At 68.8% G+C, this 182,070-nt stretch carries 177 protein-coding genes, 1 tRNA gene, 1 pseudogene and 1 riboswitch (1 of these 180 cut by a window edge); of the genes and pseudogenes, 100 read left to right on the top strand and 79 right to left on the bottom strand.

The genetic code is table 11. From position 1 onward, the window contains the following. Positions 1-66: 66 nt before the first annotated feature. The 6 genes and pseudogenes from BST17_RS13610 to BST17_RS29655 all read left to right on the top strand — a co-directional run. On the top strand, positions 67-1,227 hold the full coding sequence (locus BST17_RS13610) for a TadA family conjugal transfer-associated ATPase (protein WP_083058676.1): 1,161 nt from the start codon (positions 67-69) through the stop codon (positions 1,225-1,227). Further along, positions 1,224-2,003: a type II secretion system F family protein gene (locus tag BST17_RS13605; RefSeq protein ID WP_083058673.1), complete on the top strand. Its 780-nt coding sequence runs from the start codon at positions 1,224-1,226 to the stop codon at positions 2,001-2,003. The genes BST17_RS13610 and BST17_RS13605 overlap by 4 nt, the downstream gene beginning before the upstream one ends. Next, entirely contained in the window at positions 2,000-2,551 is a 552-nt protein-coding gene (locus tag BST17_RS13600) for a type II secretion system F family protein (protein WP_083058670.1), read from the top strand. Before BST17_RS13605 ends, BST17_RS13600 begins: the two co-directional genes overlap by 4 nt. A gap of 70 nt (positions 2,552-2,621) precedes the next feature. Then, on the top strand, positions 2,622-2,786 hold the full coding sequence (locus BST17_RS13595; RefSeq protein ID WP_109750129.1) for a DUF4244 domain-containing protein: 165 nt from the start codon (positions 2,622-2,624) through the stop codon (positions 2,784-2,786). 23 nt (positions 2,787-2,809) lie between these two features. After that, positions 2,810-3,106, top strand: coding sequence for a TadE family type IV pilus minor pilin (locus BST17_RS29660; RefSeq protein WP_109750128.1), 297 nt, complete (start codon positions 2,810-2,812; stop codon positions 3,104-3,106). 13 nt (positions 3,107-3,119) lie between these two features. Continuing rightward, positions 3,120-3,440 (top strand): annotated as a pseudogene (locus tag BST17_RS29655) (Rv3654c family TadE-like protein); the annotation flags it as partial. Between the two features lie 31 nt (positions 3,441-3,471). On the opposite strand, the gene BST17_RS13580 reads toward BST17_RS29655, so the two are convergent. Continuing rightward, positions 3,472-4,575, bottom strand: coding sequence for a PAS domain-containing protein (locus BST17_RS13580; protein ID WP_083058663.1), 1,104 nt, complete (start codon positions 4,573-4,575; stop codon positions 3,472-3,474). Between the two features lie 310 nt (positions 4,576-4,885). After that, the gene (locus BST17_RS13575; RefSeq protein WP_083058651.1) at positions 4,886-7,249 is read right to left on the bottom strand and encodes a DNA 3'-5' helicase SftH; all 2,364 of its coding nucleotides are present in this window, start codon (positions 7,247-7,249) and stop codon (positions 4,886-4,888) included. A 257-nt stretch (positions 7,250-7,506) separates the two neighbouring features. Between BST17_RS13575 and BST17_RS13570 the strand changes: the two genes are divergently transcribed. The 3 genes from BST17_RS13570 (at position 7,507) to topA (ending at position 11,329) form a co-directional block, all read left to right on the top strand. Then, positions 7,507-7,710, top strand: a complete 204-nt coding sequence (locus tag BST17_RS13570; RefSeq protein WP_006243848.1) for a cold-shock protein — start codon at positions 7,507-7,509, stop codon at positions 7,708-7,710. Positions 7,711-7,817: 107 nt separating this feature from the next. Further along, entirely contained in the window at positions 7,818-8,396 is a 579-nt protein-coding gene (locus BST17_RS13565) for a hypothetical protein (RefSeq protein ID WP_083058648.1), read from the top strand. Positions 8,397-8,506: 110 nt separating this feature from the next. Next, the gene (gene topA / locus BST17_RS13560) at positions 8,507-11,329 is read left to right on the top strand and encodes a type I DNA topoisomerase (RefSeq protein ID WP_083058645.1); all 2,823 of its coding nucleotides are present in this window, start codon (positions 8,507-8,509) and stop codon (positions 11,327-11,329) included. A 7-nt stretch (positions 11,330-11,336) separates the two neighbouring features. Here the strand turns inward: topA and BST17_RS13555 are convergent, their stop codons facing one another. Beyond that, positions 11,337-12,917, bottom strand: a complete 1,581-nt coding sequence (locus BST17_RS13555) for an adenylate/guanylate cyclase domain-containing protein (RefSeq protein ID WP_083058642.1) — start codon at positions 12,915-12,917, stop codon at positions 11,337-11,339. Between the two features lie 80 nt (positions 12,918-12,997). Between BST17_RS13555 and BST17_RS13550 the strand changes: the two genes are divergently transcribed. Both BST17_RS13550 and BST17_RS13545 read left to right on the top strand, forming a co-directional pair. After that, positions 12,998-14,209, top strand: a complete 1,212-nt coding sequence (locus tag BST17_RS13550) for a DNA polymerase III subunit delta' (RefSeq protein ID WP_083058639.1) — start codon at positions 12,998-13,000, stop codon at positions 14,207-14,209. Positions 14,210-14,264: 55 nt separating this feature from the next. Then, a tRNA-Thr gene (locus BST17_RS13545) sits at positions 14,265-14,340 on the top strand. An 8-nt stretch (positions 14,341-14,348) separates the two neighbouring features. Here BST17_RS13545 and BST17_RS13540 read toward each other — a convergent pair. After that, positions 14,349-15,203 carry a lysophospholipid acyltransferase family protein gene (locus BST17_RS13540; protein ID WP_083058635.1) on the bottom strand — a complete coding sequence of 285 codons (855 nt, stop codon included), beginning with the start codon at positions 15,201-15,203 and terminating at the stop codon, positions 14,349-14,351. Positions 15,204-15,251: 48 nt separating this feature from the next. Between BST17_RS13540 and BST17_RS13535 the strand changes: the two genes are divergently transcribed. After that, on the top strand, positions 15,252-15,821 hold the full coding sequence (locus BST17_RS13535; RefSeq protein ID WP_083058633.1) for a TetR/AcrR family transcriptional regulator: 570 nt from the start codon (positions 15,252-15,254) through the stop codon (positions 15,819-15,821). On the opposite strand, the gene BST17_RS13530 is transcribed toward BST17_RS13535, so the two are convergent. From BST17_RS13530 to galE, 3 genes are all read right to left on the bottom strand, one after another. Further along, positions 15,818-16,186: a hypothetical protein gene (locus tag BST17_RS13530; protein WP_083058630.1), complete on the bottom strand. Its 369-nt coding sequence runs from the start codon at positions 16,184-16,186 to the stop codon at positions 15,818-15,820. The two genes, BST17_RS13535 and BST17_RS13530, sit on opposite strands and share 4 nt — an antisense overlap. Before the next feature lie 62 nt (positions 16,187-16,248). Continuing rightward, complete coding sequence (locus tag BST17_RS13525; RefSeq protein ID WP_083058627.1) at positions 16,249-18,003, bottom strand: hypothetical protein; 1,755 nt, start codon at positions 18,001-18,003, stop codon at positions 16,249-16,251. 33 nt (positions 18,004-18,036) lie between these two features. After that, positions 18,037-19,020 (bottom strand): UDP-glucose 4-epimerase GalE, encoded by a 984-nt coding sequence (gene galE / locus BST17_RS13520; RefSeq protein ID WP_083058623.1) that lies wholly within the window; start codon positions 19,018-19,020, stop codon positions 18,037-18,039. 108 nt (positions 19,021-19,128) lie between these two features. Here galE and BST17_RS13515 point away from each other — a divergent pair, with 108 nt between their 5' ends. Continuing rightward, on the top strand, positions 19,129-20,922 hold the full coding sequence (locus tag BST17_RS13515; protein WP_083058619.1) for an N-acyl-D-amino-acid deacylase family protein: 1,794 nt from the start codon (positions 19,129-19,131) through the stop codon (positions 20,920-20,922). Between the two features lie 2 nt (positions 20,923-20,924). Further along, positions 20,925-21,509, top strand: a complete 585-nt coding sequence (locus tag BST17_RS13510) for a TetR family transcriptional regulator (protein ID WP_083058616.1) — start codon at positions 20,925-20,927, stop codon at positions 21,507-21,509. A 12-nt stretch (positions 21,510-21,521) separates the two neighbouring features. Here the strand turns inward: BST17_RS13510 and BST17_RS13505 are convergent, their stop codons facing one another. From BST17_RS13505 to BST17_RS13495, 3 genes are read right to left on the bottom strand one after another with little or no spacing between them, the layout of a single operon-like run. Further along, positions 21,522-22,769 carry a polysaccharide biosynthesis protein gene (locus BST17_RS13505; protein ID WP_083058613.1) on the bottom strand — a complete coding sequence of 416 codons (1,248 nt, stop codon included), beginning with the start codon at positions 22,767-22,769 and terminating at the stop codon, positions 21,522-21,524. After that, the gene (locus tag BST17_RS13500) at positions 22,766-24,106 is read right to left on the bottom strand and encodes a M1 family metallopeptidase (protein WP_083058610.1); all 1,341 of its coding nucleotides are present in this window, start codon (positions 24,104-24,106) and stop codon (positions 22,766-22,768) included. Before BST17_RS13500 ends, BST17_RS13505 begins: the two co-directional genes overlap by 4 nt. Next, on the bottom strand, positions 24,103-27,990 hold the full coding sequence (locus tag BST17_RS13495) for a Pls/PosA family non-ribosomal peptide synthetase (protein ID WP_083058607.1): 3,888 nt from the start codon (positions 27,988-27,990) through the stop codon (positions 24,103-24,105). The genes BST17_RS13500 and BST17_RS13495 overlap by 4 nt, the downstream gene beginning before the upstream one ends. Positions 27,991-28,127: 137 nt before the next feature. Here BST17_RS13495 and BST17_RS13490 point away from each other — a divergent pair, with 137 nt between their 5' ends. The 5 genes from BST17_RS13490 to BST17_RS13470 all read left to right on the top strand — a co-directional run bounded on the left by BST17_RS13490 (position 28,128) and on the right by BST17_RS13470 (position 32,942). Further along, the gene (locus BST17_RS13490) at positions 28,128-28,514 is read left to right on the top strand and encodes a hypothetical protein (protein ID WP_083058733.1); all 387 of its coding nucleotides are present in this window, start codon (positions 28,128-28,130) and stop codon (positions 28,512-28,514) included. A gap of 124 nt (positions 28,515-28,638) precedes the next feature. After that, entirely contained in the window at positions 28,639-30,195 is a 1,557-nt protein-coding gene (locus BST17_RS13485) for an aldehyde dehydrogenase (NADP(+)) (protein WP_276071813.1), read from the top strand. A 37-nt stretch (positions 30,196-30,232) separates the two neighbouring features. Further along, complete coding sequence (locus BST17_RS13480) at positions 30,233-31,162, top strand: 5-dehydro-4-deoxyglucarate dehydratase (protein WP_083058603.1); 930 nt, start codon at positions 30,233-30,235, stop codon at positions 31,160-31,162. Next, the gene (locus tag BST17_RS13475; RefSeq protein WP_109750126.1) at positions 31,159-32,424 is read left to right on the top strand and encodes a glucarate dehydratase family protein; all 1,266 of its coding nucleotides are present in this window, start codon (positions 31,159-31,161) and stop codon (positions 32,422-32,424) included. The genes BST17_RS13480 and BST17_RS13475 overlap by 4 nt, the downstream gene beginning before the upstream one ends. A 47-nt stretch (positions 32,425-32,471) precedes the next feature. Further along, the gene (locus BST17_RS13470) at positions 32,472-32,942 is read left to right on the top strand and encodes a PNPOx family protein (RefSeq protein WP_083058599.1); all 471 of its coding nucleotides are present in this window, start codon (positions 32,472-32,474) and stop codon (positions 32,940-32,942) included. Here BST17_RS13470 and BST17_RS13465 read toward each other — a convergent pair. Further along, on the bottom strand, positions 32,939-33,568 hold the full coding sequence (locus BST17_RS13465) for a TetR/AcrR family transcriptional regulator (RefSeq protein WP_083058597.1): 630 nt from the start codon (positions 33,566-33,568) through the stop codon (positions 32,939-32,941). The genes BST17_RS13470 and BST17_RS13465 overlap by 4 nt on opposite strands. An 85-nt stretch (positions 33,569-33,653) precedes the next feature. On the opposite strand from BST17_RS13465, the gene BST17_RS13460 reads away from it, so the two are divergent. After that, positions 33,654-34,610 (top strand): oxygenase MpaB family protein, encoded by a 957-nt coding sequence (locus tag BST17_RS13460; protein ID WP_234807670.1) that lies wholly within the window; start codon positions 33,654-33,656, stop codon positions 34,608-34,610. Positions 34,611-34,663: 53 nt separating this feature from the next. Then, a complete protein-coding gene (locus BST17_RS13455) occupies positions 34,664-35,590 on the top strand; it encodes a LysR family transcriptional regulator (RefSeq protein ID WP_083058593.1) in 927 nt (308 codons plus the stop codon). Positions 35,591-35,608: 18 nt separating this feature from the next. Here the strand turns inward: BST17_RS13455 and BST17_RS13450 are convergent, their stop codons facing one another. Then, entirely contained in the window at positions 35,609-36,589 is a 981-nt protein-coding gene (locus tag BST17_RS13450; protein ID WP_083058591.1) for a 2-hydroxyacid dehydrogenase, read from the bottom strand. Between the two features lie 349 nt (positions 36,590-36,938). Here BST17_RS13450 and BST17_RS13445 point away from each other — a divergent pair, with 349 nt between their 5' ends. From BST17_RS13445 to BST17_RS13405, 9 genes are all read left to right on the top strand, one after another. Further along, complete coding sequence (locus BST17_RS13445; RefSeq protein WP_109750125.1) at positions 36,939-38,498, top strand: ABC transporter substrate-binding protein; 1,560 nt, start codon at positions 36,939-36,941, stop codon at positions 38,496-38,498. A gap of 28 nt (positions 38,499-38,526) precedes the next feature. Further along, a complete protein-coding gene (locus BST17_RS13440; protein WP_083058587.1) occupies positions 38,527-39,456 on the top strand; it encodes an ABC transporter permease in 930 nt (309 codons plus the stop codon). A 15-nt stretch (positions 39,457-39,471) separates the two neighbouring features. Next, a complete protein-coding gene (locus BST17_RS13435; RefSeq protein WP_083058584.1) occupies positions 39,472-40,455 on the top strand; it encodes an ABC transporter permease in 984 nt (327 codons plus the stop codon). Further along, a complete protein-coding gene (locus BST17_RS13430) occupies positions 40,455-41,474 on the top strand; it encodes an ABC transporter ATP-binding protein (protein ID WP_083058582.1) in 1,020 nt (339 codons plus the stop codon). Before BST17_RS13435 ends, BST17_RS13430 begins: the two co-directional genes overlap by 1 nt. Then, positions 41,467-42,516 (top strand): ABC transporter ATP-binding protein, encoded by a 1,050-nt coding sequence (locus BST17_RS13425; protein ID WP_083058580.1) that lies wholly within the window; start codon positions 41,467-41,469, stop codon positions 42,514-42,516. Before BST17_RS13430 ends, BST17_RS13425 begins: the two co-directional genes overlap by 8 nt. A 40-nt stretch (positions 42,517-42,556) precedes the next feature. After that, entirely contained in the window at positions 42,557-43,285 is a 729-nt protein-coding gene (locus BST17_RS13420; protein WP_083058578.1) for a sulfite exporter TauE/SafE family protein, read from the top strand. Beyond that, the gene (locus BST17_RS13415; RefSeq protein ID WP_083058576.1) at positions 43,282-44,076 is read left to right on the top strand and encodes an IclR family transcriptional regulator; all 795 of its coding nucleotides are present in this window, start codon (positions 43,282-43,284) and stop codon (positions 44,074-44,076) included. The genes BST17_RS13420 and BST17_RS13415 overlap by 4 nt, the downstream gene beginning before the upstream one ends. A gap of 97 nt (positions 44,077-44,173) precedes the next feature. Further along, positions 44,174-45,532: an enolase C-terminal domain-like protein gene (locus tag BST17_RS13410; RefSeq protein WP_083058574.1), complete on the top strand. Its 1,359-nt coding sequence runs from the start codon at positions 44,174-44,176 to the stop codon at positions 45,530-45,532. Continuing rightward, positions 45,529-46,503 carry a 2-hydroxyacid dehydrogenase gene (locus BST17_RS13405; RefSeq protein WP_083058572.1) on the top strand — a complete coding sequence of 325 codons (975 nt, stop codon included), beginning with the start codon at positions 45,529-45,531 and terminating at the stop codon, positions 46,501-46,503. The genes BST17_RS13410 and BST17_RS13405 overlap by 4 nt, the downstream gene beginning before the upstream one ends. A 2-nt stretch (positions 46,504-46,505) precedes the next feature. On the opposite strand, the gene BST17_RS13400 is transcribed toward BST17_RS13405, so the two are convergent. The 3 genes from BST17_RS13400 to BST17_RS13390 all read right to left on the bottom strand — a co-directional run bounded on the left by BST17_RS13400 (position 46,506) and on the right by BST17_RS13390 (position 48,813). Next, positions 46,506-47,654 carry a serine hydrolase domain-containing protein gene (locus tag BST17_RS13400; protein ID WP_234807669.1) on the bottom strand — a complete coding sequence of 383 codons (1,149 nt, stop codon included), beginning with the start codon at positions 47,652-47,654 and terminating at the stop codon, positions 46,506-46,508. Between the two features lie 34 nt (positions 47,655-47,688). Continuing rightward, positions 47,689-48,210 carry a 2-oxo-4-hydroxy-4-carboxy-5-ureidoimidazoline decarboxylase gene (locus tag BST17_RS13395; RefSeq protein WP_207573635.1) on the bottom strand — a complete coding sequence of 174 codons (522 nt, stop codon included), beginning with the start codon at positions 48,208-48,210 and terminating at the stop codon, positions 47,689-47,691. 114 nt (positions 48,211-48,324) lie between these two features. Next, positions 48,325-48,813, bottom strand: a complete 489-nt coding sequence (locus BST17_RS13390; protein WP_083058568.1) for an inorganic diphosphatase — start codon at positions 48,811-48,813, stop codon at positions 48,325-48,327. Between the two features lie 66 nt (positions 48,814-48,879). Between BST17_RS13390 and dacB the strand changes: the two genes are divergently transcribed. The 5 genes from dacB to BST17_RS13365 all read left to right on the top strand — a co-directional run bounded on the left by dacB (position 48,880) and on the right by BST17_RS13365 (position 54,397). Further along, on the top strand, positions 48,880-50,259 hold the full coding sequence (dacB, locus tag BST17_RS13385; protein ID WP_083058566.1) for a D-alanyl-D-alanine carboxypeptidase/D-alanyl-D-alanine endopeptidase: 1,380 nt from the start codon (positions 48,880-48,882) through the stop codon (positions 50,257-50,259). Then, complete coding sequence (locus BST17_RS13380) at positions 50,256-51,302, top strand: Rv3626c family coenzyme F420 biosynthesis-associated protein (RefSeq protein ID WP_083058727.1); 1,047 nt, start codon at positions 50,256-50,258, stop codon at positions 51,300-51,302. Before dacB ends, BST17_RS13380 begins: the two co-directional genes overlap by 4 nt. Further along, on the top strand, positions 51,281-52,237 hold the full coding sequence (tilS, locus tag BST17_RS13375) for a tRNA lysidine(34) synthetase TilS (protein ID WP_083058564.1): 957 nt from the start codon (positions 51,281-51,283) through the stop codon (positions 52,235-52,237). Before BST17_RS13380 ends, tilS begins: the two co-directional genes overlap by 22 nt. A 13-nt stretch (positions 52,238-52,250) precedes the next feature. Next, complete coding sequence (gene hpt, locus BST17_RS13370) at positions 52,251-52,826, top strand: hypoxanthine phosphoribosyltransferase (RefSeq protein ID WP_234807668.1); 576 nt, start codon at positions 52,251-52,253, stop codon at positions 52,824-52,826. 257 nt (positions 52,827-53,083) lie between these two features. Then, positions 53,084-54,397, top strand: a complete 1,314-nt coding sequence (locus BST17_RS13365) for an HNH endonuclease signature motif containing protein (protein WP_083058560.1) — start codon at positions 53,084-53,086, stop codon at positions 54,395-54,397. Between the two features lie 115 nt (positions 54,398-54,512). On the opposite strand, the gene BST17_RS13360 is transcribed toward BST17_RS13365, so the two are convergent. The 4 genes from BST17_RS13360 to BST17_RS13345 form a co-directional block, all read right to left on the bottom strand. Further along, entirely contained in the window at positions 54,513-55,253 is a 741-nt protein-coding gene (locus BST17_RS13360; RefSeq protein ID WP_083058558.1) for an SIMPL domain-containing protein, read from the bottom strand. 17 nt (positions 55,254-55,270) lie between these two features. Further along, positions 55,271-56,287, bottom strand: a complete 1,017-nt coding sequence (locus tag BST17_RS13355; RefSeq protein WP_083058556.1) for a zinc-binding dehydrogenase — start codon at positions 56,285-56,287, stop codon at positions 55,271-55,273. After that, positions 56,287-57,480 (bottom strand): LLM class flavin-dependent oxidoreductase, encoded by a 1,194-nt coding sequence (locus BST17_RS13350; protein ID WP_083058554.1) that lies wholly within the window; start codon positions 57,478-57,480, stop codon positions 56,287-56,289. The genes BST17_RS13355 and BST17_RS13350 overlap by 1 nt, the downstream gene beginning before the upstream one ends. 70 nt (positions 57,481-57,550) lie before the next feature. Next, the gene (locus BST17_RS13345; RefSeq protein WP_276071811.1) at positions 57,551-58,525 is read right to left on the bottom strand and encodes an alpha/beta fold hydrolase; all 975 of its coding nucleotides are present in this window, start codon (positions 58,523-58,525) and stop codon (positions 57,551-57,553) included. A gap of 107 nt (positions 58,526-58,632) precedes the next feature. Between BST17_RS13345 and ftsH the strand changes: the two genes are divergently transcribed. The 14 genes from ftsH to clpC1 all read left to right on the top strand — a co-directional run bounded on the left by ftsH (position 58,633) and on the right by clpC1 (position 73,021). After that, on the top strand, positions 58,633-60,942 hold the full coding sequence (gene ftsH / locus BST17_RS13340; RefSeq protein ID WP_083058552.1) for an ATP-dependent zinc metalloprotease FtsH: 2,310 nt from the start codon (positions 58,633-58,635) through the stop codon (positions 60,940-60,942). A 16-nt stretch (positions 60,943-60,958) separates the two neighbouring features. After that, positions 60,959-61,576 carry a GTP cyclohydrolase I FolE gene (gene folE / locus BST17_RS13335; protein WP_083058550.1) on the top strand — a complete coding sequence of 206 codons (618 nt, stop codon included), beginning with the start codon at positions 60,959-60,961 and terminating at the stop codon, positions 61,574-61,576. Positions 61,577-61,587: 11 nt separating this feature from the next. Further along, positions 61,588-62,412 carry a dihydropteroate synthase gene (gene folP / locus BST17_RS13330; protein ID WP_083058548.1) on the top strand — a complete coding sequence of 275 codons (825 nt, stop codon included), beginning with the start codon at positions 61,588-61,590 and terminating at the stop codon, positions 62,410-62,412. Next, complete coding sequence (folB, locus tag BST17_RS13325) at positions 62,405-62,776, top strand: dihydroneopterin aldolase (protein WP_083058546.1); 372 nt, start codon at positions 62,405-62,407, stop codon at positions 62,774-62,776. The genes folP and folB overlap by 8 nt, the downstream gene beginning before the upstream one ends. Beyond that, complete coding sequence (gene folK, locus BST17_RS13320; protein ID WP_083058544.1) at positions 62,773-63,276, top strand: 2-amino-4-hydroxy-6-hydroxymethyldihydropteridine diphosphokinase; 504 nt, start codon at positions 62,773-62,775, stop codon at positions 63,274-63,276. Before folB ends, folK begins: the two co-directional genes overlap by 4 nt. Further along, complete coding sequence (locus BST17_RS13315; RefSeq protein WP_083058542.1) at positions 63,276-63,761, top strand: DUF3180 domain-containing protein; 486 nt, start codon at positions 63,276-63,278, stop codon at positions 63,759-63,761. Before folK ends, BST17_RS13315 begins: the two co-directional genes overlap by 1 nt. A gap of 58 nt (positions 63,762-63,819) precedes the next feature. After that, positions 63,820-65,139, top strand: a complete 1,320-nt coding sequence (locus BST17_RS13310; RefSeq protein WP_083058540.1) for a DUF6779 domain-containing protein — start codon at positions 63,820-63,822, stop codon at positions 65,137-65,139. An 82-nt stretch (positions 65,140-65,221) separates the two neighbouring features. Continuing rightward, a complete protein-coding gene (locus tag BST17_RS13305; protein ID WP_083058538.1) occupies positions 65,222-66,139 on the top strand; it encodes a Rossmann-like and DUF2520 domain-containing protein in 918 nt (305 codons plus the stop codon). Beyond that, positions 66,136-67,071, top strand: a complete 936-nt coding sequence (panC, locus tag BST17_RS13300; RefSeq protein WP_083058536.1) for a pantoate--beta-alanine ligase — start codon at positions 66,136-66,138, stop codon at positions 67,069-67,071. The genes BST17_RS13305 and panC overlap by 4 nt, the downstream gene beginning before the upstream one ends. Then, positions 67,071-67,478 (top strand): aspartate 1-decarboxylase, encoded by a 408-nt coding sequence (gene panD, locus BST17_RS13295; RefSeq protein WP_083058534.1) that lies wholly within the window; start codon positions 67,071-67,073, stop codon positions 67,476-67,478. The genes panC and panD overlap by 1 nt, the downstream gene beginning before the upstream one ends. Positions 67,479-67,480: 2 nt before the next feature. Next, on the top strand, positions 67,481-68,284 hold the full coding sequence (locus BST17_RS13290) for a type III pantothenate kinase (protein WP_083058533.1): 804 nt from the start codon (positions 67,481-67,483) through the stop codon (positions 68,282-68,284). Between the two features lie 15 nt (positions 68,285-68,299). Beyond that, positions 68,300-69,799 (top strand): lysine--tRNA ligase, encoded by a 1,500-nt coding sequence (gene lysS, locus BST17_RS13285; protein WP_083058531.1) that lies wholly within the window; start codon positions 68,300-68,302, stop codon positions 69,797-69,799. Positions 69,800-69,908: 109 nt separating this feature from the next. Further along, the gene (gene lsr2 / locus BST17_RS13280) at positions 69,909-70,250 is read left to right on the top strand and encodes a histone-like nucleoid-structuring protein Lsr2 (RefSeq protein ID WP_083058530.1); all 342 of its coding nucleotides are present in this window, start codon (positions 69,909-69,911) and stop codon (positions 70,248-70,250) included. Positions 70,251-70,495: 245 nt separating this feature from the next. Then, a complete protein-coding gene (clpC1, locus tag BST17_RS13275; protein WP_083058529.1) occupies positions 70,496-73,021 on the top strand; it encodes an ATP-dependent protease ATP-binding subunit ClpC in 2,526 nt (841 codons plus the stop codon). Between the two features lie 63 nt (positions 73,022-73,084). Here the strand turns inward: clpC1 and BST17_RS13270 are convergent, their stop codons facing one another. The 6 genes from BST17_RS13270 to mhuD form a co-directional block, all read right to left on the bottom strand. After that, positions 73,085-73,885: an energy-coupling factor ABC transporter ATP-binding protein gene (locus tag BST17_RS13270; protein ID WP_083058527.1), complete on the bottom strand. Its 801-nt coding sequence runs from the start codon at positions 73,883-73,885 to the stop codon at positions 73,085-73,087. Further along, the gene (locus tag BST17_RS13265) at positions 73,878-74,621 is read right to left on the bottom strand and encodes a CbiQ family ECF transporter T component (RefSeq protein ID WP_083058526.1); all 744 of its coding nucleotides are present in this window, start codon (positions 74,619-74,621) and stop codon (positions 73,878-73,880) included. Before BST17_RS13265 ends, BST17_RS13270 begins: the two co-directional genes overlap by 8 nt. A 9-nt stretch (positions 74,622-74,630) precedes the next feature. After that, entirely contained in the window at positions 74,631-75,005 is a 375-nt protein-coding gene (locus BST17_RS13260) for an energy-coupling factor ABC transporter substrate-binding protein (protein ID WP_083058525.1), read from the bottom strand. A gap of 2 nt (positions 75,006-75,007) precedes the next feature. Next, positions 75,008-75,727, bottom strand: coding sequence for an energy-coupling factor ABC transporter permease (locus BST17_RS13255; protein ID WP_083058722.1), 720 nt, complete (start codon positions 75,725-75,727; stop codon positions 75,008-75,010). A 39-nt stretch (positions 75,728-75,766) separates the two neighbouring features. After that, a riboswitch (cobalamin riboswitch) is annotated at positions 75,767-75,961 on the bottom strand. A gap of 32 nt (positions 75,962-75,993) precedes the next feature. Then, positions 75,994-77,346, bottom strand: a complete 1,353-nt coding sequence (locus BST17_RS13250) for a serine hydrolase (protein ID WP_407937749.1) — start codon at positions 77,344-77,346, stop codon at positions 75,994-75,996. Beyond that, positions 77,327-77,638: a mycobilin-forming heme oxygenase MhuD gene (mhuD, locus tag BST17_RS13245; RefSeq protein WP_083058524.1), complete on the bottom strand. Its 312-nt coding sequence runs from the start codon at positions 77,636-77,638 to the stop codon at positions 77,327-77,329. The genes BST17_RS13250 and mhuD overlap by 20 nt, the downstream gene beginning before the upstream one ends. 41 nt (positions 77,639-77,679) lie before the next feature. Here mhuD and BST17_RS13240 point away from each other — a divergent pair, with 41 nt between their 5' ends. Further along, positions 77,680-78,441, top strand: coding sequence for an alpha/beta fold hydrolase (locus BST17_RS13240; protein WP_083058522.1), 762 nt, complete (start codon positions 77,680-77,682; stop codon positions 78,439-78,441). Here the strand turns inward: BST17_RS13240 and BST17_RS13235 are convergent. Continuing rightward, positions 78,424-78,702 (bottom strand): hypothetical protein, encoded by a 279-nt coding sequence (locus BST17_RS13235; protein ID WP_083058521.1) that lies wholly within the window; start codon positions 78,700-78,702, stop codon positions 78,424-78,426. The genes BST17_RS13240 and BST17_RS13235 overlap by 18 nt on opposite strands. A gap of 71 nt (positions 78,703-78,773) precedes the next feature. Between BST17_RS13235 and BST17_RS13230 the strand changes: the two genes are divergently transcribed. Then, positions 78,774-79,745 (top strand): GlxA family transcriptional regulator, encoded by a 972-nt coding sequence (locus tag BST17_RS13230; RefSeq protein ID WP_083058520.1) that lies wholly within the window; start codon positions 78,774-78,776, stop codon positions 79,743-79,745. Positions 79,746-79,773: 28 nt separating this feature from the next. On the opposite strand, the gene BST17_RS13225 is transcribed toward BST17_RS13230, so the two are convergent. After that, positions 79,774-80,682, bottom strand: a complete 909-nt coding sequence (locus BST17_RS13225) for an iron-sulfur binding domain-containing protein (RefSeq protein WP_207573640.1) — start codon at positions 80,680-80,682, stop codon at positions 79,774-79,776. Between the two features lie 10 nt (positions 80,683-80,692). Here BST17_RS13225 and BST17_RS13220 point away from each other — a divergent pair, with 10 nt between their 5' ends. Next, the gene (locus BST17_RS13220; RefSeq protein WP_083058517.1) at positions 80,693-81,313 is read left to right on the top strand and encodes a carbonic anhydrase; all 621 of its coding nucleotides are present in this window, start codon (positions 80,693-80,695) and stop codon (positions 81,311-81,313) included. A 98-nt stretch (positions 81,314-81,411) separates the two neighbouring features. Next, positions 81,412-82,197 (top strand): hypothetical protein, encoded by a 786-nt coding sequence (locus BST17_RS13215; protein WP_083058515.1) that lies wholly within the window; start codon positions 81,412-81,414, stop codon positions 82,195-82,197. 1 nt (position 82,198) lies between these two features. Here the strand turns inward: BST17_RS13215 and disA are convergent, their stop codons facing one another. From disA to BST17_RS13200, 3 genes are read right to left on the bottom strand one after another with little or no spacing between them, the layout of a single operon-like run. After that, on the bottom strand, positions 82,199-83,311 hold the full coding sequence (gene disA, locus BST17_RS13210; protein ID WP_083058513.1) for a DNA integrity scanning diadenylate cyclase DisA: 1,113 nt from the start codon (positions 83,309-83,311) through the stop codon (positions 82,199-82,201). Further along, entirely contained in the window at positions 83,302-84,714 is a 1,413-nt protein-coding gene (gene radA, locus BST17_RS13205; RefSeq protein ID WP_083058511.1) for a DNA repair protein RadA, read from the bottom strand. Before radA ends, disA begins: the two co-directional genes overlap by 10 nt. 39 nt (positions 84,715-84,753) lie before the next feature. Next, complete coding sequence (locus BST17_RS13200; protein WP_407937748.1) at positions 84,754-85,344, bottom strand: copper chaperone PCu(A)C domain-containing protein; 591 nt, start codon at positions 85,342-85,344, stop codon at positions 84,754-84,756. 236 nt (positions 85,345-85,580) lie between these two features. Between BST17_RS13200 and carD the strand changes: the two genes are divergently transcribed. Genes carD through rlmB form a run of 4 tightly spaced genes read left to right on the top strand, consistent with a single transcriptional unit; the run spans position 85,581 to position 88,961 of the window. Beyond that, positions 85,581-86,069 (top strand): RNA polymerase-binding transcription factor CarD, encoded by a 489-nt coding sequence (carD, locus tag BST17_RS13195; RefSeq protein ID WP_019512593.1) that lies wholly within the window; start codon positions 85,581-85,583, stop codon positions 86,067-86,069. Then, a complete protein-coding gene (gene ispF / locus BST17_RS13190) occupies positions 86,069-86,539 on the top strand; it encodes a 2-C-methyl-D-erythritol 2,4-cyclodiphosphate synthase (RefSeq protein WP_083058508.1) in 471 nt (156 codons plus the stop codon). The genes carD and ispF overlap by 1 nt, the downstream gene beginning before the upstream one ends. A gap of 56 nt (positions 86,540-86,595) precedes the next feature. Continuing rightward, positions 86,596-88,020, top strand: coding sequence for a cysteine--tRNA ligase (gene cysS / locus BST17_RS13185; protein WP_083058715.1), 1,425 nt, complete (start codon positions 86,596-86,598; stop codon positions 88,018-88,020). Continuing rightward, positions 88,020-88,961, top strand: a complete 942-nt coding sequence (gene rlmB, locus BST17_RS13180) for a 23S rRNA (guanosine(2251)-2'-O)-methyltransferase RlmB (RefSeq protein WP_083058506.1) — start codon at positions 88,020-88,022, stop codon at positions 88,959-88,961. Before cysS ends, rlmB begins: the two co-directional genes overlap by 1 nt. On the opposite strand, the gene BST17_RS13175 is transcribed toward rlmB, so the two are convergent. Genes BST17_RS13175 through mrf form a run of 4 tightly spaced genes read right to left on the bottom strand, consistent with a single transcriptional unit; the run spans position 88,958 to position 92,558 of the window. Continuing rightward, positions 88,958-90,193 (bottom strand): SLC13 family permease, encoded by a 1,236-nt coding sequence (locus BST17_RS13175; RefSeq protein ID WP_083058505.1) that lies wholly within the window; start codon positions 90,191-90,193, stop codon positions 88,958-88,960. The genes rlmB and BST17_RS13175 overlap by 4 nt on opposite strands. After that, positions 90,184-91,098 carry an MBL fold metallo-hydrolase gene (locus BST17_RS13170; RefSeq protein ID WP_083058503.1) on the bottom strand — a complete coding sequence of 305 codons (915 nt, stop codon included), beginning with the start codon at positions 91,096-91,098 and terminating at the stop codon, positions 90,184-90,186. The genes BST17_RS13175 and BST17_RS13170 overlap by 10 nt, the downstream gene beginning before the upstream one ends. A 24-nt stretch (positions 91,099-91,122) precedes the next feature. After that, the gene (locus BST17_RS13165) at positions 91,123-91,365 is read right to left on the bottom strand and encodes a type B 50S ribosomal protein L31 (protein WP_083058502.1); all 243 of its coding nucleotides are present in this window, start codon (positions 91,363-91,365) and stop codon (positions 91,123-91,125) included. Further along, positions 91,362-92,558 carry a ribosome hibernation factor-recruiting GTPase MRF gene (gene mrf, locus BST17_RS13160; protein WP_083058500.1) on the bottom strand — a complete coding sequence of 399 codons (1,197 nt, stop codon included), beginning with the start codon at positions 92,556-92,558 and terminating at the stop codon, positions 91,362-91,364. Before mrf ends, BST17_RS13165 begins: the two co-directional genes overlap by 4 nt. Before the next feature lie 114 nt (positions 92,559-92,672). Here mrf and rpmB point away from each other — a divergent pair, with 114 nt between their 5' ends. The 4 genes from rpmB to rpsR are packed head-to-tail and all read left to right on the top strand — an operon-like array spanning position 92,673 to position 93,632. Continuing rightward, positions 92,673-92,909 carry a 50S ribosomal protein L28 gene (gene rpmB, locus BST17_RS13155; protein ID WP_083058499.1) on the top strand — a complete coding sequence of 79 codons (237 nt, stop codon included), beginning with the start codon at positions 92,673-92,675 and terminating at the stop codon, positions 92,907-92,909. Then, positions 92,906-93,076, top strand: a complete 171-nt coding sequence (rpmG, locus tag BST17_RS13150) for a 50S ribosomal protein L33 (protein WP_207573638.1) — start codon at positions 92,906-92,908, stop codon at positions 93,074-93,076. The genes rpmB and rpmG overlap by 4 nt, the downstream gene beginning before the upstream one ends. Further along, positions 93,076-93,381, top strand: coding sequence for a 30S ribosomal protein S14 (gene rpsN / locus BST17_RS13145; protein ID WP_083058497.1), 306 nt, complete (start codon positions 93,076-93,078; stop codon positions 93,379-93,381). The genes rpmG and rpsN overlap by 1 nt, the downstream gene beginning before the upstream one ends. Further along, entirely contained in the window at positions 93,381-93,632 is a 252-nt protein-coding gene (rpsR, locus tag BST17_RS13140; RefSeq protein ID WP_083058495.1) for a 30S ribosomal protein S18, read from the top strand. Before rpsN ends, rpsR begins: the two co-directional genes overlap by 1 nt. Here the strand turns inward: rpsR and bluB are convergent. Together bluB and BST17_RS13130 are read right to left on the bottom strand one after the other, a co-directional pair. Beyond that, positions 93,629-94,294, bottom strand: coding sequence for a 5,6-dimethylbenzimidazole synthase (gene bluB / locus BST17_RS13135; RefSeq protein WP_083058494.1), 666 nt, complete (start codon positions 94,292-94,294; stop codon positions 93,629-93,631). The two genes, rpsR and bluB, sit on opposite strands and share 4 nt — an antisense overlap. Before the next feature lie 9 nt (positions 94,295-94,303). Then, a complete protein-coding gene (locus BST17_RS13130) occupies positions 94,304-95,509 on the bottom strand; it encodes an MFS transporter (protein WP_083058712.1) in 1,206 nt (401 codons plus the stop codon). A 98-nt stretch (positions 95,510-95,607) separates the two neighbouring features. Here BST17_RS13130 and BST17_RS13125 point away from each other — a divergent pair, with 98 nt between their 5' ends. Next, positions 95,608-95,940 carry an ArsR/SmtB family transcription factor gene (locus BST17_RS13125; RefSeq protein ID WP_083058492.1) on the top strand — a complete coding sequence of 111 codons (333 nt, stop codon included), beginning with the start codon at positions 95,608-95,610 and terminating at the stop codon, positions 95,938-95,940. On the opposite strand, the gene BST17_RS13120 is transcribed toward BST17_RS13125, so the two are convergent. Further along, a complete protein-coding gene (locus BST17_RS13120) occupies positions 95,928-96,638 on the bottom strand; it encodes a TIGR03943 family putative permease subunit (protein WP_083058491.1) in 711 nt (236 codons plus the stop codon). The genes BST17_RS13125 and BST17_RS13120 overlap by 13 nt on opposite strands. Continuing rightward, positions 96,635-97,627, bottom strand: a complete 993-nt coding sequence (locus tag BST17_RS13115; protein ID WP_083058489.1) for a permease — start codon at positions 97,625-97,627, stop codon at positions 96,635-96,637. The genes BST17_RS13120 and BST17_RS13115 overlap by 4 nt, the downstream gene beginning before the upstream one ends. Positions 97,628-97,683: 56 nt before the next feature. Here BST17_RS13115 and BST17_RS13110 point away from each other — a divergent pair, with 56 nt between their 5' ends. Next, positions 97,684-97,968, top strand: coding sequence for a DUF1490 family protein (locus BST17_RS13110; RefSeq protein ID WP_083058488.1), 285 nt, complete (start codon positions 97,684-97,686; stop codon positions 97,966-97,968). Positions 97,969-97,973: 5 nt separating this feature from the next. Next, on the top strand, positions 97,974-100,127 hold the full coding sequence (locus BST17_RS13105) for a heavy metal translocating P-type ATPase (RefSeq protein WP_083058486.1): 2,154 nt from the start codon (positions 97,974-97,976) through the stop codon (positions 100,125-100,127). Here the strand turns inward: BST17_RS13105 and BST17_RS13100 are convergent. Next, the gene (locus BST17_RS13100; RefSeq protein WP_083058484.1) at positions 100,120-100,884 is read right to left on the bottom strand and encodes a LamB/YcsF family protein; all 765 of its coding nucleotides are present in this window, start codon (positions 100,882-100,884) and stop codon (positions 100,120-100,122) included. The two genes, BST17_RS13105 and BST17_RS13100, sit on opposite strands and share 8 nt — an antisense overlap. Positions 100,885-100,889: 5 nt before the next feature. Continuing rightward, a complete protein-coding gene (gene aztA / locus BST17_RS13095; protein ID WP_083058482.1) occupies positions 100,890-101,552 on the bottom strand; it encodes a zinc ABC transporter ATP-binding protein AztA in 663 nt (220 codons plus the stop codon). Positions 101,553-101,572: 20 nt separating this feature from the next. On the opposite strand from aztA, the gene aztB reads away from it, so the two are divergent. Genes aztB through aztD form a run of 3 tightly spaced genes read left to right on the top strand, consistent with a single transcriptional unit; the run spans position 101,573 to position 105,721 of the window. Further along, positions 101,573-103,564 (top strand): zinc ABC transporter permease AztB, encoded by a 1,992-nt coding sequence (aztB, locus tag BST17_RS13090; RefSeq protein ID WP_083058707.1) that lies wholly within the window; start codon positions 101,573-101,575, stop codon positions 103,562-103,564. Further along, positions 103,561-104,466 (top strand): zinc ABC transporter substrate-binding protein AztC, encoded by a 906-nt coding sequence (aztC, locus tag BST17_RS13085; protein WP_083058481.1) that lies wholly within the window; start codon positions 103,561-103,563, stop codon positions 104,464-104,466. Before aztB ends, aztC begins: the two co-directional genes overlap by 4 nt. A gap of 40 nt (positions 104,467-104,506) precedes the next feature. Next, positions 104,507-105,721, top strand: coding sequence for a zinc metallochaperone AztD (gene aztD, locus BST17_RS13080; protein WP_083058479.1), 1,215 nt, complete (start codon positions 104,507-104,509; stop codon positions 105,719-105,721). Positions 105,722-105,781: 60 nt separating this feature from the next. Here aztD and BST17_RS13075 read toward each other — a convergent pair whose 3' ends face one another. Next, on the bottom strand, positions 105,782-106,918 hold the full coding sequence (locus tag BST17_RS13075) for a GTP-binding protein (RefSeq protein ID WP_083058477.1): 1,137 nt from the start codon (positions 106,916-106,918) through the stop codon (positions 105,782-105,784). 57 nt (positions 106,919-106,975) lie between these two features. On the opposite strand from BST17_RS13075, the gene BST17_RS13070 reads away from it, so the two are divergent. The 4 genes from BST17_RS13070 (at position 106,976) to BST17_RS13055 (ending at position 110,822) form a co-directional block, all read left to right on the top strand. Beyond that, positions 106,976-108,025 carry a metal ABC transporter solute-binding protein, Zn/Mn family gene (locus BST17_RS13070; RefSeq protein ID WP_083058476.1) on the top strand — a complete coding sequence of 350 codons (1,050 nt, stop codon included), beginning with the start codon at positions 106,976-106,978 and terminating at the stop codon, positions 108,023-108,025. Further along, positions 108,025-108,804, top strand: a complete 780-nt coding sequence (locus BST17_RS13065; RefSeq protein ID WP_083058475.1) for a metal ABC transporter ATP-binding protein — start codon at positions 108,025-108,027, stop codon at positions 108,802-108,804. Before BST17_RS13070 ends, BST17_RS13065 begins: the two co-directional genes overlap by 1 nt. Further along, positions 108,801-109,658 (top strand): metal ABC transporter permease, encoded by an 858-nt coding sequence (locus tag BST17_RS13060; RefSeq protein ID WP_083058474.1) that lies wholly within the window; start codon positions 108,801-108,803, stop codon positions 109,656-109,658. The genes BST17_RS13065 and BST17_RS13060 overlap by 4 nt, the downstream gene beginning before the upstream one ends. A gap of 63 nt (positions 109,659-109,721) precedes the next feature. Next, positions 109,722-110,822 carry an Rv3575c family transcriptional regulator gene (locus BST17_RS13055; RefSeq protein ID WP_083058472.1) on the top strand — a complete coding sequence of 367 codons (1,101 nt, stop codon included), beginning with the start codon at positions 109,722-109,724 and terminating at the stop codon, positions 110,820-110,822. On the opposite strand, the gene BST17_RS13050 is transcribed toward BST17_RS13055, so the two are convergent. The 3 genes from BST17_RS13050 to kstR are packed head-to-tail and all read right to left on the bottom strand — an operon-like array spanning position 110,819 to position 112,912. After that, the gene (locus BST17_RS13050) at positions 110,819-111,445 is read right to left on the bottom strand and encodes a class I SAM-dependent methyltransferase (protein WP_083058471.1); all 627 of its coding nucleotides are present in this window, start codon (positions 111,443-111,445) and stop codon (positions 110,819-110,821) included. The genes BST17_RS13055 and BST17_RS13050 overlap by 4 nt on opposite strands. Before the next feature lie 48 nt (positions 111,446-111,493). Beyond that, the gene (otsB, locus tag BST17_RS13045) at positions 111,494-112,246 is read right to left on the bottom strand and encodes a trehalose-phosphatase (protein ID WP_083058469.1); all 753 of its coding nucleotides are present in this window, start codon (positions 112,244-112,246) and stop codon (positions 111,494-111,496) included. Positions 112,247-112,249: 3 nt separating this feature from the next. After that, positions 112,250-112,912 carry a cholesterol catabolism transcriptional regulator KstR gene (gene kstR / locus BST17_RS13040; protein WP_083058468.1) on the bottom strand — a complete coding sequence of 221 codons (663 nt, stop codon included), beginning with the start codon at positions 112,910-112,912 and terminating at the stop codon, positions 112,250-112,252. A gap of 192 nt (positions 112,913-113,104) precedes the next feature. Between kstR and BST17_RS13035 the strand changes: the two genes are divergently transcribed. Further along, the gene (locus BST17_RS13035) at positions 113,105-115,222 is read left to right on the top strand and encodes an acyl-CoA dehydrogenase family protein (RefSeq protein ID WP_083058466.1); all 2,118 of its coding nucleotides are present in this window, start codon (positions 113,105-113,107) and stop codon (positions 115,220-115,222) included. A gap of 12 nt (positions 115,223-115,234) precedes the next feature. Here the strand turns inward: BST17_RS13035 and BST17_RS13030 are convergent, their stop codons facing one another. Together BST17_RS13030 and BST17_RS13025 are read right to left on the bottom strand one after the other, a co-directional pair. Then, complete coding sequence (locus BST17_RS13030; RefSeq protein ID WP_083058464.1) at positions 115,235-115,807, bottom strand: hypothetical protein; 573 nt, start codon at positions 115,805-115,807, stop codon at positions 115,235-115,237. A 39-nt stretch (positions 115,808-115,846) separates the two neighbouring features. Beyond that, entirely contained in the window at positions 115,847-116,902 is a 1,056-nt protein-coding gene (locus BST17_RS13025) for a ferredoxin--NADP reductase (protein WP_083058463.1), read from the bottom strand. 149 nt (positions 116,903-117,051) lie between these two features. Between BST17_RS13025 and hsaA the strand changes: the two genes are divergently transcribed. The 4 genes from hsaA to hsaB are packed head-to-tail and all read left to right on the top strand — an operon-like array spanning position 117,052 to position 120,592. Further along, positions 117,052-118,236, top strand: coding sequence for a 3-hydroxy-9,10-secoandrosta-1,3,5(10)-triene-9,17-dione monooxygenase oxygenase subunit (hsaA, locus tag BST17_RS13020; protein WP_083058461.1), 1,185 nt, complete (start codon positions 117,052-117,054; stop codon positions 118,234-118,236). Continuing rightward, positions 118,236-119,108, top strand: a complete 873-nt coding sequence (gene hsaD / locus BST17_RS13015; protein ID WP_083058460.1) for a 4,5:9,10-diseco-3-hydroxy-5,9,17-trioxoandrosta-1(10),2-diene-4-oate hydrolase — start codon at positions 118,236-118,238, stop codon at positions 119,106-119,108. The genes hsaA and hsaD overlap by 1 nt, the downstream gene beginning before the upstream one ends. A 12-nt stretch (positions 119,109-119,120) precedes the next feature. Then, positions 119,121-120,020: an iron-dependent extradiol dioxygenase HsaC gene (gene hsaC, locus BST17_RS13010; RefSeq protein ID WP_083058459.1), complete on the top strand. Its 900-nt coding sequence runs from the start codon at positions 119,121-119,123 to the stop codon at positions 120,018-120,020. Positions 120,021-120,025: 5 nt separating this feature from the next. Next, on the top strand, positions 120,026-120,592 hold the full coding sequence (gene hsaB, locus BST17_RS13005) for a 3-hydroxy-9,10-secoandrosta-1,3,5(10)-triene-9,17-dione monooxygenase reductase subunit (protein ID WP_083058457.1): 567 nt from the start codon (positions 120,026-120,028) through the stop codon (positions 120,590-120,592). Between the two features lie 74 nt (positions 120,593-120,666). Here the strand turns inward: hsaB and BST17_RS13000 are convergent, their stop codons facing one another. The 3 genes from BST17_RS13000 to BST17_RS12990 are packed head-to-tail and all read right to left on the bottom strand — an operon-like array spanning position 120,667 to position 123,392. Then, positions 120,667-121,656 carry an Rv2253/PknI dimerization domain-containing protein gene (locus tag BST17_RS13000; RefSeq protein WP_083058455.1) on the bottom strand — a complete coding sequence of 330 codons (990 nt, stop codon included), beginning with the start codon at positions 121,654-121,656 and terminating at the stop codon, positions 120,667-120,669. After that, positions 121,637-122,440 (bottom strand): alpha/beta fold hydrolase, encoded by an 804-nt coding sequence (locus BST17_RS12995; protein WP_083058453.1) that lies wholly within the window; start codon positions 122,438-122,440, stop codon positions 121,637-121,639. Before BST17_RS12995 ends, BST17_RS13000 begins: the two co-directional genes overlap by 20 nt. Before the next feature lie 13 nt (positions 122,441-122,453). Further along, positions 122,454-123,392 (bottom strand): LysR family transcriptional regulator, encoded by a 939-nt coding sequence (locus tag BST17_RS12990; RefSeq protein WP_083058451.1) that lies wholly within the window; start codon positions 123,390-123,392, stop codon positions 122,454-122,456. A gap of 35 nt (positions 123,393-123,427) precedes the next feature. On the opposite strand from BST17_RS12990, the gene BST17_RS12985 reads away from it, so the two are divergent. Genes BST17_RS12985 through BST17_RS12975 form a run of 3 tightly spaced genes read left to right on the top strand, consistent with a single transcriptional unit; the run spans position 123,428 to position 127,469 of the window. After that, entirely contained in the window at positions 123,428-124,783 is a 1,356-nt protein-coding gene (locus BST17_RS12985; RefSeq protein WP_207573631.1) for an MFS transporter, read from the top strand. Then, a complete protein-coding gene (locus BST17_RS12980) occupies positions 124,780-125,556 on the top strand; it encodes a 3-hydroxybutyrate dehydrogenase (protein WP_083058448.1) in 777 nt (258 codons plus the stop codon). Before BST17_RS12985 ends, BST17_RS12980 begins: the two co-directional genes overlap by 4 nt. Next, positions 125,553-127,469 (top strand): acetoacetate--CoA ligase, encoded by a 1,917-nt coding sequence (locus BST17_RS12975; protein ID WP_109750131.1) that lies wholly within the window; start codon positions 125,553-125,555, stop codon positions 127,467-127,469. The genes BST17_RS12980 and BST17_RS12975 overlap by 4 nt, the downstream gene beginning before the upstream one ends. A gap of 5 nt (positions 127,470-127,474) precedes the next feature. Here BST17_RS12975 and BST17_RS12970 read toward each other — a convergent pair whose 3' ends face one another. After that, positions 127,475-128,869 carry a xylulokinase gene (locus BST17_RS12970; protein ID WP_083058444.1) on the bottom strand — a complete coding sequence of 465 codons (1,395 nt, stop codon included), beginning with the start codon at positions 128,867-128,869 and terminating at the stop codon, positions 127,475-127,477. A 1-nt stretch (position 128,870) separates the two neighbouring features. After that, positions 128,871-130,058, bottom strand: coding sequence for an ROK family protein (locus tag BST17_RS12965; protein ID WP_234807667.1), 1,188 nt, complete (start codon positions 130,056-130,058; stop codon positions 128,871-128,873). Positions 130,059-130,158: 100 nt separating this feature from the next. Between BST17_RS12965 and xylA the strand changes: the two genes are divergently transcribed. The 4 genes from xylA (at position 130,159) to BST17_RS12945 (ending at position 134,612) form a co-directional block, all read left to right on the top strand. Further along, positions 130,159-131,376 carry a xylose isomerase gene (gene xylA / locus BST17_RS12960; protein WP_083058442.1) on the top strand — a complete coding sequence of 406 codons (1,218 nt, stop codon included), beginning with the start codon at positions 130,159-130,161 and terminating at the stop codon, positions 131,374-131,376. A 76-nt stretch (positions 131,377-131,452) separates the two neighbouring features. Further along, the gene (locus BST17_RS12955) at positions 131,453-132,526 is read left to right on the top strand and encodes a sugar ABC transporter substrate-binding protein (protein WP_083058441.1); all 1,074 of its coding nucleotides are present in this window, start codon (positions 131,453-131,455) and stop codon (positions 132,524-132,526) included. Between the two features lie 5 nt (positions 132,527-132,531). Then, entirely contained in the window at positions 132,532-133,317 is a 786-nt protein-coding gene (locus BST17_RS12950) for an ATP-binding cassette domain-containing protein (protein WP_083058700.1), read from the top strand. Positions 133,318-133,343: 26 nt separating this feature from the next. Continuing rightward, positions 133,344-134,612 (top strand): sugar ABC transporter permease, encoded by a 1,269-nt coding sequence (locus BST17_RS12945; RefSeq protein WP_407937747.1) that lies wholly within the window; start codon positions 133,344-133,346, stop codon positions 134,610-134,612. 24 nt (positions 134,613-134,636) lie between these two features. On the opposite strand, the gene BST17_RS12940 is transcribed toward BST17_RS12945, so the two are convergent. Continuing rightward, entirely contained in the window at positions 134,637-135,914 is a 1,278-nt protein-coding gene (locus BST17_RS12940; RefSeq protein ID WP_083058696.1) for a 13E12 repeat family protein, read from the bottom strand. Between the two features lie 86 nt (positions 135,915-136,000). On the opposite strand from BST17_RS12940, the gene BST17_RS12935 reads away from it, so the two are divergent. Then, the gene (locus BST17_RS12935; RefSeq protein WP_083058438.1) at positions 136,001-136,825 is read left to right on the top strand and encodes an alpha/beta fold hydrolase; all 825 of its coding nucleotides are present in this window, start codon (positions 136,001-136,003) and stop codon (positions 136,823-136,825) included. On the opposite strand, the gene BST17_RS12930 is transcribed toward BST17_RS12935, so the two are convergent. Beyond that, positions 136,791-137,975, bottom strand: a complete 1,185-nt coding sequence (locus BST17_RS12930; protein ID WP_083058436.1) for an aminotransferase class I/II-fold pyridoxal phosphate-dependent enzyme — start codon at positions 137,973-137,975, stop codon at positions 136,791-136,793. The two genes, BST17_RS12935 and BST17_RS12930, sit on opposite strands and share 35 nt — an antisense overlap. 26 nt (positions 137,976-138,001) lie before the next feature. Here BST17_RS12930 and BST17_RS12925 point away from each other — a divergent pair, with 26 nt between their 5' ends. Next, the gene (locus BST17_RS12925; protein WP_083058434.1) at positions 138,002-138,553 is read left to right on the top strand and encodes an isochorismatase family protein; all 552 of its coding nucleotides are present in this window, start codon (positions 138,002-138,004) and stop codon (positions 138,551-138,553) included. A 57-nt stretch (positions 138,554-138,610) separates the two neighbouring features. On the opposite strand, the gene ipdE2 is transcribed toward BST17_RS12925, so the two are convergent. The 4 genes from ipdE2 to fadD3 form a co-directional block, all read right to left on the bottom strand. Further along, entirely contained in the window at positions 138,611-139,546 is a 936-nt protein-coding gene (gene ipdE2 / locus BST17_RS12920) for an acyl-CoA dehydrogenase IpdE2 (protein ID WP_083058433.1), read from the bottom strand. Next, complete coding sequence (locus BST17_RS12915; RefSeq protein ID WP_083058431.1) at positions 139,543-140,499, bottom strand: acyl-CoA dehydrogenase family protein; 957 nt, start codon at positions 140,497-140,499, stop codon at positions 139,543-139,545. The genes ipdE2 and BST17_RS12915 overlap by 4 nt, the downstream gene beginning before the upstream one ends. Positions 140,500-140,723: 224 nt before the next feature. Then, a complete protein-coding gene (locus BST17_RS12910) occupies positions 140,724-141,866 on the bottom strand; it encodes an acyl-CoA dehydrogenase family protein (protein WP_083058430.1) in 1,143 nt (380 codons plus the stop codon). A 1-nt stretch (position 141,867) separates the two neighbouring features. After that, positions 141,868-143,415 carry a 3-((3aS,4S,7aS)-7a-methyl-1,5-dioxo-octahydro-1H-inden-4-yl)propanoate--CoA ligase FadD3 gene (gene fadD3, locus BST17_RS12905; RefSeq protein WP_083058428.1) on the bottom strand — a complete coding sequence of 516 codons (1,548 nt, stop codon included), beginning with the start codon at positions 143,413-143,415 and terminating at the stop codon, positions 141,868-141,870. Positions 143,416-143,462: 47 nt separating this feature from the next. Here fadD3 and ipdE1 point away from each other — a divergent pair, with 47 nt between their 5' ends. From ipdE1 to fadA6, 4 genes are all read left to right on the top strand, one after another. Next, on the top strand, positions 143,463-144,644 hold the full coding sequence (gene ipdE1 / locus BST17_RS12900; protein ID WP_083058426.1) for an acyl-CoA dehydrogenase IpdE1: 1,182 nt from the start codon (positions 143,463-143,465) through the stop codon (positions 144,642-144,644). Continuing rightward, on the top strand, positions 144,644-145,432 hold the full coding sequence (gene ipdF, locus BST17_RS12895) for a (5R,7aS)-5-hydroxy-7a-methyl-1-oxo-2,3,5,6,7,7a-hexahydro-1H-indene-carboxyl-CoA reductase (protein ID WP_083058425.1): 789 nt from the start codon (positions 144,644-144,646) through the stop codon (positions 145,430-145,432). The genes ipdE1 and ipdF overlap by 1 nt, the downstream gene beginning before the upstream one ends. A gap of 68 nt (positions 145,433-145,500) precedes the next feature. After that, positions 145,501-146,091 carry a TetR/AcrR family transcriptional regulator gene (locus BST17_RS12890; protein ID WP_083058423.1) on the top strand — a complete coding sequence of 197 codons (591 nt, stop codon included), beginning with the start codon at positions 145,501-145,503 and terminating at the stop codon, positions 146,089-146,091. Positions 146,092-146,112: 21 nt separating this feature from the next. Then, positions 146,113-147,261 (top strand): steroid 3-ketoacyl-CoA thiolase FadA6, encoded by a 1,149-nt coding sequence (fadA6, locus tag BST17_RS12885; protein ID WP_083058422.1) that lies wholly within the window; start codon positions 146,113-146,115, stop codon positions 147,259-147,261. Here fadA6 and BST17_RS12880 read toward each other — a convergent pair. Both BST17_RS12880 and BST17_RS12875 read right to left on the bottom strand, forming a co-directional pair. Then, on the bottom strand, positions 147,258-149,960 hold the full coding sequence (locus tag BST17_RS12880; RefSeq protein WP_083058420.1) for a molybdopterin-dependent oxidoreductase: 2,703 nt from the start codon (positions 149,958-149,960) through the stop codon (positions 147,258-147,260). The two genes, fadA6 and BST17_RS12880, sit on opposite strands and share 4 nt — an antisense overlap. After that, positions 149,957-150,781 (bottom strand): FAD binding domain-containing protein, encoded by an 825-nt coding sequence (locus BST17_RS12875; protein ID WP_083058418.1) that lies wholly within the window; start codon positions 150,779-150,781, stop codon positions 149,957-149,959. Before BST17_RS12875 ends, BST17_RS12880 begins: the two co-directional genes overlap by 4 nt. Before the next feature lie 85 nt (positions 150,782-150,866). Here BST17_RS12875 and BST17_RS12870 point away from each other — a divergent pair, with 85 nt between their 5' ends. Then, positions 150,867-152,219: a guanine deaminase gene (locus BST17_RS12870; RefSeq protein WP_083058417.1), complete on the top strand. Its 1,353-nt coding sequence runs from the start codon at positions 150,867-150,869 to the stop codon at positions 152,217-152,219. On the opposite strand, the gene hpxO is transcribed toward BST17_RS12870, so the two are convergent. Genes hpxO through BST17_RS12850 form a run of 4 tightly spaced genes read right to left on the bottom strand, consistent with a single transcriptional unit; the run spans position 152,200 to position 156,093 of the window. Beyond that, positions 152,200-153,369, bottom strand: a complete 1,170-nt coding sequence (hpxO, locus tag BST17_RS12865; RefSeq protein WP_083058415.1) for an FAD-dependent urate hydroxylase HpxO — start codon at positions 153,367-153,369, stop codon at positions 152,200-152,202. The genes BST17_RS12870 and hpxO overlap by 20 nt on opposite strands. Before the next feature lie 2 nt (positions 153,370-153,371). After that, positions 153,372-153,689 carry a hydroxyisourate hydrolase gene (uraH, locus tag BST17_RS12860; protein WP_083058693.1) on the bottom strand — a complete coding sequence of 106 codons (318 nt, stop codon included), beginning with the start codon at positions 153,687-153,689 and terminating at the stop codon, positions 153,372-153,374. A gap of 8 nt (positions 153,690-153,697) precedes the next feature. Next, a complete protein-coding gene (gene uraD / locus BST17_RS12855; protein WP_083058414.1) occupies positions 153,698-154,195 on the bottom strand; it encodes a 2-oxo-4-hydroxy-4-carboxy-5-ureidoimidazoline decarboxylase in 498 nt (165 codons plus the stop codon). Then, the gene (locus BST17_RS12850; protein ID WP_083058412.1) at positions 154,192-156,093 is read right to left on the bottom strand and encodes a PbuX/PucJ/PucK family nucleobase permease; all 1,902 of its coding nucleotides are present in this window, start codon (positions 156,091-156,093) and stop codon (positions 154,192-154,194) included. The genes uraD and BST17_RS12850 overlap by 4 nt, the downstream gene beginning before the upstream one ends. 62 nt (positions 156,094-156,155) lie before the next feature. Here BST17_RS12850 and BST17_RS29865 point away from each other — a divergent pair, with 62 nt between their 5' ends. Next, entirely contained in the window at positions 156,156-156,284 is a 129-nt protein-coding gene (locus BST17_RS29865; RefSeq protein ID WP_269149843.1) for a hypothetical protein, read from the top strand. Next, a complete protein-coding gene (locus BST17_RS12845; RefSeq protein WP_083058411.1) occupies positions 156,281-156,706 on the top strand; it encodes a cupin domain-containing protein in 426 nt (141 codons plus the stop codon). Before BST17_RS29865 ends, BST17_RS12845 begins: the two co-directional genes overlap by 4 nt. 2 nt (positions 156,707-156,708) lie before the next feature. Here the strand turns inward: BST17_RS12845 and BST17_RS12840 are convergent, their stop codons facing one another. From BST17_RS12840 to echA20, 6 genes are read right to left on the bottom strand one after another with little or no spacing between them, the layout of a single operon-like run. Then, the gene (locus tag BST17_RS12840) at positions 156,709-157,821 is read right to left on the bottom strand and encodes an NDMA-dependent alcohol dehydrogenase (RefSeq protein WP_083058409.1); all 1,113 of its coding nucleotides are present in this window, start codon (positions 157,819-157,821) and stop codon (positions 156,709-156,711) included. Positions 157,822-157,868: 47 nt separating this feature from the next. Then, positions 157,869-159,413: a phospholipase D family protein gene (locus tag BST17_RS12835; RefSeq protein WP_083058408.1), complete on the bottom strand. Its 1,545-nt coding sequence runs from the start codon at positions 159,411-159,413 to the stop codon at positions 157,869-157,871. Between the two features lie 30 nt (positions 159,414-159,443). Then, positions 159,444-160,517 carry a (3aS,4S,5R,7aS)-5-hydroxy-7a-methyl-1-oxo-octahydro-1H-indene-4-carboxyl-CoA dehydrogenase gene (gene ipdC, locus BST17_RS12830; protein ID WP_083058406.1) on the bottom strand — a complete coding sequence of 358 codons (1,074 nt, stop codon included), beginning with the start codon at positions 160,515-160,517 and terminating at the stop codon, positions 159,444-159,446. A 2-nt stretch (positions 160,518-160,519) separates the two neighbouring features. Then, positions 160,520-161,269, bottom strand: coding sequence for a cholesterol ring-cleaving hydrolase subunit IpdB (gene ipdB, locus BST17_RS12825; protein WP_083058405.1), 750 nt, complete (start codon positions 161,267-161,269; stop codon positions 160,520-160,522). Continuing rightward, the gene (locus tag BST17_RS12820; RefSeq protein ID WP_083058403.1) at positions 161,266-162,138 is read right to left on the bottom strand and encodes a CoA transferase subunit A; all 873 of its coding nucleotides are present in this window, start codon (positions 162,136-162,138) and stop codon (positions 161,266-161,268) included. The genes ipdB and BST17_RS12820 overlap by 4 nt, the downstream gene beginning before the upstream one ends. 2 nt (positions 162,139-162,140) lie before the next feature. After that, positions 162,141-162,896 (bottom strand): (7aS)-7a-methyl-1,5-dioxo-2,3,5,6,7,7a-hexahydro-1H-indene-carboxyl-CoA hydrolase, encoded by a 756-nt coding sequence (gene echA20 / locus BST17_RS12815; RefSeq protein WP_083058402.1) that lies wholly within the window; start codon positions 162,894-162,896, stop codon positions 162,141-162,143. Between the two features lie 56 nt (positions 162,897-162,952). Here echA20 and BST17_RS12810 point away from each other — a divergent pair, with 56 nt between their 5' ends. Both BST17_RS12810 and BST17_RS12805 read left to right on the top strand, forming a co-directional pair. Next, complete coding sequence (locus BST17_RS12810) at positions 162,953-163,726, top strand: SDR family oxidoreductase (RefSeq protein ID WP_083058400.1); 774 nt, start codon at positions 162,953-162,955, stop codon at positions 163,724-163,726. Between the two features lie 12 nt (positions 163,727-163,738). Then, positions 163,739-164,644 carry an SDR family oxidoreductase gene (locus BST17_RS12805; RefSeq protein WP_083058399.1) on the top strand — a complete coding sequence of 302 codons (906 nt, stop codon included), beginning with the start codon at positions 163,739-163,741 and terminating at the stop codon, positions 164,642-164,644. Here the strand turns inward: BST17_RS12805 and BST17_RS12800 are convergent. Genes BST17_RS12800 through BST17_RS12775 form a run of 5 tightly spaced genes read right to left on the bottom strand, consistent with a single transcriptional unit; the run spans position 164,641 to position 168,664 of the window. Continuing rightward, positions 164,641-165,099: a nitroreductase family deazaflavin-dependent oxidoreductase gene (locus BST17_RS12800; RefSeq protein WP_083058397.1), complete on the bottom strand. Its 459-nt coding sequence runs from the start codon at positions 165,097-165,099 to the stop codon at positions 164,641-164,643. The two genes, BST17_RS12805 and BST17_RS12800, sit on opposite strands and share 4 nt — an antisense overlap. A 41-nt stretch (positions 165,100-165,140) precedes the next feature. Then, positions 165,141-165,437, bottom strand: a complete 297-nt coding sequence (locus BST17_RS12795) for a hypothetical protein (protein ID WP_083058396.1) — start codon at positions 165,435-165,437, stop codon at positions 165,141-165,143. Beyond that, positions 165,434-165,946: a hypothetical protein gene (locus BST17_RS12790; RefSeq protein ID WP_133053545.1), complete on the bottom strand. Its 513-nt coding sequence runs from the start codon at positions 165,944-165,946 to the stop codon at positions 165,434-165,436. Before BST17_RS12790 ends, BST17_RS12795 begins: the two co-directional genes overlap by 4 nt. A gap of 11 nt (positions 165,947-165,957) precedes the next feature. Continuing rightward, the gene (locus BST17_RS29650) at positions 165,958-167,283 is read right to left on the bottom strand and encodes an EspA/EspE family type VII secretion system effector (protein ID WP_234807666.1); all 1,326 of its coding nucleotides are present in this window, start codon (positions 167,281-167,283) and stop codon (positions 165,958-165,960) included. A 28-nt stretch (positions 167,284-167,311) separates the two neighbouring features. Next, on the bottom strand, positions 167,312-168,664 hold the full coding sequence (locus tag BST17_RS12775; protein WP_083058391.1) for a histidine phosphatase family protein: 1,353 nt from the start codon (positions 168,662-168,664) through the stop codon (positions 167,312-167,314). Between the two features lie 131 nt (positions 168,665-168,795). On the opposite strand from BST17_RS12775, the gene BST17_RS12770 reads away from it, so the two are divergent. After that, a complete protein-coding gene (locus BST17_RS12770; protein ID WP_165762273.1) occupies positions 168,796-171,588 on the top strand; it encodes an AAA family ATPase in 2,793 nt (930 codons plus the stop codon). Here the strand turns inward: BST17_RS12770 and BST17_RS12765 are convergent. From BST17_RS12765 to BST17_RS12745, 5 genes are all read right to left on the bottom strand, one after another. Further along, entirely contained in the window at positions 171,585-173,528 is a 1,944-nt protein-coding gene (locus BST17_RS12765) for a thiamine pyrophosphate-dependent enzyme (protein ID WP_083058388.1), read from the bottom strand. The genes BST17_RS12770 and BST17_RS12765 overlap by 4 nt on opposite strands. Continuing rightward, positions 173,525-175,141 (bottom strand): glutamate synthase-related protein, encoded by a 1,617-nt coding sequence (locus tag BST17_RS12760; RefSeq protein ID WP_083058386.1) that lies wholly within the window; start codon positions 175,139-175,141, stop codon positions 173,525-173,527. The genes BST17_RS12765 and BST17_RS12760 overlap by 4 nt, the downstream gene beginning before the upstream one ends. A gap of 63 nt (positions 175,142-175,204) precedes the next feature. After that, the gene (locus BST17_RS12755) at positions 175,205-175,684 is read right to left on the bottom strand and encodes a nitroreductase family deazaflavin-dependent oxidoreductase (protein ID WP_083058384.1); all 480 of its coding nucleotides are present in this window, start codon (positions 175,682-175,684) and stop codon (positions 175,205-175,207) included. A gap of 9 nt (positions 175,685-175,693) precedes the next feature. Then, positions 175,694-176,065, bottom strand: a complete 372-nt coding sequence (locus BST17_RS12750) for a nuclear transport factor 2 family protein (RefSeq protein WP_083058383.1) — start codon at positions 176,063-176,065, stop codon at positions 175,694-175,696. Continuing rightward, positions 176,065-177,228, bottom strand: a complete 1,164-nt coding sequence (locus tag BST17_RS12745) for a steroid 3-ketoacyl-CoA thiolase (RefSeq protein ID WP_083058381.1) — start codon at positions 177,226-177,228, stop codon at positions 176,065-176,067. Before BST17_RS12745 ends, BST17_RS12750 begins: the two co-directional genes overlap by 1 nt. Before the next feature lie 169 nt (positions 177,229-177,397). Here BST17_RS12745 and BST17_RS12740 point away from each other — a divergent pair, with 169 nt between their 5' ends. The 5 genes from BST17_RS12740 to BST17_RS12720 all read left to right on the top strand — a co-directional run. Then, complete coding sequence (locus BST17_RS12740; RefSeq protein ID WP_083058380.1) at positions 177,398-178,642, top strand: cytochrome P450; 1,245 nt, start codon at positions 177,398-177,400, stop codon at positions 178,640-178,642. Positions 178,643-178,659: 17 nt separating this feature from the next. After that, entirely contained in the window at positions 178,660-179,658 is a 999-nt protein-coding gene (locus BST17_RS12735; RefSeq protein WP_083058378.1) for an acyl-CoA dehydrogenase family protein, read from the top strand. A 5-nt stretch (positions 179,659-179,663) separates the two neighbouring features. Then, positions 179,664-180,827 (top strand): acyl-CoA dehydrogenase FadE29, encoded by a 1,164-nt coding sequence (gene fadE29 / locus BST17_RS12730; protein ID WP_083058377.1) that lies wholly within the window; start codon positions 179,664-179,666, stop codon positions 180,825-180,827. A 175-nt stretch (positions 180,828-181,002) separates the two neighbouring features. Next, complete coding sequence (locus BST17_RS12725) at positions 181,003-181,962, top strand: bifunctional MaoC family dehydratase N-terminal/OB-fold nucleic acid binding domain-containing protein (RefSeq protein ID WP_083058689.1); 960 nt, start codon at positions 181,003-181,005, stop codon at positions 181,960-181,962. Further along, positions 181,944-182,070: the 5' portion of a MaoC family dehydratase gene (locus tag BST17_RS12720; RefSeq protein WP_083058375.1), read on the top strand. The gene runs 296 nt beyond the window's last position; the window shows 127 of its 423 coding nt (coding positions 1-127); the start codon lies at positions 181,944-181,946; its stop codon lies beyond the right edge, outside the window. The genes BST17_RS12725 and BST17_RS12720 overlap by 19 nt, the downstream gene beginning before the upstream one ends.

Here is a 182,070-nt window from a genome sequence, read left to right as displayed (position 1 = left end):
CATGAGCGACGCTTGCGGAGCGAATCGAGGGGTGGCATGCGGGGCCCGAGCTTGCGAGGGGACCGCATGAGCGACGCGCTGATCGACCGGGTCCGGGAACGCCTTGCCGGCGAGGGGAGTCCGTTGCGTCCCGCCGTGGTAGCCGAGGCCATCCGCGCCGAGTCCGGCGGGCTGCTCGGCGATACCGAGGTGCTCAGCAGTATGCGCAGCCTGGCCACCGAGCTCACCGGTGCCGGTCTGCTCGACCCGCTGCTATGGGCCGCGGGCACCACCGACGTCCTGGTCACCGCGCCCGATGCGGTCTGGGTGGACGACGGTGACGGCCTGCGGCGCAGCGCTGTCCGATTTCCCGACGAGGACGCGGTGCGCCGGCTGGCGCAGCGGCTCGCGCTGTCGGCCGGCCGTCGACTCGATGACAGCCAACCCTGGGTGGATGCCCATCTGACCTGTCTGGGTACCGACCCGGTCCGCCTGCACGCCGTGCTGCCGCCGGTCGCCTCCGCGGGCACCTGCATCTCGCTGCGGGTACTGCGGCCGGCCCGCCAGGATCTGAGCGCCCTCATCGGTGCCGGAGCCATCGCAGCGCCGGCGGCCGATCTGCTGGCCCAGGTGGTCGGTGCCCGGTTGGCCTTTCTGATCTGCGGGGGTACGGGCGCGGGAAAGACCACGCTGCTGTCGGCGGTCCTGGGGACGGTCGCCGACCGGGAGCGGATCATCTGTGTCGAGGATGCCGCCGAGCTCGCGCCGCAGCATCCCCACGTGGTGAAACTGGTGGCCCGCGGGGCGAACATCGAGGGCGTCGGCGAAGTCACGGTGCGCGATCTGGTGCGCCAGGCGCTGCGCATGCGACCCGACCGCATCGTGGTCGGCGAGGTCCGCGGCGCCGAGGTGGTGGACCTGTTGACCGCGCTGAACACCGGCCATGACGGCGGCGCCGGCACCGTCCACGCCAACAGCGCGGGCGAGGTCCCGGCCCGGCTGGAGGCATTGGCAGGCCTCGGTGGCCTGGACCGGGCCGCGCTGCACAGCCAACTCGCCGCCGCCGTCCAGGTGGTGCTGCACGTCGGACGCGACCGGCACGGGGCGCGGCGACTGAGTGAGATCGCCGTCCTCGGACGCGATGCCGACGGATGGGTGCGGGCGCGCACCGCCTGGCACGTCGGTCGTGGATTCGACTGCGGGATGGCGCAATTGCGGGCGCTGCTCGACGGCCGGGAGGCCGGATGATCACCGCGGCGGTCCTGCTGGCACTGGGCCTGCTGATCACGCCCGCCCCTGCGCGGCACCGGCTCGTCACCGCAACCCGGATCCGCGCACCGCGGCTCGGCACCGTGTGGTCGGTGGTGCCCGCCATCGTGGTCGGCCTGGTGGTGCTGGAGCCGACCACCGTGCTGGCCGGTGTGATCGTCGCGGGCACGGTGGTGTGTCGGCGACGGCGTGCGGCGCGCAGATCGGCTCGCGATGCCGAATCCGCCGATCTACGTGACGCATTGGACATCCTGGTGGGCGAACTACGGGTGGGCGCGCACCCGGTCGCGGCACTGGCGGCCGCGGCCGCGGAGGTCGGCGGCCGGGTCGGTCCGTGCCTGGACGAGGTGTCCGCGCGCGGACGGCTCGGTGCCGACATCGCGGTCGGGTTGCAATCGATGGCAGCGCATTCGGCGATACCGGCGCAGTGGCAACGGATCGCGGTCTGCTGGCAGTTGGCTGCGGTGCACGGCGTGGCGATCGCCACGCTCATGCGCGCGGCCCAGCACGACATCATCGAACGCAGCCGGTTCCGGCAGCGGTTGGACGCCGGACTCGCCGGTCCGCGCACCACGGCCGCGGTGCTCGCCGGTATGCCCGTTCTCGGCATCGCGCTGGGCCAACTGATAGGTGCCCGACCAGTTCAGTTCCTGCTGTCCGGCGGAACGGGCGGCGTGGTGCTTCTCATCGGGGTGGGTCTGTCGTGCCTGGGCCTGTTCTGGTCGGACCGGATCATCGCCGGGGTGGCGGCATGAGCTGGGCGGCCGTGCTGCTCGCCGCCGCGATGCTGGTGGGGGCGGGCCCGGCGAGGATGCGCGGGACCGGGGCCGCGGCCGCCGAACCCAGCGTGCCGCCGGATCCGCTGGCTGCCGCCTCGTGTCTCGATGTGCTCTCGGCCTGCCTGTCAGCGGGGATGGCCACGGCCAGGGCCACGGCGGCCGCCGCGCCGCTGGCTCCGCCCCTGTTGCGAGCGCAGCTGACCCGCGCCGCGCACCTGCTCACGTTGGGCGCCGGAAGCGACCGGGCCTGGGCCGATCCCGGCGCCGAGGCCGACCCGCACGGGGCGGCGCTGGCCCGGCTGGCCCGGCGCTCGGCGGTCTCGGGGGCGGCCCTGGCCGACAGCGTCGCCGAACTGGCCGATCAGATGCGCACCGACGCCGGGTCGGTGGCCGATGCCGCCGCCGAGCGGGCCGCGGTGCTGATCGCCGGTCCGCTGGGGCTGTGCTACCTGCCCGCCTTCGTCTGCCTGGGAATCGTCCCGGTGGTGGCCGGCCTGGCCGGTGACCTGATGTCAGGTCTCTGAGTGAGAGGAACCCTTGATGAAATCGAAGATTCGGTGGCACAACGCTGTTCGGACGGCGCAGGCGCGCATCATGGAGGCCGCCACCGACGAATCCGGGATGAGCACCGTGGAATACGCCATCGGCACGATCGCGGCCGCGGCGTTCGGCGCGATCCTGTACACCGTGGTGACCGGCGACTCGATCGTCACCGCGCTATCCAACATCATCGCCAGGGCGCTGAACACCGATGTCTGAGCGGTGATTCCGGTGCCGTCACGGTGGAGGCCGCTTTCGCAATCGCGGCGCTGGTTGCGGTACTGGTGGTGTGTCTGGCCGGTATCAACGCCACCGTGCTGCAGATCAGGTGCGTCGACGCCGCCCGTGAGGCGGCCAGGCTGGCCGCCCGCGGAGACGACGGCATCGCCGCGGCCCGCAAGGTCGGCCCCTCTGGCGCCACGGTTTCGCTGGACCGCGACGGATCCTTCGTGGTGGCCCGGGTCGCCACGACGGCGGCGCTGTTGCCGGGGATCACCATCACCGCCGCGGCGGTGGCGGCCGTCGAGCCGGGCGGCTGAGGAGACCGGCTCGGCCACCCTGGCGGCGGTCGCGCTCATCGCGCTGCTGCTGGCGGTGACCGTCGGCGTGACGATGCTCGGCTCGGTGGTGATCTCGCGGCACCGGGCGCATTCGGCGGCTGACCTGGCCGCGCTGGCCGGCGCCGCCACTCTGGTCACGGGTCGCCACGATGCCTGTGCCACAGCCGGTTCGGTGGCCGCGTCGAACAGCGTGACACTCACCGACTGCGCGATCGACGGGCTCGACGTGCTGGTGGCCGTCGAGGTCGGCACCGCCCTGCCCGGCGGTAGCGCCCAAGCGCGCGCCCGCGCCGGACCCGGTCGGCCGGCATGATCGCCAGGCCCACAGGCGCGATCGGACCCGGTCAGCCGGCGTGATCGGCCGAGCGACCCAACCGCAGAATGGATTTGAACGCCGCCCTGGTGCCCGACTCGGCACCGTCGACCACGGTCGCACCGTGCTCGGCGGCGGCGATCTCCTCGTCGGTGGGCAACCGCATCGACAACAGCGCGGCATAGGTCTCGTCGTCGAGCTCGATGCGATTCACGGTGACGTGGACCGGCGTGAAGCCGCCGCCGTGCGCAGGCAGGCGCAGCACCCGCGCGGTCGGTCCGTTCACGAACTCCTTCGCCATCGAGAGCACGTGGTGTTCGTCGCCGGGATGCAGCACACTCTGGCCCTTTTCGCCGGCCCGCCAGTCGTAGAAGGGGCACGGCTTGTCCAGCCACTTCAGCAGCCGCCAGTGGTTCAGGTCGACGATCGCGCGATGCACCCCCGGGGTGGCCAGACCGTTGAGGATCCGCTGCGCCAGGTCGTCGGGCTGCACCACCGGGCCCTCGACGACGCTACGCCAGTTCATCGCCCGGCAGATCAACCGCTCGCTGCCGTCGTCCTGCTGTTCGCTGACCGCCCGGGCGACGAACCCGACGGTGATCGGCTGCCCGCGGTAGTCCACGACATTCCAGGTGCTGCACAGGAAGTTCCCTGGCTTGGCCCGGATGACCATGGACAGCACCTTGGACTCGTTGGGGTTCAACGCGCGGGCCGGCAAATCCTCGGCGAAGGCTCGGCCCTGGGTCGCCTCGACGCTGACGTCACGACCGGAGTTGGCCAACGATTCCGGTGTGTCGGTGGCGATCCCGGTGCTCAGGTCCCACTTGAGCGGACCGGGGACCGGGCGCTCGGGTGGCTCGGCGCCCGGCGGCCCGACCCACAGATGTACGCCGTGGATCACGCCGTCGGACATCTGCACCACCTCGGTGCGGATCACGCGGTCGTGTTTGGGGGTGATGCTGCTCAGCGCGTGACCGGCGCGCACCGTCTCGCCGATGGCCGACTGGATGGCCATCAGATGCGGATTGCGGCGCAGAAAAGTGCTGATCGGGACGAGGTTCTTGGTCCTGGACCCCTGCGCCACGACGGCAGGTTCGTCCCCCAGTGTCTCCACGAGCAGCCAGTCGTGGTCCATGGGTGCGAGTTTAACCGTCCGTGGCCGCGCTGCCCGGCGTTTGCTCGACCTTCGGAATCAGTGGAATTCGGCAGTTCGACCCGCATTTGGAGACGCCGAATGCCGGTCGCTGGGTGTCACGTGAGTTGCAGGGGACACGGTGAAAAGGTAATTTCCGTCTGCGCCGGTTCGCCGGAGCCTGAAACGGATCGCGTTGTCCGACCGTTTCCCCGCAGTAGAAAGTGTGCTCGGCGGTGCTGGTGCGGTGCGCCACGGACGAGGACGAGACGGTCGACGAGGGGTGGACCTTCCTGTCGGGGGCAGCGCGGCGTCAGTGCCGGGCCAGCTCGCCGAGCACCATGCGCAGCACGCGCACGGCTCCCGCCTTGTCCAACGGGTCGTTGCCGTTCCCGCATTTCGGTGACTGCACGCACGACGGGCAGCCCGCCGGGCATTCGCACGCCTCGATCGCGGCCGCGGTCGCCTCCCACCACAGCGTCATCTGCCGATATCCGCGGTCGGCGAAACCCGCACCGCCGGGATATCCGTCGTAGACGAAGATCGTCGGCAGCCCGTCCTCCGGCCCGATCGCCGTCGACACCCCACCGATGTCCCCCCGATCGCAGCTGGCCACCAGCGGCAGCAGGCCGATGGCGGCGTGCTCGGCCGCATGCAGCGACCCGGGCACCTGCAGTGGATCTATCCCGTTGGCGTACAACAACTCCGGGCTGATGGTGCACATCACGGCGACGGTGTCCAGCGTCCTGGTGGGCATCTCCAGCTCGATGAAATCGATGACCTCGCCATCGAGGCGCCGACGCAGATACCCGGTGACGGTGTTGGACACCGAGACCGGCACGACGCCGACCGTGACCGGCCCCAGCGCGCGACGCTCGCCTTCGCCGGTCACCGCGATGTCGGTGACCTCCCGCGCCGCGGTGGTGTAGCCGGGGTCTTCGGCATGCACCAGGGCGATACCGTCCTCGAAGTCCAGGCTGTCGACGACATAGCTCTCACCCTGGTGCAGGTACACCGCCCCGGGATGTACCGAGGCCGGCGCCTGCCCGGTGCCCGCCGTCCCGAGGATGCGCCCGGTCCCCGATTCCAGGATGGCGATCTGGCCGCCCGAGGACCCCCGGATGTCGACCGCCGGATGCGGATCGATCTCCGGGGCCGGAAACCAGCCGTTGGCGCGTCGACGCAGCAATCCGTCGTCGACAAGGGCTTCGGCGACGGATTCGGCATCCCAGGTCCGCACCTCGGCATCGGTCAACGGCAGTTCGGTGGCCGCGCACAGCAGCTGCGGACCCAGCACATACGGATTGGCCGGATCGATCACCACCTTTTCGATGGGCCTGGCCAGCAGCGCGCGGGGGTGGTGCACCAGGTAGGTGTCCAGCGGGTCGTCGCGGGCGACCAGCACGATCAGTGCGCTCTGACCGCGCCGCCCGGACCGCCCGGCCTGCTGCCAGAACGAGGTGACGGTGCCGGGAAACCCGGCCAGCACCACGGCGTCCAGGCCCGCGATGTCGACCCCCAGCTCAAGGGCGTTGGTGGTGGCCACGCCACGCAGCTCGCCCTCGGACAGCGCCTGTTCCAGGGCGCGACGGTCCTCGGCGAGATAGCCCGCCCGGTAGGAGGCGACCCGGTCGGCGAGATCGGGGGCCACCTCTTCCAGACGCGCCGCGGCGGCCAGCGCGGTGAGTTCCGCGCCGCGCCGGGACCGCACGAACGTCAGGGTGCGCGCGCCCTCGGCGATCAGATCGGCCATCACCCGCGCGGATTCGGCGCCGGCCGACCGGCGCACCGGTGCGCCGTTCTCGCCGACCAGATCGTCGAGCAGCGCCGGCTCCCACAGCGCGACCGTCCGGCCGCCGTGCGGCGAGCCGTCCTCGGTCACCGCGGTGACGGTCTGGCCGATCAGCTGGGCGGCCGTCTCGGCCGGTGCGGCGGTGGTGGCGCTGGCGAAGATCACCGTCGGCGAACCGGAGTACCGCTCGCACAAGCGCAACAGCCTGCGCAGCACCAGGGCCACATTCGAGCCGAAGATACCGCGGTAGTAGTGACATTCGTCGACGACGATGTACCGGAGGTTGCGCAGGAACACCGCCCAGCGGGCATGGTTGCGCAGCAGCGACAGGTGGATCATGTCCGGGTTGGAGAAGATCCACCGGGAGCGTTCCCGGGCGAAGCGGCGCAGGTCGGTCCCGGCGTCACCGTCATAGGCGCACGGCGCGACATCGCGCAGTGCCGGCACCTCCTCGCACAGGCCGTGTGCGGCGCGCAGCTGGTCGTGGCCGAGGGCCTTGGTGGGCGACAGGTACAGGGCGCGGGCCCGCGGGTCGGCGGCCAGCGCGGTGAGGATCGGCAGTTGGTAGCCCAGCGACTTGCCCGAGGCGGTGCCGGTGGAGAGCACCACGTGCCGCCCGGTGTGCGCCAGCTCGGCGGCCTGCACCTGATGCGACCACGGTGTGCCGACCCCGCGATCGGCGAAGGCGGCCACGACATCGGGGTCGGCCCAGTCCGGCCAGGGCCGGGTGGCGCTGCGCCGGGGCGGGATGTCCTCGACATGGCGGATCGGATGCTCGTCGGCCGGGGTGCCCCGGACGGCGCAGGACAGCAGGTCACGACCGAAATCGGACCCGGTATTCGTCCCCGGCGCGGACACGACGCTCCCTTCGGTGTTCACCAGCATGTATCCCCAGGTGAATTGTTCACTACTTGATCGTGCCGAGACTGTCGCTGGGGCGTTGAACGTGGTTGACTGAACGTGGTCGCAGCTTCTGTGTTCGTGTTTTGGCACCCGCAGGATCGTCGTTGCGATCGCGGTTCCTGCGAGGGTTGTAGGTCGGGTCGAGTTCCGACGACACACGCGTTGGTAAGCGGTCGGAACGGGCCCGGTACACCGGACGTCGGTGAACCGCACCCGGTAAGAGAAGGAAAGTACGAAAGATGCCACAGGGAACTGTGAAGTGGTTCAACGCGGAGAAGGGCTTCGGCTTCATCGCCCCCGAGGACGGCTCCGCTGACGTTTTTGTCCACTACACGGAGATCCAGGGGTCGGGCTTCCGCACCCTGGAGGAGAACCAGAAGGTCGAGTTCGAGGTCGGCCAGAGCCCCAAGGGCCCCCAGGCCACCGGCGTCCGCGCCGTCTGATCCAGCGCAATACGAGGACACCCCCGGCCGAGCCGGGGGTGTTTTCGTATCCGACGCCGTTGCCCCGTTGCCCCGTCGCTCCGCTCGCCCCCGATAGTGTCGTCCGGGTGAGCCAGCTGTCCTTCTTCTCGGCGGAGTCGGTGCCCCCGGCCATCGCCGATCTGACCGGGCTGCTGGCTGCCCAGGGGCAGGTGGTGATCGCCGGTGACCAGGCCCGGGTCTCGGTGGTGGTCGACGGGCTCTGGCGTGCGGTCGGGCTGGCCGAGATGATCACCGAGGCCGGGTTGACGCCCGAGATCGCCCGTACCGACGAGAACACCCCGCTGGTGCGCACCGCGCTGGACACCCGGCTCGTCGAGGTCGCAGGCGCCTGGACGCGCGGTGCGGTCAAAACTGTTCCGGGAAGTTGGCTGCCCGGTCCCCGTGCCCTGCGGGCCTGGACGCTGGCCGCCGGGACGCCCGAGGCCGACCGATACTTGCTGGGACTGGATCCGCACGCACCCGACACCCACGCGCCGCTGGCATCGGCGCTGATGCGGGTGGGAATCGCCCCGACACTGATCGGTACCCGGGGGTCGCGTCCGGCGTTGCGGGTGAGCGGTCGCCGACGGCTGTCGCGGCTGGTGGAGAACGTCGGGGAACCCCCGGGGGACGCCGAAGCGTTCGCACACTGGCCGCGAATATAAGGTGTCGCGGCGGGCGAGCCAGTTTGCACATGCCCGCCCCGGATGCCAAATTGTCAGTTGCCGGGCACGACAGAACTGCCTGGCAGCACAGAAGTGGAGAGTAGAAGAAGGTGGCTGACGACGACCGGAGCCGGGCCGGCACCGGTACCGTTCGGCGGCTCGTGATTGTCGAGTCGCCGACCAAAGCACGCAAGATCGCAGGCTACCTGGGCTCCAATTACATCGTCGAATCCTCGCGTGGCCACATTCGCGACCTGCCGCGGGCGGCCGCCGACGTCCCCGCGAAGTACAAGTCGGAGCCGTGGGCCCGGCTCGGGGTGAACGTCGACGCCGACTTCGAACCGCTCTACATCGTCAGCCCCGACAAGAAGGGCACGGTCACCGAGCTCAAGGACCTGCTCAAGGGTGTCGACGAGCTCTACCTCGCCACCGACGGTGACCGCGAGGGTGAGGCCATCGCCTGGCACCTGCTGGAGACGCTCAAGCCGAAGGTCCCGGTCAAGCGGATGGTGTTCCACGAGATCACCGAGCCGGCCATCCGGGCGGCCGCCGAGAGCCCGCGCGATCTGGACATCGACCTCGTCGACGCCCAGGAGACCCGCCGCATCCTGGACCGCCTGTACGGCTACGAGGTGTCCCCGGTGCTGTGGAAGAAGGTCGCCCCGAAGCTGTCGGCCGGCCGGGTGCAGTCGGTGGCGACCCGCATCATCGTGCAGCGGGAGCGCGAGCGGATGGCGTTCCGCAGCGCCGGCTACTGGGATGTGAGCGCCGAACTGGACGCCTCGGTCTCCGATCCGTCCGCCTCCCCACCGCGCTTCACCGCGCGGCTGAACACCGTCGACGGCCGCCGGGTCGCCGCCGGCCGTGACTTCGACTCCCTCGGCGCGGTGCGCAAACCCGACGAGGTGCTGGTCCTCGACGAGGCCGCCGCCACCGCGCTGGCCAACGGGCTGCGCGGCGCGCAGCTGGCGGTGTCGTCGGTGGAGCAGAAGCCCTACACCCGTAAGCCGTACGCGCCGTTCATGACCTCGACGCTGCAGCAGGAGGCCGGCCGCAAGCTGCGGTTCTCCTCCGAGCGCACCATGAGCATCGCGCAGCGGCTCTACGAGAACGGCTACATCACCTACATGCGTACCGACTCCACGACGCTGTCGGAGTCGGCCATCAACGCCGCGCGCAACCAGGCCCGCGATCTCTACGGCGCGGAGTACGTGCACCCCACCCCGCGGCAGTACACCCGCAAGGTGAAGAACGCGCAGGAGGCCCACGAGGCGATCCGCCCCTCCGGTGACGTGTTCCAGACCCCCGGCCAGCTGCACAGCTCTCTGGAGGCCGACGAGTTCCGGCTCTACGAGCTGATCTGGCAGCGCACCGTCGCCTCGCAGATGGCCGATGCCCGCGGCACCACGCTGAGCCTGCGCATCGCCGGCGCCGCCAGCTCGGGCGAGCAGGTCGTCTTCAACGCCAGCGGACGCACGCTGACCTTCCCGGGCTTCCTGAAGGCCTACGTCGAGAGCATCGACGATCAGGCCGGCGGCGAATCCGATGATGCCGAGAGCCGACTGCCCAACCTCACCCAGGGGCAGCGGGTCGACGCCGCAGAGCTGACCGCCGATGGGCACACCACCTCACCGCCCGCCCGTTACACCGAGGCCTCGCTGATCAAGGCGCTCGAGGAGCTCGGCATCGGCCGGCCGTCGACGTACTCGTCGATCATCAAGACCATCCAGGATCGCGGTTATGTCCACAAGAAGGGCAGCGCGCTGGTGCCGTCCTGGGTGGCCTTCGCGGTGATCGGGCTGCTGGAGCAGCATTTCGGCCGTCTGGTCGACTATGACTTCACCGCCGCCATGGAGGACGAACTCGACGCGATCGCCTCCGGTAACGAGCGACGGACCAACTGGCTCAACAACTTCTACTTCGGCGGCGAGCACGGGGTGGAGGGCTCGATCGCCCGCGCGGGTGGTCTCAAGCAGCTGGTCGGTGGCAACCTCGAAGAGATCGATGCCCGACTGGTCAACTCCATCAAGCTCTTCGACGATGACCAGGGTCGCGCGATCAACGTGCGGGTCGGCCGCAACGGCCCGTACCTGGAGCGGATGATCGAGGATCCGGACAATCCGGGTGAGCTCAAACCGCAGCGCGCGAACCTCAAGGATGAACTGACGCCCGACGAGCTCACCCTCGAGCTTGCCGAAAAGGCTTTCGCCACACCGCAAGAGGGTCGCTCCCTCGGTGTCGACCCGGAGACCGGACACGAGATCGTGGCCAAGGACGGGCGTTTCGGCCCGTATGTCACCGAGGTGTTGCCCGAGCCGCCCGAGGATCCCGACGCGGGTGTGGGCGCCAAGAAGGGCAAGAAGCCGACGGGCCCGAAGCCGCGGACCGGGTCGCTGCTGCGCACCATGGATCTGGAGACCGTCACCCTGGAGGACGCGCTCAAGCTGCTGTCGCTGCCGCGCGTCGTCGGCGTCGACCCCGCCAACAACGAGGAGATCACCGCGCAGAACGGCCGGTACGGCCCATACCTCAAGCGCGGCACCGACTCCCGGTCGCTGGCCACCGAGGAGCAGATGTTCACCATCACCCTCGACGAGGCACTCAAGATCTACGCCGAGCCCAAGCGGCGCGGCCGCCAGGGCGCGGCCACCCCGCCGCTACGCGAGCTGGGCAACGATGCGGCCTCGGGCAAGCCGATGGTGATCAAGGACGGCCGCTTCGGTCCCTACGTCACCGACGGGGAGACCAACGCCAGCCTGCGCAAGGGTGATGACGTGCTGTCCATCACCGATGAGCGGGCCTCGGAGCTGCTTGCCGACCGCCGCGCCCGCGGACCGGTCAAGAAGGCCGCCAAGAAGGCGCCTGCCAAGAAGGCGGCCAAGAAGACCGCGGCCAAGAAGGCTCCTGCCAAGAAGGCCGCCAAGAAAGCCTAGGGGAGGCTCAGGAGCTCGGTTCGGGCGTCGGCGCGATGGCGCGCACCGCGGGGCGGGCGAGCTGCGTCGGCGCCGAACGTCCACGCAGCTCGACGATTTCACCGACATCCCAGGCCAGCGCCTCGGCGTCGACCGCACCGCTGACCGCGATGGCCGAGGCCAGCACGTGGCCCTCCTCCAGCTTGGCCAGCTCGGTGAGCCGGGCGGCCTCGTTCACCGGGTCGCCGATCACGGTGTACTCGAAGCGGGCCTGCGCGCCGATGTGCCCGGCGATGGCCCGCCCCGCGGACACGCCGATGCCGAATTCGGTCTGGCCCAGCACGTTGACCAACTCGTCATGCAGCTCACGGGAGGCGGCCAGCGCCGCCCCCGAGGCGTCGGGGTGCTCGATCGGGGCGCCGAAGATGGCCAGGGCGGCGTCGCCCTGGAACTTGTTGACGAAGCCGCCGTGCTTGTTCACCGTGTCCACGATGACCCGGAAGAATTCGTTGAGCAGGTTGACGACCTCAGCGGCCGGGATGGTGGAGGCGAGCTGGGTGGAGCCGACCAGATCGACGAACAGCACCGCGACATCGCGTTCCTGACCGCCCAGTTCGGTGCCGCGCTCCAAAGCGCGGCGGGCAACGTCCTCGCCCACGTATCGGCCGAACAGGTCGCGCAGGCGCTGCCGTTCGGCGAGATCGCGCACCATGTCGTTGAAACCGGCCTGCAAGAGGCCGAGCTCGCTGGCATCGTAGATCTGCATGTGCGCGTTGTAGTTTCCGCGCTGCACCTCACCGAGCGCCCAGCGCAGCTGACGCAGCGGGTCGGCGATCGACATGGACACCAGCACGGTGCCGATGAGCCCGATCAGCAGGGCCGCGATGGCCAGCAGCAGGATCGGGGTGGCCAGCTTCTCCGCGGGTGCCTTGAGGATCTCGAACTTGCTGGCCACCACGGCCAGCACGATGGCAAGGATCGGCACGCCGGTGGACAGCACCCACGTCAGCACCTGGCGCAGGATGACGCCGGGGGCGCGGAAGTTCTCCGGTATGCCGGTGCGTAGCGCGGCCACCGCGACCGGGCGCAGCACCCGCTCGGATTGCAGATAGCCGATGATGGCCACCGCGGTGGCGCCCAGTGCGGTCGCCACCGCGACGACCGGAGCCGATTTGCTGGCCACCGGCCAGCTGGCCACGATGAACACCACCGAGCCCATGAACCAGTTGGTGACGTTGATGACCGAGCGGTAGTACGGCATCTTCAGCGCGCGGGCGCGGGCCACCTCGCTGATGGTGGCGGCATCGCCGAGCAGGGTGTCGCGGCGTTGCCAGCGGATCACCGGCAGCAATAGCCGCAGCGTGACGTAGGCGGCGATGCTGAACGACACGAACAGGAAGCCCAGGAACACCGCGAGGTTGAAGGTGGGCAGCTCCTGGAGCTGGATCCGGTCCTCCGGCGGCAGCGCGTAGCGGAGGAAGCCCAGGACCAGCAGCGCGCCGATGATGTCGGCCTGCACCATGCCCAGCAGGAACACCGGCCAGGGCGTGCGGGCAACCCATCGGACGAACGCACTGATGCGCCCGATCGGTACGGCCTCTGCACTCACCCGTTTACCGTATCGGTCGGCTGGGACGAGTCGCGCCGCTGTGGCCGTGTCGTGTCCGAGCGTGCCACTAGGGTGCAGGGGTGGGCAGTGGTGTTTTTTCGTCTCTGGTGGGCCAGCGCCACGTCGAGGAGGAGCTGGTCGCGGCGGCGTTGTCCGCACGCGCGGAGCAGGGCCACAGCGGGCTCACCGCCGGTGGGATGACGCACGCCTGGCTGATCACCGGCCCGCCGGGATCGGGACGCTCGGTCGCGGCGCTGTGTTTCGCGGCGGCGCTGCAGTGCACGTCGGAGGGCACCCCCGGCTGCGGTGAGTGCCGGGCGTGCACCACCACCATGGCCGGTACGCACGCCGATGTGCGCCGCATCATCCCGGAGGGGCTGTCGATCGCGGTCAAGGAGATGCGCGAGATCGTGCAGATCGCCTCCCGCCGCCCCGGCACGGGACGGTGGCAGATCGTGGTGGTCGAGGATGCCGACCGGCTCACCGAGGGCGCGGCGAACGCGCTGCTCAAGGTGGTCGAGGAGCCCCCGCAGTCCACGGTCTTCCTGTTGTGCGCGCCGTCGGTCGACCCGGAGGACATCGCCGTGACCCTCCGGTCGCGCTGCCGGCACGTCGCGCTGGTGACCCCGCCCACCGATGCGATCGCCGAGGTGCTCGTCGAGCGCGATGGGATCCCCGCCGACACGGCGGCCTGGGCGGCCTCGGTCAGCGGCGGTCACGTGGGCCGGGCCCGCCGGCTGGCCACCGACCCGGAGTCTCAGCAGCGGCGTCAGCGTGCGCTCGGGCTGGCCCGCGACGCCGCCACCCCGGCCCGGGCGTACGCCGCCGCCGAGGAATTGGTGCTCACTGCGGAGGCGGAGGCCAAGGCGTCGACGGTGGACCGCAACGAGACCGAGGCCGAGGAGTTGCGGACCGCGTTGGGTGCGGGCGGCACGGGCAAGGGCACCGCGGGCGCCATACGCGGCGCCGCCGGGGCGATGAAGCTGTTGGAGCAGCGGCAGAAGTCGCGCCAGACCCGGGCGTCCCGGGATGCGCTGGACCGGGCCCTGATGGACCTGGCGACCTACTTCCGCGACGCCCTGGTGGTTTCGGCCGGCGCGGGCACGGTGACGCCCAACCACCCGGACATGGCCGAGAAGGTGGGCGCCATGGCCGAGCACGTGCCGCCGGATCGGCTGCTGCGGTGTATCGAGGCGGTGCTGGAGTGCCGGGAGGCGCTGGCGGTGAACGTCAAGCCGAAGTTCGCGGTCGACGCGATGGTGGCCACCGTCGGGCAGGCACTGCGGAACTGATTAGTGCCGCGGGCGGGCGCTGTCGTAGACTCGTCGGGCCTGCCCAGGCAGGCGCGCCACCCTAGCTCAGTCGGTAGAGCAATTCACTCGTAATGAATAGGTCAGGGGTTCGATTCCCCTGGGTGGCTCCATGTCCGTGTCACGGCCGGACGGCATGCCGCCATCCCAGTGGGTTCAGCTCGCGGTACGGATCGTCGGTGCGGACGTCCTGAAGATCGGACAGCGCCGTTTCCAGCGCGGTCCGTGTGCGGTCCTTGACCTGCTGCGCCCATTCGTCGGCCTCGACGTCAGCGGGCTTTCCGGTGTCGATCGGGGCGCCGAAACGCAGGTACATCCGCTGGGGATGCGGAATCAATGTCGGGCCGATTCCGTGCACCAGGGGCATGGCCATCTCGGGTCTGCCGCCGAATCGCTGCGCCAGCGCCTGACTGAAGCGGCCCCACCGGCCATCGCGGGTGGTGAAACTTCGGTAGACCTCGTCGCCGCCGACGAGTCCGGCGGGCACGATCGGGTAGCCGAACTCGGCTGCTATCCGGGCGAATCCGGCGCGGCCTGTCCAGTTGACGGTGTTCTCCTCACCTTTGAACTTGGCGATCTCGCGCCCACCGCCCGGGAAGACCAGAATCGGCTGGTCGTGGCGCATCAGTTCGCGGGCCGATTCCGGTGCGCCGACGGTAGCGCCGCAGGCGGCCATCAGGTCCGCGGCCGGGCCCGGCATCTTGCCGAATCCGCGGTCGGTCAGTGGTCGCACCAGCACGCCGATCTCGCGGCGGACCAAGTACGGAATGAGAAAAGCCTCGGCCCCTGACTGAGTGTGGTTGCCGACCAATAGGAATCGTCCGTCCCGGGGCAGGTTCTGCAATCCGCTCACATAGGGCCGGCACAGATCGATCAGCGGCCCAGCTCGATCGGCGATCGTCTCGACCACCTGCCGGATTGCGCGGATGCGTCCCGGTGGGTTGATCAGAATCGCTGTGTCGGTCATGGCGGACATGCTCAATACCGTACCGAACGAACTAGTTCGTCTGGATATGATCTGGCTGTGAGAAGTGCACCGCAGCTGCGTTCGGAGATTCTCGGAGCGGCACGCGTGGAGTTCGCTCGGTACGGGCTCGCCGGCGCCCGGGTGGACCGGATAGCCCGGCTCGCCCACGCCAGCAAGGAACGCCTCTACGCCCACTTCGGCGATAAGGAAGCGCTGTTCCGTGAGGTGTTCGCCACCGACGGGATGGAGTTCTACCGGTCGGTGACCTTGCGCGCCGACGCCGTGGCGGAGTTCGTCGGTGACGTCTTCGACCTGGCCACCACCCGGCCCGAGCACCTCCGGATGATCACCTGGGCGAAGCTGGAGGGATTCGACCTCGGGGCGCCCGATTTCGACGGCGAGCCCGTCCCGGGACAGGCGATTGCGGCCATCGAGGCCGCGAAGGCGAACGGACACGTCGACCCGGCGTGGGCTGCTGCGGATCTCATCGTCATGCTGTTCGCGATCGGACTGGCGTGGGCGCAGAGTCCGCACCCGGACGCGGTCACCGACGATCTCGGTGTGATCGCCCACCGTCGTGCGGTGGCGGTCGACGCCGGTCGCCGACTCATCGCGGCGCGGCGTTAACCCACCCGGCGCTGCGCCTCCCGGCGTTCGGCCAGCCGGGAGAACAGATCGTCCAGGTCGATCTCGTTGGCCTGCCGCGGCCGGCGCTGGTGAAAACGGGACTCGTCGAAGCTCGCCGGACAGTCGAACCGGTGCAGATGCAGGCAGGTGGCCGGCCAGCGACCCTCATACACGTCATCGAGATCCACCACCTGCCGGGACAACCGTCGGATGGCGAAGCGGTTACCGGCCGCACTGTCCTCGGTAGGGAACTCGTTGGCGTCGAACAACTGCCAGCCGCCGTACACGGTCTGCAGCCACACGGTCTCGATACCGCAGTGCCGGCAGGGCGCCACCGTCGAAGGCCGGGAATCCGTCGAGATCATCAGCCAACCGTAGGCGCCACCACCGACAAGTCGCGGCGCACACGCCGGGCCCGGGGCCGGGACTACCTCGGTGCCACGAATCCGACAGGGCCCGCGGCGATGCACACCGACAGCGCGGCGGTGTTGGCGCTCACCTTGATCGCACTGCCGGCGCCCGACAGTCGTACGAAGACGCGGTTCAGGCCGGGATGGGTGGGCACCTTCACCGGGGCGCCCTCGGCCAGCGACATGGTCAGCGAACCCTCGCTGTTGGCCAGGTAGTTGATCTCGGCTGTCCAGTCCGCGGGCAGCAGGGGACCGTCGAGCGGCAGGGTCACATCGGCGCCGGTCTGCACCAGATATCCACAGTTGGGGACCGGCCCGGGCACGATGGAACGCACCCAGGTGACCAGCGCGTCACGCAGCTGCCCGGTGCTGTCGAAGACCCGCAGTTCGGTTGTGGTGGACGCAAATTCGGGTCGCTCGGACAGCACCGCGAACATGTGACTGACCAGGTTCTCCGGGGCCGCCACCCGCTGCATGATCAGCGGGTCGACCTCCTGGTCCAGCAGCGGGGTGCCCCGTGGCGCGGACGCGAGTCCCGCGCGCACGTTGTGCAGATACTGCGGCACCGGACTGTCCCGCCACACCGGCAGGAAGGTCGCTGTCGAATACAGGCTGCTGCCGACGAAGGCCGCGGCCAGCACACAGATAACCCCGGTGCGCGCCGGTGAGGCGTCCAGCCAGGCCGATCGCGGCCGGTTCGGGGCCACCAGCGCGACGGCGGCCAACATCGCCAGCACCACCACCAGGTCGGGTAGATAGCGCAGCGCCTGCGCCAGCTCCAGCGCGGTGAACTCCGAGGATCGCATCAGATAGATCGGCACCTGACAGGCCAGCGCGTACCCCAGCGCCGCCAGCCACACGGCGCCGATGCGTTCCTTGCGGGCCAGCGAGACCGCCAACACGGCGGCCAGCACAAGCCAACCCAGCACCATCACCGTCACCGGCGGAGTGGCCCACGGCGAGGCGGGCGCCCAACGCTGCCACTCCCACGGCCCGCCGGCCAGGCCCGGCACGATCCCGTGGGTGACCGAGCGCCACCACAGTTCGGCGGTCATCGCCAGGTCCAGCGTCCAGCGCTGCTGATCGACGACCAGCAGGTACACCCCGATCCACCCGGCGGTCACCGCGAGCATGCCCAGCCACAGCCGGATGCCGCGATGCCACACCGCGACAACCGATTCGCGTCCCACCCAGGCCAACAGCGCTGTCACGGCGAAGGCGACGAACGGGATGACCGCCGATTTCTCGAAGAACAACAGGGCGCCGAAGAAGACCAACGCCCCGGTCATCGCGTGACGCCGGTTCCCGGTGCGCACCAACAGGATCGCATCACCGCACACCCAGGCCAGCGCCGCGAGCATGGGCAGCGAGTTCAATCCGGCGGCCCACCACGCGAAAGCCGGCACCGTCAGCGGGGTGAACAGGGCGAAGGTCAACGGCACCAACAACACCGGACGCCAGCCCAGGATCAGGTACAGCACCCGCACCAGCGCCAGGGAGGCCAGCAGCTGCAGCACCACCAGGCTCAGCGCCGGCAGGTACCACTCCAGTGGGGCCAGCCGGGTGATGGCACCGGCGAGCAGGAAGGCACCGGGCATCACGTGACCGTCATGGTCGTCGAACAGATACTCGCCGGACAGCAGTCCCTGGGTGCCGGCCCGACCGATCAGGATCAGGTCATCCCAGTAGAAGTAGCCGCCGAAGGCGAGCACCGCGCGGATCGCCAGCTGGGCCGCGACCAGCGCAGCGGCAACCTTGGGGACCCATTTCATCGCAGCCGACTGTACGGAGCGACGCTGGGACGGTCAGCCCGCGGTGGGATAGTCCGCCCCGACGGCTTGGCGCGCCGCCCACGCCGAGGCGACCATATCGGTAAGCGAATGTCGCGTCTGCCAACCCAGATCGCGCGCGGCCAGATCGCCGGCGGCCACGATGCGGGCCGGATCGCCGGGCCGGCGCGGCGTGACCGCCGGGTCGAAGTCGATTCCCGTCACATCGCGGATGCTGGTCATGATCTCGCGCACCGACGTTCCCGACCCGCTGCCCAGATTGTAGACCGGCTCGACGGGCTCGCCCGCCGCCAGACGGCGGGCCGCCGCGACATGAGCCAGCGCCAGGTCGGACACGTGCACGTAATCGCGTACGCAGGTGCCGTCCGGGGTGGCATAGTCGCCGCCGTTGATCTGCGGGATCCGGCCGTGGAACAGCATGTCGAGCACCTTGGGGAACAGGTTGTGCGGGCTACGGTCGTACAGGTCGACCGAACCGGAACCGACGACGTTGAAGTAGCGCAGGCTGGTGTGCCGCAGATCGCGTGAGCGTGCGACATCGCGCAGCAGCCACTCGCCGATGAGCTTGCTCTCGCCGTACGGCGACTCCGGGGACGTGGGCGTCCGTTCGTCGACGATCTCCACATCGGGGGTGCCGTAGGTGGCGGCGCTGCTGGAGAACACGATCTGGTCCACACCGGTGGCGGCCATCGCCTCCAGCAGCGTCGCCATCGCGGTGACGTTCTGCTGGTAGGTGTGCAGCGGGTACTTCACGGATTCGCCGGCGTACTTGTAGCCGGCGACGTGGATCACCCCGGTGACCCCGTGATCGGCCAGGGTGGCCGTGACGGTGTCGAGGTCCAGCAGGTTCGCGGTGACGAGTTCGACACCGTCGGGCACGAACGCCGCAATGCCGGTCGACAGATCGTCGATGACGACCACCTCGGTACCCGACTCGGTGAGTGCGCGCACCACATGCGCGCCGATGTACCCCGCGCCGCCGGTGACTAGCCAGGACATGTCTCTCCTTCGGTGTGAATCCGAACGTCATGCTGTCACGGATCGGCCGCGGACCACGATTTGGCGAAACAGATCGCGAGTGCTCGCTATCTAACCTAGGCTCCGGCCATGCCCTTCGACGTGATCATCCGCGACGGCCTGTGGTTCGACGGCACCGGTCGCCCCCCGCTGACCCGCACTCTCGGCATCCGCGGCGGCGTCGTCGCCGAGGTCTCGACCCAACCACTGGACGAGACCGGCTGCCCGGAGGTGATCGACGCGGCGGGCAAGTGGGTGATCCCGGGATTCATCGACGTGCACACCCACTACGACGCCGAGGTGCTGCTCGATCCCGGCCTGCGGGAATCGGTGCGCCACGGTGTCACGACCGTGCTGCTCGGCATGTGCTCGCTGTCCACGGTGTACGCCGACGCCGAGGATGCCGCCGACCTGTTCAGCCGGGTCGAGGCGGTTCCGCGGCAGTACGTGCTCGGCGCACTGCAGGCGCACCGGTCCTGGACCGACCCGGCCGGTTACGTCCAGGCCATCGACGCGCTGCCACTCGGGCCGAACATCGCCTCGCTGCTCGGCCATTCCGATCTGCGGGCCTCGGTGCTGGGGTTGGATCGTGCCACCACCCGCGGCGTCACCCCGACCGATGCCGAGTTGGAGACGATGGCGCAGCGTCTCGACGCGGCGCTGGCAGCGGGCATGCTCGGCATGTCCGGGATGGACGCCGCCATCGACAAGCTCGACGGCGACCGCTTCCGCTCCCGGGCGCTACCGTCCACCTTCGCCACCTGGCGCGAACGCCGCAGGCTGATCGCGGTGCTGCGTCGGCGCGGCCGTATCCTGCAGAGCGCACCCAACGTTGCCAAGGTGGCCGAGGCGCTGAACTTCTTCCTGGAGAGCAGCGGCTGGTTCGGCCGTCGCCGCGGGGTGAGGATGAGCCTGCTGGTCTCCGCCGATGCGAAATCCTCACCCGGGGCGGTGCACGTGCTGGGTCCGGGCGTGCGGCTGCTGAACCGCATCCTCGATGCCAAGGTCCGCTTCCAGCACCTGCCGGTGCCGTTCGAACTCTATTCCGACGGAATCGATCTCCCGGTGTTCGAGGAGTTCGGCGCGGGCACCGCCGCGCTGCACCTGCGCGACCAACTGGAGCGCAACACGCTGCTGGCCGACCCCGAGTACCGCCGCCGGTTCCGCCGATCCTTCGACCGCCGCAAGCTCGGTCCCGCGTTGTGGCACCGCGACTTCCACGACGCCAAGATCGTGGAATGTCCCGACGCGACGCTGATCGGCAGGAGCTTCGGGCAGATCGCCGACGAGCGCGGCATCCATCCGCTGGATGCCTTCCTCGACGTCCTGGTCGACAACGGCGAGCGCAACGTCCGGTGGACGACCATCGTGGCCAATCACCGTCCCGCGCAGCTCGACAAGCTGGCCAACGAGCCGTCGGTGCACATGGGTTTCTCGGATGCCGGTGCGCACCTGCGCAACATGGCGTTCTACAACTACGGGTTGCGACTGCTCAAACGCGTCCGCGACGCCGAGCAGGCCGGACGGCCGTTCATGACCACCCAGCGTGCGGTGCACCGGCTGACCGCCGAGGTGGCCGACTGGTTCGGGCTGGACGCCGGCACGCTGCGTCGTGGTGACCGCGCCGACTTCGTGGTGATCGACCCCGGTGCCCTGGATGCCTCGGTGAACGCCTATCACGAGGCCACGGTCCCGTTCTACGGCGGACTGAGCCGCATGGTGAACCGCAACGACGACACCGTCATCGCGACCGGTGTCGGCGGTCGGGTGGTGTTCGCCAGGGGCGAGTTCAGCCAGGGCTATGGCAGCACCGTCCGGTCCGGCCGTTACCTGCGGGCCGGTGCCGACTCCGCGGCGCTGGGTTCGCCACGGGCCACCGTCTGACGATGGGTCGCACCCAGCAGGAACGTCGCGCCGAGACCACCGCGCGGCTGCTCGATGCCAGCATCGAGACCATCATCGAGATCGGTTATGCCCGAACGTCGGCGGCGATCATCGCCCGGCGCGCCGGGCTCTCGGTCGGCGCACTGTTCCGGCACTACCCGACGATGGGCGACTTCATGGCGGCCACGGCCGGTGAGGTGCTGCGCCGCCAGCTCGAGGCGTTCGGAAAGCGGGTCGCGGAGATCCCGGCGGCCGAACCCGCGTTGCCCGCCGTCCTGGTCGTGCTGCGCGATATCACGGCCGGCGCCACCAACGCGGTGCTCTACGAGTTGATGATCGCCGCCCGCACCGACGAGAAGCTCTGCGGCACACTGCGTGACGCGCTGACCGAGTACCGCGCGAAGATCTTCGAGGCCGCCGGTGCGGCGCCGCCCACGGCGGGGCTGCCCGCCGAGACACGTGCGGCATTGACGGCATTGCTGACCAACACCTTCGACGGCGCGGCGATCCTGCGGCCGGTACTGCCCGACCCGCAATTCGAGGACCGCAAGCTCGCTGTACTGGCCGAGATGCTCGAACGGTATTGACCCGGGCTGGAACTACCTCGCGCCGGCCAGAGCGCGCAGATGCACGATGATGCCGATCACCGGCCCGCACAGCAGGGCGACGACGGTCCTGGTCTCCAGTTCCAGCGGGAGCAACAGCAACAGGCCCGCTGCCACGGTTGCACCGATCCACCCGGCGGCATAGGCGCGGTGCAGTGCGGCCGCGACCGCCGCGGCGCCGGTGAGTGTCAGCAGCGCGATGGCGACCGCCGCCGCGGTCAGCCAGCCCAGCAGGGCCCCGCCGGCCTCATACTCGGGACCGAAGGCGGTGCGCAGCAGCCACGGGCCGGCCAGCGCGGCGGCCGCGACGCCGAGACCGCCGATCACGGTGACCATCACCGCCGGCGCGACCAACGCGCGCAGCCGGCGCTCGTGCTGATCGACGAAGTGGGCGATCAGGTTGCCCTGCATGGCCGTCAGCGGTACCAGCAGCGGCGCCCTGGTCAGCGTGACCGCCAGGATGATCACCCCGCCGGCCGCGCCGAGCTCGGAGCTGGTGGCCTGCAGCAGCACCGGGAAACCCATCACCAGGATCGCGCTGGCACCCGCCGCGGCGACCGAGTGCGAAGCGCCGGTCAGGAAGGTGCGGGCGCTGCCCGGGGTGGACAGCGCCGCCGCCGCCCGGGCGGCCGGCGAGCACAGCAGCATCAACAGCCAGGCCATGCAGCCGGCGACGGTGGCCCACAGGAAACCGGCCAGCCCCCAACCCAAGACGAAGGCTGCCAGCGCGACGGCCACCCGTGTCACGGCATCGGTCACCATCAGCGAGCCGTACTGGGTCCACCGGTCGGTGCCGGCCAGCATGCCCAGAAGTGTTGCGTGTAGGCAGAATCCGCCGAGCCCGACGCTGAGCAGCGCCACGCTGAGCCACTGCGACTCGGTGAACACCCGACCCGACCACAGCGGCGCCGAAACCGCTATCAATCCCGCCGCGCCGACACCGACGCCGACGGCGACCCGCATCGGATGGGTCCGCTGTGCACCCGGCGTGTGTGCGCCCCGACCGGTCCTAACCTCGCGGGTGGCCTCCTGCAGCAGGCCGTTGGCCGCGCCGCTGACCAGCCCGAAGGCGCCCCAGAACACCCCGAACAGCGAGAAACCAGCCGGCTCCAGGCTGCGCGCGGCCAGGTAGAGCACCGCGTAACCGCACAGCGCGGTGCAGGCGGTGGCGATCCCCACCCTGGTGACACTGCTCCGCGTGGCCGGCCCGCGGGCCGGGAGCGCAGAGCCGGCGTCGGTCACAGCTCCGGGACGTCCGTGGAGTACAGCCAGCGATCCCACAGTCCGCGCAGCGACACATCGGCATGATTGGCGGCCAACCCGGTGAAATCATCGGTCACCGCCGTGCTGTGCCGATACCGGGTGGTCCAATCACGCAGCAGCGCAAAGAAGTTGTCGTCCCCGATCACACCCCGCAGCGCATGCAGGGTCAGCGCGCCGCGCTTGTAGACGCGATCGTCGAACATGTCGGCCGGTCCGGGATCGGTCAGCAGCAGGTTCTGCGGGGAGTCCAGGAGGCGGCGGTGGTAGGTCCGCGCGCGTTCCTCGGCGCTGGGCCCGCCGGACTCCTCGGACCACAACCACTCCGCGTAGCAGGCGAAGCCCTCGTGCAGCCAGATGTCACGCCAGCGCCGGGCGGTCACCGAATTGCCGAACCACTGGTGGGCCAGCTCGTGGGCGATCAGCCGCTCGGCGCTGCGCCTGCCGTCACAGTGGTTGGCGCCGAAGATGGAAAGCCCCTGCGCCTCAAGGGGGATCTCCAGGTCGTCATCGGTGACGACGACGGTGTAACCGGTGTCCAGCGGATACGGACCGAACTTCCGGATGAACAACTTCATCATCTGGGTCTGCCGGCCGAAATCGTGGTCGAAGTTGCGCCGCAACCGGTCCGGCAGCACCGCATGCATGGGCACCGGGCTCTTGTGCAGCCGGTGCCGCTCGTACTCACCGATCTGCAGGGTGATCAGGTAGGTGGAGGTGGGCTCGGCCTGCTCGTAGGTCCAGGTGGTGTGGCTGGCGCGGGTCTGCTTGGACAGCAGTTCCCCGTTGGCCAGCGCGTAATACGGGCTGTCGGTGCTGACCCGGATGCGGAAGCTGGCCTTGGCGGCGGGATGGTCGTCACAGGGGAACCAGGACGCCGCACCGTTGGGTTGCCCGGCGACCAGGGCGCCGTTGGACAGCTCCTCGAAACCGACGTCCCCCCATACGGTTCGCAGCGGCCGGGGTGTGCCGCCGTAGCGCACCACGACCGTCAACGCCGCACCGGCCGGCAGCGTCTCACCGAGCGTGATGTGCAGCTTTCCCCCGCTACATCGGAAGTTGGTGGGCCGGCGGCCGTTGACGGCGACCTTGGACACCGACAACGCATCCGAGAGGTCCAGGGTGAAGCCACGCAGTGCGGCCAAGGTCACCGCGGTGACGGTGACGGTGCCGCCCAGCCGGTTGATGGCCACCTTGTACTCGATGTCGAGTTCGTAGCGCGACACCCGGTAGCCGAAATTGCCGTTGCGCGGCAGATAGGGATCGATCACCGGGGGAGTGTGAGCCGCCTTCTTGGCGGCCTTCTTCACGCTCCTCATTCGGCCCGCTTCGACTTCTTCGGCTTCGTCCACGGCGCAATGGGATTGCCCTGCCAACGGGTGTACGGGGGCACCTCGTCCCCGCGCATCACCAGCGAGGCCGGCCCGACCGTGGCACCGGTGCCGATCCGGGACGCGGGTAGCGCGACGCAGTGCGGGCCCAGCGTGGCGCCCTCGTCGAGCACGACGGTGTCCATCCGCATGATCCGGTCGTGGAACAGGTGGGTCTGCACCACGCAGCCGCGGTTCACGGTGCTGCCCGGGCCCAGCGAGATCAGATCCGCCTCGGGCAGCCAGTAGGTTTCGCACCACACGCCCTTGCCGATCCGGGCACCCAGGCCGCGCAGCCAGAGATTCATCACCGGGGTGCCGGTGGCCGCGCGGGCGAACCAGGGGGCGGCCACCGTCTCGACGAAGGTGTCCGACACCTCGTTGCGCCACACGAACGACGACCACAGCGGATGCTCGATCGCCGTGATCCGGCCGATCACGATCCACTTGGCGGCCACCGCGATGGCGCCCGCCACCGCGCCGGCGGCCAGCAGCACCAGGCCGCCGGCCAGCGCGGTGAGTGCGTAGCCGATCGTGTCGGCCAGGGTGTGCAACGTGGCCAGCACCGAGACGCCGATCAGGAACGTCACCACGACCGGGATCAGCCGGCAGGTCTCGACCACCGAGCGCATGACCTTCAGTTTCATCGACGGCTCGAAGGTACGCAGGGCGTCGGCCGCGGTGGGTTGGCGGCGCAGCCGGATCGGCGGGCTGCCCAGCCAGGAGGACCCGGCCTTGGCCTTGTGCGGAGCCGCCGAGAGGACGGCCACCAGGCCGTCGTCGGGAACCCGGCGGCCGGGCTGGGTGATGCCGGAGTTGCCGAGGAACGCGCGCTTGCCGATCGTCGCCTTGGCGACGTGGATCCAACCGCCGCCCAATTCATAGGAGGCCACCATGGTGTCATCGGCCAGGAATGCCCCGTCCTGCACCTCGGTGAACTTCGGGGTGAGCAGCGCCGTGGAGATCTCGGTGCCCTTGCCGACCTTCGCCCCGAGCAGACGCAGCCACCACGGGGTGAGCAGGCTGGCATAGACCGGGAACAGGTAGTTGCGGGCCGCGTCCATCAGCCGTTCGGTGGCCCACAGTTGCCAGCCCACCCGGCTGCGCACCGGGTGGTACCCCTCGGTCAGGCCGATCGACAGCAGTCGCACCCCCAACACCGTCAGCGCCGCGTACGCCCCGAAGGCGATCAGTGCGGCGACCGGCGTCCAGGCCAGGGCGGGCACCAGCGCGTCGGCCGGGCTCGCGGTGTCGCGCACCGCCCATCCCAGTACCGCCAGGCCGGCGGCCAGTGCCGTCAACGGCAGCGCGCCCAACAACATCGATGTGGCGCTGTAGATGCCCACCCACAACGGAGCGCGGCCGGGGCGTTCATCGGGCCAGGGGTGGCGTGCCTTACCGGACTTGGCGGCCGGTGAACCCTTCCAGTACTGGCCGTTCTTGACCTTGCCGACGACGCCGGAACCCGGTGCCACATCGGCGTTCTTGCCGACGGCGGCACCGGGGAACAACGTGGTGCGCGCGCCGATGGTCGCGTCGTTTCCGATACTGATCGGGCCGACGTGGAAGAGATCCCCGTCGATCCAGTGCCCGGTCAGGTCGACCTCGGGTTCCACCGAGGCGCGGTGCCCGATGGTCAGCATGCCGGTGACCGGGGGAGCGGAGTGTAGATCGACACCCTTGCCGATCGAGTTGCCCAGCGCGCGACCGTAATACACCAGCCAGGGTGCGCCCGCCTGGTTCTCCGCGCCGCTGGCCTCGGCGAGGCGCTCGGCGAACCACACCCGCAGGTGTTCCGACCCGCCGCGGCGGTAGCTACCCGGCTGCAGGTTCGACAGCAGGGTGCGCGCCCCCAGCACCGCGATGCCCATCCGGCCCGGCGGGGTGATGAAGACGGCGAATCCGGCCAGGATCCACCACCAATTCAGGGTGGTGGCCCACGGCACCAGATCCGTTGCGGCCGCGACATTGTTGAGGATGGCCAGCCAGATGACCCACTGCAGGCCGGTCAGGGTGGCCAGCGGGATCGAGCACGCGACCTGGGCCACCTGGGTGGACATCGGGGTGGGCCGCACATCGCGGCGCACCACCTCCGGCGGCGGGGCCAGCTCGTCGAGGTAGCCTGCCAGCGAACCCAGCCGCGGATGGTCGTAGAGGTCGGCCACGGTGACCTGCGGGTAGCGCCCGCGCACCGCGGTCACCAGCTGCGCGGCCGACAGCGATCCACCACCGAGGGCGAAGAAGTCGGCCTCTGGTCCGTCGACGGCGGCGGCCAGCACATCGCGCCACAGCCCGGCCAGCCAGCCCATGGTGCCGCCTAGGTCCGGCTCGTCCTCCGGCCCCGCACCCGGCGGCGGCCACGGCAGCGCATTGCGGTCGACCTTGCCCGAGGTGCGGGTGGGCAGATCCTCGAGCAGGACCAGGCGCGGTATCAGGGCGGCGGGCAACGCCTCGGCCAGCGCCGCGCGGGCCGCACCCAGATCGAAGGAGGGATCGGCGGATGCGATGTATCCCACCAGCAACGGGGTACCGCTGGCGGTCTTGCGCACGGCCGCGGCCCCGCCGCTGACACCCGGCAGGTTGACCAGTGCGGCGTCGACCTCGCCGAGTTCGATCCGGCGCCCGCCGACCTTCACCTGATCGTCGGCGCGGCCCTGGAAATACAGCCCGTCGGCCTCCAGCCGCACCAGATCGCCGCTGCGGTAGGCACGAGCCCAGCCCAGGGTGTCCATCGGCGCGTACTTCTCGGCGTCCTTGGCCGGATCCAGGTAGCGGGCCAGGCCGACGCCGCCGATCACCAGCTCGCCGACCTGTCCGAGCGCGACCGGCCGGCCTTCCTTGTCGACGACCGCGAGGTCCCAGCCGGCCAGCGGCAGCCCGATGCTCACCGCGGAGCGGCCGTCCAGCGGCGCGGCGCAGGCCACCACGGTCGCCTCGGTGGGGCCGTAGGTGTTCCACACCTCGCGGCCGTCCACCGCCAGCCGCTCGGCGAGTTCGGGCGGGCAGGCCTCGCCACCGAAGATCAGCAGCCGTACCGCCTCCAGCGCCTCGGCCGGCCACAGCGCGGCCAGCGTGGGCACTGTCGAGACGACGGTGACATCGCGGCTGACCAGCCAGGGGCCCAGGTCCATCCCGCTGCGCACCAGCGAGCGCGGCGCGGGCACCAGGCAGGCGCCGTGCCGCCAGGCCAGCCACATCTCCTCACAGGAGGCGTCGAAGGCGACCGACAGCCCGGCCAGCACCCGGTCACCGGGGCCGATCGGCGCCGACTGCAGGAACATCCGGGCCTCGGCGTCGACGAAGGCCGCCGCGTTGCGGTGGGTGACGGCCACGCCCTTGGGGGTGCCGGTGGACCCGGAGGTGAAGATGATCCAGGCGTCGTCACGGGTCAGTGGCGCGGCCGCGCGCCAGCCCCGCGAGGATCCGGGACCACGCACCAGGCCGGCCTCGGTGATGATCGCCACCACCTGGGCCTCACCGAACACCAGTGCGGCGCGCTCGTCGGGATCGTCGGCGTCCACCGGGACGTAGGCGGCGCCGGTGGCCAGGGTCGCCAGGATCGCGGTGTAGAGCGCATAGCTTCCCGAGGGCATCCGGATGCCGATGCGGTCGCCGCGCCCGATCCCGCGGGCCGCCAGCCACTGCACACTCTCCTCGATGTCGCCGATCAGCTCGGCATAGGTGAGCTGGACCTCGCCGTCGTCGATGGCCGGCGCATCCGGGAAGCGCCGGGCGGTGTCGTAGAGGATGTCGACCAGGGTCCGCGGGGTGGCAGCGGCGTCGGAGAGTAGGTACTGGGGTGGGATCGCCTGCCCGGGTTCCGCTGCTGTCACGGCTACAAACTACTGAAGTCCGGCGGCGGCCCCGCGCGCGGCGCGCGCCGCCCGGGTTTGTTCCGTTCCGGTCTTGCTGATCGCAACCATTGGCCGCTGCCCGGCACCGGCCATACCGTCGGCGGGTGCGGCTATTCGTGGCAGATGAAGCGTGGAGTGAACTGACCTCGGGTCCCGAACCCGTGGTACGGCTGGCAGCCGACGACCTGCAACAGGCCCGGCGGGCGCGGACCCGACTACGCGACGATGACGGCGAGATCGCCGTCATCCTCGATATCAAGGTGGCCGTCGCGGCCGACGTCCGCTCCGCCTACGCCCGGCTGGACGGTGCCGACGGGGTGCGCTACGCCGGCACGGTGAACGGCCTGGCCGGGCTCATCGCCGATATCGAGTCCGCCGGGGTCGCCGACGGCGTCACCTTGGTCAACGCCACGGGCGCCGACGCCGCGACGCCGCAGGACCTGGCCGAACTCGGTCGTACGGTGCTGGGGCTGCTGGAGCAACGCAACCGCGCCTGCGCCTGATTCGCGCCGCGAATCCATCCAAGTTCTGCATTAGTCGGCACTGAAATGGTCTTGGACATGTATGGATTCTCTCCATACCGTTGTCGGTGTGACTGCGACTCTTCCCGCCCAGCTGACCGGACAGATGATCATCGCCGGATCGCCCGTCACGGGCGCCGGCAAGGAGATCCGAGGATTCGATCCGGCGGCGGGGCTGCCGCTGGAACCCGGCTACCGCCACGGTGACGCCGCCGACGTGCAGGCCGCCGCGGCGGCTGCCGCCGAGGCGTTTCCGCTGTACCGCGCCACCACCTCCGAACAGCGGGCCCGGTTCCTGGAGTCCATCGCCACCCACCTCGAGGCCGTCGCCGAGTCGCTGATCGCCCGCGCCGCCGCCGAGAGTGGCCTACCGACCGCGCGCATCACCGGTGAGGTGGGCCGCACCACCGGCCAGCTGCGGTTGTTCGCCGGTGTGCTGCGTGAGGGCAGCTGGAACGGCGCCCGGATCGACACCGCGCAGCCCGACCGCAGCCCGCTGCCCCGCCCCGACATCCGCCAGCGTTTCGTGCCGCTGGGTCCGGTCGCGGTGTTCAGCGCCTCCAACTTCCCACTGGCCTTCTCGGTCGCCGGCGGCGACACCGCCTCCGCGCTGGCCGCCGGCTGCCCCGTGGTGGTCAAGGGCCACGACGCCCATCCCGGCACGTCCGAGATCGTTGCCCGTGCCATCACCGCCGCGGTTGCCGACGCCGGCCTGCCCGCCGGGACGTTCTCGCTGCTGTTCGGCTCGGGGCAGGAACTCGGTATCGCCCTGGTCACCGACCCGCGGATCAAGGCGGTCGGCTTCACCGGATCCCGTTCCGGCGGAACCGCACTGGTGGCCGCCGCGGCGGCCCGTCCGGAACCGATCCCGGTGTACGCCGAGATGAGCTCGATCAACCCGGTGTTCCTGCTCGAGGGTGCGCTGGCCACCCGCGGTGCCGAACTGGGCAAGGCCTTCATCGGCTCACTGACCATGGGATCGGGGCAGTTCTGCACCAACCCGGGTCTGGTCATCGCCGTCGACGGGCCGGGGCTCGACGCTTTCGTCGCCGCGGCCGGCGAGGCCATCTCCGCGGCGCCGGCCACCCCGATGCTGACCCCGAACATCGCCCGCAGCTACGCAGCCGGTGTCGAAACCCTCGGCGGCGCAGCCGACCTCATCGCCCGCGGTGCGGCCGGCGGGATCGAGACGTGCGGGCAGGCGGCGTTGTTCAGCACGGATGCGCAGAGCTTTTTGGGCAACGAGGACCTGCAGGCCGAGGTGTTCGGCGCGTCCAGCCTGATCGTGCGGTGCGCCGACGACGCCGAGGTGCGGGCCGTCGCGACCGGCATCGAGGGTCAGCTCACCGTGACCGTGCACGCCGACGCCTCCGACGAGCAGGCCGCCGGTGAACTGCTCCCGCTGCTGGAACTCAAGGCCGGCCGGATCCTGTTCAACGGCTGGCCGACCGGTGTCGAGGTGTGCCATGCGATGGTGCACGGCGGGCCGTTCCCGGCGACCTCGGACTCGCGCACCACCTCGGTCGGTGCCCGCGCGATCGAACGCTTCCTGCGTCCCGTGGCCTATCAGGATGTCCCGAAAGCTTTGCTGCCCAGCGCTGTTGCTGACGGCAATCCCGACCACCTGTGGCGGCGCATCGATGGCCGGCTCACGCAGGACTGACACCCACCCCCACCACCATTTCAAGGAGCCACCGAAGATGCGTCCAAACTTTAACGGCGTGCTGTTCTTTCCCGTCACCCCCTTCACCGCCTCCGGTGCGGTCGACATCGACGCACTGTCGGCACACCTGACGAAGGGGGTCGAGGCCGGCCCGGGCGGTGTCTTCATCGCCTGTGGCACAGGTGAATTCCACGCGCTGGAACTCACCGAGTTCCGCGTCGTGGTGCGCACCGCCGTCGAGGTGATCGCCGGACGCGTCCCGGTGTACGCCGGCGCCGGCGGTTCGGTGGCCCAGGCCAAGGCGTTCGCGCTGGCCGCACAGGAGGAAGGGGCCGACGGCATCCTGCTGCTGCCGCCCTATCTGGTCGAGGTGCCCCAGCCCGGCCTGGTGGATTATGTCGCCGCGGTCGCCGGCGCGACCACGCTGCCGGTCATCGTCTACAACCGAAACAACGCCAAGTTCACCGAGGCTTCCGCGGTCGCCGTCGCCAAGATCGACAACGTCATCGGATTCAAGGACGGCACCGGCAATTTCGACCAGGTGGCACGCATCGTCGCCGCCGTCACCACCCAGGTCGACCCGGACTTCCTGTTCTTCAACGGCCTGCCGACGGCCGAGACGACCCAGCTGGCGTTCCGCGCGATCGGTGTGCCGCTGTACTCCTCGGCGACGTTCGCGTTCGCCCCGGACCTGGCGCTGGCGTTCTACAACTCGCTGGAGTCAGGCAATACGGAGCTGACCAACGCGCTGCTCAACGCGTTCTTCATCCCGCTGGTCCAGCTGCGCGACACCGTCCCGGGCTACGCCGTCTCGCTGGTCAAGGCCGGTGTCACGATGGAGGGTGTGCCGGCCGGGTCGGTGCGCCCGCCGCTGGTGATGCCCAGCGCCTCCGATGTCGAGGCGCTGGCCGCGATCGTCGCCGCCGGTCGCGCCGTGCTGGCCGACGCGCTGAGCGGGGCCGTCTGAACATGAGCGCCATCCGCATCACCGGCGCACGGATCACCCCGGTCGCCTTCGCCGACCCCCCGCTGCTCAACACCGTCGGGGTGCACCAGCCCTATGCGCTGCGGGCGATCATCCAGCTGGACACCGATGCGGGTCTGGTCGGCCTCGGTGAGACCTATGCCGATACCCGGCACCTGGCCCGGCTGAACGCCGCTGCTGCGGCCATCACGGGTCTGGACGTGTTCGCGCTCAACGAGATCCGCGCCGCGATCGAGGTCCGGCTGGCGGGTGATGACGCGGCGGTCGGCACCGCGGGCATGATCACCACCGCCAGCGCGGTCGATCAGGTGCTCTCCCCGTTCGAGGTGGCCTGCCTGGATGTGCAGGGGCGGGCCCTGGGCCGGCCGGTCTCGGATCTGTTGGGCGGCAAGGTACGTGATGCCGTGCCGTTCAGTGCCTACCTGTTCTACAAGTGGGCCGGCCATCCGGGTGCACAACCCGACCGGTTCGGCGAAGCGCTCGACCCGGACGGCCTGGTCGCCCAGGCCCGCCGCATCGTCGACGAATACGGGTTCACGGCCATCAAGGTCAAGGGTGGCGTATTCGCCCCCGAGGAGGAGATGGCCGGTATCGAGGCGCTGGCCAAGGCCTTCCCCGGTGTCCCGCTGCGGCTGGACCCCAACGCCGCGTGGACACCGCAGACCTCGATCAAGGTGGCCACCGGGCTGGCCGGCATCCTGGAATACCTGGAGGATCCGACCCCGGGCCTGGACGGGATGGCCGAGGTGGCCGCGCAGTCCCCGATGCCGCTGGCCACCAACATGTGCGTGGTGGCGTTCGATCAGCTCAAACCGGCGGTGCTCAAGAACTCGGTGAAAGTTGTTCTCTCCGATCACCATTACTGGGGTGGGCTGCAGCGCTCCCGGCTGCTGGCCGGCATCTGCGAGACCTTCGGGCTGGGCCTGTCCATGCATTCCAACTCGCATCTGGGTATCAGCCTGGCGGCGATGGTGCACCTGGCCGGCGCCACCCCGAACCTCACCTACGCCTGCGATACGCACTGGCCGTGGAAGACCGAGGATGTCGTCAAGGACGGCGTACTCACCTTCGTCGAGGGCTCCGTGCCGGTACCCACCGGACCGGGCCTGGGAGTCGAGATCGACGAGGACTCGCTGGCCGCGCTGCATGAGCAGTACGTGACCTGCGGGATCCGCGACCGGGACGACACCGGTTACATGCAGACCGTCGATCCGAACTTCACACTCGCCAGTCCGCGCTGGTAGGCCCGGCTTCCAGCCCGTCGCTTCGCTCGCCCCGCTACCGTGGGTTGATGGCAGACCAGCCGGCCGTCGATGCCGCCCACCCGCCCGAACTACTGCTGCGCATCGTCAATCCGACACTGAAATTCGTCCTCCGGACCCCCCTGGGCGGGCTGATCGGTGACTTCATGCTGGTGTCCTTCACCGGCCGCAAGACGGGCAGGCGGTACGCCACCCCGGTCAGCGCGCACCGCCTCGACGGTGCGCTCTACGTCCTGCTGGAGGCGCAGTGGAAGCACAACTTCCGCGGCGGTGCCGACGCACAGGTGTCCTATCGCGGCAAGACCACCACGATGCGCGGCGAACTGATCGACGATCCCGCCGCGGTGGCCGCGCTGGCCGAACGGATCGCCACCTCCTACGGACCGAAGAAGGCGCAGCGTCAGATGGGGCTGACGTTCGCCAATGACCGACTCCCGACTGTCGCGCAATGGGAGTCGGCGGCACGGGACGTGAAGCTCGCCGCGATCAGGCTGAGCTAGCCCGGGGCGGCCGCCCGGATCGCCTCGAACAGGGACACCAGCACATCGACCAGGTGTTCCCGGTCGACCTCGACATCACCGAGCAGAACCGCCCCGATGGTCGCGGTGACCCCGCCGACCAGGAACTGCGACACCAGGCGGAGATCGGTCGGCAGCCCGTCGGCCGCCCGACCCGGGTCACCACCGGCCGCGGTGGAGGCCAGCATGCCCGCGAAGCGGCTCGACTCGGCCAGGCTCCGCCGTCCCAGCGCCGGTGAGGCGGTGGCCTCCAGCACCAGGATCCGGCCCTTGCGCGGGTCACCGAGGATCAGGTCGACCAGCTCGCCCAGCACCGCCCTGGTACGTGCCAGATCATCGTCGGGTGCCTGCTCCAGCGCGGCGACCGAGCGGCGCGCCGCCTCCTCGATGACCTCGGTGTAGACGGCCAAATGCAGCGCCTCGACATCGGCGAAGCTCTCGTAGAAGTACCGCGCCGCCACGCCGGAGGCCTCGGTGACCCCGCGCACCGTGGTGCCGGAGATGCCGCGCGTTCCCATCAGCTCCAGGCCGGCGGCAAGCAACTTGGCCCGCCGTTCGGCGACCCGGTCCACGGCGGTCTGTCCGCCATAGCGCCGCGAGACTGCCATCGCACCATCTTGACACAGTGGCGCGGCACTGATTTCCTCAAACTGCACACGGATGTTTCCTGTTTTCAGTGATGGGGGTCGGGCGATGACGAGCACGGTGGAACGGGTCGACGCGGACAGCTCGCCCAGGCCATGGGATCCCGGTCAACCACACCACGAACTGGCTGCCGACGTGCGCTGGTGGATGGGCACGCCGCTGTCCTTCGGGCTGTTCGGCAGGCTCGCCCTGGATCAGGTGGCCTACCGCAAGGTTGCCGCCGCCGTCGACGCCAGTGGCCGGTTCGCGGCCAACTTCACCGACCGCGGAATCAACAGCTACCTGTGGAACGGGCCGCTGGCGTTCAGCGACGAAAGCGACCGGCGGGCCACCGCCGAACGGCTGAAGGCCAAACACGGCGCGGTGCACGGTGTCGGCAAGGGGGACTTCGCCGGTGAACGGTTCAGCGCGCTGGACCCCAAATTGTGGAAGTGGGTGGGCACCACCTCGCTGAACATCTTCTACGCCGGCTACATCGCGGTCTACGGCGAGCACTTCACCGACGAGCAGCGAGAGGTGGTGTGGCGCACGGTCTGTGCCATGGCCGATGTCGGCCTGCCCAGCGACGCTGCCGAGGTGCCGGCCACCGTGGCCGAGATGCAGGCGTACTACGACGAGATCGCGGACGCCGAACTGGCGGCCAACCCGTTCCTGCTGTGGGCCGCCGACCAGTTCGCCGATCCGCCGGTGCCCACACTGTTCGGTCCGGCCTGGCTGCACCGGCTCATCGAGCCCGCCTGGCGGGTGACGGTGCCGCTGCTGGCCCGGCCCGCGCGCATCTGCGCCGAGTCGGCGACCCATCCGAAGATGATGGAACTGCTGGGCAGCGAATGGAATTCGGCCAAGCAACTGGAGTTCACCGTGTACCGGGTGGGGATCCGGGCGGCCCGGCGCTGGCTGCCCAGATGGGCGGTGCTGGAGCCGATGGCCTACAACCGGTACCGCTACGAGCAGTTGCGCGCCTTCCACAACCGGTACGAACTGAAGAGCTTCGCCGCGCGCTAGACTCATGCACCACTGACATCCCGCAGCGACGCGGTGATACGAGGAGTGCATCGATGTTCTCGCTGGCCCGGCTGTCCTGCTTCATCGCCGTCGCCGAGGAGCTGCACTTCGGGCGGGCTGCCGAGCGGTTGCACATGACCCAACCCCCGCTCAGTCGCCAGATCCAGCAGTTGGAAGCCGAACTCGGGGTCCAGCTCATCGACCGCACCACCCGCACCGTCACGCTGACCCCGGCCGGGGTGGCCTTCCTGCCGGATGCCCGCCGCATCCTCCAGCTGGCCGAGAGCGCGGCGCTCACCGTGAAGCGGGTACCCGCCGGTGATCTCGGCACGGTGGTGGTCGGGTTCACCGCCGCATCCGCGCACGCCGTGCTGCCGCGTCTGCTGGAGCACACCCGCGAAAAGCTGCCCGACGTCAAACTCGAACTGCGCGAGATGGTTTCCTCGGTGCAGCTGGAGGCACTGATGAGCGGTGACATCGACCTCGGGATGGCCCGTCCGCCGCTCAAGCGCCCCGGAATCGTCTCCCGCCCGCTGTTGCACGAGCAGTTGGTGGCCGCACTGCCCGCGGAGCATCCGCTGGTCGGCCAGACCCGCCAACTCACCCTCAACGATCTCGACGGCCAGGACGTCGTGATGTATTCACCGGTGCAGGCGCGCTACTTCAACGAACTGCTGATCAGTACGTTCACCATCGCCGGGGCCACACCGCGCTACGTCCAGTTCGTCACGCAGGTGCACACGATGCTGGTGCTGGTGCGCTCGGGTATCGGCATCGCACTGGTGCCGGCCTCGGCCGCCACCCTGCATCCGGAGGGCGTGGTGTTCCGCACGATCGGGGCCTTCCGGGAACGGCCCGTCGAATTGGACGCCTGCTGGCGCCAGGACAGCACCAACCCAGCCCTGCTGCGACTGCTGCGCGATGTGCTGCCGGCCCGGGAGTGGACCACCGACGATCTGCTGGACAGCTTCGGCAGTTGATGCGATCGAGCGGTGCGACTACACCCGGACGGCAGGCTGCAGGACCGGCGTCACCAGCTGACCGGTCGCCAGGAACTCATCCAGGTTGCGCAGGGTGAGCGCCTCCATGGCGGCGCGAGTCTGCACCGTCGCGCTGCCGACGTGGGGGAGCAGCACGACGTTGTCCATCCCGAACAGCTCGGCGGGAACCTGCGGTTCGGCCTCGAAGACGTCCAGACCGGCACCGGCCAACCGGCCCTCGCGCAGTGCTGCCACCAGCGCCCGTTCGTCGACCACGCTGCCGCGGGCGATGTTGATCAGGTACCCCTCGGCGCCCAGCGCATCGAGCACCGCGGCGTCGACCAGCTTGCTGGTCGCGCTGCCGCCGGCGGCGGCGATGACCAACACATCGACATCGCGGGCCAGGTCCACCGCGGTTTCGACGTAACGGTACGGGGAATCGGGCACTCGGCGTCGGTTGTGGTAGCTGATGGTGCAGCCGAAGGCGCTGAGCCGCTTGGCTATTGCGCCACCGATGCGACCCAGGCCGATGATGCCGACACGGGTGTTGCTGACCTGGCGGGTCAGCGGGTAGTTGCCCTCGGCGGGCCAACGTCCGGCCCGCACATAGCGGTCGGACGCCGAGAACTGGCGCATGGTGTCGATCAGCAGGCCGACGGCGGTATCGGCGACACAGTCTGTCAGGACGTCGGGGGTATTACTCACCCCGACGCCCCGAAGTTCGGCGGCATCCACATCGGTGGTGTCGTAGCCGACGCCGAAGTTGATCACGGCGCCCAGTCGCGGGAGCGCGCCCATCAGGCCGGCGTCCACGCCGGTGCGACCGGAGGTCACCACGGCGGTCACCGCGTCGGAGTGTTCGGCCAGGAACGCCTCGCGCGCGGACTTCTCATCGGGCAGGACCAACGCGTCGTACCGGGTACGCAGGGTGTCGGCGAGCGACGGTTTGAGCGGGCCGACCTGCAGGACACGGGTCGTGGGCCGCGTTGATGTTCCCATGGTGCTCCTTTGTTCCTCGTTGTCACGGTAGGGAGACCTGCGGATACCTGTCCAACACGGAAATAGCATGGGTTGATGCAGAACCTGCATGACTAGCGAATTGCCTGCCGCTCCCGAGTATCAAAAGCCGGACAAGATCAGCATAGCAGCAGCTCATGCACCCTTTTCCGACCGTCGAGCGGACGGCGCAGCCATCTGGATTGCAGCAGATCAGCTCATTTCGGGCGGTTGACGCTGTCTGACGAGCGCTCCTACGGTGTGTCTACCGTCACAGATGGTGTCCACATACATGGACGTCACGTCACTGACCACAGGTAGATACCGCCCACAACCTGATCTGGAGGTCCCGATGGCCGCGAGAGTGCCCGTGCGCCGGTTGCTCGTCATCACCGGCACGGCCGTGCTGGCCGCCGGCTGCACCGTCGCCAACTCCGGGGGCGGCGGTTATGACCCCGACACCCTGCGCATCGTGTTGCAGCAGGAGCCGCCCACCCTGGAACCCTGCGAGAGCTCGCTGACGTCGACCGGGATCGTCGTGCGCTCCAACATCACCGAACCGCTACTGGAGCGCGACGCCACCACCGGCGATCTGCAGCCGCTGCTGGCCACCGAATGGGAGCAGACCGCCCCGACCGAGTGGACCTTCCGGTTGCGCGACGGGGTCACCTTCTCCGACGGCGCGCCCTTCACCTCCGAGGACGCCGCTTTCTCCATCGACCGCGCGGTGAACTCCGACCTGCAGTGCAACGTCGACGGTTACGTCTTCGGCGACGAGAAGCTGGCGCTGCAGACCCCGGATGCCAACACCGTTGTCATCGGCACCACCGAGCCGGATCCGATCTTGCCGCTGCGTATCTCATTCGTGGAGATGGTGCCGCGGACCACCAGTGTCGAGGCGAAGGTGCGTGAGCCGATCGGCACCGGACCGTATGCGATCGAACGCTGGGAGTACGGCCAGAAGCTGACCCTGGCCCGCAACGCCACCTACTGGGGCGCGGCGCCGGCCTTCGGCAGGGCCGAATACCAGTGGCGCAGTGAGGGCAGCGTGCGTGCCGCGATGATCACCAACGACGAGGCCGATATCGCCGTCGGGCTCGGGCCCGAGGACGGCGCCGGCGACCTGGGCGTGCCGTTCCAGAACAATGAGACCACCGCCCTGCGGATGCAGGCCACCGAACCGCCGCTGGACGACATCCGGGTGCGCCAGGCGGTCAACTACGCCGTCAACCGGACCGGCATCGTCAAGGCGCTGTTCCGTGACCTGGGTGAGCCTGCGGCGCAACTGATCCCATCGGGTGTCGTCGGATACAACGCCGAACTGCCGCTGTGGCCGCACGATCTGGACAAGGCCAAGGAGCTGATCGCGCAGGCCAAGGCCGACGGTGTCCCGGTGGACCGGGAGATCCGGCTGATCGGGCGGACCGCCCAGTTCCCGAAGATCACCGAGACCATCGAGGTGCTGCAGAGCGAGTTCACCGAGATCGGCCTCAACGTCAAGATCGAGATGATGGACACCGCAAGCCAATTGCAGTACCAGTTGCGGCCGTTCCCGGCGAACACCGGGCCGTATCTGCTGATGATCATGCACGGCAACCAGGCCGGTGACGCCGCCTTCACACTCGACCAGTACATGCTCTCCGACGGACCGCAAGCTGCGTACGGCACAACGGAATTCGATGCCAAGATCCGCGCCGCGGAAGCACTGACCGACGAGGCCCGCCAGGAAGCCTTCGCCGAACTGTTCGCCGAGGAACCGCAGGAGATCATGCAGATGGCCTATCTGGCCCACATGCAGGGCATCCTGGGCAAATCGCCGCGTATCGACTACACCCCCGACCCGGCGACCGGCGATGAGATGCGCCTGGCCGCGATGACGCCCGCGGCCAGCGACCGCACCGACCAGTCCTGACCCGACCGCTCCCGAAAGAGGACACGCCATGTTCGGATTCCTCCGGCGCCGGATGTACACCAGCACGATTCCTTTGGTCATCGTGCTGCTCGGTGTCTTCCTGCTCGCCCGGCTCACCGGTGATCCCACCAACCTGTACCTGCCCGAATCGGCCACCGCTGAGCAGCGCGCCGCGTTCGCCGAGTCCAACGGCTTCAACGATCCGCTGATCGTGCAGTTGCTGGACTACTTCAAGGGCGTCATCCACCTCGACTTCGGTACCTCGCTGCGCACCGGCGAATCGGCCGCCGAGATGGCGTTGCGGGCCTTCCCGGCCACCCTGCAACTGGCGTTCGTCACCATGCTGCTGGCCATCATCGGCGCTGTGGTGATCGGCTGCTGGGCGGCCTACCGGCCCAACTCGCTGGCCGACCGGTTCTCCAGCCTGCTGTCCATGACCGCGGCCTCCATCCCGGACTTCTGGTTCGCCATCACCGGCGTCTGGCTGTTCGCGGTGCTGATGGGCTGGCTGCCCACCTCGGGTACCGACGCGGGGGTGCTGTCCTGGATCCTGCCTATCGCCACCCTGATGATCCGGCCGCTCGGGGTTCTCACCCAGGTGGTCCGCGGCGCAATGGTTTCCGCGCTCTCGGCGCCATATGTCCGGCTGGCGCGCAGCAAGGGTGCCGGCGACATGCGGGTCGTCACCCACCACGCCCTGCGCAACGCCGCCGCCCCCGCCCTGACCGTGGCCGGCGACCTGGCCGTCGGCCTGATCAACGGCGCGGTCGTGGTCGAGGCCATCTTCGGCTGGCCCGGTATCGGCAAGCTCATGATCGACGCGATCCTGCAACGCGACTTCGCGGTGCTGCAGGCGGCGGTACTGCTCACCGCGGTCAGCATCTTCATCCTCAACATCGCCATCGACGCCTGCTACGCGCTGCTCGACGCTCGCGTCCGCGAACCCGCCAAGGTCTAAGGGAGCCAATCACAGATGAGCACTCAGATCGATCTCGTCCCGGTCAAACCGACCACCGCCATCGTCGGCGAACCGGTCACCAAGAAGCGCTCCGCCGGCTCCGTCTGGTTCCGCCTGCTGGTCAACGACCGCGTCGCCGCCGCCGCCGCGGTGGTGCTGAGCCTGGTCTTCCTCACCGCGATCTTCGGCCCCATGCTTGTCGGTGATCTGGCCACCCGCATCGACCTGGACAACTCCAATCAGGCGCCGTTCACCCTGGCGCACGGCTGGGCCAATGTGCTGGGCACCGACCCGCTGGGCCGTAGCATGCTGGCCCGGTTGATCGTGGCCTGTCAGACCACCCTGTCGGTGGCCATCCCCGCCGTGGTCATCTCGGCGGTCGTCGGGTCCATCATCGGGATGTGGGCCGGCTACTACCGCGGCTGGCGCGAGACCGTCGCGATGCGCGTGGCCGATGTCATCATGAGCTTCCCGTCGCTGCTGCTGGCGGTGGTGGTGCTCTACGTGTTCTCCCCGAGCGCGGCCAACATCGTTGCGGTACTGGCCATCACCCGCATCCCGGTGTACCTGCGCACCGCCCGCGCCGAATCCGCCGAACTGTCCAGCCGGGTGTTCGTCGACGCCGCCCGGACGTTCGGGGCCAGCGGACGGTCCATCATCACCCGGCATGTGGTGCCGATCGTGCTGCCCACCCTGCTCACCGTCGCGACCCTGGACTTCTGCTACGTGATGCTGGCGGAGAGTTCGCTGAGCTTCCTCGGCATCGGCATCCAGCCGCCCGACGTCAGCTGGGGCCTGATGGTCTCCCAGGGCCGCACCTATCTGCACACCGCGTGGTGGCTGTCCTTCCTGCCGGGTCTGGCCATCGTCGTCACCACCGTCTCGGCGACCATCCTGGCCGCCTGGGCCCGCATCGCCACCGATCCCGCCCAGCGCTGGCGGCTCACCGTCCCGCAGAAGCGACTGTCCCGCTTCACCAAGTCCGGAAAGGCCATCTAATGACTGCTGTCGCAGAACATCTCCCCATGGACCAGGTGGACGCCGATCCCGCGCTGCGGGTCGAGGGGCTGACCGTCGACATCCGCACCATCACCGGCACCGTCCGGGCCGTCGACCACGTCAGCTTCGCCGCCCGCAGCGGCGAGACGCTGGCACTGCTCGGTGAATCCGGCTGCGGCAAGTCGATGACCGCCACGGCGCTGGTCGGCCTGCTGGAACCGGTGGCCCAGATCGCCGACGGCACCGCGCGCATCGGCGACGTGGACATCCTCGCGGTCGACCGGAAGAAGCGCCGCGAGATGGCCGGCCCGGAGCTGGCCATCGTCTTCCAGGACGCGCTCACCGCGCTCAATCCGCTCTACACGGTCGGCACCCAGCTGGCCGAGCCGTTCCGCATCCACCACGGCATGAAGGCCAAGCAGGCCAAGGCCAAGGCGGTGGAACTGATGGCGCGCGTGGGCATCCCGCAGCCCGAAGACCGGATGAAGGCCTATCCGCACCAGTTTTCCGGGGGTATGCGGCAGCGTCTGCTCATCGCGATGGCCGTGGCGTTGAACCCCAAGGTGCTGATCGCCGACGAGCCGACGACGGCCCTCGATGTCACGGTGCAGGCCCAGATCATGGCCCTGCTCAAGAGTCTGCGTGCCGAGTACGACATGGCGGTCGTGCTGATCACCCACGATCTGGCCCTGGTCGCCGAGGAGGCCGACCGCGTCGCCATCATGTACGCGGGCAGCATCGTCGAAACCGGCCCGGTATCCGAGGTTTTCGCCGAGCCGAAGCACCCGTACACCAAAGGGCTGCTGGATTCGGTACCCGTCGACGCCGAGCGCGGTGCCGAGCTCAAGTCGATCGGGGGTTCACCGCCGGACCTGCACTCCATCCCGAGCGGATGTGTGTACCAGGATCGCTGCCCGCTGGTCGCCGACATCTGCCGCAGCACCCGTCCGACCCTGCAGGCCGTCGGTACCCGACGGGCAGCCGCCTGCCACTTCCCCACGGAGGTCTCCAATGTCTGATTCAACAACGGCGGCTGATTCAACTACGGCGGCTAATTCGCCAACGGCGGCTGATCAGGTACTCGCGGTCCGCGATCTGACCAAGACGTTCCGGGTATCCGGCGGCAAGACACTGACCGCGCTCGACGGCATCAACCTCGATCTTGCCCGGGGTGAAACGCTGGGCCTGGTCGGTGAATCCGGTTGCGGCAAGTCCACCCTCGCCCGCACGCTGATGATGCTGGAGCGCCCTGACGCGGGAGCCGTGAGCTTCGACGGGATAGACCCGTTCGCACTGAAGGGCAAGGAGCTGCTGAAGTTCCGGCGCCGGGTACAGATGGTGTTCCAGGATCCCTACGCCTCGCTGAACTCCCGGATGACGGCGGCCGAGATCATCGCCGAACCGTGGCGCACGCACAAGGGCCTGTACAAGACCCGAGCCGACCGCGACATGCGGGTACGTGGCCTGCTCGATCTGGTCGGCCTGGGCACGAAGGCCTTCGGCAAGTACCCGCAGGAATTCTCCGGTGGCCAGCGCCAGCGCATCGGCATTGCCCGGGCGCTCGCGCTCAATCCCGAGGTCATCATCTGCGATGAGCCGGTGTCGGCCCTGGACCTGTCGGTGCAGGCGCAGGTACTCAACCTGCTCAACGAACTGCAGCAGGAACTGAAGATCTCCTACGTCTTCATCTCCCACGATCTGTCGGTGGTGCGCCACGTCGCCGACCGGGTGGCCGTGATGTACCTGGGCCGGATCATCGAGACCGGGCCCACCGAAGCGGTTTTCGACCGGCCCGAGCACCACTACACATCGGCTCTCATGTCGGCCGCCCCCAAGCTGCACGACGCGGCGCGCGGCGAGCGGATCCTGCTCAAGGGCGAGGTTCCCTCACCGCTGAACCCGCCCTCGGGCTGTCGCTTCCGGACCCGCTGCGCGCACGCGACCGACATCTGCGCCCAGCAGCGTCCGCCGCTGGCCGTCGACCCCGTGGTGGCCGGACACACCGCCGAATGCCACCACCCGGTCCAACACGAGACATCGGCGTTGTCGCACAGCGCATGAGCACATCAGCGGCGCCGTCGAGCCCCGGGAGAGGCGGGACATGAATCCCAGCGTGCCCGGGTTCGCGGTCATCATGATCGCGGTGATGCTGGCGTCCTGTCTGCAGGGCTCCATCGGTTTCGGCATGGGCATGCTGGCCGCACCGGTGGTCGCCGTCATCGATCCTGGACTGGTGCCCGGCACGTTGATCATGCTGGCCACCCTGCTCACGCTGCTGGTCGTGCTGCGCGAGGGCACGGCCATCGACATGCGTGGGACCGGCTGGGCGCTGCTCGGCCGGGTCCCCGGGACCGTCGCGGGAGCACTGCTGCTGACGGCCATCCCGGAACGGGCCCTGGCGATCCTGATCGCCGCGGTGGTGCTGCTCGGGGTAGCCGTGACCAGCCTGGGCTGGATTCCCGAACCCCGGCGGCGCAACCTGATGCTGGCCGGCGCCACCTCCGGGGTGCTGGGCACGGCGACGTCCATCGGTGGTCCGCCGATGGCGCTGGTGTGGCAGCGCAGCAACGGCGCCCAGCTGCGGGCCACCATGGCCGGTTTCTTCCTGGTGGGCTCGCTCATGTCGATCGCCATGCTGGCGGCGACCGGCGCCGTGGACCACCACACGGTGCAGATGTTCGCGCTGCTGGTACCGGCCGCGGTCCTGGGATATGTGTTGTCGCGCTACGCCAATCGCGTCCTGACTCCGCTGCGGCAGCGGTGGACCGCCATCGCCGCATCCACCGCCGGTGCGGTGGTTCTCATCGTCCAACAGACAGGCCTGCTATGACCGAATCGACTGCGCGTGCGGGGGTCAAGTCGGCCGTCCGCACCGTCGAACTGCTGGAGTACCTGGCCGCGCGACAGGACAAGCCCGCCCGCATCCGGGAGATCAGCGAGGACCTCGGCATGCCGCGCAGCAGCGCGCACGCGTTGTTGCGGACCCTGATGACGCAGGGCTGGGTGCGCGCGGACGAAACCGGCACGCTGTACGGCATCGGGATCCGGGCACTGCTGGTCGGCACCAGCTACCTCGACGGCGACCCGTACCTGCCGATGATCCTGCCGTTCCTGGACGATCTGCGCAGCGACTGGGATGAGACGTTCCACCTGGGCCGCCTCGACGGCACCGACATCGTCTACCTGGCCACCCGCGAATCCCAGCAGTACCGCCGCACCACAAATCGGGTCGGCCGCCGGTTGCCCGCACACGCCACCGCGCTGGGCAAGGCGTTGCTGGCCGAACGCACCGGCGTCGAGCGCCGCGCGCACCTGCCCGCCGAGTTGGCGGCGCTCACGCCGGCGACCATCACCTCACACGATGAGCTGACCGAGGCGCTGGACACCGTCCGCATCCGCGGATACGCCACCGATGATGAGGAGAACACCCCCGGCGTGCGGTGTTTTGCGGTGGCACTGCGCTACTGCTGGCCGGCTCAGGACGCGATCAGCGCCTCGGTGCCGTTGGCGCGGCTGACCGCCGAACGTGAACGCGGCATCGTCGAGGCGCTGTGCGCGGTCGGTGACAAGGTCGGCCGGGTGCTGCGTCCGGTCGCCAACGGCGACAAGTGGTTCGCGTGATGGCGACGGATGGCCTGGTCACGCATCCAATTCCTGAATCAATTGATGCCGCATCAGTGTTGGACGTGCATCAACGAACGTTTATAGGCTGGTCGACATGAGCTCGTCGAAGCGCACCCCGATCGTCACCGAGATGCGGGTGGTCCCCATCGCCGGACACGACAGCATGCTGCTGAACCTCAGCGGGGCACACGCCCCGTACTTCACCCGGAACCTGGTGATCCTCAAGGATTCCGACGGCAACACCGGCGTCGGCGAGGTGCCCGGCGGTGCCGCGATCGAGCGCACCCTCACCGAAGCCAGGTCGTTGGTCGAGGGCCGCGGCATCGGCGCGTACAACACCGTGCTCGGCGACATCCGCCGCACCTTCGCCGACCGCGACGCCGGCGGCCGCGGAGCTCAGACCTTCGATCTGCGTGTCACCGTGCACGCCGTCACCGCAGTCGAATCGGCCATGCTCGACCTGCTCGGCCAGCACCTCGGCGTGTCGGTCGCCGCGCTACTGGGGGATGGGCAGCAGCGAGATCGGGTGCAGGCCCTGGGATATCTGTTCTTCGTCGGGGACAGCGCCAAGACCGACCTGCCCTACCGCACGGCCGCCGACGAGGCCGCCTCCGGTGATCCGGCCGACGAATGGCTGCGGGTTCGACACCGTGAGGCCATGACGCCCGAGGGTGTGGTCCGGCTGGCCGAAGCCGCTCACGCCCGTTACGGATTCGCCGACTTCAAACTCAAGGGCGGTGTGCTGCCGGCCGCCGAAGAGGCTGCCGCTGTCACCGCGTTGGCGCACCGCTTCCCCGAGGCGCGAATCACGTTGGACCCCAACGGCGGATGGTTGCTCAAGGATGCCATCGCGACATGTCGGGGGTTGACCGACGTGCTGGCCTACGCCGAGGACCCGGTGGGACCCGAGGACGGGTTCTCCGGGCGCGAGGTGATGGCCGAGTTCAAGCGCGCCACCGGTCTGCCGACCGCCACCAACATGATCGCCACCGACTGGCGCGAGATGGGCCACGCCATCCGGGCCGGTGCCGTCGACATCCCGCTGGCCGATCCGCACTTCTGGACGATGAACGGCTCGGTACGCGTCGCGCAGCTGTGCGAGGCGTGGGGATTGACCTGGGGCTCGCACTCCAACAACCACTTCGACGTGTCGCTGGCAATGTTCACCCAGGTCGCCGCCGCGGCACCGGGACACATCACCGCCATCGACACGCACTGGATCTGGCAGGACGGCCAACGCATCACCAAGGCGCCGTACGAGATCGTCGACGGTTACCTCGACGTTCCCGCCGCGCCCGGACTCGGGATCGAACTCGACGAGGACCGGGTGGCAGCCGCTCACGAGCTGTACCTCGCCGAAGGCCTGGGAGCCCGTGACGACGCCACCGCCATGCAATATCTGATCCCGGGCTGGACGTTCGACAGCAAGCGTCCCTGCCTGCAGCGCGCATGAAGGTCTATGTGGCAGATCGGAATCTGGTCCCGCATCGGGATCGCTTCGAGGCGGCGGTACCGGCCGGTGTCGAGCTGCTCTGGGCGGGTGCGGACCGTTCGATCGAGCGTCTGCGCGACGCCTCGGTGCATGTCGGTGGTCGGTTCACCGCCGAGATGGCCGCCGTCGCCGAGAAGCTGCAGTTGGTGCATGTGGCCGGCGCGGGCACCGACCGCGTGGCGTTCGATGCGCTGGGACCGGATGTGCTGGTGGCCAACACGTTCCACCATGAACGATCGATCGCCGAGTACGTCCTGGCGGCCGCCATCATGCTGCGCCGACGGTTCCTGGCCCAGGACGCGGCGCTGCGCCGGGACGTGTGGGCCAGCGCGGTCTACGACGACACCATCGCCCAGCCGCCGACCCTCGGCGACGCGCGGATCGGATTCGTCGGGTTCGGGCACATCGGCCAGCAGTCATGGAAGTTGCTGCGCCAGTTGGGTTGTCGAGGAGCGGCGGTCACCGGCTCCGGTCGGGTGACCGGAGATCACGGACTAGACCGGGTGGACGACGTGAGCCGGCTCGACGAGCTGGCCGACGCCTCCGACGTGCTGGTGGTCTCGGCGCCGCTGACACCCGGGACGACCGGGATGATCGGCCGCACCCAGCTCACAGCACTGGGTTCCGACGGTGTTCTCATCAACGTGGGTCGCGGCCCGCTGGTCGACCAGCAGGCCCTCTATGACGCGCTGCTCACCGGTCGCGTCGGCGCCGCCGCGATCGACGTCTGGTACCGCTACCCGGAGGCAACCGGCCGCGGTGCCGCCGGCGCTCCGGCGGACCTGCCGTTTCACGAGCTGCCGAACCTGCTGATGACCCCGCACTCGTCGGGAATCACCACCGACACCTTCCGGGGCCGGGTCGACGATATCGCCGCCAACATCGGTCGCCTGGTGCGCGGCGAGCCGCTGCACAATGTGGTGGCGCGCTGACGTCAGCCGATGTCGTCGAGCGCCTGATAGATCAGCCGGAAGTAGCGGTCGGTACGCGCGGACCCCTCGATGCCGGGACCCATCTTGTTCATCACGTAGGCGATCGTGGTGCGCGAGTCGGGGTTCATCGATTCCCAGGATCCACCCCATCCACCCCAGAAGCAGATCTTGCCGTCCGGAATGTAACCGATTGCCGGACTGGGTAGCCCGAATCCCAGGCCCATCCTTATCTGGTGCTGCGCCAACACCAGGTCGGGTCCCTCCAACTGGGTCTCGAAGATGGATTCCACGGTCTGCGGCGTGAGCAGTTCGACCCCGTCGACGCTGCCGCCCAGCGAGATCGCCGACAGGATCTTGGCCAGTGCCCGGGCGTTCGTGTGCCCGTTGGCCGCTCCGATATCGGCGGCCCGCCACTGCGGTGTGTTCGCAATGAGCGGGTCCGGAGCCGGCCCGGTGAACGTCTTGAGCATCTGCTCGGTCCACTGGTCCATCTGCGGGATGCCCTCGAAAGGGTCTGCCGGTGCGATGATCTCGGCGATTCGCGGTTCGTCCTCGGGCAGTGCGCCGATCTGGAAGTCGGCGCCCAACGGCCCGGCGATCTCCTCGGCGACGAACTGCTTCAGCGGTTTCCCGGTGACCCGGCGAACAACCTCGCCGATCAGGTGGCCGTGCGTGAGGGCGTGATAGCCGGTGGCCGTCCCCGGTTCCCACCAGGGTGCCTGCGCCGCGAGCATGGCGGTCGAGCGGTCCCGGTCCAGGATGTCCTCGGGCGTCACCGGCTGATCCCAGCCGGAGACTCCCGAGGAATGCGTCAGCAGATGCCGGAACTCGACGCGGTCCTTGCCCTTTGCACCGAACTCGGGCCATACCTGGGCGACCGGGGTGTGTGCGCTCACCAGCCCGCGGTCGATCAGCATCAGCCCGGCCAGCGCGGTGACGTTCTTGGTGGAGGACCACACGTTGACGATGGTGTCCGCGGTCCACGGCCTGGTGCACGCAGCGTCGGCGTGGCCACCCCAGATGTCGACCACCAGTTCGCCGCCGATGTCGATCGCGATCGCGGCGCCGCATTCCTCACCGCCGTCGATGGCGCGGCCGAGCGCGTCGGCCACCTTCTCGAACCGGGGGTCGCAGACACCGTCGACGGTCATGGCAGCCATCATGGCCGATCACCGTCCGGCGCACCTACCAGTTGTGGAAGCCGCCCTCCGGGCCGAGCATCCGTTCCAGTCTGCTGCGGCCGATCTTGGCGAGCTCATTGCGCAGGATCTTGCGCTCCATCTCGGCGTCGTGCTGCATACGGTTGTTGATGGCGGCCAGCACATCGCGCGCGCAATGCCCGTCTACGTACATGACGAAGGCGAATCCGTAGCGCTGTGAATACCGTCGGGAGGCGGCACCGAGCTCGGCCATCAGGTCGGCGTCGTCGTCCCATACCGCGCAGGGCTCGTACTGCGACCTCGCGCTGCGGGGCCGCCGGCCGATATCGGGGCAGGCGTCCAGGATCTGGTCGACGGCGGACTCGGGCAGCTCGAACAGTGCGGCGTCGGCGCGGCGGAACAGGGCGTCATGGTCGACGTAGGCGCGGCCCCGGACGAGTTCGCGGGCCAGCGCGTAGCTGTTGCAGCACTCGTAGAGCGCATGCATGGCCTTGCGTTCGGGCAGCGCGTTGAACACGTCCAAGCCGATTCCCTGATGCAGCAACACACGTCAATGATCAAAGGCCCGGCTCACGCCCAGGTTACCGCTTGTTACAGCGGTGCAAATTCAGCGGTTTCTCGTCGGCGGAGCCGATCAGTGGCCTTCCGTCGGCGGTGCCGATCAGTGGCCTTCGGCCTTGAAACGCTCGAACGAACGCTGCAGCTCGGCCTCGGCCTCGTCGCGGCCGGCCCAGTCGGCGGCCTTCACGAACTTGCCGGGCTCCAGGTCCTTGTAGTGCACGAAGAAGTGCTTGATGGCCTCGAGCTCGAAAGGCGGCACATCGGCCAGATCCTGGACGTGCTCCCAGCGCGGGTCGCCGGCGGGCACGCACAGCAGCTTGTCATCGCCGCCGGCCTCGTCGGTCATCTTGAACATGGCGACCGGTCGGGCTTCCACGATGCAACCCGGGAACACCGACTCGGGCAGCAGGACCAGCGCGTCCAGCGGATCGCCGTCCTCGCCCAGGGTGTTCTCGAAGTAGCCGTAGTCGGCGGGGTAGCCGAAGGAGGTGTAGAGGTACCGGTCCAGCTTGACCCGGCCGGTCTCATGGTCCACTTCGTACTTGTTGCGGGACCCCTTGGGGATCTCGATGACGACGTCGAACGACACCGGGACAGCTCCTTCGCCTCGCTTGGTCTGGCGGGTCCACCTTAGAGGAGCGATACGCTGCACGTTATGCGGCCCGGTCGATGGCGCCGATCAACCCACCTGGTGATCGGTCTGGTGGTTCTGGTGCTCGTCGCGGCCGTGGTGGGGGTGGCCGCGGTGGTCACCTCGTCGCGGACGGCGGCGAACAATGCGCTGCCCGCCCAGCCCGCGGCGGTGACGGCGGCCCCCGGCGTGGCGCCGCTGGGCGACGCCACCACCGAGCCGACGGCCAAGGGCCTGTCCGCGATGCTGGCCACGGCGCTGGCCGACCCGAATCTGGGCATGTTGACCGGACGTGTCACCGACGCGGTCACCGGCGAGGAATTGTGGTCGCAGGGCGAGACCATTCCCATGCAACCGGCCTCGACGAACAAGACCCTCACCACCGCCGCGGCGCTGCTGACACTGGACCGTGACGCCCGGCTGACGACGACGGTGCGCGCCGGTGACCGGCCCGGTGTGGTGGTGCTGCGCGGCGGCGGTGACCCAACCCTGTCGGCCTTCGCCGGTGACAAACGCACCTGGTACAAGGGCGCGGCCCGGATCAGCGACCTGGCCGAGCAGGTGCGCGAGTCGGGTACCCGGGTCACCGGGGTGCAGGTGGACCTGAGCGCCTACAGCGGGCCGACGATGGCAGTGGGCTGGGACCCGCTCGACATCGACGGCGGCGACATCGCACCGATGGAATCGGTGATGCTCGACGGCGGCCGCACGCAGCCGGTGTCCTATGACTCGCGCCGTTCGCGCACCCCCGGCCTGGACGCCGGCCGTGCGCTGGCCGTGGCACTGGGCGTCGACCCGGCCGCCGTGACGGTCACGACGCGCTCGAGCGCCGATGCCACCGAGTTGGCCGCGGTGCAGTCGCCGCCGCTGATCGAACGCCTGCGACAGATGATGTACGAGTCGGACAACGTGATGGCCGAGGCCATCGGCCGTGAGGTGGCCGCCGCGCTGAACCGCCCGCAGAGCTTCGACGGCGCCGTCCAGGCGGTCCTGAGCCAGCTGCGCGGTGCGAACATCGATACCACCGGTGCCAAACTGCTTGATTCCAGTGGGCTTTCGGTCGACAACCGGCTCACCGCGCTTACCCTGGACGAGGTGATCGCAGTAGCCGTCGGAGACGACCAACCCAAACTGCGGCCGTTGGTCGACCTGCTGCCGATCGCCGGTGGCAGCGGCACGCTGTCCAACCGCTACCTCGACACCGAGGAGGGCCGGTCCTCCGCGGGCTGGCTGCGGGCCAAGACCGGATCGCTGACCGGCACCAATTCGCTGGCCGGCATCGTCACCGATTCCAGCGGCCGGGTCCTGACCTTCGCGCTGCTGTCCAACAATGCCGGACCGACCGGCCGGACCTCACTGGATGCGCTGGCCGCCAAGCTCCGGTTGTGCGGGTGCGGCGGATGAGCCAGACGACTGTCGGCGCCGCCGTGGACTGGGCGGTGGCCGCCACCGTCGGGGTCAAGCTGTCTCGGCCCGGGCCGGCGACCACCGACTACACCCGCAGTCAGGCCATCGCGCAACTGTCCGAGTCGGCTCGCACCGCCGAGTTGCCGGTCCGCGAGGTCACCCACCTCAACGAGGGCGCCGAGGTGCCGGAGGCCCGCGTGGTCGACCGGCCGCAGTGGGTGCGCGCGGCCACCGAGTCGATGCGGTTGATGACCGGCGGGTCGACCGACGCGCCGCGCGGACTGGCGGCCGCGGTGACCTCGAAGGTGACCGGCGCGCAGACCGGCGCGGTGCTGTCGTTCATCTCCGGCGGGATCCTCGGACAGTACGATCCGTTCTCCGGCGGTGGCGAACTGCTGCTTGTCTACCCCAACGTCATCGCCGTGGAACGTCAGCTGCGGGTCAACCCGGCCGACTTCCGGCTGTGGGTGTGCCTGCACGAGGTCACTCACCGCGTGCAGTTCCGGGCCAATCCATGGCTGGCCGAACACATGTCGTCCTCGTTGGAAACCCTCACCGGCGACGGTGCCGATCAGGTCGGCGACCTGGTGGGCCGGCTCGGCGAGTACGTCCGCAATCAGCGCAACGGGGGATCCGAGGAACCCAATTCGACCGGCGTGCTGGGGCTGCTGCGGGCGGCCCAGGCCGAGCCGCAGCGTGAGGCGCTCGACCGGTTGCTGGTGCTGGGCACTCTGCTGGAGGGGCACGCCGAGCATGTGATGGATGCCGTCGGGCCCGCTGTGGTGCCGTCGGTGGCCACCATCCGGCGTCGTTTCGATGAGCGCAGGCAGCGCAAACAGCCACCGTTGCAACGGATCATCCGCACCCTGCTCGGGTTCGACGCCAAGCTCAGCCAGTACACCCGGGGCAAGGTGTTCGTCGACGATGTCGTGTCCCGCGTCGGGATGGACCGCTTCAACGTGATCTGGACCGACGCTGAGACTCTGCCCAAGCCGGCGGAGATCGAGGAACCGCAGCGATGGATCGATCGGGTCCTGTAGTCCAATTGCGTTCGGCTGTCCGTGCTTTCGCGGACACCCGGCTGCCCGACGGTCGATCCTGGGCGGTGGCGCTGTCCGGCGGGGCGGATTCGCTGGCGCTGACGGCGGTGGCCGCCGGGTTGCGGCCCACTACGGCGCTCATCGTCGACCATGGATTGCAGGCCGGTTCGGCCGCGGTGGCCGCGACGACACGCGAGCAGGCAATGCAGCTGGGATGTATTGGTGCCGAGATCATTCGAGTGAGCGTCGGGACAGCCGGTGGGCCCGAAGCTGCGGCCCGCGTTGCCCGCTACCGGGCGTTGGACGAGGCACGCGCCGGTGCGCCGGTGCTGCTGGCGCACACTCTCGACGATCAGGCCGAGACAGTGCTGCTCGGCTTGGGGCGGGGGTCGGGCGCGCGTTCGATGGCCGGGATGCAGGCACTCGACCACCCGTGGTGTCGGCCGTTGCTCGGGCAGCGGCGCGCAACCACCGAGGCCGCCTGCGCCGCGCTCGGCCTGACGCCGTGGCGGGATCCGCACAACGCCGACCCCCGGTTCACCCGGGTCCGGTTGCGTACCGAGGTCCTACCGTTGCTGGAGGACGTGCTGGGCGGCGGGGTGGCCGGCGCCCTCGCCCGCACCGCCGCGGCGCTGCGCGAGGACACCGAGGCCCTCGATGCGTGGGCCGCCGCGTACGACACGGCCGCGGACACGCTGGAGACCGCGACGCTGGCCACGCTGCCGACCGCTGTGCGGCGACGGGTCATCCGCGGCTGGCTGCTGCGCCATGGGGCCTGCGACCTGAACGACGGACAGTTGCGCTCGGTGGACGCCCTGATCACCGAATGGCGCGGTCAGGGCGGTGTGGCGGTGCCCAGTCCGGCCGCCGCGGAACGGTTGTTCGCGGCCCGCCGCAACGGTTTTCTGACGCTCTACCGTGAACCCGTCGGCTGAGCCCGGCTACGCTGTGGGCGTGACTGCGGAGTTGTATCCGGGCGACATCAAGTCGGTCTTGCTGTCCGAGGACGAGATCAAGGCCAAGACTGCTGAGCTGGCCGCTCAGATCGCCGCCGACCATCGCGCCGGTGCCGGGGACCAGGATCTGCTGCTGATCACGGTGCTCAAGGGTGCGGTCATGTTCGTGACCGACCTGGCCCGGGCCATCCCGGCGCCCACCCAGCTGGAGTTCATGGCGGTCAGCTCCTACGGCTCGTCGACGTCCTCGTCGGGCGTGGTGCGCATTCTGAAGGACCTCGATCGCGACATCAACGACCGCGATGTGCTGATCGTCGAGGACATCATCGACTCCGGTCTCACGCTGTCCTGGCTGTTGCGCAATCTGGCGACCCGCAACCCACGCTCGCTCAAGGTGTGCACGCTGCTGCGCAAGCCGGATGCCGTCCGCGCGGACATCGACGTCACCTACATCGGGTTCGACATCCCCAACGAGTTCGTCGTCGGCTACGGGCTGGACTACGCGGAGCGTTACCGCGATCTGCCCTACATCGGCACCCTGGAACCGAAGGTGTACGAGGCGCCGTAGTGGGCTGATGGGCGCAGGGCTGCGGGGGTGAACCGACGCCGATCTGGCTTCGAACAAGTGCTTGCACGCGTTGGCTATCCGAGGTATATTCGAACATAAGTTCGAAGCGAAGCGGCTCCCACTCTCCGGGTGAGCCCGTGTCGGCGGCACCGCGCCGTCGAGAAGGTTCGACCGACCCTGACGAGGGTCTGATCGAGCCGTAGTGCCCCTGTGGGGGCGAGTGTGTGTTGGCCTTGTCCGAAAGGTTGGGTCCCGTTATGGACGCCACCGATCTGAATTGTTTCGTTGATGCGTTGATCGATGACCTCACCCCGTCGCCGCTGGGTGATGAGGGTGATCGACGGCTGTTTCATCTGTTGGAGTGCCCGCGGCGGATCGTCGACGAGGAACCGCTGCTGGCGGTATTGGCAGCGGCGGTGACCGTACGCAACCTGGCCGACTATGTCATCGCCTCGGCGGTCGCGGCTGCCGAGCGGGCCGGGATCCCGGCGCGAAGACATCTGAAGACGGGCACCGACCTACTGACCCTGCTCGGGATGGCGCCGGGTGCGGCGGTGCGCGCGGTGCGGGTGGGCCGCACAGCGCATCTGCTGCCTGCCTTGACCACCGCGCAACGCCTGGGTGGGATCGGGATCGAGTTCGCCGACGCCGTCGGCAAGGGCGTCACCCACATCAATGCCAGAACCGAACTGTCCGAGGATGATCGGGCGAGCGTGGTGACCAAACTGATGATTCAGACCACGCCGGCCGAAGTCGGGAAGAAGGCCCGGGCGATCGCCATCGACCGCGCTGCAGCCCTCCCGCCGGAAGAGCGTGCGATACCCATCGCCGAGGACGCCGACCTCAACACGATGACCCTCGTCCTGGGCGAGGAGGGCCGGTACGAGGCCACCCTCAACCTCGACGTCGGCACCGGTGAAGAACTGTGTGCGGCGTTGGACCCGTTGTGCCGGCCTGTCCCGCTCCCGGACGGGTCACCGGATCCGCGTCCCATCGAGAAACGCCGGGGTGATGCGGTCGGGCAGATCCTGCGGACCTATCTGTCCCAGTCGACGCGACCCATGTCCGGTGGGGTGCTACCGCACGTCACGCTCATTCGCCCGGGGCAGCGCGGTGAGGACCACGTGGATTCCCTCGGCTTCGGCGGACCGGTCAGTGCGGCGACCGCCGACCTGATCGCATGCGATTCCACGCTGACCAAGGTGATCGTCGACCACACCGGCGTGCCGCTCGACGTCGGCCGCGGCGAGCGGCTGTTCACGCCCGCGATCCGCAAAGCACTGGGCGTCCGCGACGGCGGCTGCGCGCATCCAGGGTGTGGCCGGCCGGTGTCCTGGTGCGACGCCCACCACATCCAACCCTGGAGTTTCGGTGGGACAACGAGTCTGGACAACGGGGTGCTGCTGTGCCGGCTGCACCACAGTCTCATCCACCACGGCGGCTGGACGGTGTACCTCGGCCGCGACCGTCATCCCTGGTTCATCCCACCGCAGACGCCGGGACAGCCCGAGCCCGAGCATCTGCGCTCACACAATCGACGCACCATGACCGACCTACCGGCGGCCGCATAGTCAGTCGTATAACCAGAACCGACAACGAATCTCACGAAGCACCTTGACAACTTCACAGTGAAACAGGCGGCCCGCGGAGTGGGTTGGTCCCAGCTTCGATGCTGCGGGGCTGGGGTCAGCCCAACTCCCACACCGCGGTCACCGTGAAGCCGACGGTCTGTTCGCCGGGCGACAGCGGAACCGACTCGGCCATCGCCCCCCGGGGCATCGGCATCGGCGGTGGGGGTGTCGAACCGGAGGCCTCCGAGATCGACACCACGTCGCCCAGGCTGAGCCCGGACAGTTCGGCGTACTGCTGGGCGCGGTCGCGGGCGTCCTCGAACGCGCGGGCGCGAGCGTCGCGCACCAGGTCCGAATCATCGGCGATCGAGTAGCTCACCGAGTTGATCCGGGTGGCATCGCCGCCGGTGTTGACTATCAGCGCCAGGATGTCCGAGGCGCGACCGGCATCGCGGATCTTCACGTCGACGCCGTTGCTGGCCCGGTAGAAGTCGATGCGCGTGCCGTCGGAGTTGTATTGCGGCTGCAAGGAAACCTGGCTGGTGCTGATATCGCGCTCCTCGATACCGGCGGCGGTCAGCGCGTCGATCACTGCGCGCTGACGTTCGCTGGTCTGGTTGAGCGCACCGGTGACGTCGGCGGCGATGGCCTCCATGGCCGCCGACACGGTCAGTGTGTCCGGGGTGCCCTGCACCTCACCGGAGCCGATCACGGTCACCTGACGTCCGGTCGACGCGGCCGGCTGACCGGTGGCGACCGGTCCGGAGTTCGAGTCGCAGGCGGTCACACCGATAGCGAGGGCGCCGGCGAGGACGGCAAGGCTGACACGGACCGGCAATCGTTGCGCGAGGGTCATGTTCGCACCCTAACCGCTCACGGCGTGACGAGGATCTTGCAATGCCGCTCAGGATCGGCCAGATCGCCGAAAGCGCCGGCCACGCCGTCCAGGCCGACCTCGGCGGTGATCATCGGTGCCACATCGATATCGCCCTCCGCAATCGCGCGCAGTGACTCCGCGAACTCGGCCGGGTCGTAGCCGAACACGAAGTGCAGGCTGAGCTGTTTGGCGCTGGCGAAGAACGGGTGCACGGTGTCGGGTTGCATGCACACCCCCGCGATCACCACCCGGGCCCCGGCCGGGGCCCGGCGCAGGACGTCGTCGAGGATTCCGGGCGCGCCGACGGCCTCGAACACCACGGCCGGCGTGCTCTGGTGAAACGGTGATCCCTGGGCCGGGTCGACGGTGACATGCGCGCCCACCTGCGCGGCCAACGCGCGCCGGGTCGATGAGAAATCGGCAGCCACAATGGTTTCCACGCCCCGGTAACGCAGCGCCGCGATTATCGCGATGCCGATCGGTCCGCACCCGATCACCAGCGCGGTCTCGCCGCGCCGGATCGCCGACACGTTCACCGCATGCAGCCCGACGGCCATCGGTTCGGTGAGCGCGGCATGGCGCGGGTCCAGACCGTTGGGCACCGGCAGCAGCAACGGCGCCGACAGCAGCATCCGCTCGGAGTAGCCGCCCACCGTGGTGTTGCTGTAGACGATCATCTCCAGACCGGAGGAAGACACCAGCACCGGCACGGAGGTGACGATGGTGCCCGGCGCGGGCGCATCCGTATCGGGACCGGCGGCCAGCACCTCGGCGCTGAACTCGTGGCCCATGTAGATGTCGGCAGCCAGGTCGATACCCGCCAGCGTGTCCGGCATGCCTTCCATCTCGGCGCCCGCCGCCAACATCTCGTCACCGTGCGACGCGAAATGCAGGTCGGATCCGCAGATTCCGCACGCCTTGACCGCCACCAGCACCTGTCCCGGCCCGGGGACTGGTTCGGGCACGTCGTCGCGGACGATCATGGCCCCGTCGCGCAACACGGCGGCGCGCATCAGCTCTCGGCCCGTGCCGGGGTGTCGGAAGCGGCCTCGGTGATGGCGTTGACGATCGCCTGTCCGGCGCGGCCGAGCAATTGATCGCGCTTGCCCTTGGCCCACTCGTGCGAGGCCCGCGGGGCGGCCAGCTGTCCCTTGAAATGCGGGATCACCTCGCGGGCGAACAGCTCGTAGGAGTGATACGTCGCCGCCGGCGAGGCCCAGTCGTGCCCGAGCATCAGGAAGGTGCCGAACCCGCCGGACCGGTCCAGCAGATCCTGGATGTAGGCGATTGCCTCATCGGTGGTACCGATGCAGCAATTACCCTTGGCCGCATAGTCTTCGACGAACTTGCGGGCGTCGTCGGCGCCGCCGTCTGTCGAATTGGACAGTGGGACGAACCCGGCCGCGCCGAAGTAGTTGGCGAAGTCCTGGAGGCCGTAGGTGCAGTCCTCGATGGCCTGCTCCTTGGTGTCGGCGACGTGCACGATGCCCAACACCCGCCAATCCTTGCGATCGGGGGTGTCGCGGCCCGAGCGCTGCGCCTGGTCGGTGACGATGTCCCAGGTGGTCTCGACGGCGGCCGCACCCCCGGGCACCGACATCGACAGGGACAGCAGGGAAGTGCCCAGTTGGCCCGCGAGCCGCGGACCTGACGGTGAAACCATCGCCGCGGTGGAGATTTCGGGATACGGCCAGGTATATGGCCGGATATGCAGGGCGGCGTCGCGCAGGGTGAACCAGTCGGTCTGCCGGTCGATGCGTTCCTCGGGGGCGGCCCGGAACAGCGCGAGGATGGCCTCCAGTGACTCCTGCATCATCCGGCGCTGATCGACCGGGTCGATGCCCAGCATGTAGGCGTCCGAGGGCAGCGCGCCCGGGCCGGTGCCGAACATCACCCGGCCGCGGGTCAGATGGTCGAGCAGCACCCAGCGGTCGGCCACCATCAGGGGATGGTGGTAGGGCAGCGACACCACGCCGGTGCCCAGCCGGATGTGCCGGGTGCGCTCGGCCGCGGCAGCGATGAACACCTCCGGACAGGCGATGAGTTCATAACCGCCGGAATGGTGTTCGCCGAACCAGGCCTCGTCGTAACCCAGCCGGTCCAGCTCCTCGACCCGGTCCATGTCGTACTGCAGGGCCAGGGTGGGGGACTGGCCGGTCGGATGGAACGGGGTGATGAAGACACCGAAGTTCAGCGGCCGGGTCATGCGGTTTCCTCGCAGGCTCGGGTCCCGCAAGCGTCGCTCTGCACCCGGTGATTCGCTCCGCAAGCGTCGCTCATTGCAGCCCCCCGAGGAATTCCAGCAGCACCGCGTTGACCTCCTCCGGGCGTTCCTGTTGCAGCCAGTGCCCCGCCCCGTCGAGCAGGACCTCGTAGTACTGGCCGGTGGCCACCTCGCGGACATGGTCGCGCGGGGTGAAGCTGAGCACCGGGTCGGCTCTGCCGGCCAGGAACAGCACCGGGGCGGTGATGGTCGTGGTGGCCACCCGGCCGGCGGCCGGATCCGTCAGCTCCCAGTTCCGATCGAAGTTGCGGTACCAGTTCAGCGGTCCGGTGAATCCGGTCGCCTCGAACGCGCGGACGTACTCCTCGAACTCGTCGGCGCTGATCCACTCCGGCAGCGCGGGCAGCGGGTTTCCCGCCATCTCATCGACCGGGCCGGTGAATCCCTCCAGCGCGACCATCCGCTGCAGCGAGGCCCGCCGATCGGCGTCGAGTGCGGTGTCGGCGACCCCGGGCTCCTGGAAGTACAGGATGTAGAAGAAGTTGTCGCCGAAGATGTGCCGCCAGATCTGGGTGGGCGGCGCGGACGCCCGCGGGATCGGCGGCACGCTCAGCGCGGCCACCGCCTGCACGCGGTCCGGATAGAACAGCGGGAAGTTCGTCACCACCGGTGAGCCCCAGTCGTGGCCGATGAGCACCGCCCGCTCGGCGCCGACATCGTCGAGCAGGCCGGCGATATCGGCGGTCAGTTCCACGATGTTGTAGTCCTCGATGGCCGCCGGACGCGACGAACCACCGTATCCGCGCTGGTCAGGGGCCAGAACGTGGTATCCGGCCGCGGCCAGTGCGGGAATCTGGTGCCGCCACGAGTAGGCCAGCTCGGGAAAGCCGTGAGCCAGCACCACCACCGGGTTGCCGCGCTCACCCGCCTCCATCACGCGCAATGTCACGCCGTTGGTGTCGACTAACCGTTCGGTTGGTGTGAGCACGGTCTCACCCAAGCACACCCGGCGGCCCGTGACGAGCATCCCGGGCGGGAACTTCCGAACGTTGATCAAGCGGTAGCCTTTAGTTTTCCACTGCGCATATCGGAAGGACCGGGTCGGCCGCCGTACCAGTGCGGCCGCGAACAGCTATGAACCGTAAGAACGTCGTCCGCACCCTCACGGTGGTCGCCGTGTTGCTGCTGCTGGGTTGGTCCTTCTTCTATTTCAGTGACGACACCCGCGACTACGAGCCGGTGGACACCTCGGTGGCCATGGCCCAGATCAACGCCGACAACGTCGAGAGCGCCCAGATCGACGACCGCGAGCAGCAGCTGCGCCTGGATCTGAAATCGGGCAACGACGACACCAAGAACGAGGACAAGATCCTCACCAAATACCCGACCGGCGTCGGGGTGCAGCTGTTCGACGCTCTCAGCGCGAAGAACGCCAAGATCAACACGGTCGTCAACCAGGGCAGTGTGCTAGGCACGCTGCTGATCTACATGCTGCCGCTGCTGCTGCTCGTCGCGCTGTTCGTGATGTTCTCGCGCATGCAGTCCGGTGGCCGGATGGGCTTCGGCTTCGGCAAGTCGAAGGCCAAACAGCTCTCCAAGGACATGCCCAAGACGACGTTCGCCGATGTGGCCGGCGCCGACGAGGCCGTCGAAGAGCTCTACGAGATCAAGGACTTCCTGCAGAACCCGAGCCGCTACCAGGCCCTGGGCGCCAAGATCCCGCGCGGCGTGCTGCTGTTCGGCCCGCCCGGTACCGGCAAGACGCTGCTCGCCCGCGCGGTGGCCGGCGAGGCCGGGGTCCCGTTCTTCACCATCTCGGGTTCGGACTTCGTCGAGATGTTCGTCGGTGTCGGCGCCTCACGCGTGCGCGACCTGTTCGAGCAGGCCAAGCAGAACAGCCCGTGCATCATCTTCGTCGACGAGATCGACGCCGTCGGCCGTCAGCGTGGAGCCGGCCTGGGCGGGGGGCACGACGAGCGCGAGCAGACGCTCAACCAGCTGCTCGTCGAGATGGACGGCTTCGGCGACCGGCAGGGCGTCATCCTGATCGCCGCCACCAACCGGCCCGACATCCTCGATCCCGCGCTGCTGCGCCCGGGCCGCTTCGACCGCCAGATCCCGGTGTCCAATCCGGACCTGGCCGGCCGTCGTGCCGTGCTCAAGGTGCACTCCGCCGGCAAGCCCATCGCCCCCGACGCCGACCTCGACGGGCTGGCCAAGCGCACCGTCGGGATGTCCGGCGCCGACCTGGCCAACGTCATCAACGAGGCTGCCCTGCTGACCGCCCGCGAGAACGGCACCATCATCAGCGGCGCCGCGCTGGAGGAGGCCGTCGACCGCGTCGTCGGCGGCCCCCGGCGCAAGAGCCGCATCATCAGCGAGCAGGAAAAGAAGATCACCGCCTACCACGAGGGCGGGCACACGCTGGCGGCCTGGGCCATGCCCGATATCGAGCCGATCTACAAGGTCACCATCCTGGCCCGCGGCCGCACCGGCGGACACGCCGTCGCCGTGCCCGAGGACGACAAGGGATTGATGACCCGCTCGGAGATGGTCGCGCGGCTGGTGTTCGCCATGGGTGGGCGCGCCGCCGAGGAACTGGTGTTCCGCGAGCCCACCACCGGTGCGGTCTCCGATATCGAACAGGCCACCAAGATCGCGCGCGCGATGGTCACCGAATACGGCATGAGCGCCAAGCTGGGCGCCGTGCGCTACGGCACCGAGCACGGCGACCCGTTCCTGGGCCGCTCCATGGGAACCCAGGCCGACTACAGCCATGAGGTCGCGCAGATCATCGACGACGAAGTGCGCAAGCTGATCGAGGCCGCGCACACCGAGGCGTGGGAGATCCTCACTGAGTACCGCGATGTGCTCGACATCCTGGCCGGTGAACTGCTGGAGAAGGAGACCCTGCACCGCACCGAGCTGGAGGCCATCTTCGGCGACGTGAAGAAGCGCCCGCGGCTGACCATGTTCGACGACTTCGGTGGGCGCGTGCCGTCGGACAAGCCGCCGATCAAGACGCCGGGCGAGATCGCGATCGAGCGCGGCGAACCGTGGCCGCCGCCGGTCAAGGAGCCCGCCTACAAGGCGGCCATCCTGGAGGCCAGCCGGGCCGCCGAGGCCGCCCGCCCGCGCGACGCCGGGAGCAACGGGTCCAACGGGTCCAATGGCTCGGGCTCGCACGGCGCACCCAACGGTCACGCCCAGCCCGACTACGGCGCCCCCGCCGGCTGGCACGCACCGGGCTGGCCGCCCCGTGACGGCTCCCCGCAGGGCCAGTACGGTCGGCCGCCACAGTACGGCCCGCCGCCCCAGCAATACGGTCCGCCGCATCAGGGCCAGCACAATCCGCAGCAGGGGCAGTACGGTGGCCCCCAATACGGTTCGCCGCCGGGCCAGTACGGTCCGCCGCCGGAGAATCCGCCACCTTCACGAGGCTGACCAGAACGGAGCGTCGATGACGACGTCGGGCAAGAACGGCGAGAGCACCAGCGGATTCATCCAGGCGGACTTCGATCAGGCACGCGCCGAGGCCGCGGTCCGCGAACTGCTGCTCGCGGTCGGTGAGGACCCGGATCGGCACGGTCTGGTCGACACCCCGGCCCGGGTCGCGCGGGCCTTCAAGGAGATCTTCGCCGGCCTGTACACCGATCCCGACACGGTGCTCAACACCACGTTCGACGAACAGCACGACGAATTGGTGCTGGTCAAACAGATCCCGATGTACTCGACGTGCGAGCACCACCTGGTCTCCTTCCACGGCGTGGCGCACGTCGGCTACATCCCCGGTCAGGACGGCCGCGTGACCGGGCTGTCCAAGATCGCGCGGCTGGTCGACCTGTACGCCAAGCGCCCGCAGGTACAGGAACGCCTCACCGCACAGGTCGCCGACGCGTTGATGCGCAAGCTCGATCCGCGCGGGGTCATCGTCGTGATGGAGGCCGAGCACCTCTGCATGGCCATGCGCGGCATCCGCAAGCCCGGCGCCGTGACCACCACGTCGGCGGTGCGCGGTCAGTTCAAGACCGACAAGGCGTCGCGGGCCGAGGCACTGGAACTGATCCTGCGCCGGTGAGCTCCACGCGCATGCAGGTGATGGGCGTCCTCAACGTCACCGACGACTCGTTCTCTGACGGCGGACGCTTCCTGGACCGCGACCGCGCGCTCGAGCACGCCGACAGCCTGATCGCCGCGGGCGCCGCCATCATCGACGTGGGCGGTGAGTCGACACGCCCCGGCGCGGTCCGGGTCCAGGCACCCGTGGAGACGGGCCGGATCGTCCCCGTCGTCCGTGAACTCGCGGCCGCCGGTGTCACCGTCAGCATCGACACCATGCACGAGGCGGTGGCTCGCGCCGCCCTCGAGCACGGCGCCGCGATCGTCAACGACGTCTCCGGTGGCCGCGCCGATCCGAACATGGCCGCGTTGCTGGCCGAGGCGAAGGTGCCCTGGGTGCTGATGCACTGGCGGTCGGTGCGCGCGGACGACCCGCATGACGTGCCCGCCTACACCGATGTCGTCGCCGAGGTGCGCGAGGAACTGCTGCGCAGCGTGGACGCCGCCGTGACGGCGGGGGTGGACCCGGCCAACATCATCATCGACCCGGGTCTCGGATTCGCCAAGACCGCACAGCACAACTGGCAGCTGCTGCGGGCCCTGGCGGAGTTCGTCGACACCGGGATACCGGTCCTGGTGGGCGCCTCGCGCAAACGTTTCCTCGGCACCCTGCTGGCCGGGCCCGACGGGACGCCGCGCCCGCCCGGCGGACGGGAGACCGCGACGGCGGTCGTCTCGGTGCTGGCCGCCCAGCACGGCGCGTGGGGTGTGCGGGTACACGATGTGCAGGCCTCGGTCGACGCGCTCAAGGTACTCGCGGCCTGGTCGGGGACACAGGAGGAGGAGCATGGCTGACCGCATCGAACTGCGGGGGTTGAAGGTGCGTGGTCATCACGGTGTGTTCGACCACGAGCGCCGCGACGGCCAGGACTTCATCATCGACATCACGGTGTGGGTCGACCTGGCCGCCGCCGCGGCGACCGACGACCTGGCCGACACCGTCGACTATGGCGTGCTGGCCACCCGGGCCGCCGAGATCGTCGGTGGGCCGCCGCGCAACCTCATCGAGACGGTGTCGGCCGAGATCGCCGAGGACGTGATGTCCGACGAACGGATCCACGCCGTCGAGGTCGTGGTGCACAAACCGTCGGCCCCCATCCCGCTCGCCTTCGACGATGTCGCCGTCGTCGCCCGGCGGTCGCGGCGCGGTGCCCGATGAGGGCGGTGCTGTCGATCGGTTCCAATCTCGGTGACCGGCTGGCGCATCTGCAGTCGGTCGTCGACGGTCTCGGCGCCCGGGTGCGCGCCGTCTCGCCGGTCTACGAAACCGACGCGTGGGGCGGGGTCGATCAGGGCGCCTTCCTCAACGCAGTGCTCATCGCTGCGGATCCCGGGTACGACGGCCACGGCTGGCTGCGGCACGGGCAGGCACTGGAGGCCGCCGCCGAGCGGGTCCGCGAGGTGCATTGGGGCCCGCGCACCCTCGACGTCGATGTGATCAGCTGCTATGGCGACGACGATGCCGAATTGCATTGTCGGGAAGCCGATCTCACGCTGCCACATCCGTATGCCCACCAGCGGGCGTTCGTCCTGGTCCCCTGGCTGGCCGCTGACCCGGATGCCACGCTGTCCGGCCGCTCGGTGGCCGACCTGCTCGCCGGGATCGACAGCGCCGAGCGCGACGGCGTGCGGCGAACCGATCTGGTGCTGGCCACCTGATGGGCCTGACCCGCACCCGCGACCTCGCGGTGGCCACCGTGGTGACCGCGGTGCTGGCCTATCTGCTGGTCACCGGTCTGTACCGGTGGTTCCCGCCGATCACACTGTGGACCGGGGTGTCACTGCTCGCGGTCGCGGTGGCCGAGGCCGGCTGGGGTCAGATCGTCCGGACCCGCATCGCCGAGGGCAAGATCGGCGTCGGTGGGGGGCGGTTGCATCCGCTCGCGGTCGCCCGGTCGGTCGTCATCGCCAAGGCGTCGGCATGGGTGGGGGCGCTGGTACTCGGTTGGTGGATCGGGGTGCTCGGCTACCTGCTGCCGCGCCGGGACAGCCTGCGCGTGGCGGGTGAGGACACCGGCGGTGCGGTGGTCGCCGCGCTGTGCGCGCTGGCGTTGGTCACCGCGGGGGTGTGGTTGCAGCACTGCTGCAAGTCCCCCGACGACCGGGACGACAACGCCGACCACCTCGGCAGCGCGGCGGAGTAGCCGAATCGCCGCGCCGGTCGACACGCGATGCGACCTGCGACCGGTACAGTCGGAGCCCATGACAGACCCCTCCCGCGGCATGCGCGTGCGACGCGTCAACCGCCGGCCGGGATGGGTGCTGCTGACCGCGCTGCTGGTGCTGGCCATCGTCGCCAGCACGGTCCTGGTGTTCACCAATCGCGTCGAATTGCTCAAGCTGGCCGTCGTATTGGCGTTGTGGGCCGCCGTTGCCGCGGCCTTCGCGTCCTTCATCTACCGCAGGCAGAGCGATCTGGATCAGGCCAAGGTGCGCGACCTGAAGTACGTGTACGACCTGCAACTGGACCGGGAGATCTCGGCGCGTCGCGAATACGAACTGGCCGTCGAGACGCAGCTGCGCCGCGAGCTGGCCGCCGAACTGCGCGCCCAATCCGCCGACGAGGTGGCCGCGCTGCGGGCTGAACTCGCGGCGCTGCGCGCGAACCTGGAGATCCTGTTCGACGCCGACCTCGACCAGCGGCCCGCGCTGGAGACCGACCGTCCGGCCGGCCGGGTCATCGCCAGCCGGATCGACGCCCCCGTGCGCAGCGAGGCCGAACCGCGCACCGAAGAGAGCCCGATCATCGACGTCCCGGCCGAACCGCAGCCACCCGAGTTCGGGTGGGCCCCGCCGGCCGAGCCCATCGGTGGCGCGCATCGTCGGCCGTCGGAAGCCGAGCCCTCCCCGCCGCCGTGGCAGCGGCGCGCGTCTGTGCCCAACCCGATGACCAACCCGGTACCGACCCCGATGCCCAACCCGGTACCGACCCCGGCGCCGCCGGTGGTGCCCCCGCGGGTGGAGCCGGTCGAGCCGTCCGAACCGTTGGTGGCGCAGTGGAACCCGGTCCCGGCCGAGGGGCAATGGGTCCCCGCCGGCGCACCGGGCAGCAACTGGACGCAGCCCGAGCCGCGACCCGAGCCGCCCGTTCCGCCCGTGTCGCCTGTGTCGCCTGTGTCGCCTGTGTCGTCGCCCCCGCCCGCGCCGCCGGTGTCGGTGTCGTCGTCCGCCCCGCCCGCTCCGGAGATGACCCCGCCGAACGCCGGCGGCGGCCGCCGCCGACGTCGTGCCGAGGACGACGAAGCCACCCCGCCTGCTGCGATACCCGACCCCAACGCCGCGCCCGCACCGCGCCGGGCCCGCCATGCGGTCCCCGGCGAGGCCCCCACGTCACCGCCGCCCGCGCCGGCCGCCCAGGAACCGGAGAACGCGCCCGCGCCGCGACACCGCAGCCCCGAGGAGGCAGCACCCGAGCCGGAAGCAGGCGGCCAGCACTCCGGCGGGCAACCCGTCTCCGAACTGCTCTCCCGACTGCAGGCGACCCCCGGCGGAGGCGGCCGGCGCCGACGCCGCGAAGAGTGAGCTAGGCTCACCGCAGTCCGTGCGGTACCCGCGATGCGGGACCGCAACGTTGTGAACCAGCGAATATGCGAGGTCGTCTGTCATGGTCGACGGACTCCGTCCGGCCCGGCTCAGCGTCGGCGTCATCTCGGCAGGCCGGGTGGGTACCGCACTCGGCGTGGCCCTGGAACGGGCCGAACACGTCGTGGTGGCCTGCAGCGCCATCTCGGTGGCCTCGCGTGACCGCGCGGCCCGACGCCTACCGGACACCGCGGTGCTGCCCGTTCCGGAGGTCGCCGCCCGCGCCGAACTGCTGCTGCTCGCGGTGCCCGACGCCGAACTGGGCACCCTGATCGGCGGGCTGGCCACCACCGGCGCGGTAAGGGCCGGCACCATCGTGGTGCACACCTCGGGAGCCAACGGCATCGGCATCCTGGCGCCGCTGACCGAGCAGGGCTGCCTGCCGCTGGCCATCCACCCGGCGATGACGTTCACCGGATCCGACGAGGACATCGTCCGGCTCTCGGATGCCTGCTTCGGTGTCACCGCCGCCGACGAGATCGGCTATGCCATCGGCCAGTCGCTGGTGCTGGAGATCGGCGGCGAGCCGTTCCGGGTCCGCGAGGACGCCCGCACGCTCTATCACGCCGCGCTGGCGCATGGCGGCAACCATCTGATCACCGTGGTGCTCGACGCGGTCGAGGCCTTGCGCGACGCATTGCGCGGTCAGGAACTCCTGGGGCAGGAACTCGTCGGGGACGCGCCCGGCGGACTGGCCGAGCGCATCGTGGCGCCGCTGGCGCGCGCCTCCCTGGAGAACGCGTTGCAACGCGGGCAGGCCGCGCTGACCGGTCCGGTGGCCCGCGGTGACGCGGACGCTCTGGCCCGCCACCTGAACGCGTTGACCGAGGCGGATCCCGTTTTGGCACAGGCATATCGGGCCAACTCGCTGCGTACCGCCCAGCGGGCGCACGCACCCGCGGATGTGTTCGAGGTACTCACCGACAAGGAGGCACCGTGATCGATCGCCGTCCACCGGCGTTCAAGGCCGGGGAGCTCAACATCTATCGCCGGCCCGCCGATATCGCGGAGGTGACCCGCGCGCTGCGCAGCACCGGGCGGCGGGTCATGCTGGTGCCCACCATGGGCGCCCTGCACGAGGGCCATCTCACCCTGGTCCGGCGCGCCCAGCAGGTGCCCGGCTCGGTGGTGGTGGTGTCGATCTTCGTCAACCCCACCCAGTTCGGGCCCGGCGAGGATCTCGACGCCTACCCACGCACCCTCGACGAGGACCTCGCGGCCCTGCGTGCCGAGGGCGTGCAGATCGCATTCACGCCGACCGCCGCCGACATGTACCCGGCCGGACCGCGCACCTCGGTACACGCCGGCGAGCTCGGATCCCAGCTCGAAGGAGCCGCGCGGCCAACGCATTTCGCCGGCATGCTGACCATCGTGATGAAGCTGCTGCAGATCGTGGCGCCGGACCGGGCGTTCTTCGGCGAGAAGGACTATCAGCAGCTGGTGCTGATCCGGCAGATGGCCGACGACCTGAACCTGGACACCCGGATCGTGGCGGTGCCGATCGTGCGCGAGGCCGACGGGCTGGCGATGTCCTCGCGCAACCGCTACCTCGACGAACTGGAACGCGAACAGGCGCTGGCGATCCCGTCGGCGCTGCTGGCGGGCGTGTACGCCGCCGGGGAGGGTGCCGACGCCGCCCTGGACGCCGCGCGGGCCGTGCTCGAGGAGGTGCCCGCGATCACCGTGGACTATCTGGAGATCCGGGACGCCTGGCTGGGTCCCGCGCCGCAGACCGGCCGGGCCAGGATGCTGCTGGCCGCCCGGCTGGGCCGCACCCGGCTGCTGGACAACATCGCCATCGAGCTGGGCGCGCCCTCGGGTAACGGGCCGGATGTCGCGTTCGACGAGCACGAATTGCCTTGGAGGAACTGATGATACGCACGATGCTCAAATCGAAGATCCACCGCGCCACGGTGACCCAGGCTGATCTGCACTACGTGGGCTCGGTCACCATCGACGCCGACCTGATGGAGGCCGCCGACCTGCTGGAGGGCGAACAGGTCACCATCGTCGACATCGACAACGGCAACCGGCTGATCACCTACGCCATCACCGGTGAGCGCGGCAGCGGTGTCATCGGGATCAACGGGGCCGCAGCGCATCTGATCCATCCCGGGGACCTGGTGATCCTGATCGCCTACGGCACCATGGACGATGCGCTGGCACGCACCCATCAACCGCGCATCGTCTTCGTCGACGCCGGCAACAAGCAGGTCGATCTCGGCTCGGACCCGGCCTTCGTGCCCGCCGACGCCGCCGGCCTGATGTCACCGCGGTAACCATGCTGCTGGCAATAGACGTCCGCAACACGCACACCGTCGTCGGCCTGATATCCGGTGCCGGCAGCTACGGAAAAGTGGCGCAGCACTGGCGGATCCGCACCGAGTCCGAAGTCACCGCCGACGAGCTGGCGCTCACCATCGACGGTCTGATCGGCGACGACTCCGAACGGCTCACCGGCGCCACCGCGCTGTCCACGGTGCCCTCGGTGCTGCACGAGATCCGGCTGATGCTCGACCAGTACTGGCCCGCGGTACCGCAGGTGCTCATCGAGCCCGGTGTCCGCACCGGGATCCCGCTGCTGGTCGACAACCCCAAGGAGGTCGGCGCGGACCGCATCGTCAACTGCCTGGCCGCCTACAGCAAGTACCGCTCGCCGGCCATCGTCGTCGACTTCGGTTCCTCGATCTGTGTGGACGTCGTCTCGGCCAAGGGTGAGTTCCTCGGCGGGGCGATCGCGCCCGGTGTGCAGGTGTCCTCGGACGCGGCGGCGGCCCGCTCCGCTGCGCTGCGCCGGGTCGAGCTCACCCGGCCGCGTTCGGTGATCGGCAAGAACACCGTCGAGTGCATGCAGTCCGGTGCGGTGTTCGGCTTCGCCGCGCTGGTGGACGGACTGGTGGAGAAGATCCGGGCCGACGTCCCGGGTTTCGGCGGCTCCGACGTGGCCGTCGTCGCCACCGGCAACTCCGCGCCGCTGGTGCTGCCCGATCTGCGCACCGTCGGCCACTACGACCAGCACCTGACCCTGGACGGGCTGCGGCTGGTGTTCGAGCGCAACCGCGACAACCAGCGCGGTCGTCGCTGATTAAGCTGGCATGTCGTGAGTTCTGTTGAAGACGACATCCCCGAGCAGTACCGGATCCGTCAGGCCAAGCGCGAGCGCCTGCTCGCCGAGGGCCGTGACCCCTATCCGGTCCAGGTGGGGCGCACCCACAGCCTCAGCGAGCTGCGGGCCGCCTACCCGGAGCTGGCGGCCGACACCCAGACCGGCGATCTCGTCGGCGTTGCCGCCCGCGTCGTCTTCGCGCGCAACTCCGGCAAGCTGTGCTTCGCGACGCTGCAGGACGGGGACGGCACCCAGCTGCAGCTGATGATCAGCCTCGCCGAGGTGGGCCAGGAATCGCTGGACGCCTGGAAGGCCGATGTCGACCTCGGTGACATCGTGTTCGCGCACGGCCAGGTCATCAGCTCGCGGCGCGGTGAGCTCTCTGTGCTGGCCGATTCCTGGCAAATCGTGTCCAAGGCGCTGCGGCCGTTGCCGGTCGCGCACAAGGAGATGAGCGAGGAGTCGCGGGTCCGGCAGCGCTATGTCGACCTGATCGTGCGCCCGGAGGCGCGCAGCATCGCCCGCCAGCGCATCGCCGTGGTCCGTGCGGTCCGTTCCGCTCTGGAACGCCGCGGATTCCTCGAGGTCGAGACCCCGATGCTGCAGACGCTGGCCGGTGGGGCGGCGGCGCGGCCGTTCGTCACACATTCCAATGCCCTCGACGCCGACCTCTACCTGCGTATCGCCCCGGAGTTGTTCCTCAAGCGGTGCCTGGTCGGTGGTTTCGAGAAGGTTTTCGAGTTGAATCGCAACTTTCGAAACGAAGGCGCCGATTCCACGCATTCACCGGAATTCGCGATGCTCGAGACATATCAGGCTTACGGTACGTACGACGATTCCGCCATCGTGACCCGTGAACTTATTCAGGAAGTCGCCGACGAAGCACTCGGAACGCGGCAGGTGCCACTGGCCGATGGCACCATCTATGACCTCGACGGTGAATGGCAGACGCTGGAAATGTATCCGTCGCTCTCTGCCGCGCTCGGCGAGGAGATCACCCCGGAAACCACCCTCGAACATCTGTTGTCGATCGCCGACCGGCTCGGCGTGGAGATTCCGTCCGACCGCGGATACGGACACGGAAAATTGGTCGAGGAACTCTGGGAACACACCGTCGGCGAGACGTTGTGGGAACCCACCTTCGTGCGTGATTTCCCGGTGGAGACGAGCCCGCTGACCCGCGCGCACCGCAGCATTCCCGGCGTCACCGAGAAGTGGGATCTCTATGTCCGCAAGTTCGAATTGGCCACCGGTTACTCCGAACTGATCGATCCGGTGATCCAACGGGAGCGCTTTGCCGCCCAGGCCCGCGCGGCCGCCGCGGGCGATGACGAGGCAATGCAACTGGACGAGGATTTCCTCGCCGCATTGGAGTTCGCGATGCCGCCGACCACCGGAACCGGAATGGGTATTGATCGTCTCTTGATGGCTTTGACGGGCCTGACGATTAGGGAGACGGTTTTGTTCCCGATTGTGCGCAGACACTCAAACTGACTGCATTCACCGACGTGGTTGTTGAATGAATAACCGCGGTATGTAAGCATTGGCGGCAGGGGTTCGGGGGCGAATCTACGAGTGGCCACAGAAGGGTCAGTGTGAGCTAATGGCGAAGAAAGTGACCGTCACGTTGGTCGACGATTTCGACGGGGAAGCCGCTGCGGATGAAACCGTCGAATTCGCCCTCGACGGTGTGAGTTACGAGATCGACCTTTCTTCCAAGAACGCCGCAAAACTGCGCGGTGACCTCAAGCAGTGGGTCGAGGCGGGCCGCCGGGTCGGCGGTCGCCGGCGCGGCCGCTCGGCAGGTACCGGCCGGGGTCGCGCGGCCATCGACCGCGAGCAGAGTGCGGCCATCCGGGACTGGGCCCGCCGCAACGGGCACAACGTGTCGACCCGCGGTCGCATCCCCGCCGACGTCATCGACGCCTTCCACGCGGCAACCTGAACCGCAATTGCTCGCATCCGGCGCGCCGGCGCCGGTTTCAGGCCGGCCGCCCGGGTATCCGATTCGCTGACGGCGAACTGTCCGGACCCCATTTCGGGAAACGTTCGGGCTCCGCTGCGCGTTATGTCATCAACCGCGGCACCAAGAAAAGCACCCGTGCCGCGTGCCCACTACAGTGGACGGAAGGTGCGGCGAGTTTTCAGCGCACGTTGCCGACCTACGTGAGGAAGAGCAGGTAACCACGGATGTTCGAACGATTTACCGACCGTGCCCGTCGGGTCGTCGTCCTGGCTCAGGAAGAAGCCCGGATGCTGAACCACAACTACATCGGCACCGAGCACATCCTGCTGGGTCTCATTCACGAAGGTGAGGGCGTAGCGGCCAAGTCGCTGGAGTCGCTGGGAATCTCCCTGGAAGGCGTGCGCAGCCAGGTCGAGGAGATCATCGGCCAGGGACAGCAGGCCCCCTCGGGCCACATCCCGTTCACCCCGCGCGCCAAGAAGGTGCTGGAACTCTCGCTGCGCGAGGCCCTGCAGCTCGGCCACAACTACATCGGCACCGAGCACATCCTGCTCGGCCTGATCCGCGAGGGTGAGGGCGTGGCCGCCCAGGTGCTGGTCAAGCTCGGCGCCGAGTTGACCCGGGTGCGCCAGCAGGTGATCCAGCTGCTGAGCGGATACCAGGGCAAGGAAGCCGCCGAGGCGGGCACCGGAGGCCGTGGTGGCGAGTCCGGCAACCCGTCGACCTCGCTGGTCCTCGACCAGTTCGGCCGCAACCTGACCGCCGCCGCCATGGAGGGCAAGCTCGATCCGGTCATCGGCCGTGAGAAGGAAATCGAGCGGGTCATGCAGGTGCTGAGCCGGCGCACCAAGAACAACCCGGTGCTGATCGGTGAGCCCGGCGTCGGCAAGACCGCTGTGGTGGAGGGCCTGGCCCAGGCCATCGTGCACGGCGAGGTCCCCGAGACGCTCAAGGACAAGCAGCTCTACACCCTGGACCTGGGTTCGCTGGTCGCCGGCAGCCGCTACCGCGGTGACTTCGAGGAGCGCCTGAAGAAGGTGCTCAAGGAGATCAACACCCGCGGCGACATCATCCTGTTCATCGACGAGCTGCACACGCTCGTGGGTGCCGGTGCCGCCGAGGGCGCCATCGACGCCGCGAGCATCCTGAAGCCCAAGCTGGCCCGCGGCGAGCTGCAGACCATCGGTGCGACCACCCTCGACGAGTACCGCAAGTACATCGAGAAGGACGCCGCCCTGGAGCGCCGCTTCCAGCCGGTGCAGGTGGGCGAGCCGACCGTCGAGCACACCATCGAGATCCTCAAGGGTCTGCGCGACCGCTACGAGGCGCACCACCGGGTGTCCATCACCGACGGTGCGCTGGTGGCCGCGGCCACCCTGGCCGACCGCTACATCAACGACCGGTTCCTGCCGGACAAGGCGATCGACCTGATCGACGAGGCCGGCGCCCGGATGCGCATCCGCCGGATGACCGCACCGCCGGACCTGCGCGAATTCGACGAGAAGATCGCCGACGCGCGCCGGGAGAAGGAGTCCGCGATCGACGCGCAGGACTTCGAGAAGGCCGCCAACCTGCGCGACCGGGAGAAGACCCTGGTCGGGCAGCGGGCCGAGCGGGAGAAGCAGTGGCGTTCCGGTGATCTGGATGTCGTCGCCGAGGTCGACGACGAGCAGATCGCCGAGGTGCTGGGCAATTGGACCGGCATCCCCGTGTTCAAGCTGACCGAGGCCGAGACCACGCGTCTGCTGCGCATGGAGGACGAGCTGCACAAGCGGATCATCGGCCAGGAGGATGCCGTCAAGGCCGTCTCCAAGGCGATCCGCCGCACCCGTGCCGGCCTGAAGGATCCCAAGCGTCCGTCGGGCTCGTTCATCTTCGCCGGCCCGTCCGGTGTCGGTAAGACCGAGCTGTCCAAGGCGCTGGCGAACTTCCTGTTCGGCGACGACGACGCACTCATCCAGATCGACATGGGCGAGTTCCACGACCGCTTCACCGCCTCGCGGCTGTTCGGTGCCCCTCCGGGCTACGTCGGCTACGAGGAGGGTGGCCAGCTCACCGAGAAGGTGCGCCGCAAGCCGTTCTCGGTGGTGCTGTTCGACGAGATCGAGAAGGCCCACCAGGAGATCTACAACACCCTGTTGCAGGTGCTGGAGGACGGTCGCCTCACCGACGGCCAGGGCCGCACGGTCGACTTCAAGAACACCGTGCTGATCTTCACCTCCAACCTGGGCACCTCCGACATCTCCAAGGCGGTCGGACTGGGCTTCACCCAGGGTGGCGGCGAGAACAACTACGAGCGGATGAAGCTCAAGGTGCACGACGAGCTGAAGAAGCACTTCCGCCCGGAGTTCCTGAACCGTATCGACGACATCATCGTGTTCCACCAGCTGACGCAGAACGAGATCATCGAGATGGTCGATCTGATGATCGGCCGGGTCGGCAATCAGCTGCGGGCCAAGGACATGGAGATGGAGCTCACCGACCAGGCGAAGGCGCTGCTGGCCAAGCGTGGCTTCGATCCGGTGCTGGGTGCGCGGCCGCTGCGTCGCACCATCCAGCGCGAGATCGAGGATCAGCTGTCCGAGAAGATCCTCTTCGAAGAGGTCGGACCGGGCCAGATCGTCACCGTCGACGTCGAGGGCTGGGACGGGGAGGGCGCCGGCGAGAACGCCAAGTTCACCTTCGCCGGCCGGCCCAAGTCGGCCGGGTCCACCGAGGACGCGGACCTGGCGGCCACGGTCGCCGAATAGTCTCGACCACGTGAATCGGGCGGTCACCCCATCGGGGTGGCCGCCCGATCCGCGTCTGCGGGCTCAGATCTGGTCGGGACGCAGCACGAGACGTCCCAGCGTGCGTGAGACGGCCGCACCCCACGGAACCGTCAGCCGGGCAGAGGCCAGCAGGGCGGCATCGGTGAGCAGGTCATGGGTGTTGCCGCGGTGCAGGGTGGCCACACCCGTCGCCGAACCGAGCACCAGGCTCTCCTTCGACCAACTCCACGCCACGTCGACATCGTGGGTGGCCAGCACGATGGCGGTACCGGCCCCGGCGAGTTCGGTGAGGGTGCCCAGCAGGTCCTCGACGGCCCGCGGATCGAGTCCGGCGGTCGCCTCGTCGAGCAGCAGGACCCGCGGCCGCATGGCGACGGCGCCGGCGATCGCCACCCGCTTGCGCTGCCCGAAGGACAGCTGATTCGGTGTCCGGTCGGCCAGCGCGGTGATGCCCAGGGCGGCCATCGCCTCGTCGACGCGGGCCACCACCTCGGTCCGGTCGAGCCCGAGATTGGCCGGGCCGAAGGACACGTCCGCGCGGACGGTCGCGGCGACGATCTGGTCGTCGGGTTCCTGCAGGACCATCTGCACCCGGCTGCGCAGCCGGGTCCGGTCGGCCCGGGAGCCGGTCAGGGCCGAGCCGTCCAGCCGGACCGTGCCGGTGGAGGGTTTGGTCAGGCCCACCAGGATGCGCAGCAGCGTGGTCTTGCCGGTGCCGTTGGCACCCAGCAGGGCGATGCGCTGCCCGGGTCGCAGCGACAGATCCACCGAGTCGAAGACATGCGGACCGCGCGGGTAGCCGAAACCGACGCCGCCGAGGCCGAGCACCTCGTCGTCATCCATGCCACACCCTCCACGTCAGAATCGATACGGCGGCAATCCCGCCGAGCAGTGCGATGATCGCGGCCATACGGGCCCCGCGGGCCGGGCGGTCCGTGGTGAGCACCGCCGTCATTCCCGGTTCGGCGCGCAGCGACATCGCCTCGGACATCGAGCGGGCCCGCTCGGTGGCGCGGACGAAGATCAACGCGGTCTGCGAGCCGATCGCCTGGATCGCCTCGCGCGGGGTGCGCAGCCCCAGACGCAGTCCCACCGCCTCCCGGGCGGAGCGGGCGGACTGCACCAGGATGCCCACCAGCCGATAGGTCAGATCGGCGACGTGGCACAGCGGTGCGGGCACCCCGGCGCGGCGGGCCAGGTCCAGCAGGTCGGCCATCAACGTCGTCAACGCCAATCCGATGGTGGCCGCCGACGCGGCGAACGAGCGCAGTGCCGTGTCGACCGCGAGGTCCAGCCCGCCCGGTTCCAGGTGCGGTCCGCCGCGCAGACTCACCGCGATCGGTACGGAGCCCAGCGCGATGAAGACCGCCGGTCCCAGCAGCACGAGCACGAACAGCCTGGCCCGCACCCGGGCCAGTGCCAGTGTCGCGATCGCGGTGGCCAGCAGCACCAGCGGCGCTGCGGTGCGCGGTGGCAACACCATCGCGCACAGCAACAGTCCACCGAAGAGCAACAGTTTCTCGGCGGCCGGATCGGTCGACCACCGATTCTGTGCCGCACTGATCTCAAGCGGATTCACGCCGGCGGGTCAGCCGTCGGCGGGGCCGCCCGGAGATGTCACGGCCGCGGCCTCCCTGCGGCCGCGGTGCCGCCCGGCGTACCAGCCGATCGCACCGCCCAGGATCATGCCGCCGAGCCCGGCCTGGATGGCGAACAGACCCGACTCGACCTCGCCGGGCAGTTCGCCGACCAGCGGGGCGAACCACGGCTCGTAGGTCGGGTGGATCTCGGTGATCACCGCTTCGGCCTGGCCGTCGGCGCCGCCGAACTCGGCCTCGGCGTCGCGCGAGTACCCGTAGAGCAGCGATCCGACCGCGATCACCACGGCCAGGGCGAGCAACCCGACTGACATCACGATGACGGAGCGTCCGTTGGAACCCGACGTATTCGTCGCAGTGCTCATCCTCAGACCTCCCTGCGCTCGGCGACGGGCACTTCGTCGCCGGCCCCGGCCGGCACATCCCTGCCCGTCAGGAAGCCCAGGCTCAGCAGCTCGGAGGCGGCGACCTGCATCAGCACCCGCACAATCACCACCGTGATCAGCCCCTCGACGATGGCCAGCGGCACCTGGGTGACCGCGAAGACACCCATGAACTCCGCGAAGCTCTCCCCGAAACCGCCCTCGGCGGCCGGGAAGGCCAGCGCGAGCTGGAAGCTGGTGACGATGTAGGTGAACAGGTCGGCCACGAAAGCCAGCGCGAACACCGCGGGCAGCACCCCGACACCGGCCTTGCGCAGCAGGTAGAAGACACTGAAACCGGCCCACGGGCCCGCGATCGCCATCGAGAACGCGTTCGCCCCGAGCGTGGTGATGCCGCCGTGGGCGAGCAGCAGGGCCTGGAACAACAGGACGATGGTGCCCAGGAACGCCATCACCGGCGGTTTGAAGATGGCCGTGCCCAGGCCGGTCCCGGTGGGATGGGAGCTCGATCCGGTCACCGACGGCAGCTTGATGGCCGACATGACGAACGAGAACGCGCCCACCGCAGCGAGCAGCGGCCCGGCGGACGGGTGCTCCTTGACGGTGACGACGACTTGTCGGGCGCCGTAGATGACGAATGGCGCTGCCGCGACGGTCCAACCGACCGCGTGCGCCGCGGGAAGAAATCCCTCTGCGATGTGCATGATTGTCCGGTGTGCCTTTCTGCCCAGCACCTCGTGGGCATCGATGTCGGTGCTGCGGCCGGTCTCCTGGCTCACGGGCACACCAGACCATCGGCCTGACTCGCCGGAATCCGCCTTCCCGCCCACGCGATGCGCGAGCAGTGGCACTGATGGACGCCGACTTCCCGTTCACAGTGGCGAGGGCCGCCCCGGTTTCACACCGGGTTCCCGAACGCCGCAGCAGAGGGAGCATACATCCGCGGCCTGCGCCCCGGCCTGCGATGCGGCTAGCTGCTCTCCGGAATCAGACCGAAAGACTGGGTGGCGATCGACAGCAGCCAGGTGGCCGCGGTCAGGCTGCGATACTCCGGCCAGTTGAGCTGATAGCTCACCACCCAGCCCTGTCCACTGCGGTCCTCGGCGTACCAGCTGAAGGTCAGGTCGCCGGGCAGGTTGCCGCCCTTGGCGCCGACGTAACCCCATTTCGTCGTGTCCAGTTCGATGCCCGGGGTGGCCGAGAGGATGTCGCGCACCGGGCTGGCCGGGCCGGTGGCCGCGGCCTGCAGTGCGGCGTGCACCCGGCAGATGTCCATCGGGGTGCCGTACCACTCGATGCCGTACGGCGAGGCCGGTACGCGGGTGAGCATCGGATCCGGTTCGTACGGCTGGGTTCCGGTGCGCGCCAGCATGGCGGCCCGGCGCTGTGGCGAGGCCGTCTTCCATTCCTCGCGGACGTCCGGCTTGCCCCACCCGATCGAGAACAGTTGGTGCGCAGTGGGAAACGGCGTCATCGCCGACGGGTCATGATGGCCGGCCGCGATGAGCGCCCGTTCCAGCGCGCCGGGTCCCAGCCGCGCCATCAACATATCGGTTGCCATGTTGTCGCTTGCCGAGATCATCTGCTGCGCAGCAGATTTGACCGATACCTTCGACCCCGGCTCCAGCTCGTTGAAACCCGCCGAGCCGACGGCCTTGTCCTCTTTGGTGATGGTCAGCTGCTCGTCCCAGGCCACGGTGCCCGCATTGACGGCGTCGGCCAGCGCGAGCAGCACGTAGAGCTTGAAGATCGAGGCCAGCGGCATGGACCGGTCGACATCGGTGCCGGCTGCCGGCAGGCACCGGCCGTCGGACACCTTGGACACCTGGTAGGCGAAGCTGGCGCCGGACTTCGCGATCTCGGCGTCGACATCGGACCACTGCCGGATGCGCGGCGGCTCGACGGACACCTCGAATCGGTCCACCAAACCGCCGTCACCGGTGCGCATCTCGATCGTCTGCTCGACGTTGTAGGTGTTGCGCACGTGCAGGGTGGCCTGCCCGGCGCCCAGCGAGATCGCGGTGACGGTGATGGGGCGATCCGACCACAGCCGGTCCATCGCACCGGCGACGAACTCGACCTGCTGCGGTGCGGCCAGGGTGGCCACCGGCACGACGCCGATCGGCCAGTCGGAATTGACCATGTCCAGCAGTTGTTTGGCGCGCAGGCCCTGCGGGGTGTTGGTCTCGATGTGCATGCCGTAGGCGGCCTCGGCAACCGGCGGCCCGGTGTGGGCGCAGCCGGACCCCAGCACGGCGACCGCGGTCAGGAGTGCGGTGAACCCGAGTGCGCGCCGCGGCGTGCTACTTGCCAGTCCCCGCAACGTCCAACACAACCTCGAACTCCAGCAGCGAGGCACCGGTGGCGACCGGCTTGTTCTGCTGGCCGGCGTGCGCCTCGACGGCCGGGCCGCTGGCCCAGGCCTGGAAGGCCTCCTCGGACTCCCACTGGGTCACCACGAAGTAGCGGTCTTCGCCCTTGACCGGGCGCAGCAGCTGGAACCCGAGGAAGCCGGGCTGGTTGTCGACGGCGTGGGCGCGATGGGCGAACCGCTTCTCCAGCTCCGGGCCTGCGTCGGCCGGGACCTCGATGGCGTTGATCTTCACGACGGGCATGGCATGAGGTTACCTGTGCCCGGCCCGGGCAGGATGACGGCATGCGGACCGAACTTCTGACTGCGCGCGGCGGTACCGGGGCCCCGCTGGTCCTGGTGCACGGCCTGATGGGACGGGGTAGCACCTGGTCGCGGCAGCTGCCGTGGCTGACCGCGCTGGGCACCGTCCACACCTATGACGCGCCGTGGCACCGGGGCCGCGGTGTCGACGATCCGCATCCGATCAGCACCGAGCGGTTCGTCGAGGATCTGGGTCAGGCGGTGTCGGAGCTCGGGCAGCCGGTGACGTTGATCGGGCATTCGATGGGCGCCCTGCACTCGTGGTGTCTGGCCGCACAGCGCCCGGACCTGGTGACTGCCGTGGTGGTGGAGGACATGGCCCCGGACTTCCGCGGCCGCACGACCGGGCCGTGGGAGCCATGGCTGCAGGCACTGCCGGTGGAGTTCGAGACCGCCGAGCAGGTGTACCGGGAATTCGGGCCGGTGGCCGGGCAGTACTTCCTGGAGGCATTCGACCGCACCGCGACCGGGTGGCGGCTGCACGGTCACACCGCGCGCTGGATCGAGATCGCCGCCCAGTGGGGCACCCGCGATTACTGGCAGCAGTGGCAGGCGGTGCGGGCGCCGGTGCTGCTGCTGGAGGCCGGCGGCACCGTCGCACCGCCCGGGCAGATGCGGCGGATGCACGAAACCGGTTATCGAACAACCTATCTGGAGGTTCCGGGTGCCGGTCATCTGATTCATGATGATGCGCCGCAGGTGTATCGCGAGGCCGTCGAGGGATTCTTAACGGCGCTCGCCTGAGGCGCTGGACGTGGGCCAGCTCGGGTGCTCGGAGAACCGGCTACGGATGGCGTCGATGTCGTGCTGGGTGCGCAACCCGTCCCGGTCCTCGGCCTGGTCGCTGCCGAAGAGTCGGCCGACGAACGGGCCGGCCTGCTGGAACTGGTCGAGGTGTAGGCGCAGGATGCCCGAGCGTCGGGCGGCGCGGCCGAGGGTGAAGGTGAGGGCGAACGGCGCGAGCAGAATGGCCGTGAGGGCGAGGTAGGTCAGTGCAGTAGTCATGGCAGTAATGCTCCGTAAATAAAGATCCAGCCAACAGTGGCAGGAATGACACGTTGGGATAAAATGCTGCCATGGCGATATCGAGCGTATCGGTGCTGGTACTGGACGGTCTAGCGATTTTCGAGTTCGGCGTGATCTGCGAGGTCTTCGGCATCGACCGCTCCGCCGACGGCGTGCCGAACTTCGACTTCAAGGTGTGCGGTCCGGAGGCCGGTAAGCCCATCCGCACCTCGGTGGGCGCCACCCTGACCCCGGATCACGGCCTCGACGATCTGCTGGGCGCCGACCTGGTGGCCATCCCCGCCATCAGTGGTTCGGACTATCTGCCCGAGGCGCTGGCGGCGGTGCGCAAGGCCATCGAGACGGGCTCGACGGTGCTGACCGTCTGCTCGGGCGCGTTCCTGGTCGGCGCGGCCGGCCTGCTCGACGGCCGCCCGTGCACCACCCACTGGATGCACGCCGACGACCTGGCCGCCGCCAACCCCACCGCCCGGGTGGACCGCAACGTGCTGTTCGTCGACGACGGGAACCTGATCACCAGCGCCGGCACCGCCGCGGGCATCGACGCCTGCCTGCACCTGGTGCGCCGCGAACTCGGGGCCGAGGTCACCAACAAGATCGCGCGCCGGATGGTCGTCCCACCGCAACGCGACGGCGGCCAACGCCAGTACATCGACCAGCCGATTCCGGCGCGGTACTCCGAAGGCTTTGCCCCGCAACTGGACTGGATGCTGGCCAACCTGGACAAGCCGCACACCGTGGCCTCGCTCGCGGCGCGTGCCAACATGTCGGCACGCACCTTCGCCCGCCGCTTCGTCGACGAGACCGGGCGCACCCCGATGCAGTGGATCACCGATCAGCGGGTGCTCTATGCACGCCGGCTCCTGGAGGAGACCGATCTGGACATCGACCGGGTCGCCGACCGCTGCGGGTTCGGCACCGCGACGCTGCTGCGTCACCACTTCCGCCGGATCATCGGGGTGACCCCATCGGATTACCGGCGCAGGTTCTCCTGCGATGACGCGTGCGAGGAGAGCGCCTAGCCACCCTCGTGGTGGGGTGCTCGGCTTGTCAGGGCGGTCGTCCCTCGCCCCCATCGTCGCCCTCGCCGGCGAGCGCGAACAGCCCGCCCGCGGTCTGCTCCACCAGGCCGTCGGTGAGCAACGAGTCCAGTGCCCGGTCGCGCTGGGCGGTATCGGTGAGCCATACGACGTCGAGCTGGGCGCGGGTCACCGGTGTGGTGCTGGCGCGCAACACGTCGAGCAGCCTGCCGCGCACCTGCCGATCGGTCCCGGCGTAGGCCTGCGTCTTCCGGGCCGGTGTCGTCGCCGCCGGGTGACCGGCCGAGCGCCAGCGGCAGGCGCGCAGTGGGCACACCCCGCACTTCGGCGCGCGGGCCGTGCAGACGATCGCGCCGAGTTCCATCAGGGCGGCCGAAAAGCGCGGCGCGGCAGCACCTTCCGGAAGCAGCGCAGCGACCTCGGCGAGGTCACCGGCGCGGGCCGGGGTCTCGGCCACACCGTGGATCACCCGGGCCACCACCCGCCGTACGTTGGTGTCGACCACCGGGACGCGCTGACGGTAGGCGAAGCAGGCGATGGCCCGTGCGGTGTAGGCGCCCACCCCCGGCAGGCCGAGCAGCGTCTCGACGTCGGCCGGCACCACATCACCGTGCTCGGCGGCGACGACGGCCGCGCACTCGTGCAACCGCTTGGCCCGGCGCGGGTAGCCGAGCTTGCCCCAGGCCCGCAGCACATCGGCCGCCGAGGCGGCCGCGGTCGCCGACGGCGTCGGCCACCGTGCGATCCAGTCCAGCCAGATCGGTGCGACGCGGCTGACCGGCGTCTGCTGCAGCATGAACTCGCTGACCAGGATCTGCCAGGCCGTCACACCCGGCCGGCGCCATGGCAGATCGCGCTCGGCGACGTCGAACCAGGCCAACAGCTCGGCCGGGTCGATGCCGTATTCGGACTGGGGCATACTTCTGGTCATGCCGAACTCGAATCCGATCTCCGCATGGAAGGCACTCCGCGAGGGTAACGAGCGCTTCGTCGCGGGCCGGCCCGAGCATCCCAGCCAGGGCATCGAGGACCGGGCCCGGCTGACCGAGGCGCAGAAGCCGACCGCGGTGCTGTTCGGTTGCGGCGACAGTCGCGTCGCGGCCGAGCTGATCTTCGACCAGGGCCTCGGCGACATGTTCGTCGTCCGCACCGCCGGCCACGTCATCGACTCCGCCGTGCTCGGGTCCATCGAATACGCCGTCGGCGTGCTCAACGTCCCGCTGATCGCCATCCTCGGCCATGACAGCTGCGGCGCGGTGAAGGCCACCCTGAACGCGCTGGACGCCGGCGAGATCCCGGGCGGCTACATCCGCGACATCGTCGAGCGGGTGATGCCGTCCATCCTGGCCGGCCGTCGCGACGGCCTGAGCCGGGTCGACGAATTCGAGGCGCGCCACGTCGAGGAGACCGCCTCGCAGTTGCTGGCCCGGTCCACCGTCATCGCCGACCGGGTCCGCTCGGGTGACCTGGCGATCGTCGGACTGACCTACCACCTGGCCGACGGCCGGGTACAGCTGCGCAACCACCTCGGTGACATCGGCGAGGTCTGAACCCGCTCGCGGGTCACGAAATGATCTGAGCAAGGTCACAGAAGACACGCCGGTCCGCCTCGGACGACCTGACCTGACCGCGGCTTACCGTTGAGGTCGTGCTAGACACCGAACCGCACCGCCCGCTGCCACCGGAGATCTACCGGCGACGCAGAGCGCTGGCAATCGGGGTCGCGGTCGTGGTCATCGCACTCGTCGCCGGCATCGTCGCCATCGTCGTGTCCATGACCGGCGGATCCGAACCCACCGCCAACGAGCAGTCCGCCGATCCGGCCCCCTCGGCCGCCGCGCCCACCCCGTTGCCGGGGGAGGAGCCGGGCGTCAAGACGCCGGTGGTCCCGCCCGCCCAGGCCGCCCCGCCGCCGACGCCGACGCCGACGACCGCGGTGGTCCCGCCCCCGGTGCTGCAGGCCGGTGAGGACTGCCCCGACTCCACGCTGGCGGTCAAGGGCATCACCAGCGCCCCCGACTACGTGATGGGCGACCAGCCGAAGTTCACGATGGTGGTCACCAACATCGGCCTGGTGTCCTGCAAGCGCGACGTCGGTGCCGCCGTGTTGGCCGCTTACGTGTACTCGCTCGACAACAACCGGCTGTGGTCGAACCTGGACTGCGCGCCGTCCAACGAGACGCTGGTCAAGGAGTTCGCCCCGGGTGAGCAGGTCACCACCGAGGTCACCTGGACCGGTATGGGTTCTGCCCCGAACTGCCCGCTGCCGCGTGAACCCATCGGCCCCGGCACCTACAACCTGGTGGTGCAGCTGGGCAATCTGCGCTCGGCGACGGTGCCCTTCATCCTGGCCGAGGCGGCCCCGCCGGGTGCACCTGCGCCGCCGGCGGACGCACTGCCGCACGACGGCACCGGGCAGCCCCCGGGCAACTGAGTCAGGCCAGCTGGTCGGCGATCGTCGACTCGGCCAGCTGGGACAGGCCCTCGCGGATGTGGCGCGCCCACATCGAACCGATGCCGTCCACCGACTGCAGGTCGGTCGCGCTGGCGGCCAATACACCCTGCAGTGAGCCGAACGAGCGCACCAGCAGGTCCACGTGGGCGAACTGCAACCGCGGAATACCGGCCATCGCCCGGTAACCGCGCGAGCTCATCGCCGAATCCTGCGCCTCCAACGTGGTCGGATAGCCGAAAACCCGTGCCAGCGCGGTGAAGTCGAGCAGCTCATTGTCCGAGAGCGCATCCAGCTCCTCCAGCGTCGCGCTCACCTGCGCAGCACTCGGCGGGTCCGGGTTGGCGTGGTAGTCGCGCACGATCAGCTCACGGGCGGTGTCGTTGTCACCGACGAGCTCCTCCAACTGCAGCTTGAGCTGCCGGCCATCGGTGCCCAGTTCGACGACGTCGGCGTCGATCTCCAGGCTGATCCGGCGCACCATCTCCAGGCGCTGCGCCACCGTCATGACATCGCGCAGCGTCACGAAATCCTCGATCTCGGCAGTCGACAGCTGCCGGTTGACCTCGTCGAGGCGGGATTTGTACCGCTCCAGGGTGGCCACCGTCTGATTGGCCCGCGACAGGATGGTCGGGGTGTCCGGCACGACGTGGCGTTCCCCGGCGGCATACACCGTGACGATGCTCATCGAGTGGCTCACCGAGATCACCGGGAAGCCGGTCTGCACCGCGGTGCGCTCGGCCGAGCGGTGCCGGGTGCCCGACTCATCGGTGGGGATCGAGGCGTCCGGCACGAGCTGCACATTGGCCCGCAAGATCCGGGTGCCGTCGGTGGAGAGCACCACCGCGCCGTCCATCTTGGACAGCTCACGCAACCGCGTCGGCGCGTACAGCACGTCGAGGGAGAAGCCGCCGTCGCAGATGGCCTCGACGCTGTCGTCGTAGCCCAACACGATCAGGGCGCCGGTGCGACCGCGCAGGATGCGTTCCAGTCCGTCCCGCAGGTCGGTGCCCGGTGCCAGCCGGCCCAGCGTCTCACGCATGGTCGGACGGGCCAGATGCACCACACTCCGGTTGCCTCTGGACTTCACCGCCATGGCGCCTCCTTGGATCGGGGGCCATTGTCGTCGATCGAGCGCAGCCGCCGCAACGCAGTCCTGATGTCATCGGCGACCGTCATCGTCAGCCCGGCAGGCACATCCTTCACACCGGGAGGCACCACGGCGTGGGTGAAGCCCAGCCGGGCGGCCTCGGCGAGCCGGCGGTCCATCCCGTTGACCCGGCGCAGATCGCCGGCCAACCCCACCTCGCCGATGGCGATCGCGGTGGCCGGCATCGCGATATCGGTATATGCCGACGCGATGGCCACCGCCACCGCCAGATCCGACGACGGATCGGTCAGCCGCATGCCCCCGACCGTGGAGACGTAGATGTCGTGCTGGCCCAGGGGCAGTTGGACGCGTTTCTCCAGCACGGCGGTGATCATGGCGGCCCGGGCGGAGTCGATACCGCTGACCGCGCGCCGCGGGCTCCCGGTCTTCTCGGCGCCGATGAGCGCCTGCACCTCTCCGAGCAGTGGCCGCTTACCGTCCAGGGTCACCGTCACCGCGGTGCCCGACACCGGCGCGGGCCGCTGATCCCGGAACAACCCGGACGGGTCGGCTATGCACTCGATCCCGTCGTCGTGCATCAGGAAACAGCCGACCTCATCGGCCGCGCCGAACCGGTTCTTCACACCGCGCACCATCCGCAGCGCCGAATTGCGATCACCCTCGAAGTGCAGCACCACGTCGACGAGATGCTCCAGGGAACGGGGGCCGGCGATGGCGCCGTCCTTGGTGACGTGCCCGACCAGCAGCAGCGCGACACCATCGGATCCGGCCGCCTTGGCGTACGAGGTGAGCGCGGTGGTCACCGCGCGGACCTGGGTGACACCACCGGTGACCCCGTCGGCCTCCGCGCTCGACATCGTCTGTACCGAGTCGACGACGACCAGGGTGGGCCGGACGGCCTCGATGTGCCCCAGCGCGGTCTGCAGATCCGACTCGGCGGCCAGGTACATCTCGTCGTGGGTGCATCCGGTGCGCTCGGCGCGCAACCGGATCTGTCCGGCCGATTCCTCGCCGGACAGGTAGAGCGCACGGCGGCCGGTGGCGGCCCAGCGGTGGGCCACCTCGAGCAGCAGGGTGGATTTCCCGACGCCGGGATCGCCGGCCAGCAGGCATACCGAACCGGGCACCAGGCCGCCGCCGAGCACCCGGTCCAACTCGGAGACCCCGGTGGGCAGATGCCGGGTGATGCCGGGGTCGATCGTGGTGATCGGGACGGCGGGGGAGGAGGGCGCGACGGCGCGACGGCCGGAGTTCCCGTTCAGCGAGGAAAGCGCGGCGACTTCGTTGACGGTGCCCCAGGTGCCGCAGTCAGAGCAGCGGCCCACCCATTTCGGCGTGACGTGATTGCATTCCGAACACCGGTACTGCGAACGTACTTTCGAAGCCACGTGACGACGGTAGCCGTCACACCCGACAGAACGTCAGATTCAGTGACCCTCGCCGTGTCCGCCGACGGGGCCCATGCCCTCGTTGGGCTCACCGTCGCGGCGAGCGACCTCGCCCGCCGAGATCGGCACCGCGAACGTGGTGGCGCCGGCGTTCTCGAAGGTGAAGGTGAAGTCGTAGGTGAGCCCGTTGGTGATCGGCTGGGTCAGGGCGACCTGGGCCTGCACCTCGTCGGCCCGCTCCACCACGGCCAGCTCCATCGGGTCATCGGGGGTGCCGACCTTCAGGACGCCGTTGGCCGGGACGGTGGTGTCACCGTCGAGGGTCACGGTGCCGACATCGGAGGTCACCGACAGCAGCCGGTCGGGGGCGTCGGCGGAGTTGTTGGCGGCCACGAAGATCAGTTCCACGTCGGTGCCGGGGCGGACGTAGTCGGTGGTCTGCGGGGCTCGCAGGAACACGTTGCGCAACGCGATGTCGCCGACATTGTCGACGGTGCCGTTGACGGCGGGCTGCTGGTTGGCGCTCTGCGAGATCTGGCCGGCGCCGCAGCCGGTCAGCGCGATGCCGGCGATCAGGGCGCCGGCGGCCAGGCGGGACGCGCGCACGTTGGAGCGGTTCACTGCGACCACTGGAGCCTCCTGCTAACCGGACGGATTCGACTATGCACTGTAGTAGGTCGTCTTTGCGGGCGGTAGCCGAGGGCGGCCCACGGTGGTGGCGGAGTCCCTGGACAGCAGTCCAGTTGCATGTATCTCGCGCCGTGTCAACCCCTAGTCTTCAGCTGCGGTGCCCCTGACCTGCATTGTTGATCCCCGCCCGGTGGAGGCCCGTGATAAGATCGACTGGTGAAAGGGGCTCGAAACTGATGATTTTCAAGGTCGGAGACACCGTCGTCTATCCACACCACGGTGCTGCGTTGATCGAGGCTATCGAAACCCGCACCATCAAGGGTGAGCAGAAGGAATACCTCGTCCTGAAGGTTTCGCAGGGGGATCTGACGGTTCGCGTTCCCGCTGACAACGCGGAGTACGTCGGCGTGCGTGACGTCGTCGGTCAGGAGGGCCTCGACAAGGTTTTCCAGGTGCTGCGCGCGCCGCACACCGAGGAGCCGACCAACTGGTCGCGGCGGTACAAGGCGAATCTGGAGAAGCTGGCTTCCGGTGACGTGAACAAGGTCGCCGAGGTGGTTCGCGACCTGTGGCGTCGTGATCAGGAGCGTGGGCTCTCCGCGGGGGAGAAGCGGATGCTGGCGAAGGCTCGTCAGATCCTGGTCGGCGAGCTCGCACTCGCCGAGAACACCGATGACGAGAAGGCGACGATCATCCTCGACGAGGCGTTGGCCGCCGCGTCCTAGTGACGGATCTGCGCGTCGGTCTGGGTACCGACGTTCATCCCATCGAAGCAGGGCGACCGTGTTGGTTGCTGTGCCTGTTGTTTGCCGATGCCGACGGCTGCGCCGGTCATTCCGACGGTGATGTCGCTGCGCACGCTCTGTGCGACGCGCTGTTGAGCGCCGCCGGCCTCGGTGACCTCGGTGCCGTTTTCGGCACCGATCAGCCCCGGTGGCGCGGGGTCAGCGGTGCCGACATGGTGCGCCATGTCCGCACCCTGCTCGACGCCGAGGGTTTCCGGGTGGCCAATGCCGCCGTCCAGGTGATCGGCAACCGGCCCAAGGTGGGCCCGCGCCGCGTGGAGGCACAGACGCTGCTCTCCGAACTGGTCGGCGCGCCGGTGTCGGTCTCGGCGACCACCACCGACGGCCTCGGACTCACCGGCCGTGGCGAGGGCCTGGCGGCGATCGCCACAGCCCTTGTGGTCAGATAACGCTCGACAGGCCGGGTAAGCTGGCCCGTCGTGAGCGAAGCGAACGGTTGGCCGCGGTGACTGGTCTGCGGCTGTACGACACCCTCACCGGTGGCGTCCGTGATTTCGTGCCACGGCGCCCCGGCCATGTGTCGATCTACCTGTGCGGAGCCACAGTTCAGGGTCTGCCCCATATCGGCCACGTGCGCAGCGGGGTGGCCTTCGATGTGCTGCGTCGGTGGCTGACCGCCAAGGGGCTGGACGTCGCGTTCATCCGCAATGTCACCGATATCGACGACAAGATCCTCAACAAGGCCGCCGATGCCGGCCGGCCGTGGTGGGAGTGGGCGGCCACCTACGAGCGCGCTTTCACCGCCGCCTACGAGGCGCTCGGGGTGCTGCCCCCGTCGGCCGAACCGCGTGCGACCGGGCACATCACCCAGATGGTCGAACTCATCGAACGGCTCATCGAGCGCGGGCACGCCTACACCGGCGACGGCGACGTGTATTTCGACGTGCTGAGCCTGCCCGACTACGGCAAGCTCTCCGGACACCGCATCGACGATGTGCACCAGGGCGAGGGTGCGGCCACCGGCAAGCGTGATCCGCGCGATTTCACGCTGTGGAAGAGCGCGAAGCCAGGCGAGCCCTCCTGGCCGACGCCGTGGGGACCGGGCCGGCCGGGTTGGCACACCGAGTGCGTGGCCATGTGCCAGGAGTACCTGGGGGCCGAGTTCGACATCCACGCCGGCGGGATGGATCTGGTGTTCCCGCACCACGAGAACGAGATCGCCCAGGCCGAGGCCGCCGGTGACGGGTTCGCCAGGTACTGGCTGCACAACGGCTGGGTGACCATGGGCGGCGAGAAGATGAGCAAGTCGCTGGGCAATGTGCTCGCGATTCCTGCTGTGCTGCAACGTGTCCGGGCCGCCGAGCTGCGCTACTACCTGGGTAGTGCGCACTACCGGTCGATGCTGGAGTTCTCCGAGAACGCGCTCGGCGACGCCGCCAAGGCCTACACCGGCATCGAGGACTTCCTGCACCGGGTGCGTAACCGGGTCGGCGCCATCGAGCCGGGCACCTGGACCGAGAAGTTCGGGGCAGCCCTCGACGACGATCTGTCCGTGCCGATCGCGCTGGCCGAGGTGCACACCGCGCGCGCCGAGGGCAACCGGGCGCTGGACTCCGGTGACCACGAGGGCGCGATGGCTGCCGCACAATCGATCCGGGCCATGATGGCGATCCTCGGCTGCGACCCGCTCGACGAACGGTGGGAGACCCGCGATGAGACCTCGGCCGCTCTGGCCGCGGTCGACGTGCTGGTGCACTGGGCGCTGGCCGGCCGCGCCGAGGCACGGGAAAAGCGGGACTGGGCCGCCGCCGACGCCATCCGGGATCGGCTGAAAGAGGCCGGTATCGAGGTCACCGACACCGCCGACGGGCCGCAGTGGTCGCTGACCGATGGCGATGGCGCAGGCGAAGCGACGGGAAAGAGTAACTGATGGCGGGCAATTCACAGCGTCGCGGTGCGGTTCGCAAGGAGGGCACCAAGAAGGGCCCGACCGTCGGCTCCGGCGGCGTGCGCAGGCGCGGTCTGGAAGGCAAGAAGGCGACCCCGGCGGCCAAGGACCGGCCGCACCATCCGGCCGCCAAGAAGGCCGCCAAGGCCGCTCGCGCGGCCCAGGGCCGGCACCGCAAGACCGACGAGACCGAGGTCGTCCTGGGCCGCAACCCGGTGGTCGAATGCCTGCGGGCCGGGGTGCCCGCCACCGCGCTGTACGTGATGCTCGGCGTCGACGCCGATGATCGGATCACCGAATCCGTCCAGCGCGCAGCCGATTCCGGGATCGCAATCCTCGAGGTGCAGAAGCACGACCTGGACCGGATGTCGAGCAACGGACTGCACCAGGGCCTCGCCCTGCAGGTGCCGCCCTACGTCTACACCCATCCCGACGACCTGCTGAAGTCCGCGCAACGGGACAGCCAGCCCGCACTGCTGGTGGCCCTGGACAACATCTCCGATCCCCGCAACCTGGGCGCCATCGTCCGGTCGGTGGCAGCCTTCGGCGGTCACGGCGTGGTGATCCCGCAGCGCCGGTCGGCCTCGGTGTCGGCGGTCGCATGGCGCACCAGTGCCGGTGCGGCGGCCCGGCTTCCGGTGTCGCGGGCAACCAACCTCAACCGCACCCTCAAGAGCTGGGCCGACGCCGGCCTGCAGGTCGTCGGGCTGGATGCCGAGGGCGACACCACCCTGGACGAACTGGACGCCGCCGGCCCGACCGTGGTGGTGGTCGGCTCGGAGGGCAAGGGTCTGTCGCGGTTGGTGCGCGAGAACTGCGATGCCATCGTCTCGATCCCGATGGCCGGGCCCACCGAATCGCTGAACGCATCGGTGGCCGCCGGTGTCGTGCTCGCCGAGATCGCCCGGCAGCGCCGGGGTTAGAGTCCGAAGAGCTGGATCCAGCTCCACAGCCCGAGCACGGCGGCGACCAGCACCGCGGGCGTGGTGATCAGCCCGATCCGGCTGAACTCGCCGAATCCGGCACTCATGTCGCGGCGTACCACGCTGCGCCACAACAGGTTCGCCAGCGAACCGACATAGCTGAGGTTGGGGCCGACGTTCACCCCGATCAGCACCGCCAGCACCGCGGCCGGCCCGATCGGCGCCGCCAGCGGCAGCATGACCAGCACCGCGGGCAGGTTGTTGACGAGGTTGGACAGCACGGCGGCCACCGCCGCGATGGCCAGCAGCGCCACCAGCCCCTCGTTGTCGGGTATGACGCGGTGCATCGCCGATTCGAGCCCGTTGTGCATCACCGCGGCGACCACCACCCCCAGGCACAGCACGAACGCCAGGAACGGGATGTCCAGAGCCACCGCGATCTTGCGCACGGTGGTGCGGTGGGTCAGCAGGGCACGCACACCGAGCACCACCGCACCGGCCAGCGCCGCCCAGGCCGGGGACCACCCCACCAGCGAGGTCACCGCGAAGCCGATGAGCGTCAACGCGACCACGATCAACGCGAACAGCGGTATCTCGATGGGCTCTTCGGGTGCGTCGTGCTGCGGCGCGATTGCGAGATCCTTGGCGAAAACCCAGCGCAGGAGCAGGAATTCGACGAGTACCGCCGCGATCCACGGCAACGTCATCGCCGCGGCGAAATGCAGAAACGTCAGCCCGGCCGCACTGAACGCCAGCAGATTGGTCAGGTTGGAGACCGGCAGCAGCAGCGATGCGCTGTTGGCCAGGTGCGCGGTGGCGTAGGCGTGCGGGCGTGCCGGGACCGTCAGGGCCCGCGCCGTGGCGAGCACCACCGGTGTCAGCAACACCACCGTCGCGTCCAGACTCAGGATGGCCGTCACCGCGGCCGCGATGCCGAATACCGAGAGCAGCAGCCGATTCTGGCCGCCGGCCGTCGCCCGTGCCATCATCACCCCGGCGGCGTGGAAGAGCCCGACGTCATCGCACAGCCGGGCCAGTACCAGGACGGCAGCCAGGAATCCGACCACCGGGGCCAGTTCGGACACCTCATCCAGCGACTGCTGCCAGGAGACCGCGCCCGCTGCGATGACCAGACCGGCGGCGGCCAGCGCCACCACCGCCTGCCACCGTGGCGCCGACAGCGCGCACCCGAGCACCGCCGCGAGGGCGGTGACGGAAAGGATCAGCTCCATGGGTCTGCGGGTTGCCACAGCGTCGGCAGATGCAGTGCCACACCGTCGTCGGCGGCCAGCCGGCTGAGCACACGCATCGAGACGTCCAGATCGTCACCGGCATAGGGCAGGGCGCGCAGTGGGCGGTCCAACGGCCGGAAGAAGTCGTCCCAGTGGATCAACACCACGCGCCGGGCGCCGACCGTGCGTACCGTCTCGTCCCAGTAGTCGGTCAGATAGCGCTCGGGCTGCAGGCCCAGTTGGCCGACGCCCAGATACACCACATCGGCACGGTGGCCGGTCAGTGCGCCCGGGACGAAACCGGCGCTGCCCACCACGAGCAGCGTGCGCCCGGTCGGGCGGTGGTTGATCAGGGTCGACCAGGCCTCACCGCAGCGGTACGCCGAGGCCCGCACCGGCGGGGTGACCGGGGCCTCGATCCGGCCGGGGAAGCGGTCGGGCGGACAGTGGTCCCCGATCACCAGGGTGATGTCGAATGCCCCGGCCCGCACCGGCTCGCCGGGGGTTACCACGACGACCCGGTCCGCGGGGAGCCGGTGGCCGATATGGGCGGCCGAGATGCCGCCGATCAGCCGGGCACCGGTGCGCTCGGCCACCACGGCCGAATCCATCGCGTGGTCGAAGTGGGTGTGCACCGGCAGCACCGCGTCCAGCTGCCGCACCCCGAGCCGGCCGAGGCAACCGTCGATGCGCGGTTCCGATGGGGCGATCCTGCCCAGCCCGACCTGCAGCAGCGACGGACGGCTGAAGAAGCCGTCGGTCAGTACCGCCGAGGCGCCGTCGTCCACCAGCAACGTGGTGACACCGGCCCACGTGACCTTCGGTGCGGCGCCGGGGCCGGCCACCGGCAGGTCGAAGAACTGCCGGTAGTCGTCGATATCGGGCCGGCCGGCTTTGAGGCGCATGGCCAAAGCCTAGAGCGCGGCGGCCTACCGGGTTCCGTAGCGGCGGCGGAACTTCTCCACCTGGCCCGCGGTGTCCAGGTGCCGGTTGGTGCCGGTCCAGAACGGGTGCGAGTCGGCGGTCACGTCGACGACCACCAGCGGATAGGTGTGGCCCTGGTAGTCGACGGTGCGGTCGCTGGTGATGGTCGAGCGGATCAGGAACTGCTTGCCGGTACCGGCGTCCTGGAAGACGACCGGGTGGTAGTCGGGATGGATATCGGGTTTCATTCTTCTCCCTTCACGGTGCGGTGCTCATCGGTGACCGAGACGCCCTCGGGCAGGTCCGCGCAGGGGTCCTCGTGCCAGTCGCCGAACGGGTCGGGCAGGGCGGACCAGCTGTCGGGGTCGGCCATCTCCGCGTCGGTCAGCAGTGCCCGGTTCAGGGCTGCGGTGACGGTCTCCGGTGCAGCGCCACAGAGCAGCGCGGTCAAGGCGATGTGCCGGTCACCGAACCGGTCGTCCCAGCCGGTACCGGCCAGCGCGATGCGCTCGGGGTCGACGTAGGCGCGTTCGTTGTCGGTCATCGCCGCCAGCCAACGTCCGGCGTCGCCGACACCCAGCCCGCCGCCGGCGGATTCGATCCAGACCACCGTGTCGGGCTGGCTGGCCAGCCAGGCGCGGCCCCGCACCCGGACCACCCCGTCGAGCAAGTCGTCGATCGCCAGGTGCAACCGGTCGGGGTGAAAAGGCCTGCGCGCGTTGAACTCCAGCAGCGTGACCTGGCCCGCGGGCTGTAGCGGCGGTTGTCCGGCCAGCAGCGAGTCGTGCGGGTCGTCGCTGAAACCCCGGCGGGCCTGCGGATCCAGCTTGGCCAGCGCGGTCTCCACGTGATCGCACCCCACGGTGATCCGGCTGCGCGGGGCGAGCCGGCGCAGCACCGCCAGCGTGTCGGTCTCGGGTTCGCTGAGCACCAGCACGTCGGCGAAGGCGGCCTGTCCGACGGTCACCTGGGCCACGGTGCGCGAACCGTCCAGATCGTCGTCGCCGAGCGCCTGGGACAACCACGAGGCGGTGTCGACGGCGGTGATCACCGCCGAGATGACGACGTCGCGACTGGCCGGGCCGTCGATGTAGCCTGGGCCGACCGCGACGGAGACCTCGTTGATCGCGGTGCAGATCGGTTCGGGGTCAACCCATTCCATCAGTTCGACGACGATGCGCGCGACGTCCTCGCGGCGATGCAACCGGCGCAACAGGATCAGCAGGTCATTGCGGATGGTGCAGGTGAGGCAACCACCCGCAAGTTCGATCGGCCATTGCGTGATGATCCGTTTGGCCCCGCGCATCTCGGTGACGTTGCGGATCACGACGTGGCCGTCGGTGGCATATCCGACGGCCAGCGTTCCCGATGTCTTGAGCAGCAGATCGACCACGTCGGTCCGTGCGCCCTGTCCGGCAACCAGCAGTACCGGCGTCCGCATGTCATCACACCCTTATTGGTAACGATTGTCATCAACTTCGTCCGTACGCTACCGTGTCGGGGTCCACTTGTCGAAAATCGTTTTCATTAACGACCGTGCATGAGAAGGTAACCGATGTCCAAGACCTGTCAGGTCACCGGTCGCGCACCGGGTTTCGGTAACCGGGTGTCGCACTCGAACCGTCGAACCCGCCGCCGTTGGAATCCCAACATCCAGAACAAGACCTATTATCTCCCGTCGGAAGATCGCCGGATCACGTTGCGGGTCAGCGCAAAAGGCATCAAGGTCATCGACCGCGACGGGATCGAGGCCGTGGTCGGCAGGCTGCGGGCAGCCGGGGAGAAGATCTGATGGCCAAGAGCACCGATATCCGTCCGGTCATCCGGCTCAAATCCACCGCGGGCACCGGCTACACCTATGTCACCCGCAAGAACCGGCGCAACGACCCGGACCGCATCGTGCTGCGCAAGTACGACCCCGTGGTCCGCAAGCATGTCGACTTCCGCGAGGAGCGCTGATGGCCAAGGCATCCAAGATCGTCGCGAACGAACGGCGCAAGCAGACGGTGGCCCGCTACGCCGAGCGCCGGGCGGAATTGAAGGAGATCATCCGGCGCCCGTCCAGCAGCGCCGAACAGCGTGCCGCGGCCCAGGCCGCCCTGCAGCGCCTGCCCCGCGACTTCAGCCCGGTGCGGCTGCGCAACCGGGACTCGGTGGACGGCAGACCGCGAGGGCATCTGCGCAAGTTCGGGCTGTCCCGGGTGAAGGTCCGCGAACTGGCGCACCGCGGCGAACTGCCCGGCGTGCGGAAGGCGAGTTGGTGATGGCGGGCAGTCCGGCCAGAAAGCGCCGACCGGCACCGGTGGAGGTCAAGCGGCCCCGGGTGAACAAGTTCAAGGCCCTCGGTATCACCGATGTCGACTATAAGGACGTCTCGGTGCTGCGGACCTTCATCTCCGACCGCGGCAAGATCCGGTCCCGTCGGGTCACCGGGTTGACCCCGCAGCAGCAGCGCCGGGTCGCGACCGCGATCAAGAACGCCCGAGAGATGGCCCTGCTGCCCTACGGGCCCTAGATCTGCGGGGAAGGCGTTGCCGCCCAGCCGTTCTCCGATACGAAATCCGACAGCGGCCGGCCGTAGGTCCACTGGTCGATCTCCAGTGCGGGCCGGTCGGGGAACTCCGGTACCGGTCCCAGGCACAGGATGGCCACCGGCTCGGCCTCGTCGGGCATGCCGAGCAGGGTGGCCAGCTTGGTCGGTTCGAAGATCGACACCCAGCCCATGCCCAGGCCCTCGGCGCGGGCGGCCAGCCACAGATTCTGGATGGCGCAGGAGACCGACGCCAGATCCATCTGCGGCATGGTGCGCCGGCCGAAGATGTGCCGGCGGCGGCCCTCACCGAGGGCGACGACGAGCAGTTCCGCACAATCCCGGATGCCCTCGACCTTGAGGGTGAGGAACTCGTCACCACGCGCCCCGAGGGCGTCGGCGGTGCGCAGCCGTTCCTGGTCGACCAGCGCGTGCATTGCTTGGCGCAGTGCGTCATCGGTGATCCGGATGAACCGCCACGGCTGCATCAGTCCGACACTGGGCGCGGCGTGCGCGGCCTGCAGCAGCCGGGCCAGCACCTGCGGGTCGATGGTCGCGCCGCGGATGAAGCGACGCATATCGCGACGTTCGGCGATCGCGCGGTAGACGGCCTGGCGCTCGGCGGTGCTGAACGCGTGATCGGTCACACCGGAAGCCTAGGCGATGGCGGTGCGTCGCCTCCGGTCGGAGAGCAGACCGGCCACTGCGGCACCCAGACAGGCCAGCGCGACCGCGCCGGCGAACCAGGGGAACACCGAGGCCAGGTCCCAGCGGGTGGCGGCCCACCCGGCGACCAGCGTCGGGACCGCCATCGCGGTGTAGGCCAACAGGTAGAACGCCGACATGGTCTCGCCCCGGCGGTCGGCGGGCACCACATCGGACAGGTGGCGCAACGAGCCGCCGAAGCCCAGGCCGAAGGTCGCACCCAACAGGACCGCGGCGACGAATACCAGCTCCCAGCGGTGCGTCAACAGCACCGGGATGGTCAGCAGCAGCGACGCGGCCATACCGATATCGCCGATGATGGCCGAGTACTTGGCGGGCAGCCGGGTGGCGGCCAGCTGGGCGAGCGCGGCGGCGAAGGCGGTGGTCCCCACCACGGCACCGCCGAACACCAGATTGTCGATATGGGTCTGCCGGGCCGCCAGCGACGGGTACAGCGACAGCAGCACACCCAGCACCGACCAGGAGGCCATCGCGCCCAACGCGGAGAACCAGAAGTCCGATCGGATCTGTTCGGGCACCGCCGGTTTGGCGATCCGGATGGGACCACTGGCGCGGGCGGTGTGCGGTTCGCGCAGCGCCAGCACGCCGACCCCGACGATCAGGCAGACCACCGCGACGACGGCGTAGGGCGTGCGCAGCGGATGGGGCGCGTACTGGGCCAGCAGCGCAGAGCCCAGGATGGCGATCGTCATACCGATGTTGAAGCTGACACCGCTGAGTTGCCCGGAGCGCACACCGTGATCGGGTTTGAGGTCGAGCAGTGCGGCGGCACCGGCGACCACGATCGACCCGACGGCCGCGCCGTGGATGGTGCGGGCCAGCAGCAACATCGCCATGCTGTCGGCGATGAGGAAGACGCCGAGTCCGACCAGCAGTGCGATCAGCGCGCCGATCAGCACCGGCTTGCGGCCGACGACGTCGGAGATCCGGCCCGACACCAGCACGGCACCGAGTGCCGCGACGGCGTACACCGCGAACACGATGGTGGTGGCCAGCGGCGACAGGTGCCAGTTGGCCTCGTAGATGCCGTACAGCGGGGCCGGGATCCCGGAGACGCCGAGCGCGACACCGCTCAGAATCAGCAGGAGCGGATATGCCCATCGCTGGGTGCTGGCTGCGTGCTCTATCGCGACCATCGTGCTGTCACCTCCGGTCAGCAAGTTTGATGGATATCGAACCCGATCGAGAGTACGCTCGGTTCGACAAATACCAAACCCGGGCCCAGGATGGTTTTATGCCCGATCGTCTCGCCGAAGGTCCCCGGGTGGGGACCGTGCAGCAGGTACTCGGCGCCGTCCACGATCCGGTGCGCCTCGAGGTCGTGCGGCGTCTGTACAACGCCGGCGCGCCGATGCAGTGCGGTGCGCTCTACGACGGCATCAACAAATCCACCGCCACTCACCACTTCAAGATCCTGCGCGAGGCCGGCGTCACCGAACGTCTGGTGATCGACGGTCTGACCTATCAGCGACTGCGCCTCGACGATGTGGAGGCGGCGTTGCCCGGGTTGTTGCACAGCATCGTCAACGGCGCCAATCGCGACGCGCCGGCCGCTCAGAACGCGTAGGTGTTCGCGGGTTCGGGCACCTGCTCGACGCTGTCGATACCGAACTCGGGTACCGCGGTGTGCTGCAGCAGATCGGTCACCGTGCCCCGCACGCGCACCCAGGAACCGTCGGGTAGCGCCGCGGCGGCACCCGCGGCGGGGCCGGTCAGCCGGGCACGGGCCAGTTGGGCGTCGGCGGCACAACACAGGATCACGATGCGCCCCAGATAGATTCGGTCGCCGTCGCGCATGGTGAAACCGGTGACGGTGACCGGCCGGTCCCGCAGGGTCCCCGCCGAATCCTGCGCGATACGGGTCAACAGCGCGGGCAGTGACAGCTCCGGCGCCGCGCCGGCGGGCAATGGCGGGAACGGCCGTCGCGGTGCCTGCGCATCCGACTCGGCGACCGCGGGCCGGGCCGATTGCGGACCCAGTGGCGGTGGAACGACGAAGGCCAGCAGCGCGATCGGGACGACCAGCAACCAGATCACCCCGGAGCCGTGGCGATGGTCGCCGTGATTGTCGCCGTGCTCGCGGGTGCCGCGGCGGATGTCGCCGACGATGGCCACCAGCGCCAGGCCGATGAGCACCACCGCCGAGGCCCACAACCACGGCAGCAGAGCCGGTTTCACATAGCGCATGAAGGCACCGGTGGCAGCGATGATCGCGGTGGACAGCCCGATCAGCAGCAGCAGCGCGTTCTCCGTCTCGCGGCTCATCGAAGCCCCAGTACCAACAGGCCGACTCCGGTGCCGGCCAGCACGGCGACAGCGAAGGTGACCGGCGCGAACCGGATCGCGAAGGCGCGGCCGAACATCCCGGCCTGCATCGCGAACAGCTTGATGTCGATGGCCGGCCCCACAACCAGGAAGACCAGTCGCGGCAGCAATGGCAGCATCGACAGGCTCGCCGCGACGAACGCGTCGGCCTCCGAGCACAGCGCCAGCACCACCGCCAACACCGCCATCATCGCGATACCCAGCACGATCTGTCCCGCGAGGTGCTCATACACCCAGGCCGGCACCAGTACGTGCAGGGCCGCCGCCGCGGCCGCTCCGAATACCAGGAAGGAGGCGGCCTGCAGGAAATCGTGCCGGGCGGCCTCGGTGAAGACGGTGAAGCGCGAACCCGTGCCGTGCACCGGTTGCGGTAGCCGCCGGGTGATCCAGTCCGCCTTGCCGAACCGGGCCCAGAGGAACCCCATGGTCAGCGCCGTGAGTAGCGAGGCCGCGCAGCGCGCGAGCACCATCAGCGGCTCACCGGGGAAGGCCACCGCGGTGGCGATCAGCACCACCGGGTTGATGGCCGGTGCCGCCAGCATGAAGGTCAGTGCCGCGGCTCCGACCGCGCCGTCGCCGAAGAGGCGGCGGGCCACCGGGACCGATCCGCATTCACAGCCGGGCAGCGCTGCGCCGCCGACCCCGGCGGCCAGGATCGCCGCGGCCGGGCGCCGAGGGAGCCAGCGCGCCAGCCGGTCCGGCGTGACGAAGGCCGCGACCGCGCCGCTGATCAGCACCCCCAACGCGAGAAAGGGTATGGCCTGGACGAATATGCCGCAGAAAACCGTTGCCGCGGTGGCGATCTCGTCATGATCAGCGACGAAGTCACGTGCTGTGGTGCCCACCAGGGCGAGTCCGAGGATGACCACGACCAGGATCGGCATCGAACCGATCCGGCGACTCACATCGGTCTCGGCCGTCACGGTCATCGATTGTGCCAGCAGTAAGCCGTGTAACGAACGGATGACGAGGCTAGGGTGGGGTGATGGTGTTGCATGCGTTCCTTGCCAAGGCGGCCTCCACGGTCGTCACCGGCGCCGTCGGCGCCGCGGCCTACCAGGGCGTCAAAAAGGTTGTGGCCAAAGCGCCGATCCGGGAAGCCTCGGTCACCGCGACCAGCTGGGCGCTGCGCGGGGTGCGCAAGGCCGAGGAGGGCGCCGAGTCGGCGCGACTGACCGTGGCCGATGTCGTCGCCGAGGCCCGCGAACGCATCGGTGAGGAAGTACCGCCGCCGGCCGTCACGGACCACACCCACGACCACGATCACTGATCGCCGTGGTGGCGCTCACCGTCCTGTCGGACGCCGGTGGCCGGATCAGATTGCAGGCGCCCTGGTTCCGCAACGACTCGTCGCGCGCGGTGGCCATCGAGGACGCCGTGGAACAGGTGTCCGGGGTCCGGGCCGTGCACGCCTACCCGCGCACCGCGTCCATCGTCGTCTGGTACTCGCCGACACGCTGTGACAAGGACGCGGTGTTCGGCGCCATCGAGGACGCCGCGCAGGTGTCCAGGGATCTGGTGCCGGCGCGGTCGCCACGCTCGGCCGATGTCACCAACGCCGATGTGCTGCGGATGGCCGTCGGAGGCGCGGCACTGGTGCTGCTCGGGATCCGCCGCTATGTGTTCGCCCGCCCGCCGTTGCTGGGTCCGACCAGTCGGGTCGCGGCCACGGGCGTCACCATCTTCACCGGCTACCCGTTCCTGCGCGGTGCGCTGCGTACCCTGCGGGGCGGACGCTCGGCGGGCACCGACGTACTGGTCAGCGCGGCGACGATCGCCAGTCTGGTGCTGCGCGAGAACGTGGTGGCGCTGACGGTGTTGTGGCTGTTGAACATCGGTGAGTACCTGCAGGACCTGACGCTGCGCCGAACCCGGCGCGCCATCGCCAGATTGCTGCAGGGCAATCAGGACACCGCCTGGGTCCGGTTGTCCGACGGTACCGAGGTCGAGTTGGCCACCGCCGAACTGCGCGTCGGTGACGAGGTGGTGGTACATGATCAGGTGGCCCTACCGGTCGACGGCGTGGTCGTCGACGGTGAGGCCATCATCGACCAGTCGGCGATCACCGGGGAGAACCTGCCGGTGGCGGTGACGGCCGACGCACGCGTCTTCGCCGGATCGGTGGTCGTGCGCGGGCGGCTGGTGGTGCGGGCCGAGGCGGTGGGCAGCGAGACGACGATCGGTCGGATCATCTCCCGGGTCGAGGAGGCCCAGCAGCACCGAGCGCCCATCCAGACTGTGGGGGAGAGCTTCTCGCGACGCTTCGTACCGGCATCGTTCCTGCTGTCCGCGCTCACCCTGGTCGTCACCAGGGACGTGCGCCGGGCCATGACGATGCTGCTGGTGGCCTGCCCGTGTGCGGTGGGGCTGTCCACCCCGACGGCCATCAGCGCGGCGATCGGCAATGGTGCGCGCCGGGGCATCCTGATCAAGGGTGGCTCGCACCTGGAGGAGGCCGGCCGCGTCGACGCGGTGGTGTTCGACAAGACCGGAACCCTGACCGTCGGACGGCCGGTGGTCACCAACCTGGTTGCCTTTCACAAGGATTGGGAGCCCGAGCAGGTGCTCGCGTATGCGGCGAGTTCGGAGATCCACTCCCGCCACCCGTTGGCCGAGGCGGTGATCCGGTCCACCCAGGAGCGCCATATCGAGATCCCGCCGCACGAGGAGTGCGAGGTGCTCGTCGGGCTCGGCATGCGGACCTGGGCCGACGGGCGCACCCTGCTGCTGGGCAGCCCGTCGCTGCTCGAGCGGGAGAAGGTGCGGGTCACCAAGAAGGCCACCGATTGGGTGCAGAAGCTGCGCAGGCAGTCCGAGACGCCGCTGCTGCTCGCGGTGGACGGCAAGCTGGTCGGCCTGATCAGCCTGCGTGACGAGATCCGCCCGGAGTCCGCGGCGGTGCTGCAGCGGTTGCGCGCCAACGGTGTACGCCGCATCGTCATGTTGACCGGTGACCACCCGGAGACCGCGGCCGTGGTGGCCGAGCAGCTCGGTATCGCGGAATGGCAGGCCGAGGTGCTGCCCGAGGACAAGCTGGCCGTGGTACGCCGGCTGCGCGAGGAAGGGCACACCGTGGCCATGGTCGGCGACGGTGTCAACGACGCACCGGCGCTGGCCGAGGCCGATATCGGCATCGCCATGGGACTCGGCGGTACCGATGTCGCGGTCGAGACCGCCGACGTGGCGCTGGCCAGTGACGATCTGCACCGGCTGCTCGACGTCCGGGATCTCGGTGGCCGCGCGGTCGAGGTGATCCGGCAGAACTACGCGATGTCGATCGCGGTGAATGCGCTGGGGCTGTTGATCGGCGCCGGCGGAGCACTGTCGCCGGTGCTGGCCGCGGTGCTGCACAACGCATCCTCGGTGGCGGTGGTGGCCAACAGTTCCCGGTTGATCCGCTACGAGCTGGAGCGTGAGGCGGCTAGCTGAACGGTGCCGGCCGCACACCCGCGCCGACGAGCCGGTCCCGTACCGCGCTGGCGATCCGCACCGCGCCCGGCGAATCGCCATGCACACACACCGATTCGGCGCTGATCGCGATGTCGGTGCCGTCGGCCGCCGTGACCCGGCCCGCGGTGATCATCGTCAGCACCCGCGCGGCGATCTCGGCGGGATCGTGCAGTACCGCGCCCGGCTCGCGGCGCGAGACCAACTGCCCGTCCGGTCGGTAGGCGCGGTCGGCGAAAGCCTCGGCGACCGTGCGCAATCCGTGGCCGCGAGCTTGCTCGAAGAACACCGATCCGGCCAGACCGAGCACCGGCAACGCCGGGTTCACCGCGTGTACCGCCGCGGCCACCGCGCGGGCCTGGGGCTCATGTGTGACGATCGTGTTGTACAGCGCACCATGGGGTTTGACATAGCTGACCGCGGTACCGGCGGCGGCGGCCAGTGCGGACAGCGCCCCGATCTGATAGATGACCTCGGCGGTCAACTCGGCCGGATCCACGTCGATGAAGCGCCGTCCGAATCCGGCCAGGTCCCGGTAACTCACCTGTGCGCCGATCCGGACCCCGCGCCCGGCCGCCGCCCGGCACACCCGGAGCAGTCCGGCCGGGTCGCCGGCGTGGAAGCCGCACGCCACATTCGCCGAGGTGACGATGTCGAGCATCGCCTCGTCATCGCCGAGTGTCCACACCCCGAAACCCTCGCCGAGGTCGGCGTTGAGATCGACCGACACCGGGGGCATGCCGGTCAGCCTAGTGCGCGCCCCTGCCCGGCGAGGTCCAGACGGCCATCGGCGGCGGCGATGACGGCGGCATCGTGGGTGGCCGCAACCACCGTGGTGCCGTCGGCGACCAGGCGCCGCAGGTGCTCGATCACCAGCGCGGCCGACGCGCTGTCCAGACCGGTGGTGGGTTCGTCGAGCAGGATCAGCGGCGCCTCCTGGGCGAATGTCTGGGCCAGCAGCACGCGCTGGCGCTGACCGCCGGACAGTTCGCCGAGTGTGCGCCGGCGCAGATCGGCGAGACCGAGTTCGGCCAGCCAGTGCTCGACGATCGCCCGGTCGGCGGCCCTCGGTCGGCGCAGCAGGCCCAGATGTCGCCACCGGCCCATCATCACGGCCTCGGCGACCGTGATCGGGAACGAGTCGGTGACCGCGCTGCGCTGCACGGCGAAGGCGATGTTGTCACTGTCCACCCGGACGGTGCCGGCATCGGGCTGCTCGATGCCGGCCAGCAGGCCCAGCAGGGTTGATTTGCCGCAACCGTTGGGGCCGACCACGGCGGTCACCGCCGTGCTCGGGATGGACAGATCGAGCCCACGGAACACCGCCGTGCCGGCGTAGCTGAAGTCCAGTCCGGTCACGTCGATGGTGGTGGTGACGGGGGTCGCCTTATTGAAAATGACATTCATTACTGCTAAGAGTGTACGGCATGACGCACTGGCTCACCGACCCGTTCCAGGCCGACATGGTGCTGCGAGCGCTGACGGCCGGTGTGATCGCCGCGTGCCTGTGCTCACTGGTCGGCTGCTGGGTGTTGTTGCGCCGCAGCGTGTTCCTGGGTGAGGCGATGACTCACGGCATGCTGCCCGGAGTCGCCATCGCCGCATTGCTGGGCGTCAGCCTGATGATCGGTGGTCTGGTCGCCGCCCTGGTCATGGCCTTCGGTGTCGCCGCGATCGGCCGTTCCGCCAAACTGTCCTCCGATACCAGCATCGGGCTGCTGCTGGTCGGCATGCTCGCACTCGGCGTCATCGTGGTCTCGCGGTCGCAGAGCTTCGCCGTCGACCTGACCGGATTCCTCTTCGGTGACGTCTTCGCCGTCCGCACAGCCGATCTCGTGGTCCTGGCCGGCGCACTGGTGGTGACGTTGTGTGCCGTCATCGCCGGGCACCGCGCGTTCGTCGCGGTCACCTTCGACCCGCGCAAGGCAGCCACCCTGGGCCTGCGCCCGCACCTGGCGATCTCGGCGCTGACCGTGCTGATGGCGGTGGCCATGGTGGCCTCCTTCCACGTCGTGGGCACACTGCTGGTGCTCGGACTGCTCGTCGCCCCACCGGCCGCGGCGCTGATGTGGGCGCGTTCCATCCCCCGGGTGATGCTGCTGTCCGCCCTCATCGGCAGTGCCGCTGTCTATCTGGGTCTGCTGATCTCGTGGCACGCCGGCACCGCCGGGGGAGCCACCATCGCCGGTGTTGCGGTGCTGCTGTTCTTCGGATCCGCGCTGCTGGCGGCCCTGCGTAGCCGGTGGGCCAAGGTGGGCGTCGCCGCGGCGGCGGCATCCTGTGTGGTGGCCGGGTGCGCGTCCGACACTCCCGTCCCCGCCCCGGCGCCCTCGGCGAGCACGGGCGACGGGGTTGCCGTCGAGAACGGTGCCCGCGAGGCCGACGGGCCGCTGACCAAACTGGTGCTCGTCGACCCGGCCAGCGGAGCGACATCGGTGTACGACGCCGTCGACGAGACCGAAACCCCGATGGGCGAGTACGGTCCGGTGTCCGGCCTCGCCGGCGACGGCCGGTTCGCCTACCTGCGCACCGGTGACCGCACGACGGTCATCGACGCCGGGGCATGGACATTCGACCACGGCGATCACTACCACTACTTCGTCAGTACCCCGTCGGAGGCGGCCACCCTGGATCTGCCCGTCGCATCGGTGAGCGCCGGCAACTCGACCGTCGCGGTGCGCTCACCCGACGGCGCGGTGGAAGTGTTCGACCGGGAGAAGCTCCGCCAGAAGACCGCCGAAAGGGCCGGTCTCGCAGTGCCTTCCGACGTCTCGGTCGCTGCACCGTACGGGAGCCGCCTGGTGACGGTCACCGCCGACGGCCGCATGCGGGTCACCGGTGAGTCCGGCACCACCGACCTCGCCGGGCGGTGTCCACAACCCTCCTGGACCATGACGAGTCGGCGCGCAGTGGCTTTCGGCTGCGAGACGGGCGCGGTGCGGGTGACCGGCGGCGAGAACGACCTGACGGTGACGGCCGCCCCGTATCCGGACGATGCACCCGCGCAGCGGCCCGTCAGCATGGAACACCGCGATCGCGCTGATGTCGCCGCGGGCATGGCCGGTGGTCACGTCTGGGTGCTCGACACCCGGCAGCGCTCCTGGGTGCTGATCCCGGTCCCCGATGCGGTGGCCGTCAACACCGCGGGCGACGGGACGGTCCTCGCGCTGCGCCGGGACGGGACGTTGAGCGCGTTCGATGTGAACAGTCGGGCCGAAACCGCGCGTATTCCGTTGTTCGCGAACGCCATTGCGACAGAAGGTGCGCAACCGGTGGTGGACCTGGACTCCGACCGGGCGTATGTCAACGATGCCGCCGCCCGCACGGTGTACGAGATCGACTATGCCGACGGTCTTCGCATCGCCCGCACCCTGACCACCGAGGTGACGCCGGGACTGATGGTCGAGGCAGGCCGGTGAGCCGCCGGCTGCTGATCATCCTGGCACTGATCAGCGCACTGACCACCGCATGTTCGGGCACGTCGGGCTCGTCAGGTCCGATCGTGGTGACCACCAACATCCTCGGTGATGTGGTGCGCAACATCGTCGGCGACACCGCCGATGTGCGGGTTCTCATGCAGCCGAACGCCGATCCCCATTCGTTCGGCGTCTCGGCCCAGGACGCCGCCGCCATGGGCGGGGCGGGACTGATCGTCCACAACGGACTGGGGCTGGAGGAGAACATCACCCGCAATGTGCAAACGGCTGCTGCCCAGGGCGTTCCTACGCTCGCGGTCGGTGATCACATCGGTCCCATCCAATACACCGAGGGCGAGAGCTCGGGCACTCTCGACCCGCACTTCTGGACCGATCCGCAGCGCATGATCACCGCCGTCGACGTCATCGAGGAGACGATCCTGCGCGATGTCGATGGCATCGACACCGACGCGGTGTCGCGCAACGCCGAGGATTACCGGATTCGACTGCGCGAGCTCGACGAGACGATGAGCACGGGGTTCGCCACCATCGCGCCCGAGCGGCGCAAGCTGGTGACCAATCACCACGTGCTCGGATATCTTGCCGAGCGCTTCGGCTTCGAGGTGATCGGGGCCGTGGTGCCCAGCGGCACCACGCTGGCCGCACCGAGCGCATCGGATCTGCAATCACTGGTCGGTGCCATCGAGTCCGCCCGGGTGCCGGCCATCTTCGTCGACTCCTCGCAGCCGGAGAAGCTGGCGCGGGTGCTGGCGCAGGACGCCGGTGTGCAGGTGCAGATCGTGCCGCTCTACAGCGAATCCCTCAGTCCGCCAGGCACTCCGGGAGGCACCTATCTCGACATGATGCGGGCCAACACCGACGCCATCGTCACCGGACTGCGATAGCCGCAGATCTTCACCACCCCCAAGAGAAGGAGCAGTAAACATGTCCAATCCGCGGTGGTTGTACCGCGCCGGAGCCGTGACGTTCGCGGCGGCGGCCCTGACGGCGTGTTCATCGGGAAGCGACGGCGCCGACAGCACGGCAGGCTCACAGACCTCGGCCGGCACATCGGCGACGGCGGCACCGACCATGTCGATCGCCGAGCCGCTGGTGACGACCTACGACGGCGGGTTGTACGTCCTCGACGGTGCGACCCTGGAGGTCAAGCAGGACATCCCGCTGGACGGCTTCCTGCGCATCAACCCGGCCGGCGATCAGGGACACCTGCTGGTCACCACACCCGAGGGCTTCCGGATCCTGAACGCCGCGGGCGGCGAGCTGACCGACGACACGTTCCCCGCCGTGGACGCCGGACATGTCACCCCACACGGGGAGAACACCGTGTTGTTCGCCGACGGAACCGGCGAGATCACCGCCTTCGACCCGCACGCGCTCGAGGCCGGCGGCATGCCCGAGACCCGAACCTGGAAGACCCCCGAGCCCCATCACGGCGTTGCGGTGATCCTGGCCGACGGCACCCTGGTGCACTCACTCGGAAACCCGGACACCCGCGTCGGTGCGGTGGCCTTCGACGGCGACCGCGAGATCGCGCGCAACGAGCAGTGCCCCGGCGTGCACGGTGAGGCGGTGGCGGCCGACGAGGTCGTCGTGATCGGCTGCGAGACCGGCGTGCTGACCTACAAGGGCGGCGAGTTCACCAAGATCGCCAGCCCGACCGCCTACGGCCGGATCGGCAACACCCGCGGTCACGAGGACTCGCCCGTCGTGCTCGGCGACATGAAGGTCGACGCCGATGCCGAGATGGAGCGGCCCAACCAGTTCTCGCTCATCGACACCACCACCAACCAGCTCAAGGTCGTCCCGCTACCCGAGGGTGTCAGCTACTGGTTCCGATCGCTGGGCCGCGGTCCGCAGGCCGAGGCGCTGATCATGGGCACCGACGGCAAGCTGCACGTCTTCGACCCGGTGACCGGTGATCTGGTCAAGTCCATCGACGTGACGCAGCCGTGGATGGAGCCCGATGACTGGCAGCAGCCCGGTCCGGCCGTGTTCACCCGCGAGGACGCGGTCTACGTGAGCGATCCGGCGGCCAAGCAGATCCACCTGGTGGACCTGGTCGGGGGAACCGTGACCGAGTCGGTGACGCTGGAGCAGACGCCGAACGAGTTGAGCGGCGCGGTCGGCCACGACCACTGATCGGCGTGCATGCGCAGACGGCCCGGCCGATGTTCATCGGCCGGGCCGTCGGCATCGTCGTCAGTGCGAATGCTGTTGCGCCACCGCCCAGGCCGGTAGCGGATCGGGGTAGGTGCGCCAGGCGTCCGGGCCGGCGGCCAGTTCGGCATCGGTGAGCAGCGCCCCATTCAGCAGCCGCGCCACCTTGTCGCGGTCGAGCTTGATGCCGATGAAGACGATCTCCTGGCCCGCCGCGATCTCGGTGCCCGACCAGTACTGCGCCGGTTCGATCACCAGGTTGGGCCCGGCCTGCGACCAGATGGCGGCGATGGTCGGGCGGCTGGCGATCCAGCAGAACCCCTTGCTGCGCAACACCCGCGTCACCTGGCCCAGCGCGTCACCGAGGCGCTGGGGGTGGAACGGCCGGTCGGCCCGGAATGTCATGGAGCTGATGCCGTACTCCTCGGTCTCGGGAGTGTGTCCGTCGGCGATCTCCTCGTCCCAACCGGGGGTCGCGGCGGCGGCGTCCGGATCGAACAGTCCGGTGCCCAGCACCTCGGCGATGTCGACGATGCCGTGGTCGGTCCGGAGCAATTTGGCGGTGGGATTGAGCCTGCGCAGCAGGGTCTCGACGGTGTTCAGCGTCGCCGGATTCACCAGATCGGTCTTGTTGATCAGGATGACGTCGGCGAATTCCACCTGATCGGTGAGCAGGTCGGCGATGCTGCGGGCATCCCCCTCCCCGGCGGCCAGATCGCGGTCGGCCAGACCTTCGCCGCGGATCACCTCGGTCAGGAAGGTCGACGCGTCGACCACCGTCACCAGGGTGTCGAGCTTGGCCAGCCGGCCGAGTTGGAACCCGTCCTCGAACTCCCACTCGAAGGTCGCCGCGACCGGCATCGGTTCGGAGATGCCGGTGGATTCGATGACCAGGTGGTCGAACCGGTTCTGCCGGGCCAGGGTGCCGACGGCCTCGACCAGATCCTCGCGCAGGGTGCAGCAGATGCAGCCGTTGGTCAGTTCGACGAGCTTCTCCTCGGATCGCTCGAGGTGACCCTGTCCGGCGATCAGCGCGGCGTCGATGTTGACCTCGCTCATGTCGTTGACGATCACCGCGACCCGACGCCCGTCGCGGTTGGCCAGGATGTGATTGAGCAGGGTGGTCTTCCCGGCGCCGAGGAAGCCGGAGAGCACGGTGACAGGCAAGGGGGTAGTCATGGAACTCCTTATTGAAAATCATTACCAATAAGACATCCTCCGATTCGACGGCATTAAATGCAAACGGTTATCGTTATCGGCGTGAAGCACCCGCTGCCCCGCTCCCTCGCAGCCCTCGCGCTGGCCCTTCCGTTGGTCCTGGCCGGCTGCGGCTCCGGCGACCAGGCTGCTCCGGCGTCCAGCGCGGCGGCCGGTGACTGCCCCACCACCCCGGTGGACGTCGTCGTCAGCGTCGATCAGTGGGGTCAGATCGTGTCTGCGCTGGGCGGCGCCTGCGCCGAGGTGACCACGGTGTTGGCGGGCTCCTCGGTCGACCCGCACGACTTCGAGCCCGCGCCCTCGGACGCCGCAGCCTTCGAGGGCGCCCAACTGGTCGTCATCAATGGCGGGCACTACGACGAGTGGGCCGCCAAACTGGCCGAGAGCACCGCGCCGGATGCCCCCGTCGTCGACGCCATGGCACTGCTGGGCGGTGACCACGAGGGCCACGATCACGGAGAGCGCGAAGGACAAGGCGAGCACGAGGAACACGGCGAGCACGCGGGTCACGGCGATGAGCACGGGAACGGCGACGGGGCCAACCCGCACGCCTGGTACAACCCCGTCGCGGTGACCGACCTGGCCGCTGCGGTGACCGCCAAGCTGACCGAACTGGCCCCGGCCGCCGGCGAGTACTTCGCGGGCAGGCAGGCGGATTTCACCCAATCGCTGCAGCCCTACCGCGCGCTGATCGACACGATCTCCGCCGGTGCTGCCGGTAAGAGCTACGCCGCCACCGAGAGCCTGTTCGACGAGATAGCCACCGCGCTCGGCCTGCAGAACCGCACCCCGCAGGGTTACCAGGTGGCGTCGTCGAACGAGAGCGATCCGTCGCCGGCCGACCTCGATGCCTTCCTGCGGCTGCTCGGCGACCGCGGTGTCGACGTACTCATCTACAACACCCAGACCGAGGGATCGGTACCCCAGCAGCTGCGCTCTGCCGCCGAGGCCGCGGGTGTGCCCGTGGTCGATGTGACCGAAACGCTGGCGCCGGGCGCCGAAACGTTCGAGGCTTGGCAGGTGGACCAACTCACCGCCCTCGCCGAGGCTCTCGGCATCCCGACCTAGTGGCCGCCGGGATTCCGGCACCGGCGTGTGAGTTCGACGATGTCAGCGTCGTCCGCGGCGGGCGCCTGATCTGGTCGGAGGGCACCTTCGCCATCCCCACCGGCGGCATCGTCGCACTGATCGGGTCGAACGGCTCCGGGAAGTCCACGCTGCTGCAGGTGGTGCTCGGACTGTTGCCGGTCGCGTCCGGCACGGTGCGGGTTCTCGGTGGCAAGCCCGGCGAACACAACGACGTGATCGGTTACGTACCGCAGGATTACGTCGCCGGCGCCGGTGAGGCCATCCGCGCCCGCGACGCCGTCATGCTGGGGCTGACCGGCAGGCGGTGGGGCATGCACCGCACCACCCGCGCCGACCGGGAGAGGGTCGAGGAGGCGCTGGCCGCCGTCGAGGCCGCCGACTTCGCCGACCGGCGGGTCTCGCAATTGTCCGGTGGTCAACGCCAGCGCATCGCGCTGGCCAACGCCCTGGTGTCCCGGCCGCAGCTGCTGATCCTCGACGAACCGCTGGCCGCGCTCGATCTGCGCAACCAGAACGAGATCGTCGCACTGCTGGCCCGGCTCAACGCCGACTACGCGGTCACCATCCTCGTCGTCGCGCACGATCTCAACCCGCTGCTCCCGGTGCTCAGCAGCGCGGTGTACCTGCTCGACGGTCACGCCCACCACGCCGCCATCGACGAGGTGATCGACGCCGACCTGCTGACCCACCTCTACGGCACCAAGGTCCAGGTCGCCAACACCCTGCAGGGCCGGATGTACATGCGGAGTGAACAGTGACCACCACCGTCCTGGCGCTGGGATACCAGGACAACTGGTGGCAGATCCTGTCCTCTGCGTTCATGCGCAACGCGTTGATCGGCGGCACCCTGGTCGCCCTGGCGGCCGGGCTGATCGGCTACTTCATCATCGTGCGCAACACCGCCTTCGCCGCGCACGCGCTGGCCCACATCGGTCTGCCCGGGGCCACCGGCGCTGCGCTGCTGGGTCTTCCGGTCGGCCTGGGTCTCGGGGTGTTCTGCGTCGGCGGCGCGCTCGTCATCGGCGTGATGGGCAAGCGCGCCGACGATCGTGAGGTCATTACCGGTACCGTGCTGGCGCTGGCGACCGGTTTCGGCCTGTTCTTCAACTCGCTGGCGACCAAGAACTCGTCGACGCTGACCAACGTCCTGTTCGGCAATCTGCTGGCCATCACACACCAGCAACTGCTCACCTTCGCCGGGTTCCTGGCGGTGATCGCCGTGACCATGGTGATCGTCTACCGCCCCTTGCTGTTCGCCTCGGTCAATCCGCAGGTGGCCGAGGCCAAGGGCGTGCCGGTGCGGATGCTCTCGGTGCTGTTCATGGCGCTGCTCGGGGTGGCGGTGACGATGGCGGTGCAGGCCGTCGGCACCCTGCTGCTGTTCGCACTCGTGGTCACACCGGCCGCCACGGCGATCATGCTCACCGCACAACCGTTGGCGGCCATGGCGATCTCGACGGTGATCGGTCTGGCATCGGTATGGCTCGGCCTGGTCGCCTCGGCGGTGTTCAACCTGCCGCCCAGTTTCGTGATCGTCACCATCGCCTGTCTCACCTGGCTGGTGGTGTGGACGGTCAGCCGCATTGCGCAACCCGGATTGTCGCGCCGGTGACGCGCGCCCGAAAGCCGGTCGCTCGGCGGTGACGGACACCACCATGCGCTAGCGTCATGAGGCATGTCCCGAAGTCCGGGTCCGCGGAGGCGGGCGACGCTGGCTTCGCTGGCCGCCGAACTGAACGTCTCGCGCACCACGATCTCCAACGCTTACAACCGTCCCGACCAGTTGTCGGCCGAACTGCGTGAGCGGGTGCTCGCCGCCGCCAAGGAACTCGGCTATCCCGGTCCCGACCCGGTGGCGCGTTCGCTGCGCACCCGGCGCGCCGGTGCGGTCGGTCTGATGATCACCGAGCCGCTGAACTACTCGTTCAGTGACCCGGCCGCCCTGGAATTCGTTGCCGGACTTGCCGAGTCGTGCGAAGAGGCGGGGCAGGGCCTGCTCCTGGTGGCGGTGGGGCCCAACCGCAGCGTCGAGGACGGGACGGCCGCCGTGCTGGCGGCCGGTGTCGACGGTTTCGTCATCTACTCGGCCTCCGACGACGACCCCTATCTCCCGGTGCTGCTGCAGCGACAGTTGCCGATCGTCGTCGTGGACCAACCGGTGGATGTCCCCGGCGCCTCGCGGGTCGGCATCGACGACCGGGCCGCGATGCGCCGGCTCGCCGAGCACGTCCTCGGCCTCGGGCACCGTGAGATCGGACTGCTGACAATGCGACTGGGCCGGGAATGGCCGCTGGAAACCACCACGCCGATGGTCGCCGACCCGGAGCGGCTCAACTCGCCGCATTTTCACGTGCAGTGTGAACGCGTGCACGGCGTGTACGACGCGATGACCGCCGCGGGACTGGACCCGGCCACCGTCACGGTCGTGGAGAGTTACGAGCACCTGCCCGGCTCCGGCGGCGCCGCGGCCGAGGTGGCGCTGGCGGCCAACCCACGCATCACCGCGCTGATGTGCACTGCCGACGTGCTGGCCCTCTCGGCAATGGATTACCTTCGTGCGCACGGTATCTTCGTGCCGGGCCAGGTCACCGTGACCGGTTTCGACGGGGTGCCCGAGGCGCTGGCCCGCGGGCTGACGACGGTGTCGCAGCCCGGGATGGAAAAGGGCCGCCGGGCCGGCGAATTGCTGCATCACCCGCCGCGTTCCGGCCTGCCGGTCATCGAACTGCTCGACACCGAGGTCGTCCGCGGCCGGACATCGGGGCCGCCCGGTTAGCGGCGTCGCGCCACGATGATGTCGTCGTGGGTGTGCTGACCGTCCACCCCGGCGGGCACCTCGCGGCGGCGGCGCCGTTGCACACGCACCTCCCATGCATCATCGAACAGTGCGACGACGTCATCGTGCAGCAGGTAGACCGCCGGATCGAACCCGTGCGACCTGGCCTTCTCGACATCGATGTCGGCGTGGTGCACCACCAGTAGCGTCCCGCCCGGCGCGACGGCCGCCAGGAGGGCTCGACCGGCGGCGCCATCGGGGCTGTGCAACAGCGCCGGATAGTGCGCGCTGACCAGATCGAAACCGCCCGGCGGAATCTGCAGATCCTCCAGACGGGTTCGTACCCAACGCACCTCGACACCGGCCGCCGCGGCAGCGGTGGCGGCCCGCTGCAGCGCCACCGCAGAGACGTCCAGCGCGGTCACCCGCCAGCCCTGGGCGGCCAACCACACCGCATCCGCGCCCAGCCCGCACCCGATGTCCAGCGCCGATCCCGCCGGGCGCCCGCCGATCTCGGCGACGATGACGGGATTGGGGCGTTGGGCCGGCAGGCGGTCCACCAATGCCGTGTAGCGTTCGTCCCACTCGGCGAAAAGCTCTGCTGCATGCGGTGTTCCGGTCATGGCTCCAGCGTGCGGACGTTATGGCCGCAGCGCAAACAATGTTGCCGATCAGGCAAGCTTGCGGCGCCGTTCGTCGACCAGGTACGCCAACACCGACGCCACGTCCTCCGGCGAGTCCACCCGGAACGCGGCCAGGCTGTCACCGGGTCCGACCTTGACCCCGATATCGCCGTCGCGCATGCGGCGGAACGCCTTCTCGTCGGTGACGTCATCGCCGAGGAACACCACCGCCGTCGCGGCACTGCGGTCCCGCAACACGTCGACCGCCTCGCCCTTGTCGGTGACGATCACCGCGAACTCCAGCACGGCCTTGCCCGCCGTCAGGTGCACATCCCAGGACCGCGCCGCCTCGCGGGCCAGTGTCAGCGCCGCCTCGCCGTCGGCAACCGACGCGTTGCGCACATGCAGCGCGACGCTGGCCGGCTTGGTCTCCACGGCCACACCCGGACGGCCCGCGGCGATCGAGTGCAACGTCGTGACGATCTCGGCCAGCAGCGTGGTGTCGATCTCGTGGGCGAACCCCGTGTCGAATTCCGCGCCGTGGCTGCCGATCGCCTGCACGGCCGCCGACGCACCGGACAGCTCGCGCAGCACGGCCAGCGCCCGGCCGGAGATCAGTGCGGCGGTCGTGTCGGGCAGAGCCGCCAGGGCCTCGAGTGCAGCCGCGGCGGCCGGCAGCGGTCGCGCGTCACCGGGGTTGTCGACGATCGGCGAGAGCGTGCCGTCGAAATCGGAGGTGACCAGCAGCCGCGGTGACGCGGCCGCCCGGGTGAGCGCATCTTGCAGGGCGGCGTCGAGCACCCCTCAGACCTTAGGCTGTTCCCCGTCACCGATCAGCAGTCGCACCGCGAGATCGAGTCGCTTGGCGACATCGGTCGCCGAGGCCCGCCGCGTCAGCCAGGCCAGCAGGTTGGACAGCCACACATCGGAGATGACACGGGCGATGTGGTACTGATCCTCGGTCGGCTCGCCGTCGCTCATCGCCCGGGCGAACATCGAGTCCATCAGCTTGCCGACGTGGTCGACCTCGCCGGCGGCCGAGGCGTCGGCGAAGACGAAGGCCCGCGTCATGGCCTCGGTGAGCAGCGGGTTGCGCTGCATGGACCGATTGAGCCTGCCCACCATCACGTTCAGCCGCTCGTACGGCGTGCCGCCGGTGAGGGTGGCCCGGTCGGACTTGGCGTCGATGCGCTCGAACTCGCGGCCGAGCGCGGACACCAGCAGGTGCACCTTGGACGGGAAGTAGCGGTACAGCGTGCCGACGGCGACATCGGCGCGTTCGGCGACGGCGCGCATCTGCACGGCTTCGTAGCCGCCCTTGGAGGCGATTGCCAGGGTGGCGTCCAGGATGCGCTTGCGCCGTTCGCGCTGGGCCTCGGAGCCCAGTTCGGATTCGGAGAGCACCGCGACGGCCATCACCTGACGGGGTGAGTCAGATCCCGATCCGGGCTGTGCTGGCGAGGTCATCTGCCGTGCTCCTTCGTGTGCGTGTGCGGGAAAACGATACGCAAGCCGGACACCCGCAGACCACTTCCCCGACGCAGATCACAACGGCGTGTCCTGCCGCAATGGCAGTCGACTTGACGTTGCGACACTGGCACTATTAGAACACGTTCTAGTGGGAAGCGCGGCCTTCTCACCCAAAGCGAGGAGTAGCCGGTGTCTGTGCTGTCCGTTCCGACCGACACATCCGATGAGGCTGCGGCCCGTGAGCTGGTGCGAGACTGGGCCGCGAGTTCCGGTTCGATCACCGCGGTGCGCAACGTCGAACTGGGCGATCCGGACGCCTGGCGCGCACCGTACGGCGGCTTCGCCGAACTAGGGGCATTCGGCGTCGCGATCCCCGAGGAGTTCGGTGGCGCCGGCAGCACCGTGGCAGATCTGCTCGCGATGATCGATGAGGCCGCCGCCGGACTGGTCCCCGGACCGGTCGCCGGGACCGCCCTGGCCACCCTGGTCGTCGACGACCCCGCCGTGCTGGAGGCGCTGGCGGCCGGTCAGCGCACCGCCGGGATCGCACTGACCGCCGACATCACCGTCGACTCCGGTACCGCGTCGGGCACCGCCGACTACGTGCTGGGAGCCGATCCGGCCGGGCTGCTCGTCCTGCCCGCCGGTGCACAGTGGGTGCTGGTCGACGCCACCGCCGACGGGGTGCAGGTCGACGCGCTGCCGGCCACCGATTTCTCCCGGCCGCTGGCCCGGGTGATCCTCACCGGGGCGCCCGCCCAGCCGCTCGGCGCGGCACCCCAGCGGATCACCGACCTCATCGCCACCGTGCTCGCGGCCGAGGCCGCCGGGCTGGCGCGCTGGTTGCTCAACACCGCCAACGAGTACGCCAAGGTGCGCGAACAGTTCGGCAAACCGATCGGCAGCTTCCAGGCCGTCAAGCACATGTGCGCCGAGATGCTGCTGCGCAGCCAGCAGGTGACCGTGGCGGCCGCCGACGCCATCGCGGCCGCCGCCGGCGACGACCCCGACCAGCTCTCCGTCGCCGCCGCCGTGGCCGCCGCGGTCGGGATCGACGCCGCCAAGGAGAACGCCCGCGACTGCATCCAGGTGCTCGGTGGCATCGGCATCACCTGGGAGCACGATGCGCACCTGTACATGCGCCGGGCCTATGCGATCGCGCAGTTCCTCGGCGGCCGGTCGCGCTGGCTGCGGCGCACCGTCGAGCTGACCCGCGCCGGTGTGCGCCGCCAGCTGCATGTGGACGTGGCGGAGGCTGATGCGCTGCGCCCCGAGATCGCCGCTGCCGCAGCGCAGATCGCGGCACTGCCGGAGGATCAGCGGCAGCGCGCGCTGGCCGAATCCGGCCTGTTGGCCCCGCACTGGCCCGCGCCGTACGGCCGCGATGCCACGCCGGCCGAGCAGCTCGTCATCGACGAGGAGCTCGCCGCGGCGGAAGTGGCCCGCCCCGACATCTCGATCGGATGGTGGGCCGCGCCGACCATCCTCTCGGCGGGTACGCCCGAACAGATCGAGCGGTTCATCCCGGGCACCCTCACCGGCGACATCTACTGGTGCCAACTGTTCTCCGAGCCCGGTGCCGGGTCCGATCTGGCGGCGCTGCGCACCAAGGCCGTCCGGGTCGACGGTGGGTTCAGGTTGACCGGCCAGAAGGTGTGGACCTCCAACGCGCACCGCGCCAACTGGGGTATCTGCCTGGCCCGGACCAACCCGGATGCGCCGAAACACAAGGGCATCACCTACTTCCTGGTCGAGATGAACTCCCCGGGTATCGACATCCGGCCGCTGCGGGAGATCACCGGGGAGGCGCTGTTCAACGAGGTCTTCTTCGACGATCTGTTCGTCCCCGACGATTGCGTGGTCGGCGAGGTCGACGGTGGCTGGCCGCTGGCGCGCACCACGCTGGCCAACGAGCGCGTCGCCATCGCCACCGGCGGGGCCCTCGACAAGGGCATGGAGCACCTGCTCGACGTGATCGGTGACCGTGAACTCGACGGCGCCGAGGCCGACCGGCTGGGCACCCTGATCACCTTGGCCCAGGTCGGTTCGCTGCTGGATCAGTTGATCGCGCGGTTGGCCGTCGGCGGGCACGATCCCGGCGCGCCGTCGAGCGTGCGGAAGCTGATCGGCGTGCGCTACCGGCAGGGGCTGGCCGAGACGGCGATGGATTTCCAGGATGGTGCGGGCATCGTCGATTCACCGGATGTGCGGTACTTCCTGAACACCCGCTGCCTGAGCATCGCCGGCGGCACCGAGCAGATCCTGCTCACCCTGGCCGGCGAGCGGCTGCTCGGCCTACCTCGTTAGGCAACGGCCGCCTCAGCCGAAGGTCGTCTGCGCGCAGGCCTTCGGCGTGGTGACGTTCACCCCGCCGAACACAGTGTGGATGTCCGAGCACACGATGAAGCCGGATTCGGTGTCCGGCCGTCCGGTACTCCAGGCGGTCTGCACCGAATCACCGTCGGTGGCAAAGCGTTCCAGCGGTCCGCCGCCGAAATAGGTGACCGACACCGTGTAGTCGCTGATCGACTTGTAGGCCTTGGACAGCACGTTGTTGTGGTTGGCGCCCTTGAGCTCCCGCGGCATCCCCGCCGGGGCGCTGTACCAGGCCTCCTGCCAGGTGCTGCGGTTGGTGCTGCGCAGGGTGATGGTCTGGCGCGCCCAGGTGTCCTGGGGCAGGCCGACCGGACCGGTCGGGGTGAGCAGACTGGCCTGGGTCCGGAAGAAGCACTTGCCGTCGGATGCCGGGCAGTCGGCGGTCACCTTCATCTCGACGATGCCCTGCGGTGTCGGAATCGACGACGTCCCGGTGTTCACCGCTGCCGCCGCGGTCGGGCTGCTGAGCGCAGTCGCGGCAACAGCAACCGCCAGCAAACTGAAAATCCTCTTCACGGCCTCATCCCTCCGGTCGACGTCACGTTAGCCCGAGCGTTATTCGTCGTAGGTGACTTCCACCGAATCCGATGCGGGCAGCGCCTGGCAGGCCAGGATCAGCCCCTCGTCGAGATCAGCGGGTTCCAGCACATCGTTGATCTCCATCTCCACATCGCCCTTGCGCATCAGCACCGCGCAGGCCCCACAATGGCCCTCGCGGCAGGAGAACGGCGCGTCCAGACCCTTGTTGAGCAGCACGTCGAGCAGCTTGGCCCGGCGTGGCCACTCGATCTCGTGGGTGGTGCCGTCGAGTTCGACGACGGCCTGCGCGGGGCCGCGGTCGTCCTCCTCGTCGACCTCGATCACGACCTGTGCGAACGGATCGGAATCCAGCGACTTGAACACCTCGATGTGGATGTGCCGGGCGTCGACGGTCTTGAGCGCGGCCTCGGCGGCGGACATGAACGGGCCGGGCCCGCAGATGAATGCCTCATGTGCGGCGAACGGGCGCAGCAGAGTGGCCAGCGCGTCGGTGCTGGGCAGGCCCTGCACGCTCTCCAGCCAGTGGATCACCGTCAGCCGGTCCGGGTGGGCGGCCGCCAGTTCGCGCAGCGCGCCGGCGAAGATCACCGACGTCTCGTCCCGGTTGGCATACACCAGCACGATCTTCCCGGTGCCCTCGGCGAGGGCGGATTTGCAGATCGCCATCATCGGCGTGATGCCACTGCCGGCGGCCAGCAGCAGGAAATCGGTGTCCAGGTTCGCGGGCACGAACGTGCCGGACGGGGCGAGCACGTGCATGCGCATCCCGGCATGAGCGTTGTCGCACAACCAATTCGAGGCATACCCGTCCGCGGTGCGTTTGACGGTCACGGTCAGTTGCTCATCGTGTGCGGGCGAACTGGACAGCGAGTAGCAGCGGGCCACCGATCCGGTGCGCTCGCTGGGCACCCGCAGGGTCAGGAACTGTCCGGGGGAGTAGCGCAACCTCTCGGCCGGGACATCGCTGCCCTCGGGGATGCCGAACACCAGCGACCGGGCGTCGGCGGTCTCCTCGACGACTTCGGTCACCTGTAGTTCCAGCACGTGGCTGCCGAGCGGCTCATCGGTCACGCGAGGACCCTCACTTCCGTCATAACTAGAACATGTTACAAAACCGCACTTGCGCAGGTCCAGCCGTTGATTCCGCGCGCTACTCGACACAAATCGTAACGTGTTCTAATCTTTGATCAGTGGCGGATCTCGATCCAGGAGGCATTTCAGTGACGTCCATTGAACAGCGTGACGTGCAGGCGGTTCTCGCCGGTATCGACGATCTGTTGCCGAACCTGCGGGAACGCGCACAGACCGCGGAGGATCAGCGTCAGGTTCCCTACGAGACCATCAACGAACTCGACGAGGTCGGCTTCTTCAAACTGCTCCAGCCCGAGCAGTGGGGTGGCCTGCAGGCCGAGCCGACGGCGTTCTACGAAGCGGTCCGGCGGCTGGCCAGCGCGTGCGGTTCCACCGGATGGATCAGCTCCATCATCGGTGTGCACAACTGGCACCTCGCGCTGTTCGATCAGCGCGCCCAGGACGAGGTGTGGGGCGACGACCCGACCGTGCGCGTCTCGTCCTCGTACGCCCCGATGGGCGCGGGCACCGTGGTCGACGGCGGCTACCTGGTCAGCGGCGCCTGGCAGTGGTCCTCCGGCAGTGAGCACGCCACCTGGGCGTTCCTCGGCGGCCCGGTGATCAAGGACGGCCGCCCGGTCGACTTCGGCAGCTTCCTGATCCCGCGTACCGAGTACACGATCGACGATGTGTGGCACGTCGTCGGGCTCAAGGGCACCGGCAGCAACACCGTCGTCGTCAAGGACGTGTTCGTGCCCTCGCACCGGTTCCTGTCCTACAAGTCGATGAACGACGGCACCGCCGGCGGCTACCAGAACAACACCGCACCGGTCTACAAGATGCCGTGGGGCACCATGCATCCCACCACCATCTCGGCACCGATCGTCGGCATGGCCTACGGTGCCTACGCCGCGCACGTGGAACACCAGGGCAAGCGTGTCCGCGCCGCCTTCGCCGGTGAGAAGTCCAAGGACGACCCGTTCGCCAAGGTGCGTATCGCCGAGGCCGCCAGCGATATCGACGCGGCCTGGCGTCAGCTGATCGGCAACGTCGGCGACGAGTACGCCCTGCTGCAGGCCGGCAAGGAGATCCCGTTCGAGCTGCGGGCCCGGGCCCGCCGCGACCAGGTGCGGGCCACCGCCCGCGCCATCGCCTCGATCGATCTGCTGTTCGAATCGGCCGGCGCCACGGCCCTGGTCACCGGTGCCCCGCTGCAGCGGTTCTGGCGTGACGCGCACGCCGGCCGGGTGCACGCCGCCAACGAGCCCGAGCGTGCCTACCTGATCTTCGGTAACAACGAGTTCGGTCTGCCGCCCGCGGACACGATGGTCTGATGACTGCCATTTCGGAGATCACATTCGAGTCGACGTCGCGGTATGCCGACGTGCAGGCCGGGGAACTGGCCATGCGGTTGCACTACCACGAGGCCGGCGACCCGACGGCGCAGACCATCGTGCTGCTGCACGGCGGCGGGCCCGGCGCATCGAGCTGGTCGAACTTCGGCCGCAACATCGCCGTACTCGCCGAGCACTACCACGTGCTGGCCATCGACCAGCCCGGCTACGGGCTGTCGGACAAGCACACCGAGCACGAGCAGTACAACCGCTACAGCGCCAAGGCCGTACTCGGCCTGCTCGATGCGTTGGAGATCACCGGGCGCGTTCCGCTGCTGGGCAATTCGCTCGGCGGCGGCACCGCGGTGCGCTTCGCGCTGGACTACCCGGACCGCGCGGGCAAGCTCATCCTGATGGGCCCCGGCGGGTTGTCGGTGAACCTTTTCGCCCCCGATCCCACCGAGGGCGTGAAGGCGCTGGCGAAGTTCAACGTCGAGCCGACCCGGGAGAACCTCGAGGCGTTCATCCGGATCATGGTGTTCGACCAGAAGCTGGTCACCCCGGAACTGGTCGAGGAACGCTTCCGGATCGCCAGCACCCCGGAGTCGCTGGCGGCCACCCGGGCAATGGGAAAGTCGTTCGCGGGGCCCGATTTCGAGCTCGGCATGATGTGGCGCGAGGTGTACAAGCTGCGCCAGCCGGTGCTGCTGATCTGGGGCCGTGAGGACCGGGTGAACCCACTCGACGGTGCGCTGGTCGCGGTCAAGCAGATCCCGCGCGTGCAACTACACGTCTTCGGGCAGTGCGGGCACTGGGCCCAGGTCGAGAAGTTCGACGAATTCAACAAGCTCACCATTGATTTCCTGGGCTAGGAGGGCCCTTCCATGAGCATCAAGTCGCTGGGGTACATGCGCATCGAGGCAACCGATGTGGCGGCGTGGCGCGAGTTCGCCCTGAAGGTGCTCGGCATGGTCGAGGGCGAGGGGGCCACCCCGGGTGCCCTCTACCTGCGGATGGACGAGGTCGCCGCGCGCCTGGTCATCGTGCCCGGCGATCATGACCGGTTGCTCATCTCCGGTTGGGAGGTGGCCGATGCCCCGGCGTTGCAGGCGCTGCGCGAGACGCTGTCCAAGGCCGGCGTCGAGTTCGCCGAAGGCACCCGTGAGGAGCGTGCCGAGCGCCGGGTCGAGGGCCTGATCCGGTTCAACGATCCGGCGGGCAACGTACTGGAGGCTTTCCACGGTGCGCAGTACCTGGGCCGGCGTTTCGTCAGCCCGTACGGCCACAAGTTCGTCACCGGCGAGCAGGGGCTCGGCCATGTGGTGCTCACCTGTGACGACGACGCCGCGGCGCAGGCGTTCTACCAAGACGTGCTCGGCTTCCGGTTGCGCGACTCGATGAGCCTGCCCCCGCAACTGGCCGGCCGGCCCGCCGACGGCGACCCGGTCTGGCTGCGCTTCTACGGCTGCAACCCGCGTCACCACGCGCTGGCGTTCATGCCGATGCCCAACCCGACCGGCATCGTGCACCTGATGGTCGAGGTCGAGGAGTCCGACGACGTCGGCCTGTGCCTGGACCGTGCGCTGCGCCGCAAGGTCAAGATGTCGGCCACCCTGGGCCGGCACATCAACGACAAGATGCTGTCCTTCTACATCAAGACCCCGGGCGGTTTCGACATCGAATTCGGCTGTGAGGGACTCGAAGTCGAGGATCAGAACTGGGTGGCGCGGGAGAGCACCGCGGTCAGCCTGTGGGGCCACGACTTCAGCGTGGGCTTCCAGTAGCCGATATGCCCGCTCACGCGATCGACCCGCGCGCATTCCGGAATGTGCTGGGACAGTTCTGCACCGGGGTCACCGTCATCACGACCCACCACGAGGACACCCCGATCGGGTTCGCCTGCCAATCGTTCGCGGCGCTGTCGCTGGACCCGCCGCTGGTGCTGTTCTGTCCGACCAAACAGTCCCGGGCCTGGCAGGCCATCGAGGCCAGCGGCCGGTTCTGCGTCAACATGCTGCACGAGAACCAGCAGCATGTCTCGGCCCAGTTCGGATCCAAGGCGCCCGACAAGTTCGCCGGGATCGACTGGACCGCATCGGAACTGGGTTCACCGATCATCGACGGCAGCCTGGCCCACATCGACTGCACGGTCGCTTCGGTGCATGATGGCGGCGATCATTTCGTGGTGTTCGGTGCGGTGCACGCGCTGTCGGAGCCGCCGGCCCTGAAACCGCGGCCGCTGCTGTTCTACCGCGGCCAGTACACCGGTATCGAACCGGACAAGAACACCCCGGCGCAGTGGCGCGACGACCTGGAGGCGTTTCTCACCACGACGACATCGGACACGTGGTTGTGATCCCGTCGCTTCGCTCGCCCGGGGCGTTGTAATCCCGTCGCTTCGCTCGCCCGGGGCGCTCTGATCCCGAAGCCCTAGTCTCCGACCCGCTGCAGCTTCACGTCGAGTTCGACCTTCGCCGGGCAGTCGCCGGTGTACTCCTGGAACGACGTCCCCGACAGTGTGACGATCGGGTCCTGCGGTCCCTGCGGGAGCGGCAGGTCGTCGCGGGATGTCTGGCGCACCTTGCCGATGCCGTCGGTGCACTCGGCGTCACCGTCGGGGAAGTTGGCGGTGAAGCGGCCGTCGCCGTAGAGCATCACGAACAGGTTGTTGGTGTCGATCGTCGACATCAGGCTCACGCAGCGGTCGCCGGTGCGCAGGCAGTAGGTCGTCGCCTTGTAGTCGTGCGGCGGGAACGTCTGGCCGGTCTCCCGATAGGTCTGGGAGTACGTGTACACCCCGCGCAGCGCCGCGCCCACCGACTTGCGCAGCGGCGGTTCCAGCGCGGGATCCGGCGGGGTGATGCTGACACCGGAGCCCGTGGTGGGGGTCAGGTGGATGGCTCGCTTGTTGGCGCACAACGCCGGTGCGGTGGCCCAGGTGTACTCGCCGTTCATCGAACCGTCGAGCTGCGACTTCAGCGTGATGACCGTCCAGCCCTGGGCGTCGGTTTCGACATCGCCCACCTTGCACTTGTCCGGAGCCTCGCGCACCAGCAGCCAGTCGCCGCCCAGATAGTCGAACACCATGGTCTGCAGTGGCGGTCCGGCCGGGTCCTGCGGGTTCACCACCGCCACCGTCGCAACACATTCGGAGCCCTTGCACACCGAACGGGCCACCCATGTCTCGGTGCGCGCGGTGCCGGCCACCGGCTTACCGTCGGGTGTCGCGGTCGGTCCGACATCGACCTTGTAGGTGCCGTCCAGGGAGGGGCCGGTCTTGGCGGCTTCCTGCTCGGCACCGGTGGTTCGGACGGTGTACAGGCACGCCGCGAAACCGCCGAGCACGACAGCGACCAGCGCGGTCGCCGCCAGCAGTTTGACCAGGGTGCGCTTGGTGTCTTTACTCAGCCCAATTGCCATCGCCGTAAGAATGCCATCCCAGAGTGGTTGCGATGAACGCAATCACGGCGGCGGCCACCTCGCGATGTATCGATTCGTTGAGAATGTCGTGCCGGGCACCCGGGAACTCGGCGATCCGCAGGGCGTCGAGTTGCTCGGCATAGGCCCGCACCGGGCCGACCGGTGCGATCGGATCGGCCTGGCCGTGTACCGCCAGGGTGGGCACCGCCAACGTCGGCAGTTCGCGGCCGAACCGGTCCCAGGCTGCATCCAGTGCCCGCGCCAGCGCAGCGCTGTCGGCCTCGACGAAGGCCAGCGGATCGTTCTCCATGGCGTCCAGATAGAACGGGTCGGCCGACAACCAGGCCGGGTCGAGCTGCAGGGAGGTGTCGACGTCGAGCAGGTCGGCCACCGGGGCCAGCGGTGCCCCGGAGATGACACCGGCCCGGTAGCGGTCGGGCTGTTCGACCAGTCGCAGCAGCGTCACCACCGACCCGTAGGAGTGGCCGGCGGCGACCAGGGGCAGACCCGGGTACCGGGTCTCGACCAGCCGGGTCAGCGCCTCGGCCAATGCCGAACTGTCGGCCGGCGTGCCGACATCACCACGCGGGCCGGGGCTCAACCCGTGGCCTAGTTGATCGACGGCCCAGACGTCGATGCCTGCGGCATTCAGCGCGAATCCATAGCGGTGGTAGACACCGGTGTGCTCGCCGAAGCCGTGCAGGAAGATGACGGCGGCGCGGGGTTCGGCCGCCGCCCAGTGCCGGTAGTACGCGCGGGCGGTCGGGGTCTCCAGGAACGGCATGCACCAACGATATTCAGCCGGTGCCCAGCAGCACATCCTTCTGCTCACGCATGCGGTCGCCGATCGCGTCGACGATGGCACCGACCTCGGGCCTGCGCAGCGTCTCGGCACGGGTCACCAGCCAGTAGCTCAGCCGCACCGACACCTGGGCGGGCAGCACCCGGACCAGATCCGGGTGCCGGTCGGCCATGAAGCAGGGCAGCAGGCCGAGCCCGGCGTGCGCGCGGGTCGCCTCGACATGGACGAAGACATTGGTCGAGGAGACCGACTGGCGCATGGTGGGCGCGAAGCTGGTGGCCAGGTCCAGCTCGTCGACCTGCAGCATGGAATCGATGAAATAGACCAGCGGGTGTGCGGCCAGCTCCTCGACCGCCCGCGGGGTGCCGTGGTCGGACAGGTAACGCTGGGAACCGTAGAGGCCGAGGCAGTAGTCACCGAGCCGGATGGCCTGGGCTCGCTGCACGGCCGGTTCGCCGACCACGATCTCGATGTCGACGCTGGCGCGCTGCTGGCTGGCCCGGCGGGTGGCCGCGACGATCTCGACCGCCACCGCGGGATGACTGCGCTGCACCTCGGCGGCGGCCGGCGCGGCGATATAGGCGCTGAACCCGTCGGTGGCCGAGATGCGCACGACGCCTTCCAGCGCCTGCGGCCGACCGTCGGCGTCGGCCAGCGAGCGCACCGCGGCCTCGATCGCCTCGGCCGCCGACAGGACCTCGCGGCCGCGGTCGGTCAGCTCCCACCCGGCCCCGACGCGGGTCAGCACCCGCGCCCCGATGGCCTGTTCGAGTGCGGCGATGCGCCGCGAGATGGTGGTGTGGTTGACGCCGAGCTGCTCGGCGGCGCTGACGTAACGCCCGGTGCGCCCGACAGCCAGCAGGATCAGCAGATCATCGGCGCTCGGTACGGCCACCTCTGCATTTTTGCAGATAAGTGGTGCGTTTCTGGTCATTGTGCGCGGTGTTACCTGCATGAATACTCATGGCCATGTGTGCTGCCGATCACAATTCACTTCAGCCGACCACCGGGCTCAAACGTGTCGTCACCGCATCGATGGCCGGCACGGTCGTCGAGTGGTACGAGTTCTTCCTCTACGGCACCGCCGCGACGCTGGTGTTCAGCAAGGTGTTCTTCGCTCAGACCGGCAGTGAACTCGACGCCATCCTCGCCGCATTCGTCACCTATGCCGTCGGATTCATCGCGCGCCCGTTGGGTGGCATCGTCTTCGGCCACTTCGGCGACAAGTACGGCCGCAAGAAACTGCTGCAGTTCAGCCTGCTGCTGGTCGGTGTGGCGACCTTCGCGATGGGCTGCCTACCGACCTTCGACCAGATCGGCTACTGGGCGCCGGCGCTGTTGGTGACGCTGCGCTTCATCCAGGGCTTCGCGGTCGGCGGGGAATGGGGCGGTGCGGTCCTGCTGGTCGCCGAGCACAGTCCCAGCCGACAGCGTGGGTTCTGGGCCAGCTGGCCACAGGCCGGTGTGCCGGCGGGCAACCTGCTGGCCACCGTCGTGCTGCTGGTGCTGACCACCACGCTCTCGGATGCGGCCTTCCTGTCCTGGGGTTGGCGGGTGGCGTTCTGGCTGTCGGCGGTGGTGGTGCTGGTCGGCTACTACATCCGCACCAAGGTCACCGATGCGCCGATCTTCGTCGAGGCGCAGCAGGAGGCGGAGCGCATCAAGGCGGGCTCGCTGTCGGTCGTCGAGGTGCTCAAGCGTTACCCCCGAGGCGTTTTCACGGCCATGGGCCTGCGGTTCGGCGAGAACATCATGTATTACCTGGTGGTCACGTTCTCCATCACATACCTCAAGACCCAGGTGGGTGCCGATACCAGCACCATCCTCTGGTACCTGCTGATCGCTCACGCCGTGCACTTCGCGGTCATCCCGCTGGTGGGCCGGCTGTCGGATCAGTACGGCCGCCGGCCGGTGTACATCGTCGGCGCGCTGCTGGGCGCGTCGTGGGGCTTCTTCGCCTTTCCGATGATGAACAGCGGCAACTACGCGGTGGTGACGGCCTCGGTGACCATCGGGTTGGTGATCCATGCGCTGATGTATGCGCCGCAGCCGGCCATCATGTCCGAGATGTTCCCCACTCGGATGCGCTATTCCGGTGTCTCCCTTGGCTATCAGGTCACCTCGATCGTCGCGGGGTCGCTGGCACCGATCATCGCGGTCAAGCTGCTCGACATCTACGACTCGTCAGTGCCGATCGCGGTATATCTCGGCCTGGCGTGCGGCGTCTCGCTGCTGGCCGCGCTGGCCACCCGCGAGACCAAGGGCATCGACCTCAAGACGCTCGATGACGCCGACGCGCGCGATATCGCCGGGGCGCGGGCATGAGCGAGCCTGCGAGCGCATCAACGGCACCGAGCGATCTCTCCGGCAAGACCGCACTGGTCACCGGGGCGGCCGCCGGGATCGGCGCCGCCTGCGCCCGCGAACTGGCCGCGCGCGGCGCCAAGGTGACCATCGCCGACCGTGACGCCGAGGGGGCGCAGGCGTTGGCCGACGAGATCGGCGGTACCGCATGGCCGGTCGACCTGCTCGACGTATCGGCCCTCGAAGATCTGCGCCTCGACGTCGACATCCTGGTCAACAACGCCGGCGTGCAGCGGGTGGCGCCGATCGCCGAGTTCCCGCCCGACGCCTTCCGCACCCTGCTGACGCTGATGACCGAGGTGCCCTTCCTGTTGATCCGGGCGGCGCTACCGCACATGTACGACGCGGGTTTCGGTCGCGTCATCAATCTGTCATCGGTGCACGGACTGCGGGCCTCCGAATATAAGGTCGCCTATGTGACGGCCAAGCACGCGCTGGAGGGGCTCTCCAAGGTGACCGCGCTCGAGGGCGGCCCGCACGGAGTGACCAGCAATTGCGTCAACCCTGGATATGTGCGGACCGCGCTGGTGGACAAGCAGATCGCCGACCAGGCACGCACGCACGGCATCGACGAGCAGCAGGTCGTCGAGCAGATCCTGCTCAAGGAGAGCGCGATCAAACGACTCGTGGAGCCGCAGGAGGTGGCCTCGCTGGTGGGCTGGCTGGCCTCCGATCAGGCGGGCATGGTCACCGGCGCGTCCTACACCATGGACGGTGGGTGGAGCGCCCGGTGAGCCCCGAGCCGCAGTGGGAACCGACCGCAGCCGATATCGCCGACGCGCAAGTCACCGCGTTCGCGCGGACGGTCGGAAAAGAGGCCGACTACCACGCGCTGTGGCAGTGGTCGGTCGACGAACCCGAGGCATTCTGGGGTGCGCTGTGGCGCTACTTCGACCTCGGCGACATCCCGGGCGAGGTACTGGCCGACGCCTCGATGCCCGGCGCCACGTGGTTCCCGGGGGTGCGCCTGAACTACGTCGACCAGATCGCCCGGCACGCCCGCTCGGACCGGCCCGCCATCCTGAGCGTCGGCGAAGGGGCCGACGTCGTGGAGGTGTCCTGGGCCGAACTACTCCGCCGGACAGCCGGTTTCGCGGCCGTGCTGAGCGAGCTCGGGGTGGGGCCGGGTGACCGCGTGGTGGGATACCTGCCCAATATCGCCGAGGCGGTCATCGCCTTCCTGGGAACCGCCTCGATCGGCGCGGTGTGGAGCGCCTGTGGCCAGGACTACTCGGCCAAGGCCGCGCTGGACCGACTCGATCAACTCGAGCCGGTGGTGTTGGTGACCGCCGACGGGTATCGGTTCGGCGGCAAGTCCCATGACAAGACCGCCGATGTGGCGGAGTTGCGCGCCGGGCTGCCGACGTTGAAGGCGACCGTCTCGGTATCGCGACTGTCGCCGACCCCCGATGGGTGTCTGGATTTCGCGACCGTCACCGACCGCGACGCCGAGTTGCGCAGTACCGACGTCCCATTCGACCATCCGCTGTGGATCCTGTTCTCGTCGGGCACCACGGGGCTGCCCAAGGGTATCGTGCACGGTCATGGCGGCGTGCTCGTCGAGCATCTCAAAGCCGTTGCCCTGCAGAGCGATATCGGACCGTCGGACACCTTCTTCTGGTACACCAGCCCGAGTTGGATGATGTGGAACTTCCAGGTCGCCGGCCTGTTGGTGGGCGCTACCATCGTCTGCTACGACGGCAGCCCGTCCGCCCCGACACCGGATACCCTGTGGGAGTTGGCCGCTCGGCTGCGCGTCACGGTACTGGGTACCAGCCCCGGATACGTGCTGGGCTGCGCCAAGGCCGGTGCCGTTCCCCGTACCGATCATGACCTGGCCGCGTTGCGCACCGTCGGGATCACCGGATCGTCGCTGCCGCCCTCGACATCGCTGTGGATGCGCGACAACCTCGGCGCGCACGTGCAGGTCGCCTCGATCAGCGGTGGCACCGACGTGGTGTCGGCGTTCATCGGTGGGGTGCGCACCGTGCCGGTGTGGCCGGGCGAGTTGTCGGTACCCTTCCTGGGCGCGGCGCTGGATGCCTGGGACGAGTCGGGCACGCCGGTGCGCGGCGAGGTGGGCGAATTGGTGATCACCAAACCGCTGCCCTCGATGCCGGTCTCGTTCTGGAACGACCCGGACGGATCCCGGTACCGGGACGCGTATTTCGAGATGTTCCCCGGCGTCTGGCGACACGGTGACTGGATCACCATCACCGACCACGGCAGCGTCGTCGTGCATGGCCGCTCGGATTCCACCCTGAACCGGCACGGTATCCGGATGGGCAGCGCGGACATCTATCAGTCCGTGGAGCGGCTGCCCGAGATCGCCGAGGCGCTGGTGATCGGCGCCGAGCAGCCCGACGGGGGCTACTGGATGCCGCTGTTCGTGGTGCTCGCCGACGGGGTGTCGTTGACCGACGAGCTGACCGACAAGATCAAGCAGACCATCCGCACGGAGGTCTCGCCGCGCCACGTCCCCGACGAGGTCATCGTCGCCCCCGGCATCCCGCACACCCGGACCGGCAAGAAGCTCGAGGTGCCGATCAAGAAGCTGTTCCAGGGCGCCGATGCGGCGAAGGTGGTGGAACGCACCGCCGTCGACGATCCCGACCTGCTCGACTGGTACGTCACCCAGCGACGCTGATCCGGTCAGCGCAGCGTGAGTTCCTGCGCGGTCAGGTACCGGTCGAGCACGTCGGGTGTCGGGTCCGCCTGATAGCCGGTCGCGACGCGGGCCTGCCAGTCGGGTTGCGCCTCGTGCCCGGACAGCACCCAGGCGGCTTGACGGGCGGCGCCCAGCGCGACGTACTCACCGGCTTCGGGTACGTCGACCGTCGTCCCGAAGACCGCAGGGGCGATGCGCCGCACGGCCTCCGAGCGTGCCCCGCCGCCGATCAGGATGATGCGATCCGCCGAGACACCCTGCTCGGCGATCTTGCCGGTGCAGTAGGCCATCGAACTGAGCAGTCCCTCGACCGCGGCGCGGGCGATGTTGGCCGGGTTGAGGTTTCGTGACGTCATACCCTGCAGGGCACCGGCGGCGTGCGGCAGGTTGGGCGACCGCTCCCCGTCCAGGTAGGGGACCAGCACCAGGCCCTCGGCGCCGGCCGGGGCCGACAGCGCGAGCCGGTCGAACTCGGTGAAGTCCACCTGCAGCATGGCAGCCACGGCCGCCAGCACCGGCGCGCCGTTGAGCGTGCACACCAGCGGCAGCTGCAGGCCGGTCGCGTCGGCAAACCCCGCGACGATGCCCGCGCCGTCATGCGGTGCCGTCGGGCCCACCGCGCTGACCACCCCGGAGGTCCCCAGCGACACCACACAGTCACCGGAGCCGGCCGCCAATCCCAGTGCCGCTGCGGCGTTGTCACCGGCGCCCGGTCCCAGCACCGCACCGCCGGTGGTCCGGCCGGCGGCGTCGCGGGGCCCCAGCACGTCCGGGACGGCGGGCCGGCGCCCCCGCATCGCCAGTTCCAACAGGTCCATCCGGTAGGAGTCGCTCTCGGCGGCGAAGTATCCGGTGCCGCTGGCATCGCTGCGGTCGGTGCGCAGATCGGCGATATCGCGTGAACCGGTCAGGCGCCAGGTCAGCCAGTCGTGCGGCAGGCAGACCGCCGCCGTGGTGTCGGCGTGGTGCGGCTCGTGGTCGGCCAGCCAGCGCAGTTTGGTCGCGGTCACCGATGCGACCGGGACGACGCCGACGCCCTCGGCCCATGCCGCGGCGCCCCCGAGCTCGGCGACCAGCTGGTCGGCCGCCTCGGCGGAGCGGGTGTCGTTCCACAGCAGCGCATCTCGCACGATCCGGCCGGCCTCGTCCAGACAGACCATGCCGTGTTGTTGGGCGCCGACCGACACCGCGGCGACGTCGTCGATACCGCCTACCGCCGCGATGGTGCGCTCCAGCGCCTCCCACCAGTGCCGCGGGTCGACCTCGGTGCCCGCGGGATGCGGCGAGGATGCCGAGCGTACGACCTCACCGGTGGCGGCCTCGCAGATCACCACCTTGCACGACTGGGTGGACGAATCGATTCCGGCGACCAGTGCCATGTCAGAACCTTCCGGGGTCGGCGAGCAGTGGGGTGAAGGCCAGTTCGGCGGCACCGATCATCAGCGTGTCACCGCCGAGGGTGGCGGGGACGACCCGCACCAGACGGCGCGGGGCGCCCATGGTGTGCCGGGCCAGTTCGTCGTGTAACACCGCCGCGGCGAACGCCGGGAACGCCCGCAGGAAGCCGCCCAGCACGATCAGCCGCGGATTGAGCATGTTGACGGCGTTGCCGAGCGCGATCGCCAGGCACCGTGCCTGCCGCGCGAGCACGTCCATCTCGGCATCGTCGGGTGGTGAATGGCCTTCTGCGTCAACACCATCCAGACGGGAGAGCAGTCGGGCCAACGGAGGCTGGCGGACCTCGGTCTCCAGACAACCCGTGCTGCCGCAGTGGCACCGCTCGGCGCCGCCGACGTAGGTGTGTCCGAGTTCGCCCGCGTACCCGGCCACGCCGGCCAGGATGTCACCGGCGACCACGAAACCGGCCCCGATGCCGCTGGGCCCGCCGTTCACATAGATCAGGTGGTCGGGATCGTGATGGCTGCCGAACAGGTGCTCGGCCAGTGCGCCGGCGTTGGCGTCGTTGGCGGCAAAGACGGGCAGATCGGTTGCCGCGCTCAGCATCTGGCCGATCTGGACGTCATGCCAGTCGAGATTCGGGGCCAGCTGGACGGTGGATTCGCCGGTGTGCACCAGGCCCGGGACGGCGACGCCGACGGCGGTCACCAGTTGCCCGTCGCGCAGGGTGCGCCTGATCCGGTCGATCTCGGCGGCGGCGATGGCGACGGTGTCGGATGCGGTCGGCACCTGTGCGGTCTCGTGGCGTACGGCCTCGAGCACCGCGCCACCCATCGACACCACGCCGACGGTGACGGCGTCGACCTCGGGGGTGACCGCCACCGCGAGCGCACGGTCGCCGGGGCGCACGATGGGGCTGGGTCTGCCGACCTGGGTGGCCGACCCGGCCGGCGCCTCGGCCACCAGGCCGCGCCCGACCAGTTCCTCGACCAGATCCTTGGTGGTCGATCGGGACAGTCCGGTGACCCGGGTCAGGTCGGCCCGGCTGAGCGCGCGGCGGCGGTGCACCAGTGTCAGCACGCTGGACAGGTTGCGGCGCCGGACGTCGTCGCTGCTGGTGCCCACCCGGGTGGTTCGCCGCGCGTCGTCGCCGTGCGCAACCGCCTTCACGAGCTCACCATCCCTTCACATCCACGCTTGACAGTGGCCTGCGCCACATCTTATGTTCGGCGCGAGAACAAAAGCGTAGAGCATCGATACGAGGAGCACCATGACCGTCCTGGAATCCAGTGTCACCGACGACCTGACGCCGCGGGCATCGGACAGATTCTCGTTCGGCCTCTGGACCGTCGGATGGCAGGGCATCGACCCGTTCGGCGTCGCCACCCGGCCCGCGCTCGATCCGGTGGAGGCGGTGGAGAAGCTGGCCGAACTGGGCGCCTACGGGTTGACCTTCCACGACGACGACCTGTTCGCCTTCGGCAGTTCCGATGCCGACCGCCGGCACGCCATCGACCGGCTGACCGCCGCGCTCGGGGCGACCGGTCTGGTCGTGCCCATGGTGACCACCAATCTGTTCAGCCAGCCGGTCTTCAAGGACGGCGGATTCACCAGCAACGACCGGGCCGTGCGCCGGTTCGCGCTGCGCAAGGTGCTGCGCAACCTGGATCTGGCCGCCGAACTCGGAGCCCAGACATTCGTGCTGTGGGGCGGCCGGGAAGGCAGCGAGTACGACTCGGCCAAGGATGTCCAGGCCGCGCTGCAGCGCTACCGGGAAGCACTGGACCTGTTGTGCCAGTACGTAACCGATCAGGGCATCCAGATCCGGTTCGCCATCGAACCCAAACCCAACGAGCCGCGCGGGGACATCCTGCTGCCGACGGTCGGGCATGCGCTGGCGTTCATCGACACCCTCGCGCAGCCAGACCTGGTCGGGGTGAACCCGGAGACCGGCCACGAACAGATGGCGGGTCTGAATTTCACCCATGGCATCGCCCAGGCGCTCTACAGCGGCAAGCTCTTCCACATCGATCTGAACGGCCAGCGCGGCATCAAGTTCGACCAGGACCTGGTGTTCGGACACGGCGATCTGGCCAACGCCTTTGCCCTTGTCGACCTGCTGGAGCACGGCGGTCCGGGCGGTGGTCCGGCCTATGCGGGGCCGCGGCACTTCGACTACAAGCCCAGCCGCACCGAGGACGCCGAGGGTGTGTGGGCCTCGGCCGCGGCGAACATGCGGATGTACCTGTTGCTGCGCCAGCGGGCGACCGCCTTCCGTGCCGACCCCGAGGTGCAGGAGGCCATGGCCGCGGCCCGGGTGGCCGAACTGCGGGAACCGACCCTCGGTGCCGGCGAAACCTACGCCGACCTGCTCGCCGACCGGACGGCGTTCGAGGATTTCGACGCCGCCGGCTACTTCGGCGGCCGGGGCTGCCACTTCGTCCGGCTCAATCAATTGGCGATCGAGCATCTGCTCGGCGCCCGGTAGTCGTGGCCTACGACACATTATTTGTAAAGATCGACAACAAATCATCCGGACTCGACCGAACCCCTCGGAGGACACCGTGAAACGCACCAGCACCCTGCTCGTCACCGCCGTCGTCGGCATCGGTCTGACCCTCACCGGATGCGGATCGAACGCATCGGACTCCGGGTCGGGGGAGGCCTCCGGCGGCAAGGTCGGTGTCATCCTGCCCGACACCAAGTCCTCGGTGCGGTGGGAGACCAAGGACCGTCCGGCGCTGGAAGAGGCCTTCAAGGCTGCCGGGGTGGAGTACACGATCCAGAATGCCGAGGGCTCGGCGGACACCATGGCCACCATCGCCGACGCCATGATCGCCGACGGCGTCACCGTCCTGGCGATCGTCAACCTCGACTCCGACAGCGGGGCGTCCATCCAGCAGAAGGCTGCGGCCCAGGGCGTCAAGACCATCGACTACGACCGGCTGACGCTGGGCGGGTCTGCCGATGTCTACGTCTCCTTCGACAACACCGAGGTCGGCAAACTGCAGGGGCAGGGTCTTGTCGACTGCCTGGGCGGGAAGCCGGCGAATGTGGTGTTCCTCAACGGTTCCCCGACCGACAACAACGCCACGCTCTTCAGCAGCGGAGCGCATTCGGTGATCGATGCCACCCCCTCGATCACCAATGTCGGTGAACAGGCCGTACCGGACTGGGACAACGACAAGGCCGTGACGATCTTCGAGCAGCTCTACACCGCGGCCGACGGCCGGGTCGACGGCGTGTACGCGGCCAACGACGGTCTCGCCGGGTCGGTCATCTCGATCCTGGAGAAGAACCGGCGCGCCGGACAGGTTCCGGTCACCGGCCAGGACGCCACCGTCGAGGGGCTGCAGAACATCCTGGCCGGCAATCAGTGCATGTCGGTCTACAAATCGGCGACCGAGGAGGCCGACGCACTGGCGGAGGTGGCGATCGCCCTGGTTAACGGTGAGTCGCCGGAGACGACGGCCACCTCCCGGGACGACACCGGCGGCCGCGACGTGCCCTCGGTGCTGCTGACCCCGAAGTCGATCACCAAAGAGAACGTCAACGTCGTTCTCGACGACGGCGGACAGTCCAGGGACGAGGTGTGCACGGGCCAGTTCGCCGCGATGTGTACCGCCGCGGGGATCTGAGCGACGTGAGCGCTCCGGTTGCACCCATCCTCGAACTACAGGGTGTGAACAAGAGTTTCGGCGTGGTCCATGTGTTGCACGATGTCGACTTCCGGGTGTACCCGGGCCAGGTGACCGCGCTCGTCGGTGACAACGGGGCGGGAAAGTCGACACTGGTGAAGGCCATCGCCGGTATCCACCCGATCGACACCGGGACCTATCTGTTCGAGGGCACGCCGGTGACGGTGCGCAGTCCCAACGACGTCTCCGCCCTCGGGGTCGAGGTGGTCTATCAGGACCTGGCGTTGTGCGACAACCTCGACATCGTCGAGAACATGTTCCTGGGAAGGGAACTGAAGAGCCGCGGCATGCTCGACGAGGCGCGGATGGAGACCATGGCCCGGCAGGCGTTGACCTCGTTGTCGGTGCGGACGGTCAAGTCGGTGCGCCAGCCGGTGTCGAGCCTGTCGGGCGGTCAGCGCCAGACGGTGGCCATCGCGAAATCGGTGCTGTGGAACTCCAAGGTGGTGCTGCTGGACGAACCCACCGCCGCGCTCGGTGTCGCACAGACCCAACAGGTGATCGAACTGGTGCGCAGGCTGGCCGACCAGGGACTCGGCGTCGTGCTCATCTCGCACAACATGAACGACGTCTTCGAGGTCGCCGACCGGATCTGCGCGCTGTACCTCGGCAGGGTGGCCGCCGATGTGCCGGCCGGCGAGGTCACCCATGGCCAGGTGGTGGAGCTCATCACCGCAGGCCGCTCCGGCGCCCTCGGACTGGCGCCGGCCCAAGCCGCCGAATCGATGTGAACCAGAGAGAATCCGAGATGACCACTATGAGCTCGAAACCGACGGGCAGCCTGGCCGATTCGGACTTCGCCGGCGATGCCCGCGCCGACGTGACCTTCGGTGCCGCGGTGCGCGGGTACCTGCAGCGGGTACGTGGCGGGGACATGGGTTCACTGCCTGCCGTCCTCGGCCTCATCGTGCTGTTCGTGGTGTTCGGGTTGGCCAACGACCGCTTCCTGTCGGCGCTCAACCTGGCCAACCTGATCACCCAGGCGGGCTCCATCTGCGTGTTGGCGATGGGCCTGGTCTTCGTCCTGTTGCTCGGGGACATCGACCTGTCCGCGGGTGTCGCCGGCGGCGTGTCCGCGTGCGCCATGGGGCTGATCATCGTCAACCAGAACTGGCCGTGGTGGGCGGCGATCCTCACCGGGATCCTCTGCGGAGCACTGATCGGCCTGGCGATCGGTCTGTTGCGCGCCAAGCTGGGCATCCCGTCGTTCGTGGTCACCCTTGCGTTCTTCCTCGGATTGCAGGGCGTCACACTGAAACTGATCGGTGAGGGCGGCTCGGTGCGGGTCGATGATCCGGTGATCCGCGGACTGACCATCAGCAACCTGCCGGTGAACATCGGATGGGCGGCCGCGGTGGTGGTCGTGCTCGCCTTCGCCGGCATCGAGTTCTACCAGTACCGTCGCAAGGCGGCGCTGCAGTTGGCGAATGCGCCGCTGGGGGTCGTCGCCGCGCGGGTGGGAACTGTCGCGGCGGTCATCCTCGGTGTCACCTACATCCTGTCGGTGAACCGCAGTGTCAACGCCGCCAACGAGATTCGGGGCATTCCCTATGTGCTGCCGCTGATCCTGGTGCTGCTGGTCGCGCTGACGGTGGTGTTGAAAAGGACCTCCTACGGCCGGCACATCTACGCGGTCGGGGGTAACGCCGAGGCCGCCCGACGGGCCGGTATATCGGTGGACCGCATCCGCGTGTCGGTGTTCGTGGTCTGCTCGTCGCTGGCGGCGTTGAGCGGAATCATCGCGGCCTCATATGCGGGAAAGGTGTCGGCGGCGTCCGGTGCCGGTAACACGCTGCTCTACGCCGTGGGTGCCGCGGTGATCGGTGGCACCAGCCTGTTCGGCGGCAAGGGCCGGGCGATCGACGCCGTCATCGGCGGGGTGGTGGTGGCGACCATCGCCAACGGGCTCGGGTTGCTGAACCAGTCGTCCTACATCAACTTTCTGGTCACCGGCGGAGTCCTGTTGCTCGCGGCGAGTGTGGACGCGATTTCCCGGCGCAGGCGGTCCTCGACCGGTCTGGGCTGACGGCCGGGCGACGCCGGCAATGGATCACGCGGCGTCGAATCTGACGATGTCGATGCTCAGCCCGCCCTCGATGACGCTCACCGATCGCAGCGGTGGACCCGGAAGTGGCGGCGCCGTCGACCGGTAGACGGCACCGGTGGGAGTGGTGTACTCGGCGGTGTGTCGGCCGTCGACGACTGCGGTGCGCACCGACCAGCCCGCAGCCTCCTTGGCGTAGTTGCACGCCTCGCATTTCCCGAGGCCGTTCTCAGCGCTGGTCGGACCACCTGCCCGGGCCGGTTTCGCGTGGTCATGGTGGCGGATAGGTGCATCGCAATACGGTGTGCGGCACGTTCGATCCCGCAGACCGAGGAATGTGGCCAATCCCTTCGGGAAGAGACGTGCCCGTGACTCCATGGCCACCAATTCACCGGACTCTGGGTGGCGGTACAGCCGGCGCAGTGTCGAACGCAGCTCCGGGTTGGCGGCCTCGGTGACCAACCCTCGGGCGAAACCGGCTGGCACCGGACCATATCCGGCCACCCACGCGGGAGCGTCGTCATCACCGGCCAGGGTGGTATCGGCCATCACCAGACCGAGTGTGACGGGCACCGGCCGGTCCGCAGGGCGCCCGGTCACCCGTTCCACGACGGTATCGGCCATGACCTGGCCGCGGGTGCGGCCGTCGAATGTGGTGTCGGCGTTGCGTTTCAACGCGGCGTACACCGCGATCCCCTGCGCGACCGGCAACAGCACGGTGACATAGGCCATGGTGTCCGGGGCGGGGCGGATGGTGACGCAGCGGTCCCCGGCGGCCTTGGCCGAGCGTGCGACGACCGCGGCGGCGTCCAGTCCGGCGGCGATGCGCTTGGCCTCGGCCTCCACTCGGGCGTCGCCCCAGCCCTGCAGCCGGGCCGGTTCGGCACACAACTCGGTATCGAGGCGGCGGCGATCGGCAACGTCCAGGCATGCGGACTCCCGCACGATCAACGTCGCCCGCCACTCCGACAGCGTGCCGGACTCCAAAGCCGCCAGTGTGTATGGCATCTCGTGTACCAGCGCATGCGCGAATCCGAGGTGTCGACCGCCCCTCTTGGGGGATTCGTGGCGCGCCAGGGCCACCTCGGCGGCGAGTCCCCGGCCGCGTTTGGCTGACGCGACACCGGCGACCGCCTCGGTTGCGCGGCGTTTGGCCGACCACAGCGCGGTGGCGCGCGCCTGCGCGGCGGCGGCTGCCGACTTCATGCGCTCGAAGTGCTCGACCTGGGCCCGCAGCTCCTCCTCCGAGGACCGCGGATCCACATCGAACAAACTTTCGATCACGTTGCCGATGTTACCGGGTGGCACCGACAACAGATGGAGGCCAGCAGGAACGACATCAGGCGGCAGTCCGGGCAGGCTCATCTGACATGAGCACCCTCATCACCAAGGACGGCACGCAGATCTTCTTCAAGGACTGGGGCGTCGGGCAACCCATCGTCTTTAGTCATGGATGGCCGCTGTCATCCGACGACTGGGACAATCAGATGCTGTACTTCCTGTCCCAGGGTTACCGGGTGATCGCGCATGACCGACGCGGCCACGGACGGTCGGCGCAGACGCCCGACGGGCACGATCTGGACCACTATGCCGACGACCTCGCCGCCCTGACCGAGCATCTCGACCTGCGCGAGGCCATCCACGTCGGGCACTCCACCGGTGGTGGTGAAGTGGTGCGCTATCTGGCCCGCCACGGCGAGAGTCGGGTGGCCAAGGCAGCGCTGATCAGTGCGGTACCGCCGTTGATGGTGCGGACCGAGGCCAATCCCGAGGGGCTGCCCAAGGCCGTGTTCGACGACCTTCAGGCGCAACTGGCGGCCAACCGCTCGGTGTTCTACCGGACCCTGCCGGAGGGACCCTTCTATGGGTTCAATCGACCTGGTGTGCAACCCGTTCCGGCGATCGTCGACAACTGGTGGCGTCAGGGCATGATGGGTGACGCGTTCTCGCACTACGACGGTATCGTGGCCTTCTCTCAGACCGACTTCACCGAAGATCTGTTGAAGATCACGGTGCCCACGCTCGTGATGCACAGCCGTGACGACCAGATCGTCCCGTATGTGGCATCGGGTCCGAAATCGGCCGGATTGTTGCAGAACGGCACACTGATCACTTACGAGAACTTCCCGCACGGAATGCCGACGACACACGCGGATGTGATCAACGCGGACCTCTTGGCGTTCCTGAAGTCCTGAGCCACGGCCCCATCCGGTCCAGCGCGGTGCTGATGTCTGTTGCCGCCCCGGCGAAGGACAGCCGGACGAACGACCCGCCGTGCACGGTGTCGAAATCGACTCCGGGGGCGATCGCCACCCCGGTGTCGGCCAGCAGTCGGGCACAGAAGTCCAGGGAGTCGGTGGAATACGCCGAGATGTCGGCGTAGACGTAGAACGCGCCGTCGGCCGGCGCCAACCGGTCCAGTCCGATGGCGGCCAGACCGGTCAGCAGTAGCTCGCGGTTCAGGGTGTACTGCTCGACCAGCGCATCGGCTTCGGCCAACGCGGCCGGGTCGAACGCGGCGACGGCGGCGAGTTGCGGCAGCGTCGGAGGACAGATGGAGAAGTTGCCGGTCAGCCGGTCGACGGCCCGGCGCAGCGGCTCCGGTACCAGCAGCCAGCCCAGCCGCCAGCCGGTCATCGCGAAGTACTTCGAGAAACTGTTCACCACAATGGGATTGCGTGAGGTCTGCCATGCACAGGAGGTCGCCGGCGCCCCCGGATACTCCAGTCCGTGATAGAGCTCGTCGCTGACCAACTGCACCCCGTTGGCATCGCACCAGGACACGATGTCCGCCAGCTCGTCGGCCGGGATGATCGTGCCGGTCGGGTTGGCCGGGCTCGCGATGATCAGTCCCCGCACCGGCGGGTCGAGGGCCTCCAGCATCGCCGTCGTCGGCTGGAAGCGGGTCTGCGGGCCGCACGGTATCTCGACCACCTCGCACCCGAGCGCCGACAAGATGTTGCGGTAGCACGGATAGCCCGGGCTGGTCACCGCGACGCGGTCCCCGATGTCGAAGCAGGACAGAAATGCCAGCAGGAAGCCGCCGGTCGACCCGGTGGTGATGACGACGGCGTCTGGGTCGACATCGATCCCGTGTTTGGTCCGATACGACCCGGCGATCGCCGATCGCAGCTCGGGGATGCCCAGTGCCACGGTGTATCCGAGATTGTGTTCGGCGAGTGCCCGGGCCGCCGCGGCCCGGATCGGCGCGGGTGCCTGCGCGCTGGGCTGGCCCGCGGACAGGTTCACCAGATCACCATGGCTGCGTTGGCGCTCGGCCGCGGCCAGCCACACGTCCATCACATAGAACGGTGGTATCCCGGCTCGCAGGGCTTCAGTGCTCATCGAATCCAGGCTAGTCTGCGGTCATCATGACCACGCTGGAAGATCGCCCGCACAGTGCCGTGCTCGTCGTCGACGTCCAGGATGTCGTGGTGGCCGGGGCCGTCCGGCGCGACCAGGTCGTCGCCGCCATCGGCAGACTTGTCGACCGGGCCCGGGCCCGCAGCATCCCGGTGGTCTGGGTGCAGCACAGCGATGACGAGCTCCAGCGGGGCAGCGCCGGCTGGCGCATTGTCGAGGAGTTGACCCGCGATACCGCCGAGCCCCTTATCGAGAAGAATCATGGCGACGCGTTCGAGGCAACCGATCTGGAGGACGTGCTGGGCCGGTTGGGCGTCGGCAGGCTGGTGGTGGCCGGCGCCGCCAGCGACCAGTGCATCCGCTCGACCATCCACGGTGCGTTCGCCCGCGGCTATGACGTCACGCTCGTCGGTGACGCGCACACCACCAGCGATCTCACCGAGTGGGGCGCACCGCCGCCCGATCAGGTGATCGCGCATACCAACCTCTACTGGGCGCATCAGACGGCTCCCGGCCGCACCGCCGCGGTCGTCGATGCCGATGAGGTCGACCTCGGTTAGAAGGCGCCTGAAACACCTCGGCGGCGAGCCGCCTAAAACACCTCGGCGGCGAGCCGCCTAAAAGACCTCGGCTTCCAGCCGGCGCAGATGCTCGCGCGGCGGACCGAGCAGCTGCGCACTGCCGTGCGCCCGCTTGAAGTACAGCTGGATGTCGTGTTCCCAGGTGATCGCGATACCGCCGTGCAGCTGCACTGCCTCGGCGGCCACATCGGTCAGAGCCTCGCTGGCGAAGACCCGCGCCAGCGACGCCGAGACCGGTGACGGATCGGCGATGGCGTCGTAGATGACCGCCCGCGCCGTCTGCACCTTGACGTACAGATCGGCCATCCGATGTTTGAGCGCCTGGAAGCTGCCGATCGGCCTGCCGAACTGCACCCGGTCCTTGGTGTAGGCGACGGTCAGGTCCAATGCCCTTGCTGCGGCACCGATCTGCTCAGCGGCCAGCAGGAGCGCCGCGGTATCGGCCAGGCCGGGATCGGTTCCCAGCGCGGTGGTGTCTCCGGCGGTCACCGCGGACAGCCGCCGGGTGAGGTCCATCGTGGCGTGCGGCTGTACGGTGACGTTCGTCCACCGGGTGAGATCGACTCCGTCGGCGGCGATCACGACATCGGCGATGTCACCGTTGACGACGTAGTCCGCATCGAAGACGACGGTGCCGATGGAGGCACCCTCGGCCAGGCCCTCGAGCGGCTCGTGCACACCGGCGTGCAGCAGGGCGAGCTCGGCCAGTGTGGTGCCCAGCAGCGGTGTGGGCACCAGTGCCTTACCCAGTTCTTCGAGGACGACGGCGGCGTCGGCCAGTTCACCGCCGGCCCCGCCGAGTTCCTCGGGCACGACGAGCGCCGCGGCACCGACCTGTTCGCACAACAACTTCCACAGTGATTCGTCATAGCCACGCTCGGACTCCATGGCGGCACGAACGGCCTCGGGGTTGGCGTGCTTGTCGACCAGCGCTGCGACGGTCTCCTGCAGGAACTTGCGTTCTTCGGTCACGACAGTGCCTCCAACACTCGACGACGGTGCAGGGTCGGGTCACCCCAGGCCGAGCGCAAAGCCTGCACCCGCAGCAGCAGCAGCGACAGGTCGTGTTCCTGGGTGAAACCGATGGCACCGTGGGTTTGCAACGACGACCGTGCCGAGAGCAACGCGGCGTCGGCGGCGGCGACCTTGGCGGCACTGACATCGCGGGCGGTGTCCGGCGATCCGTCGGCAAGGGCCAGTGCGGCACCGTGGACGAGAGGTCGGGCCATCTCGACCGCGATGTGCACATCCGCCAACTTGTGCTTGATGGCCTGGTAGGAGCCGATCACCCGGCCGAACTGGGTGCGCTGCTTGGCGTAGGCAACCGACAGATCCAGCATCGCCTGCCCGGCACCGATCAGCTGGGCGGCGGTGGCCAGCACCCCGAACTCGTAGGCGCGCGATGTGTCGGCGGCCTGGCCGTCCCCGGAGGCGGTGACCTCGAACAGTGTTCGGGTGGGGTCGACCGAGTCGTGCCCGGCGCCGGCGGCTGCCGCGGCGACCTGACCGTCGCCGGCAAGCAGTGTCAGTCCGGCGAAATCGGCGTTGACGGCGTAGGGCACCTGCGGCGGCAGCGCCGCGGTGACGATGAGCTCACCGGCGGCCAGCTGGGTGGACCGCTCGTCATCGGCGAGCAGGATCGGTGCGACCGCGATGGATTCGGTGACCGGCCCGGGCACCGCCCAGTAGCCCAGCCGTTCCAGCGCAACCACCAGATCGATCGGCTGCGCCTCGATGCCGTCGAACTTCTCGGCCACCAGCAGGGCGGTCACGCCCAGATCGGCCAGCTGCGACCACACCTTGCGGCCGGGAGCGGTGTCGCCGTCTGCCCAGGCGCGAATGGCCGCAGGAACGTTCGCCGCGCCGAGTGCGGCGTCGATGCTCGACGCGAAATCGCGCTGCTGTTCGTCTATCTCGAAGTTCATGTCTCGGCTCCCACTCGCTCCGGTCCTTGCTCGTTCCTCGCTGCGATCCTCACTCGTGCTCGCCTTCGAAGTTCATGTCTCGGCTCCCACTCGCTCCGGTCCTTGCTCGTTCCTCGCTGCGATCCTCACTCGTGCTCGCCTTCGAAGTTCATGTCTCGGCTCCCACTCGCTCCGGTCCTTGCTCGTTCCTCGCTGCGATCCTCACTCGTGCTCGCCTTCGAAGTTCACTTGGCCTGTCCCTTCGGCTCCCGGGGCAGACCCAGCAGTCGCTCGGCAATGATGTTGCGCTGGATCTCGTTGGTGCCGGCATAGATCGGTCCACCGAGCGCGAACAGCAGACCCTCGGTGGTGTGGTCGACGATCTCGGCGTCGGCGCCCTGCAGGTCCAACGCGGTCTGGTGCAGCGCGACATCCAGATCCGACCAGAACACCTTGGTCACCGAGGATTCCGCCCCGAGCTCACCGCCGCCGGCCAGCCGGGTGACGGTGCCGAAGGTGTGCAGGCGGTAGGCCTGCGCCTTGATCCAGGCGTCGGCGACACGGTCGGTGAACACTGGGTCCGGGTTCGCCTTCCACTGCGCCACCAGCCGTTCGGCGGGTGCCAGGAACCGGGCCGGGCTGCGCAGCGACATGCCACGCTCGTTGCTCGAGGTGCTCATCGCCGCGCGCCAGCCGTCGTTGGCCTCGCCGATGACGTCGGCGTCGGGGACGAAGACGTCGTCGAGGAAGATCTCACCGAAGCCGGTGTCGCCGCCGAGTTGGGCGATCGGGCGCACCGTGATGCCGTCGGCGTGCAAGTCGAACATGAAGTAGGTCAGGCCCTTGTGCCGCTGGGCCTGCGGGTCCGAACGGAACAAGCCGAAGGCCCGCTCCCCGAACGGTGCGCGGGAACTCCAGATCTTCTGCCCGTTGAGCAGCCATCCGCCGTCGGTGCGGGTGGCCGTGGAGCGCAGTGAGGCCAGATCGCTGCCCGACTCGGGCTCGGACCAGGCCTGGGCCCAGATCTCCTCGCCGCTGGCCATTTTCGGCAGTACCCGGTCACGCTGTTCCTCGGTACCGTGTGCGAACAGCGTCGGTGCCAGCATCGAGGTTCCGTTCGCGCTGGCCCGGCCCGGGGCCCCGGCGCGGAAGTACTCCTCCTCGAACACCACCCACTGCAACAGCGTGGCGTCGCGGCCGCCGTACTTCTTCGGCCACGCGATGACCGATAGCCCGGCATCGAAGAGCACCTTGTCCCACACCCGGTGCTGCTCGAATCCCGCCCGGGTGTCGTAGGACTCGGTGGGAAACGAATCCCGGTTCGCGGCCAGGAATTCACGGACCTCGTGGCGGAAGGCCTCGCTGTCGTCGTCGAAGGTCAGATCCACCTCAGCCCCTCCCGTCGATCTCACGCAATGTCGGTTTGACCACTTTGCCTCCAGGGTTACGTGGCAGCACATCGAGGAAGACCACCGAACGGGGCACCTTGAAGTTCGCCAGATGGGCTCGGGTGTGGGCGATGACGGCCGCCTCGTCGAGATCGGCGCCGGGTTTGGCCACCACGAAGGCCTTGCCGACCTCGCCGAGGCGCTCGTCGGGTACCCCGATCACGGCGGACTCGGACACCCCGTCCAACCGGGCAAGCACCTGTTCGATCTCCGCGGGGTAGACGTTGAAGCCGCCGCAGATGTACATGTCCTTGAGGCGGTCGGTGATGGTGAGATTGCCTGCCTCGTCCAGCTTTCCGATATCGCCGGTGTGTAGCCATCCGCCCTCGTCGATGGCGGCCGCGGTGGCTTCCGGGTCGTCGAGGTAGCCGAGCATCACATTGGGTCCACGCAGCAGCACCTCGCCGGATTCGTCGAGGCGCAACTCGAAGTCGGCGATGGGTCTGCCGCAGGTGGTGGCCACCGTGACGGCACTGTCATCGGCGCGGCACATGGTGCCGAAGCCGGCGGCCTCGGTCAATCCGTATGCGGTCAGCACGATGTCGATGTCGAGTTCGGACTGCATCCGCTCGATCAACACGACCGGCACGACGGCAGCCCCGGTCACCGCGAACCGCAGTGAGGACAGGTCGTATTCGGCGCGGCGGGGATGATCCAGCAGCGTCTGGTAGATCGTCGGCGGGCCGGGCAGCACGGTGATTCGGTGCTCCGCGACGGCCTGCATCGCCTGCTCGGGGTCGAACGTGAGCAGCGGGTACAGCGTGGCTCCGGTCTGCAGGCACGCGAGAATGCCTGCCTTGTATCCGAAATTGTGGAAGAACGGGTTGATGCACAGGTAGCGGTCGGCACTGGTGAGCTGTCCGCACGCGGCCCAGGCGGCCGAGGCATCCAGTGACTGCCGATGCGCGCACCGCACACCCTTGCTGCGGCCGGTGGTGCCGGAGGTGAACAGGATGTCCGATACGTCGTCGGGGCAGACTGCGGCGGCGCGGGCGTCGACGGCATCCAGGTCGACACCGCGCGCGACGAATTCGTCCCAGGTGCCGTCGTCCTTGTCGATCGGCACGCGCACGATGTGCCGCAGGGCCGGCAGTGCGTCGCGATCGAGCTGGGCGGTGCGGTCGGCGCCGAGGAATTCGCCCGCGGCGATCAACAGCGGCGCCTGGGTGCGGGCCAGGATGTCGGCGGCCTCGCTGGCGGTGTAGCGGGTGTTCAACGGGACCATGATGGCGCCGGCGTAGTGGGTCGCCAGCGCGGCGACGACCCAGTGCCAGGTGTTCGGCGACCAGATCGCGACGCGGTCGCCCGCCTGCACGCCGTGCTCGATCATCGCCGCGGCGGTGCGCCGGACCTCCTCGCGCAGCTGCCCGTAGGTGAGCCGCTTCGACGCGCCGCCGGCAACCGGACCCGTCACCAGCGCGTCATGATCGGAAAACTGCACGGCAATCCGGTCCAGCACCGCCGGGACGGTGTGCGGGTCGCTCGTCATTGATGCTCCTCTAACAAAGCAAGTGCTTGGTAGGTTAGCCTACAAGGGTGATTGCGGTCGAGGAGTTCCGGGCCGAGGTCCGGCAGTGGCTCGCCGACAACCTCGTCGGTGAATATGCAGCGCTCAAGGGCCTCGGTGGTCCCGGACGTGAGCACGAGGCCTTCGAGGAACGTCGCGCGTGGAACCAGCACCTGGCGGCGGCGGGACTGACCTGCCTGGGCTGGCCCGAGGAGCACGGTGGGCGCGGACTGACGGTCGCGCACCGGGTGGCCTTCTACGAGGAGTACGCCAAGGCCAACGCACCGGACAAGGTCAACCACCTCGGTGAGGAACTGCTCGGCCCGACGCTCATCGCCTATGGCACACCCGAGCAGCAGCAGCGCTTCCTGCCGGGTATCCGCGATGTCACCGAGCTGTGGAGTCAGGGTTACTCCGAGCCCAACGCCGGCAGCGATCTGGCCAACGTGTCGACCACCGCCCAGCTTGTGGGGGGCGGTGACGGGGCGAGCGCAGCAACGGGGGATCAACACTGGGTGATCAACGGGCAGAAGGTATGGACCTCGCTGGCGCACTGGGCGCAGTGGTGCTTCGTGGTGGCGCGCAGCGAGAAGGGGTCCAAGCGGCACGCCGGGCTGTCGTTTTTGCTGGTGCCGCTCGATCAGCCGGGGGTGCAGATCCGGCCGATCATCCAGCTCACCGGCGACTCCGAGTTCAACGAGGTGTTCTTCGACGATGCCCGCACCGAGGCCGCGCTGGTCGTCGGGGAGCCCGGTGACGGCTGGCGGGTGGCCATGGGTCTGCTGACCTTCGAGCGTGGTGTGTCGACGCTGGGCCAGCAGATCCGCTATGCCCGTGAGCATTCCAACCTGGTCGAGCTGGCCAAGCGCACCGGCGCCGCCGACGATCCGCTGATCCGGGAGCGGCTGACCCGGTCCTGGACCGGTCTGAAGGCGATGCGGTCCTACTCGTTGGCGACCATGGACGTCGAGCAGCCCGGCCAAGATAACGTGTCGAAGTTGTTGTGGGCCAACTGGCATCGCGAGCTCGGCGAGATCGCCATGGACGTGCAGGGCACCGCCGGACTGACGCTGGACGACAAAGAGTTCGACGAGTGGCAGCGGCTCTACCTCTTCTCCCGCTCGGACACCATCTACGGCGGGTCCAACGAGATCCAGCGCAACATCATCGCCGAGCGCGTGCTCGGCCTACCCCGAGAGGCCAAGGGCTGATGAGCCTGTCAGAGGTACCCGAAGAGATTTCCGGACACGGACTCCTGCAGGGGAAGGTGGTTCTGGTCACCGCGGCCGCGGGCACCGGGATCGGTTCGACCACCGCGCGCCGGGCGCTGCTGGAGGGCGCCGATGTGGTGGTCTCGGACTTCCACGAACGGCGGCTGAACGAGACCCGGGAAGACCTGGCCGCGCTGGGACTGGGCAAGGTCGACGCGGTGGTCTGTGATGTCACCTCGACCGCGGCCGTCGACAACCTGATCACCGAGACCGTGCAGCAGGCCGGCCGGCTCGATGTGCTGGTCAACAACGCCGGCCTCGGTGGGCAGACCCCGGTCATCGACATGACCGACGACGAGTGGGACCGCGTCGTCAACGTCACGCTGACCTCGGTCATGCGCGCCACCCGGGCCGCGCTGCGCTACTTCCGCGACGTCGACCACGGCGGCGTGATCGTCAACAACGCCAGTGTGCTGGGTTGGCGTGCGCAGCATTCGCAGTCGCACTATGCCGCCGCCAAGGCCGGTGTGATGGCGCTGACCCGTTGCAGCGCAATCGAAGCCGTCGAATACGGAGTGCGCATCAATGCGGTGTCACCGAGTATCGCGCGGCACAAGTTCCTGGAGAAGACGTCGTCGGCCGAACTGCTCGACCGCCTCGCCGGGGATGAGGCATTCGGTCGGGCCGCCGAACCGTGGGAGATCGCCACCACCATCGCGTTTCTGGCCAGTGACTACTCCAGCTACCTGACCGGCGAGGTCATCTCGGTGTCCAGTCAGCGGGCCTGAGCGACACCTCGGCAGCTACCGGCCGAGTCCGTTCGACCTAGCAAGTGCTTGGTTGGTACGCTGTGCCAATGACGCAGCCGGCCACCCGCCGCGACGAGCTCCTCCAGCTCGCCGCGACGATGTTCGCCGAGCGCGGCCTCAAGGCGACCACCGTCCGCGATATCGCCGACTCGGCGGGCATCCTGTCCGGCAGCCTGTATCACCATTTCAAATCCAAGGAGCAGATGGTCGAGGAGGTCCTGCGGGACTTCCTGGACTGGCTCTTCGAGCGGTACCAGCAGATCCTGTCCTCCGAATCGACACCGCTGGACCGGCTCACGGGCCTGTTCCTGACCTCGTTCGAGGCCATCGAGCACCGGCACGCGCAGGTGGTCATCTACCAGGACGAGGCCAAGCGACTGAGCGCGCTGGATCAGTTCGGCTTCGTCGACGACCGTAACCGCGAGCAGCGCAAGATGTGGGTCGACCTGCTGCACGAGGGTGTCGCCGACGGCTCGTTCCGCCCCGATCTGGACGTCGATCTGGTCTACCGCTTCATCCGGGACACCACCTGGGTTTCGGTGCGCTGGTATCAGCCCGGCGGACCGCTCACGGCCGAGGAAGTCGGCCGCCAGTACCTGGCCATCGTTCTCGGTGGCATCACCACAACACCTGAGTAACCGAACGAATGGAGTCCCCTCATGGCTGAGGCGTACGTCATCGATGCCGTCCGCACCGCGGTCGGCAAGCGCAACGGGTCACTGGCGGGCGTGCACCCCGTCGACCTCGGCGCCGCCGCGTGGCGCGGACTGTTCGACCGCAACGACGTCGACCCGGGCGCGGTCGACGACGTCATTGCCGGCTGCGTGGACGCCGTCGGTGGACAGGCCGGCAACATCGCCCGATTGTCCTGGCTGGCAGCAGGATTCCCCGAGGAGGTCCCCGGGGTGACCGTCGACCGGCAGTGCGGATCCAGCCAGCAGGCGATCTCCTTCGGCGCGCAGGCCATCCTGTCCGGCACGGCCGACCTCATCGTGGCCGGCGGTATGCAGAACATGAGCCAGATCCCGATCAGCTCCGCGATGATCGTCGGCAAGGAGTTCGGCCACACGTCGCCGACCAACGAGTCCAAGGGCTGGCTGCACCGCTACGGCGATCAGGAGATCTCGCAGTTCCGTGGCTCCGAGATGATCGCCGAGAAGTGGAACCTTTCGCGTGAGGACATGGAGCAGTATGCGCTGACCAGTCATCAGCGCGCCCAGGAGGCCATTCGCGCAGGCTATTTCGAGAACGAGATCATCCCGGTGGACGGCTTCGTCACCGACGAGGGGCCGCGCGAGACCACGCTGGAGAAGATGGCCGGTCTCAAGACCCTCGTCGACGGTGGCCGCCTGACAGCCGCGATGGCCAGTCAGATCTCCGACGGCGCCAGCGCGGTGCTGCTGGCCTCCGAAGACGCGGTCAAGGCCCATGGCCTCACGCCGCGCGCCCGCATCCACCACATCAGCGCACGCGGCGCCGACCCGGTGTACATGCTGACCGGCCCGATCCCGGCCACCCACTACGCGCTGGAGAAGACCGGGCTGTCCATCGAGGACATCGACACCGTCGAGATCAACGAGGCGTTCGCGCCGGTGGTGCAGGCCTGGCTCAAGGAGACCGGCGCCGATCCGGCCAAAGTCAATCCCAGCGGTGGCGCGATCGCGCTGGGGCACCCCCTCGGTGCGACCGGTGCCAAGCTGTTCGCCACGATGCTGAACACCCTGGAGCGCACCGGCGGACGCTACGGCCTGCAGACCATGTGTGAGGGCGGCGGCACGGCCAACGTCACCATCATCGAACGGCTCTAGCCGTCCGCGGAGCGCAGTTCGCGCCAGATCCGCGCCGGTGTCATCGGTAGCCGACGCATGCGCGCGCCGCATGCGTCGGCGATCGCGTTGGCCAGTGCCGGCGCGACCGGGTTGTACGGGGATTCACTCATCGACTTGGCGCCCAGCGGCCCCAGCTCGTCATAGGTGTCGGCGAAGTACACCTCGGTCACCGGAACGTCCGCCAACTGCGGAATGTGGTAGTTGCGCAGCGTGGTGGTGGTGACCGCACCGTCCGGGCCGATCTGGATCTCCTCGAACAGGGCCGAGCCGATCGCCTGCGCCACACCACCTTCGACCTGACCGCGGCACTGCTGCGGGTTCATCACCGCCCCGGCGTCGGCGGCCTGGACCGACTGCAGGATCTCGACCGCACCGGTCTCGGTGTCGACGGCCACCCGGAACGCCTGCACGTTGAACGCCACCGACCGCGGCGTGCCGTCATGGGCTGCCGTGCGGCTCATCGGTGTCGGCAGCGACCCGAAATCCACCAGTCGCTCACCGCACTGGACGCCGTTGCGGCCCAACATGCAGTCGGCCGGCGTGCATCCGGTCAGCTCGGCCGCCGCGGCCACCAACGCGGCACCGAGCTGCCTGCTGGCCAGCAGCGTGGCCCGGCCGGCCACGACGGTTCCCGCCGACCCGAACGCGCCGGTGTCGTAACCGGTTGTGGTGGTGTCGGATTGGCGGACCACGATCTGCTCGGGCACCGTATTCAGTTCGGTCGCGGCGAGCTGGGTGTGCACCGTGGTGGTGCCGTTGCCGAACTCGGTGGTCCCCACATCGAGGGTGTACCTGCCGTCGGCATCCACGGTCACCGTGGCCTCGGCGAAGTGTCCGCGCGGCGGGATGGTGGCGATCATCGCGATGGCCATCCCCGTACCGACCGCCCACCCCGCGGGCGCGGTCCGGCCGTTGCCGGCACGCAGTGCTGCCTGGGCCAGGTCCAGGCACTGATCCAGCCCGTAACTGCCGAAGGTCAGATCATCGTCGAGCACATGGGAATCGACGAACGGATCACCGGGGACGATGACGTTGCGTCGCCGGAACTCGAAGGGATCGATGTCCAGCCGCGCCGCCAGTTCGTCGACGGCCGACTCGACGGCGAACATGACCTGACCGAGCCCATACCCGCGGAAGGCACCGGACGGCAGATTGTTGGTGTAGACGGCCTGGGCATCCACCCGCTTGTTCGGACTCCGGTAGACGGCAATGGATTCGCCGCACCCGTGGAACATCACACCGGGGCTGTGATTGCCGTAGGCGCCGGCATCGACGAGCGCGTCGACCGCCAACGCGGTCAGGACACCATCGGCATCGGCGGCCACGGTCACGTCAACCCGGAACGGGTGCCGGCACGGTGCCACCGTGAACTGATCGGTCCGACTGAACTCGTAGCGCACCGGTTCACCGAGGCGAAGCACCGCCAATGCCACCAGATCCTCGGTCAGCATCTCCTGCTTACCGCCGAAGCCGCCACCGACCCGACGGGTGAACACCCGCACCTGTTCGGCGGTCAGGCCGAACAGGTGGCACAGCTCGTCGCGGACCAGGAACGGAACCTGCGAGCTGGTCCGGATCACGAGGCGCCCGTCCGGGTCTCGCCATCCGGTGCAGCCGTGCGTCTCCAGATGCGCATGCTGGACCCGCTGGGTCTGCCAGCGGCCACGCACCACGGCACCACCGCCGGACACGGCGGCCTCGACACCGGCCGCCACGGAGCCCACCTCGCCGTGCAGTTCGGCGACCAGGTTGCCGGCCGGATCGCAGATCCGTGCCTCCGGGCCCTTGTCGGCGTGCAGCAACGGCGCCCCGGGTGTCCGTGCGACATCCGGGTCGAAGACGGCGGGCAGCACCTCGTAGTCGACGATGATCGCCCGGCAGGCCTGTTCTGCGGTACCGAGGTCGTCGGCCACCACGGCGGCCACCCGCTGACCGATGAACCGCACGGTGTCATCGAGGATGGCGGTGTCATCGGGATCGTCACCGCGTACTTCGTGGCGGGCCGTCGAGAAGCGTGCCGGCGGGCTGTCCTCGTGGGTCAGGACCAGCCGGACACCGGGGATGCACCGGGCCGGCGCGGTGTCGATGGATCGGATACGGGCGTGCGGGACGGGACTGTGCAGGACCGCCATGTGCAGCAACCCGGTGGGGGCATCGTCCATGGTGTACTGCTCGGTGCCGGTCACCACCCGGATACCGGCGGGGGCACCGATCGACCGGCCCACGTCACCCCCGCCGGACTTCTCGGTGTTGGTGACCCCGGCGATGGCATCGGTGATGGCCCGGTAACCGGTGCACCGGCACAGGTTGCCCTTCAGATGCTGAGGCAGATCCGCCAGTTGCTCCGGGGTCAGAGCCGAGACGGTGGTGACCATGCCCGCGGTGCAGAACCCGCACTGGAAACCCGCGGCCTCGACAAAACGCCATTGCACCGGATGCAGGTCGGCGCCCGTGCCCAACCCCGCGACGGTGGTGATCTCATGTCCGTCGGCGCGGAAGGCCGGAAATATGCAGGAGTGCACCGGATCTCCGTCCACCAGGACCGAGCAGGCACCGCAGTCGCCGGCGTCGCACCCCTTCTTCACTTCGAAGTGCCCGTGCTCGCGTAGGTAGGTGCGCAGGCACTGGCCGGGGCGCGGGTCATCGCTACAGGCGGCGCCGTTGATCGTCAGCTTCATGACAGCTCATCGCGTATCTGTTCGGCCAGGACCGCTGTCACCGCCCGCCGCCAGTCCGGGTCCCCGTGTGCGTCGCGGGTGATGTCCTGCTCGGGGATCCCGGACAGGGCGTCGCGCAGATCGCCGGCACCGGGTGGCCCGGCGAACCGGAACACGTATGGGCGCACGGTGGTCGCGGTGACCGACAACACGAACTGTCCCGTGACGTCTCGCCGACCGATCACCACGGCGCCGGAGCGGCCCAACGGGGACGGGGCAAGCTTGCGATAGGCCGTGCGCGAGCGCAGTGCGGCGCCGGGCAACCGGACCGAGCGCAGCAGCTCACCGGGCCGCAGCACGTTGACAGCGTCTCCGGTCACGAAATCGGCGACCGGGACGTCATAGTCGGTGCCATCGGGACGCCACACCGTGACTGTGCCATCGAGCGCGGAGGCCAGCGATATCACCGAGCCGGCAGGAAACGACAGGCAGATGTTGCCGCCGACGGTGGCCGTCCCCCATACCTTGAATGAGGCGAGCAGCGCGGTGCAGCACTGCGCGAACAGCGGTGCGGCGGTCCAGTCCGGATGTGTGATCGGCAGCTTCTCGGACAACCCGCTCAGCTCGGCGAGCGTGCAGGTTGCGGACAGCTCGATACCGTCCCCGGTGAATATGACCGCGGGCCAGCCCAGTTGGGTGATGTCCACCAGGCGCGACACGGCGGGCTGCGGCTCCGAGAACAGCCAGGTGCCGCCGGCCAGGATGGCATCGGCGGGCCCCAACGGCCACACGTCTTCGCGGCGGGCGGGGACCCGCACCGCCTCGACGGTGTTGAGGTCCATCTGTCGACCGTAGTCGCCATCGTCCTCGCGCGCAGCACGAGATCGCCGAACTGCACAGTGGCGCAGACACTGTGACAATCAGCTCATGCGTGTGTATCGCGGACACCTGATCCACATCGGTGGTGCGCCACGTCTGGCCGAGGCGCACCACCACCTGGTGAGTGTGCCCGACGGTGCACTGGCAGTGGATGAGAACGGAACCATCGCCTTCAGCGGCCGGCACGATCAGCTACCGGCGACGCTCGCCGGCGCCGATGTGGTGGATTGCCGCCCGGGCTTCCTGCTGCCGGGGTTCATCGACACGCATCTGCACTTCCCCCAGACCCACTGTGTCGACTCCTACGGTGGCGGTCAACTGCTGGACTGGTTGCAGCGCTGCATATTTCCCGCCGAGGCGCGGCTGGCGGACACGGACTACGCGCGCACCGTCGCACGGGACTTCTGCCGGCGTCGCATCGCGGTCGGGACCACGACGGCCCTGGTCTTCGGATCGGCGTTCCCCGATGCCCAGGACGCCTTGTTCGAGGAGGCGTGCCGTACCGGTCTGCGCACCATATCGGGCCGGGGCATACAGACGGTGGGTCCCGCGGCGGCAATGCCGCTGCTCACCGATGACGCCACCGCAATCGAGCTGACCGACAACGAGATACGACGATGGCACGGTGCCGCGGACGGGCTCGTCGCGGTGGCCGTGGTGCCGCGGTTCGCGTTGTCGGTGACGGCGGCGACGCTGCACGCCCTGGGTGAGCTCTACGACGCGGTGCGCGGCTCGGGCGTCTACTTCCACACCCATCTCTGCGAGAACATCGGTGAGATCGAGGCTGTTCGTTCAGATTTCGGGGTGCAGCATTATCTGGACACCTACGATGGTCGGCTCACGGGCGGTGGCCGCTCCCTGCTGGGCAGGCGCAGTGTGTTCGCGCATGCCGTGCACTGTTCCGATCACGAGCTCGGCCGGCTCGCCGAGACCGGCAGCTCGGTGGCGCACTGCCCGACATCGCAGCTGTTCCTCGGTTCGGGCACGATGCCGTGGCGGCGGACCACCGCCGCCGGCGTCAATGTGGCGCTGGGGACCGATGTGGCGGCCGGCGACGAGTGGTCGATCCCGCGGGTGCTCAACGACTGCTTCAAGGTGCACATCAGCGAACCGGTGGGGCAGGACCTCTCGATACCGCCCGCCGAGCTGCTGTTCACGGCGACCGTCGCTGGCGCCAGGGCGCTGGACATGGAGGAGCGGGTCGGCAACCTCGACGTGGGTAAGGAGGCCGACTTCGTGGTGATCGATCCTCGACGTCAACCGATGCTGCCAGCGGTGTTGGCGCCCATCGATCCCGACGACTCGCACCGGTTGTTGTTCACCCTGCTGTTGAGCATGCGCGAGGAGGCAGTCGACCAGGTGTTCGTGCGCGGTCATCGGCTCACGACGGCACCGGGGTGAGCGGCCCACCGAGGATGTTCCCGACGATGCCGCGGATGACGTTGGTGCCGTCCTCGGTGCGCAACTCGTCGTACCACCGGGCGGTCAGTTCCGGATCCTTGGCGTGGGTGACATCGCAGCGCTTGCGGGCCCGGAGCACCAGATCGCCGGCCCGCTCGGTGCGAGCGGCCTGATACGCCGCGAGGGCGGCGTGCACATCGTCCGGGTGATCCTTGAACGCCCATTGCAGCGCGATGGCGTCCTCCATGGCCGAGCATCCACCCTGTCCGATGTCCGGTGTGGTGTTGTGCGCGGCATCGCCGAGCAGCGCCACCCGGCCCTTGACCCAGGTGTCGAACGGGTCGAGGTCGAGGATCTCGACCCGATTTGTCGTCTCGGGATCCAACGCCTCGATCAGGGTCTGCACCCCGGGGGCCCAGCCGGCGAAGTGCTCCCGCAGCACCTCGCGCGCGGTCCCGCGTCGATAGGGCAGACCCTGCTCGACGACGACGTCGAAGAAGAAATAGAAACGGCCGTCCGACACCGGCATGACCGAGACGCGTTTGCCGTCGGCGACATAGGTGGTCCACTCGGTGGCCGAACCGATCGCCTCGTCGGTGTGCACCAGCCCGTTGAAATTGACATAACCGGCGTAGCGGCGGGTCGCCGGGGTGCCCAGCACGTACTCGCGGGTGATCGAACTGGCTCCGTCGGCGCCGATGACGGCATCGGCGGTGACGACCGAGCCGTCGGCGAAGGTGACCGTCGCGGCGTCGGGACCGTCGCTGACCCCGACCATCTTCCTGCCGAAGTTGATGTCGTCGAGTCCGTATGCTCGCATCAGCATCATCTGCAACTCGGCCCGCGCAATCGGGTAGGGACGCTGGCCGACCTCCTCGATCAACGGCTGCATCGAGAACCGGCACATCGTCTCGCCGGTGTGTCCGTCGATGTAGCTCATCGTCTCGAGCATTCCGCCGAGACGCTCGGTCTCCTCGCGCAGTCCGAGGTAGTTCAGGCATTTGACCCCGTTGGACCACACCGAGATGGCCGCTCCGACCGGCTTGTTCTCGGTGACGCGTTCGTAGACGGCCGTCTCGATCCCGATCTGGCGCAGCGCGATTGCCGCGCTCAACCCGCCCATGCCCGCGCCGATGATGGCGACCTTCACGTTCAGCTCCCTCGGTAGGTGGAGTATGCGTACGGGGACAACAGCAGCGGCACGTGGTAGTGCCCGGACAGTTCGGTGATCTCGAACGCGATCACGACCTCGGGATAGAACCCGGCGAGTCCCTCGGCGGCGAAGTAGGCCGCGGTGTCGAAGTGCAGCCGGTAGACACCGGCCGCGAGTTCTCCACCGAGTCCGGCGATTCGGCCGTCGGAGTCGGTGACGCCGTCGGCCACCGCGGTGCCCGCTGCGGTCAGGGTGACGGCCATCCCGATGGCGGGCCGTCCGGTGGTGGCGTCGAGAACATGCGTGGACAGAGTCATGTGCCCCATCATGTCGGCTCGCTCACCAGTCGCTCCAGCCGTAGCCGGTTGATCTTGGCAAGCTCGTTGCGCATCACCCGCCGTTCGGTCTCGGCATCGTTGTCCAGGCGGTCGGTCAGAATCTCCAGCAACTCGTCGGCAGAACGACCGCTGGCGCACACCAGATAGACATAGCCGAACCGGTCCTCGTACTCCCTGTTCCGCTCCGCCAGTGCCGCTTTGACCGCATCGGTGGCATCGGCGACCCGGGCCTGCTCGCGTGCCGAGGACGGGTTGTCCGCCTTGGCGCCGATCCGCGGGTGACCGTCGAGCGCGGCATCGATCTCGGCGTCGGGCAGCTCGGCGAGAACCCGGTCTGCCCGGTCGTAGAGGGCGTCGGCGTCCCGGAACGGCGAGCCGGCCAGCACCCGTCGAGCCCAGATGGTCGAGGAGCACACCTCGAACAGCAGATGCATCCGCTGCCGCTCGGACAGTGCGTTGAAATTGTCGAGCCCGATCGCCTTCACGAGAGTTCGTTGAGCCTGCCGAACCGCGCTGCAGCAATGGGATTGGCGTCGGCGACCAGATCGGTGAACCGGTAGTTGGCGATCTTGGCCACCTCGATCAACGCATACGCCCGCTCGGTGGCCGCGGAGTTGTCCATCCGTGACCAGCCGTTGCGCAGCACCCGGTCGAAACGTTCCGTCTCGCGCGCGCAGATGATCAGGGGGAAGCCGAAGTGTTCGCGGTAGGCCGCCGCCAGACCGACCACGTCCTGATGGTCGTCCTCGTCCAGATTGCTCAGCGCCACATGGTCGACCGCGAGCACCTGCCCGGTCTCGTCCTCGGCACCCAGATCGGGGAACGCGTCGAGCAGTTCCTGCTGCTGTTCGCTGTTGCCGGTGAGCACCGCATCCTGGAAGGCCTCGCGCAGTGCCGCGGTATCGGTGAACGGGCGCTGGTCGAAGGCGCGGTCGGCGGCCCATCCGACGCCCTGCACCACATGCCCGAACACCTCGGTGAAGCGCTCCCGGGTCATGGTGTTGACCTCGTCGAGGGTGATCGAACCCGAGCCGGCCACCCGCGGTCCCTTCTTGCCGAGGTGGAAGAACACGATGTTCAACGCGATGGCGGTGATGGCACCGGTGCTGATACCGCTGCCGAACAGGATGTCCAGCCCGGCGGGCAGTGTCGAGGAGATCGCCGGATAGGAGGTGACCAACAGTGCCAGTGCCAGGCTGGTGGTCACGATGATGACATTGCGGTGATCGGTGAAGTCGACCTTGCCCAGCGTCTGGATGCCGACGACCGCCACGGTCGCGAACAACGTCAGCGCCGCACCGCCGAGCACCGGGTTCGGGATGGACGCCACGACGGCGGCGACCTTGGGCAGGAACCCGAGCAGGATCATGATCGCGCCGGCCGCGGCGACCACCCACCGGCTCTTCACCCCGGTGAGCCGGACCAGACCGACATTCTCGGAGAACGCGGTATAGGGAAACGAGTTGAAGACGCCGCCGATCGTGGTGGCGACACCGTCGGCGCGCAACACGTTGCCGATGTCGGCGGGCCGGACCCGCTTGCCGACGATCTCCCCGGTCGCGATGGTGCTGCCGGTGGACTCGACCGCGATGATCATCATCACGATGATCATGGTGACGATGGCGATGATGTCGAACTTAGGCATGCCGAACGCGAACGGCGGCGTGAACCCGAACATGGCGGCCTCGCCGACCCGGTCGAAGTTCATATCGCCCAGGGCGTAGGCCACCGCACAGCCGGCCACCAGCCCGAGCAGCACGGCGATGGTCGACATGAAACCGCGGAAGAACCGCTGGATGGCGACGATGACCGCAACCGTGCCCAGGGCGTAGAGCACCCAGCGCAGGTTGCCCGGATCCGGCTCGTGGGTGGCGGGATCGGTCACCGCGTCCAGTGCACCGATCGGCACCAGACACAGGCCGATGATGGTGATCAGGGTGCCGGTGACCACCGGCGGGAAGAATTTGAGCAGCCGGACGAACACCGGGGCGATCAGGAAGGTGAAGACACCCGCGACGATCACCGCGCCGTAGACGTAGAGCAGGCTCTCCGTGCCACCGCCGTGCGCCAGGCCGATCGCGATGATCGGCGCGACCCCGGCGAAGGTCACCCCCTGCAGCAGCGGCAGCCGCACGCCGATGTTGCGGAACCCGACCGCCTGGATGATCGAGGCGATGCCGCAGGTGAACAGGTCGGCGGTGATGAGCATGACCAGTTCGGCCGAGGACAGGCCGATCGCGTTGGCAATCAGGATCGGGACCAGCACCGCACCGGCGTAGAACGCCACCACGTGTTGGAAGCCGTAGGTGGCCAGCTTCGGCAGCGGCAGCACCTCGTCGACCGGGTGCACGCGCTTGCGCTGACTTCGTGTGGGTGCCGACATGCGGTTCAGAATCCGACAGCCGTGCTGAATTCCCGTGTCGTCGACGTTTCGTCGATGTTGCCGTGCAGGCTGTGCTGAACCCTGCCGGCGGGCGAGTCATGATGGGTGAAGTCATCACCGATGCAGATGTCGGTCATCAAAAGGCATCGTTGGACGTGATGCTTGCGGCGCTGCTGTCATTGACTGCATGAAGCATTCACTCAAACGTCTCGTCGGAATCGCCGCACTGGCCGTCGTCACCGGCACCGCCTGTGCGTTGGAGGCGGGGGTGGCGGCGGCCGACCCGCTGCCGACGGCGGGCGTCACGATGACCGAGCTACAGCGTGTTCCGGCGCCGCAGCCGGGATTCGAGATCGTTCAGACCCGCACCGAGATCCCGGTCGGTACGAGGTCGGGGCGGCACTCTCATCCTGGACCAGAGATCGGCTACATCGTCGCCGGCGATGTCGAGTTCCGGTTCGACGATCGGCCGAACCTGCGGGTCGGGGCCGGGCAGCCGTTCCAGATCCCGGCCGATACCGTGCATGACGCCATCAACGTCGGCACCGTGCGCACCCTGATGCTGTCCACCTACGTCATCCCGGTCGGGCAACCGCTGGTGCACATGTACTGAGATCAGTGGTCGTGCAGGATCACCCCGCGGATGTTGCGGCCGTCGCGCATGTCCTGATACCCCTCGTTGACCTCGGCGAGCTTGTATTCGTGGGTGACGGTCTCGTCGAGCAGCAACTTGCCCTCGCGGTAGAGCGAGAGCAGTCGCGGGATGTCGGCGCGCGGGTTGGCCTCGCCGTACAGGCTGCCCAGAAGGCGTTTCTGGAACAGCGTGAACATCATCATGCCGAGGGTGGGGGAGTTGTCGGCCATAGTCGACAGTGCGGTCATCACCACCGCACCGCCCTTGCGGATGATGTTGGCGGCGTCTTCGAGCATCGCACCCTCGAGCAGACCGACGGTGAGGATCGCCGAATCGGCCATCACCCCGCGGGTCAGCTCCGCGACCAGCCCGGTGGCCTCCGCCAAGGATGTGACGAAGTGGGTGGCGCCGAGCTGTAAAGCCTTGGCGCGCTTGTCTTCGACGGGTTCGACGACGATGATCTTCTCGGCACCGGCCAGCCGGGCGCCCTGCACCGCGCCGCTGCCGATACCGCCGAATCCGATGACCACCACAGTGTCACCGGGCTGTACATCGGCGGTGTTGACCGCCGAGCCCCAGCCGGTGGTGACGCCGCAGCCCAGCAGGCAGGCCCGCGACAGGGGGATGTCGTCGTCGATCTTGACGATGGACGCCTCGGGCACGGTGCCGTACTGGGAGAAGGTGCCGACCAGCGCCATCACACCGACGTCCTGACCGTTGATGTGACGGCGGTAGGTGCCGTCGAGTTGCGTGCCCGCCATGATCATCGCGCCCAGGTCGCACAGGTTCTGGTGACCGGTGGAACAGAACCGGCAGCGTCCGCAGGCCGGTAGGAACGAGGCGACGACATGGTCGCCGGGGGCCAGTCCGATGACCCCGGGCCCGACCTCGCGCACGATGCCCGCGCCCTCATGACCGCCGATCAGGGGGAGCGGGGCGGGGAGGTCACCGGTGCGGATGTGCTCGTCGGAATGGCACAGGCCGGTGGCCTCCCAGGAGACCAGGACCTCCCCGGCGCCGGGCGGATCGAGGTCGATCTCCTCCACCGTCCAGTCGCCGCCGTACTCCCACAGAATCGCCGCGTTGGTCTTCATGCGGCCGAGTGTAGGAAGCGCGCATCATCACCGTGGGCGATTCGCCATCACCATCGCCCGCGGACCCGGTCGCGGTAATTGCGGCCGTCGGGGTCATAGATCATCCGGTAGGCCGGCGCCGCCCACAACCGGGTCAGCCGGCCCAGTGGCTCGGGTCGGTGTACCCGCAGCCGGCCCGGTGGCCGCGGCCCTCGGCGGTCGGAGTCATACCAGGCATCGAGGGCGTTCGCCGTGTCGACGATCTCCGCGATGGCCGTGCGCGGGTCGGCCAGCCCGCCGTCCTCGCTGCCGTCCGGGGCACGGTCCAGATGTTCGCGCAGCAACCGCAGCCGCAGGTCCCTGGCGAACATCCCGTCGGAATCGAGCACCGCACAGGACAACTCGCTGTCGTGGGTCCAGGACCGACGGTTGAAGTTGTCGCTGCCGACGCTGGCCCAGGTGTCATCGACCGTGCACACCTTGGCGTGTACGTACACCGGTGTGCCGGCATGGTTCTCCAGGTCGAAGACATGCACCCGGTCCGGGTCGACCCGGCTGCATGCCGCGATGGCGTCATGGCGGCCGATCTGATTGGGCGGCAGCGACAGTCGGCCGTCGACATCGGGATGGCGGGGGACCACGGCCACCAGGTGCAAGTCGGGGTTCTCCCGGAGGGCGCGCACGAACAGCTGGGCCACCCGCTTGGACCACAGGTATTGATCCTCCAGGTAGATCAGCCGGCGGGCCTGACGCACCGCCTTGCTGTACCCGCGGGCGATGCTGCGTTCCCCCGACGGGGCGAAGTCGTACTCGAAGTGCGCATCGGGGTAGGTGCGCAGCACCTGCACCGCGTGGGGGCCGCAGGCGGGCGGATCCGGTGGCTGCTCGGGCAGCGGATCGGCATTCAGATCGGCACCGCGCAACCGGTCACGCAGGTAGGCCAGCGGGTTGAGCATGTCGAGCGGGGCCGGGTCGTTCCAGCGTTCCCGGAATGAGGTGTCGAGCGCCCCCACAACCGGTCCCTGCAGCCGGAGTTGCACGTCGTGCCAGGGCGGGTGTGGACCGTAACTCTTCGCCATCTGGACTGCCTGGCGGTCGCCGCGGTGGGTCGCGTCGTCACGCCGGGAGTGGCACAGGTCGATACCGCCGGCGAACGCCACATCGTGCTCGGGCGCGCCGGGATGGCGGATCACCACCAGCTTCTGGTGGTGCGAACCGCCGAATCGGACCCGCTGGTCCAGCAGCACCTCCCCGCCGGCGCGTTCGATCGCGTCACCGAGGTGGCGGTTCTCCTCTTCGCTGTAGGCGAGCTTGTCCAGATGTGATCGCCAGATGAGTCCCTTGACGATGACGCCCCGCTCGGCCGCCTGGCAGAACAGTTCCGAGATGGTCGGCCCGCCGTCGCGCAGCAACTGGTCGGGATCGCCGCGCCAGTCGGTGAAGAAGAGATGGTCGCCCGCGCCCAGGGATTCCACCTCGGTGGCCAGCCGGTCGAAGTAGGTTGCGCCGTGGATCAGCGGTTCGGCCCGATTGCCGATGCACCAGGCGGGCAGCTGCGAGGACGGGTTCCCGCGCTCGTCGGCGGTGAGGAACCAGTGCGCGAGATCGGGCATGCGGGCTCGGGTACCCGCAAAGCGACCCGGTCAGTCGACGATGAAACCGGCCGCCCTGCGCAGCTGCTCGATGGCGTCGGCGACGATGCGCGGCACCAGTTCGGCGCACGAGGGCAGGTCGTCGAGGATGCCGGCCACCTGGCCGGAGGCGAGCACCCCGGCGTCGGTGTTGCCCTCGACCAGTCCGGCCTTGAGCAGCATCGGGGTGTTGGCAGCCATGATGACCTGCGACCAGGTGAGGTCCTTGCCGTGCCGCATGGCCAGACCGTCGGTCACCATCGACTTCCAGGACATCCCGGAAAGCTTCTTGAACTTCTGTGCGTTGCCCACCGCGGCCGTGAAACCCCGCACGGGCGAACCGCTTTCCAGCTTCTCGACCAGACCGGTGCGCAGCACGCGGTGCGGCATGCCGTCGACGCGGGTCGACACCACGGTGCCATCCAGGGCGGCCTGCAGGTAGCGCTGCTTGACAGCGTCGGGCACGGTCGAGTCCGAGGTCAGCAGGAATCGGGTCCCCATGGCCACGCCGGCCGCACCGTAGGTCAAGGCAGCGGCCAGTCCGCGGCCGTCGAAGAACCCGCCCGCGGCGATGACCGGCATCCCGGTGTCGGCGACGGCGTCGATCACCGAGGGCAGCAGCAGCGTGGTCGCGATCGGTCCGGTGTGGCCACCGCCCTCGCCGCCCTGCACGATCACCGCGTCGGCGCCCCAGCTCGCGACCTTCTTGGCGTGCTTGGCGAGCCCGACCGACGGGATGACCACGACACCGGCGTCTTTGAGTCGGGCGATCAGGTCCGGCTTGGGGGCCAGGGCGAAGGAGGCGACTTTGACCCCTTCGCGGATCAGGAGGTCGACGCGGTCGTTCGCGTCGCCGGCGTCGGCGCGGATGTTGATGCCGAACGGTTTGTCGGTCGCGGCCTTGACCTTGGTGACGGCGGTCTGCAGTTCGGCCAGCGTCATCGTCGCCGAGGCCAGGATGCCCAGGCCGCCGGCATTGGAGGTGGCTGCGACCAGTCGGGCACCGGCAACCCAGCCCATCCCGGTCTGCACCACGGGGTACTCGATGCCGACCAGTTCGGTCAGCGGCGTGACCAGTTTCGCCATCTCTAGACCTTGACCTCTTTGTCGCGCAGTGCCTTCGGGTCGATGACCTCGCGCAGCAGCCGTTGCTCCTCGGCATCGGGCAACCGGGTGGTCGGCGCGTCGGCCAGCCCGTGCACCTCGAAGGAGGTGTTCTCGGCGACCTGCTCGGCCTGGACACCGGGGTGCAGCGAGACCGCGCGCATCTGGTGGTCGGGGCCGCCGAAGTCGAACACACCGAGGTTGCTGACCACGCGGTAGATGTTGGCAAACCGGTAGGCCGGGTTGGCCGGATCGATCTTGTCCCAGCCGATTCCGGACACGATGTCGACGGTATCGGTGAACACCCGCTTGGTGTGATTGCCGACGAAGTAACTGGTGGCGTGGTTGATCGAGTTGCCCGGTGCGCCGCGGACGCCGAACATCTGCCGGGTCGGGTGTTGGATCGGCCCGAACGCGGACAGGTTCTGGTTGCCGTAGCGGTCGATCTGGTTGGCGCCCATCACCACGTGGCGCCTACCCCAGGACAGGGTCTCGAATACCCGGTTGAACGGCATCCAGCCCTCGATGGCCGCCGCCGCGCCGATGGCCGGGGTGTCGGCGATGATGCGCGCCTCACCGTCGGTGAGCACGATGTCGGGGGAGAAGGTCAGCCGGGCCAGCCGGGCCCCGACCGACACGATGGTCGTCATCGGGGAGACCATGATCTCGCCGGCGTCACGGAACAACTCGGCGCACGCGACGGCGCACACCTCGGCACGGGTCACGGACATCACTTCTTCTCCTGAGCTTCGGCGAAAGCGCGTACGGCGGCCTGGTAATCGGCCTCGCTACCGGACAGATAGGTCTTTTCGAACTCGGCCCAGGTCTCCGGTGAGCCGGCGGCTTCGGCGTAGTGCCGCTGGAACTTCTCGTCACGTTTGTGGTCGGGCTCGTTGGTCGTGAAGTGTGCGCCGCCCGGCGCCTCGACGACGGTGTCGACCATCATCCGGTTGATCAGCAGCTGCTGGGGCACAACGGATTTGTTGAGCTCTTCGGTGGACACCACCTTCTCCACCGACAGGAAGCGCCGCTGTGCCGACATCAGGAACAGATCGTCGAAGTACGGGTCGATACCGGTGTAGGCCGCGTTGCCGCGCTCGTCGCCGAGGTTCATGTGCACGAACGCCGCGTCCAGTTCGAGCGCCGGCATCGCGATCAGCTCCTGGTCGTCGTACGGCGATTTCACGGTCTTGAGCTCGTCGCCCCAGAAGGCGCGGACATCGCTGCCCAGCCCGGCCCGGATCGGCAGGAACGGCAGTCGCTGGGCGGCGGCCTGCAGACCGCAACGCAGCATGCCCTCGTCCATCTCACGGGCCTCGATGGCACCGGAGGTGCGGGCCTTGGCGAACCACGGGTCGTAGAACGGCGGCGAGTCCAGGGAGACGAAGCCGTAGTAGACCCGCTTGACCTTGTCCGCCGAGCACAGCAGGCCGAGGTCCGGTCCGCCGTAGGTGACAACGGTCAGATCCTTGACATCGGTACGCAGCAGTGCGCGGACGAATGCCATGGGCTTGCGCCGCGAACCCCATCCGCCGATGCCGATGGTCATGCCGCTCTCGATCGAGGCGACGGCCTCATCAAGCGTTGTCCTCTTGTCTGCCATAGCTACTTCGACCCCTTCTCGGTGCCGGCGAACGCGTCGCGGTGTTCGTCGGACACGCCTGCCAGGTTGAGTTCGAAGGTGAAGCCCTGCTCCATCCGGTAGCGGGCGTTGACGGGCTGCACGTCGATGAAGTTCAGCGCCTCCTTGGCCGCGCGGATCACGCGGGTGTCCTTGGTGGCGATATCGCGGGCCACCCGTAGTGCGGCCTCGTCGAGGTCGGCCCGCGGCACCACCTCGTGCACCGAGCCGAAGTGGTGCAGGGTTTCGGCGGGAACGGTTGCGGCGGTGAAGAACAGCCGGCGCATCAGATGCTGGGGCACCAGCCGGGACAGATGGGTGGCCGCGCCCAGTGCACCGCGTTCCACCTCGGGCAGGCCGAACTTGGCGTCATCGGAGGCGACGATGACATCGGCGTTGCCGACCAGTCCGATACCGCCGCCGACGCAGAACCCGTTGACCGCGGCGATGACCGGGACCTCGCACTCGTAGACGGCCCGGAACGCGTGGTAGCACCCGCGATTGGCGTCGATCAGGGCGGTGAAGCCTTCGGTGTTCTGCATCTCCTTGATGTCCACCCCGGCGTTGAACCCGCGGCCCTCGGCCCGCAGGATCACCACGTGGGTGCTGCGGTCGCGGCCCGCCGCGGTGATCGCGTCGCCGAGTTCGAACCAGCCGCGCGAGGGGATCGCGTTGACCGGCGGGTAATTCACGGTCACCGAGACGATGCCCGGTTCGACTGTGGTGGTGGTGATCGTCATCAGTCTCCTGAACGGGGTCGCTACCTAAGCAAGCACTTGCTTGGTACGCTAGCACAGTGACGGATGCGGTCGGAATCAATCTGCAACTGGATGGCCGGGTGGTCCTGGTGACCGGCGGGGTGCGCGGTGTCGGCGCCGGCATCAGCGCTGTCTTCGCCGGTCAGGGCGCCACCGTCATCACCTGCGCGCGCCGGCCGGTGGATGGATCGCCCTATGAGTTCCACTCCTGCGACATCCGCGATGACGATGCCGTGCGCGGGCTGATCGAGACCGTGGTGGCCGAGCACGGCCGCATCGATGTGGTCGTCAACAACGCCGGCGGATCGCCCTATGTGCCGGCCGCCGACGCCTCCGCGAAGTTCAGCACCAAGATCATCGAACTCAACCTGATCGGCGCGCTGTCGGTGTCCACCCACGCCAACGCGGTCATGCAGACCCAGGACGGTGGCGGCAGCATCATCAACATCTCCAGCGTCAGCGGGCACCGGCCGACGCCGGGCACCGCGGCCTATGGCGCGGCCAAGGCCGGCATCGACAACCTCACCGCCACGCTGGCCGTCGAGTGGGCGCCCAAGGTCCGGGTGAACTCCGTCGTCGTCGGCATGGTCGAGACCGAGCAGTCCGAGCTGTTCTACGGCGACGCCGACTCCATCGCGGCCATCTCTCGCAACGTCCCGCTGGGCCGGTTGGCCAAGCCCACCGACATCGGTTGGGCCACCGCATTTCTCGCCTCCCCGGCGGCGTCCTACATCAGTGGCGCCGCATTGGCGGTGCACGGGGGTGGCGAGCCACCGCACTATCTGTCGACCACCACAGCTGACATCAAATAAGGAGACACATCAATGGGTTTGCTCGACGGCCGGGTAGTCATCGTGACGGGCGCCGGCGGCGGGATCGGCCGGGCGCATGCGCTGGCCTTCGCCGCGGAAGGCGCGCGGGTCGTGGTCAACGATATCGGTGTCGGCCTCGACGGCTCACCGGCCGGCGGAGGTAGCGCCGCCCAGGGCGTGGTCGACGAGATCGTCGCTGCCGGCGGCGAAGCGGTCACCAGCGGGGCCAACGTCGCGGACTGGGCACAGGCCGAGGGACTCATCCAGACCGCCATCGACAACTTCGGCACGCTGGACGTGCTGGTCAACAATGCCGGCATCGTGCGCGACCGGATGTTCGTCAACGCCACCGAAGACGAGTTCGATGCCGTCACCGCGGTTCATCTCAAGGGCCACTTCGCCACCATGAAGCATGCCGGAGCCTACTGGCGCGCGAAGTCCAAGGCAGGCGAGGCCGTCGACGCCCGCATCATCAACACCTCTTCCGGTGCCGGTCTGCAGGGCAGTGTCGGACAGGCCACCTACAGCGCCGCCAAGGCGGGCATCGCCGCGCTGACCCTGGTCGCGGCCGCCGAGATGGGGCGGATCGGCGTCACCGTCAACGCGATCGCCCCGTCGGCGCGCACCCGGATGACCGAGACGGTGTTCGCGGACATGATGGCTACCCAGGAGGCCGATTTCGACGCGATGGCCCCGGAGAATGTCTCCCCGCTGGTCGTCTGGTTGGGCAGCGTGGAATCGCGTGGGGTCACCGGCAAGGTGTTCGAGGTCGAGGGCGGCATCATCCGGGTCGCCGAGGGCTGGGCCCGTGGCGGAGAGATCGACAAGGGCGCCCGCTGGGACCCGGCCGAGCTCGGTCCGGTGGTCAGCGACCTGCTGGCCAAGTCGCGCACGCCGCTGCCGGTGTTCGGCGCCTAGTTCGTCGCGGGTCGGCGCGGTTCGCAGACCACCAGCGGGATGACCCGGTCTGCGGCCTCGCGGTATCCGCGGTAGGGCGGATACATCCGGGTCAGCTTGGGCCAGTAGCGGTTCCGTTCATCGGGCGTGGCATCTCTGGCGGTCATGTCGCGCTCCTCGGAGCCGAACTGCACCTGGACAGCCGGATCGTCCTTGATGTTCAGATACCACGCCGGGTCGTGATCACGGCCGCCGAACGAGGCGGGCAGCACGATGCGGTCACCGTCGCGCAGGCACAGCGTGGCCGTCGTCCGCTGCTTGCCGCTGCGCCGCCCGGTGGTGGTGATCAATGCCGCCGGCAGCCAGAGCAGGCGGGCGCCGAGCAGTCCGCCGGTCCGCTGATACGCCCATACGTGCGCCTTGGCGAAGTACTTCATCGACGTGGCGAGCAGACCCGAATTGCGAACATCGACCATGCGGTGTCATTTGCCCGCAACGGGCGCCGGGCAAACGCCCATCAGTGCAGATACAGCGCGGTGTACAGCCCGATCGTCACCGCCAGGTAGCCGCCCACGCACACCCGGGACGCACGCCGACGCGTTCCGGCCGGGAAAGCGGCCGGAAGCACCACCGCGAACAGCAGTCCGGCGAGCAGGCCGACGACGGTGCCGAACATCAGCGCATAACCGTGGGGATCGATCGCCGGATCGCCGGTGAACCCGGATCGGGCGACGAGATACAGGCACAGCACCCACAGCAATCCGGCGGTCGCGCCGAGGAGGCCGGCGACCACCCGCCCGATCTCAGCGCTCACGGACTGCCCGGATCGGGCGTGCACGCGGTCAGCAGCGATCGACCGTTTCGCTCGGCCACCTCCGCCGGATCCAGCCACCCGATGCCCGCGTAGTAGAAACTGTCGGGATTCGCGTCGGATCCGTCGATGATGTCGGAGATGCCCGTGGGGGTCGCCCCGGCGCCGGCGGGATCGGCGTCGACGGTCATCAACACCTCCCGTTCGGTCCGCCAGTCGAAACTCTCCGGTGGTGCTTCCACGACGTCCAGACCCGGATACGGCCCGCCGATGGTCAGGGTTTCCACGCCGGTCGAAACACCCTGCGGCGCCGAGAGAATGAGCCTGGCCGTGCCCGGTGTGAAGGTCACGACCACCCGGGAGACATTGGTGCACGGCGTACCGGTGGACAACTGCAACCGACCGTCGGTCACCCGTGCGCCGAAAACCGGTGGCAGTGAGGCGACCTCGGGATCATCACCAATGACCGAGCATCCTGTGAGCAGCAGCCCGGCCGTGACCGACAGCGCCACCGACCGAATCATCACCGGTAACCCCCATCGCCGAGGCCGGCCTCCTTCTCGATGCCGTCGGAATCGGTCATCGCCGCCCACAGCATGCCGAGATAACCCTTGTCCGCCCACTGGCGGGAGTGCATCTCCTCGTGGTGCAGCAACCGGTCGAGGTCCAGCGAGCCGGCCTTGGGCACACCGTCCTCGCCGACGTTCCACGACCGGCCCGATTCGATGATCTGGGTGAGCTGCTCGGTCGGGTTGTGCCCGTGATCGATGTTCTCCATGAAGATGTCGCCCCACGCGGTGCCACCCTTCCAGCTGAACTGGTCCTGAACCCAGTTGCCGCCCATACCCATCAACATGCCGTTCGGCGTCGTCATCAGGGCCCCGTCGGCGTTCAGGATGAACGGCACGTCCTCGTCGTAGGTCCAGGAATTGGCGGCCTGCCGGTCGATGATGCGCTGCACCTCCTGCGCGGAGTACGGCTCGGGCGTGAAGTCGTTCGGGGTGCCCTCGCCGTAGTCGGTGCCCGCGTTGAAGATGTAGGTCATCACCACCGCCTTGCGGGCGTCTTCGCCGGAGGTTCCCTTGGGCAGTTGGAAGAAGGTCTTACCGTCCGGATCCTTCGCCCGCGGCATGTCCTTGAGCACATCGAAGCTCGACGGGGTGATGTTGTGCGTGCGCGCGATGTCGACGATGGTCTCGGGCGGGACACCCTGCCGTTGGGCATTGTCCAGCCATTCCTTGTACAGCCCTTCCGGCGGCGGGCCGGTCAGCAGACCGGCATCGCGCAGGGCCTGCTCGTAGGGGTTCGCGGGTTCGGGCTCGGGCGGTCGGCCCCCGCCCGGGTCGACGCCGAATTTCTGGTCGCCCAGGGCGACGTACTCCGCGCCGAGTTTGCGGATGGCCGCGCCGATGGTGTTCAGATCGCTGTTGGAGCGGGCCACGACATCGGCGACCTCACCGACGCCCTTCGCGACGATCGGCAGCAGCATGCGCTCTCCGGCGGCATTGTTCGGCACCGACGCCGCGGCATCGGTGACCCAGGTGCGGATGCCGTCCAGTCGGGTACGCCCGGCGCTGACCACCTGCGCGGACATGTCGATCTGTTCCCTGAGCCGACGGTCCAGGCCCGCCAGTTCACCGATCACCCGGCGGTGTTCGGTGTTGACGGCGTCGTAGGCGGTCGCGGCGGTTCCGGTCCAGCGGGCGCCGGGTGCCGCCGAGGTGAGCTGATCGGCCAATCGCGTCAGGGTCGCACTCTGGTCGAACCGCTCGCCGCCCTGCGGTACCCCACTACCGAAGGTGTTGCGCGCATCGGACCAGGTCGACAGGAACGCGTCGAGCACACCCATGGGTCAAGTCTGGCATGTCGGGCGCGGGTCAGGCCGCGGCTTTTTCGTCGGACCCGCCGGTATCCGCGCCGGTGTCGCCGCCGGTATCCGCGCCGGTGTCGCCGCCGGGATCAGCGCCCGCCGTCGCAGCCGATGCCCTGTCGTCGGTCGGCTCGGCCTGCCCGCCCGGCTGCGTTCCCACACCGTGCGGGCCCCCGGTGATGTCCTCGGCGTCGTCCTCGGCGGCGTCGACAGCGCGTAGCACCGGCTTCTGAGCGGTCCGGGTGGTGCGGGCCGTGCGGACCGACGGCGATTCCTGCTCCGGCGACCGCAGCGCCCGGATCAGATCCTCGCGCGCTGCGGACTCGTCGGCGTCGACGCTCGGCTCGGCTGCCACGTCGGCTGCCATATCGGGTGCAGCAGCGGCGATCCGCGCGGCCGGGAGCGCATCGTCGGTGGCGGGAGCGGACCGCGGCCGCACCGCTGCGGTGATCGCCTCGGTCACATCCCGGACCACCGCGGTCGCGAACGTCACCGGCGCCCGCAGCACGGCACCGATTCCGTCGCGCACGGCTTCGGCGATGGTGCCGATATCGCCGGTACGGAAGGCCTGCGCGACGCGGTAAACCGCGGCCTGCGGTGTCACCACGAGATCGCGCACGTTGACGAACAGTTTGGCGCCCAGCGACGCCGGCCCGACATCGCGACCCGCCCACGATGTCAGCGTCCACCCCTCTTCGGTGCTGCCGTCGACGACCACCACATCGGTGTTCTGCAACCGGTGGGTGAGCATCAGCAGCAGATCCGGGTTGTCGACGTTCATCATGGTCCAGAACATGATCGTCGCGGCGTGCGAGAACACCACCGGATTCTGTGCCCCGGATTCCTCGACCAGCTGCAGCGCCCGGTCCACCCGCTCGTCGAACGCGTTGCCGTCGGCGCCGCCGGGGACCGGCACCGACCGCAGCCCGAGGGTCCAGAGGGCGGGCGCCAGTACATAGCCGATCCCGCCCGGCCCGGAGTCCGACCACCCTTCGAACCAGCCCGCGTTGATCTCCCGGAATCCGGGGACCACGGTGGGGGTCAGCCCGGTGGCGGCGGCGAACGGCGCGGCGGTCTCGGTGGTGCGCACCATGTTCGACGCGTAGATCGCGTCGTAGGGGACACCGCCGGCGATCAGTGCGTCGGCGACCGCCGCCGACTGCGCCTGCCCCAGCGGGGTCAGGTGGGCACCGGGAATCGAATTGTCGATGGTGTGCGATGCGTTCGCCTCCGACTCGCCGTGCCGGACGAACGTCACCGTCAGCGCTCCCGCCGGCAGCGCGGTGATGATGAACAGCGCCGCGGCGGCGAGCACCACGACCAGAAGTTCCAGTGACCGGCGGTGCGACCCCGTGACCATCGGGTCACAGTAGCGAGCCGGGCCGTCTCGCAGGCCGGGATCGGCAGAACGGCCTGCGGCGCCGTCACCCCCGGCGCGGCGGCCGCCGTCCCGTAGCATGGTGGCGCGCCGCAATGGATCCGGAGGACGCTGTGACCTGGGAAGTCGGGCCCATCATCGGCCGCGCCCAGTTGGCGGACCTGACGGCGCGGGTGGCCGCCGGGGCGCCCGGAGCGCCGCAGGGGGTCATCCTGGTCGGCGAACCCGGGATCGGGAAGTCGATGCTGCTGCGGCACGCCATGGCGCACGCACCCGACCATGTCCGACTGCTGTTCGCATCCGGCACCGAACCGGACCACGTGCCGCCGTTCACCGCGCTGGCCGAACTCATCCGGCCACTCGGTGACCTGGTCGCCCAATTGCCGCCGACACTGCGCGACGCCCTGCACCATGTCCTGGATGTCGGCGTCCTGGATGTCGGCGTCCCGGACGACGGCTCGGTACCCGGCCCGGCCTCGATCCAGCAGGCCGTGTTGGCGCTGCTCGGTATATCCGCCGCCACCGCCCCGCTGATGCTGGTGCTCGACGATTTCGATCGGTTCGAACCGGACTCGCGCCAGGTGCTCAGCTACGTGGTGAGCCGGGTTCCGCACCTGGCCGTCCGGATCCTGGCGAGCGCCCGTCACCTGGACAGGGTGCGCGGCCTGGACGCGAGCATGACCGTCGCCGATGTGCCGGCCTTGTCGAACAGGGAGGCAGCACAACTGATCGAGGCGCAATCGGTGGTGCCGCACCCGAGCGTCACCGGTGAGATCATCCGGTGGTCGGCGGGCAATCCGCTGGCGCTCATCGAGTCTGCGCGCTTCTACGGCCGGTCGGGTGCGGACGTGTTCCGGGTCTACGGGATGGTCGGCGGCGGGTTCGCCAGGGCGCTGTTCGCCACCCAGCTCGCGGAACTTCCGGCCGATGCCCGCCGGCTGGTGATCTTCGCGGCCACGGGTGCCGGCTACGAGGACATCGACCTTCTCACCGCCGCAGCCGGTTTCGGTGCACAGCTGGCCCGCTGGGACCCGGCGGTGGCGGCAGGCATCGTGACGGTCGCCGAGGACCGCCGGGTGCGCTTCGGCCACCCGCTGCTACGCAGCATCGCCTATGCCGAGGCGGGTCACGACGAACGCACCGCCGCGCATACCGCACTGGCCGCATCGCCGATGCTCGACGACTTCTGCCGTGCCTGGCATCTGGCCGCGGCGGCGACGGCTCCCGACGAGGGTGTCGCCGTGCTACTGGAGCAGGGCGCCGCGCGGTCCGGGCGGCGCGGCGGGTACCTGGAGGTGGCCCGGGCGCTGCAGCGCGCCGGGGAGTTGAGTCCCGACGATGGCGACGCGGCGCGGCGGTTCATGCTGGCCGCGGCGGCGGCGAACTTCGGCGGCGACCCGGCCTGGGCGCAGGCGCTGACCGGCAGCGCCCTGCACCGGTCGTCCTCGCCCCAGATCGTCGGGCAGGCGGCGCTGACCAGGGCGTCCATCCTGGTGCAGGCCGCGCGGCCGGCCGAGGCATTCGATGTGGTCGGTGGTGTGCTGGACGGTACACCGTTCTCCGACAGCCAATTACGGCTGAACCTGCTGTACGTCGCCGCATCGGCGGCGTACTACTCCGGTGACCCGGCCGAGCGGTCCCGGCTGCGCGGCTGGCTCGCCGGAACCGCCGGCGACACCGACGCGCCGTCGGCCTTCCCGATGCCACTGCCACCGGAGGCAGGCCCGTTGCAGCGTGCCCACATCGCGATGTACGCCGATACCCGCGTCCGGCCGGTCACCTGGGACCGGCGCTGGCTACAACCGATGTCGCCCGCGATCGAACCGTACCGTCGACTCATCGTGGGTGAGATGGCCTACGTCACCGAGGACACTGACCTGGCCGTGGCGCACCTGCGCGCGGCGGTCGAAGGGCTGAACGCGACCGGTGGCTTGCGGGGGTTCACCTACGCGATGGCCGCGCTGGCCTGGTCGCTGCTGGACACCGGCCGCTGGGCCGAGCTGAACGCGCTGCTGGCCGAAACTGAAAGTCTCTGCGCCGTTTATGATCTGAACCTCCTGCACACCGAGACCGCACTGGTGCGCGCGCAGCTTTCGGCGCTCACCGGCGACATCGCCGCCGCCGAGGCGGCATTGGGCGACGCCACCCGGATGATGGCCGACAAGGGCGGGGCGGCGACCGCGGTGGCATTGTCGCGCGCAACGGGCTGGCAAGCCCTGGCTCGCGGTGACTTCGACACCGCCTACCGGGCGCTGCGGCAGATGTTCGACCCCGACGGCGGACCCGTTCATTTCGTCGTGTCGCATCGCGGGATAGCCGACCTGGCCTGGACGGGGGTGCGCAGCGGACACTCCGATGACCTGCGGTCGCTGATCACGACGATCGGCAGACAGTTCGGGTCCCGCCCACCCGTGCGGTTGCGGCTGCTGCGGCATCAGGCGCTGGCCCTGACGGCCTCGACCGGTCTGGCCGAGCGTCATCACCGGCTGGCGGTCACCGACCCGGCCGGGCAACAGTGGCCACTGGAACGTGCTCGCGCACAACTGCATTACGGAGAATGGCTACGTCGGGTCCGTCGGCCCGCGCAGGCTCGCACCCAGTTGGGGGCGGCGCTGGAGCAGTTCGAATTACTCGGTGCGCTGCCGCTCGCGCAGATGGCGCGTGCCGAACTGCGTGCCGCCGGCGTGACCGGCCCGGCGCGGCACGCGGTGGCCGGCCTGGACGCCCTGACGGCCCAGGAACGCCAGATCGTCACGATGGCGGCGTCGGGGCTGACCAATCGCGAGATCGGCCTGCGGGTGCACCTTTCGCCGCGCACCGTCGCCTCGCACCTGTACAAGGTGTATCCCAAGCTCGGGGTCACCCGCCGCCACCAACTGCGCGATATTCTCGGCGACCAGACCTAGTGGCTGGACGGATCGGTCAGGATCTCGACGAGCGCCGGCCCGGGACGCTGCAACGCTTGCGCGATCGCCGGACCGAGTTCGGCCGCATCGGTGACCCGGATGCCGTACGCGCCGCATTGGCGCGCATACGCCGCGAAGTCCGGATTGTGCAGTGAGGTCTGCCATACCGCGTATTCGGCGCCGCGCTGTTCCTCGCTGATCTTGGCCAGTTCGCCGTTGTTGAGCAGAATGTGGGTGATGTTCATGCCGTACTTCACCGCCGTGGTGATCTCCGCGAGGTACTGACCGAACCCGCCGTCCCCGGTGACGGCCACGACCTTGCGGTCGGGGGCGGCCGCCCAGGCGCCCATGGCGGCGGGATATCCGAAGCCGATGGAACCGAGGTAGCCCGACATCAGCACCGACTGCTCGGCGGTCTCGAAATACCGGCCGAACGAATACGCATGGTTGCCGACGTCGACGGTCAGGACTGCGTCCACGGGAATCGACCGGGCGAGTTCGGCGAAAACGCTTGCCGCAGAGACTCGACCGCCCGGTCGTTTGGCCACGCGCCGGGACTTCTCGGCGCGCCACACCGACCAGCGTTCGGCGACCTCGCCGCGTTGGTCGACCAGTTCGGCGTGGCGGCGCACGCCGTCGAGCAATGCCGCGGCGGTGACCCCGACATCGCCGAGCAGCGGCACCTCGACCGGCCGGAACCGTCCCAGCATCATCGGATCGGTGTCGACCTGGATGGTCGGCTTGTAGGGCGAGATGCCGGTGTGATTGGCAAACGATGCGCCGAACACCAGGATCAGGTCGGCCTTGTTCATCATCCACGAGGCCACCGGGGTTCCCGAGCGACCGAGCACCCCGCAGGCCAGTGGGTGCGCGTCGGAGATCTGCCCCTTGGCCTTGAACGTCGTCAGCACCGGTGCGTGCAGCTGTTCGGCCAGCGCCACCACCGCCGGCATGTCGAACCGTGCGCCGGCGCCGACCACGATGACCGGTCGGGTCGAGGATGCGATGAGTCGGCGGGCCTGCTCAAGTGCGGCGGCCGGAGGTGCGATCCGCAGGTCCGGCATCCGCCCGTGCGGGCCCGAGGGCGCGGCGTCGGGACTGGCGAGCACCTGGACTTCGTCGGGCAACACGAGATGGCCGACACCACGTTCCAGGATGGCGTGTTTGAGTGCCATGGTCATCAGTTCCGCGTGGTCGGACCCGGCGCGCACCATCGCCGAGTACACCGTGACGTCGGCGAAGGCGGCCAGCAGGTCGATGTCCTGGAAGGCACCCTTGCCCGCCACCGCGGAGTCGACGTTCCCCGAGATCGCCAGCACCGGTGCCCGGTCCGAACGGGCGTCGTACAGACCCGTGAGCAGATTGGTCGAGCCCGGGCCGGCGATGCCGAAGCACACGGCCGGCCGCCCGGTCAGTTTGCCGTACGCGGCGGCGGCGAACGCGGCTGCGCCCTCGTGCCGGATGCCGAAAAAGCGGAGCTTGCCCGCTGATTCGGCCCGGTGCATGGCCTCGGCGATGCCCAGGTTCGAATGGCCGACCATGCCGAAGACCGTGTCGACACCCCAGTTGGACATGGTCTCGATCAGCACATCGCTGACCGTGCGGCGGTGTTCGGCCGGCTGCGGTATCTGCACGTACACACCGTCGGCGCGCTCCTCCACCGGATAGGTGGCCACGTCGTAGTCCGGTCCGCCGGCGGCTGCGCCGGTGAACGGGTCGAAGTCGAAACCGTGCCAGGGACAGCGGATCTTGTCGTTCTCCAGGGTGCCCTGGCCGAGTGGGCCACCCTGATGTGGGCACCGGTTGTCGATGGCGCCGTATCGGCCGTGCAGTTTGGTCAGCGCCACGGTCTTGCGGCCGGCCGGGCAGACGGTCACCTCACCGTCGGCCAGCGCGTCGATGTCAACGGCCTTGTGCCACTGGGGTTCGGAGTTGCTCACAGTGCGGTGGCTCCTGCATAGGGGACTCCGGTGAGGTAGGCGAAGTCGCGGTCGAAGGTGATGAGGTCGTCGAGTTCGAAGTCGGCGAGGCGTCGGTGTCCGCAGGCCCGCGCCAGAACCACCATCAGATCGACGGTCGTGCGCAGGAACCGGTCGAGGCGCTCGGCGGCCAGCTGCACCGGCAGCCGTTCCCGCAGTCGCGGGTCCTGGGTGGCGATACCCACCGGGCAGGTGTTGGTGTTGCAGGCGCGCATGCCGACGCACCCGATGGCCTGCAACGCGGCGTTGGACAGGCCGATCGCGTCGGCGCCCAGTGCCAGCGCCTTGACCATGTCGGCCGGTGTGCGGAGCCCGCCGGTGACCGCCAGGGTGACGCCATCGGCCCCGGACCGGTCGAGGTGCCGCCGCGCCCGGGCCAGCGCCGGAATCGTCGGTACCGAGATGTTGTCACGAAAGATCAACGGCGCAGCGCCCGTTCCCCCGCCGCGGCCGTCCAGGATGAGGTAGTCGACGCCGATCTCCAGCGCCGCGTCGATATCGCGCTCGATCTTCTGCGCGCTCATCTTGTACCCGATCGGGATGCCGCCGGAGATCTCGCGGACCTGCGCAGCGAAATCGGCGAACTGGCTCAGGGAGGTCCAGTCCGGGAAGCGGGCCGGCGAGATTGCCGCGGTGCCCGGGGGCAGGCCACGGACCTCGGCGATCTTGCCGGTCACCTTGCTGCCCGGCAGATGCCCACCGGTGCCCGTCTTGGCGCCCTGACCGCCCTTGAAGTGAAAGGCCTGGACCTGCCGGATGCGGTCGAAGCTCCATCCGAACCGCCCGGAGGCCAGCTCGTAGAAGTATTTCGAGTTCGCCTGCTGTTCCTCCGGGAGCATCCCGCCCTCGCCGGAGCAGATCCCGGTGCCTGCACGTTCGGCCCCCATCGCGAGGGCGGTCTTGGATTCCTCGGACAGCGCCCCGAAACTCATATCGCTCACGAACAGCGGGATATCGAGCTGCAGAGGACGTTTCGTGTGCGGGCCGATCACCGTGGTGGTGTCCACGCTTTCGTCGTCCAGCAGTGGTAGCCGTGCCAGCTGGGCCGTGACGATCTGGATGGAATCCCAGGAGGGCAGCTGATCGCGCGGCACCCCCATCGCCGCCGCCGGGCCGTGGCCACCGACCCGGCTCAGTCCATGGGTGGCGAATTCGTGGATCGCCGTGACGAACGGTTCCTCGGCGGTGTCGCTGGGCTTGATCCACCTGCCCTGGTAGCCGTCGTCGCCATAGGCCTGCGGGTTGGCCCTGGCGAAGTCCGCCACCGCGGCCTGATCGACGTACACCTCGTCCCCGGTCACCCAGGCCGGGAACTTGGTCAAGGTGACGGCCGGATTGACCGGCGAGACGCCGGTGTCGGCGTCGTACCGCCAGCCGTGCACACCGCACACCAGCAGGCCGCCCTCGAGATGGCCGTCGGACATCAGGGCGCCGCGGTGGGCGCACCTGCCGTAGAGCGCCGAGACGTCGGCGCCGCGCCGCACCAGCACCAGGTCCACACCGCCGGCGGCCACCGGGTGCGGTGTTCCCTCCGGTAGGTCCGAAAGGGATGCCACCCGCAACGCCGTCGCCATGCGGAGAGTATCGCCCACCGTCCGCGGGCGGACATCAGTCAGATGACTGACGGCATCGCTCCGCTAGGCCGGGTCGCAGATCAGGATGGGGATCTTGCGGTCGGTGTAGGACCGGTAATTGGCGAAGTCGGGGTACATGGCGTCCAGCTTGGGCCAGTACTCGTCGCGCTCGGCATCGGTGGCCTCCCGTGCCACCAGGTCGAGCTTTTCCTTCTTCGTCTGGAAGGTGATGTTCGGATCGGCCTTCAGGTTCAGGTACCACATCGGGTTGGTGGCCCGGCCGCCCTGGGACGCGACCAGCACGATGCGTCGACCCTCCTGGAGAAAAAGCAGCGGGCTGTCACGCGGTTCCCCGGATTTGCGGCCCGTCGTGGTGAGGATGCCGACCTCGGCGCCGCGCAGGAACTTGTTGCCGAGCTTGCCGCCCGACTTCTTGAACAGCCAGGTGTTCGCGCGCGACATCCACTTGATGCCGGTGCCGACTGCCTTGGAGTTGAGGCCCTCGACCTGTTTGGGGCTCAGGGGCTTGGGTGGTGTGGCCATGGCGGAACCCTATCGGCTGATGAACGGCTTCAGCGACGCCCGGATGTGGTGGATCCGCGGGTCGTCGGCGGGGATCAGGAACGTCTCGTCGACGTGCGAGCAGACCCGGCGTCCGAGCAGGCGCGGCCTGGTCAGTACGTCGAAGCGGGCCCGGATGTGGTCGCCGTCGACGGTGAACTCCGGTGGCGTCGTCTTCTCGATGACCTTGAACTGCGGACCGTTGTTCAGGCTGCGCCGCAGGTGGTCTCCGGAGCGTCCGGTCTTGAGTCCCATCTCGATGCGGATGCAGTCCGGGTGGAACGGCACCGCGTCGGCCCGATGGCTGGACAGGGCGTCGATATAGGCCTGGGCGGCCGCGATGCGCTCGGCGTCTGATGCCATCAGATCCGCTCGATGATGGTGCCGGTAGACAACGCCCCGCCGGCACACATGGTGATCAGCGCGGTGCTCTGGTCGGTGCGCTCCAACTCGTGCAGCGCGGTGGTGATCAGTCGGGCGCCGGTGGAGCCGACCGGATGGCCCAGCGCGATCGCGCCGCCGTTGACGTTGACCTTGTCCATGTCGGCGCCGTGCACCTGGGCCCACGACAGCACCACCGAGGCGAAGGCCTCGTTGATCTCGACGAGGTCGATGTCGCCGATCTTCATCCCGGCCTTCTCCAGCACCTTCGCCGTCGACTGCACCGGGCCGTCGAGGTGGTAGTAGGTCTCCGATCCCACGTTGGCCTGCGCGACGATGCGGGCGCGCGGCTTCAGCCCCAACGCCTTGGCCTTGTCCTCGTCCATCCACAGCACAGCGGCCGCGCCGTCGGAGATCTGCGAGGAGGTGCCCGCGGTGTGCAGGGCGCCGTCCATCACCGGCTTGAGCGAGGCGAGACCCTCGGCGGTGGTGTCCCGCAGGCCCTGATCCCGGGTGACCGGCGCCCATTCGTCGGTGGGCCGCTTGTTCTCGTCGAGGACCGGCGCCGAGATCGGGGAGATCTCCCGGTCGAACCGCCCTTCCTCCCAGGCGCGCTTGGCCTTGGCCTGCGAAGCCAGCCCGAAGGCGTCCAGATCGGCGCGGGTGATGCCGCGGCGCTTGGCGATCCGCTCGGCAGCCTTGAACTGGTTGGGCATGTCGATGTCCCACGACGAGGCGCGGATGATGCTGCGGTCGGGACCGGCGTTGGCGCCCAGGCCCACCCGGCTCATGGCCTCGATACCGCAGGCGATGCCGATGTCGATGGCACCGGTGGCGATCAGCCCGGCGACCAGATGGTTGGCCTGCTGGGCGCTGCCGCACTGGCAGTCGATGGTGGTGGCGCCGACATGCTCGGGCAGCCCGGCGGTCAACCACCCGACCCGGGTGATGTTGTTGGACTGCTCGCCGTACTGGGTCACGCAACCGCCGATGAGCTGCTCGACATCCCCGGCTTCGATACCGGCCTTCTCCACCAGAGCCTTCTGCACCGCGCCCAGGAGTGCGGTGGCGTGCAGGCCGGACAGCCAGCCGTTGCGCTTGCCGATCGGGCTGCGGGTGGCTTCGACGATGACAGGATTACCCATGCTTGTCAGGCTAGAACACGTTTCATTACTCTGACAAGCGACGATGCTGCCGTGCCTTTTATCTGCGGTGAAGGCATGTTTCAATGGTTCGCAAGTGGCACTAGAAGGAATTGTCTTCCCACCCCTGGTGGCCGGAGGCATGCCCCGATATGAGCAAGGAGATCTCCGCATGGCCAGCCCCAACCTGCCCAAAGGCTTCGACCCGCTGGACGCGAGTCTGAACCTCGAACGCCTTCCCGTCGAAGAATTGGCAGAGCTGCGGAAGTCCGAGCCCATCCACTGGGTGGACGTGCCGGGCGGCACCGGCGGCTTCGGTGACAAGGGCTACTGGATCGTCACCAAGCACGCCGACGTCAAGGAGGTGTCCAAGAACAGCGAGGTGTTCGGCAGCTCGCCCGACGGCGCGATCCCGGTATGGCCGCAGGGGATGGAACGCTCGGCGATCGACCTGCAGAAGGCCGTCCTGCTGAACATGGACGCCCCGCAGCACACCCGGCTCCGCAAGATCATCTCCCGCGGTTTCACCCCGCGCGCCGTCGGCCGGCTCGAGGAGGAGCTGCGCGCCCGCGCCCGCAAGATCGCCGAGACCGCCGCCGCCGACGGCACCGGTGACTTCGTCGAACAGGTCGCCAGCGAGCTCCCGCTGCAGGCCATCGCCGAACTGCTCGGTGTGCCGCAGGACGATCGCGACAAGTTGTTCCGGTGGTCCAACGAGATGACCGCCGGTGAGGACGAGGAGTACGCCGACATCGATCCGGCGATGTCGTCCTTCGAACTGATCACCTACGCCATGAAGATGGCCGAGGACCGGGCCAAGAACCCGACCGAGGACATCGTGACGAAGCTGATCGAGGCCGATATCGACGGCGAGAAGCTCTCCGACGACGAGTTCGGCTTCTTCGTCATCATGCTCGCGGTGGCCGGTAACGAGACCACCCGCAACTCCACCACCCACGGCATGATCGCCTTCGCGCAGCATCCCGAGCAGTGGGAGCTGTACAAGAAGGAGCGTCCCGGTACCGCGGCCGACGAGATCATCCGTTGGGCCACACCGGTGTCGGCGTTCCAGCGGACCGCGCTGGAGGACACCGAGCTCAATGGCGTGAAGATCAAGAAGGGTGAGCGGGTCGTGCTGTCCTACCGGTCGGCCAACTTCGACGAGGACGCGTTCGACAACCCGCACGAATTCAACATCCTGCGTGACCCGAATCCGCATGTCGGTTTCGGTGGCACCGGTGCGCACTACTGCATCGGCGCCAACCTGGCCCGGATGACCATCAACCTGATCTTCAACGCGATCGCCGATGTGATGCCCGACATCAAACCGATCGGTGAGCCGGAGCGGCTGAAGTCCGGTTGGCTCAACGGGATCAAACACTGGCAGGTCGACTACACCGGCGCTTCGGCGAACTGACGGCAAGGAGAAATCGGGTGGACTTCACGCCGAACCCCGAGCAGCAGGCCGTCGCCGATGTGGTGACCTCGGTGCTGGAACGGGACAACAGTTGGGACGCACTGGTTTCCGGTGGCGTGGCCGCACTCGCCGTGCCGGAGCGCCTCGGGGGTGACGGGCTGGGACTGCCCGAGGTCGCCACCGCGCTGACCGAGATCGGTCGGCACGGCACCACCGGGGCGGCGCTGGCCACCCTCGGTCTGGGACTGATTCCGCTGCTCGAGCTGGCCTCCGAGGCGCAGCAGGATCGCTACCTGGCCGAGGTGGCCAAGGGGGCGGTACTGACCGCGGCACTCAACGAGCCCGGAGTCTCGCTGCCGGACAGCCCGTCGGTGACGCTGTCCGACGGGAAGCTCAGCGGGACCAAAATCGGTGTCCCCTACGCGGAATCGGCGCAGTGGCTGCTGGTGACCGCAGCCGGCGGCGTCGCGGTGATAGCGCCGACGGCCACCGGGGTGACGCTCACCAAGACCCCGGCGGCCAACGGCACCGACGAATACGTGGTCGTGTTCGACGGCGCCCGGGTCGACGGTGTCCTCGACGGCGCGACCATCCACCGGGTCAACCAGCTGGTGCTGGCGGGCATCGGTGCATTCGCCGCCGGCCTGGTGGCCGGTGCCCTGCGGCTGACAGCCGACTATGTGGCCACCCGCGAGCAGTTCGGCCGGCCGCTGTCGACCTTTCAGACAGTCGCCGCGCAACTGTCGGAGATCTACATCGCCTCGCGCACCATCGCGCTGGTGTCGACATCGGTGGTGTACCGGCTGACCGAAGGCCTGGACGCCGACGACGACCTGGCCTTGCTCGGCTACTGGATCACCTCGCAGGCGCCGCCGGCCATGCGGTTGTGCCACCACCTGCACGGTGGCATGGGGATGGACATCACCTACCCGATGGACCGGTACTTCTCCTCGATCAAGGACCTCACCCGGTTGCTCGGTGGGCCGGCATATCGACTGGATCTGGTGGGAGCGTAAACAGCATGTACATCGAACTGACCCCCGAGCAGCGTAAGCTGCAAGATGAACTGCGCGAGTACTTTTCGACGCTGGTCACCCCCGAAGAAGCCGCGGCGATGGAATCCGATCGCCACAACGAGGCCTATCGCACGGTGATCAAGCGGATGGGTTCGGACGGCAAGCTCGGCGTGGGCTGGCCCAAGGAGTACGGCGGTCTGGGCTTCGGGCCGATCGAGCAGCAGATCTTCATCAACGAGGCCAACCGCGCCGATGTGCCGCTGCCGATGGTGACCCTGCAGACGGTCGGTCCGACCCTGCAGGTGCACGGTACCGAGGCGCAGAAGAAGAAGTTCCTGCCCGGGATTCTGGCCGGCGAGGTGCATTTCGCGATCGGCTACTCCGAACCGGAAGCGGGAACGGATCTTGCCTCGCTGCGCACCACCGCGGTGCGCCACGGTGACGAGTACATCGTCAACGGCCAGAAGATGTGGACCACCGGCGCCCATGATGCCGACTACATCTGGCTGGCCTGCCGCACCGATCCCGAAGCCGCCAAGCACAAGGGCATCTCGATCCTGATCGTGGACACCAAGGATCCCGGTTACTCCTGGACGCCCATCATTCTCAGCGACGGTGCCCACCACACCAATGCCTCCTACTACAACGACGTGCATGTACCCGCCGACATGTTGGTGGGCGAGGAGCACGGCGGCTGGAAGCTGATCACCACCCAGCTCAATCACGAGCGGGTCGGCCTCGGTCCGGCCGGACGCATCGCCGGAATCTACGACGAGGTGTTCGAGTGGGCGTCCAAACCCGGCTCGGACGGTGTGGTACCCGTCGAGCAGGAGGGTGCGCGCCGGCTGCTCGGGCAGATCAAATCGATCTGGCGGGTCAATGAGCTGCTGAACTGGCAGGTCGCCGCCTCCGGGGAGACCATTGCCGTCGCCGATGCGGCTGCGACCAAGGTGTTCTCCACCGAACGCATCCAGGAGGTCGGCCGGCTGGCCGAGGAGGTCGTCGGGCGCTACGGCAACCCCGCCGACCCGCACACCGCGCACCTACTGGACTGGCTGGACAAGATGACCAAGCGCAATCTGGTCATCACCTTCGGTGGCGGTGTGAACGAGGTGATGCGCGAAATGATCGCCGCTGCCGGACTGAAGGTCCCGCGGGTTCCGCGGTGATGAGCGCTTGCGCGAAGAACAGAGGGCGCAGATGAGCGCTTGCGCGAAGAACAGAGGGCGCAGATGAGCGCTTGCGCGAAGAACAGAGGGCGCAGATGAGCGCCGAGTCTGAACACGATCGCGTGAATCTGACCGAATCTCACGAACAACTTCACTTTCGACGGAGAGGGTGCAGGTGAGCGAACTCCGTGCCGGCATCGAGCAGATCCTGGCAGGTGGCACGAGCCAACCGACCGTGGCCCGAGATCCGGTGAACCAGCCGATGATCCACCATTGGGTCGACGCGATCGGTGACACGAACCCGATCTACGTCGATGACGACGCCGCGAGGGCCGCGGGACATCCCGGTGTTGTGGCGCCGCCGGCGATGATCCAGGTGTGGACCATGATGGGGCTCGGGCGCACGCGCTCCGACGACGATCCTTTGGGCCGGGCGATGAAGATGTTCGACGACGCGGGATACGTCGGCGTGGTCGCCACCAACTGCGATCAGACCTATCACCGTTACCTGCAGCCCGGTGAGCAGGTCGTGATGAGTGCGGAGATCGTCGGCATCGTCGGACCCAAGCAGACCGCCCTCGGCGAGGGCTACTTCATCAACCAGAAGATCCGCTGGCACGTCGGCGACGAAGAAGTGGCCGATATGGACTGGCGCATCATGAAGTTCCTGCCGGCGGCCAACGCCGCCAAGGCCGAGACAACGGCGATTCCCGAGGATCTCGATCCCGACAAGCTGATGCGGCCGTCGTCCTCGCGCGACACCAAATTCTTCTGGGATGGTGTCAACGCACACGAACTGCGGATCCAGCGCCGCCCGGACGGCACCCTGCAGCACCCGCCGGTGCCCGCGGTGTGGGCCGACAAGGACGACCCTGCCGATTATGTGGTGTCCTCCGGCAAGGGCACGGTGTTCAGCTACGTCGTGCACCACGCGCCGAAGGTCCCCGGGCGCACCCTGCCCTTCGTCATCGCCCTCGTCGAGCTCGAGGAGGGTGTCCGGATGCTCGGTGAGTTGCGCGGCGTCGACGCCGCGCAGGTGAAGATCGGGATGCCGGTCAGCGCAACGTATATCGACTTCGCCGACAGCGAGGTCAGTCCGGCCTGGACCTTGTACGCATGGGAGCCGCAAGCATGACCGTCACCGCGTCCGATGTGCGCGTCGGCACGACGCTGCCAGAGCTGAAGATCTACGGTGACCCGACGTTCATCGTCTCCACCGCCATCGCCACCCGCGACTACCAGG

Origin of the sequence: Mycolicibacterium bacteremicum, from assembly GCF_002086115.1 — a bacterium.
Lineage (GTDB): Bacteria > Actinomycetota > Actinomycetes > Mycobacteriales > Mycobacteriaceae > Mycobacterium > Mycobacterium bacteremicum.
This window is presented reverse-complemented; position numbering and strand designations above follow the sequence as displayed.

Coding starts and splice junctions, on each gene's coding strand:
- BST17_RS12945 (WP_407937747.1), top strand. CDS start 133,344: ATGAGCTCGAAACCGACGGGCAGCCTGGCCGATTCGGACTTCGCCGGC.
- BST17_RS13175 (WP_083058505.1), bottom strand. CDS start 90,193: ATGGAGCTGATCCTTTCCGTCACCGCCCTCGCGGCGGTGCTCGGGTGC.
- BST17_RS13260 (WP_083058525.1), bottom strand. CDS start 75,005: ATGAGCACTGCGACGAATACGTCGGGTTCCAACGGACGCTCCGTCATC.
- galE (WP_083058623.1), bottom strand. CDS start 19,020: ATGTCCTGGCTAGTCACCGGCGGCGCGGGGTACATCGGCGCGCATGTG.
- BST17_RS13595 (WP_109750129.1), top strand. CDS start 2,622: ATGGAGGCCGCCACCGACGAATCCGGGATGAGCACCGTGGAATACGCC.
- BST17_RS13170 (WP_083058503.1), bottom strand. CDS start 91,098: ATGCGCCTCAAAGCCGGCCGGCCCGATATCGACGACTACCGGCAGTTC.
- BST17_RS13255 (WP_083058722.1), bottom strand. CDS start 75,727: ATGCACATCGCAGAGGGATTTCTTCCCGCGGCGCACGCGGTCGGTTGG.
- BST17_RS13425 (WP_083058580.1), top strand. CDS start 41,467: ATGTCTGATTCAACAACGGCGGCTGATTCAACTACGGCGGCTAATTCG.
- BST17_RS13480 (WP_083058603.1), top strand. CDS start 30,233: ATGCGTCCAAACTTTAACGGCGTGCTGTTCTTTCCCGTCACCCCCTTC.
- BST17_RS13115 (WP_083058489.1), bottom strand. CDS start 97,627: ATGACCGTGACGGCCGAGACCGATGTGAGTCGCCGGATCGGTTCGATG.
- BST17_RS12930 (WP_083058436.1), bottom strand. CDS start 137,975: ATGAGCACTGAAGCCCTGCGAGCCGGGATACCACCGTTCTATGTGATG.
- BST17_RS12775 (WP_083058391.1), bottom strand. CDS start 168,664: ATGGTCACGGGGTCGCACCGCCGGTCACTGGAACTTCTGGTCGTGGTG.
- fadD3 (WP_083058428.1), bottom strand. CDS start 143,415: ATGACGAGCGACCCGCACACCGTCCCGGCGGTGCTGGACCGGATTGCC.
- disA (WP_083058513.1), bottom strand. CDS start 83,311: ATGGCGGTGAAGTCCAGAGGCAACCGGAGTGTGGTGCATCTGGCCCGT.
- BST17_RS12980 (WP_083058448.1), top strand. CDS start 124,780: ATGAGCGAGCCTGCGAGCGCATCAACGGCACCGAGCGATCTCTCCGGC.
- fadE29 (WP_083058377.1), top strand. CDS start 179,664: ATGTACATCGAACTGACCCCCGAGCAGCGTAAGCTGCAAGATGAACTG.
- BST17_RS13400 (WP_234807669.1), bottom strand. CDS start 47,654: ATGACCGTCGACGGTGTCTGCGACCCCCGGTTCGAGAAGGTGGCCGAC.
- BST17_RS13440 (WP_083058587.1), top strand. CDS start 38,527: ATGTTCGGATTCCTCCGGCGCCGGATGTACACCAGCACGATTCCTTTG.
- BST17_RS13600 (WP_083058670.1), top strand. CDS start 2,000: ATGAGCTGGGCGGCCGTGCTGCTCGCCGCCGCGATGCTGGTGGGGGCG.
- BST17_RS12840 (WP_083058409.1), bottom strand. CDS start 157,821: ATGAAGACCAACGCGGCGATTCTGTGGGAGTACGGCGGCGACTGGACG.
- BST17_RS13420 (WP_083058578.1), top strand. CDS start 42,557: ATGAATCCCAGCGTGCCCGGGTTCGCGGTCATCATGATCGCGGTGATG.
- BST17_RS13315 (WP_083058542.1), top strand. CDS start 63,276: ATGGGCCTGACCCGCACCCGCGACCTCGCGGTGGCCACCGTGGTGACC.
- aztD (WP_083058479.1), top strand. CDS start 104,507: ATGTCCAATCCGCGGTGGTTGTACCGCGCCGGAGCCGTGACGTTCGCG.
- kstR (WP_083058468.1), bottom strand. CDS start 112,912: ATGACCTCGCCAGCACAGCCCGGATCGGGATCTGACTCACCCCGTCAG.
- BST17_RS13415 (WP_083058576.1), top strand. CDS start 43,282: ATGACCGAATCGACTGCGCGTGCGGGGGTCAAGTCGGCCGTCCGCACC.
- fadA6 (WP_083058422.1), top strand. CDS start 146,113: ATGGCTGAGGCGTACGTCATCGATGCCGTCCGCACCGCGGTCGGCAAG.
- BST17_RS13435 (WP_083058584.1), top strand. CDS start 39,472: ATGAGCACTCAGATCGATCTCGTCCCGGTCAAACCGACCACCGCCATC.
- BST17_RS13580 (WP_083058663.1), bottom strand. CDS start 4,575: ATGGACCACGACTGGCTGCTCGTGGAGACACTGGGGGACGAACCTGCC.
- BST17_RS13240 (WP_083058522.1), top strand. CDS start 77,680: ATGCGGACCGAACTTCTGACTGCGCGCGGCGGTACCGGGGCCCCGCTG.
- BST17_RS13130 (WP_083058712.1), bottom strand. CDS start 95,509: ATGGTCGCGATAGAGCACGCAGCCAGCACCCAGCGATGGGCATATCCG.
- BST17_RS13410 (WP_083058574.1), top strand. CDS start 44,174: ATGAGCTCGTCGAAGCGCACCCCGATCGTCACCGAGATGCGGGTGGTC.
- BST17_RS13220 (WP_083058517.1), top strand. CDS start 80,693: ATGCCGAACTCGAATCCGATCTCCGCATGGAAGGCACTCCGCGAGGGT.
- BST17_RS13500 (WP_083058610.1), bottom strand. CDS start 24,106: ATGAGGAGCGTGAAGAAGGCCGCCAAGAAGGCGGCTCACACTCCCCCG.
- BST17_RS12870 (WP_083058417.1), top strand. CDS start 150,867: ATGCGTGTGTATCGCGGACACCTGATCCACATCGGTGGTGCGCCACGT.
- mrf (WP_083058500.1), bottom strand. CDS start 92,558: ATGCGGACGCCGGTACTGCTGGTTGCCGGACAGGGCGCACGGACCGAC.
- BST17_RS13230 (WP_083058520.1), top strand. CDS start 78,774: ATGGCGATATCGAGCGTATCGGTGCTGGTACTGGACGGTCTAGCGATT.
- BST17_RS12890 (WP_083058423.1), top strand. CDS start 145,501: ATGACGCAGCCGGCCACCCGCCGCGACGAGCTCCTCCAGCTCGCCGCG.
- BST17_RS13000 (WP_083058455.1), bottom strand. CDS start 121,656: ATGGCAATTGGGCTGAGTAAAGACACCAAGCGCACCCTGGTCAAACTG.
- folK (WP_083058544.1), top strand. CDS start 62,773: ATGAGGGCGGTGCTGTCGATCGGTTCCAATCTCGGTGACCGGCTGGCG.
- BST17_RS13310 (WP_083058540.1), top strand. CDS start 63,820: ATGACAGACCCCTCCCGCGGCATGCGCGTGCGACGCGTCAACCGCCGG.
- BST17_RS12745 (WP_083058381.1), bottom strand. CDS start 177,228: ATGGGTAATCCTGTCATCGTCGAAGCCACCCGCAGCCCGATCGGCAAG.
- BST17_RS13100 (WP_083058484.1), bottom strand. CDS start 100,884: ATGCCCCCGGTGTCGGTCGATCTCAACGCCGACCTCGGCGAGGGTTTC.
- BST17_RS12850 (WP_083058412.1), bottom strand. CDS start 156,093: ATGTCGGCACCCACACGAAGTCAGCGCAAGCGCGTGCACCCGGTCGAC.
- BST17_RS12925 (WP_083058434.1), top strand. CDS start 138,002: ATGACCACGCTGGAAGATCGCCCGCACAGTGCCGTGCTCGTCGTCGAC.
- echA20 (WP_083058402.1), bottom strand. CDS start 162,896: ATGACGATCACCACCACCACAGTCGAACCGGGCATCGTCTCGGTGACC.
- BST17_RS12995 (WP_083058453.1), bottom strand. CDS start 122,440: ATGCCGTTCCTGGAGACCCCGACCGCCCGCGCGTACTACCGGCACTGG.
- BST17_RS13070 (WP_083058476.1), top strand. CDS start 106,976: ATGCAAACGGTTATCGTTATCGGCGTGAAGCACCCGCTGCCCCGCTCC.
- BST17_RS12915 (WP_083058431.1), bottom strand. CDS start 140,499: ATGAACTTCGAGATAGACGAACAGCAGCGCGATTTCGCGTCGAGCATC.
- BST17_RS12970 (WP_083058444.1), bottom strand. CDS start 128,869: ATGGCACTGGTCGCCGGAATCGATTCGTCCACCCAGTCGTGCAAGGTG.
- BST17_RS13270 (WP_083058527.1), bottom strand. CDS start 73,885: ATGGATGACGACGAGGTGCTCGGCCTCGGCGGCGTCGGTTTCGGCTAC.
- BST17_RS13235 (WP_083058521.1), bottom strand. CDS start 78,702: ATGACTACTGCACTGACCTACCTCGCCCTCACGGCCATTCTGCTCGCG.
- BST17_RS13345 (WP_276071811.1), bottom strand. CDS start 58,525: ATGCTCGTCACGGGCCGCCGGGTGTGCTTGGGTGAGACCGTGCTCACA.
- BST17_RS13430 (WP_083058582.1), top strand. CDS start 40,455: ATGACTGCTGTCGCAGAACATCTCCCCATGGACCAGGTGGACGCCGAT.
- BST17_RS13365 (WP_083058560.1), top strand. CDS start 53,084: ATGGACGCCACCGATCTGAATTGTTTCGTTGATGCGTTGATCGATGAC.
- ipdC (WP_083058406.1), bottom strand. CDS start 160,517: ATGGCGAAACTGGTCACGCCGCTGACCGAACTGGTCGGCATCGAGTAC.
- BST17_RS13405 (WP_083058572.1), top strand. CDS start 45,529: ATGAAGGTCTATGTGGCAGATCGGAATCTGGTCCCGCATCGGGATCGC.
- BST17_RS13050 (WP_083058471.1), bottom strand. CDS start 111,445: ATGACCGGAACACCGCATGCAGCAGAGCTTTTCGCCGAGTGGGACGAA.
- BST17_RS13055 (WP_083058472.1), top strand. CDS start 109,722: ATGTCCCGAAGTCCGGGTCCGCGGAGGCGGGCGACGCTGGCTTCGCTG.
- BST17_RS13470 (WP_083058599.1), top strand. CDS start 32,472: ATGGCAGACCAGCCGGCCGTCGATGCCGCCCACCCGCCCGAACTACTG.
- aztB (WP_083058707.1), top strand. CDS start 101,573: ATGACGCACTGGCTCACCGACCCGTTCCAGGCCGACATGGTGCTGCGA.
- BST17_RS13120 (WP_083058491.1), bottom strand. CDS start 96,638: ATGAGCCGCGAGACGGAGAACGCGCTGCTGCTGCTGATCGGGCTGTCC.
- BST17_RS12750 (WP_083058383.1), bottom strand. CDS start 176,065: ATGGCATCAGACGCCGAGCGCATCGCGGCCGCCCAGGCCTATATCGAC.
- carD (WP_019512593.1), top strand. CDS start 85,581: ATGATTTTCAAGGTCGGAGACACCGTCGTCTATCCACACCACGGTGCT.
- BST17_RS12990 (WP_083058451.1), bottom strand. CDS start 123,392: ATGACCAGAAACGCACCACTTATCTGCAAAAATGCAGAGGTGGCCGTA.
- BST17_RS13075 (WP_083058477.1), bottom strand. CDS start 106,918: ATGACTACCCCCTTGCCTGTCACCGTGCTCTCCGGCTTCCTCGGCGCC.
- rpsN (WP_083058497.1), top strand. CDS start 93,076: ATGGCCAAGGCATCCAAGATCGTCGCGAACGAACGGCGCAAGCAGACG.
- uraH (WP_083058693.1), bottom strand. CDS start 153,689: ATGACTCTGTCCACGCATGTTCTCGACGCCACCACCGGACGGCCCGCC.
- panD (WP_083058534.1), top strand. CDS start 67,071: ATGATACGCACGATGCTCAAATCGAAGATCCACCGCGCCACGGTGACC.
- BST17_RS12880 (WP_083058420.1), bottom strand. CDS start 149,960: ATGAAGCTGACGATCAACGGCGCCGCCTGTAGCGATGACCCGCGCCCC.
- BST17_RS13455 (WP_083058593.1), top strand. CDS start 34,664: ATGTTCTCGCTGGCCCGGCTGTCCTGCTTCATCGCCGTCGCCGAGGAG.
- BST17_RS13125 (WP_083058492.1), top strand. CDS start 95,608: ATGCCCGATCGTCTCGCCGAAGGTCCCCGGGTGGGGACCGTGCAGCAG.
- dacB (WP_083058566.1), top strand. CDS start 48,880: ATGCGGCCCGGTCGATGGCGCCGATCAACCCACCTGGTGATCGGTCTG.
- BST17_RS12760 (WP_083058386.1), bottom strand. CDS start 175,141: ATGGCGACGGCGTTGCGGGTGGCATCCCTTTCGGACCTACCGGAGGGA.
- BST17_RS13380 (WP_083058727.1), top strand. CDS start 50,256: ATGAGCCAGACGACTGTCGGCGCCGCCGTGGACTGGGCGGTGGCCGCC.
- rpsR (WP_083058495.1), top strand. CDS start 93,381: ATGGCGGGCAGTCCGGCCAGAAAGCGCCGACCGGCACCGGTGGAGGTC.
- folE (WP_083058550.1), top strand. CDS start 60,959: ATGACGACGTCGGGCAAGAACGGCGAGAGCACCAGCGGATTCATCCAG.
- BST17_RS12805 (WP_083058399.1), top strand. CDS start 163,739: ATGGGTTTGCTCGACGGCCGGGTAGTCATCGTGACGGGCGCCGGCGGC.
- BST17_RS13445 (WP_109750125.1), top strand. CDS start 36,939: ATGGCCGCGAGAGTGCCCGTGCGCCGGTTGCTCGTCATCACCGGCACG.
- lsr2 (WP_083058530.1), top strand. CDS start 69,909: ATGGCGAAGAAAGTGACCGTCACGTTGGTCGACGATTTCGACGGGGAA.
- BST17_RS13450 (WP_083058591.1), bottom strand. CDS start 36,589: ATGGGAACATCAACGCGGCCCACGACCCGTGTCCTGCAGGTCGGCCCG.
- BST17_RS12755 (WP_083058384.1), bottom strand. CDS start 175,684: ATGGCCACACCACCCAAGCCCCTGAGCCCCAAACAGGTCGAGGGCCTC.
- BST17_RS13355 (WP_083058556.1), bottom strand. CDS start 56,287: ATGCGCGCCGCCGTGTTGCGCGACGGGGCCATGATCGTCCGCGACGAC.
- BST17_RS13290 (WP_083058533.1), top strand. CDS start 67,481: ATGCTGCTGGCAATAGACGTCCGCAACACGCACACCGTCGTCGGCCTG.
- hsaD (WP_083058460.1), top strand. CDS start 118,236: ATGACTGCCATTTCGGAGATCACATTCGAGTCGACGTCGCGGTATGCC.
- hsaB (WP_083058457.1), top strand. CDS start 120,026: ATGCCCGCTCACGCGATCGACCCGCGCGCATTCCGGAATGTGCTGGGA.
- BST17_RS13540 (WP_083058635.1), bottom strand. CDS start 15,203: ATGTCCGCCATGACCGACACAGCGATTCTGATCAACCCACCGGGACGC.
- ftsH (WP_083058552.1), top strand. CDS start 58,633: ATGAACCGTAAGAACGTCGTCCGCACCCTCACGGTGGTCGCCGTGTTG.
- BST17_RS29650 (WP_234807666.1), bottom strand. CDS start 167,283: ATGGGTGTGCTCGACGCGTTCCTGTCGACCTGGTCCGATGCGCGCAAC.
- BST17_RS13510 (WP_083058616.1), top strand. CDS start 20,925: ATGGGTCGCACCCAGCAGGAACGTCGCGCCGAGACCACCGCGCGGCTG.
- BST17_RS12740 (WP_083058380.1), top strand. CDS start 177,398: ATGGCCAGCCCCAACCTGCCCAAAGGCTTCGACCCGCTGGACGCGAGT.
- BST17_RS13485 (WP_276071813.1), top strand. CDS start 28,639: ATGATCATCGCCGGATCGCCCGTCACGGGCGCCGGCAAGGAGATCCGA.
- BST17_RS12935 (WP_083058438.1), top strand. CDS start 136,001: ATGAGCACCCTCATCACCAAGGACGGCACGCAGATCTTCTTCAAGGAC.
- clpC1 (WP_083058529.1), top strand. CDS start 70,496: ATGTTCGAACGATTTACCGACCGTGCCCGTCGGGTCGTCGTCCTGGCT.
- folB (WP_083058546.1), top strand. CDS start 62,405: ATGGCTGACCGCATCGAACTGCGGGGGTTGAAGGTGCGTGGTCATCAC.
- mhuD (WP_083058524.1), bottom strand. CDS start 77,638: ATGCCCGTCGTGAAGATCAACGCCATCGAGGTCCCGGCCGACGCAGGC.
- BST17_RS13110 (WP_083058488.1), top strand. CDS start 97,684: ATGGTGTTGCATGCGTTCCTTGCCAAGGCGGCCTCCACGGTCGTCACC.
- BST17_RS13525 (WP_083058627.1), bottom strand. CDS start 18,003: ATGAAATGGGTCCCCAAGGTTGCCGCTGCGCTGGTCGCGGCCCAGCTG.
- BST17_RS13350 (WP_083058554.1), bottom strand. CDS start 57,480: ATGACCCGGCCGCTGAACTTCGGTGTCTTCATCACCCCGTTCCATCCG.
- rlmB (WP_083058506.1), top strand. CDS start 88,020: ATGGCGGGCAATTCACAGCGTCGCGGTGCGGTTCGCAAGGAGGGCACC.
- BST17_RS12835 (WP_083058408.1), bottom strand. CDS start 159,413: ATGCCCGATCTCGCGCACTGGTTCCTCACCGCCGACGAGCGCGGGAAC.
- BST17_RS13575 (WP_083058651.1), bottom strand. CDS start 7,249: ATGCTGGTGAACACCGAAGGGAGCGTCGTGTCCGCGCCGGGGACGAAT.
- xylA (WP_083058442.1), top strand. CDS start 130,159: ATGACCGTCCTGGAATCCAGTGTCACCGACGACCTGACGCCGCGGGCA.
- BST17_RS13165 (WP_083058502.1), bottom strand. CDS start 91,365: ATGAAACCCGATATCCATCCCGACTACCACCCGGTCGTCTTCCAGGAC.
- rpmB (WP_083058499.1), top strand. CDS start 92,673: ATGTCCAAGACCTGTCAGGTCACCGGTCGCGCACCGGGTTTCGGTAAC.
- BST17_RS13570 (WP_006243848.1), top strand. CDS start 7,507: ATGCCACAGGGAACTGTGAAGTGGTTCAACGCGGAGAAGGGCTTCGGC.
- BST17_RS13225 (WP_207573640.1), bottom strand. CDS start 80,682: ATGCCCCAGTCCGAATACGGCATCGACCCGGCCGAGCTGTTGGCCTGG.
- BST17_RS13360 (WP_083058558.1), bottom strand. CDS start 55,253: ATGACCCTCGCGCAACGATTGCCGGTCCGTGTCAGCCTTGCCGTCCTC.
- ipdF (WP_083058425.1), top strand. CDS start 144,644: ATGAGCCTGTCAGAGGTACCCGAAGAGATTTCCGGACACGGACTCCTG.
- BST17_RS13305 (WP_083058538.1), top strand. CDS start 65,222: ATGGTCGACGGACTCCGTCCGGCCCGGCTCAGCGTCGGCGTCATCTCG.
- BST17_RS13460 (WP_234807670.1), top strand. CDS start 33,654: ATGACGAGCACGGTGGAACGGGTCGACGCGGACAGCTCGCCCAGGCCA.
- BST17_RS13605 (WP_083058673.1), top strand. CDS start 1,224: ATGATCACCGCGGCGGTCCTGCTGGCACTGGGCCTGCTGATCACGCCC.
- BST17_RS12875 (WP_083058418.1), bottom strand. CDS start 150,781: ATGGACCTCAACACCGTCGAGGCGGTGCGGGTCCCCGCCCGCCGCGAA.
- BST17_RS13530 (WP_083058630.1), bottom strand. CDS start 16,186: ATGATCTCGACGGATTCCCGGCCTTCGACGGTGGCGCCCTGCCGGCAC.
- BST17_RS13515 (WP_083058619.1), top strand. CDS start 19,129: ATGCCCTTCGACGTGATCATCCGCGACGGCCTGTGGTTCGACGGCACC.
- BST17_RS12800 (WP_083058397.1), bottom strand. CDS start 165,099: ATGGTCGATGTTCGCAATTCGGGTCTGCTCGCCACGTCGATGAAGTAC.
- tilS (WP_083058564.1), top strand. CDS start 51,281: ATGGATCGATCGGGTCCTGTAGTCCAATTGCGTTCGGCTGTCCGTGCT.
- BST17_RS13610 (WP_083058676.1), top strand. CDS start 67: ATGAGCGACGCGCTGATCGACCGGGTCCGGGAACGCCTTGCCGGCGAG.
- BST17_RS13465 (WP_083058597.1), bottom strand. CDS start 33,568: ATGGCAGTCTCGCGGCGCTATGGCGGACAGACCGCCGTGGACCGGGTC.
- BST17_RS12845 (WP_083058411.1), top strand. CDS start 156,281: ATGAAGCATTCACTCAAACGTCTCGTCGGAATCGCCGCACTGGCCGTC.
- folP (WP_083058548.1), top strand. CDS start 61,588: ATGCAGGTGATGGGCGTCCTCAACGTCACCGACGACTCGTTCTCTGAC.
- hsaC (WP_083058459.1), top strand. CDS start 119,121: ATGAGCATCAAGTCGCTGGGGTACATGCGCATCGAGGCAACCGATGTG.
- aztA (WP_083058482.1), bottom strand. CDS start 101,552: ATGAATGTCATTTTCAATAAGGCGACCCCCGTCACCACCACCATCGAC.
- BST17_RS12820 (WP_083058403.1), bottom strand. CDS start 162,138: ATGGCAGACAAGAGGACAACGCTTGATGAGGCCGTCGCCTCGATCGAG.
- BST17_RS12985 (WP_207573631.1), top strand. CDS start 123,428: ATGTGTGCTGCCGATCACAATTCACTTCAGCCGACCACCGGGCTCAAA.